The organism is Halobellus sp. Atlit-38R, assembly GCF_003665925.1.
In the GTDB taxonomy this organism is placed as follows: Archaea; Halobacteriota; Halobacteria; order Halobacteriales; family Haloferacaceae; genus Haloquadratum; species Haloquadratum inordinatus.
This window is the reverse complement of the sequence record NZ_QXIJ01000007.1, coordinates 1-199,481: the sequence shown is the minus strand read 5'-3', so window position 1 is coordinate 199,481 and position 199,481 is coordinate 1. Positions and strand designations below refer to the sequence as shown.

Sequence of the window (199,481 nt, the reverse complement as noted above, 5' to 3'; positions counted from 1 at the left end):
GTCAACCGACGTCTTATGAGTGTTGGAGAGAGTTCGGGTAACACAACCTCTCTCTACGCGGTTTCTGAAGATAATCTCATCAAGACAGCACCGTCTGTCGGTTTCGCTCCTTAACCGAACACGGATGGTAGACAATCACTCTGGTTTACTCTGGATGTCGATACCAATAAGAATATAAGCAAACTCAAGACTGAGAATATTGCACCTTCGAAGGTTGTAGCTCTACTAGATCCAATTTTCACTTCCACCTTGCTCGCGGAGGCTTTAATAATCGTGATAATAAATTGTAAGCCAAGATAGGAAATGAAAACTATCGATCTGTCAGAATCGGTGCCCGACCGTTGGCGCGGTCGGGACAAAACTGCACCCAGTGTCAGCCTCCAGTCAGCACTCAACTACACCTCTGTAGTAGACTGGAAGAGTCTTAGTAACTGTGGGTGGAGTGAAACTAATTCACAGACCTGTACAGAGCCTGCAGGTGTTGGGTTCGGTACGGCACTAACGAATCTGTCGAAACAGGCTCGAAACTTACAGCCACTAGATGGCTAATCTGAGAGTTACTCCACACCGCACCAGTGATATCGGTGCAATGGCGCACAAGAGTATCGTGATCGGCTCGAAGCGAGTCGATACTCCCGCAAAAGCCGTCGAGATCGACAAGATCACTCGCTACGACAAAGTCGTCGAACGAGCGCGCGGCGTCAACGAAATCTACACGGAATTCGACGCCTCGAAGATTCAAGACGCCCGTCGGGGCTTGAACAAGAACCTCCTGAAGAACATCACCGATGCGCTTCGGGAGGCACAGGATGGCGAACTCAACGTCGTCATTCTCAAATACACTGGGGCTGACGAACTCCGCCGAGGGGATCTTCGATGGCTCGTCGAACGGCTAGACGAGTACTCGGACATCATCGCCGTTCCGTTGATGCCGAAACTCGCCAAGCAAGCGACCGACGACGAGCAAGATGAAGGCCCGGTCGATACACTTGCCTTCGAGGACCTCAAGCAGAACGTCAGGAAATTCCTCGAAGAAGCCGACGCTCTCGGTGTCGAACAGCCACTGATGGGGACACTCCCAGTTCGACTGCCGTGGGAGTGTAACCACGAACTGTTCAATCGATATCGAGAGGAAGATGTCAGAGCGTTCTGTGCAAACTTCAACAGGCGAACGCCCACAGCGAATCGGCAGGTCGAGGAGTTCCTGCAACCGTTCCTAGGGGAAATTCGAGCGGAGGGGATCAAGGACCGGGTTCTCACCTACGCTGTCAACGTCAAGCCAAAGAAGAACCACGATTCGAAGGCCTCGAAAACGGCGCAGGACTTTATCACGGTGGCCCACGGATTCGACATCCTCGGTGAAAATCACGAGGGAATCACCGCATCCCCAGAAGCCATCGAAAAGATGCAAGAACAAATGCGAGAGGAGCCTACGACGTTCGATATCTTCGATACCGGCGAGTACGTTTATGACAAATGTACGCTGTCGGATATCGATCGCCATTTCCCGTCGGAAACGGCCCTCAACCTCGACCGTATCAAACGGCGACTTCGGAAACGAGAGGAGCCACCGTACCAGATTCGGGCTCTGTTCAACGCCGAACAGATGTCGTTGACAACCCAAGAACTGCGAGCGGCCCTCCAGCGTGGTGATTCACGGGAAACGCTCCGTTCCAAAGACGGGATCGGGGCGAACGAGGTCGACTCGTTAGAAGCAGTCCAAGAGGCCTACGAGGCCTAGGCCCACTGCCCGTTGCACTGCCCGAAGAGCGACGCCCGTTCGTGTTGGATTGACTTGATCGGCTGGTCGCACTCCGGGCAGATATCGTAGGATGGCAGGTCGTCGCCGAACTCGGCTTTCACTTCGGCGATCTGCTTCCAGCCGTGACAGAATCCTTCGTCGTCGGTCTGTGCTTTCCAGAGGAGGAGGTAATAATCCGGCCCTGGAGCAGTGAGCTTGTAGTTGGGCCCGTCGTCTCGCATCAAGAGGAGTTCCGGCCCGAAGTACGTCTCTCGGCGCTCGATGACGGTGAGTGCGATTGGAATCGTCGTGTCGTCGGTCCCAGTGATAACCTCGGAGATCGCCACGGGGTCCTTCCGCTCGGCGTGGAGCATCACTTGCTTCGAGGGTGAATCCGTGATCGGACCTGTACTGTCGGTCTCACCGCGGCGTGGAGTCGGGTTACGGCTCGAGCTTCCCATCGGTGGATCGGCCATCTTTTTCTCCTAGGGGTTGTAGAGGTTTGCGGCAGCCTTGTTAGTCGCCGAGTAGTCGTTCAGACGGCTCATTAGCACTCGTGCACAGCAATCTGTCCGACCAGCCCCCGCCGCCCACAGTTGGGACACTCGATCTGCTCGGGCCACGGCAGCTCCTCAATCTCTCCTAAAGCGGCCTCGATATGCGCCTGCGCGTCCGCGTTTTCCGCTCGCGTCACGGCCTGCGCGAGATGCATCAAAGCCTGGGCTTTCGGAGACTCGCTCATCGCTGCACCTCCCACAGATCCTGCTGGCACCGCACGCACAGTTCGGGATCCGACGGGCCACGCACCAGCAATCGCCCGCAGCCAGCACAGCTGCCACCGTAGATCCGCGCGGGTGTCTGCGCGCTCATTGCCGCCCCTCCAGTAGTCGCTCGCGACGCGCATTCCGCACGGGATCCGTTAGTAGCAACGTGGCGACGTCGGCCTCGAACTTCCACACTGCGCGATCAGCTGCGGCGCGCTCGCTCATTCTGAGACCCTCCAGACCGGTTCGGGCGCGCCCAGGTCCACGGAGATGTCGCCGCGGCGCTCCCCCGTTCCCATATCGATACGGTTCACGAGCAGGACCGAAACGGCGTTCGCCCACTCACCGGACGCTTCAACCGCGTGTTGCGTGGGCTCGCCTTGGAAGATCTGGACGGGGCGAATCCCGTGGTCGTCGACGACGATCGGCTTGACGTGATCGCCAACGAGAATCCCGTCGCCGGCGTCGAGGTCGCGGACGTCGGTGATGCGTTCGTGGTCGGTACGTTCTTCAGTCGTGTCGCCGTTAGTCGGCGATGGGTTCGTTTGGGACATCGGTAGTCCTGAACGCAGGCCAGCTCCGGTGCGCCAACACCGGGGTGATTCTAAGTGACATAACCCAACAAGCTACGTCTGCGTTCGTTGTTCCAAAACAACTACTGAACCATAAATTCTTTGTTGCGGAACAATCATTTGGGCAGTATGGGAACAGAAGCGGGTCGCGATGTGGCGAGCACAGTGACCAACAGCGCACGGAAAGAATTACTCAGAGTATTCAAACGAACCACCGATCCAGTACTCACAGCACCAGAAGTAGCGGAGGAACTAGATATAACGCAACAAGCCGCCCATAAGAAGCTGCAGGCTGCTCACAAGGAGGGAGAGATTCGGCGGAAGAAGGTCGGAGCAAGCGCGGTCGTCTGGTGGACAGACGAGTCTTGTCCGGATTACGTGTCGGATTCCGCGTAAGCATCGCGGCCGGCTTCTGTCACCCACCACACTACAGCACTTGAGCCAGCTTCCTTCGACCGTACTAAGCCACGTTCTTTGAGCCCCTGTAGCTTCTTATGTGCCGCCTGCTGAGTGACGCCAACAGCGTCCGCGAGTTCAGGTGCAGTAACTACCGGATCTTTGTTGAGCAACATCGCTCGTAGATATTTCAAATCGTTCTCGCGGACCATTCCTTCGCTCATAGGCCTTTCTCACAGCCACCAATTAGTGTTAGTGCCGATGTCGGTTCTTTGGCCCCGGAAAAGTTGTTGCCGAACAACTAAGTGGGAGGGCGCATATCCTTGGAGATATGCGACGCTACGAGCGGATTCGGCGCGCCCACGAAAACGCGCCGACCGAGCTGGAGCCTCGGCCGACGCTTGTGGGGTCGCATTCCCTACGACAATGAAACGGTCACCCCCAGCCGTCAAAAAACAGACGGTCACGAACGAGGACGCACAGCTCACGATCACTGCCGACACGCCAGTCGTCACCAGTGCCTACTTCGATCGACCCGGCACCGAGCGAATCTACCACCTCCGCGCGTCTGACACGGAGACGCCGAAACCACGCTGCAGCTGTGCCGGACGGTCCGATACCGACTGGCAGCCCGCCACGCGTGGCGAGCTCCCAGCGAAAGCAACCCTCTGTGAGCGGTGTGATCCCTACACCGACATTCCGACTGACCCAACACACTCGCTGGCCGCGAAACTCGCCCGCGAAGACGTCCGCAGCGTCACCGACCTCGACGCTGATGAGCTCCGCACTGATGGCGGCACTGATCCACTTACCCGCGCCCGCCAGCAGCTTACCCAAGCGATCACCCACTCGTATGCCGGTCGCGACACGCAAGCGCGAGCGACGATCCGTGAGGCGATGCAACTGCTGGACGCTCACGGACACGCACCCGAAACGAACGCTGTCGCTCCCGACGACAACGCGCAGGGCGTGCGCAACGCCGACCCCGAGACGATCGGCGCTCCAAGCTGCCATCCCGGAGAGGAGTTGACCGATGAGTGAAACCGCCAGCACTGACGCGTGGGGCAGTTCGAGCACACACGGCGCCTGTACGTGTGGCAGAACGGCCCAGACCACCTGTCCGCTGGACACAGGCCCAAACAGCGACACGCCGACGGCGGTGAGCACCAATGTCTGAGTCTGCGACAGCGCCGCACTCGGTGGGTGACGTCGAGGCGACCGCCACAGCGAGCGACCGTACGACGACCTCACACACTGACGAGCGCACGATCGACGAACGGCTGGCCGCACTCGAAGCCCAGACCGACCGCCTCCAGGAGCGAGTGGCCACTCTGGAAGCCGAACGCGACGCCCTCCAGGAGCAAGTCACCGATCTCGAGGCGGACCGTGAAGCCCTCCAATCCCGCGTCCAACACCTCGAACGCGAACGGGACGATCTTCAGACCCACGTTGAGGACCTCGAAACCGAACTGCAGTCACGCCCCACCTTCGAGTTCAAAGGCGAAGGCGAGACGCTGGCCGATCTGTGGGTCGACGGGCGGCCGCTATTCAAATCCGTTGCCTACCAGTCTGCACGCGTCGAACCGCTCGTCACGCTGGTGACTGGCGACGCGAACGCCGAACCTGACGACATTGATGCGTGCTACGCCGCCCACGGCGCCCTTCTCGAATCCGAATCTGAATCCGAATCTCAACCCGGGACTGAGACGGACACCAGCCCAACGGACGCACTCCAGGCCTTACGTGACAGACACGCCACCGACCACGCGGATCTCAAACACCACCTTGCGAAACTGCGCCGTCAACTGACGCATCTCGCCACGGAAACTGGCGTTGAACTCGTAGATGCAATCCCTGGCGACGACAAGATTGCTACGGTCAAGGCCCAGGGCGTCGCCGCCGTCGAATCGCACGTCTCGGCGACGGCCGAACGCGCCGAACGCATCATCACGGATCTCACAGACTGGGCTCGGAAGGTAACGACCCAGCAGGGCACCTACGCACAACTCACAGCGCCACAGGCCCGCGAGAAATTCGCACTGACGCGGGACGAACACCTGCAGACGACCCAGATCAAACGCGTCTTCGAGAAGATCAGCTCGTGGGCAGCCGATTCACCACGTGACGTCGCTGTCCGAAAGAATCCCGACGGCGTCTGGCGGTTACAGATCGCCGTCGAGCCCAGAGGCGAAAGCACGGGATGCTCCAAGTAGCGCTTACAGGTGTTGTAAGCGCCCCCACCTCCGGGGGCGTAAGCACACGCCTCAGGAACGCGGGGCTGTGGGCGCGCTTCGATGTGCTGCCGCCGCCACCACGCCCCGTCCGCTCGCCCGACCGCCTCCGCCCGCCGCTGTTTGCCTCTTGGTTAGCTGTGGGGCCGGCCTCGTCTGGCCCACTGGCGCCACCACGGCAGACAGGGCGACCGTCGCTTCGGCTTACAACGCCTGTAAGCTCGCACCGACTCGCACCGATCCGCACCGCGAAACCAGCACACAACACGAAACACTCCGAGACAAGATGCACCCAACACCCGACGCAGCACCGACCGCGGCCACACCAACACGCACACACAATGGAGGAAACACGAATGACTGACGACGCGAACCACCGAGCACCCGCTACCACCCTGCCTCGTGAGCCGACCGAGGGGCGAAGCCTCGGCACGGGCACGGGGCTCGAAGCCCAACGCAGCGAGACACGCGACGCGTGGGCCGACCGGACGACCGGCTACAAGCTACACTTGGAGGCGATCGTATGACAGATAGCTACCAGCGCGCACTCGCGACGCTTCGGGATCTCGACGCCCGCATCCACCGACAGTTAGAGGCGGCTGCCACCCCTGACGAGACAGCGACCACACCGGCAGCCGATCCGCTCGCCACGTTACGGCGCGCGCGGTCACAGATCGACGCAGCACTGTTCGCCCACCACCATCGAACAGCCGACAGGACACGCCCGTCGACAGGGTCGTGTGTCCTCCAGTGGGATCCACCACAGACACCACCCCGGCGGCTCGTCCTGGATCCCGGCAGCGACGGCGACTCCTGGACCCGTCGTGAACTTGAGTGGACTGGTGATGGCTGGCGCGTCTGCAGTCGTGACACTGTCGCCGACGTCGCCATCAGCGCCCCGGCGGAACCACGCTATCCAGACCCCGTCGATCCGCCGTCGATCGATACGCTGCTCGACTGGATTCGTGGCAGCTGGACGAATCCGGATCCAGCAGTCCTCGTGTTTGCGGCGACAGCGACGACCGAACAGGGTGTCCTCGCGGCCGTCGACGACGAGCTACGGTACCGAGAAGCCGACAGCCACCGGTGGTTCACAGTCACCGACACAGAGGAACTCTACCATCACTGCCAGCAGCAGGGCCAACCAACCGTCCAGCCGCTCTCTGAGACCGCTCTCACTCGACAGCACTTCACCCCAAGCCCACTCACCAATGATTCCGAATGAGTCCATCCCGCAAGACGAGTACGATGGCTACCTCGACGCGCTCACGGAGACGCTGGAATCAGTCCGTGCAACCCTCCAGGCAGACCACTCGCTTAGTACCGACCAACGGATGTTCGGCCGCCGGCTCCTGTTTCTGGCGCGCCAGCCGATCGCGGAGGCCGAACGGATCCTCCCCGAGTCGGACCGAGACGATGACGCAGTGGACATCCAGACGCTGGAATCGGGGGCCGACTACGGCGAGGTACTTACCCACCTCGAACGGCGGCTGTGCTGGCTCATCGACTCACGCCGAACGGAGCGGTCGGCAGCGTACTACTCCGATGACACCCACGACGCGAGGTTCATCCGCGCCCTTGAGTACGTGACGGCGCTACGGGACATCCTGCCAGCGGTAGCGACAACGAGTCCGGTGCTCGCCGAGATGGACACGATCAGCCGTGGCGACATCGACCCACACGTCGGCGGTCGTGGGCCTGGTGATGGGCGGTGGCTCGAGTATCAACTCCAGCGAGCGCTCCGCCGATGGGGATACCGGGTGGATAGGCGCCAACAGCTCTTCAGTATGGAGGTTGATGTTGTTGCCACACGAGAAGAGAAACAGCAGGCGCCGAGCGACTGGGTCGTTGGCCAGTGTAAAGACTGGACAGACGATCCGATTACGCCAGCAACACTCTTCCGGCTGTGTACCGTCGCGTTTGCCTGCCGCGCGATGCCGATTCTCTGCCATACAACCGAGCTCACACCCCGAACTGAGCAACTCGCCCGTGAACTCGAAGTGCGCGTCCTTGACCTGAAAGATCTCGAACGGGCCGCGCTGCCGGCCCCACAGGTTGCCAAGCCGACGACGGAACTGTTAGAATGGCGGCCACAGTACCGGGCACGCAATGATCGTGGCTCGCTCCCGTTGATGTTCCGCACCGAGCCTGGCAAACGGTTCAGCTACGTGCCCGGGTTTTCCCCAGTCGGGAAGGATGCCGACTATGAGCCAATCGAGGATGATGATACCCACCCTGCTGGTGGACAGTGAACTACCCCACCCTCAAGGAGCGAACGGCGTCAGCCGTGAGCGAGTAGGGTTGGGTGGTTCACGGGCTGCCGTCAACCGGTCCCCGAAGTCAGGGGTGCCGATCCGTGAACGCTGAGAATCTCTCGGTATGACGCACCGAGTCTACTGACAAGCCACGGGCGCGGTGGCCCGTGGCAGTTGACCGAATGCAGCACTGACCTGTCACTCGGTGAGTGGTTCAACAGGCGGAAACGTGCAGTGGTGTAACTGATCAGCTAAGTTGCGAAGCTCTGTCTCGGTTATGCCGCGGAGATTGCTGCTCCACTCGTCGGGGAGGTCGGCGCTGCCGTACCGTGCGCCGGCGACTGCGCCAGTGATTGCGCCGATCGTGTCGGCATCGCCGCCCATATTCACGGCATCGATGATTGCTTCTCGGGCGGATTCTGCGGTTAAACCGTGGTATAACGCGGTTTGTAGTGTCGTCACGACGTAGCCGCTCGTGCTGAGATCAGCCGGGGTGATGTCGTTCGGGATGCGGTCAAGCGCGTTAACCAACTCTGCGGGTGCCTCCCCATTGACGTGTTCGAGCGCTGTTTGGAGCGGGTCGGCGGTGCTGTGTAGTAAGTGTTTGAGTGTCAAGTTCAGCACGGCACACCCATACTGGCACCGCGGGTCGTAGTGAGTGATCACTGAGGACTGCTTGCTTGCGTTGATCAACGACGTCGTGTCACTCGCGTACGCGACGGAGAGCGGGGCACAGCGCATCACGCTTCCGTTTCCGGCGTTTTGACCTTCGGCACGGTGCTCCCAAACGCGCCGTCCTGCCTCGCCCCACGGCGCGCCGGTTTTGAGCTGCCGAAGCGCGTCAACAGTCATCAGTCCAATGTCGAACGGACCGTCTTGGTACCACTCAACGAAGCGCGCAGCGATATCAGCAGGGTCGAATGCATCTCGGGCACGGAGGCTCCGCGCGATGCACAGCGCTTGATCGGTGTCATCAGTGACCGTTCCCGCGGGCTGGCCGTGCGTGCCGTGCCCGAGCATCGTCGTGATCTGCCCGTGTTCGCCGGCATCTATCGGATTTTTCGTGAACTCAACGGGCCGTCCAAGTGCGTCCCCGCACGCAAGACCGAGTAACATCCCCTGTGCAGCATCGGCGACTGTCATTTTGGCTAACGTGCAGTCCTGTTGTAGTATTAATTATTGGCCTTGACATCCGCTTCCGCGGAAACACGGAGAAATCTCGATCGGCGGGAGCTTTAGGTTCGCGGTCGGATCACCGGACACCCGAGCCCGGAAGATGTGGTAGTTCTCTTAAGCTGCAGTAATTGGTATCGTGGCTGTTTTTGAATTTCCGTTGACTGTGTATTCAACCGTGATCGTGACTGTTTCACCGGACATATTCAGATTCTCATTGGTCTCGTAGTCTGTTGGATCATCTGACGCATAGAATTCAAATAAGTAGAACGTGATATCATTACCGCTGTCAACCCTGGGGAGGGTGCCACTATTTCGGTTGTCTCCTCCTTCACCAACGTCAACAGTGACATCGTCATCAATTGCGAGTGCCTCGTAATCCGCAAACACCTCGCTAGTGGCCCAGTCTGAGTAGCTATCAGGATTATTTGGCGACGCCGCGTAGATCTCTACCTCTTGGGGGTCGTTATTACCTCTCCCAACCTTATCGTCGAGTTCGTTGATACTGGAATTCGCTGGGTCGATAGTCAGACTCGTGATGGTCACTTCATCATCGTGTGTGTTCGTGAGAGAGAATTGCACCCCACCAGGAGTATCTCCAGGGTCGTCCCCATCGATAGCAGTCGGCGTTCCCGTGAGGCGAAGCAACGGATTTGTGATGTTAATAACGGTCGTGCTGGCTGGCCCCCACGTCAGGTTTGCGTCTCTACCACGGACCGAGAGCGTGTGCCATCCCGTCGTCCAGCCAGACGTATTGATAGTCGTGTTCTCAACGTCTTCAAGCGACTGGTCGAATTGACCGTCTGTTGCAGTCATCGCGTATCCGGTTCCTGCGGCTCCATTCGGTACCGAACGGTTGGAGTACCACTCAGCAGTGATAACATCGCTTCCGCCGCGGCCCCTATCAGTGATGGTCGCTGTGAGGTTGAATGATTGTCCTAAAGGAACCGACTGAGAGCTCGTATTAACTGCCGTGACCAGTGGCCCAGTGGTGTCCCCACCGCCACCGCCGACTCCTCCGTCATCTCCTCCATCAGTAGGTGGATCTGCATCAGGCGTTCGTTCAGTTCCGACAGCAGCACAGTTGACATCCCACGACGCGTCGTTGAGATTTAACTGCACCCGCTGTGGACCGACTTGATTTGCGGTATCGAAGTTCGGTTCGTCGCTGAGTAATTCTTCCCATTGCTCGTCAGAGAGTCGCGTCGGGATCGTTATCGAAATCGCACCATCCACCGTTGTGGTCCCGGCACTAGCACCCATAAAGTCGATGGCCGCTGTTTCGACGCCTGATTCAGAGTACTCGTCAGTGAGCGGGCGGAGAGTAATCGTCGAACCGTGAACAATCATCTGTTCGCTCTCGAAGATGACAGCACCGCTGGGAGCAGTACGGTACAAGACCGTGTTTTCGTACGTGAACGGCGGTGCTTCCGAATTTTTCAGTCGGTGATAATCTGTCTCAAAGTGTACTGCCCGCGTAGTCACAGACGAGTCGAGTCCACAGACGTTCGCAACATCAAAGCCAGTTGCCGTGATCTCACCGTCCGAGAGTGTCTGTGTACTGAGCCGCCCAGGTGAGGGTGGCGGGTTGACGAAGAACACTCGCGGTGAATACGTGGCCCCCAGATCTACCGTGGCCGAGCGCGATGTGCCGGACGTTGCCGCATCAATGTAATCCGAGCGGAGTTGTGTGAGATCTCCCTGAGCCTCTGTATAGTGCGAGTATTCTGTTTGCTCATTCTGTTGGGGAACTACCTGTGCCTGCCAAATGGACATCAATATTATAATAAATCCAAACAGGAGGATACTCCCGATCAGCGAGCTTACACCCCGGTCATCCTGCCGAAAAGACACATTCCCCAATCGTTAGTTCCAATTACAAATCACTATTGGTTCGCACTAGGCCGAGAATCCCCACGGGTTGTCCCCAATATCAATACCGTGACCGAGATAGCGACCGAGATGATGTGGGTAAGTTTACATTCGGCCTGTTTTCCACTGTCCGGTATGGTCAGTGACACCCAGCGGATCGTCGCTGTCTGGTCTATCCTCGACCTCCCGTTCATTATCATCGGAGCGTGTCTGTGGTCACAGGACGATTTGGAGATTTGATTTATCATTGCTTACTGGTTACCTGCTGTCGTATTGACCGTGGTCGGGGTAATCCCACCACCCTGGCAGTTTATCACTGGGTGAAGGATCGGTCACGGAGCGTCCAGAGTACACATATTGGTATGTTTGCGCGCAGGTTCTCACGGCTGATCCAGTTGTAGAATCGTGAAATAAATCGCCGTGGTGAACCATCTATGACACCTTCAACGCTACTGGAGTCGGCCAAGCGAGATCGGATAGAGATTCGCCTATACGTCGCGCACCGCCCCAGATTGCGGTGCTGGAGGGGAGTGCTCTAGCTGCCGGAAGAGACACGTCCCGACGACGAGGACCCCGGCGATAGCCATCAGCACCCCCAGGGGCGGGACGATCAGAAGGAGAAGCCCAGCGAGTCCGATATCAATCAGACCAATGAGTGCCGGATAGTGTGACTGATGGGTCATCCTGGTTGGTAATAGCTGTAGGATCACGAAAAAAGCATACAATGCTCAAACAAGCGTTGTATCTATCGAGCGCGCTGGGTGGACTCCGAACAGGACCGGGGAGCCGACACAACGGGTTCTGACTCTGTTCCACTGATGGAGACCACAGAGCGAATACTGTCTGTAGAGAATTATAATATCTTATATACTAGCATTCAGACGTTTAAACGATAGCCACGTCACACGGGAGTGGAAACCCTCCATCCAACCACAACACGGCGTGGCATCACAGCTATGAAAAGGAAGCTTTGCACCGCCCTGATAGTCGCATCGCTTCTCGGGAGCGCAGTTCCCGCGGTCGCGTTGACGTCGAACCCAAATATACAGACGGTTACGCCGGACCCGTCTCTCCAGCCCGGCGGCGTGAACGAACTCTCCTTCCAGTTGGTGAACGACGGCGAGGGTGCCGAAGACGGCACGCGCGCGGCACATAACGTCCACATCCGACCGCGAGATGCTGGTCCGGTTGAGGTCGAGACTGAACAATTATACGTCGAACAGTTGCCGGACGGGACGCCCGCCGAACTCTCGTTGAAGCTGAACGTGCCCTCGAACGTCAACAGCGGTACCTACCGGATTCCGCTCCGCCTCTCTTATGAGTATGATAACGGCGCGGGCAATGACGTCGAGCGGGAGACCACGATTTACCTTCCAGTTCGTGTCGAGTCCGGTCCCCGGTTCGACGTCGTCGACACCGCTTCTACGGCCACCGTGAGCGGACAGGGAACGCTCGAGGTGACGGTCAAGAACGTCGGCGACGACGCTGCCTACGACTCAGAGCTGACACTCTCGTCGTCGGCACCCGACGTCTCAGTCGGCTCCAACAAGTCGAGCACGCAGTTCGTCGACGTCTGGGAGCGCAACGAGAACTGTACGTTCGAGTTCGACATCGGACTTCGGGACAGTGCTTCTGCGGGGAGCTATGCGCTCTCGTCGCAGATCGACTTCGAGAAGTCCGACGGTACCACCGGATCGACCCCCTCGCTGACTGTGCCGCTTCGCGCGCACTCCGAGATGACCTTTGAGATCTCGAACCTCAACAGTTCTCTTCGTGTCAGCGAGGAGGGGGCCGTCACGGGGACGATCACTAACACGGGCCCGATGCCCGCCGACAACGCGGTCGTGACGTTACAGGATCCCGGTCCGACGATCACGCCGGTCGAGGACTCCGTCGCTGTCGGCTCGCTCGACCCGGGCGAGTCAGCGGCGTTCTCGTTCGAGGTCGAAGTCGCGAGTAGTGCCTCCGCAGTGCCGCAGCAGTTCGATTTTGGCGTTAGCTACCGCGATCGGGACGACACCGCGCGGCAGGCCGAGGCAGTCCCCAAACGAGTGGTGATCAGCGAGCAGTCGCCCGAGTTCGACGTCGAACCGGTCAACGGGACGTTCGGCGCGGGCTCCGGCGGCGAGTTCGAGGTGACGGTGACGAACACCCGCGACTATGCGGTCTCGGATGTCTCCGCGAAGATCTATATGGACTCGCCGCTGTCGTCGTCCGACGACGAGGCGTTCATCGGTCGCCTCGAACCCGGTGAGACCGAGACGATGGTCTTCCAGCTCAGCGCCGACGGCGACGCGACGGCGAAAACGTACCCGGTGAAGATGGACTTCCAGTACGACGACGAGGACGGCGATACGATCATCTCCGATACGTATCAGGTTCCCGTCGAGGTGGTGAGTAGCTCCGGCGGTGGACCGCCGATCGTTCCGATCGCCGGTGTCTTGATCGTGCTCGTCGTCGCCGGCGGGGTCCTCTACTACCGCCGACGGGGGTGACCAATGGTAGTCGACTTCCAGCGCTTCATCGACTGGGCGGATTACAACATTGTCAACCGCCCGAAAAAAGTAATGCTGGTGTTCCTCGTCGTGACGCTGGTCTTCAGCGCTGGGCTGGGAAGCATCTCGACGGAGTCGGGGACACAACAGTTCGCCGAGGACATTCCCGCCGCGAATGCGCTCGATCGCATCGAAAATGAGTTCATCCCCGTGTTCGGGCCCGAACCGGGAAGCACCCAGCTCGTCCAGCGGAGCACGAACGTCCTCTCGAAGCAGTCGTTGCTTGCGATGCTGCGATCCCAGGCGGCACTCGAAGAGCGTGACGATATGCACGTCTCAGAGACGTCCTCCGCCGCGGCCACGATTGCACAGACCATCGACCCGTCGGCGACGACGCTTGACGAGCAGATCTCGGTGCTCGAGCACGCGACGCCGACCGAAATTCGGCGGGCCATCCGTGACAATGCAGACAACCCGGAATTCACTGGCACGCTGAGCAACGATTTCAATCGAAAGGCGGCGTCGGCCTCGGCGACAATCGGAGTCGTCACGCACGATCTGCCACAGGACGTGGGTGACAGCACTGGCCAGTCCGGCGAAAGCCCGATGACGTCGATCCAGAATCAGGCCCAGCGGATCATCGACGCCGAACTGTCGGCAGACATTACAGTCTTCGGCAGCGGGACGATCGCCGACGAGTTCAGCACGGTCATCTTCGACTCACTGTTGATCGTCACGCCGGCAGCCGTGATTCTCATCGTCGGATTCCTGATTGTCGCCTACCGCGACCTGCTGGATCTCTTCCTCGGGGTAATTTCGCTCCTGATGGCGGTGATCTGGACTTTTGGTTTCCTCGGTCTGGCGGGGATCCCGTTCAACAATATTATGATCTCGGTCCCGCCGCTGCTTCTGGCGGTCGGGATCGACTTCGGAATTCACGCGATCAACCGCTACCGGGAGGACCGCGCAACCGGATTAGACGTCGAGGAAGCGATGACTGTCGCGACCGATCAGTTGCTGGTCGCGTTCTTCATCGTCACCGGCACGACGGTTATCGGCTTCCTCTCGAATCTGGTCTCTGCACTTCCGCCAATCCGTGACTTCGGTCTCGTCGCGGGCGGCGGCATTATCTTCACCTTCCTCATCTTCGGTATCTTCCTGCCGGCAGCGAAAGTGTGGCTCGATCGGAACCGCGACAGTTGGCCAGTGCCAACCTTCAGCCAGAAGCCCCTCGGCGAGGAAGGCTCGAGTCTGGGACAGGTGCTCTCTGTCGGCGTCCTGTTCGCGCGGAAGGCTCCGGTCATCGTCCTCGTCGCCGGCTTGATATTCAGCGCAGGCGCGGCAGGCTTCGCAACCGGCGTCGACACCTCCTTCTCCCAGGAGGACTTCTTGCCGCCGGAAGAGGCCTCTCCGTTCCTGAAGTCACTCCCCGAACCGTTCGCGCCCAGCGAGTACAGCGTCGTTGCGACGCTGAATTTCCTTGAGGACGAGTTTACGCGGTCACAGGGGGGGTCGGTAACGATATATATCGAAGGGCGATTGGAGAACGACGCCGCCCTCGAGCGCATCTACCGCGCAGGAAAGAACCCACCAGAGGAGTTCGTCAGCGCAACTGACCGCCGCCCGGAGTCGACGAGTATCGTGACGATCATCCAAGACTACGCGGACCAGAATCCCGAGTTCGCCGCGCTGGTCGAGCGGAACGACCGCAACGACAACGGCGTGCCCGACGATAACCTCGCGACGATCTACCGCGAACTCGAACAGTCGCCGGTCGGCGATCGGGCTTCGCAGTATCTCGCCGGCGACCACCGGAGCGCCCGCATCGTCTACTCAACGACCGCTGACGCCTCCGATAGGGAGGCCACCGCGGCCGCCCGAGAGGTCGCAAAGCGGTTCCGATATGACGCGACCGCGACAGGCAACACCATCGTGTTCCAGCAGGTCTCGGACCTGATATTCGAGTCCGCGATCACTAGCCTCTCGATTGCGCTCGGTGCGACTGTCGTCTTCCTCGTCTTCGTCTACTGGATCCTGGAGGGGTTGCCGTCGCTTGGGGTCGCGAATCTCGTTCCAATCGTCGTCGCGGTCGCAGCCGTTGCCGGGACGATGCGAGTGCTCGGGATCTCGTTCAACTCGTTCACCGCGACGATCCTCTCGCTGACGATCGGTCTGGGGATCGACTACTCGGTGCACGTCGTCCATCGCTTCATCGACGAGCGCCGCGAACGGCCGTTGTTCGAGGCGCTCGAGCGCACCGTCGTCGGAACCGGTGGAGCACTTCTCGGCAGTATGGCGACGACGTCGTTCGGTATCGGCGTCCTTGTCCTCGCGGTGCTCGCAGTGCTCGGTCAGTTCGGCGTGCTGACGGCGATTTCGATCATCTACTCGTTCCTCGCCTCGCTGCTCATCTTACCGTCGGCGCTCGCGGTCTGGGACTACATCGTCAACGACGATCCCAACACGGCGCTTGGGGCCCGAACCGACGACAGAACTGCGACCACCGCAGATGAACCGCTCGACGGGACCGAGGGCGCGGGAGGAACAGTATGAGCACGGCGGTCGACACTGACATCTCCGAGCACGAGGCGGTCGAGTCGCTCGAACGACTTGGGTTATCGAACTACGCGGCGCAGGTATTCGTCGCGCTTCAGTCCCTCAACGTCGGCACGGCGAAACAGATCCACGAGGAGACGGATGTGCCGCGCTCACAGGTGTATGGCGCAGCCGAAGAACTGGCTGACTTCGGCCTGGTCGAAATACAGAAGTCGACGCCGAAGCGCTACCGATCGGTGAGCCTAGACACCGCACGGAGGCAGTTCGCCGAGCGGCTGAAACGCGAATCCGACCGTGCCTTCTCGTTCCTGAAAGCCCAGCGCGGGACACAGGTCGACGGCGAAATGCGCGGTGACGTGTGGATCACCCACGGCCGCGATCCGGTCCACAACCGCGTCGTCAACTTGCCCGTCAGGCGACCGAGACGGTACTCTTCGCTGCTCCATCGCCTGCACTGGTCCCGACGGAGCTCCCGGCGACCCTCGAGTCGCAGGCCGTCACCGTCTCGGTCCGCGTCATCAGCGAGAGTGCGGCCGTGAGAGAGCAATTCACCGAGATCGACGAGGTCAGTGTCGCGAAGGCGATCGAGCGTCCCGTCGATCATTCCGGCCGAGTCCTCATCGTCGACGACCGCGTCGTGTTGCTCTCGGCGAGGCCACTCGATTCAGAAGGTGAAGAGACCGCGATCTGGTCGGCCGACACCGCGATGGCGAAGATCCTCTCTCGGGCCATCGAGAGTAGCATCGACCCGTTCATCGAGGGAACGTTCAGTGAGGAGCAGCGAAGCGCTAGGGGCGACGCTCACAGCCCAGCTCGGGAATGAGACACTAACGCGAGACAAGTTCGCCGAACACACGCTCTTCGACTTTCCGGAGGTGTTCACCGACCGTTCCGGGAGAGATCTCGACGGCCTCACCGACGTCTGCAAGTGACGCCTGCCGGGGTGCAGAGTAATATCCCAGCTCTACGGCTGCCTCAAGCACTTCTTCTTGCCGGGAGGTGAGCACCCTACTGAGCGAGGACCCGTCCGCCTCATACGTTCCCATACTGAGGATTTCGAACGTGATTGAGTCCATTTCAGCAGCGTAGTCGGACAGAGTTCTGAATGTCTTCTCGGTTCCGAGGTACGTGATCTTCAGGTAGTCTTCGGGCGTGAAGCGTATCGGCGTGTCCATCAGCACGAACGACTCGCGTTGGAGTTCCAGTGCCCGACGAATCTCGTCGGTCGGTTCAAATTGGCTCACCGCCATCCAGCGGTTGTCGCCGGCGGTAAGATAATTAATCACGTATGGGGACGCCGCCATGATTTCCTCGTAACGCTCTTGACTGCCGCTTGCCTCGGCCAGCAGCAACACGGTGTCATCAGCGAGAAGATCGACGCGATGAATGGCCTGCCGCTTGATAGACGGTTCAGCTGTCAGTTCGTCTCCAAGCGGATGGAAGGCACCGCCATCATCCGGTTTGACTAACACCGTGAGATAGCGCATATGCTGCGTTCGAGAACGGATACCTAAATCTTCACTCACACCGCCCCGTGAATCGCCTCGGGTTGAAACGGGGTTACGGCACTGCTTCACTCGCCGTCCGTTGGCTCGGCTATTGGATATTTACAACTAGCGCAGACCACTCTAGCCGGAGGAGGATGTCAACTGTAGAGTGCGGACGCTGGATCACAGTACCTCGACCACGACCCACCGGCAGGGCCGCCGGATAACCGCGCGGGTTGAGCACCGACGGCCGCTCTAGAGATCGGCGTTTGCGGGCGGAGCCTCGGTGGCGTACTTATATGGCCACACAGATGAGGCAGAGTGCCTACCGTCCTACACCGAAAACTGACGTCCGTGAACGATGCAGCAACAACAGCGCGTGACCGCCGACTCGGTCGGAGACACAGCGGTCACTGTTCTCCCCGACGACGCCGTCGTCAGCCGTGAATCGCACGAGAACATATCTGCGATCGTGATCCGGGCCGACCGCGTCCAGGCGGTCCTTTCGACACTTCGCTCTGCGGCGGGGTTCGACCACTGTTCGTGCGTGACCGCTCAAGAGTACGAAGACCGCTTCGAGACGATTTATCACCTCACGAGCTACGACGACAGGACCCGCGAGCTGGCAGTCGTGGTCCCTGCTCCGAAAGATAATCCGGTCAGCGAGTCGGCCGCGCCGGTCTACCGCACAGCAGAGTGGCACGAGCGGGAGGCCTACGACCTCGTCGGAATCGAGTATGCAGATCACCCAGACCTGCGACGGATTCTCCTGCCGGAGACGTGGCAGGGCCACCCATTGTCGATGGAGTACGATCAGACCCAATCACAGATCGTGACGCTGCGGGAGCACGTTAACCCGTTGCAGGAGGATCATCGCGAGGACGGAGCGGCGGAAACGATGCATATCAACATCGGGCCACATCATCCCTCCACTCACGGGGTGTTGCATTTAGAGGCGAGGCTCGACGGAGAGACAGTCGCCGAGGTCGAGCCAGATATCGGGTATATCCACCGGTGCGAAGAACAAATGTGCCAACAGGGCACCTACCGTCACCAGATTATGCCCTACCCCGACCGCTGGGATTGGGGAGGTGCGGGCTTGCTCAACGAATGGGCCTACGCTCGCGTCATCGAAGACTTAGCCGACATCAACGTCCCGGAGTACGCACAGGTCATCCGAACGATGAGCGCCGAATTGTCGCGGATCCTCTCTCATTTGCTCTTCACCGCTATGTATGCGTTGGATGTCAGCGGTGAGTTCAACGCTACATTTATGTATGGCTTCCGGGATCGAGACGTCGTCCAAGACCTCCTAGAGGACCTGACAGGCCAGCGGATGATGTTCAATTACTTCCGGGTCGGCGGTGTCGCCTGGGATCTCCCCAAGCCCCGCGCGAAGTTCTTTGAGGACGTACGCGCCTTCACCAACGGACTCCCGCGGAAGCTTGCGGAGTATCACGACCTCCTGACCAGCAATGAGATCTTCCAGATCCGCTGTGTCGACACCGGTGAGTTGCCACCGGAGGTGGCAAAGCAGTACGGGGTGACTGGGCCAGTCGCTCGCGGCTCCGGTATTGAGTACGACCTTCGGCGAGACGATCCATACGGGTACTACGACCAGCTTGAGTGGAACGTCGTCACCGAGGACGGCTGCGACAACTTCTCTCGGGTACTCGTCCGACTGCAAGAGATCGAGGAATCCGCCGCAATCGTTGAACAGTGTCTCGACCTTCTCGAGAGCTGGCCGAAAGCCGATCGGATCTGTCAGGCCAACGTGCCGCGGACGCTAAAACCATCTGGCGAGTGTTACCGGGCCGTCGAAGGCGCCAAGGGCGAACTGGGAATCTATATCCGCGCCGACGGCACGGAAACCCCTGCACGGTTCAAGATCCGCGGCCCGTCGTTCTCGAACCTGTCAGCACTGCCAGCAATGGCGGAGGGCGAGTACGTCGCCGACCTCGTCGCGACGCTCGGCAGCCTCGATACCATTATGGGGGAGGTGGACCGGTAATGCTAACTGCTCCGACGGTAGGGAAAGACGGCACCGACCAACAGGTGACCTGCATCGCGTGCGGCGAGACAGTCGCGCGTGACGACGCACGGGAGTACGATAAACACGGGGACCGCTGGAGCCGTAAGGGAAAAGAGTTCGAGTACCTCTGTAAGCCCTGCCACCGCAAGTGCTGTCACCAGAACCGCGACGGACTGGAGGAGACACTCGTGGCGGCCGGCGCCGGCCAAACGGACCAGAAGACGTTCCTCCGACAGTTCTGCGAGCAGATGTCCGACGGCGCGGACCCGAACTGGAAGAAGTCATAAGGAAAACCACTCGCCCGAAAGAGCGAATGCGGATGGGGCATCTCCGCAGTCCAGCGTCAAGGGCTATAGCACGAGGTGTTGGGAAGCAGCTTCAGCGGAGAGCGCCAGTCACCCCAAGCACCTCTGCAATGATCCAAGCGACGAACAACAGATAACTGACGATCAGCGCGTACGCTTCGTATTTCGTCAGCGAGAGGTCAGTTCGAAGGGCCGCAAAGAGCAGCACGGTTGCGAGTGTGAGAACGCCCATCATCGGGACGGCCGTCGCGAAATCGATGACGACGCTGCCTGCGATGAGCACTCCGAGCGGGATCGCAACGAGCAGATCGAACGTGTTCGAACCTAATACGTTCGCGAGGCTCGTGACGCTCTTCCCCCTGCGGGCGGCGCGAACACTCACGAGGAGGTCCGGCAGGCTGGTCGCCGCAGCGACGATCGTCACCCCGGCGAGCAGTTCCGGAATCCCGAACGTGGTCGATAACGACTCGACGCTACCGACTAACTGTTCGACGGCGACGAGGATGACGGCGAGACCGGCGACCAGCGTGAGCCACTGTCGTTCGATCTGAATGTCATCCGTGAGACGTTCGGCATCGTGGTCGTTGACGTCTTGCCACTGGATGAACAGGTACAGGCCGTACAGGAGCAGCGGGAGCATCGCGAGCGGTCTCGTGATCCGTCCGAGGAGCGGCGGGCCATCGGGAACGGGAGCGTAGATAACAGCGAATGCGAACGTGACCACGAGCACCGACACGGCGATCATATAGAACTGCGCTTCCTTGTAGACGAGCGTCCGGTTCGTTTCGAGCGGTTCGTCCGACACGAGCGCCGAAAAAGCAGGGATCGCAAGGATGTTGAAGATCGCAGAGCCGACGATTGCGCCGACACCGATATCGAAAACGCCCGAAAGGGCAGCGAAGACGACGCTCGAAAGTTCGGGGAAGCTCGATCCGACAGCGACGACGATCGATCCCTGAACGACCGCCGGAAGCCCGTAGTACATCGAGAGCTGCTCAGCCGACCCCTCGAGCCAGCCGCTACCCATCCAGATGAGCCCAGTCGCGACGAAGACGACGAAGACATCCACGACCGGCGTGTGAGGGAGGAGACCGAACAGTGCCATAGCGTCCGAACGAATTCCCGAGAGAGCGACGTGAACGTATCGGTCCGCGGTGGGCGCCCCTCCGCAGGGAGTCCCGCTCTATGGGGCGCGATAGAGCAAGTCGTACTGGTGGGCGACGTAGATCAACTCTCCAGCCGCGAGCTGGTCGCGCCGCGCGTCGAGCCAGACGTCGAGGGCGGGCACGGTCTGGTCCGAATCACAGATCGTCTCCTCGACGAACCGGAGGATCCGCGAAAGGAAGTACCGCTCGTCGGCCGGGTACACGGCGTCGACGGGGCGAACGATCCAGTCGGAGCTTTCGATCGCGAGCAGGTCACCGTCCCGTCGGCGGAGCAGATCCGCGAGGTGGCGACCGGCCCGGACATCACGTCCGGATCGCTCGTCGATCGCGGCGTGGTACGCGCGTTCGACCGCGTCGTCGGCGGGATGGTCCGGCTGGAAGATCGTGCCGCCGTCGAACGTGATCGGGAGGTAGGCGAGTCCCCCCGGGCTGAGCGCCGACTCGACGGCTGAGACGAGACGCGGTAGTGGAACCAGGTCGGCGAACGCCTGGGCGATGACGAGGTCCAGATCCGACGCGCTGTCGAGTGCGTCGAGCGCGTCGCCGGTCTCGAAGGAGACGGCGAGATCCGAGACGGTGAAGTCGGCCGCGGCGGTCATCTCGTCGCGCTCGGACACCGACGACACCGGTGACGGGCCAGTGACAGTCTCATAGCCCGCCCGCTGGAGCGCGGCCGGGCGGACCCGACGGGCGAAGGCGACGATGCACTCGTCGCTGTCGACGCCGCGATACCGGCCGGAGTCGAGCCCCCACGAGAGCAGGCGTGGGACGGTGACGCCCGTCCCACACCCGGCTTCGAGGATCCGCGGCTCCGCAGGAAGCGCGTCCAGTAACCGGTCGCGGACATACCGAGATAGTGCCCGCTCATCGACGGACCGCTTCGATTCGAGATACCGGGGAAGCGCGTGCGTCATTCCTCGAGAACGCGGCTGTGACTCGCCCACGAGACGTCGTCTTCCCAGATCCGCACAGTCAGACTCGTTGGCGTGGGATCGTCGAGTGCCGCCGCGACGCGGTCGCCAAACAGGCGCGCGAAGTGCTCGATGCTCGGGTTCAGGCCTTCGAACTCGGGGAGGTCGTTGAGAAGCGCGTCCCCGTACCGGTCTTCGAGGTCGTCGAGGATGGCCTCGACGGCGTCGATGTCGACCAGGTACCCGTAGGCGCCGAGTTCCGGGCCTGCGAACCGGAGTTCGACCGTGAAGTGGTGGCTGTTGATCTCGCCTTCGGGGCCGGGGTCCGGGACGGTGAGATAGTGCTGTGCGATGAACTCCCGCGTGACAGTCAGTTCGTACGTGTCGTCGGTGGGTGGGGCCATTCGTGGAAGTGAGAGCTGCGGTTGTTACTGAAAGCTGTTCACGGATATGTGAGCAGTACCTGGAGGACGCCGTCGGCGCGCTCGTCGAGGAGGCGATACGCGTCCGGCGCGTCGGAGAACGGGATCCGGTGTGTGATGAGCGATCCGACGTCGAGGTCGCGAAGCCGGGACAGCGCCGTCTCCGCCCGTCGAGCGCGCGTCCAGCGACCGCGGGTTTCCGGTGCGAGCGTGCTCACCTGGCTCGATTCGACCGAGATCCGATCGCGGTGGAACGACGCTCCGAGATCGACCGTCGCCGGCTTGTCACCGTACCAGGAACCGACGATAACGCGGCTGTCGTAGCCGGCAGCCCCGACCGCGGCGTCGAGCGTCTCTGGATGTCCGGAGAGTTCATAGACCAAGTCAGCACCGTCGCAGTCGGGCCCACGATCGAGGACGTCGTCGAGTTCGTCGGGCGCGACTGCGACGTCCGCCCCCAGGTGTCGGGCCCGCTCTCGCCGGCCCGGGATCGGTTCGACGGCAACGAGTCGCCCGAGTGGGAACGACGCCAGCACGCCGATCGTACAGAGGCCGACGACGCCCGCACCGAAGACGACGACGTCCTCACCGACCCGCGGTCGTCCGTCGAGAACCAGCGACGTTGCCGTCTCGACGGAGGGAAACAGCACCATTTCCTCGACGGACACGTCCTCGGGGACTTCGATGAGTTGCTCGGGCGCGATCGAGAAGTGCGTCTCGTGGGGGTCGAACGCGAAAACCGTTCGCCCGAGCCAGTCGTCGTCGACCGCCTCGCCGATCGATACGACGTCTCCGACGGAGGCGTACCCGTACCGCAGCGGGAACGAGAGGTCGCCGTCGATCGTTTCGAGCGTTTCGTCGGCAGGGAGTTCTTCGGGGGCTTCGCCCCGATAGATGAGCAGTTCCGTTCCGGCGCTGACGCCCGAAACGCGCGTTTCGACTAGCACTTCGTCGGCGGCCATCTCGACGGACGTCTCCTCAATCGCCGTCTCGAACGGGCCGGTGAAGTAGAGAGAGCGTCGGTTCATCGTTGAGCGAGCAGAGAGGACACGCCGCATCGCCGGCTCACAACCCTGTCAGAGGTCCGGGAAGCCGCCCGACAGCCGGGCCGTCGGGAGAGATCGAGTGGGGTGATACCAGCAGATGCGAGCTATACGATTATCATACTATCGGCCGGGGAGAATCGCGTCACACACCGGACGAGCCGTAGCGAATCACCCGCGGCGGGCACTCGTCAGGGCCAGGAGAGCGGAAGCTACGAGGAGAACAGCCAGCAGTCCAGGAACGGCACCGAAGCCGTCGCCGAAAGCGTCCGACCCGCCGGTCGTGGCTCCAGTTCGGTCGTCTCCGTCAGCACCGAGGACGTCGCTCCCGCCATCGGCTGCCTCGATTGCCGGCGTGGTCTCGGTGGTGAGGCGTGGGGCTGTCGTCGGGGTCCTAGAGCGAGGGTCAGAGGTACCGGAGGGAGTCATCTGGGATTGCTCGACGACGACCAGTCCGGCGACCGTCTCTTTGGTACCCAGTGCGTCGCCGACGCTGAGTTCGTAGCTCCCGGACTGCTCCAACGAGACGGTCATCGTGACGTGCTCCGTCTCTCCCGGATCGAGCGTGACAGTCGGCCCGTCGGCGGTCCGTGATCCGTTGACCAAGAGTTCGAGCGACGTACTGCCCGTCGCGCGGCCGCGGTTCTCGATCGTGGAGGTCACATCGACGCTCGCGTTCGGCGCCACTGAGCCATTCGACACACTGGCGTTGATGAACGTGATATCCGCTCGCGACGAATCGGAGGAACTGCCACCGCCGCCACCGCCACTGCTACTGCCACCGCTGCTATCGTCGTTATCGTCGTCACCGTCCGAGGAGTCAGGAGTCGGCGTGGAGGTCGCTGTCGTGGTCGAATTCGGCGTAGGGGCCGCTGTCGTGGTCGAATTCGGTGTAGAGGTGGCCGTCTCCGTCGACGTTGGTGTTGCAGTCTGAGTCGGCGTCCCTGTCGAATCCTCGACGATCTGCACAGCTGACGGCGACCGGTACGTGGCCGGTGAGAAGGTGCCTCCGTCCCCGTCCGCGAATTTCGTATCGGCCGCGACGAAGGCGACCTCGCCCTCGGTGTCGGCGTTCTCGGTGAATTCGAACGTGATGGTCGCGAGGATCGGATCGTCGGTCGCCGCCGACCGGTACTGATTGAACGCGACCCAGCCTTGCTCGTCGTTCACGGTCGAGACGGGATCTTCGAAGTCGGACGTGCCCGCAACGTCTTGGACCTGGAGCACCGCAGGGTCGTAGGTGAGGTTCGTCTGGTAACCTCGAACGTCGGAGGCGGAGGCCCACACAGTGAGCGTGACCGTCTCGCCGGGCTCACCCGTGATCGAGTCGGCGGGCGCATCGCCCGCTTCCTGACTGAGCGTCACCGACGAGTCGGCACCCGATGCGGCGGGGGTGACGCCCGCCGCGACGACCAGGAGCCCAGCGACGCACACGACGACAACCGACACAGAGAGCGAGTCACGCATCCGCGATCAGCTCCCTCCGGCGCTGTCGGCAACGGTAACGATGTCCCCAATGTCCACGTCACCGTCGTCGTCGACGTCGGCCGCGTCTCGGTCGATAGTGACGTCGTCGCCGTTGACGTAGCGCTGCATCTGTTCGACGTCGTCGCCGTCGACGTCCCCGTCGCCGTCGGCATCACCTGCGAGCGATTCGTCGGAGCCGTCGGCGGGCGACCCGTCGGCGTCGTCTACGTACCGGACAGTCAGTGTCGGCGGCGTCTCGCCCTCCGCCGTCTCGAAGTCCCAGCCGTCGTCGCCGAGCGGGAGGAACGCCCAGCCGTAGTTGGCGGCCCCGTCGGCCCAGCGCTTGACGCTGTCGGTGACGTCGATCCGTGTCGAGCCGGACGCGACGCTACCAGTTTTCGCATCGGGCGTCGTCGCGGCCTCGCTTCCGTCCGCCTGTATGCCGCCATCCATCGAAGTCCACGTGTCGTCTGCACGCCACTCCGAGAGCATCCGATGGACCGCTGCGCCGTCACCCTCGTCGATCGTCTCGACGGTCAGCGTTGCTGATTGGACAGTCGCCTGAGACGAAATCTGTCCGTCAGCGTCGCCGACGATGTCGTCGAATCGAAGGAGTGCCTGCGCTCGATTCTCCGAGTTCTGCGGGTCGTTGGTGTCGACAGTGACCGTTGACGCAGTCCGATCGCTGCTCTCAGGGTCGGCTTCACGGAGGTTCGTATCGACCGTGCCGTCGTAGCCGTCGACGCCCTGCTGGAACGACGTGCGCGTGCCCTCGCTGGCAGCCGGATCGAACCGAGCGTCAAAATCGAGGTCGAACGCGAACTCGCTGTCGCCGCCGTTCTCGTACCCGCCAAGGCTCGGCGAATAGGTGCGGAACTGAATTCGGTCGGGTGCCTCATCGCCGCCTCCGGGATGAAACTGCACGAGCCGGAGCCACCCGTTGCCGCCGTCGCTTCGATCCTGGTAGTCCGCGACGACTTCGTAGACAGGTTCGCCGGCCGCGTTCTCGGAGACCTGGTGGTACTCCCCATCTTCTTCGTGCCAGTGGCCGTTCAGTACGAGGAATATCTGGGGATTCGGCTCGATCAGGTCCTGCCACACCACCTCGCCCGGGTTCCCTTCGTCGCTGTCGTCCTGGGAGTTGCTCGCGCGGCTACCGTCGTCGCGGAGGTACGAGTGCGTCGTGAGGATCGTCGGCCGGTCGGGGTAGTCCTCGAGGACAGACTGTGCCCACCCCAGCGGCGTGGCGTCGTCGTCGACAGTGCCCGAGGGCTCCCACTCCAGGGCGAGATGGAGGAAGTCGTAGTCACCGGCGGAAAACAGTTGATAGGAGTTGAGGCCCTCCGCTCGCGGCCCCGATCCACCGTACCACGAATAGTCGTCGAACCGTTCCGGGCCGAAGTACGCGGCGTAGTTCTCGACCGAGGAGGATTTGTCGTTCGTATCGGCCCAGTCGTGGTTGCCAGGCAGCGTCGAGTACGGGACGACGCCATCGAGTGTCGACATCGTCCCGTCGATGCGGTCCCACTCGTCCTCCTTGGAGCCGTTTTCCACCAGATCGCCCTCGTGTGTGACAAAGCGGATGGACTCGCTGTCGACGTTGTCGGCGATCCAGTCCGTCTGGTCGATCGCATACGAGATCAGCCGCTCTTTCTCGGCGTACTTCTGGGTGTCGGGGATCGCAACGACGGTCCAGTAGTCGTCTGTCTGTCCCGCGGCTGGCGTCGGCTGGAGGGCCGCGAGTACGCCACCCCCGAGAGCGCCGAGAAGCGTCCGTCGCGAGATGCTGAACCGATCGGACGCGTTCGAGACGACGCCCGGGCGAACGTCCGGACCGTCTACGGGGGGATCAAAATGGGACATACTGTCGCCACCAAACGAGAGAGAAACCCGTCGCTTCGCAAATAAGTATAGACCAGTTGTGTGCCCAGTAGTAACGCGTTATCGAGGAACGGAGACGTTACCGGTGGTGTGGCTCGTGTCCCGCGTGAGGGCAGACGGAACTGCGCGTTCAGTCGGTTGCCTCGACCGTCCGGGCGGATTCGAGCGATCGGACAGTCTCGACGATAGCCCGGTCCAGCCCGTGTTCGGTCCAGTCCCGTTCTCGTGGGATCTGTGCCCGGTACGTCACCACGTCGTCGAACAGTTCACGGAAGATGTCGCGCTCGCTGCGGACGACCTCGTCGAGCGTTTCTACCATCGTGCCGCCCTCGACGAGCGAATCGTACGCGTGGAAGTACTCTCGGAGCCGGCCGTCCCACTCGTAGTTGCAGATGGCCGACGTCGCGGCCATCGCCGCCTCGGTCGAAATCCGCGCGGCGGAGACCGTCTCGGCGTTCGGCGCCGCCTCCAGAAACAGCACGTTGTCCACACTCGCTCGCTCGACGTCGTTCGCAGCGGAGTACAGCGTCGTGACGTCGACGAAGTCCCGGTCGTTATCGGCGAGATACGCGTTGTTCAGATACCCGATAGCAGTATGCGGGAGCGAATGACCACGGCTGACACGCTTGTCGATGAACGCGTGGACGTCGTGGCGGAGCCGGTCCTGGAACGTGTCGTACTCGGGCTCGATCTCGGTGAACGAGTCGAGATTGTAGGGCTGGAGATTCACGCCCAGAGGGTACCCGCGGGCTGAACCATCCGCGCCGACCCAGAGGCGGTCGTCCGAGAGGAAGTCCGCCCCGTTGCGGAGCAACGCCAAGAGCGTGTTCGTCTTGCCAGCGCCGCGCCAGGCCGGGAACAGCGTGGTCTGACCGTCCAGTGTGACGCCGGAGGCGTGAATCAGCGCCTGTCCCTGTTCGATGCGTCGCCGGCGAATCTCGAACTCCATCGGATAGATCGAGTAGAACGGCTCGAACCCGGGCGTCACGCGGATGTGCTCCCAGCCCGGTTCGACCACCATATAGTCACCGCGGTTGTAGACGAGGAACTCCTCGCCGGTCCACCCGTAGTGATCCGTCGGATCGCCAAGAACGGTTTCGGAGTCGACCTCCCCGGGTGCCTCTTCGATGACGAGGTCGGGGTCACGGGACGGCGAATCGGTCAGGAACTGGTCGTACATCTGGCGGTACTGGGTCGATGTACGTCCACCGTCGCCGACGACGGCTACCAGCAGGTCGCCGAAAAAGTCGTAATAGCGACGTGTTCTGTGTGATCCGGTCGCGCGTGAGTTACTGTTTGAGTTGGTCATATGAACGTGCCTGTGGCGTCGGACGGTTCCACAGGGCCTCCCAGAAGGGGACGTACCTCACGGAATGGCATTGTTAAATGGAACGTAGTTCGTTCCAGGGAGGATACCAGAAGACGGCGCTTTCGGCCGCCGATGGAGCCGATTACGGCGCTATCGAGCCGGGCGTATAAGCAAACCGTACCGTAGCCTTCGCCGATCCAACCAGAACGGTTTAGACCGAGCTTTCTGTACACTGTGACGTGGTCCTGGGTGTTTCCGAGTCGGTGATTCGAACACTCGCACTCGTGCCGGCAGAGTGGGTCGACCGGCAGTACGCTGTCTTCCTCTTTGCAGGCATTCTCCTGGCCGGGATCGGCACAGTCGTGGTGTTCGCCCTGGGCGTCGCCGCCTACGCGCGCCGCCGAGAGTTTCACTACCTGCTCATCACGCTGGCGCTCGGTGCGCTCGTCGTCCGGACGGGAATCGGTCTCGCGACGGTGTACGGACTTGTGCCGATGACGATGCATCACCTGCTCGGCCACGCGCTCGACTTTCTCGTCTCCGCGCTCGTGCTGTACGCCGTCTACAGCACGCGGTGAGCGGAGCGACCGACGAATCCCAGAGAGTGAGATTCGGCGACTGCGTTTTGTACGTCGATTCGATAGCTACGACGTCCAGTAATCGGTATCCGACGACGGCCATCTCGACTCACTACCTATGCAACACCAACGCCAGCGGATCGAACGCTACGTTACGGATCATCCCGGGACCCACTTCAGCGAACTCAGCCGCGAACTCGACCTGGCAGCAGGGCAAGTCCAGTATCACGTCCGGAAACTGCTGAAACGCAACACACTCGTGCAGAAGCAACTGTACGGCCGGACGCACTACTACCCACCGACGTACGACGAGTGGGAACAGAGCGCGCTCGCGCTCCTCCGGCGCGAGACGGCGCGGGAGATCCTCGTCACACTGTTAGAACGCGGGCCGTCCCATCCCGACGAGGTAGCTGCGGCCGTCGGCGTCGCGAGAGCGACGCTCGAACACCACGTCGACCACCTCACTGAGCAGGAAATCGTCGAGAAGGAGTACGGCCGAAACAACCGCGTGACGCTCTCGGTCGTCGATCCCGAAGCGACAGCGGACTTGCTCGTCGCGATCGAGCCGTCGCTCCCCGATCGGCTGGTCGATCGGTTCGTCGTCCTCCTCGACGACATCTTCGGTGAGTAAGCGGGGGCGAAGGGGGCTCCGATTCTCGCGAGCGATCGCGACCCACTACAATGGCTGATAGTGCGGGAGGCTGAACAGATGCGGGACCGCGATGCCGAACAGACGTAATCCCGCGAGGAGCGTGTGTGCGCCCAACAGCAGGAAAACGGCCCCCAAGAGCCGGTGGACGAGGCGTCGGCGGCGCGAGCCGATAGACTGGAACAACGTCCCGTAGAGGAACAGCGCGGGGAAGGTTCCGATCCCGAGTGCAGCGAGCGAAATCGCGCCGAAGGCGGGGTCGGCCTGGCTGAACGCATAGAGGAACGCGGGATAGAGCAGCGGGCACGGGAGAAATCCGTGGACGAATCCCAACGCGAAGATGCGTTCGGAGCCGACCCACCGGTCGATGCGGGGAGACAAGAACGCGTGAATCCGTCGAAACAGTCGGTCGACGAGCGGGAGGTGATCGACGATCGCCGTGCCACTCCCAGTAAGATAGCCGACCCCCGCGGCGACGATTGTGAGTCCGACAGCGACGCCCGCGACCGCCCGGATCTCGTCGCCGAAGGGTACCGTCGTCGCGGCCGACGCGAACAGTAGACTCCCGAGCAGTCCAAACGCCGCACCCAGGATCGTGTAGATCGTGACGCGCCCTGCGTTGAAAAGCAGGTGCTGTCGGACCGCATACAGCGAGAGGAAGTCGTCGTCGCGGGCGCTAGTGGGTCCGCCAGCACCGCCAGCGCCGCCTCCGTCCATCCGATCGGCGTACATCGACACAAGCGGTCCGCACATCCCGAGACAGTGGCCGGTTCCGAACAGGCCGACGAGCACGAACAGGCCGAGTTCGACCGTGCGCGTCGTCGGCGGTTGGGCCCCCGGGGCGACGCACGTCCCCCCGGTCTGCAGGAGCGCGTCGACGATCACGCTTGCAGGACGGTCTCCAGATCCGACCACACGCGGTCGCCCGCCGGGTCGTTGCCGGTGTAGGCCCGTTCGACGTAGCCGTCGGCGTTCGCCAAGAGCAGGAGGCCGAGGTGGTTGTACATATACATACTGCTCTCGGTCTCGCTCGTCTTCTCGAAGGTGACGCCGTAGGTCTCCTGGACCACCTCCTTTGCGTGGTCGTGATCGTCGGGGCGGAGGAAGTGCCAGTTGCCGGCGTCGAGATCGACGTTCATCATCTCGGCGTACTCTTCGAGCCGCGCCTCGTCGTCGCGCTTCGGATCGAAGGTGACAGGGAGGAACGTGACGTCGTCGCCGTAGCCGGCTTCGATGGCGTTCGTCTGGACTTTTCGCATCGAGGAGATGAGGAACGGGCAGACCGTGTTGCAGTGGCTGTAGAAGAACGTCATTACGACGGCGGTGTCGAGGTCGCCAACCGAGACGCTTTGATCGGTAGTGGCCGCCGGGAGGGTGACGTCCGGGAGTTCCTGGCCGTAGGCCGGATACGGGAGGTTCGCACTGCGAATAGTCTGGTCGTCCGGCTTTCCGAGGACGGTGTTCCCACCGCCGCCGAAGACGCTTGAAACCCCGCCGAGACAACCAGCGCTCGCAGCGAGGCCGGCCCCGCCTGCCGTCGCAAGAAACGTGCGTCGTCGCATTGGATGCTACCACGTACTGTCCGATGAAAGGCCGTCTGGTACGTTCCTCGAATACCGGAGAGAGTCGCTGTGACACGGTATCACTGGGCCTGTCGAAGCGGGCCAGACCTGACAGAAGACACTTACGTTGGTCTGGAAATAGCAAAGGTATGAAACGTCGGAGCGTTCTGACCACGGCAGGGATCTCCTGGCTCTTTCTCTCAGGGTGCATCGCGAGGAGTCCCGGCAGCTCTCGGCAGTCCGATTCATCCGAAGCGCCCACTGGGACCGCTCGCTCGGCTACGTCGTCCGCGGACACGACGGACGAGGAGCCGCCAACGATTATGGATGGGCAGGGCCCGACCCGTGGCGAGAACGACGTCGAACTCGAGGTCGAGGAAGTCGAAGACGACGAGGAGGTGACGTACGTCGAGGACGAACACGCCGTCCGGTACGTCGCCGCGTGGCGACATACGAATCACGACGAAGTCGACGAAGGCGAGCCGCCCGAGCGTGAACCCGTCTACGAGACGACGCCGTTCGAACAGTGGGCGAAGACGCAGTGTACCAGTGCCGCCGCGCGAACGGCCGCCGAACACGTCAACGACCAACTCGACACCGACGAGGTCGGCGGCGGCATCACGAGCGCCGTGGAGGGTAAAGACCTCGTCGCGGTCGTCTCGGTCCAGACGACCCTCGATCGAGACGGCGATCCGGTCAGTGAGACCGCAGTTGCGTTCGATGCACTCGTCGCAGCGACGCCCGCGAACGTCCGCGTGACGTACCGCTTGGACGCCGAAGAATACCAGATGACCGTACCCGTGTACGCACAGTACCGCGTACTCCAGCAGGAATGACGGGCGGATTGTGAAGGAAAGAGACGTCGACGAAATCACACCTCAGGGACCGAATCCGAGGAGGCCGAGGACGATGAGCGCGATCCCACCTAGTATCGCGAAGAAGGCGGTCATAGCGGCGTATGCACGTTGTTCTTGTTTTGCGTTGTCCGCGTCCGACTCCCACTGTTCTGCAGTTGGATAGTTACGGATCGACAGCGGACGCGCGAGCGCATATGCCCCGACGAGGACACACAGCACGCCTGTCGCCTCGGTCAGTACCATAGCTGTCCGTGGGGCCGTAATCGGAGCAGCGCTTACTAAGCCTTCTGCAGCCACCGCCGGGGTCTTCACACAAACGCTCTGGCGCGGTGTTGGACGCGCAAGCTAGAGACTGACAGGCTGCAGTCACACGTACGGTGAGACCATCACGTAGTCAGTCCTGTTCGTCGTCCCCGCCCGGAAGGCGACGGACGGCTTTCTTCCATCTGTCTTTGGCCGCCTGTCCTGGGTCCGCAAACGGATCGTACGTGATATCTTCAGGTCCGAAATGCGTTCCACTAGTCCTGCCAGTCTGTTTCCGCCACAGACCAACGGCAGTGGTGAGCACCAGCGACGCGAACAAGATTGCTAACAGGACACTGGCAACACTATCGAGAGGGAATGCAACGACGAGCAGCGCCAACAGAAGCGCAGCGAGTTGTGAGGCGTAGAGGAGTCGACTGAGTGAGTCACCCGATAGCTCGAACTCTCGCCGCATCGTCTTGTCCAAATATCAGCCCACAAACGCATAATAGTTTCACACGCTGCTCGCAGAGCTCACAGCAGCCTAGAAAATCAAATCTAGAATATGGTTTCATTTTATATGTGTGCCGATAGTTGAACTAACGTATGGATGGTTTTCAATTCCATCTACCTCTTATTCTCATTGTGTTGGCAACCTCAGTGGGGGTACTGACAACAGTCTATGCCGCGTATTATCTCAACAGATATGAGCGGACTAAACAGGTGGTGACGTTTACTGTCTTAGCAACAACGATAACGATATGGACATTTTTCGCCCTATTACAGTTGACTGCAACTACCTACGGTCAGTCTTATTGGGCGTACAAAATGCTCCACTTCGGGTCGTTCACCACTGCACCTGCGGTGCTCTTGTACGGGCTTTCGATGGGAAACGCACGCAGATGGGTGAATTGGAAGACGACCGCTGTTATCGTATTATTGTTATCACCGGTCTTTGTCTTGTTGTTCACCGATCCGACGCCTGCCCTTTTTGAAAATCCTCAGCTTATCTCGTTTGGTGCGTTCTCGGTCATTGACCACGGGAACAGTCTCCTGTATATTTCGTATTTATCCGCGTTCTACATCATCGCGACAATCGGACTCTCCTATATCGTCTACCAGACGTGGTCTGACCAGAGTCTCAGTCCGAGTCAGACTGCGATTCTTGTCTCCGCCATCTTTGCTCCAATGCTGTTGTCCGTCGCACATACGTTCTCACTCCTTCCGTTCGAGACGCCAGGAACGATTTTGACACCTACCTCATTTTCTGTGGGGATGGCAGGAGTTGGCTACGCAGCGTTCCGCTACGAGACCTTCGACACGAAGGCACTAGCTCGCTCCCGAACAATCGAGAATATGCGCGAGGGGTATTTACTTGTCGACACCACTGGGAGAATTATCGATGCCAATCAGAGTGCTCGGTCATTGCTTGGCGTTGAGAGCCCACTTACTGGGATGCAACTCTCCGATCTGATCCCTACAAGAGACGGACAGGTGCTGGGGGAAGTAGAGACCACCCCATCGTTTGAAACGCAGGTCGAGATGGGAACCGAAACACGAACCCTTGAGATCTCTTCCTCTAATTTCACCACTCAGACTGACCAGACACTGGGTACATTATTGGTAATTCAGGATATCACGACACGCAAACAGGCCCAACAGCAATTGGAAGAGCAACGCAACAACCTCGAGTTGCTAAATCAGGTTTTGCGACACGACATCCGGAATGACCTGCAGGTAGTGGCTGGGTATGGCGACCTTCTGACGGACTATGTTGATGAGGACGGAGCTGAATATCTCACCACGCTACGGGAGAGCGCGAACCATTCAGTTGAGTTGACCAAGACAGCACGAGATATGGCCGACGTGATGCTCTCACGGGAGGATGCACAGCCGCAGGGTCAGGTCAACCTCCGCAACACACTTGAGCAGGAACTTGAGAAGATCGAATCTGAGTATCCAGACGCACACATCGTGGTCGAAGGGGCACTGCCCGCAGTGCAGATCCAAGCCAACCAGATGTTAGACTCAGTATTCCGGAATCTCCTGTCGAATGCTGTCCAGCACAACGATAAAGAAGTACCAGAGGTCTCGGTGTCGGCAACGACCCACGATATGAGAGCTGTCGTCCGCATTGCAGACAACGGCCCTGGGGTGCCTGACAGCCAGAAACAAGAAATCTTCGGGGAGGGTGAGAAAGGGCTCGACAGCTCTGGAACGGGGCTTGGCCTTTACCTCGTCCAAGAGCTAGTCACTCACTACGGCGGTGAGGTCTGGGTCGAAGACAATAATCCAGAAGGTGCTGTGTTTGCCGTCGAATTGCCGCTGGCCAATACGTCATAGCACACGAATCGTCCCTTTACAGGCCGCCAAGGCGAATGCCACGGGGATTGACTCCCGGGCAATTCACCAATCAGCACGCTCGCTCTAGTGGTTGCTCCGCATACTCAGGCCGCGAAAGGGACGCCGTAACAGGCGTTCCGTGACGACCGCGTCCGAAAACTCACCAGAGCGCGTAGGCAGCGACAGCGAGAGCAACGACGGTCCAGCCGACGAGTGAGAGCACTCCGACAGCCGGTGCGACCGCGGCGGTCGCCTCGACCGTCGCCGCGTCGAGGACGGTCGCGAAGACGAGTCCTCGATACGCGCCGCCAGGACCGAGTGCGACGGCCGTCGGCAGGCCGCCAACGTCGAGAAAGCCCCGCTGCAGGGCCGCAAGCGCCCCGACGTCAGCGCCGACTGCCAGGACCGCCCAGAGACCGAGCGCCAGGCCGACGGCGCTCTTGGCACTGCGAGCGACTGCAGAGACGGCGAGTGCACCGGCCAGCGCGGCGAGGCCCAGAAGCGTCGCGACGGCGACGAACCGAGCGAACAGAAGCGGCGAGTCCGCACCGCGCTGGGCGGCGTAGATCGGCGACGTGCCGTCACCCGAGAGCACGACGAAGACGAGCGCGGGGAGCGCTGCGGCGGCGACGCCGAGCGCGAGGATCACGCCACGGCCGAGAAACGTCCCCAAAACGATCGACGACCGCGACGGTGGGAGCGTGGCGTGAACGGCCAGTTCTCCGCGTTCCCGATCGGAGACGAACACGCGATAGCCGATCGCGAATGCGAGGACGGGGACCAGCAGTTCGACCGGCGTGAGGAGGTCGACGACGGTCGGGACGTAGCCGGACGCGTGGCCGCCGCCGGCCCACGTGAATCCGAGCAGGAGGAGCGAAAAGCCGACGAAGAGGACGAGCGTGCCCCGGTTTCGCGTGACAGTCTTGACCTCGCGACGGGCGATAGCGGTGACGTGGCCCCTGTTGAGGGCGATTGCGCGTAGCGAGCCGACCGCGCTCATACGGGTTCACCACCAGAGGCGCGACCGGGGTCAGCCGTCTCTCGACCGCTCCGAACGGTCGTCTCGCCGTCGACAGCGTCGTCGTAGGCCGTCGCGAACGCTGTTCCCTCGATCGGGAGTGTTCGGTCGGCCTGCAACCGCCCGCGGTCGAGGAGCAGCGCGCGGTCGGCAACGCGCTCTACGGTCGGCAAGTCGTGTGTGGCGACGACGACGCCGCAGTCCTCGCCGGCGAGCGTCGCACAGCTCTCGAAGACCCGTCTGGTCATCGTGCGATCGAGGCCGCTCGTGGGTTCGTCGAGGACGACGAGATCGGGGTCGCCGACGCCCGCGACCGCGACGCCGAGTAAGCGCAACATACCGCCGGAGAGCGCGCCGACGCGTCGGTCGGCGACGTGCGCCAAGCCGACCCGATCGAGCAGTTCCTCGGGCGTTGGCCCGTCACCGACGAGCGCGTCGTAGTACCGGACCGTCTCGCCGACCGTCAGGTCGTCCCGAGGGCGGAACGACTGCGGGAGGTAGCCGACCGCGTGCGTTCCCTCCGTCACCGGATACGCGACCGTGCCGCTCGTCGGGGTCGCGACGCCCGCGAGCGTCCGTAAGAAGGTCGACTTGCCGCCGCCGTTCGGGCCGACGACAGCCGTCACCGATCCCGGATGGATCGACGCGGAGACACCGGCGAGTGCCGAGACAGGGCCGTACTCGCAGGCGACGTTCGAGGCGGTCACGACTGGGTTGTCCGTCATCTATCGAAGTTCGTGGTCACGAGTGAGTCGTTCATCATACGTTGAGAGTCGTTTCGCGCGACCGCCAGCAGGTCGGGGTTCACGGGCGTGGCGGCCGGCCGCTGGTCGACAATGCCGCCGCTGCGCATCCCGGGGACGGTGCCGCGAAGTTCGCGGAGGGCGACGAGACCGGGCGACTCCGAGAGGAGACGAGTTCCCGGCGCACCGTACCGTGCGTCGACGGCGCTCGTCGGGCGATACGAGCGATCGACGGCGTCGACTGGGCCGCCCGCCGCTCGCGCCCAGTAGTTCCCGCCCCCGGCGCTCGACCAGACGCGCGTCGCGCCACCGGTTGCATCCGCGGGCCGGTCGTTGTCCACGAAGTCGTTGGCGAGGACGCGGTTGGAGGCGACGATCCCGGTCGCGTCGGCCCCGACGCCGTTCCGCAGGAGGACGTTGTGTTCGTACAGCGAGCGCCGCGTTCCGATCTCCAGGCCGACCTCGTTACCGACGAGCCGGTTTCGCGCGACGTAGGAGTCGCTGCCGGCCGTGACGATCCCCCGACCCGAGTCGCGAACGTCGTTGCCAACGAGCGCGTTCCCCGAGGGACGAGTCATCACGACGAGACCAGTGTCGGTGTCGCGGGCGACGTTCTCGGCGAGCAGCGTCCCGGAGGTGAACATCAGGTGCGTCCCGAAGCGGACGTCCCGCATACGGCTGTCACGGACGACGAGGCCGTTCGACCGGTGGGAATAGACGCCGTCGAGCGTCCCGCTGAACGTCGAGTGCTGTACGACCGCCGACGTCGCTTCCATCGCCATCACGCCCATATAGCCCGCGCCGTCGGTCGCGGTTCCGTGAACGGTGACGTCCTCGACGAGCGTCTCGTTCGTCTGCCGGAGCAAGACGCCGTTCGACGGCGTCCGCACCGTGACGTCGGCGACCAGAGCCCCGGAAGTGTTCACGAACGCGACGCCGGCGTCGCCGCGGCCGTACGTCTGCCTGACGTGCGTGTCCCACGCCTCGCTCCCGTTACCGACGTCGATAGTCTCCGTCCCGACCTCTGTCACCGCGAGGCCGACGACGGCGACGCGGTCGCTCGTCACTGTAACGCCGGTCCCGTTCGACCCGGCCGAGACAACGGTTTCTGGGCCCGCCCCGCGGAGCGTTATGGGGTGGTCGATCCGAACGCGTTCTCGATACGTTCCGGGTGGGACGTAGACGGTCGTATTCGGTGGCGCGGCGTCGACGGCGCGCTGGATGCTGGGTGCGTCCTCACCGACGACCTGCGAGACGGGGCGGTCTGCGAGTGACCTGACCTCCGCAGCGGTCCGATTCGCCGCCTGGTCCCTGGATTCGACGGTCTCGGGCCACGAACGTGTGCGAGACGGGCCGTCGATTCGCTCGCGGACGGTCGCCCACGACCAGACTGTCGCGTCGGAACCGACGCGCTCGGCGAACTGCCGGGCGCCCGCCGCGTCGCTGAACGGGACGATGGCACGCCCACGCGACTGCCCGGCCGAATCGGAGCGCTCGGGGACGATCACGTAGTGTGCATCGGCCGCTGTGGTCCACCCCGGGCGGCCCGCAGTGGGGACCGGATACCCGGCGTCGCTCACCGTCGGCGACGTCCCGGCGAAGTCGCTGACGAAGACGCCGAGCGGCGGACCGAACCGCTGAGTGTGGCCCTCGCGACCGAGCGCGGCGACGAGCGAGCCGATACCGTAGTAGCCGACGACCGTCTCGAACTGGGCGTAGGAGACCTGCGCTTTCGGGACGACAGCCCCCGCAGCCTGTGTCTCACGGACAGTCTCCGCCGTCAGACCGGAGCTAGCTGTGGTGCCGAACGAGACGGGCTCGGGGTCGTGGGTCGCGTCCGCCACGAACGCGCCGCCGTACGCGGTCACAAGGATGAGCACGGCGGCGGCGAGGGCGGCGTCCCGACGCATCAGTTTACTCGAAGAAGCTCGCGCGGTACTGCTCGGCGAGGTCGCGGTCGAAGGCGTCGAAGCCGACGACGTCCTCGGCCGTCAAGTCGTCGTACTGCTCGACGTACGCCGTCGCGTCGGCCTCTGTATCGAACGCCAGCGGATTGATCCGCATCGGGTCGTCGACTCGCTCTGAGTCCATCTCCAGGACGTAGGAAGCCGCGAGACCGTCGATCCAGTCGGTGGTGTCGTGGTCGTGGACGAACGCCGCCGCAATCGACGCATCGGCGTACGCCTCCTCGAAGTGACCCGGATCGGCCGCGAACGACGCCATACAGCCGTTCGAGCAGAAGAATTTCGGCTCGGAGGACTCGTACTGGAGTTGGGCGTTGTAGTCCGGGAACTTCGCGGGCTTCATATTACAGACCGCACAGTTTGCGTCCTCGGGGACTTCGAGCGCGCTGAGTGAGGCTTCGCCGGTCTCGGTCGTCGTCGGTTCCGCGGTCGGCGTCGCCGTGTCCGTCTGCGTCGAGGTGGCCGTCTCAGTCTCCGTCGTCCCGCCGTCGCCAGTGCCGCTACAGCCTGCAAGCGCGAGTGTGAGTACCGCCCCGCCCGCACCGAGCGCGCGGCGACGAGTCAGTCCGTCGTTGTCGTGTGAATCTGACATAGACGAACGTAGCGTCGCTGCCCTGAAAGCCGATGTGGTAGGATCGTCGAAGACCGCCGGACGGAATCCGAGACGCCTATGTCGATGCAGTACCGAAGCGAGATATCGAAGTCGCTGTGCAGAAGTGTTAATCTATCTCTTATTTTTTAATAATCACTGTGAATTTTGCCCGGGTAAATAGCAGATGAATTAATAAGACGTGGATCCCACCGATCTAGTAATGACAGGTTCGGCGCGCGGCGGCCGGGACGCCGGTCGTCCGAATTCGCAGGACGAAGGCGGCGGACGAGAGGGTGGGGCGTCCGCGGGCAGCGACGGTGCGGCCGCGACGTTCGACGTCCCCGATATGGACTGTCCCTCCTGTGCGGGAAAGGTCAAGCGTAGCGTATCGAAACTCGACGGGATCGAGGACGTAGACCCCCGTATCGCGAGCGGACGCCTCACCGTCACCTACGATGCGGGCGCGACGACCGCAGACGACATCGAAGACCGGATCGAGAAAGCGGGCTACCGCGTCGAAGGACGCAGCGAGGCGACAGTCAGCCTCTCGGTTCCGGGTATGGACTGCGCCTCCTGCGCCGGAAAGGTCGAAAGCGCGCTCGACCGCGTCGAAGGAGTCGAAACACACGAAACCCGACCGACGACCGGGAGCGTGAGCGTCGCCTACGACGAGCGCGCGGTGTCGCCGGACGACCTCGTGAGCGCGGTCGAGGGTGCTGGCTACGAGGTCACTGACGCGAAGGGACAGGGCGGAGACGGTGAGGGCCACGGACACAGCCACGGCGTGGGGGGCGAGGAGGGCGGTCGGGACTCGATCTGGACGAGTTCACGCGCGGTGAAAACGTGGATCAGCGGCGTCTTCCTGACGATCGGCCTCGCCTTCGAGTTCTTCCTCCCGGGATCGAACGCGCAAGTCGCGAGCGTGCTGGGAACAGAGTTGCTGATCGCTGACGTGCTCTTTCTCCTGGCCGTCGCCACCGGCGGGCAGGCGATCCTCCGAAACGGCTACTACTCCGCGCGGAACCTGAATCTCGACATCGACTTCCTGATGTCGGTGGCGATCGTCGGCGCGCTGCTGGCGAGTCTGGCGTTCGGCGAGGCGCTGTACTTCGAGGCGGCGACGCTCGCGTTCCTCTTCAGCGTCGCCGAGTTGCTGGAGCGGTACTCGATGGATCGCGCCCGCAACTCGCTCAGAGAACTGATGGACCTCTCGCCGGACGAAGCCACGGTGAAGCGTGGGGACGGCACCGAGACGGTGCCCGTCGAGGCCGTCGAACCCGGCGACGTCGTCGTCGTACGCCCGGGCGAGAAGATCCCGATGGACGGCACGGTCGAGACCGGCGGAAGCGCCGTCAATCAGGCTCCGATCACGGGCGAGAGCGTGCCGGTCGACAAGACCGTCGGCGACGATGTGTATGCCGGGTCGATCAACGAAGACGGCTACCTGGAGATCCGCGTCACGGCGGCGGCGAGCGACAACACGCTCTCGCGCATCGTCGAGATGGTCGAGGACGCCCAGTCGAAGAAGACCGAGCGCGAGCAGTTCGTCGAGCGCTTCTCGGCGTACTACACTCCGGTCGTGGTCGCGTTCGCGGTCGTCGTCACGCTCGGGACGCCGTTCGTCTTCGGCGTCGGCTGGCCGACGGCCGTCGTCTACGGCCTGACGCTGCTCGTACTCGCCTGTCCCTGTGCGTTCGTCATCTCGACGCCTGTCTCCGTCGTGTCTGGAATCACGAGCGCGGCGAAAAACGGGGTGCTCATCAAGGGCGGGTCACACCTCGAAGCGATGGGCGCGGTCGACGTCGTCGCGTTCGACAAGACCGGGACGCTCACGAGCGGCGAACTCACCGTCACCGACGTCGTCCCGCTGAACGGGAACTCCGAGGCGGAGGTCCTCCGGTGCGCTCGCGGACTCGAAGAGCGCAGCGAACACCCGGTCGGAGAAGCCATCGTCGCCGCAGCGAACTCGGCTGGCGTCGACGGGCGCACGGTCGACGACTTCGAGAGTCTCACTGGAAAAGGCGTCCGCGCGACGCTCGACGGAACGCCCCACATCGCCGGCAAACCGGGGCTGTTCGAGGAACTCGGCTTCGACCTCGAACACGTCCACGCGACCACGGACGGCGGCGTCGTGACCCAGACGGCCCAGGAGATCTGCGAGCGCAACGACTGCGTCGACCTCCTCCACGGCACCGTCCCCGAACTCCAGTCGGAAGGAAAGACCGTCGTTCTCGTCGGAACAGCGGACGAACTGGAGGGGGTCATCGCCGTTGCCGACGAGGTCCGACCCGAAGCCGAGCGCGCCGTCGCCCGACTGAAAGAACTCGGCGTCTCACGGACGGTGATGCTGACCGGCGACAACGAGCGGACGGCGCGCGCGATCGCCGAGCGGGTCGGCGTCGACGAGTACCGTGCCGAACTCCTGCCCGAGGAGAAGGTGGATTCGGTCCGGGAACTCATCGACACCTCCGAGGACGGCGGCGTAGCGATGATCGGCGACGGCATCAACGACGCGCCGGCGCTGGCGACGGCCACGGTGGGTATCGCGATGGGCGCAGCGGGGACGGACACGGCGCTAGAAACCGCCGACATCGCGCTGATGGCCGACGACCTCGCGAAACTGCCGTACCTCTACGAACTCGCGAACGACGCGAACGGCGTCATTCGACAGAACATCTGGGCCAGCCTGGGCATCAAGGCGCTCCTGGCGGTCGCCGTGCCGTTCGGCTACGTTCCGATCTGGTTGGCAGTGCTGGCGGGCGACGCCGGGATGACTGTCGGCGTGACCAGCAACGCGATGCGGCTCGCGCGGTTGCGGCCCGAGGGCGAGTAAGAGGCACCCGGGCGGCGAGCACCGCTCGGATCGCTATTCCACGCGGAGACGGATGCCGATCCCATCAGTGTCGGCGATTTCGACACCGTCAGAGCGGTCGGTGACGGCGACACCTGCGTCCGCGAGACGCTCTCGAAGGGCCGCAAGCGCGTCACTACTCGGAACCACGATCTCGAACCACGCCAGTCCGCGGCCGCCCGCTGGCTCGGACCGTCCGTTCCACGTGTTGATCCCGACGTGGTGGTGGTAGTCGCCGGCAGCGAGAAAGAGCGCGGCGTCGCTGTCGATCTGGACGCCGAGGCCGAGCGTCTCGACGTAGAACTCACGGGCGGCCGAGAGTGACGTTGTCTCCAGGTGCACGTGGCCGAGATCGGTTCCAGCGGGTACGTCCGCAGCGCTGTCAGACTGAGAGACGATGGCGTCGACGTCGAGAGGCAGCGTCGACATCTCGACCGTGCCGTCGTCCGAACGCGGCCACTCCTCGCGCGGACGGTCACAGTAGATTTCGACCCCGTTGCCCTCCGGATCACTGAGGTAGAGCGCTTCGCTCACCAGATGATCCGACGCGCCCTCCAGCGTCCAGTGGTCGCGGACCCGTTCGAGAGCTGCACCCAGCGCTGTGCGCGATGGGACTCTGAACGCGGTGTGAAAGAGGCCGGCCTGCCGGTCAGTTCGCGGCGCGGCGTCTGCGTTGCGGAGCAACACCAAAAGCGGCGTGTCGTCGACGCCGAGGGTTGCGCGCGTCTCACCGCGGGACTGGACGGAGAGACCGACGACTGTCCGATAGAACTCGATCATCTCGTCGAGGTCGGCGACGCGAAGTGCAGACCGACCGAGCCGGGTCGCGTCCGGGAGAGGTGTGGGTGAGGCGGTGTTCGTCATTCGGTATCAGTACGTCGGAGATGTGGCGCTTGAAGCGTTTCGGTGTCGGCGACACCACCCGAGAAGTTCCGTGCCGGGACGAGCGATACGTGCAACCGCGTGCGCCGTCACACCAGCGTTCAAACCATCAGGGGGCCTACACCGAGTATGGCGACGCAGTTGACCGACGACGTGTGGCAGTTCGCGTTGCGCGGCGTCAACGCATATCTCGTCTTCGACGACGTGCCCACGCTGGTGGACGCGGGGACGCCCTTAGACGGGTCCGCGATCCGGAACGGACTCGATTCGGCTGGCGTCGAGGTGAGCGATATCGAACGAGTGCTACTCACCCACTACGACCTCGACCACATCGGGGCGCTCGCCGGGTTGACGCCGGAGTTAGACGCGACTGTGCACGCGGGACCGTTCGACGCAGACATTCTGACGAACCGGCGGTCGCCGCCCGTCACGAATCACAAGGGCGCGTTCCAGCGGCTCGCCAGCGTCTTCACGACCCATCCGTCACTCGACGTCGCCGCCGTCGACGACGGCGAGGAGGTCGGGACGTTCACCGCCTACCACACGCCCGGCCACACGCCGGGACACGTGGCGTACGTGAGCACCGAGCTCGACGTGGGATTGCTCGGCGATCTGGTCGCGGAATCCGACGGCGCGCTCGAAGCGTCCGGCTGGGCGATGAGTTACGACACGGCCCAGGTCCGCGAGAGCATCCGACGGCTTGCAGCGGACGCACCGCCGTTCGAGGTCGCATGTATGGGGCACGGAACGCCGCTCCGGAACGGCGGCAGCGACGCGCTCGAGGCGCTCGCACAGCGGTTGTGAGTTCCGAAGCAAGACGTCACGGTGTGAGATACGAAGTGAGACGTGCCGCGACCACCAGCGTCAGAGCACGTCGAGGACGACGATAGAGAGGTACAACTGCCCGAGACCGGCAAGGACGAGGAGTACCCCGGCGGCCTGCTTCAGATAGCCCGCGTACCGGCCCGCCCCGCGCCAGGCGGTCACGCCGGCGTCGGTGAGCAGCGTCACGCCGACGAGCGGGACCGCGACGCCCCCGGCGTAGGCTCCGAGGACGACGAGGCCGCGCGCGGGTGAGAGTGCCGACGCCTGCGCGATCACGCCGAGGAACAGCGGAACGACGCACCCCGCCGCGGCGACCGCGTAGACCGCACCGAAAACACCGAATCCGAGCAGCGATTCCGGGCGCTTCGGGAGTGGGATCGTCGGCGGCGTCCACCCCGAAAGGACCAACAGACCGAAGACGACCAGCATCGCGCCGATCAGCGGTTCGAACAGCGGCAACAACGAGGTGAGTCGCTGGCCGAGGGCGAACGCGAGCGACGCGATAACGCCGAGCGCGACGATTGCGCCCGCAGCGGCCGCGAGTCCCGAGACGAGCCCGGGCGTGTCGTCGTTCCGGCGGACGTAGTACCCGACGTATCCGGGCAGCAGCGGGAAGGCACAGGGCGCGAAGAACGTCGTCACGCCCGTGCCGGCGGCGAACGCGACGGTGCCGAAGAAGGCAGCCGACGTCACGTCTCTGCAAGGACGGCGTCGAGTTCGGTTCGGAGGTCCGGTGCACGAGTCAGACCGGCGTCCTGCCAGCGAATGGTGCCAGCGGCGTCGGTGACGACGAGATACGGGATCCCGCCGGCACCGAGTGCCGCCATCAGGTCACTGTCGGGGTCTAGGGCGACGGTCCACTCGCCGTGGTGTCGCCGCCACCACGCCCGGATGTCGTCGGCCGACAGTGTCCCGCCGATCCGCTCGTTGGTGACGGAGACGAACGCGACGCTGTCGCCGTACTCCTCGTAGACGGTCGAGAGTTCGTTCATCTGCTCTTTACAGGGCGCACACCACGTCGCGAACAGGTCGATTACCGTCGGCGTCTCGGGGACGGGAATCGCCGTCTCGCCGGCCTCTGATCCGCGAGCGTCGAGCGTCTCGAGGCGCATCGGGAGCCCCGAGTCGTCGCCGCCTGTGCCCGGCAGGTCGCCGCGGAGCGCCGCGACGCTGGCTCCCGTGAGCCCGAGCCCGCCGAGCGCGGTCAGGAGCTGTCGGCGGTTCATCGGTTTCTGACGGTTTCGAGGTCGTCGATGATCTGTTCGGGGTCCGGCGAGTCGGTTCGGTAGGCCCGCTCGACGTAGCCGTCGCTGTTCACGAGGTAGGTCATCGCCGAGTGCGCGAACATATACATATCCATATTATCGGGGTGTGTCCGCTGGAAGTTCACGCCGAACTGCTCCTGCACCACGGCTTTCGCCCGCGCTTTCGACTCGGGCCTGAGGAAGTGCCAGTTGCCAGCGTCGAGCGCGACGTTCATCTCCTCGCCGTAGGTTCGGAGGCGTTCTGCGTCGTCACGCTGCGGGTCGAACGTCACCGGGAAGAACGCGACTGCGTCGGCGTACTCCTGTTCGAGAGAGTGCGCTTGGACGTTCCGCATCGACTGGATCAACACCGGACAGACCGTGTTGCAGTGGCTGTAGAAGAACGTCAGCAGTTGAGGTTTCCCGACGGACCGAACGGAAACTTCGCCACCGTCGATTGGGTTCGGAAGCGTCGCGTCCGGGATGCGCTGCCCCCACGCAGGGTACGGGAGTTCCTCGCTCGTGTACTCGCGGTCCGGTTCAGGCAGGGCGACGTCGGGGTTCGAGTCCCCCAATCCGAGACAGCCCGCTGTGCCAAGCACGCCGGCGGTGGCCGCGCCGCGAAGGTAGGTCCGTCGCTGCATACTGATTGTCGTATCTCAGCGATACGGAGGCATAAGGCGAGTGGTCGTTCTCCGGCGCTGAAAACGGAGGGCTCGGGCTCCCGAGGAGGGGCGTGCGCGGCCGCTACTGGACCGACAGGTCGGCCACTGCAGCCCCGACGACGCCGACGCCGTAGCCGGGGATCGACGCGTCGCCGACCTGCCATTCGGCGTCGTCGGGGGCGTCCACCTCGATGGGGTCGCCGCTGAAGTTGAGCACCCACGTGTGGCCGTCGCGCTCGGCGGCGCGGACAGTCTCCGGGAGCCGGTCGCTGTAAGCGACGCCGCCGCGGTCGAGGAGGTCGGTGACGAGCGCGTCCGCCAGATCCGACTCGGGCCAGACGCCGCAGTAGGTGACCGAGCCGTCGCCGACGACGTGGTCGAGTACGGCTGGACGCCCACCGGCCGTTCCAGAGGTGTACTCACCGACCGCATCCGCTGTCTCCGGGCGGAGCCACTCGGCCCACGTCCGGTAGTCGTACGCGTCGCCGCGGTAGGTCAGCGTGGTGTCGACCGACTCGGGGAGACTCTCGTGTTGGTCGACGTGGCCGCCGACGAGCGACGCGAGCGGACCGGGTGCGAGGTCGGACTGGAGTCGATTGCCCGGCAGTTTGTACCCCGAGCGCGGCCCCAGAAGCAGGTGTCCGCCGTCGTCGACGTACGATTCGAGTCGGGTCGCAAGCGACTCGTCCGCGAGGTGGAGCGTCGGTGCGACGACGGCCTCGTAGCCGTCGAGGTCAGTCGCGGGCTCGACGACGTCGACCTGTACGCCTCGCGCTCGGAGGGCGCGGTAGAACGCGCCGACGAGCCCCCAGTAGTCGAAGTCGGGGGAGTGGGGTTGCTCGGCGAGCGCCCACAGGTCGTCGTAGGAGAACGTGAGTGCCACGGGCGCGTCGACACCGTCGAGGTCGCCGAGCGACTCGAACTCCGTGGCCGCGCGAGCGGCGTCCTCGTAGCCGCGGTCGGGCGAGCCGTCGTGTTTCCGCAGGCCGGCGTGGTACTGCTCTTGGCCCTGCCGACAGCGACGCCACCGGAAGTACGAGACGACGTTCGCGCCGTGGGCGACCGCCTGGTGGGCCCAGAGGCGCATCGCTCCCTCGCCGGGTTGCGGGCAGCGCGGCGGCCAGTTGACGTCACCGGGCTGTTGTTCCATCACCCAGAAGCCGGCCGGGCCCCGGTAGAGGTCGTGGTTGAGGCTCACCTGGTCGGGATCGCCCGCGCGGAGGCGGTCCTCGGTGACCGATTCGGTATTTCGGTCCTGTGCGAAGCCAGTCGGATAGGAGTCCCAGGTGGCGAAATCCAGCGATTCAGAGACGCTGAAGGCGTCGAGGGTGTCGAAGTGACCCATAAAGTTGTGCGTCACGAACCACTCGTCGTTCGCCTCACGGAGAACGTCCGCCTGCATCTCGTTGTAGTCGACGACGCTCGCGTTGGCGAAGCGCGCGTAGTCGAGCAGTCGCGAGGGGTGGTGTTCGGCCGCGGTGTGTCGCGGCGGCTGGAGTGCTGCGAAGGAGCCGTACTGCTGGCTCCAGAAGGTCGTGCCCCACGTCTCGTTGAGGTCGTCGACGCTCTCGTAGCGGTCGCGACACCACTCGCGGAACGCCGCGGCGCAGTCGTCGCAGTAGCAGCGGACCGTGTGGTGACAGCCGTACTCGTTGTCCGTCTGCCAGCCGACCACCGCGTCGACGTCCGCATAGTGCTCGGCCATCCGCCGAGCGACCCGTTTGCTCTCCTCGCGATACACCGGCGAGTTGAAGCAGTAGTGACGGCGACTGCCGAACTCGCGGGTCGTCCCGTCGGGCTCTTCCTGCAGGATCTCGGGATACTCGTCGATCAGCCACTTCGGCGGCGTCGCCGTCGGCGTACAGAGGACGACATCGATGCCGGCGTCGCCGAGCAGCGAGACGGCGGTGTCGAGCCACTCGAAGTCGAACGCGCCGCGTTCGGGTTCGAGCCGCCCCCACGAGAACTCGGCCATCCGCACGACTTCGATGCCGGCCTCGGCCATCTGTTCGACGTCCGTCTCCCAGCGCTCGCGCGGCCAGTGCTCCGGGAAGTAACAGACGCCGATGCAGGGCGTCGCCGTCGCCGACGCGTCCGACGCAGTGAGTGCGGGTGTCGGGCGGGCGGCCTCGTCGCTGTGCTCCTCGGAATCTCCGTCTGTGTCGTCAGTCATTCTCGTGTCTCGAATTCGAACTCGTTCGTGCCCGGTGCGGCGGTGAGTGTGATGGCATCGACGCCGTCAGCGGCGCCGGTACTGGTGTGCTCACTGTCGGAGTCGTTCCGGTCAGACTCACACAGTCGCCACGACTCCGGCACAGCAACGACCAACTCCATCGGCCTGTCGGCGTCGAGCCGCACCGACAGCGTGCCGTCGGCCCAGGTGACGTCGGCCACTTGCGATCCGGCGTTCGCGAGGTGATCCGCGCCGACGACCGTCGGGCGAGGATCGGGTGGGGCAGCCGTACAGTGGACGAGCAGGCAGCCGTGCGGGGCGACCTCGCGCTCGACTGGCCCACGGGCGAGACCGTTCGGCGAGTCGGTCGGTCCAAGCGCCGTCCAGGTGAACGCCGGTCGGTCCGAGTCCTGTGAGTCACCGGAATCGACGTACGCTGAAGGGTCGACGCGAACCCGACGCGGTTCGTCGCTCCAGTTGAACGCCGCGACGGCGACCGCCCCGTCAGCGGGGCGCTCGCAGACGACGCGGTCGGGGAACTCACCGTCGCCGACGCCGTGGACGCGGCCGTCCTCAACTGGTGGGAGCGTGCGCTCGAACAGCCGCCGGCCTGCGTCGTCGATCTCCGCGACGGCGTCGCTGAGGAAGTTCGACCCGCCCGTGAGTGCGACGAGCGCGGCGAAGGATTCCTGTTCGGGAACGGTGAGTTCCGTGGTTTCGCGCACGAGCTGGCAGTCGGGATCGTTCACCCACAGCCGGCGGTGACAGAACTGCCGGTTGAGGACGTTGCGGACGGCGTTCTCGTGGGCGGGTTGGCTCGCGCTGTCGCCCTCGCGCCGCCAGTAGGGCGCGGTGTCCGGCCCGATCCGCATCGCGTCGACGAGGCCGACGCTGGGGAAGCCGGGTGCCCCGCAGCCGAGGATGAAGGCGTCGCCGACGGCCTCGCGAATCGTCTCCAGACCGTGCCGATACGCTTCGGCTCGCGTCACGTCGCCGTGTCTGTCGCCTGGCAGGGCCGCGGCGTAGAGGAAGTCGAGTTTGAGGTACTCGAAGCCCCACTCTTCGACGACGGTCGCGAAGGTCTCGCGGAGCCAGGCGGTCACCTCGGGGTGCGTCGTATCCAGTGCGTACATCGGGCCGTGGCGCGCGCCGGCGTCGACGGGGTCACCCGCGTCGGTCAGCAGCCACTCGGGATGTTCGCGCGCCAGTCGTGAGTCGGCCTGGACGTAGAACGGCGCGAGCCACAGTCCGGGTTCGTAGCCCGCGGCCGCGACGTCGTCGCGCAGATCGCGCATCGACTCGAAGCCGTCGGCGAGCGTCCGCCAGTCGCCGAAGGCGGTCTCGTAGCCGTCGTCGAGTTGGACGACGTCGAGGTCGACGTCCCACTCGTCGAGGTCCGCGACGTTCGTTCGGACGTCGTCTGCAGTCACGTCGGTGAAGTAGTGGTACCACGAGCACCAGCCAGTGGGTGCCGTCTCGGGAACGCGCGCGTCCATCCGCTCGCCGACGTCGGCCGCGAGCGATTCGAGCCCCGCCGAGAGCGACTGACCCGCGTCGATCCGGAGCGTCGCACTCTCGCGTCGCTCACCGGGGCCGATCGCGACCCCGTCGAGCGGGCAGAGCGCCGTGAGCGCGGTCTGGTCTGCGTCGCGGTCGGCGCGAAGGTCGAACCGCGTCAGCGACGCGTCGTGATCGAGGAAGCCGAGCGTCAGCGTCCCCGGATCGCCAGTCAGCGCCGTGACGGCGTGGCTCGTCAGCGCGTCGTCCGGCGCGGCGAGATCGACCATTTGCGGGCGGCTCTTTGGAGTCTCCTCGGGGAACCGCTCGTCGAGTCGGAGCGTCGCCGTCGGCGACCACGACTGGTAGCCGTGGACGAAAACGCGGTCGGCGGGGCCGAACGGAACGGTCCCGTCGAGCACCTCGATCGCGTCGAGGCGAACGGGCTCTCTCGTGCGGTTCTCGACCGCGACGGTCAGGTCGATAGCATCGCCGCCGTGATCGCCACGGTCTCGATCCGCGGCTTCGACCGACACGTCGACGACGAGTCCATCGCGGTCGCCGTCGCTGTGGGCGTCCTCGTTGTCGGCGAGTCGGAGCCCGAGGGACCCCGAAAAGAGCGTTTTCGGAGTTACGTCCGAATCCAGGGCATCGGCACCAGCTTCGATCGTGAGCCGACCGGTGTCGGGATCGTACGCGACCGCGGTGTGTCCGAGGTCGACCCGCGTCACTCCTGTCCCTCCCGGCGAGCGCGATAATCAGGTAACGTATTGTCCTGCATCACGGCCGTGCGACCGCCGTCGACCAGGAGGTTCGCGCCCGTGACGAAGCCGGCCTCGTCGCTCGCGAGGAACGCCACCGCGGCGGCGACGTCTTCGGGCGTGCCGATTCGGCCCACGGGGTGGATCGACTCGATCTCGCGGCGGTCGGCGTCGTCCATCTCCGCGAGCGTCCGCTCGATGGCGACCCAACCGGGGTTGACGGTGTTGACCCGGATGTGCGGGCCGAGATCGAGCGCCATCGCGCGCGTCATTCCGTTAATGCCCGCTTTCACGGCGTTGTACGGGAACATCCCGGGCATCGTCAGGAACGCGTGATTCGAGGAGGTGTTGACGATCGCTCCCCCGTCCATCCGCGCGGCCGCTTCCTTGGCACACAGCCAGAACGACCGGAAGTCCGTCTCGACGACGAACTCCCAGTCCTCGCGCGTCGCCTCCGTGACGCCGGTGTTCGTCTCGACGCCGGCGTTGTTCACGAGCACGTCGAGGCCGCCGTAGGTGTCGACGGTCGCATCGAACAGCGCGGCGATGTCGTCGGGGTCGCGCATATCGGCGCGGACGAACGCCGCCTCGCCGCCGTCCGCTTCGATTTCGGCGACCGTCGCCTCGCCTGCGTCACGGGTGCGGCCCGTGACGACGACCTTCGCGCCCTCGCTGGCGAGTCGCTTCGCGACGCCCGCGCCGATGCCGCGGGTCGAGCCAGTGACGACGGCGACGCGGTCGGTGAATCGTTCCATCCCCACAGTCACCACTCCGCGACGCTGCCGTCCTCGTGCCGCCAGACGGGGTTGTGCCAGTCGACCTCGTCGGCGAGGTCGCGGACGCGCCGCTCGTCGATCTCGATCCCGAGGCCGGGATCGGTCGGCAGTTCGACGTAGCCGTCGCGGTACTCGAACACCGAGGGGTCCGCGAGGTAATCGAGGACGTCGCTCTGCTCGTTGTAGTGGATGTCGAGGCTCTGCTCTTGGATGAGCACGTTCGGCGAGCAGGCGTCGACCTGCACGCAGGCCGCGAGCGCGATCGGTCCGAGCGGGCAGTGCGGGGCCATCGCCACGTCGTAGGCCTCGGCCATCCCGACGATCTTCTTCACTTCGGTGATGCCGCCGGCGTGTGAGAGATCCGGCTGGATCACGTCGACTGCGCCGTCCTCGAAGACCTCCTTGAAGTCCCAGCGGGAGTACATCCGCTCGCCCGTCGCGATGGGCGTCGTCGTGTGCTCGGCGAGCTCCGGCAGACAGTCGTTGTGTTCGGGCAGTACCGGCTCCTCGATGAACATCGGATCGTACGGCTCAAGCGCCTTCGCGAGACGCTTGGCCATCGACTTCGAGACGCGACCGTGGAAGTCGACGCCGATGTCGACCTCGGGGCCGACGGTCTCGCGGACGGTGGCGATCCGTTCGCGCGCGGCGTCGATCGCGCCGGGGGTGTCGATCCGGCGAAGTTCCGCCGTCGCGTTCATCTTGAGCGCGCTGAACCCCTCGTCGACCTTCTCCTGGGCGGCCTGTGCGACGCCTTCGGGCCGGTCGCCGCCGACCCACTGGTAGACGCGTACGCGATTGCGTGCGCGACCGCCGAGCAAGTCGTAGACGGGCGCACCGAACTCCTTGCCCTTGAGGTCCCACAGCGCCTGGTCGATGCCCGCGATGGCGGACATCAAGACCGGCCCGCCGCGGTAGAACCCGCCGCGGTACATCGTTTGCCAGTGGTCCTCGATCGGCGCGGGGTCTTCACCGAGGAGGTAGGTGTCGAGGAGTTCCTCGACGGCCGTCTCGACCGTTCGCGCGCGGCCCTCGACGACGGGTTCGCCCCAGCCGACGCGGCCGTCGCTGGTCTCCAGCCGGAGGAAGAGCCACCGCGGCGGGACCTGATAGAGATCGTAGTCGACGATGCGGGTCATTCGACCGCCTCCTCGAGCGCCTCGTCGGTCTCACTCGGCCGGGTGTCCGTGTCGGCTCCCCGGTCTGGAATCTCGCCGTCGTCTTTCGTCTTCAAGGCATCGCCGGTGTCGGGATCGAACAGATACAACGCCGATTCCTCGAAGGCGAACTCGACCGTCTCGTCGGGTTGCGGCCGCTTCGTGGGGTCGATACGGGCCGTGATATCGTGATCGCCGAGCGTGGTGTAGAGGAAGTTCTCGTTGCCCATCGGTTCCAGAACGTTCGCGACCATCGGAATACCGTCGTCGACGAGGGTGATGTCCTCGGGACGGATTCCCACGCGGACCGTATCGAGGCCCTCGACTGGCGAGGCATCCGAGAGGTGGTAGGTGAACCCGCCCGGACCGTCGAGGCGCGAGCCGTCGACGGTGGCTTCGAAGACGTTGATGCTCGGCGAGCCGATGAAGTCCGCGACGAACTCGTTGACCGGGGACCGATAGACCTCTTCGGCGGTCCCGACCTGCTGGAGTCGGCCATCGTTCATCACCGCGATCCGATCGCCCATCGCCATCGCTTCGGTCTGATCGTGCGTCACGTACACCGTCGTCACGTCGAGATCGTGCTGCAGCGTCTGCAGTTCCGTCCGCATCTGCGAACGGAGCTTCGCGTCCAGGTTCGAGAGCGGTTCGTCCATCAGGAACGCCGCCGGATCACGGACGATCGCGCGGCCGAGCGCGACTCGCTGCTGCTGGCCGCCGGAGAGTTCCTTCGGCTTGTCGTCCAACAAGTCCTCGATACCGAGCATCGCGGCGACGTCTTCGACCTGTTGGTCGATCTCGGCCGCCGACTGCTGGGTCGACAGTTTCAGCCCGAAGCCGATGTTGTCTCGGACGTCCATATGGGGGTAGAGCGCGTAGTTCTGGAAGACCATCGCCACGTCGCGTTCGCGGGCCCTGAACTCGGTCACGTCGCGGTCGCCGAACAGAATCCGACCGCTCGTGACGTCTTCGAGCCCCGCGATACAGCGCAGTGTGGTGGTCTTCCCGCAGCCGGACGGCCCCACGAGGACGAGGAACTCGCCGTCTTCGATCTCTAGATCGACGTCCTCGACCGCGAGGACGGCCTCCTCGCCGGAACCGAACTCCTTCCGTACCGTATCTAATGTGATGCCTGACATAGTTTACTCCTTGACAGATCCTGCGAGAATCCCGCTGACGAACTGTTTCTGTAGGAACAGGAACAGTATGAAGATCGGGATGATCGAAAGCGTTGCAGCGACCATAATCTGGTCGTAGTAGACGCGCTGGGCGCCGACGAGCTGATTGATCGCGACCGGGATCGTGTACTTGCCCTGATCGAGGATGACGAGCGGGAACAGAAAGAGGTTCCACTGGAACAAGAACAGAATGATCGACAGGGCCGCCAGCGACGACTTCATCGTCGGCAGCGCGATCTTGTAGAACAGTTGGAACTCGGTCGCGCCGTCCATTCGCGCGGACTCCAAGAGGGCATCGGGGATCGAGCGCATATTCTGGCGCATCAGGAAGATCCCGAGCGGGTTCGCCGCCCACGGGAGGATGATCGCCCAGTAGTTGTTCGTCAGCCCGAGTTGGCTCATAAGCAGGAACAGCGGGATGACGAGCAACTGAATCGGGAGGATCAGGGTCGCCAGGATGGCGTAGAAGATCGGCTTCTTGAACCGGAACTCGTACTTTGCGAAGGCGAAGCCGGCCATCGAACAGAGCAAGAGCGACAGCAGCGTGTAGACGCCCGCAACGAAGATACTGCTCTCGATCGCACCCATATTCCAGAGGTTCCAGAAGTCGTAGGCGATGTAGAACGGTCCCAGATCGATATAGTGGGTCATCTCGCCGACGTGGCCGACGAACTGAACGTTCTCGCGCGCCTGCAACGACTGGAAGTTCGCGAAGAAGCTATCGCCCGGGGCGAGCCGCGGCGACGTCGACGAGAGGAACTGCGACTCCTTGAGCGTCGACGCGACGAAGATCCAGTACAGCGGCACGAGCGTCAGGATCGCACCGAGGAGGATGAACGCGTACGTGAGGAACTGCCAGACCGCCTCGCGGCGAGTCTCTTCACGCATCGCTCTCACCTCCGACGTTGAGCTGGATCGCCGAGAGGACGCTCACCACGCCGATGAGGACGTACGTGAGCGCGCTGGCGTACCCGAGACGGAAGTCGATGAACGCCGTCTGGTAGATGTACTGGACGATGGTGATCGTCGAGTCCAGCGGCGCGCCGCCGCCGTTGATGATGACCGGTTCGCTGAACAGTTTGAACGTCCCGATCGTCGACGTCACGAAGACGAAAAGCAGGACGGGGCGCAGTTGCGGGACGGTGACGTACCGGAACTTCTGGATCCGGGTCGCGCCGTCGATTTCGGCCGCCTCGTAGAGCTGCTGGGGGATGTTCTGCAGCCCCGCGAGCAGGATGATCATATTGTAGCCGGTCCAGCGCCACGTGACCGCGCCGACGATCGTCATTCGCGACCAGAACGAACTGGTCAGCCACGGGATCGCCGGGAGGCCGATCGACGTCAGGACGTAGTTGATGAGTCCCGCATCCTGCATCATCAGGAGGAACACCGTCGAGTACGCGACGAGGTTGGCCGAGACCGGCAGCGCGAGCACGGTCCGGAAGACGCCGCGGAGTCGGACGAACGAGGCGTCTAGCGCGACGGCGAAAAGCAGCGCGAGCGCCACCATCAGCGGGACCTGGACGACGAGAATGAACGTCGTATTGAAAAGCGCCTGGTGGAACAGCGTGTCCGAAAACATCGCGATGTAGTTCTCCAGGCCGATGAATCGCAGGTCCGCGATGCTCGTCAACCGGTAGCTGAAAAAGCCGGTATCGATCCACAGGAGCGTGTCGTTGCCGACCCCCTCGAAACGGAAGAACGAGAGGTAGAACGTGTAGACGATCGGGAACGCGAGGAAGATCCCGAAGAGGAGAAACGCCGGGAGCAAGAACAGATACCCGACGATCCCCTCACCCGGCGTTGGCAGTCGCTCGCCGACCGACTGGCGGGCGAACCGCAAGCGGTCGCGTAACGACGGCTCCGTCCCCGAGAGAGAGTCGCGAGTGGCCATCGGTCGTCCTCAGGCGAGGTCGCGATCAGTTCGGTCAGCCACCTGTGACGCCGCGGCGTCGACGGCCTCTTTGGGCGTCTTGTCGCCGGCCATCATATCTCGGAAGTGCGTGTTGATCGCCTTGGTGACTTCGGGCGTGTCGATCGTGTAGCGGTAGGGTTTGATGTTCGGCGCGATCTCCGCGAACATACGGCCCGCAGGCTGTCCGTCGAGGAACGCGTGCGGGTCGTCGTAGGCCTCGGATTCGTAGGTCGTCTCCAGTGCCGGGAAGAGACCGTACTCGCGGTACATCGTGAGCTGGCTCTCCTCGCGACCGAGGGCGTAGGCCATATAGTCCCACGCGCGCTTGGCCTTCTCTTCTGAGACCTGCGCGGGAATCGTGAGGTTCGAGCCGCCCCAGTTGGTCGCGCGGGAGCCACCGGATTCGACCGCCGGCGGCTTGAAGACGCCCCAGTTTCCGGACGTGTCGCCGAGTTCGGCCTTCAGCGTGCCCTCCATCCACGCACCGGCGGTCAGGCTCGCAGTCGTCCCGTCGCCGAACGCCGTGAACCACGACGACGACCACGAGGCGAGGTCGTTTGCGACGCCCGAGTCGCGGATGCGCTTGAGGATGCGGGCCACCTGCAGGCTCTTGTCGGAGGCGATGTTGACCGCGCCGTTCTGCGTGAACGGCTGGCCGCCGATCTGCCGGAACATCATCCGCCAGAGGCCGTCGTAGTCGTTCGACGGGAGGTTGAGCAGATACTGATCGTCCGGGAGCTTCTTGCCCTCCTCGATGTACTGGTCCCACGTCTCGACGCTCTCGACGTCGATGTCGTACTCGTTCATCACGTCGCGGCGGTAGAACGTCCCGACCGGGCCGATGTCCCACGGGAGCGCGTAGGTGCCGCCGTCCTTCTCCAGCGGGCCCCACTTCCCGGAGACGAAGTCGCCCTTGATGCCCGCCTCGTCGAGCCAACCGGAGATGTCGCGCAGGCCGCCCGTGTCGACCCACGAAGCGGCGTCGACGCTCTCCATCATCGAGGCTGCCGGCGCGCCGGAGCCGGAGAGAAGGGTCGATTTGAACTTGTCTTTCAGGTCGGACCGACCGATCTGGTTGATCGAGACGTCGCCGCCGTTGGCTTCCTCGTAGGGTTCATCGAGGAGGTTCAGGGCCTTCGCCGCGACGTCCCAGCCCCACACCTCGGCCGACTGCGCCATCGCCGCCTGGGCGGCCGTCGTTGTCGACCCGCCCGCGTCCGTGCTGCCGCCGCTCGCCTGCGTCGCCGTCGAGTCGGACGAGGGATCGCCCGTGCCGACACAGCCCGCCAGACCCGCGAGGCCCGCGAGGCCAGCACCCTTGAGGACGTTACGACGACCGACCGATCTTCTGTCATCATTTGTCATACTGAGTCTCACATCACACATAGGAGATTATATACTTAAAAGTTTGGTATATTAGTCTGTGAAACCCCGTTAGGAGGCTTCTAAAGCTGTTTTTACATAGGTGGAAGTATGTATTCATAACAAACTCGTTTGTTAATAGTGAACGGTAGCGAAAGGGACCGAAGTCGAATTACGGTTGTTTGAGGCGCTCTACCCGGTCGATATCGCAAATTCTGCCGCCCGAATAACCTTCACAATCTATCATAAATTCGCTCGTTTTGTTTTCCATCGCTGAACAGTATTTAAGTAGTTCCGGAACTGAGACGGATTCGTGACCGAGTATCCAGTCGGCGCAACGCACACCACAGCTCGGATCGTGAGCGCACTCGCCGGCGGGCGGGAGGCCGGGGTAACGGAACTCGCAGAAGAATTGTCGGTCTCGAAAGCGTCGGTGCACAACCACCTCGTCACGCTGGAACGGCTGGGTGTCGTGCTTTCATCGAACGGTCGGTACCGACTCGGACTGCGATTTCTGGACCTCGGGATCGGTGTCCGAGACGGGATGACACTGTACCAGACGGCGTATCCGGAAGTGAACGGGCTCGCCGAATCCACCGGCGAGTCGACGGCACTCGTCGTTCCTGAACACGGAGAAGCCGTCCACGCGGCCGTCGAAGACGCCGAACGCAACGATCGCCGAATCAAATTGGGGAGCCGACTCCCGCTGCACGCGACCGCCGCCGGAAAGCTGATTCTCGCGTACCGATCGCGGGACGAGGTCGAGGCGTACGTGGAGACGCACGGGCTCGACAGACTGACCGACCGGACGGTCCAGTCGCCGTCGGACTTGCGCGACGAACTGCGGTCGATCGCCGACCGCGGGCTCGCGTTCGACCGCGGCGAGGTTTGGGAGGATATGCGCTCTGTCGCCGCACCGATTCGACAGGGGGAACGTGGTGACGCACTCGCCGGCGCAGTGGCGGTCCTCGGCCCCGCCGAGCGGCTCTCTGGCAAGCGCCTCGAAGAGGACCTTCCCGGACTCGTCCTCAGCGCGGCCAAACGGGTCGAGCTCGATCTCGCTGACTAGGATATTCAGTAATGATGAACAGAGATTGGCTTCCAATCTTTGTTCACTAAAGCCGAACAGAGAGCGAACTGGACGCGCTGTTCGTCGGTCGATTTATCACCGTCACTCGACAGGGAGGCGTATGAGCCGACACCGACATACCGACCTCGCGCGCCTGCTCGACACCGGAATCGTGGGGATTCTCCGGGGCGTGCCGGCGCCGAAGACGGTCGACGTGGTCGACGCGCTCGTCGCTGGCGGCGTCGACGTGGTGGAAGTGACCGCCGACACGGACGGCGCACTGGAGACGATCAGCCGTGTGAGCGACGCTTTCGACCGGTCCGAGGTGCTCGTCGGAGCGGGGACCGTTCTCGACGCCGAAACGGCGGGCGCGGCGCTCCGGGCGGGGGCGGAGTTCGTCGTCACGCCCAGTTTCGATCCGGAGGTCGTAGCGACCTGCAATCGGTACGGTGCCGTCGTCGCGCCTGGCGTGATGACGCCGACGGAAGCCGTCGACGCCTACGAGGCGGGCGCTGACCTGCTGAAGATCTTCCCCGCGTCGACGCTCGGGCCCGGCCACGTCAGCAGTCTCAAGGGGCCACTCACACACCTGCCGCTGCTGCCGACCGGCGGCGTCTCGCTGGACAACGTCGGGGACTTCATCGAGGCCGGCGCCGACGGCGTCGGGGTCGGCAGTTCCCTCGTCGATTCAGACGCCGTCGCGGCGGGCGACTACGAGGCGATCACCGAGCGCGCTGCGGCATTCCGCGAGGCGATCGAAGACGCACGCGCGGAGTGAGGTCTGGAACGACGGACGCGACGGGGACGACAGACGCGACGCGAGAGCGTGAGTGACGGGAGCGTGAAAATCGGTAGCCGACAGCCGGCTACCCATTTTGGATTCTTACTGGCTAATCGGCCACGAATAGTGGATCTGTCGATCAGACGTTTAGTCTCATAGGATTATCGTAACTGTTCGGAGATTCTCGCTGTACCGTCCGGCGAGACATCTATGGAGACGTACGATAACCCCTATCAGTCTTCTGTGAGACCAAGTTGTTCGGGCACCCCCTGCGGGTTGTGGTAGAGCCGTTGTTCCTGCACTTTGCCGTCTGCGATTATATCCTTCCCCATACCTTTGAACTCGATCTCGCGCCCGGTCGGTGGGACGCCTTTGAACTCCCCTTCGTGTGTTCCCGTTATCGTCCACTCTTTCATCACGATTCCGTCACCCACGAGCAGATCATCAGCGACGACGTACCAGTCAGGAAACGCCGATCGGACCTTCCGAAGGTACGCTTCGAATGCCTCGCGTCCGTGAAGTTCGCCTTCGGGAAGCGACGGATTGTAGAAGGTAATCGACTCGGCAACCACGTCTAGCTTCGAGAGGTTACCGTTCCACAGATCCTCGAAGTCTTGGTAGGTGTTCAGGGTCTGTTCGTGCTCGGTGGTGCTGGCTTTCGACATACGCCGGCTCACCCGGTTTAGACTCGGAGACACGAGAGGATAGTGTTATTCGATAAGAACGTTCCCAACCCCTGCGAACGTTTGCGCCCCGTGCCATAGTTGTCGGATACTCTCGCAGCTTTCGATATTCTCCCGCTTGTTTCCCGGGCCAACTATTAGATAGAATCTGATCGTAGTCTCTTCTATGACAACAGATGACATAGAGCCCGCGTTGGAGGCCATTCAGTTCTTTGCGAATTCGGCCAACAGCGTCCGGGTGTTCGAGGCGCTTGCCAACGGGGTGACGACGAGTAGTGCCCTCGCCGAGCGCACGGGTGCATCCCGATCAACGGTTGCACGGATCCTCGACGAGGGGGAATCGCGCGGATGGGTCCAATCCGAGGGGAGTCGATACGAGCTCACGTATATGGGAGACCTCATGATTGAGGAGTTTCACACCCACTTGGAGACAGTCGAAGGAACGCAGCAACTCAGGGACGTGGTCAATCACCTCCCGGAACCGGCCCGGAAACTGGATATTCGCCACCTCCGCGACGCCAAGATCACAACCCCGTCTCCGGAGTGGCCGCAGGCTCATTTCAAACGGGCACTGGAGCTGTACCAGACGGGCGAAACCTACCGGGGGCTCACACAGGTCGCTCCGGAGATAATCGTCCGAACGCTTGCGGATGCCGTCGAACGAGGGCAATTGGAACTCGAAGGAGTCATCGAAGCCGCATTCATCGAGGAGCTTCACGGCAATCCAGAACGGGCAGCTCCGTGGCACACGTTCGCCGATCAGGTGTGGGTGTACGACGGTCACATCCCGGTCAATATGCATCTCATCGATGGACGAGTAGTGCTGTGGCTTGGTCGGACAGAGGGCGACCGAGTGCGTGAGGGAGAGGGATTGTTAGAAAGTGAGCATCCGGATGTGGTGTCGTGGGCAGAGTCACTCTACAAAGAGTACAAATCGGAGGCCGAACCGCTCGATCCAACGACGTTGCCAGAGAGCTAACAGGATCGTTCTGCGGCCAGAGTCAAGCACCACACCGACGCAGATTACAACTTAATTTAGATCAGATCTGCAGAAAATAATAGAGTTCACCCGACGAACTCGTTCGCGCCGAATGCCTGGGCGTACCGCGGAATGACCGGGATGAGGATCCCGAACCCCAGCAGGTCGATGAAGATGACGAGAAAGAGCGTGCCGACGATGCGACCGCGGTTCTTCGGCGTTTCGACGTCGGCGGCGTCGTCAGCGCCATTGGGGGACAGCGTCCCGGCGTCGCTGTCGTTGCAGTCCGGTGGTTTCGGGTCACTCACGGCCTAAAGGACCCCCGAACCATACCGCTTGCGCTGTGAGCGCGCGTCGGTCCCCGGGAGCGGGCGACCGCCCCCGTCTCCTCTCAAGCCCGAGTGAGCGCGGCAGCGACGAAGACAGCGAGACCGCCGAGGAAAAAGAGCAGCCCCGGTTCGGCGAGGAGGAGGACGCCACGGAGCAGCACGTTCCCGTCGGCGACACCGAGGCTGGCGGGCTCGAAGAGCGACGAAGCGGGGCCGCCGAGGAAGCGTTCGGCAGCGATCTGTACGGCGAGGCTCGTCAACGCGAGAACCGAGAGTCCAGTCGCCCAGTCCGCGAGCGACCGTCTGAGCGTTCCGCGCTGTGCGGGCGAGGAGTCCCCGACGAAGACGATCGGATCGGCCGCCGGCCCGTACACGGTCATCTCGTTGCCTTTCTCCGAGAGACGCGTCCCGACCGACTCGACGACGCCTGCAGACTGGAGTTTCGAGAGGTGGTAGTGAACGTTCTGCACGGAGGTATCGAGGTCACGGGCCAGTTCGGACGGTGGCGCGGGGTCGTCGTGAAGTGCACTGAACAGTTCACGCGCCGTTTTCGAGCTCAGTGCGTCGACGAGTTCGCCGGCGTCCTCGTCGGCGACGTCGACGACGGCCGGCGTGGCGTCGGGCGAGCGAGTCCGGTCGCCCAGTCGCGCGATCGGGGAGGACATCCTTGAGTAGACGTACGGCGACCGGGTCCATCAATGTCCGCGTAACTTAAGCGGCTCTTTGAGTCGTAGAAAAGCAGGGGCGAGCGATGCGGGCCCCGCCGTTACCGAGCGCGTACCCGCTGGACGGCGGCGACGACGTCGAGTCGGCCCCAGCCGCTGGAGAGATCCCGACCTGAACGGCCGAGATCCCCGGCCGAGCGACGTAGCACCTCGGTGACGTCGCGGGGCGAGAGCGCCGGGTCGATACCGCGAAGCAGCGCCGCCACGCCGGCGGCGCGTGCTGCCGCCGCCGACGTCCCCGGGCGACCGTCAGCGACCCACGGGCGCGGCGGCGCAACCACGTCGACGCCGACACCACCCTGGGGCGTCGGTCCACGTCCGCTGTACGGCGAAACGGGGTCGGGAAGCGCGGCGTCCGAGGCAGTCGCGGTCGCGTGCCCCGGAGGCGCTGCGTCGCGATCGGTCTCAGTGACGCCGACGCCAACGACGCCAGGGACGCTCGCTGGGGCGGCGATGCTCCCGAGCGGTCGCGCGGGGGAGAGCGCGTGCGTGGGCGTCGTCACTTCGACGCGACCGGTGCCGGCCGCCGAGTCCCTCTCTGCAGACGGCGAAAACGAGGACGTTCGGCCAGCCGGGCGGACGACGAGCGCGTACTCGGCGTCCGAGAGGTCGGCGACGAGTCGCTGCCCAGCCCGCGACGCGACGGGCTGGGAGACGGCGACGAGGTTCCAGCGCTCGCCGCCGTCGACGGCGCGCAAGAGTGCGAGCGTCAGATCGACGCCCAGCGAGGGGTTGGTGACGAGCCACGCGAGGAAACGACCGGAAAGAGAATCGGCGGCCGACAGCGCCGTGATTCGAAGTCGCCGGCGGCTGTCCGGGCCGTCGCCGGCCAGTGCGGCGTACGGCCCGCGCCAGTGTCCGAGCGCAGCGTTTCCGGTCGGAGCCACGACGACGGTTCCCGAGTCGATCGCCCGTCGCGTCGCACGGTACACGTCCGATTGTGGCGTCGCCGCGGTTCCGTGGGCCGCAACCGGCGCGAGTACGACATCGACATCGCCCGTGCGGCACCAGTCGATGGCCGCGACGAACTCCTCGGGCGTGCGGAACGAGGCGAGGAGGACGCGCGCGTCGGGCGCGAGGCGAGCAACCGACGCCGCCGCGGCAGTGCCGTGTGTCGTCCGGTCGACGACGGCGCGTTCGGCGCCGAACTGTCTGATGTCTGCGACTGCGCCAGCGAGCGCCGCGTGCGTGGGGTCGAAGCCGGTCGGATCGAGAACGGCGACGCGAACCCCCGAACCGGTGACGCCAGCGTCGTGAACGCGGCGGATCGGGTCGGCGTCGTCCCCGGGCGCACCGCGCTCTGGGCGGTCATCCGAACGGTTCGCTGAACTTGTGGCGACGGACAGTCCGCGCGCGCTCAACACGCTCAACGCCGCCGCACCGCCGACCGTCAGCGCGCGGCGGCGGCTGACGCGAAACCCGGGTCCGTCCCGTCGGTCACTCGTCACGACGTCGATACTCCAGTCCGCTGACGTTTGAATCTCCCGGATCCACAAGTAGCGTAAACCGCTCTCGAAGTTATCGGGTATTCTTAATCGGATGCACTCGTCAGTGGGCCTGTATGCCCTCCAGATTAGTGCGAACGGACGTTGCAGTGCAGTCGATCGAGCCGTCGAGCGGCGAGACGGCCCGACCAGCGGAGGTAACGGATGCGTAGCACCCGGCCGATACTGCTCGCGCTCGTCGTTCTGACTGCGGCACTCGGACCCGCGGTCCTCGCGTCGCCGGCCGCCGCGGAGTCGACCGCGACGGCGTCTGCCACCGCGGACTCGGCGATCACTGTCGAGCACGACGGCGACCGCGTGACCGTCGCGAACGGAACGTCACAGGTTGTGCGCGGAACAGCGGACGCCCCGGTGGGGACCGAAGTGCTCGTTCGCGTCCGCTCGTCCGGCGACACCACGCCGCGATTCCTGAAGAGGGCGACTGGCGTCGTGACCGAGAACGGGACGTGGGCGGTCGCGTTCGACTTCTCGGAACAGTACGCCGGTAACACCTTTGCGCTGAGCGCCCGCTTTGAGGACGGCTCCGCCGAGGCAGCGGTCGACGGCGAGGTGGTCGCCTGCGAGGGTGACTGCGCCGAGACCCCGCCGAGCGGAACGCCGACGCCGATTCCCGAACAGACGCCGACGCCGACGCAGACGGCCCAGGCGACGGCTCCGGTCGCGTTCGGTGAGAACATCTTCGTCGTCGACGCTGGCGGCGTGGCAGCGATCCCGCTCACCTTCGACGAGCGCGACGAAGCGGTCGTGGTGCTCGGGAACGAGACCAAATCCAACTACGAACTCGAAGCGCTCGTCCGCGACGAGGACGGCGACGGACAGGCCGTCCTCTACGTCGACACCTCGCTCGCCGGGCGCGGTGGCGAGACGCTCAGCACCTCCGGCGGCGATAGCGTGGAGGTGCGCTCGGAGACGTCGCTCGATTCGATGCTCGACCCGGCGACGTACGACGTATCCCTGTACGCCGGCGGCGAACGGACCGCCCGGCCCGCCGACGTGGGGAGTCTCGTCGTTCAGGCGGCCGACACACCGACGACGTCGGCAGCAGACACCGCGGACGCCTCGCCCGCGACACAGACACCGGCCGCGACCGGAACGACCGGCACCGGCTTCGGCTCCATCGCGATGGGCGCCATCGTCAGCGGCGCGTTCCTCGTCAGTGGCGCGGTCCTCGCCGCGGTGCTACTCAAGAAGTAGAGACTTCGTGTAATCCAGATATCAATCTGCCGCTGGGGCGAACGTATTTATCTCTCGTTTGAGAATTTCCGGCTATGGGTCTCCGCCCCTCCCTCCAGGGCGTCGCCCGCACCGCGGGCGTCGTCGCAGCCCTCAGCGGTCTCGCTGGCGTACTCAGTATGCTCGGCGCGTTCGGTCCGATCTACTGCCGGACCGAACGAATGGCATCGAGCGACGGGACGAGCGCCGTCAGTCGCACCTGTGGCTCCGGGATCGACTACCTGCTCGGAAACGGCGGCGGCAACGCCGCCACGTTCTTCGCGTGGGCGATGGTGCTCCTCGCGGTTGTGGTCGTCGGCGTCGGAGCGGTTTGGACCGGCCGTCGTCGCCTGCTCTGGGGCACCGCCCTCGTCGGGACGGTCGTCTCGGTCATCGGACTGATGAGCATCGGCTGGTACTTCGTCCTCCCGACGGCGTGCCTCCTCCTCGCGGCGACGGCGCTCACGGGTCAAGCGCGACGCGCCCGCGACGACGACCGGTCAGCGAGCGCGTAGTGGTCGAAGGGCGCGTAATTCGCCCTCGAAAAGAGCCGTCAGCGGTGGCCGCAGTGCCTCAGTGATCGCCGTAGATGTCGGCCGGGAAGTCGCGTTCGCCGGCCTCGATCGGCACGTCGAGCCAGTTCGACGACGGCACGAGCGGGCACTCGTACGCCGGGTTGTACGCGCACGTCGGGTTGTACGCCCGGTTCAGGTCCAGCACCCAGGTGTCGTCGCCGATCTTGTTCTCCTCCGGTTCGAGATCGATGTACCGGCCGGCGCCGTAGGTCTCGTCGCCGCTCGTCGCATCGCGGAACGGCACCCACAGTCGATCGCTCCCGTCTGTCGGCTCGAAGGCGTCGAGCGATACCTCGTTGCCGTCGACCTCGAAGCGGAACTGGCCGACGCGGCGGTACGTCTGCTCGCCGTCGGCCGTGGTCTCGACGGTGACCGTCTCGGGGTCGTCGTAGCGTTCGAGCTCCAGTTCGTACCGATAGTCGGAATCGACTTCGTAGTAGTCGAGGCCGGGGAAGTCCGCACCGCGAAGTTCCGGCGGAATCGGCGAGCGCTGATTCTCACGGAAGTACCGCTCCTTCCGCTCTCGGTTCTGCTCTACGGCCTGCTTCCACGCGCGTTCGTCTTCTGGGTCCATTGATTTGAGTGAGAGAGGGTTGGTCGGTCGCGCAGTCACGTCGATATTGTGTGCACCGAACAAAAACACTTGTGCGGCCTGCGGTCGTCGGCGCACGACCGTGGGACTGGGGTGGGACACGCCCACGACGCCGAAAGGTGACACGACCGCGACGCCGAAACCAACTCCCCGCGCGAGCGCGTCGAGGAACTGGATTTCGAGCGCCAATAACGGCCTGTCTGTCGGCAAGCGCTACTATAATAGGCACCTGGCGACAATCGGCACTATGGAATACCGGTACGCCGGCGACGCCCACGAGCGGTTGTACGCCTCGTATCACGACGACACGGACCCGTTCCCGTCCAGCGTGACGGCGTGCTTCCCGGAGCGCGATCACTCCCGACGGGAGATCTCGCTGCTGCAGGAACTGTTCTTTCCGACCGCCTGGAACGCGCCCGAACTCGTCCGCGACGAACTGGCGATCGTCGATCGGCTCGACGAACTCGGGAGCCTCGTGAAGTCGGGCGTCTGCCCTTACTCGGACGGCCGGCCGAACGAGACCGTCGCGGCGCTGCTCGACAGCCTCCCCGAGATCCGCCGACTGCTGAAGAAGGACGTCGAGGCCGCGTACAAGGGTGACCCGGCAGCGAAGACGTATATGGAGATCATCCGGTCGTACCCCGGATTCCAGGCGATTATGATCCAGCGGGTCGCTCACGTGCTCTACGACATCGGCGCGGCCGAGTACGCCCGCGAACTGACCGAGTACGCGAAGACCCAGACGGGGATCGACATCCACCCCGGCGCGGAGATCGGCGAGTACTTCTTCATCGACCACGGCACCGGCGTCGTCATCGGCGAGACTGTGACCGTCGGCGAGTGGGTCCGCCTCTATCAGGACGTCACGCTCGGCGCGCTCCACTTCGAGGAGGAAGAGGGCGACGAACACGCGCTGAAGAAGGGCTACAAGCGACATCCCGACATCGGTGACCATGTCGTCATCGGCGCCGGAACCAAGGTACTCGGCGCGATCGAGGTCGGCGACCACGTCAGCATCGGCGCGAACTCCTGGATCACCGAGGACATCCCCGACCAGACGAAGGTCTACATCAAAGACCATCCGACGCAGGAACGCAAGCGCTACGACGACTGACGTGGCGGCGCCGAGGCGTCGCCGCTGAGGAGGGAGAGTGCTCTCGGCGCCAGCGAAACCACGTGGATAAGAGTGACCTCCTCCACGGCCTGAAGGCCGTGGCATCCGGCCACCGGATGACCGGCCTGCCGAAACAGACCGTTCTGGTTCCAACCCGCACTCAGAGGGAACCGGCAGCATACCGGCGGAACTCTCGTTTTCGCCCTCGTTATAGGGCTGTGGCCCGGTCACGCAGGCCCCATCGGAATCGATGTCATTGCCGTGTGACGAACAGACCGCGTTCGTCACCGCCCCTTGTCTGTTGGGGGCCAGCATCTCACCGATTCCGTAGCAGTTTCTGGTAGGTTGGGCCACGGCAAAAACTTTCGGTCGGTCACCCAGTCCGACCACAGTCCGGTGGTTTTTCCCACAGAGTGTCCGCTTGACCCCCGCCTGTTCGCTCCTCGGTTCCGACAGCACGTCGGAACACTCGTCACTCACGGGAAGACGGGGGTGTGCGCTCGTATCTCTATCACCGAAACCGGTTTTTCCCGTGAATCACCGAAACCGGTTTTTCCCGTGAATCACCGAAACCGGTTTTTCCCGTGAGTGACATATTACGGCAGACCGCCGATGACTCTGTCCGACGATCCCGACCTCCGCGCGTTACAGCCCGACCAACCGTTCTTCGAGACGGTGTACACAGCGTCGCCCCTCGTGATCGTCGGCACGCGCGAACCCGATGGTTCAGGCGACCTCGCGCCGAAGCATATGGCCTTCCCGCTGGGGTGGTCGGACTACTTCGGGTTCGTCTGTACGCCCGCGCACAGCACGTACCAGAACGCCAAGCGGACGGGAGAGTTCACCGTCAGCTATCCCAGACCGGAGAACGTCCTCGAAGCCAGTCTGGCTGCCGGACCCCGGGACGACGACGGCTCGAAGCCCTCGCTGACCGAGATCGAGACGGTCGACGCCGACGCCGTCGACGCGCCCGCAGTGAAAGACGCTTACGCGGTACTGGAGTGTGAGCTGCTGCAGACCGTCGACAAGTTCGGTGAGAATGCGCTCGTGGCCGGCGAGATCGTGGGCAAGTACGTCCACAGCGACGCCTACCACGCCGCCGGCGAGGAGCCCGAATCGGTGCTCGAACGCGCGCCGGTGATGACGTATCTCTATCCCGACCGCTTCGCGAGCGTCAGCGAGACGCAGGCGTTCCCGTTCCCGGAGGGGTTCGAGAAATGACTGCATCTGCATCAAACCACGACGGGCCCGTCGAGCAACGAATCGAAGACTGGGTAGGAGGCCACCGCGACGACGTCGCCGAGCACCTCCTCGACCTGGTCGAGATCGAGACGCCGAGTGAGAACCCCGAGACGTTCGACGCGTTTTTCGACCGACTCGGGGACGACTTCCGGGAGGCGGGCTTAGAGACCGAGCGCTCCCCCGGCGGGGAGACAGGCGGGCGACTGGAGGCGTGGACGCCCGACCGAGAGCCCGCCGACGAGATCCAGCTCGTGCTCGGGCACGCGGACACGGTCTGGCCGCTCGGGACGATCGACGAGGACCCGCCGGAGCGTCGGACGGACGTGCTCGAAGGTCCGGGCGCGCTGGATATGAAGGGCGGGCTGACCCAGGCGGTGTTCGCGCTGCGCGCCCTCGATTCGCTCTCGCTGGAGCCGTCGCTGCCGGTGCACGTGCTCGTCTCCAGCGACGAGGAGATCGGCAGCCCCGAGTCCAAAGCGCGCATCCGCGAACTCGCAGAGCAGGCCAACCGGGTTTTCGTGCTCGAACCCGCGAGCGGTCCCGAGGGCAAAATCAAGATCGCGCGGAAGGCAGTCGGCCGCTTCACGGTGACGATCGAGGGCAAAGCGGCGCACGCCGGCATCGAACCCGAGGAGGGCGCGAGCGCGACCGAGGAACTCGGGAACGTCATCCAACGACTCCACGAACTCACCGATATCGACTCCGGAGTCACCGTGAACGTGGGCCAGGTGGAGGCCGGACTCCGCCCGAACGTCGTCGCGCCGGGGGCGAAGGCCGTGGTCGACGTGCGCGCCCCGACCGAGGAGGCCGCCACGGCCGTTGAGGAACAGATACGGTCGCTGGAGGCGTCGACGCCCGGCACCACGCTCACGATCGATGGCGGATTCGGTCGGCCGCCGATGGAGTTGACGCCGGGCAACCGGTTGCTCTGGGAGCGCGTGCAGGCGATCGGGCGGCGGTTCGGATTCGATCTGGAAGGAACTCGCTCGGGCGGAGCCAGCGACGGCAACGACGCCAGCCAGTACGCGCCGACGATCGATGGCTTCGGGGCCGTCGGCGACGGCGCCCACCAGACGTTCGAGTACGTCGACCTCGACGCGCTCGCGGATCGGGTCGCGCTGCTGACGAGTTGCCTGCTCGACGAGCCGCTTCCTGACGACCCTGCAGAGTACATAGACGGGAACGAAGGGACCGCGAAAGGAGCCAGCGAGAACGACGACGGGGGCAACCGATGAACGCAGACGTGCACGCGTCCGTGACGCGGATCGCGGACCTCGAAGACCGAGAGTACGACGTCGAAGAGCGGCCACAGTCAGCGTGGGAGACCGGCGACTACGTGCTCGCGCGCGTCACCCGCCGGCCCGCGCCCGAGGCCCGACTGGAGAATCCACAGGGTCGCCGCGTCGAGTTGATAGAGGGAGAGACCATCGTCGGCGCGCTCGGCACGCGACGGGCGACCCGCGGGTTCGTCGGCGGCTGGGAGGACGTCGGCGACGACGGACAGATGGACATCTTGACCGGCGGCGGCGTCCTCGGGCGCGCCACGTCCGTCTCGGCGTACGCCCCGTCGCCGATCGAGATCGAATACGAGGGCCACGTCGTGATCGACGAGGAGGTCGTACGAATGCGGGACTACCGGATCGACGCGCCGCAGGCCGAACTCGACACGCCCGTCATCCTCGTCCTCGGGACGAGTATGTCCGCGGGCAAGACGTTGAGCGCCCGCGTGATCATCCGCGTCCTAATCGAGCAGGGATACGAGGTCGCAGGCTGTAAACTGACGGGCGCGGGGACGTACAACGACGCGCTCTCGATGAGCGTCGCGGGTGCGGAATCCGTGTACGACTTCGTCGACGCCGGCCTCCCGACGACGGTCGTCCCCGAGGAGACCTTCCGGGAGTCGATCCAGTCGGTTCTGAGTCGCATCCAGGAGCGGCAGGCCGACGTGATCGTCGCGGAGGTCGGCGCGAGCCCGCTCGAACCGTACAACGGAGCGGCCGCGGTCGATCTGCTCGACGATCAGGTCGCGTTCACGCTGCTGTGTGCGTCGGATCCCTACGCCGTCGTCGGAATCGAGGAGGCGTTCGGACATTCGCCCGATCTCGTGGCGGGCATCGCGACGAACACGACCGCAGGCATCAACTTAGTCGAGAAACTCACCGACTGCCCGGCGCTGAATTTACAGAACGAGACGGCCAAGGGTCCGCTCCGGCATATGCTCTCGGACGCGTTGCCCTGAGCGCGAGCGAGGAGTGATAATGATTACTCTCGTCTCTTACCGCCGACCATCGCCACCGGGAGTGGCGCTCGGCGGTACACAGTGAGAGTAATCACTATGAGAGACCGCCAAAACGTGGCGCGTCTGTGACGAAAGGTCAAAATCCCCGGTGGTCGTTTGGAAGGGTATGGCAACTGGGCAGACGCTTGTCGAAGACGTGATGTCGAAACCGATCGAGACGATCAGTCCGGACGCGACGCTGGTCGAGGCGGCCAAAGCGATGCGCGAGAAGGATATCAACGCGCTGCTCGTCCCGACGACCGAAATCGCGATCGTCACGAGCACCGACGTTCTGGATGCGATCGCCAACGATCACGACCCCGCCGAAACGTCCGTTCGTGAGGTGATGACCGAGTCCGTCGAGACGGTACCGCCGGAACTTCGCCTGACGGAGGCCGCGGCGATGATGGAGAACTTCGGCATCAGTCACCTGCCGGTCGTCGACGACGACCCCGTTGGGATGGTCTCCTCGACGGACATCGCCGCACAACTTTCGTAACCGGCCGAAGCGTCGCTGGGGTGGGGGCGTGCAGCACTACAATCCAGCCGTCGATCCCGCGGCCGACCGAGCGAAGCGCACGATTGATCATCCCACACCGAGAGAACCGTGTATGGACATCGTCACAGCACTCGACGCGGCAACGGGGACGACCTGCGTCGTCGGCGCAGGCGGTAAGAAGACGACGATGAAGACCCTCGCCGATCGGCTCGACCGATCGATCGTCACCGCGACGGTTCGCATCCCGATTTTCGACGAGTGGGTCGACCGCGTCGCGGTCACGCCTGATCCGGTCGACGCCGTCCGCTCGCAGATCGAACGCGAGGGTGACGGTGAGTGGGCACTCGGCGTCGTGCCCGAACGGGAGCGCGAAGACCGATACTACGGCTACGACCCGGAAGAAATCGACCGCCTAAGCGAGTTCGACCTTCCCGTGTTCGTCAAGGCCGACGGCGCGCGGATGCGGAAGTTCAAAGCGCCCGACGAACACGAGCCGCGACTGCCGAGAACAGCGGACACGGTGGTGTCGATCGCGAGCGCGCACGTCGTTGGCGAACCGCTCTCCGAGGAGATCGTCCACCGGGTCGACGAGGTCGCCAGGCTCACCGGACTGGAGCCCGGCGATGAGATCACCCCGGCCGACGTCGCGACGGTGCTCGCGAGCGACGAGGGCGGACGGAAGGGGCTTCCGGACGGCGCGACGATGATTCCGCTACTCAACATGGTCGACGACGAGAGTCTCGAAGCGACGGCCCGCGAGATCGCCGCGGAGATCCACGAACGAGTCGACGTCCCGCACGTCGTGCTCGCGGAGATGCGCGCCGACGAGCCCCTCGTCGACATCGTCTGATAGGGATTATCGTAACTGTTCGGGGATTCTCGCCGTACCGTCCAGCGAGAAATCTATGCGGACTTACGATAGTCCCTATGAGAAGATCGTTAGACCCTTCCGCCGAGTTAGCCGGGACCTCGGGGTCACTCATCGCGCAGGCGTTCGGTCGCCGTCGCGAACTCTTCGGGCGTATTGACGTTCTCGAAGGTGTCGAGCGACGCGACCCGTTCGATCTCGGTCGCGTCGACGACGACGTCGTCGAGTTCCGAGAGCGGCGCGACGATGCGGTGCTCGCCGCGGTCGAGCGCGCGTCGACAGGCGGCGGCCATCGGTTCGGTCCGGTAGACAGCCTGGGTCGTCTGATACCACTCGTCGGGACGCGGGACGGCGGCGTCGCGTCCTGCGGCCCGCTCGAAGAGGTACGCGGCGAAGTCGGGATCGACGAACGGCATATCGCAGGCGACGACGAACGCGTACTCGGCCGAGACCGCTTCGAGACCGCGCGCGATGCCGGCCATCGGTCCCTCGTCGGGGTCGCGGTCGACCGCGAACGTCGCGTCGAAGTCGCTCCCGGCCAGCGCGTCGGCGATCGGATCGACCTGCTCGGCGCGGCAGTTGATCACCACCTCGTCGACGACCGGCGCGATCCGATCGACGACGCGGCGGATCATCGGCGTCCCGGCGAGGTCGGCAACGGCCTTGTCGCGGTCGCCGAACCGCGTCGAGCGACCGCCGGCGAGAACGAGTGCTGCGGGCATACGCGGCAGTATCCGGGCAGGACTGAAGAAGGTGGCGCGGAAACAGCATCAAAGACAGACCGGAGACCGACAGCGGAGCGCATATATCCGCCCAGAAAGTCCTCTCGGACGATGCGGGAGGACGAACTGGCGACGGCCCTGATCGAACACTTCGAGGCCGCCTTCGACGACCCCGAGGTCCGCCTCGAAGAGCCCTACGACCACTACGGCAACCGGGGCGTCGTGGACGTGTACGCCCGCACGTCGCCGCCCGAGCGCGTCTCGTACCTCGCCGAGTTGAAGGCCGATCCGGCAGTCCGGATGGCGTCGGGAGCCAACGAGATCCTCAGGCAGTACCGCCGGATGGAGCGGTACTTCTACGCCGACGAGACCCACGACCTCCGGACGCGACTCGGCCGCGACGGTCCCGGCCTCCACCTGCTTTTGCTCTTTGCCCCCACGAAACGGTGTGTCGAGCACGTCTTCGAGAACCGCCGGCTCTACGGCTCGATCGATCCCGACCTGGCCGTCGACGGCGTCGCCGCCGAGCGGAAGGTCGCGTTTCTCGTGAACTTAGACGCGGCCCAGACGGGCGGCCTCGGATTCCTCTCGGTCAACGGCGAGGTCGAGATCGACGATCCCGCGTTTCGTCGGGCCGTCCCGACGGAGTCGCGACTGGCCGACGCGTTCCGCGAGGCCGAGATCGAATCCGACGCCACCCACGGAACTGAGAACAGTTGAGCGCGACCACGCGCACGACAGTGGACTACCACGCGCGTTCGAGAATTGCTGCGATTTCAGCGACGCTCGGGTCGACGCCGTCGGGCGCGACCCCCAGCAGGTCGTCGGCGTGGATCGCGTCGGCGATCTCGGGGAAGTCCCCCTGCGCGACGCCCTCGACGTCGCGGAGGCGGCCCGGCAGGCCGAGTTCGTCGCGAACGGCCGCGACGGCGTCGACGATCGCCTCGGCCACGACGTCGGCCGGCCGTCCGGCCACGTCGAGACCGAGCGCCTCCGCGATGAGATCCCGGCGACCGTCGACCTCGCTGAAGACGTAGCGCAGGACGTGGGGAGCGACGATGCCGTGGATCGTGCCCTGGTGAACGTCGTAGCCGTGCGAGAAGCCGTGGCCGAACGCGTGGACGATCGACGCCCGGTAGCCTTCAGCGCCGGCGAGACCGTACTGGACGGCCACGATGCCGGCGAGAGCGTCGGAAAGGCGGTCAGCGTCCATCGGGTCCTCGCGGATTGTCCCAAGACCCGAGCGGAGCAATCGAAGTCCGCGCGCGGCCGTCCCGTCGGTGATCGGAGTCGAAAGCGGGGAGTAGAGCATTTCGAGTCCTTTGTCGAAGCCGTTCATCGCCGACGCGGCGAGGACGGACTGCGGGGTCGTCCGGTAGAGATCGGCGTCGTAAAACAGCGCGTCGGGCATCAGCCGCGGGTCGCGCACGCCTCCACTCGGAGGGCCGTCGTCCGCCTGTTCACCGTCGAGGTCGGCGTCGCGATCCAGAGTGAGCGTCACGCCAGCGAGATCTGAGAGGTCCGCGCCGGCGAGTGTCGTCGGGACGGCGACGATCGGGAGGGGATCACCGTCGGTCGCGACAGGCAAGTCCCCGGTCTCGACGGCGTCCCGAGCGACGGCAGCCGCCGAGTCCCCGTGCGACGAGAGCGCGGCGAGGACTTTCGCCGTGTCGAGCGTGCTCCCGCCGCCGACGGCGACGACGGCGTCGGCACCCTCCGTTCGGGCTCGTTCGAGGCCCGCGAGCGCCGTCCCGAGCGTCTTCGCGGGCGTCGTCTCGGGGAACTCCGCGACCAGGCGGTCGCCGAGACCTTTCCGGATCGGATCGACGACGGCCGGCGTCGTCCCGACGGTCCGCCCGCTGACGAGCATCGCGCTGTCGAGGTCCTGGCGTTCGAATTCCGTTCCCAGTTGGTCGACACAACCCGCGCCGACGGCGATTCGACCGGGGCGAAAGTCGAACGTGAATCCCTCTGGGTCCATTGTCCGAGTATACACACCGGGCCCAAAAAGACCTAGTCGAACCGGACGTCCGCGTTGGCGTCGCGGCCGAGGTCGAGATCCAGGTCCGGCGAGTCCAGGATGTGGTAGTAGACGGCTCGCTTGTTCGTTCCCGACTCCGCACAGAGCCGATCGACCGCCGCGGCCGTGAGCCGGGGACCGACCTCCTGTAGCAGGTCGTGAAACGACGCGGAGTAGCGCGGGAGTTCGTCCGCCGTACGGGCGATCAGTCCCTCGGCGACGAGGTCGTCGAGTACGATCTCGAAGTCGGGTTCCGTGGCCAGGGCGTCGGAGTGGATGCCGTACTCCGGGTGGTTCTCGAATCGGTAGTAGTGGTCCGGGGCGCTCCGAAGCGAGCCGTCGTCCGCGAGGAACTCGTACACCTGTTCGTGGACATTGTCGAGCGCTTCCGGGTCCGGAACGTCGAGGTCGGCACCGTAGCGCCAGAGCAGCGCCTCGATCAGTTCGGGATCGACGTCGTACGCTTCGAGTAACTCCCTGGCCCGGTCCGTCATACCGACACGTCGCGGCCGTTTCAGATAAACGTAGGGTCGCAGGACCGGCGTCGCTCTCCATCGGCCGGTGACGGCGTCACTCCGTGTCCACCGTCAGCGACGCCAGTACTAGTAGCATTCCACTGGAGACGATGAGCGCCTGCACGAGGGCCGCCGAGAGGAGAGACGTGTCGAACATACGATAGATGAGGCCCTCACAGATCGCGCCGATCCCGATGAACACGAAGCCGGCCGAGACGTAGAGCATCGGACTGCTCGAACTGCGCTGATAACCGTGATACGCCAGGTACGCGACGAGCAGGCTGAGCACGAGGGTGATCAGTTTGACGACCAGGATCGGCGGGTCGATCATTATGTGCTGTCTCGGATGTCGTTCCACAGCGACGTGAAGTTGTCCGCGAGGTCGTCACGCGTCTCGATCGACAGCGAGAGGTCGCCGTCGACGACTTCGACGTGGATCGATTCGAGCGTCGTCTCGAAGCGGCGCCGGTGTGAGCCGTCCGCGCCGACGGTCGACTGCTCGTCGATGAGGTCGTGTTCCTGGAGCGTTTCGAGCCGGCGATAGACCGTCGAGAGGGAGGCGTCACAGACCTCCCGGAGTTCCTTGGCCGTTCGCGGCTCCCGATCGGCCGCGAGGAGGATTCGCCGCGCGTACTCGTCCGCAAGCAGCTCGAAGATGGGCGCGTTCGCGCTCTTTCCCCACTCCATATCGGCCGTATTTCGGCCAGATGCAAAGCATCGACGGTTCGGCGTGTCGGCGGTGACGAACGGAGACGTCGGCCGCGGCGTTTTCTCCGGCGGTGCAAAAAGCCGGGGCGTTTTATGTGGTCCGTATCGGAGAGTGGGTGATATGAACCGATCGCGAACGCGGATCGCCAAATCGGCGGTGGTCGGCGCCGGCTCGTTCGTCCTCTTCGGCGTCGTCACCGGTCTGATCCCCAATCCGCTCTACGTACGGATGGTCCCGCGGACGCCGCTCGATTACCTGTTTCTCGCCCTCACCGCAGGCTTTCTCGGCCTCTACACGTTCCAGCGGACGCCCGCCAGCCAGCGCGAGGACGGGGCCGCGACCGCGAGCGCCGCCCTCGGGTTTCTCGCCTTCGGCTGTCCGATCTGCAACGCCCTGCTGCTCGCGCTGTTCAGCAGTTCGGCGCTGATGACCTACTTGGATCCGCTCAGACCACTGCTGGGCGTTGTGAGCGTCGCGTTCTTCGGCGGACTGCTGTACGTCCGCTCCCAGCGGACGTGTGAGGTCTGCGTCGACCAACCGTCGGGGTCGCCCTCGGAATGACCGGGCCGTCGTGTGAGGCCAGCGAAGACGAGAGCGCCGATTCGGACTCTCGCTGGTCGCTCCTCGGTCTCGGCGGCGCCGTGAGTCTCTGTTGTCTCTTCGCGGCACCGGCGGCCGGTGGCGCGGTGGGCGGGACGGTCGCCGGCGGCGCGACGGCTGCGTTCGGCGGTGGCGTCGTTCGGATTCTCGTCTCGGCGCTAACGGTCGGGCTCTTGGGGCTGGCCCTTCGGTATCGAGGCGGCTCGTGCGCGTGCGACCAGAACGCCGGCCGTGAGTGACGACCGAACGCCGGCCGTGAGTGACGAGTGCGCGACAGCCCAGCGTCGTACAGGGGCCGACGCCAGCGTTATTCTGACCCCGGCGCAGCAGGGATCGAGCACTGCCGCGGATCGCCGATTCGCGAGAGGTAGCCGAGAAGGAGGACGAGACCGCCCAGACGGAGCAGATTCCCGTGAAACGGCAACGTCGCGAGGGCGCCAACGAAGCCGAGAAGTCCGAGGACGCCGGCCCCACAGCTGGCACAGCCCGACGCGACGAGTCCCGGGAGGACGCTCGACAGCCCGCGAGCGCCGCGGACGCCGACGTAGCGAACGCGCCCGATCGCAGTCGTGAGCGCGATCCCGGTCACGACGGCGTAGACGACGATCAAGCCGAGTCCGAGCGCGCCGATCGTTTGGTAGGTGTTCGCGGTGAGCGCGAGCAGCGCGTCGTCGGCGTACGCGAGGTCGGCCCCGAGCATCTGCATCGTGTACGTCGGAAACGAACTCAACACGAGCAGGCAGTACGTCGCGGCCGCGACGGCGACCGTCCCGACCGTTCGCGCGGTGGACGTGAACGGATACGCCATCGCGGCGACGAATCGGCCGAGATGCGTGTCTTGTGGTGTCTCGGACATTTGTTAGGCGTTTCTGACCTTCGAGATGGCTTCGTCGAAGCGTTCGTACGGCTGTGCGCCGACCATCTGTCCCGCCGCGTTCGTCTGTCGGTTGTAGACGATGAACGCGGGCGAGCCCTGGATCCCGTACTGTCTGGCCTGCTGGACGTCCGTCTCGATGGACGCCTCGATATCGTCGCGGCGCTCGCGCATACACGCGTCGACGGCGTCGGCGTCGATCCCGTCGACCTCTCGGGTGATGTCGAGGAGGTTCGCCCGCGACGCCCACTCGGAGTTCGAAGACGACTGCGCGTCGAAGACGGCCGAGTGCCACTCCCAGTAGCGGGCGGGCGTCTCCTCGCGGACGGTTCGCCAGACGCAGCGGTCCATCACGGCGGCCGTCATCGACGCCTCGCCGAGATAGGGATACTCGATGAACACGAACCGGATCGAGCCCGTCTCGATGTGGTTCTCGATCAGATCCGGCAGCGTATTTTGCTCGAAGCGCCGACAGAACGGGCACTGGTAGTCGCTCCAGTAGTACATATCGACCGACGCGTTCGACTCACCCATCACCGGGTGACCCTGGAGGTCGATACCGAATCCGGTAGTCTCTGAACTACTGTAGAGCGGAACGTCGGGCGGCGGCGACGACGCCGAATCGAGACGCGACGCCCCGTAGACGACGCCGCCGCCGGCGAGAATCGTCCCGATCCCGCCGAGGAGGGCGCGCCGCGTGGTCGGAGAGTCTGGCAGATCCATACTGCCAGTTCGGAGGACGAGGCATAAATCGCGTACGGCAATGTGCTGAGTCTGCAAACGAGGCACGCAAGGGATTGACAGGGCAACGGACGGTCGAGTCGAACAGCGTAAAACGCTCTGTGGACTCGACCTTCGTATGGAGGTCCTCGGCCGACTGCTCGGACTGCTCGTGCTCCTCCTGGTCGGGACCGGACTGCGTTTGTCGGGCGTCCTCGACACTCATCGGACGCAGCGTCTCAACGACGTCGCCTACTACGTCGCGCTGCCGGCGCTCATCTTCGTCTCGACGTACGACCGCGCGATCGACGAACTGCTCACGCCGGGACTGGTCGCCGGCTTGCTCGCAGTACTCTTCGCGACCGCCGGGGTCGCGTGGGGGCTCCACCGAAAGCGGTCCGCAGGCGGCCGCCAGAGCGTCGCCATCGTGCAGTCGTATCACTCGAACATCGGCTATCTGGGACTCCCGCTCGTCGCGGCGACGTTCGACGAGCAGGTCACCGCGATCGCGAGCGTCGTCCTCGGCGTGATGTCGCTGACGCAGGTGCCGCTCACTGTCGTCGTCCTCACCGCGATCAACGAGGCGGACGCCTCCCTCGGCGACGAACTGAACCGCCTCATCCGCAATCCCGTCCTCGCGACGCTCATCGCGGGCCTGACGATCGGATCGCTCGGACTGCCGGTTCCAGCGACCGTCACCGCCGGCCTCGACGTGCTCGGGACGCTCGCGCTGCCGATCGCGCTCCTGTGTGTCGGTGCGTCGCTGCAGATCGATATGCCCAACGTCGATCTCGGCGCGACCGGGAGCGTCGTCGCACTGAAGATCGCACTGATGCCGGCGCTCGGTTGGCTCGTCTTCTCGCTGCTGTCGGTCGAGGCCGCCACGTTCACGGCCGCGATCGTGATGCTCGGAACCCCGACCGCGGTGTCGACGTACGTGTTCGCGACGGAACTCGGTGGCGACGCGGAGTTCGCCTCGCTGAACGTGTTTCTCACGACGCTCGCGTCGGTCGGCTCGCTGTTCGTGCTCATCCGGGCCGTCGGATAGCGTAGCGCCGCATCGCTATAGTAGCGTTGGCAATCGTCACGCACCGAATCGCACGCAGTCGTGCGATTGGCTGTGTGATCAGTTGTAAACGCTACTATAGATAGCGCCGCGTGGCAGCCGCCCGGAAACGACTAGGTAATCCCGGACGAAGACGGCGAGCGAGGGCGCGAGAACGGCCGCCGCGAGTGGACGGACGAGCGCGAACGAGAGCAGCGGCGAGAGCGCGAGCGTGATAAACGCCATCTGGAGACCCGCGAGCGGCCGGCGAACGACGCTGTCGGGGAGGTCGTAGACGGGCTGGCCGCGCCGACGACGCAGTCCGCGACCGAGTTTGAACAGATATCGCGCCGCCGACAGCGACAGGTACCAGATCGGGAGTTGTCCCCACAGTACCGCGACGACGGGCGCGACGAGGAAGCCCGTCGTGTCGAACGCCATATCGAGTTTCGCGCCGAGCAGGGTCGTCCGGCCGGTCCGCCGGGCGAGGAAGCCGTCGACGAAGTCAAGCGCACAGCCGGCGCCGTAGAGGAGCGCCGGCAGCCACGCGACCTGTGGCGTGGGCGAGACCGCGCCGAAGCCAGCGAGCGCCGCGAACAGCACGCCGCGGGCGAGCGTCACGAGGTTCGGCGCACCGAGCGACTCGTACACTGATTCCCTGCCTGCGGTTTCGTCAGGTCGATTCGCGTCCAGGTGCCGGTAAGTGAACCACAGTTCGAAGCCCGCGACGGTCGTCGCGGGGACGATCCACTGGATCGCGGCCGGCGGAAGCGCAGCGAGCGGCGCCGCCAACAACACTGCCGCGTCTTCGATACCGAGTGCGAGCGCCGCTGCGCCGCCGGCGGTGAGGACGACGGTCGTCACGGCGACCGCAGCCCACTCGCGCTGGAGCGCCGCCGGGACCGTCCGCGCGTCAGTCACCGTTCGAACTCCGGATCTTCGAGCGTCGCCAGGCGGTCGCGGTCGGCGTCGGTGAGCCGGAGCCGCGCGGCCGCGAGGTTGGCGGCGACGTGGTCGGGGTCGTTGCTGGCGGGGATCGGGACGACGCCGCGGTCGACGTGGTATGCGACGGCGACTGCTGCGGGCGAGACGTCGTTTTCATCCGCAATTTCGGCGAGAACGGGCTCGTCGAGCAGTCCCGGCGCGGACAGCGGCGAGTGCGCGAGTACCCGGATGCCGCGGGCGTGACACGCCTCGATCAGGTCGGTGCGGGGGCGATACGGGTGCGATTCGACCTGTACGATGGCTGGGGGCACACGCGCGGATCCGAGGATGGTCTCCAGTTGGGGGAGCGAAACGTTGCAGACGCCGAGCGATCGGGTGAGACCACGGTCGTAGAGGGCCTCCATCCGTTCCCACGTCCCCGTGAGCGACACGTCGGCGGTTTCGGGAGCCCCGTCGGCGTCGGTCGGGAACGTCAGCGCTTCCTGTTCGGCCGGCGGCAGCGACGCGAGGTCCGAGAGCGGCCCCTGATAGGCCCACGCGTCGGGCCAGTGGAGCAGATACGCGTCAAGTGCGTCGATACCGAGTTCCGCGAGCGTTCCCTCGCAGGCCTCCGCGACGTGCTCGTGATTCGTGTTCCAAACCTTGCTGAGGAGAAAGAGCCCCTCGCGGTCGGGCGCGCCGGGCGAGTCGAGAAGGTCGCCGATCCGCGATTCGTTGCCGTACAGCTCGGCCGAATCGAACAGCCGGTAGCCCGCATCAAGCGCGGTCGCGATCGACTCGATTCGATCGACGTACTCGCCGTCGCGGTAGCGAGAACAGCCGAAGCCGACCGGCGGCAGTCGAATCGCGGCGTCACGGGTCGTCGGGGACGAGTCGGAGTCTGCCTGTCGGAATCCGGGAGTCAGAGCGTCAGTGCGCCGCGTCCCGGGCGTCGAAGTGTCAGCGCGTCGTGACCCGGACATTGAATCGAGAGCGCCCGCGTGGCGCGCGATCGGCCGGACCGGCGGAGCCGAGAGTGCCTCGGTCTCGGGAGGCGCGGTCCACTCGCCCGCGACGGGAATCGGGCCGCCGTCCTCGGCCGCGCGCTCGATGGCGTTACAGACAGCCACCACGTGAGCGGCACGACGGGCCCCTGCAGTCGAGCGGTCGCCGCGTTCGACACCCGCAGCGAGCCGTTCCGGCCCCGCGAGGTACCGCCGTTCTCGACGGGGTGACGGGTGCGGGGCCGCGACGTAGGAGCGACCCGCGCCACCGACGGAGACGGTGCCGCGCTCGGCGGCGAGCGCGCCGCTGTCTGCGAGATACAGCGAGCCGTCGTCGCCGTGGAGTTCGAGGCTGTTGAACTCGCGGCTTCGATGGGGCGCATACAGGCTCGCAGTGAGGCGGATCACGGGACCGGACTCGAATGCGACCGTCGCCTCGACGTGCGCCGGTCGGGAGGGTTCGCGCTCCTCACGGTCGGGCCAGACGTCGAGTGCGTCGGCGCGCCGAACGCGCTCGACTGGACCGAACCAGGACACCAGGAGCGACAGCGGATAGACGGCGCCGTCGTACAGCGGGCCGACAGCGAGAAACGAACCGGGCGAGTCGTGCCACTCGGTCACGCGCCCGACGTGGGCGTGGGCGTACCCCAGTCGGATCGGCCCGAATCGGCCGTCGCCGAGGAGCGACCGGGCGTGACGCTGGGCGTCACAGCGGTGATTGATCGGCGCACAGCCGAGCGCCACCTCTCGCTCCGCGGCCATCGCCACGAGGTCGGCGGCGCGGTCGGCGTCGAGTGCGAGCGGTTTCTCGCTGAAGACGTGACGATCTGCGCGGAGGCAGTGTTCCGTCACGTCGGCGTGGGCGGCGTGGCTCGTGAGGTTCACGACGAGCGGCACCGACTCGGCGGCGAGCAACTCTTCGACGTCGGCGTACGCCGTGGCTCCGTGAGCGCTCGCCAGCGTCTCGGCCCGGGTGAGATCGAGATCGCAGACGGCGGCTAGCTCCAGTGACGACTCCGCGAGACCAGCGGCGTACTTTCGAGCGACAGCGCCGGCGCCGACGAACGCGCACTCCATCGACGGCCGTTCGGAGGGAGGGGTCAAAAGCGCGCTGGCGATTCGACGGGCGGCAGCGAGAACTGGGCCGCCCAGCAGGCGGCCGGAAACGGTACTTCGGCCCAACGGACTATAACGGAAGCCGAGCCAAGGTGACCTATGGCCCGGATCGCCGTCCTGCACAACACGCTCGACTTCCAGGGCGGGGCCGACGTCGTCTGCCTGTCCGTCTGTGCGGCACTCCAGCGCGAGCACGACGTCACGCTGTATACGCTCTCGGAGACGACGCCGAGAGCGCTCGCAGAGCGGTTCGAGATCGACCTCGACGCGGACGCGCTCGACGTGCGGGTGCCGCGCGGGGGCGTCACCGTCGCGCGCACCCTATCGGCCGCCGCACCGGCGATCGGTCCACAGCTCGCGTTTCGGAGCGTGCTGCTGCGTGCGGTCTTCGAGCGCGACGCGGCGCCGTTCGATCTCGCTGTCAGCACCGCGAACGAACTGTCGCTGTCGATCCCGTCGGTCCAGTACGTACACTACCCGCAGTTCGGCGCACACCGATCGAGGGATGCGGCTGCGAGCCCGCTCGACCGGCTCTGGAGCTATCTCGCCGGCCCCGAACGCGCGGGGCTCGTCGACCGAGAGCGTGCAGCGTTCGCCGGCAACGTGACGCTGCTCGCGAACTCGGCGTGGACGGCCGACGTCGTCGCCGATCGCTACGGCGTCACGCCGACCGTCCTCCACCCGCCGGTCGATCCCATCGACGCCGGCCGGGACTGGCGCGACCGGGAGGACGGCGTCGTCGTGGTCGGCCGGCTCGCCCCCGACAAGCGGGCGTTGGCGGCAATTCGGGTCGTCGACGGCGTCCGCGAGCGGGGGCGCGACCTGCATCTCCACATTGTTGGGTCCGCACCGCGCGCCTATCGGCAGTACGCCAGGCGGGTCGCGGCCGCCGCGGCCGAGCGGTCGTACGTCACCGTCGAACGCGACGCGTCCAGAGAGCGGCTCGAATCGTTGCTGGGGACGCACAAGTACGGGCTGAACCTCAAACCCGAGGAGCACTTCGGGATGTCCGTCGCGGAGTACGTCGCCGCCGGAATGGTCGCGTTCGCCCCCGACAGCGGCGGACAGCGGGAGGTCCTGGACGAGCGCGACGATCGGCTGTTCGGGTCGGAAAATGAGGCAGTCGACCTGCTCGTCGCCGCAGTCGACGCCGACGACCCGCCAGCGCTGCCAGCAGATCGCTTCGCTGCGGCCCGATTCCGTGGTGAAATCCGCCGTGTCGTCGACCGAGCCCTACATTGAAGTCCATCTGCGACCATTGTGAAGGTATGGCAACACAAACAGCAGGAGCGACTTCACTACACACCGACTCGCTCACCGGTATGCACTGGCTCGGCATCGGACTGGCTGCGGTGACCGGCCTACTCCACCTAGCGCTGGGTGTGGCGTTCCTCGCCTCCGATTCGCTGACGAATCCGCTCGCCTGGTCGTTCATCATCGCCGGCATCGGCTTCGCGGGCGGCATCGCGGCCGTATTGACGGACTTCCATCGACGGCAGATGTATCTGCTCGGCATTCCGTTCACCGCAGGACAGATCGTCGCGTGGTACTTCGTCAACGCCCCGGACTTCTCGCCGCCGGGACTGTTCGATAAAGTCGTTCAGTTACTGTTGATCGCCGTCCTGGTCGTGCTGTATCGCCGACCGGAATCGGCGCCAGGGCGGTAACTACTCGATGTGGCCTTCTTCGCGGAGCTGCTCGGCGTCCTGCTCGGAGTAGCGCCACTCGATGTTGGCCTTCTCGTCCTGCCAGTCCCAGGGTTCGACGAGGACGACGTCGCCCTCGTTGATCCACGTTCGGTACTTCATTCGGCCGGGAATCCGGCCCATCCGATTCTCACCGTCGGCACAGCGAACGCGAACGTGGTTGCCACCGTTGTGTTCGGTGACGACAGCAAACAGCTCCTCTCCGTGGGGCATCCGTAGGTTGCGACGCCCTGATTCTTCAGTCACAACGGAGGTACGACGGGAGGACGGATAAATTACCGGTTCCAGTGTGCGAAGTGCTACACTGCAGGGTGGGATGAGTTACCTTACCGGTCGTCGACCGCTCCGGTAGAGAAGTCGAACCCGCCGTCGGACACCGCTGGATCGGCGCCACCCCCCGCCGACTCGTCGCTCCCGGCCGACGTCGCATCGTCGATACGAGCCGAGACATCGGTGCCCCCGGCGCTGCTGTCGCCCCGTTCGTCACCGATAGTGAACTGCGAGAGCAGGTGCTGGAGTTCGTCGGCCTCCTGTGCGAGCGTCTGGGTGCTCTGTGCGACCTGCGTGAGCGAGGAAGCCTGCTCCTCGGCAGCCGCGGAGACGTTGGCGGACTCTCCGCTCACCTGTTCGGCCCGCTCGGCGACGTCGTCGATCATACTCGCGACTTCCTCTGTCGAGGCCGCCTGGTCGTCGGTGGCGTCGCTGATCTCCTGGATGCTTCGGTTCACTTCCTCGACGTTCGCGGCGATGGCGTCCAGAGAGTCCAGCGCATCCTCGATCGTCTCCGTCCCCGAGGTGACGCGCTCACCCATCTGTTGGATGTCCGTCACCGCATTCGTGGTCGAAGACTGAATGCCGTCGATGAGCGTTTCGACTTCGTCAGTGGCGTCGTCGACCTCGCCGGCCAACTGCTTGATCTCGTCGGCGACGACGGCGAAGCCCTCGCCGGCCTCGCCGGCCCGCGCGGCCTCGATGGACGCGTTCAGCGCCAGCAGGTTGGTCTGTTCTGCGATGTCTGTGATGAGTTCGACGACGTCGCTGATCTCCGCAATCTCGTCGGCGAGCGACTCGATCTCCTCGATCGTCTCCTCGGACTTGGACTCGATCGCGCTCATCTCTTCGACGGCTTCGACGGCGGCCTCCTGGCCCTCCTGGCCGAGGTCGGCCGTCTGCTGTGACGTCGCAGAGATTTCGTTCGCCGAGGAGGCGACCTCCTCGATCGTCCCCGAGAGGTTCTGGGTCTCGCTCGCGACTTCGTTGAGATTCTCCGATTGCGCCTCGGCGTCTGCGGAGATCTCCTGAATCGACTGACTGACCTGTTCGCTGGCGCTCTGGCTCTCTTCGGTGCCAGCGGTGACTTCCTCGCTGGAGGTCGCAACCGCGTCGGCGAACGAGCGAATCTGTGCGAAGGTGTCTTCTAGATCCGCCATCATCGCGTTGAACGTCTCTGCGATGTCGCTCATCGACTCGTTGCGGCTCTGGGGGTCCATTCGTCGCGTGAGATCGCCCTCGGCGGCGTCCTCCATCACCTGCTGGTACGCCGTCGCTTTCGCTTCGAGGTGCGTGTTGAGTTCGTTCGCCTGCGAACGCGCCGATTCGGCGTCCTCAAGCGCGTCGACCACGTTGGTCTTCATCGACTGGACGGCCTCGGTCGCCATCTGAGTCTCCGTGCTGTACTCGGAGATTCGGATCTCTCGGTCCATATCGCCGTCCGCCACGGCGTTCGCGTCGGTCGCGAGCCGTTTTATCGGCCGGGAGAGGCGACGAGAGATGAAGGTGCCGCCGATGAGGACGCCGAGAGCGGCGATTCCGGCGATGCCGAGGATCGATTTCGTGAGCGTCCGTGAGGCCGCGACCATCTCCGCTTGCGGGACGGCCTGCAGGACGTAGTACTCGATGCCGCTGGCGAGTTGGACACGCTGGTACTGCGCGATCCAAGTGTGGCCGTTCCGCTCGAAGCTGACCGAACCGGACGCACCCTGCACAGCGTCCATCGGAACCGTCAGATTGCCCGCGATCGACGTGTTGAACGCGCGCTCGGAGTCGCGGCCGTTGGCGACGTACGCCGCGCCGATGTTCTCACCCTCGGCGTTCGTGTACGCCGGGTCGACCATCATTCCGTACCCGGAGCCGTTAGTTCCGAGGCTACGGACGGGTTGGGTGATCTGTGTCGCCTCGTAGTTGATGATCACGAGGCCGACACGTTCGCCGTCGACAACCAGCGGGGTGGCATACCGGATCGCCGGCGAGTCCGTCGCGCGGGCGATATTGATCGATGAGACGTACACGCCGTCGCTTTCGACAGTCTGCTCGACGACGATGTCTTCGAACCACTGCTTGTCGCCTTTGTAGTCCGACGCGTCCTCCTCGCCGAGTTTATAGCCCGAGAGGACGTTGCCGTCCTTCCAGAACACGCGGATCATATCGATATTCGGGTTCTGTGAGGCGACTTTCGCGAAGAACTGCTGGGTGTTCTGATACGACTGCGTATCGCCCAGTAGCTGTGGGTAGACTTCCCCCCGTTCGAATGCGTCAGTGCGGCCGTCGATAGTGTCATTCTGATACCGATGCCGCGCCAACTCCCGGACGTACGGGTTCGTCGCGACCACCCGCACCTGTCGCTTGTAGAACTCAGAGCGCGTCTGGAGGTTGTTCGAGACGCCCTCTAACTGCTTTTGCTGCGCAGTCGTGGATTTCTCCGCCAGTGCGTCCGATGCCTGCGTGTGAGCGATCGCAGTCGTCGCGCCCAGCGGAAGGAGACTCGCGACGAGGATGACCAGAACGATTTTGAACTCGAATCGGTTGGTGATACCGCGAACCTTATCGCGCATTCTCTATCTGATTCCTCGGAAAGAGCGCTGTGCTCTGGATGGTTGCACGTCGATTCATTTTCGAACTGTGAGGCTTGGCACCGACGACATCCCCTGCAACGTCGCCGGCCGCCGACTGCAAGTCGAACCAGGCCGGATGGCTCCCCCAAACCTCGCTGTCGCCGTTTCGAGACACGATAATAGGAAGCGAAAGGTACCTCTATTTATCAGTTGATCCCTGGTTACAGACTTTGATAATTTTGAGAGTGGTGCGGAAATCTGACACAACAGGTCGGAGGGCCCGATATTCAGGGCAATGGAAAGCGCAGGCGGACACGGATCTCACGACTGACTCGGAAGGAAATCAACTCCGATAGCCAGACCCGGCAGTCAAGAGGGGGTTGTCGAAGCAGTCGAAGCGTGCTACAAGAGAAATCGATCGCGGGCGAGAGACCGGGGCTTCGGGCAGTCGTTACAGTTCTTCGTACGGCTGGACGACGACGAAGCCGTCCGGCCCCTCGAAGTTCATCTGATACCGTTCGCCCGATTCCTGCCCGACCATATCCGAGAGGCTCCGGTTCACCTGCACGTTCGGGGACGTTTTGCTCCACGCGACCGTCGCGCTCGGGTCGGTGGCGACCGGCGGTTCGAGCACGATCGGGTCACCGTGCGTCGTGATCGCGACGTAACCCGGTCCCTGGAGGAAGACGTTGGTGAAACCGCCAGCGAGCGACCCGGCGAGGCTGTCGATCGTGCTGATCTCGTAGGAGACGCGCGACTCGAACGCGAGGACGTCCTCGCCGTTCACAGTGATCGCGTCGTCGTCGTCCAGTTCGAGTACCTGGACCTTCTTCTGGCTGTCTGCGAGGTAGACGTGGCCGTCGCCCTCGACGGTCATCACGGGCGTGCCTTCGCCGGACGCGGCCTCCTTGAGGAAGCCCGTGATGCCGCCCTCGGCGGAGGCGCGGCCGGTGAACGAGAGATCGCCAGTATACGCGACCATCGATCCGGCTTTCGCCATCACGTCGTCGTCGACGGTGACGTCGAGCGTGTAGCTGTTTTCGAGTTGGAACCGTTCGTCGGACGTTTCGGGGACGTGTTCGGATTTGAATTGTTCGACGTTCATCGAATCACTGAGCCGAGTTCAGGGCGGCTCAGGTTCGATGTTGACTCGATGGCAAAAGAAGGTACGGGAAATCGGGGGAAGCGACGGAAATGGCGTGGTGCGGCAGCGTGTTTTATACATTACGCGAATGACATAATAACCGATGTCAGAGCTACGTCGGGAGCTCGGCCTCTCGGAGACGGTCGTGTACGGCGTCGGGTTGATCCTCGGGGCAGGGATTTACGCGATTCTCGGCGAAGCGACGGGCGTGACCGGCGGGTCGATCGTCTTCTCGTTCTTGCTCGCTGCCGTGATCGCCGCGCTGACGGGACTGAGTTACGCCGAACTCGCCTCGCTCTTTCCGAAGGCCGAAGGCGACTACATCTACGTCCGTGAAGCGTTCGATCGGGAGTTCGTCTCCGACGTCACGGCGGCAGGGCGGCTGTTTATGGGCGTCATCTCCTCGGCGGCGGTCGCGCTGGCGTTCTCGGGCTATCTCTCGAGTTTCGTCGAAATCCCGGCGGTGCCGGTCGCCGTACTCTTGGTCCTCGTGATGGCCGCGGTCAACTACTGGGGGATCGAACTCTCGACGAAGATCAACATCGTCTTCACCGGCATCGAGGTGCTGGGGCTGCTGATCATCATCTGGATCGCGCGGGGCTCTTGGGGAGATGCGCAGGTTTTTCAGGCGCCTAACGGCCTGTTCGGCGTCGTCCAGGCGTCGTTCCTGATCTTCTTCGCGTACCTCGGATTCGGCTCGATCGTGAATCTCTCCGAGGAGACCGAGAACGCGACGGTGACGATTCCGCGCGCGATCGTCCTCGCGGTCGGCATCACGACGGTACTCTACGTCCTTGTCGGCCTGTCGGCCGTCTCTCTGGTCGACTGGCAGGTGCTCGGCCGATCTACGTCGCCGCTCGCGGAGGTCGCTCAGGTCGGCTGGGGACCTGTCGGTTCGACGGTACTTGCGGTCATCGCGCTCTTTTCGACGACGAACACGGTGTTGATCCTCCAAATATCGACGTCGCGGCTGCTCTACGGCGTTTCGAAGTCCGAGTATCAAGTGTTCCCCGAGGCCTTCTCCCGCGTTCATCCCGACCGACAGACGCCCCACTACGCGGTCGGGCTGGTCGGACTCGGCACGATCCCGTTCGTCTTCCTCGGCGACATCGGCCTCGTTGCGGGACTGGCGAACGTGATGCTGCTCGTCGTCTTCGTGATCGTGAACGCGGCGCTGTTGAAACTCCGGTATTCGCGGCCCGAGGCCGATCGAGGATTTCGGACGCCGTTCAACGTCGGAAAGCTGTCGTTGACTGCCGTCGGCGGGCTCGTGTCGAGTCTCGGACTGATCGTCTTCTACGTCGCGACCTGGTAGGTCCGCTCACAGGCCGGCGTACGGGCCGGGTTTCGCCGTGGTCAGTCGATCGACCTGGTCGGGCGAGAGGTCGATCGACGCAGCGGCGAGGTTCTCGGTGAGCTGCTCGACCGTCCGCGCCCCGACGATGGGCGCGGTGACGCCGTCGCGGTGCATCAGCCACGCGAGTGCTGTCTGTGCCGGCGTCGCGCCGACCTCCTCGGCGACGGCGTCGAGTTCGTCGTGCACGTCGAAGTTCGTCTCGGTGAGGTACGTCTGGCGGAATCGGCTCGATTCGGCCGACCGCGACTCGCCCGTAAGCCCCTCCTCGCGGGTGTACTTGCCCGTCAGGAAGCCCTGCCCGAGCGGACTCCACGGACAGATCGCCGCGCCGTAAGAGCGCGCCATCTCCAGGTAGTCTCCCTCGATCTCGCGGTCGACGAGGTTGTACCGCGGCTGAAGGACGGTGAACGGCTCCCAGCCCTCCGCGCGGGCGATCTCGTTCGCCTTCGAGACCTTCCAAGCGTTCGGTCGCATCGTCGACGCGCCGAGATAGTGGACTTTGCCGTCTTCGACGAGGCCGTTCAGCGTCTTCAGCAGCTCTCGGGTCGGCGTGTCGTCGTCCCAACGGTGGATGTACAGCACGTCGACGTAGTCAGTGTCGAGTCGGTCGAGGAGGGCGTCGATCCGGTGGCGGACGTTTTTACGGTTCGTCCCCCGGCTGTTGGGGTCGTCCGCGCGGATCTGCCAGTAGATCTTCGAGGCGATCGTGAAGCGTTCGCGGTCCCGTTCGGCGAGCCAGTCGCCGATCCACCGCTCGCTCGCGCCGCCGCCGTAGACGTCCGCGGTGTCGATGAATCGCCCGCCGGCGGCTTCGTAGGCGTCCAGTAGTTCGTGCGCGCGGTCCGCGTCGATTTCGACGTTCCCTTCTTCGGTCTCTTTGCCGAAGCGCCACGTGCCGAACTGGAGTTCGCTCGTCTGCAAGCCGGTGTCGCCGAGTGGGACGAAATCCAGGTCGATGTCTTCGAGAGCACTCATACCCGACGATGATTACGGTGCGGCAGATAAAAGCGCTCGTACCGAGGTTGCGACCGGGGGCGCTACATCTGTTCGATGAGCGCCTCGTCGGGCGGGAGCACACGGACTGGCTTCCGCTGGGTTGCGAACGACACCGCCTGGTCGAGTTTCTCCGCTTTCTCGGCGTAAACCGTCAAGAGCGGATCCCCCTCTTGGACCTTGTCGCCGACGCGGTGCTCGAGACGCACACCGGCGCGGTGGTCTTTCGGGGCCCCGGCCCGCCGCGCGAGTTCGTTCACGTACCGGTTGTCGACGTGCGTGATGACGCCGCTCCGGCCGGCGAGGACCGTCGAATCGTGTGCCCCCGGTTCGAGATCCTCGACTGCGACGTCGGGATCGCCGTTCTGTGCGGCGACGATCTCGCGGAACTTCGCGGCCGCCCGTCCCGACTCGACGATGTCGACCGCCGTCTCGTCGAGGCTTGCCGCGTCGAGGAGGACCTGCGCGAGGCGCTCGCTCTTCACGCGGAGGTCCGGCGGGCCTGAGCCTTCGAGTACCGACAGGACGTCGCGGGCTTCGAGCGTCGGCCCGATCCCGCGCCCGATCGGCTGTTCGCCGCGCGTGATCGTACAGTCGATCTCCATCCCGAGGTTCGTGCCCACGTGACTGAAGTCCTCGGCCATCTCGCGCGCCTCCGAGAGGCTCTCGACTTTGGCGCCTTCGCCGTACGGGATGTCGATGACGACGTTCGTCGCGCCGGCGCTCTTCTTCTTCGAGAGCACGGAGGCGATGACCTGTCCCGGGGGATCGAGCGACAGCGGCGTCTCCGCGCGGATGATCTTGTCGTCGACGGGCGAGAGGTTGACCGCGCCGCCCCAGACGACACAGCCGTTCGTCTCGCCGACGATCGACTTGATCTCTGTGACCGAAAAGTCGACGTCGCAGAACACCTCCATCGTGTCGGCGGTTCCCGCCGCGGACGTCACCGCCCGAGAGGAAGTCTTCGGGATCGTGAGTCCCGCAGCGGCGACGATCGCGACGACGATGGGCGTGACCCGATTCCCCGCCACGCCGCCGATCGAGTGCTTGTCGACGACCAGGTCGCGGTTCCACTCGATCGTCTCGCCGACGTCAACCATTGCATTCGTGAGACACATCGTCTCCTCGCGAGAGAGTCCGTGGGTGTAGACGGCCGAGACGAACGCGCTCAGTTCGACGTCGTTCAGGCGATCGTTGTTGATGTCGCGGACGACGGCATCGAGTTCGCCCATCTCGAGTTCGACGTCGTCGAGTTTCTTCATCAGGTACGCAACGGAGTCCGGCCGCGGCGCGATCGACACTTCCACGGCGCCGGTGATGTGGCCGAGCGGGCGCGTCACACCGAGTGATCCCGGATCGACGAGTTCGTCGGTGACCTCGACAATTCCGGTCGTGACCCGTCCGTCGTGTCGGATTCGGATCCGATCGAGCGGGTGCACACCCAGTTCGCTCGCGTCGAGCGAGTTGAGCAAGACCGTGGGAGACCGCGTGCCGATGTCGATTTCGTCGGCAGTGAGTTCCATACTTCCAATTTGCGTACCGGACTGTAATAGCGTGGGGCTCTGGCGTCTCGATCGGGAGGCCTCGGAGAGTGATAATAAAGCGCTAATTGGTGTATCAGATCGGCTTCTCGGGAGTGTCAAATCTCTCGTGAGGTTCGTCCGCGTAGTGGCAGTTCTGTTGCGAGAGTAAACTTTTCACCGCGGCGACCGTCGGTCGGTACGTATGACCGCAGACGAGACCTGCGAAACGCACGCCTGGGCCTCTGTCGGAGTGGTAAACCGCGAGGGGTCGATCGGCAGGGTGTGGAAGTGCGAACGGTGTCCAGCGTGGTCGGTCGAGCCGTTCGACCCCGACCACGAAACGCCCTGGGTAGACACCTGGCTGGCCGAGCGTTGAGATGGCAGTCGCAGGCGACCTCCTGACGCAGGTCTCGATCGGGGCGGTCGCGCTGTACACGCTCGTGACGGCAGCGAGTCGCGCGATCGATCGATTACTCGCGCTCGCGGAATACTACGACGTCGACGAGGTTCTCGTGGGGCTGACTGTTCTCGCGCTCGGAACGAGCCTACCGGAGATCAGTGCACACCTCATCGCCTCGCTTGGGATCCTCTCGGGCGTTCTCGACTATCAGGTCACCTCGGCAGTCGTCCTCGGTGGGAACACTGGGTCTTCGACCGTCCAACAGTTCCTGCTCGTCGGCGTCCTCCTCATCGGTTACGGGAGCGTCCACCTCACGAAGTCGTTCGTGCGTCAGAGTTACCTCCCAATGCTGGGGGCACTCTTGGCGACGCAGGTGCTCGCGTGGGACGGAACGATCACTCGATTGGACGGCGTCGTACTGTTGCTCCTGTATCTGGCGTACGTCGGAGTCAGAATCGCGCGGCGCGAGCGGACCCAGTCACTTCGGGAGCCACCGAGCGTGAATCCGCGCCGGGACGCGCTGGTCGCTTCGGGCCTGTTGGTCCTGGTGCTGTTGTCGGCGTCACTTATGCTCTCAGTCGTCGAGGTCGTCGTCGAGATGCTGGCACTCGGCGGATCGATGGTGGGTATGATAACGATCGGCGTCGCGGCCGCGCTCCCGGAACTGACGGCCGTGATGGATTCGATCCGGCGCCGGTCGCCGAACGTCGCACTCGGGACGCTGATCGGGAGCAACATTGTCAATCCACTCGTCGGGATCGGATTAGGCGGAGCGCTGTCGACGTACTACGTCCCCGAAGCAGTCGTCCTGTGGGACTTGCCGTTCAAAATCGCCGCTGGGGTGGGACTACTCGGGTGGGTGACCTATCGACGAGGCGGCGACCTCACGCGGACCGAAGGTGGCTATCTGCTGGGTCTGTACTTCGCCTTCGTCGTGGGACGGCTATTGTTGTTCCCCGGTCAGTGACTGGCGAATGGGGATGCGGCCCCCGATTCGGGACGTGAAAAGAGCAAATGTAACGGTCCCTACAGTGAGTGAACATCTTGCCGCTCACTCGTCGTTCACAGTCACTCCCTGAACACGTTGAATGCAACAACCACAGTCTGTAACGACTCACAGTCAGCGAAACAGTTCACGACCTGCATTCATCGTATGTGTTCAGTGAGAGCACCTATAACAGACATCCAAGAATTGTATTCATTAGTTGTGTTCACTGCACCAGTTCATTAGTTGTGTTCACTAAATATAATCATTGAACACATTCAAGAGTGTTATTCGAGAGGTGCATTCAATGGATACAAGCAAGACGTGTATTCAGTAACTACATTCTGGAACGCGTCTGACGAACATTCAAGACGAGGCCACACGATGAACACGATATGCTCGCGTATTCGACGTATAGCGAGGCTGGCGGGGTCGGCAAGACGACGACGGCCGCGAACCTCGCTGTCGCGCACGCACGGGCGGGACTGAAGCCTCTCGTCGTTCCACTCGACCCGCAGGACGGCGACCTCTCGCGCCTCTTTGGCGTCGACGATCAGCGTACCGAATCCGTAGACAACATCGTTCGGCATATGATCCGACGACCGAAGGGCGAGTTCGGAGAGCTGATCCGTACCGTCGAAGGCGTGGATATCGTCCCCGAGCACAATATGCTCTCGGACCTCGCAGAGTACCTCCAGCGAGAGAAAGACCAATCGGAAGCGATGGGTGAAGCGTTCGGGATCCACGCGCAGCTCCTTCGAGTGCTTCGGGAGGCGGGCGTCCCCGACGAGTACGACGTCCTCATTTGTGACCCGCCGGCGACAGAGGGGCCGCACCTCTACAACGCGATCAACGCGACGCGGTCACTCGTCATTCCGGTCGAGCCGAGCGCGAAAGGCGAGGCCGCCGTCGAGGGACTCGAAGAACTCGTCTCCGGATTCGAAGAGCAACTGGACGTTCAGGTCGGCGTGCTGGCTGCGATCCCGATCGGGTTCAAGAACACGCGCGATCAGCGGTCGATCCTCGAGGGCATCGACTACCCGGTGCCGGAAGTCGTCGGCGAGCGCGCGTCGTTGATGGAAGGCTGTTGGATGCAACAGTGTTCGGCCTTCGAGTACGTTCGCGAGCACCGCGACCGTCGCCGCGACTACGAGATCGAGACGCTCGCGAAGTTCGATCGGCTGGCGCGACACCTCGAAGCGGAGGTCGGCGTCGACGCGCCGAACCCACCAGAGCCTGGTGACGTCGACCACGAGGTGATGACCGTATGACGGGTATGAAGCGCGGCGCCGGCGAAGACCCCTTCGCCGACGACGGCGGCGACGACGCCACGACAGACCAAACCGCCAGATCGGAGACAAGCGGATCATCGGAGTCCGCAGCGAGCGAGGGATCGTCGCCTGCGTCCGAAGGCCGGGACAACTCGTCGCAGCGGTCGATGCAGATTCCGTACAAATTCCGCCGCGACGGCGTTCAGGACGGTCGGAACCGCGTCCCGCTCTTTCTCCAGCCGGAGACGAAAACCGCAGAGCGCGATACGCTTCGCGACCTAGAGGACCACTTCGACGACGACGTCTCGCTAACGGACCTCCGCGAGGCACTCGTGATGGTTGGACTCGACCACCTCGACGAGGTCGAGGCCAAACTGGAGGAGTGGGGATACGGGATGACATTCGAGTAAGCAGAGAAGCGGTCCTACCACAGTCGCGCTGTGCTGTGAGTTCTAAATCCGTACATTGGTCACATATAGTAGTACAATATATATCTGATACGAATTTTTCGAGTTGTTCGTCGAAGCCAGGAGATCTCACTCAGGGCGGTCCCGCTACGCGTCGGAAGAGATACCGACCGGCCGTCCATCCGGACCACTGCGTGATCGCTACGCGCAGTGGCGCAATCTCGCCGGCGAACGAAACAGTCTCGTCAGCGAGCGAACCCGACGCGATGGGATTTTGACGGCGGCGGCCAAAGGGAGAGATATGTCGGAGATCGACGCCGGCGACCTGTTGCCCAACGACCGTGTACAGCAGTCCGTGCTGAACGGCGACGTGACGCAGTTGACTCGTGGCGCGAGCAACCGCTACGCCAACGAGGGCGATACTTTCGAGATCGAAGGCGAAGCGTTCGAGGTGACAAGTGTCGAGCGGCGGACGTTAGGCGACTTCACCGACGCCGACGCGCAGCGAGAAGGCTCGGAGTCCCTAGAGGCCTACAAGCGGCGGATGCAGCACGTCCATCCCGGTGACTTCGAGTGGGACGACAGCGACGAGGTGCTGACCTACCAGTTCGAGCGCCGCGAGTAAACTACCTAGTATGGGAACGAACGATGGGGGACACCGGGCGCGAGCGGTAGCCGCACTCGCAAAGCGTGACTATGTGACCGCAGCCGACGAGTACACGCGAGCGGGCTGGCGCGTTCTCGCAGAGCCGCGGCCGGGACAAGGGCCGTTCGAGTCGGACGAGCGCGGCTGGGTCGGGGACGGGCTACAGTACCTCACCGCCGCCGCCGTCGCTTACCGGGTCGCCGGTGAGAGTACCCGGGCCGCCCGCCGGGCTGTCGAGGGGGTCGCTGTCGCCCGCGACCTCGAGACCGGACTAGACGTGCCAGTCCAGCGAGCCTGTCTGGCCGAGTTCGTCGCCGACTTCCGCGTGGCCGGCGACACCGACGGAGCCGAGAAGGCCTATCGAGACGCTACCGACGCCTACGAGACTCTCGACGGTCTCGAATCCGTCCACCGGTGGGCAACCGCACCGCTCTTCGAGGCGGCGGCGGCGACACTCAAGCAGGTCGCACGAGGCACTGCCGACGGCGAGATCGCCGTCTCGTGGGAGGACATTCACGGGAGCGATCCAGCGGATCCCAGCCGATTCCTCGGGGCCCGTCCGCGGTTCAAGCGACGTCGGTTTCGGTCACTCGTCGATCGGGTCGTCGACGACGGGCATCTGGCCGCACCCCGAGGAACCACCGAGTACGGCAACGACACCTACCGGTGTCCGAACTGCGACGCTACGGACGTGAACTGGGTTGCAGACAGCGTTCTCTGTCTCCGCTGTAGCGCGCCGATGACGCGTTCGTAGTGCCGAGCGGGCCTGTGAACGTGTGTGCTTCCTTCACTATACGATGCGTGACGTGCTACTCGCGGTGTCGGGAGCAAATCCCCGACATCGAAGTATCATATATGTGGTGAATACACAGACGAAACAGTGCTAGAATACATCTGATCCGGAGAGTCGTTTGGCCTGCGACGCTGCCAGCCACAGCAGTTCGCGCGGCATCAGGTTCAAGACGCGGCAGTCGTCGTGGGAGAGTAACACCGCGGCCGTTCGGAGACCACAAGTTCGGATATACCGAAGTGACGAAGCGTCGTAACGATCGGGTGAATTGCGTCCGTGACGCCCCAGAAGCGTCGAAAACCGTCGATTCGTGGTGTCGAGACCACGGGAGTACGGTAAAGTATTTTATACCGTATCTCACAATAAGTCCTATATGGGATCGTCAACAGAGCAGCTAGATCCTGAGGCAGAAGTACCGGAGCAAGCCTTCGAGGATTACATCATCGACCTGGACTTCCACGTCAACCCGATGACAGACGAACTGATGTCGTACGTGGAAGACGACGTCATTCGAGACAAACTCACGACCGAATTCGGCCCGACGCCCGTCGTCGGGAAGTGGGACGCAGCCTACGCAATCAAGGAAGGCACAGAAGGGTTGTTCACACAGGGACGCGCCGAGTACGCCGAGGACGTGCGAGAGGCCTGCAACAAGTTCGCGATCGACGAGCCGATCGTCAACCCGGGGATCAACAACCTGAATCAGCAGCACCATCCGCTGCTGAAGAACGGCGTCACTCAGGCGGCGAACGACTATATGCTCGACAACTTCGCCGACGAGGGGATGTACACCTCGATGATGGTCCCCAAGTGGGACCCCGAATACGCCGTCGAGGAGATCGAACGCGTCGGCAGCGAAGACAACATCGCGGCCGCGTACTCGTGGTTCGACCCGAAGGTCCCGTGGGGCGCAGAGCAGTTCGACCCCGTCTTCGAGGCCCTCGTCGAGCACGACCTCCCGCTCTTGCTCCACGGTTCGCTGGCCTACTGGCCCCAGCACACCCACATCGGCGACGAGATGATGACCTGGACCGAGGTGCTCGGCTTCGACTGGCCAATCCACGGGATGGTCAACGTCGTCAATATGATTATGCGCGGCGTCTTCGACCGCTTCCCGGATCTGAACGTCGTCCTGCAGGAAGCCGGTCACTGGTGGGTCCCGTTCCTCCGCTACCGGATGGACGAGTTCTACGAGATGCACCCCGAAGACGTGAAGATCACGCCCCGGAAGCACGAAGCGGGCGAGCGGTATCTCGACCGCACCCCGAGTGAGTACCTGCGCGACAACTTCTATCTCTGCACGCAACCGTTCGCGATGCCTCGCAACGCGGGTGAAGCCGAAGGCATGCTCAATCTAAGCCTCGCGGAGGATATGTTCATTTACTCCAGTGACTGGCCGCACCAGACGCTCGACCCGCCGACGTGGTTCTACACCTCGCGCGCGTTCGACGACGACACCCGACAGGCCGTCCTCCACGAAAACGCAGAGGACATTCTGCGACTCTAACAGAATAATGAGCACTGAATCCCCAGTCGGCGACAACTTCACCAAGGTTGCAGCCGCCGACGAGATCGAACAGGGTACTGGAATCGCCGTGGACGTCAAAGGCATCGAGGTCGCCGTCTTCAACACCGGCGACGACTTCTACGCGATTCTCAACCGGTGTGCCCACCAGCAGGCACCGTTGTACAAGGCAGGCGAAGAGAAGATCAACGCCGAGGACACGTGGACAGACACACGCGGCGGCGTCGACGCGGAAAACGCCACCGTCAGCTGTCCGTGGCACCTCTGGGAGTGGGACCTCGAAACCGGTGAACACGAAGTAACCGGCAAGTGCATCAGCACCTTCGACGTCGAGGTCGCCGACGGCGACGTGTACGTCAGTATCTGACGCACACCACCCTGCGGGCCCACTCTCGAATCTGGTCTCGTTTCCAGTCGTATTTCGGTATATCCGAAATTCTATACTGAAGTCCATTCGACACTCGAACGCGACGAGCGCCGCGAGTCGCGTGCGCGTCGATCGATCAATGTAAAGTGGACAACTTCCGTTGGGATACAGACCGGCGCGGCCCGACGTCGTCGAGTACGGGTCTACTTCGTCATATCCGAAATAGGTGTGAATAACGGCATAAGATAACAATCGTACCTATGTTATCGAAAGGAGCCGAAAAAGAGAAGTCACCGGACCCAGCCAGTCCGAATCAGTATTCGGGGTTCCAATTACTCGTAGGTCAGTTTGAGTTCGATTTCGTTCGTCGCCGTCGTGACCAGTTCGATCAGTTTCTGTCGCCGAGTCTCGTTGCGCATCCGAGCGACGGGTTCCGCGACGGCGATCGCACCGTAGACACGGTCGTTCGCGACGATCGGCGCCGCGACCGCCGAGACCCCTTCGGCGGTCTCGTGTTCGTTGATCGCGTACCCCTGGTCGCGGATTTCGGCGAGTTCCGCGTCGAGTTTCGCACGCGTCGTAATCGATGCGGGCGTCTTCTCCGGCAGCCCGTATCGTTCGACGACGTTGTCGACGTGTTCCTCGGGGGCGAACGCCAGCATCGCCTTCCCCGACGCCAGACAGTGCATATACTCGTGTTTCCCGAGCCGTTCGTGCGTCTCGATCGACTGTTCGCCCATCTCTCGGGCGAGATAGACCGCCTTGCCTGCTTCTTCGACCATCAGCCACACCGCCGCACCGCTCTCGTTTGCGACCTGTTTGAGTGCCGACTGGGACTTCTCGAAGACGGGAAACTGCTTGCGGGCGGAGATACCGAGATCGAAGAACTGCAGCGAGAGCCGGTAGTTACCGTCGTCGTTCGAGAGATAACCGAGATAGGTGAGTGTCTCCAGGTAATCGTAGAGCGTGCTGTCGGAGACGTCAATTTTCGTGGAGAGTTCGGTGAAGGTCGCGCTGTCCAGTTCCTGGATCGTCTCCACGATCGTGAATGCTCGCACCGCTGAATTGATAGCTCGGTTCGGAGGATCAGCTCGGTCCATGCGGGAGCGTTGGCTTCAACCGTCTTATACCTGATCGCTTCGGTCCGAACCACCCGTGAACGCCGACGGTACGGGTTGCACGTCCTCACGCAGCCGATCCCACGCTGTCGCGCGATCGAGTGCGCGAGGGTATACAACAGCAACGATAACCACCGACAGATTCCAGCGTAACGTATTATTAGTAGGCGTCCTAAGCGCACTGTAACGCAGTGACTGAACGCGCTGAGGAGAAATTCTTCATAATCAAACAAAATAGTACATTTTTGATAAAGACGGATACTGGTGTAAGTCGTCGACAATCCATCAAGGACAAGACCTATTCTTGAAATCGATTCGTCGATGGGAGTGCTGACAGAAGTAGTAGTGAATTTTCCCGCCAAATATTAGACTGGTGGCCAAAAGTTTCTGACGACCTTGTCATCTATTCCCTCTGAAAACAGCGCAACGCTGTTCTCGATCCGGAGCGACCGGAGGTAACAATAGTACGCCTGTTATAGGCCGTCGACCCCGCCGCTGTCAGCGGATTCGACGCGGGAAACGACCGTTCGCCAACATACACTACCCGTAGCGACCCGGTCTCCGTGGTTGCCCACTAACCACGAGGTCCCCCGGCGGGACCCAATGTGATATATGTGAATGCCGTCAGTGATGCCCCCGGACCTGCATCTGTACGCAAATATTGCGGATAAAAAGATGTATTGGAAGTAGCTGCGATATTTTTGTTAAGGCTACTGGCCGAGGGGGCGGAAAAGTTGCGTTCCGTTATTTGATATACCGGCGGCCGATCGGTGTGAACGCTTATAATCGATGAGTCTTACCTGAGAGTATGAATGATAACAATAAACCCCGCACGATTCGGGCCGTCGAGCGGGCGTCTCGGATAATCGAGGAACTCGAAAACGAGGGGGCGATGACCCTCTCGGAGATCTCGAACGATCTCGATATATCGAAGAGTACGGTCCACACGTACCTCTATACCCTCTCACAGGAAGGACTGATCACCAAGCACAACGACGGCTATCGGCTGAGCCTTCGGTATCTCAGCCTCTCTGAACGGGTGAAAAACCGGATCGGTATCTACGATTTCGTAACGCAGGAAGTAGACGAACTGGCCAAAAAGACCAAAGAACGCGCGCAGTTTGCGATGTTAGAAGACGACAGCGTGATCTACATCTATCGGTCGAAAGGCGAAAACGCGATTCCGACGACGCTCTCGATCGGGCAGTACGTCTATCCGCACAGCGTCGCCTCCGGGAAGGCGATCCTGGCGTATCTCCCAGATCATCGCGTAGACGAGATCATCGACAAACACGGGCTGCCAAAGCAGACCGAAAACACGATCACCGACCGCAAGACGTTCAAGCAAAATCTCGATACGGTACGCGAGCGTGGGTACGCGATGGGCAACGAGGAACGTCTGCGTGGCGTCCGGTGTATCGCGACGCCGATCCGAAACGACACTGGTCGCGTGCTGGGTTCGATCAGCATTTCGGGGCCAGTTCGCCGGATGAGCGATGATCGGATCGAGAACGAACTCCGCGATCAACTGTTGCAGTCGACCAACGTGATCGAGGTAAACGCGAAACTCTCGTGAGTGCAATCACTGGTGGCCCCCTGACCTCAGCGTCCGACACACAACTCCTCGCAGCGGTGCGTTCCTCTCGGCGCTGACCGATATCTGTCACAATTTAACCAAAACTTTATTACTGATGATAAATTTTCCCGATATATGGGTATTGCAACCCTTGCACATGCCGAGTTGTACTGTCCAGACCTCGAAGCGTCGCTCGAACACTTCCGCGACACGATGGGAATGTACGTCCGCCACGAGGAGGACGACGCCTACTACCTCGCCGCCTACGGCGACTGGCAGGACTACACGCTCATCCTTCGCGAGGGCGACGAGTGGGGCTGCAACCACGTCGCCTGGATGCTCGAAGACGAAGACGACTTCGAGGTACTCCAACAGCGCATCGAAGACTCCGGCTACGAGACCGAGTGGGCCGACGAGGACAAAGAACCCGGCCAGGGCCGCGCACTCAAGTTCGACTACCCCGGCGAGACCCCCGAGTACTTCGAGCTCGTCTACGACGTCGACCGCGCGTTCGACACGGTCAAAGAAGAAAACCGCGCACGACTCAAAAACCAACCCGCGCGCAAGCCCGAACGCGGCGCCGGACTCCGACGCATCGACCACGTGAACTTCAACGTCACCAACGTCCCCGAGTGCGTCGAGTGGTTCGAGGACGTCCTGGGGTTCAACCTCCGCGAACAGGGACTCGATCCCGAAGGCAATCAGGTCGGTGCGTGGCTCAGCGTCTCCCCGCTCGTCCACGAGATCGCGTTCGTGAACGCCCCCCCGGACGCGAACGTCAACGACAAGATCGACCACGTCGCCTACTATATGGACGGTGGCCAGTCGGGCGAACTCGAACGCGCGGCGGACTTGCTTCGGGAGCGCGGCATCGAGATGGTCGGCGGCCCCGCCCGCCACGGCATCAGTCAAGCGCACTTCAACTACTACGTCGAACCCTCGGGCAACAAGATCGAGATCTTCGCGGGCGGCTACCTCATCTTCGACCCCGACTGGGAGACCATCACCTGGACGCCCGAGGACGGGTCTGACGGGTTCGTCTGGTGGGGCGGTAAAGCCGGCTCGCACGCCCGCCGCCAGTACGACTACATCCCCACCGACGAGACCGACTGGAGCGACCAGGGAAGCGAGCCCGAGTGCCATCCGATTCGTGAGCGCGACAAAGCACAGGAACCGCCCGTCGAAGCCGACGACTGACGCACACGCCCAAGTGTCACCCTCTCCCGGGCAGATCTGATTCCCCTCGACGTCGACCGCGATTGCCCTCATACTGTCGGACGGAAGTCCGTGAATCGTGTTGGCCCCCGCCGGGGTGCCGAGACGCTTCACATCGTTCTGTCCGACAGTATCAGCGGTCGGCCTCCTGCGCATCGAGATCGCACAGTCCACCGACAACTGCTGTGCGGCTGGCACGATAGCCACCATCGGTAATTATTTATTGTATGCTATTATATCGTGACTTGGATTCCCATGGCAGAGTTTCCGTTACTCGTACGGTTCCGTACGGACGACTATCCGACCCTCGTGCCCGTCGATTCCGAAGACACGGTCGAGGAGGCGGCGAACAAGATCTCACATATCGTGGACAGTCGGGTCCACATCGACCACGATCGACCGCTGGAGATGATCTACGAAGGGGACGTCGTTCCAAGCGACGAGCGCGTCTCGGAGGCCCTCGAACCCGTAGAGTACGTCGAAATCCAATACGAGGGCGAGGAGATCCCCGAAGGATTCGGCGAGTCACATCCTGCGTGGAACGATGAAAGTATGCTCGAAGCACACCCCGAACACGCGAAACCTCAAGAGTAAGTATGCCAAGAGAAACTGCGAACACGCGCGATGGAGAAAAGCACTACATCTGCGACGACCACGACATCTGGGCCGACGAGATGACCTTCTTTGAGGTCGGCGACCGGAAAGTCCTGATCTGGCGAGATCTCGAAGAGCAGATTCACGCCTACGACGCGATCTGTCCCCACCAGGACCGAGATCTAGAGGAGACCGGTGACCGAGGATGCGTCTGCGGACCGCACGACGACGACACGACGCTCACCTGTAGGGCCCACACCTGGGAGTTCGACCTGAAGTCGGGCGAGGGGCTAAACCCCACCGGAAACGGCCTGAACGAGTACGAAGCGGGCGTCGACGGCGGCGAGGTTTACGTCGTGATTCCGGAGGGGAGCTGAAGATGGGGAAAGTTGGACCCGTCCTCCGGAACAACAGAGAGACCGAAGCGATCATCGAGGCACTGAAGCGTGATACCGACGGAGAGGTCGAAGTCACCGACCGGCGCGCGTACCTCCGTGTCGAGGCCGAAGACAGGTGCGTCGTAACGAAGGAGACGCTGGACGAGATCCTCGGAAAGGGTGCAATCCAAGTCCCTGGTGGGATAGAAGAGCAGATCTCCTCGTTCAAAGGGTACATCAAGCCCCAGTCGGATCGAATCGAGTTCGTCAGCGACATCAAAGAAACCCACTCAGACCAATAGATCGATGAGCGAAAAGGACTACCCGATGAAGCAAGAGACGTATCGGACGTACAGCACTTGGAACCAGCGGCGTGTCCCGACGACGTACGACGTCGCCGCCCACCGGACGAACTACGACATCGGCGAGCGGTACGACGGCACGGTTCCCCGGCTGGCTGTCTCCTCGGACGAGGCGCTCCCCCAGTGGTATCAGCAGTATCGGGAAGGAAGCGCCATCACTGGAGAGTACCCCGACGACTTCGACTCGTGGCGAGACCCCCGCGAGCTTACCTACGAGAAGTACAACGAGTTGATGGACAAGCGAGAGAGCACGATCGAAACGTTGTACGAGCAGGCGGAGGTGCTCGAACGCGGAACCGAGCGGAGCGACGACCCGTGGCTCGATTTCCAAGAACGGGCGTTCCTACCGCTTCGATACCCGTGTCACGGGCTGCAGATGATCGCGTCGTATCTCACGATGTTCGCGCCGTCCAGTACCATCAGCACGGCGATGACGTTCCAGGCGACGGACGAGATCAGACGACAAGAGCGTCTCGCGCGCCGAGCGACCCAGCTCCACAAGGAGTTCCCGGAGAAGGGGTTCACCGAGAACGAGCGCGAAATCTGGGAAGAAGACGAGATGTGGCAGCCGTTGCGGAAGGTCCTCGAGGAACTCCTCGTCGAGTACGACTGGGGCAAGTCGTTCGTCGGCACGAACCTCGTCCTGAAGCCGCTGCTCGACGAACTCTTCCTGGCACACTACTCGGAACTCTTCGACAAGAACGACTCGAACCTCTACGCACAGGTCCTCGACAACTTCTATCTCGACGCGGACCGGAGCCAGGAGGTCGCCGCCTCGGTTGCAGATCACGTCGTCGAGATCGACGAGTCGAACGAGGCCGTCGTACAGGAGACTGTCGACGAGTACTACCCGGCCAGTGAGGAGGCAGTCGAGGCGTTCCGACCGGCGTTCGAGTCGATGCCGCCGGAGACGATGGCTTTCGACGACGTACTGGACGACATCCGCAGGAAGTACGACGCGATGCTCGCAGACCTCCCCGTGTCGCGCCCCGCCTAACTCGAGATCAACCCCGCCGACGCCGCTTTCGCGTCGCGCTTAGCCGCGGGTACAGGCCTTCTATCGGCTGTTTTGTGGCGTTTCGGAGTAAATTTTAATATAGTTCGGTTAAACTACTCCAGTGCATATGCTACCAAACGTGAGGCGTGAGGACTGGTACCAGACGGCGACGAACACGAACTGGGATCTGTCCTACGTCGACGAAGAGGAAGCCTTCCCACCGGAGATGACGGGGCAGGACGCGTACGACATTCCCGAAGGCGGTTGGGAAGCCTGGGAGGAGACCTACAAACAGACGGCCCGAGAGTACTACGAGACGCAACACGAGAAAGACGGGAGCGTCTACTCGGTCAGTTCGGCGATGGAGCAGTCGGGGCTTCCGCACTCCCTCGGGATGGGGTGGGAAGACGTCTTGAAGTTCCACTTTGCGTCGGTCCCGCTGCTGGAACGCGCCGCCGTGACGAGCGAATCGCAGTACGCTCGTTTCGCGCCGGACAGCGCGTGGCGACATATGGCGCAGTTCGGCGCGATGGACGAACTGCGACACACCGAACTGCAGCTGCGGATTCCTCACAGTTTCGTCAAGGAGGACGCCCAGTACGACTGGAGTAAGAAGCTCTATCACACCGAAGATTGGGCGTCGGTCGCGGCCCGCCACCTGTTTGACGACTTCAAAGCCTCTAACGCGATCGACTCCGCGCTACAGGTCACATTCGCGTTCGAAACCGGATTCACGAATATGCAGTTCCTCGCGCTGGCCTCCGACGCCGCGGACGTCGGTGACATCGAGTTTGCGGAGGCCATCTCGTCGATCCAGACCGACGAGGCCCGACACGCCCAGCAGGGCAATGCGATCATCGAGATCCTCGACGAGTACGACGACCTCGACCGTGCACAGTATCTGGTCGATAAGTCGTTCTGGCGCTGTTATAAACTGTTCTCGGCGCTGACGGGCCCAAGTATGGACTACTACACGCCCGTCGAGGACCGTGAGATGTCCTGGGGCGAATTTATGGAAGAGTGGATCGTCGACCAGTTCCTCGAGAATATCGAGAGCACCGGTCTCGAAAAACCGTGGTACTGGGAGCAGTTCATCGAGCTGGTACGGGAGGGTGGCACCAGCCACTACATGGCGGGCGGACACTACCACTGGCGGCCGACGCTACCCATCGCACCGCCGGGTGTCACCGAGGAAGACCGCGAGTGGCTCGAAGAGAAATACCCGGGCTGGGAGGACCGTTGGGGCGAAAAGTGGGATCGACACGCCGAGGCGATGCGGAACGACAACCTCGAAAAGACAGTCGCCGACGACCTCATCGTGCTGTGTGACCTCTGTCAACTTCCCGCGATTCACGCGGACCCCGACCGCGAGAATAACCGCCTCCACTCTCACGAGCACGACGGCGAGACGTACTACTTCTGCTCGGAGCCGTGTCAGTGGATCTTCGAGAACGAACCCGACCGCTACGCGGAGCACAAATCCATCCTGCGCCGCTTCCTGGCTGGCGACATCCAGCCGCAGACGCTCGAAGGGGCTCTCGAACATATGGGTATGGGCGAGGAGAACGTCCACGAGCGCGGCATCGACTTCCGCGCGCCCGAGTGGGGAGACGACTGGGCCGACTGGAAGCCACCGTCCGCAGAGCCGACCAGTGCCGCCAGCGACGACTGACACATAAACAGAGGCGTTCCGCGGACACGGCGAGAAGCAACGGTAGAACGGAGCGACACGCGTCGAGACCGCAGTATTTGCTCGCTTCCGGTACTTTTTGATCAGTGGTTGCGATATATTTAATTACTATTAGATAGTATTGAGTGTCAATGGCTCCCACGAGTCAAGAGCAAGAGTCCCTAGGCGAGTGCCCGGCATGTGGATACGAATTTACCGAGGACGACATCCTCGATGGTCCGCCGCCGCTGTACGGCGAACCAACCGTTCGATGTCCGAATTACGACGGCACCGATCCGACCGACGAGCATCGGGCGGTCTTCGAGGACCTCGAAGGGACGCCTCACTCTATCAGGGTGTCGAATCTCGAGGTCGAACAGGCAGACTAGCGTAGTGAGCGACGGAACCGACAGTTGACCCCGTCAAGTCAGCAGGGGTCCGCAGTCAAACGTTGTAACTCACTCAAAAGTTATTTATAATATTCTTTCGAACGTGCTACTATGGCCGACGAGCAGTTTCACCCGTCAGAGTGCTGTGTCAAGTGCCCACACTTCGATGAGTTCGGGCGGGCGTGTACACACAGTCTACGACAAGCGATCATCAAGGAACTCACAGACGGGACGTCCACGAACTGTCCCATCTACTCTGAGGTTCGAGCGCAATCGATGCGTGACCTCGAACAGCAGCTCGTTTCGTGACACTGTCGAACACAACTGCGTCAAGAGGTCAGTAACTCGGCACGACGAAGTGGTTTACAGACTCGTGCCCAGCGGTGTGAACCAGCGCGCGAAACGGGGAGTCCAGATCGGAAAGTCTTAACTCACGCTACAGTTTCGGCGGCCGCTCGCCGAGAATATCTTCGATCGCCTCGCGGAACATCTCGATGTTCTCTTTCGAGTCCACGGCGGTCGACGCTTTGGTCTCGGGAAGGTTCGTCTCTTTAGCGAGTTCGATCTTTCCTTCGAGACCTTCCTGATCCTCCATATAACTGTAGTACTCCATCAGCTTATCACCGCGGAAGAAGTCCATAATCGCGCGGATGTAGGGAGCGGCCTCTTCGCCCCACTCGTCGATCGGTTTCACCCGCCACTCGCAGTCGTCGTGTCCCATCCCAGCACACTTCGATTCCATCGCCAAAACGGGAATCTCTGCAAATCCGCTGCACCACGCTGACGCGTATCCGGTCAGGCTCCAGCAGACGGGCTCCTCGGCTTCGCCGTTGTAAATCACGTGCTGCTCTGCTTCGTAGGAATTGTGCCAGAGACCCCCATATCGGAACTCGCCGGCATCCTCGTCGTACTCGTATTCGGTCGTTTCGACGCTGACGAGTCCCTTGTCTGTATGGATCTTGGGCCCGGCTTCGAGTAGTTCTTTCTCGCTGTCGAAATCGTAGTTCTTGTCGATAGATAAAAAGTCCGAGTACCCCGACTGGAATCCGAATCGGAACAGCGTCTTCCGGGCTTCTTCAAGTCCTAGCGTGTCGATCAACTGCTGGCGGAGGAGCCCCATTGATTTCGCGTTGAAGATAAGCATCCGGTTGTTCCGGAACGAGTTCACACCCGGTTCGGCCCCGTATTCCAGATCCGCTTTGAGATCGAAATCGTCTGATTTCATCTGATATTGACCTAGGAACCCGACATAAAAAAACTATATGCGTGCCGGAAACCGACGACGACGAGGACGGAACGAACTACATCAGCGGCCCGCGTCGGTAGCGGTACGCATTAGAAAGTGATTGATCTAGTATATTACTAAATAGTGTAGCTTCTATTATATTATTTTTATTTTCTTGTACCCGGACCGTTTCCTTATTTTTGCCCTGAAAAGAAGTGTTATTCATTTAAACTAATATTTCGAGAATATATAAATACTGAATACATTTTGTATGATGTATTCACGGCCACCCTCGTGGCACAACTCCTAAGACGTTCAGTAGTGATGGAACAGTAATGACCGACGGAGCACCCAGAATCGACGACAGGAGGCGACGCCGCTAGCCGATGCGACGAGTCACGACGAGTTTCCTCGGCGTGAGGAAAGCGGAGCGATCGAACAGCACGTACGTTCACCTTCGGTTACGACGATGACAACCTCTGCAGCGGACGATCACCAGACAGGAACCGAGGACCACGAGGGCGAGCCCGACCCAACCGCCGACGCTTCACCGTACGTCGGGAAAGGACTACTCGACGAGACTATGGGGCCGAGTTCTGCGATGGCTCACCTCTATCGCGGCGAACTGCACCGGATGAAGCTCTGGCGCGAGCGCCTCGATAAGACGACCAACTGGGCAGTCGTCGTCATCGCGGCGATCGTCACCTGGGCGTTCTCTAGCCCAGAGAACCCACACTACATTATCCTCATCGGCGTCGCGACGTTGACCGTCTTCCTGACGATCGAAGCCCGTCGCTATCGCGGCTACGACATCTGGCGAACGCGCGTCCGGACGCTTCAGGAGAACGTCTGGGCGTACGGCCTCGACCCAGAAGGTGGTCTCGTCGACGAGAACTGGCGCAAACGGCTCGGCGAGGATTACCGGACGCCGACGCTGAAGATCAGCACCGAGGAGGCCATCGCCCACCGGCTACGGCGGGTGTACCTGCCGCTGTTCGCCGTGCTGCTCGCAGCGTGGTTCGTCCGCATCACGGCATTCTCGCCGAGTTCCTGGATCGAGACCGCCGCCATCGGGATGATCCCCGGCACAGTCGTCGTCGGAGGAGTCACGCTCTTCTACGTTGGCGCGGTCCTCGTGGCCCTTCGATCGCGAACCTGGCACGCAAAAGGCGAACTCCGCACCGAGGATCTGCGAAAGCGACGGTAGGGAGGCGGTCGGCGGGTGGTCAGTGTACAACGGTTGGCGTTTTCTGCCACGCTCTGTCCACTCACCCGTCCCACGCGACTACCGGGCGAGACGTCGCACAGTATCAGAAAGATAGTGAACTGAGAGAACCGACAGATATCGGACACACCTCAGTTCGCAGCGTTCGGGACGTCGCTACGAGTTAGTTGTGGAATCGGACTACAGCCGTGGGGGCCGGCAGTCGTTTCCACGGCCGTCCGGGGATTCGCTGCCGAGGTTACTCGAGGTCGAAGCGGTCGAGCATCATCACTTTGTTCCACGTGTCCACGAAGTCCTGCACGAACTTCTCCTCGGCGTCGTCGCTGCCGTAGACTTCCGAGATCGTCCGCAGTCGGGAGTTCGAGCCGAAGATCAGGTCCACGCGGGAGGCCTCCCACTCGACCGCACCCGTCTCGCGGTCACGCACCTCGAAGACCTCGTTCGAGTCAGAGGCCGGTTCCCACTCGTAGTCCATATCGAGCAGGTTCACGAAGAAGTCGTTGGTCAACGTCTCCGGCTGGTCGGTGAAGACGCCGAGGTCGGAGTCCTGGTAATTCGCGCCCAGTGCGCGCATTCCGCCGACCATAACCGTCATCTCGTTAGCCGTCAGGTTCAGGAGTTCGGCCTTGTCCACCAGCAGTTCTTCCGGCCGGCGTTCGGCTCCGTCTCCGAGGTAGTTCCGGAACCCGTCGGCGTTCGGCTTGAGCGCCTCGAAGGATTCGACGTCGGTCTGTTCCTGCGTGGCGTCCGTCCGTCCGGGCTCGAACGGGATGGTGACGTCGTAGCCGGCATCCGCCGCCGCCTGCTCGACGGCCGCATTGCCGCCCAGCACGATGAGATCGGCGAGCGAGACCCGAACGTCGTCAGATCGCGAGCCGTTGAACTCCTCGCGGATCTCTTCGAGCGTCGACAGCACCGACTCCAGTTCCGCCGGCTCGTTCACTTCCCAGCTCTTCTGCGGTTCGAGACGAAGCCGAGCGCCGTTGGCGCCACCGCGCTTGTCGCTGTCGCGGTAGGTCGACGCCGACGCCCAGGCGGTCTTGACCAACTGAGAGATTGACAGCTCCGAGGCGAGGACCTCCTCTTTGAGTTCGGCGATTTCCGCCTCGCCGACCAGGTCGTAGTCGGCGTCGGGGACGGGGTCCTGCCAGATCATAATCTCGTCCGGAACCTCGGGGCCGAGGAACCGCTCCGGCGGGCCCATATCGCGGTGGATGAGTTTGTACCACGCCTTCGCGAAGGCCTCCTGGAAGTCCCTCGGGTTCTCCTGGAAGTGCTCCAGGACCTCGCGGTAGTCCGGGTCGCGCTTGAGTGCGATGTCCGTCGTCAGCATCATCACGTCTTCTTTGTCCGACGGGTCCTGGACGCCCGGTGCGGCGTTGTCGAGTTCGCCCTCTTCAGTTGTCCACTGCCACGCTCCGCCGGGACCTTTCTCCGCCACCCACTCGTGGTCGAGCAGGTTGTCGACGTAGCTCATATCCCACTGGGTTGGCGTGGTGTTCCACGGACCTTCGATACCGCTCGTGATGGTGTCGGGGCCTTTGCCCTCACCGAAGTCGCTCTCCCAGCCGAGGCCCTGCTCCTCGATGGGTGCTGCTGCGGGCTCGGGGCCGACGTGCTCGTCGGGGTCGTCGGCGCCGTGGACCTTTCCGAAGGTGTGGCCACCAGCGATGAGCGCGACCGTCTCCTCGTCGTTCATCGCCATCTGGCCGAACGACTCTCGGATGTTCTTCGCCGAGCCTTCGAGGTCCGGCTCGCCGTGTGGACCCTCGGGGTTCACGTAGATAAGCCCCATCACGGTGTTGCCGAGCGGCCACTTGAGGTTCCCCTCCTCGTCGAAGCGCTCCTCAGAGGACATCTCGAACTCGTCTTCGGGACCCCAGTCGACCGCCGCGTCAGGCGTGTAGTCGTCCTCGCGTCCACCGCCGAAGCCGAACGTCTCGAAGCCCATCGATTCGAGGGCGACGTTTCCGGCCAGGACGATCAGGTCGCCCCACGAGAGCTGGCGACCGTACTTCTGCTTGACGGGCCAGAGCAGTCGTCGAGCCTTGTCGAGGTTCGCGTTGTCCGGCCAGCTGTCGACCGGCGGGAGGCGCTGGTGACCACCGGATGCGCCACCGCGGCCGTCGAAGGTGCGGTACGTGCCGGCGCTGTGCCACGCCATTCGAATAAAGAACGGCCCGTAGTGGCCGTAATCTGCCGGCCACCAGTCCTGCGACGACGTCATTACCTCCTCGATATCCGCTTTCACCGCCTCGAAGTCGAGCTTCTGGAACTCTTCGGCGTAGTCGAACTCCTCCCCCATCGGATCGACCTGCTGCGCGTTCTGGTCGAGGATCTCTACCTGCAACTGGTCCGGCCACCAGTCTTGGTTGGAGCGTATCATCAATTGGTAGTTGTTGCTTTCGCATATAAATATTGCCTAAGTAGCTAAGTGTGTGTTGGCGATAGGCGAAGTAATTTGTTGAATACGAAAACTTTTGTCAACCATACATCGCGCTCCGCGTGTGCGAAACACAAATAGAGAGCAGGGCTAAAACGAGGACAAAGACAGTCGTGGCCACGTCGTCGCGAACGGCAGCGGCGCTATATAGAGTGGTTCGACTGGGCGGCAGCGGCCCGCGGACGGACTCAGTTCGCACAGTACCGATCCCGCGTCGACCGAAAAGTGGCAGCAAAATCGAAACGCTGCGGTAGCCGGACGGGCGCAACGGCGCGCCACGGGGGCACCACAGCAGGCGTGGGCCGGGAGGCAGCGTTTCCCGCCGTCGTTCGGCGATCGAACACTGTGGGCGGTCGCACGACGACGGCGTGCAAACGCTACCTTGGGGGGGAGAGTACGGGAAGTCGCAGTCAGCTGCTTAGGGGGTTCGTAACCGTTCATAGATTTCTCGCCGAATCATCCGGCGGGAAATCTATGAGGAATTACGAGAATCCCTATTACTCGGTTTTGCGGACGTAGTGCTTGTAGACGTCGTCGCCCTCGACTTGATCGAGCATCTCGACGCCGTCGGTTCCGTCCGCCCAGCCGTCGAGGTCGCTCATACTGCCGGGGTCGGTCGCGAGCACTTCGAGCACCTCGCCTTCGGCGAGGTCGTCGATAGCAGACTTCGTCTGCACGACAGGCATTGGGCACGATGCACCTTTCACGTCCAGCGTCTCCGCGATATCGAATTCAACACTCATTGGGTATCCGCTCCGTGATTCGTATTGGAGCTACTCTACAATATTGATGCCACAATTAAAAGAATATCGGTCTGCAATGTCGGGAGCGGAGTAGACCTCTTTCAACTACTTCTGAGCCTCTGGTCTGATTTGCGTCTTCTATAGCGTACGCACGCACGGGACCCAGTTCGTTTCTTCGCCGGTGCTGTATTGTGCAGTTTTAGAACTACTATGCAAATATTTTTGTATCACCGCCCAGTAGAGGAGAGTGCACGATATGAACGCCGACGACCTTCCCACCCCCGACGCAGAGGCTGACGCCGTCTCCCCGACCGACCTGAAAGCACAGATCGACGCCGGCGACGACGTCACCATCCTCGACGTCCGCATGCAGTCCGACTACGACGAATGGCACATCGACGACGACAACGTCACCTCCATCAACCTCCCCTACTTCCAGTTCCTCGACGACGACATCGACGACGACGTTCTCGAGCAGATCCCCGACGACGACGAACTCGTCGTCCTCTGTGCCAAAGGCGGCTCCAGCGAGTTCGTCGCTGGCACTCTCGTCGACCTCGGCTACGACGCCCTCACCCTCGAAGACGGTATGAACGGCTGGGCGAAGATCTACGACCGCGTCGAAGTCTCCGACTACGACGGCGCGGGCACCCTCTACCAGTACCAGCGCCCCTCCTCGGGCTGCCTGGGCTACCTCCTCGTCGACGGCGACGAAGCCGCCATCGTCGACCCCCTGCGGGCCTTTACCGACCGCTACCTCGACGACGCCGACGAGCTCGGCGTCGACCTGCAGTACGCCCTGGACACCCACATCCACGCGGACCACATCTCGGGCGTCCGCAACCTCGACGACGAAGGCGTCGAGGGCGTCATCCCCGCCGCCGCCGTCGACCGCGGCGTCACCTACGCGGACGAACTCACGACGGCCGAAGACGGCGACACGTTCCAGGTTGGCGACGCCGAGATCGAGACGGTCTACACGCCCGGACACACGACTGGAATGACGTCGTACCTCCTGGATGAGAGCCTGCTGGCGACGGGCGACGGTCTGTTCATCGAGAGCGTTGCGCGCCCGGACCTCGAAGAGGGCGACGACGGCGCCCCGGACGCGGCACGGATGCTCTACGAATCGCTGCAGGAACGCGTGCTGACGCTGCCAGACGAGACGCTCATCGGCGGCGCACACTTCAGTGACGCGGCAGTGCCCGCCGACGACGGCACGTACACGGCACCGATCGGCGACCTGAAAGAGCGGATGGACGCGCTGTCGATGGACGAAGACGCGTTCGTCGAGCTCATCCTGGCGGACATGCCGCCGCGGCCCGCGAACTACGAGGACATCATCGCGACGAACCTCGGGCAGAACGTGGCCGACGACGAGGAAGCCTTCTCGCTGGAACTCGGCCCCAACAACTGCGCCGCCAGCCAGGAATCGCTCGCTGACGACTAAGTCAGTGGAACTAACGCTCGCCGTCGGTCCCGTGTCGGTGCCGTCGGCGGGCGCTGACTCATACACAACGCGAGTCGATCGCCCTCCCGCCGGCGATCGCTAACTCCCTTCCCCCCTCCCACTTTCCTCGAATACGATGGACGTAGCTGTACTCCTGTTGTTCGGTGTCGCAAGTATCGCTAGCCTGTTTATGGCCTGGGTCGTCGGCGCGGGATCGAGCGGCGCGACGCCGTTCGCTCCAGCCGTCGGAGCCAACGCGATCTCGACGATGCGCGCCGCGTTCGTCGTCGGCATCTTCGGCTTCGTCGGCGCCGTCACGCAGGGCGCAAACGTCTCGGAGGCGGTCGGAAGCGGCCTCATCGAGGGCGTTTCCCTCCCCGCGACGGGTGTGATCCTCGTGCTGTTGATCGGCGCGGGGCTGATGGCGATCGGTATCTACACGGGCTACCCGATCGCGACCGCGTTCACCGTCACCGGCTCGGTCGTCGGCGTCGGACTCGCGCTCGGCGGCGCGCCCGCGTGGGCGAAGTACCAGCAGATCGGGCTGGTCTGGGTCGCGACGCCGGTCGTCGGTGGCGGAATCGCGTACGCCATCGCGAGCGTCCTGCCCCGAGAAGACGTTCCCGAGCGGTTCAGCGTCCCGGTCCTGACGGCGCTCGTCGGTGCGGTGATCACGAATCTCGAATTTCCCACGCTCGGCCCGCACGGAGCCCCTGGATCGATCGCCGGGGCGGCGGCGCGATCGCTCCCGATCGACCGTGCCGTCGCCGTCGGCGGCGCGACGCTCGCCGTCGCCCTCGCCACCGCGCTCGTCGTCCACTGGGACGTGAACCGCGACCGCGACGGCGGGCTCAGACGCGTGCTGTTGGCGCTCGGGTCGCTCGTGGCGTTCTCCGCGGGAGGGAGCCAGGTCGGTCTCGCCGTCGGCCCGCTGTTACCGCTCGCCGACGAGATCGGATTCGTCTCGACGTTCGCCGTGCTCGTCGGTGGTGGCCTCGGAATCCTCGTGGGGTCGTGGACCGGCGCGCCCCGGATGATCAAGTCGCTGTCGCAGGACTACTCTTCGCTCGGGCCGCGGCGCTCGATCGCGACGCTGATCCCGTCGTTTCTGATCGCCCAGACTGCCGTGTTACTCGGCGTCCCCGTCTCGTTCAACGAGATCATCGTCAGCGGGATCGTCGGGAGCGGTGCAGCCGTCGGCGGCGGTGACGTCGTCGATCTGCGGAAGATTCTCCTCACGATCGGGGCGTGGATCGGCTCGCTGGGGCTCGCGTTCGTCGTTGCCTATCTGACGGCGGTCGCAGCGCTGTAGGGCGGCCAGCGGCGATCCAGCCCACCAGAGAGCTATTCTCAGAGAGCCACCTGCACAGGGGAGAGCGACTGCCACGCGCCAGGTCAGCGGAGCGGCGACACCACAGCAACGAGAGAAAGGAGATCACAGCGGCCACAGAATGGTACAGCGGAGTCCAGCGGGAACATACAGCGGGTTCGGACGGAAACGGACAGCAGAGTTTAGAGGGAACGTACGACGGATGTCTGAGGGAGTGTACAGCGGAGTCCGACGAGACGCGACGGAGACCGGGCAAGCGACGAGACGCCGGTAGCTGGCGGCCACCCGAGCGCAGGTGGGACTAGCCGGCGAGGCGACGCATCGAACAGGACGGCGAGCGAGCACACCGAGGTACGGTCGAGAGCCAGAGTGGCCTGCGACAGCGAGAGGGACTCGTCGCCTCGGCCAGACGACGTGTGACACCGAGAGCGTCAGGGCGAACGAGAGCCGAGACCGTCTCGGGCTGTTGAACTGTTCGTCTGAGACCGGCGGCTGAGAGCAGTAGTGCAGATTCTCACTCGGCGGGATCGATCACAACCGCTGATCGTGCAGTTGCCGTACAGCTACGTATGAGCCACACCGAATCCACGACCGAAACGGAGCGCGTCTGGATGGTCGAGCGGACGTTCTCCGCCGACGCGCCCCACATACTGGTGCTCGTCTACGCGACGACCGACGGTACACAGTACCACCAGAAGGAGCGTGCGTTCAACCGCTTCAGTGGGACGGTCCCGGAAGTCACCGCAGCGATCGAGGTCGAGGCCGAGGATCTCAGCACGGTCGACGACGCCGAGACGCGCGACCGATACGCGAAAGAGACCGAACGGATGCGGGAACGCCACGCCCCCGACGACGCCGTGTGAAGGGGCGTGGCGAGTCGTGCAGTGTCGGACGCGGTGCAAGTGAGAGCCGAGGCGGGGCAGCACGGATTGGCCCCCGACCGCAAGCGATGGACTGCTGCTTGTCAGCTGTAGTCACGAGAGAGGGACCCGAGCGCGCGTCCAACGCACCTACGGTAGCATTTGCAATTCTTCACGCAGCCGATCAGACGCTGTCGAGCGATCGGGTGAGCAATCAGTTGCAAATGCTACGATAGCCGCTCCCTCTCAGGAACGCGAAGACCGAGCGCGAACGAAGTAGCGGTGGAACGAGGTACGCGTCGAGACCTGCGTGAGAACAGGTGAGAAGGGGCCGTAGAGTTATGTCGCGATCGCGCGGGGCTCCCCACCGTGTGTGACAGCAGACCGGAGAACAGAGAATCGGAAGCCGCTCAGCAGAGGCGAAACAGAAGAAGTCCTCAGGCGTTAGTCAGCAGATTGTGCCGTCGCCGTGGGGCCCTGCGCGCGGAGTTCGCGGATGGAGCTGACGACGACTGCACCGCTCACGAGCATCGCAGCGCCGACGATGATCGCCAGCGACACGACGTCGAGGACGGGCATCTCGATAGCGCCGCCGATCTCGCGGACCGCAACAGCGATCGAGCCGAGCAGTAGCATAATACCGAAGTAGACCTTGATGTCGTCCTCCTCGACCAGGCTCGTCGCCGCGGCACCGAGCCGGGCACCGAGCGCACTACCCGCCAGAAGCGGGACGACGATCGAGAGGTTGACCGCACCGTCCATCGCGTACAGGAAGCTCCCGATCCCGCCCGAGAAGACGATCTCGAACAGGTCGGTCCCGACAGCGACCGGGACGGGCACGCCGATCAGGTAGAACAGCGCGGGCATCCGGATGAACCCGCCGCCGACGCCCAGGAAGCCCGAGAGCAGCCCCGTCGCGAACGCGACGCCGAGGATCATCCACAGCGAGACCTTGAGACCGCCCTTGATCCCCATCATCGGCGGAATGTTGTACGACTGAATCTTCTTGGCGATGTCGGGGATGTCTTCGGCCGCTTCTTCGACGTCCATATCTTCGGCGTCGTGGCTGACGCCGCCTTCACCGTCGCTTTTCAGCGCGTTGTAGGTGATGAAGACACCGATGCCACCGAGGAGCCCCACGTACGCGATGCTCACAACGGTGTTAGCCAGTCCGATGTCCTGGAGCCAGTGCAACCCGATCTTCCCGACTTCGATGCCGGCAGTCGTCCCGGCGATCATCAGCACGCCGAGTTTGTAGTCGACCTGACCCAGGTCGCGGTGTTTCAGCGTGGCGATGACGGACGTCCCGAAGACGAACGCCAGGCCGGACGCGACTGCGACGTCTGTCCTGTAGCCCATAACGAGCAGGGCCGGCGTGACCAGGAACGAACCGCCCATTCCGAAGAAGCCGAACAGGAGACCGATCAGTACCCCGAAGCCAGCGAACATCGCCAGCATACTCACGGCGACACCCAGCAGCTCCATTGGTTAGTCACCCCGCAGGGCGCGGGCAATCGTCGGCCCGAGGATACTTTCGAGTACACCATACCCAACGTACAGCAGGAGGGCCTCAACGAGCACAATGCCGATCAGCATCGCTGCGCCCGTGGGGCCGGCAGCGTTCTCAAGCCCGAACATTGAGAGCCACCTCGTGGAATCTTGCGAATTTCATGGATTTCTGCGCAACTGGTGATAACCGGTGCGTGCACTTAACGGTATTGGGATCTGGATACAATACTATATCTAGCTAACCCACGTGTGGTTGGTGATAAGTTATGGGTAGCTATACGCCCGAAAACCGCCAGTTTCGTTGTCAACACGGCGTCCTATGGCGTGCGTCGTTGCGCGCGTGATCGCGCAGTGGATCCCAATGACCCATAGTAATTATTTGACCTAATCGGGGGAAGGGAAACCCGAAAGACGACAGAGTCGCACTCGTCCGGCCGGTCGAGAGTTGTGCACAGAAGGTGCAAAATATTGCGCCGATATTGCACTTATGCTGAATTTAAAACCAATTATTGCGGGTTCTTTCGGAGCGGGGAATAGTCGTTCGATCGTCATTTGTTCGGAGGCATCCGTGTCTCCACCACGAATTACTCGACGCCGAGTACGGACGGAAATGCACAGGTCATTCTCAACACTGGCAGCAGAAATGTCAATTTTATTATTTATTTGTGCAAATTTTGCACCTATCTACGTGGATACCGATTACGTAGATCTACTGTTTTAGGCCATCCTGAACTCTTTTGCTAGCGTATTTGTTTTTAGATTGGAAGAGAGATCTAGGCAATCTGCACCGATTGTCTGCACACACAGAATTGTGGAGAACCTAAACAAATCTTTTATGCACGCAGCGCGTAGTGTAGGATAGTGACAATGCCCGACTCGATGTCTGAACAACTTCGACAGGATATGGAGTGCGAGGGACTGCTGGAATGCTTCCACGGCCTCAAGCAACTCGACAAAGAGTGCTTCCAAGTCCTCGTACAGGCTGACGAACCCCTCACCGTCGACGAGATCGCCGAGATCGTCGACCGCGAGCGCTCGACGGCGTACCGCTCGATTCAGCGGCTGCTCCAGTCCGGATTCATCAAGAAAGAGCAGGTGAACTACGAGCAGGGCGGCTACTACCACGTCTACTCGCCGGCGAACGCAGAGCAGATCTCCGACAGTATGCAGCGGATGCTCAACGACTGGTACGCGAAGATGGGCCAACTCATCCAAGAGTTCGAGGACAAATACGAGCGCCAGGACTCCGAGATGGCCGTCGAGAGCTAGCCGGACGGCTGACCGTTACTCTCTATCCGTCTCGACTCTCTGTCGTCGCTGCCGCGTTTCTCGGTTGTAAGACCGCTATAGATGGAGTGCGCGCCCACGGGAAGCGCCGAACCGCCACGGCACCACCAGGCGTGTGACCGCTTCCAAACGGTGGTACCTCAGTCGAACCGGAACGTTTCGAGGTTTCTGGGCGCGTACGTACGCACGTCGAACTTCTGATAGAGTCCAGACGAGAGCTGATCCGTCGACGCCTCATCGCCGTGGACGCAGATGATCTCCTCGGGACGCGGGTTCATCGTTCCGACGAAGTTCTCGAGGCCGTTGCGGTCGGCGTGGCCCGAGAAGCCGCTCACCGACTCGACGCCGAGGCGAAGCGTCAACTGCTCGCTCCGGCCGCCGCGGTCGCTGAACGGGATCTCGCGTCGCCCACTCTGGATGCGCCGGCCGAGCGTGCCCTGCGCCTGGTAGCCGACGAAGATGAGCTGATTTTCGGGCTCGCTGCCGAGGAGTTCGAGCCAGGACATAATCGGGCCGCCGGTGACCATCCCCGACGTAGAGAGGACGATGCAGGGTTCGCCGCCGGCGACTTCCTCGCGCATCTCCTGGCCGCCGTCGACCTGCTGGAACTGCTCGGCGAGGAAGGGATTTTCGTCCTCGTGGAGAATCCGATCGCGAAGGCCGTCACGGAGGAACTCGGGGTACGCCGTGTGGATGGCCGTCGCCTCGCGGATCATCCCGTCGAGGTAGATCGGCATCGTTGGGAGGTCCCCTTCGCGCATCGCCTCTTCGAGGACGAGCATCAACTCCTGGGAGCGTCCGACGGCGAACGCCGGGATGACGACCTTCCCGCCGCGGTCGTGGGTCTCTCTGATGATCTCGAGGAGGTTCCGCTCGGAGTCTTCCTGATCGGTCTGGTAGTCGTCGCGGCGGCCGTACGTCGACTCCATCACGAGTGTCTCCACGCGCGGGAAGTCGTTCGAGGCGCCGTTGAACAGGCGCGTGTCGGTGTAGTGAACGTCGCCGGAGAAGACGACGTTGTGGAATCCGTCTCCGATGTGGAAGTGCGAGACTGCCGAGCCGAGAATGTGGCCCGCGTTGTGGAACGTGAGTTTGATGTCGGGCGCGATGTCGGTGACGTCGCCGTAATCGAGGGTGATGGTGTGTTTGAGTTCCTCGCGGACCATCTCGGAGTCGTACGGCGGCGTCCGCCCCTCTTTGGCGGCGACGTCGAGGTAGTCCAGTTGGAGCAGGCCCATCAGGTCCCGCGTCGGTTCGGTGGTGTAGACCGGCCCGTCGTAGCCGTACTTGAAGAGTAGCGGCAGCAGGGCGCTGTGGTCGAGGTGGGCGTGCGTCAGCACGACCGCGTCGAGGTCGGCGATGGGATTCGCCTCGGGGACCTGCAGATACGGGACCTCCCCTTCCGCGCCGGGTTTGTCCCCGCAGTCGATGAGGACGCGCGTTTCGGGCGTGCTGAGAACGAAACTCGCGCGGCCGACTTCTCGACAACATCCGAGCGTAGTCACACGAACCCAGTCGGTGTCTTTCGTCTGCTCGCGGTGGATGCTCGTGCCGACGCGTTCGAGGAAGTCGCGACGGTCGTCGCGCTCTTGCATCAGGAAGTTACGGACGTTGTCGACCGTCGAGGACTCCATCGGCGGCGTGCGGAGGACGTCCGGCGTCCAGCCGACTTCCTGCGTGATCTCACGAAGGGTGCTCGCGCGGCGTCCGATGACCAGACCCGGCTTTTCGGCTTCGATCAGGACCTCACCGGTCGCGGGATAGAACTGAAGGTTCGTGATGCCCGCTTCCTCGGGGATCAGTTCGAGAATCTTCGGTTTCGCCTCCGCGGGATCTAGCTGGGTGCCCGCGGCGGGGCGGACCGTAATCCGCTTTCGGAGCGTGCTGGCGAGGCGGCGAATCAGGCCGTCCCGCTCGGCGAACTTTCGTGGCGTCTCCGTGTAGATGACCAGTTCCGGGCCTTCGTAGGCGACGCGCGAGACGACGAGGTCGTCTGGAATCTCGTTTTCGAGTTGCGTTCGAACTGCTTCGAGCGGATCCGTAGTGTCGTTAGTGCTCATACATATCTGGAAAGCCGTGGGCAAGAGCCACCAAAATCCGTGGCCCGTACCACCGGAAGTCTGTTGATGGGGCGCGCCGGAAACGTCGACACGACCGAACGGACGAAATCGTTCAGTTACGTCTATCCGACAGAGTATATAAACGTTTTTCGCTGTCAGAGCGGAGGGTGGGCGCTCACTGCAGAGAGCCGTTCTGTGCGACTCGCGACGACGCTGAAAAAAGTTGGAAATGCGGAAGCGGGGTCGTTTACGGCTCGCTGACGCGCAGGATCGGTTTGATCGTATCACCCTGCTCTGAGTCCTCGACCGCCTGTTCGATGTCCTCGAAGTCGTAGTACGTCACGAGTTCGTCGAAGGGGAACTTACCCTGTCGGTACAGTTCGATCAGATCCGGAATGAACTCCTTGGGGTTGCTGTCGCCCTCGACGACGCCCGTGATCGACCGGCCGTTCAGGATGAGGTCGTTGACGTCGTAGCTCGCTCGGGTGCCGAGTGCGGGCGCGCCGACGACGCCGAGCGTCCCGCGCTGGGTGAGTACGTCGACGGCCTGTTCGGCGACGTCCGGGACGCCCGTCGACTCGACCGCGTAGTCGGCACCGCCGCCAGTCGCCGCTTGGACGGCTTCGACCACGTCGTCGACGTCCTCGGGATTGACCGTCGCCGTCGCGCCGAGTTCTTCGGCTTTCTCCAGTCGGTTCGGTTTGAGATCGATCGAGACGATGTCCGTACAGCCTTTGAGATCCGCGGCGAGCACCGCCGAGAGGCCGACGGAACCAGCCCCGAAGATAGCGATCGACGAGCCAGCCTGCGGGTTCAGTGAATTGATGACTGCACCCGCGCCCGTCTGGATCCCGCATCCGAGCGGGCCGAGCAGTTCGAGCGGGACGTCGTCGTCGACGGCCACGACGTTCCGTTCGGTCGCAATCGCGTGTGTCGCGAACGACGACTGACCGAAGAACCGGCCGCTTACCTCCTCGCCATCGCGAGAGAGGGGCGACGTACCGTCCTCGGGGCGCTGTCCCGAGAAGTTGTGCGCGAAGAAGTCCGCGCAGTACGCCGGGTGCCCGGAGTGACAGCTCGGACACTCGTCGTCGTAATCGAAGCTCATTACCACGCGGTCGCCCGGCTCCACGTCGGTGACGTTCTCGCCGACGGCTTCGACGACGCCGGATCCCTCGTGACCCAGCACGGCCGGCAGCGGTGTCGGATACAGCTGATCACGGACAATCATATCCGTGTGACAGACGCCGACGCCGACGACGCGGACGAGCACCTCGTTGTCCTGCGGGTCTTCTAGTTCGACCTCCTCGATGGTGAACGGTCCTTCCTCCTCGTTTACGACGGCAGCCTGTATCTGCATCGTGAATACCACTACGTAGCGATTTATGGTAAACGTTAGCGTAGGGGGAAATCGTTCGGGCGGGCTGATCGAAGCAGTGGCTGATACTGTCGGACAGAAGTTCGTGAAGTCGGTTGGCACCCACGGGGTGGCGATACGCTTCACATAGTTCTGTCCGACAGTATGAGTACTCACAGTCACAGTTCCGTAGTGGCCGGGACGGCGCCGGGAACGCTCGGGATCAATAGCGGTCAGGTCGCCAGTTGCTGCTTGAGCACGAATCCGAGGACACCGATGACGAGCAATACGGCCACCAGCGAGAGGAAGAGTTCACTGGGTGTTCCGGTCATCGGTCCAACACCGATCACCTCCCGTCCGGTGTGCAAGATGCTGTTCATACGCGGAATCTGACGCTGGTGTAAAAATCCCTTTCGCCGGTTCTCACTGCGAGGCGAAGCGGCGAGAGAGGTATCATAGCGTTCGCCCGCTCGTCTGCTGGTCACGGCACGCAGTCGTCCGGATCGGCAGCAACGTTTCTATACAAAACTTTTACCGCTCTTGTTCGAACGCCGTGTCGATGCGCCCTCCACTCGTCGCCGTCCTCGTCGGATTCCTCATCCTCACGAGCGGATGTCTCGGGCTGACAGCACCCGATCAGCCACCCAGCGACCAACGTGCCCTGGACGCGCTGAACCGGAGTCAGAACGCCACCGCCGACGTCAGGTCGTATCGGACGACAGTCGATGGAACGCTGTCGACGTCCGAAAGCGACGAATCTGTCACGCTCGCGGTGACCGGAAACGTCGCCGTCGACGTCGCCGGACGGCGAATGAACGCGACGACTGGAATCGAAGACGTCGAGGGCACGGTCCGAACGCGACAAACAGCGCCCAAACGGGCCTATATCTCCGGATATACGGCGTACACCGAATGCGCTCGGATGGGGTGGGAGCGCCAGAACCTTTCGGAGTCGCGGTCCTGGCTGACGTATACGCCCGTCGGTCAGCAACTGGCGGTATTGAACGAAACGAACGTCTACTGGCGCGGAACGGAGGTCATCGACGGAACCGAGACTGTCGTCGTCGTCGGGTATCCCTCGAAACAGGCCCTGCGGGCAGTGCCCGACGTTCGGGGAGCGAGTGCAACCGAGATCCAGGACACAAATATCGAGAACGCGACGGTGACCCTCTGGCTCGACAGCGAGACCCATCGACCGGTGCAGGCACAACGCGAGATCGAAGTCGCAGATAGTGGGGCGACAGCGACGGCGACAGTGACGTTCGACTTCGCTGGATACGACGAACCGACGTCGGTACGCCGGCCCGAGTTCGACGAGGACGAAATCTGGCAGCTGGGATGTCCAGGTACAACGTGAGTTTCGACCCGTGCAGCGTTTATAAACCGATAGCGCGTCTATCGTATCGTATGACCGCGATCGGCGAGCTGAACATCGTTCCCGTTCGTGCCGGCAGTATGTCGGGTGAGATCGCGAAAGCGATCGAGGCACTCGAACAGTTCGACGTCGACTACGAGACCAACCCGATGGGAACGGTCATCGAGGCAGAATCGGCCGCGGAACTGTTCGCGGCCGCACAGGCAGCACACGACGCCGTCGACGAGGACCGGGTGATCACGACGCTGAAGATCGACGACAAACGGACCGTCGAACAGCGCGCCAGCGAGAAGGTGGCCGGTGTCGAACAGCGCCTCGGCCGCGAAGCCAAACGCCGGAGCGAGTAGTCGGTCGCCACGTCCGCCTACGCCGTCTGCACGCGAGACGCCGGGAACGGCCGGGGCAGGCGCGAGGAGCAGGTGTGTGAGAAGCAACCGCGCGCGGACCAGACACGCGTAAGTCGGCGGTCAGCACCCCCCGATCAGAATAGCTGCACGTCCCCAGCCACGAGATCATCAGTCAGAGAGTCGATGGCGTCGAGTTCCTCTCGTACCAGCCCTCGAACCGCGTCGTCGGCACGCGCCGTCGTGTCGACGTCGACGGCTACCGGTTCAGTTACCGGGCGCCGGATTTGGGAGAGGAGTTTCACGGCAGCGTATTCAGTCCCGAGCGTCTGGTGAATACGCTCTGCAGCGTTGGTGGCGACGAGGTTGTACAGTTTTCCCACGTGACTGACGGGGTTCTTTCCGGCCGACGCCTCGAGGCTCATCGGTCGATGCGGCGTGATGAGTCCGTTGACGCGGTTGCCCCGACCGACGTTCCCGTCGTCGCCCATCTCCGCGGAGAGACCGGTTTCGGTGAGATAGACGCTCTCGGATTCGACGTCGTCTGCGGCGTTCACTTCGACGCTGACAGTGCGCTCTGTGCGCTGTCTCGCGTACTGGACGGCGAGGTCCGCGATGCGTTCTGTCACCGCGACGTACTCGTCGACGTCCGCGACGAATCGAGAGATGATCGCAGCCGCGACGGTGAGGTGTAGCTCGTCGTCCGTCCGCCAGCCCATCAGTTTGACGTCCGGGCCGACAGCGGAAATCCGCTCGCGGAGTTCTGACTCCAAGCCGTCGACAATCCGGTCAGTTTCCGAAAGCGGCGCATAGCCGCTCCCGACGCTGGTGTCGTTTGCCAGCGGGACCCCCTCTGTGTCGAACATCGATTGCAGATCGGCGGACGCCTCGCCGATTCGGGATTCGAACTCGATCATCTCGCGTTCTAGCTGGGAGAAGTGCGCGTCGACGTAGTCTCGCGCTGCGTCGATTGCGATGTCGTCGACCGGGAGAGGCCGTCCGTCGACGGATCGGGTCGCTCGCCCACCGAGCAGGACGTAGATCGGGTCTATGACCTCGCCGCCTCCGAAGTCTGGCGCAGTCCGTCCGGCAGCCAGTTGGACCTTGTCGGTGTTGTGGTGTAGAACTCGTCCGTGTTCGTCGAGATACCGTTGGGAGAGGGCTCTCGAAACGGCTTCGGCGATACCATCGCAGATCGAGTCCGGATGGCCGATCCCCTTCCGTTCGACGAACTCCGTCGACCGGACCGTGATCGGGTCGTGATCGAGGTGGTTAATAGTAAACGAGGGAGCCGGCATATCGGTATCATTGACAATCGTGAATAAAGAGTGGTTCGTCGGTTACGGTGTCGACACGGGGGCACCGACGTTTTCGACCCGAGAGGTTCGCGGCGACGTCCTTGGTCGGATTCACATTTCCGCAGAATCGACGCTCGATTCCCGCTATCGAACAGTGAGTGTCACGTCCGGCATTCCGCCGTCGAGTCCCCCGAAGGCGGTCTCGTAGCCTTCGTGCCGTGCAATTTGCGGCTGGACGACGACCCGCAAGGAGAGTTCGTCGCCGGACTCGACACCGTCGACGACGGCACCGTAGTGGTAGTCCAAGTCGGGATCGAGCGTCGGCGTGAACGACCCCTCGTAGACCGGCTCACCGCCTCGTGAGAGGACGCCCTCCAGGCCCATCGCGGGAAGGATACTCCGGTTGTGCCGGGTTCGCGCGGAGACCGCGACGTACTGCCCGTCGCCGTCGACACCAGCCGGCGGCATATCGAGGACGGACACGACGAACCTCGCGCCGTTGCTCGTCCCGGTGCCGACGACCCTCCCCGGGAGGTCGTTCTTGGGGGGTGCGAGCGAAGCGGGCAGCATCTCCATTTCCATTGGGTCCACCGCTCCTGGCGTCGCGGTCTCGTCGCCCAGTCGTCGAATCCTGATGTCGTCTCGCTCCTGTCGGCTGTACTCGAAGGGCAGTTCCACCGAGGCCGCCTCCGAGAACCGCCCTTGGAATGCACCCGTCCGTCGGGTGGACACCGCGCCGACACTCAGTTCGACGGTGTACGTTCCATCGCGGTCCAGCCCGAAGTTCGCCCCGTAGTGAAATCCCATCGGCTGCGAGAGCATCGGATAGATGACTTCCTGGGAGACCAGCGAGTCGTCCTGATAGATCTCCGCAGTGAGCCCCGTGTCAGGGAGGACCGTCATACTCTCGGGATCCCAGACGCTCGCCATCAGGTGAACGTCGTCTTCGTCAGCGATCTGCGTGAGTGAGACGGCGTCGCCGTTGACGTTCCAAAACCGGTGTGGATAGCTGTACAGCAGCCCGAACGCGTAGTCGCCGTCGGTGGCCGTGCCGGCCATCTTCATTCCCTCGACGTGACTCGGGACGTATATCGCGTCCGGGCGGTCCTCCGGAATCGGCGGAATCCCGGCCGTTCGGGTCTCGAACAACCCCGTACAGCCCGCGAGGGCGACCGTCCCTCCGAGGGCCGCACCACGCCGGAGCAACGTCCGTCGGTTCATAGCCGACCGTTCGACGCCCCGAAAAATGCCTATTGTGGTCTAGGCCTCGAATCGGGTGCGGGAAATCGGCGACAATTGCGTGAATCGACCCGGGGACAGGGAGACGATCTCATCCTCCGATCACCGGCTGTGAGATGATCCACAGCGAGAGGATCGTGTATCCCACCATCAGGACGACGAGCGGGAAATGTCCCCGTCGGGCGGCCGAGACCGACGGATAGCGCTCGACTGCGACGTGGTGTGCGGCGGCGACCGCAACGACGTGGCCGACGACGATCAGCAGGAGTTGTGAGCCCCAGAACGCCGGCAGCGAGAGCCACCCCAGCGGATCGAGTGGGGCGCTCCCGATACCGAGTGGGTCGACGCTGATCTCGAACAGCCGGGCCGTGCTCCGTACGACGTAGGGGTAGTTGTGAGCGACGTCGTACGCCGCTGCGATCGGGAGGACCGTCGGCGCGAACGCCCGGGCGGCCCCCCGCCAGGCTAGCCTCCCCGAACCGTCCGCCGCGGCCCCGGCGGCCGCATCCGTCGAGAACCCGAGCGCGTCGCCGAGTCGCACGGTGACGACGAACGTCCCGACGAACAGTGCAAGACCGAAACTGTAGAGGAGAACGCTCGTCGGCGGGCCGGTTTGGAGTGTCTCTCGAACACCGAACAGCACGGTTTGATACAGTCGTGTGTTGGTGAAGCCGTCGAAACTCACAGTGTAGACGGCGGCGACGACGAACACGACGATGGCAGGCCCCGAGACGGCGCTGGTACACCCGTGCCAGGGGGCACGGAACGAGAGTTCGACAGCGCCGTTCCGAGACCGGTCGAGAGAGACGCCAGCGACCCGACCAAACAGTCGGTACAGTACGCCGAGCGGGTCGGCCCGCTCGAACCAGATCGGGCCGAAAAGTACCGCACCGGAGAGCATAGCGATCGCGTAGACGGAAATTACGACGGTCGTGAGGAGCGGTGACCGCGGAATAACCGTTAGGTTCTCGACGACGCCGATGAGTACCAGAAAGCCGGCCAGCGCGGGCCACGCGCCGAGCCAAGATGGATACGCGCCCCAGACAGCTAGCTGTCGGCCTTCGAGGCGGCAGAGGCCACGATAGACGGTCCGCCACGGGGAGAGCGTCTGCCACGGGGAGCCGGCCAGGATCGCGAGCAGGCCGACGCCGCGAAACCAGACCGGCCAGGTGAACACAGTGGCGAAGTTCTCGGCGGCGACCTGGCGCCCGGCGTAGCCGAACGCGAGCGAGGTGACGACCCCGAGGAAGAACAGGACGCGGCCAGTAGATCGAAGCCAGCGGATCGTATGAGCATCGATCGTCGCGAGCGTGCGCCCCGCTGTCGTCGTGGGCGAGTGGCTCGTGAACGCGAGCCACAGTGCAGTGAGTGCGACCGTGCCGCCAGCACCCGCGAGGAGCAGCGGGAGCGGGAGCGGCGCATCGAAACGTGACCCGGTCACGTCGTGGGCGCTCGCTCCGTCGGGTGCGAGCGCGAGCACCCCGAGGCTGAGGAGTGCGACGCTCGCCACGCGGACGGACCGACGACCCTCCATCGCCGAGAGCTACGAAGGGCGCGAGCAAAAACGCCTGGGGTGAAACTATAGTAGCGTTTGCAAGTCTTCAGGCACCGAATCGCACGCGGTCGTGCGATTGGTTGTGTAATCAGTTGCAAACGCTACTATAGGGATCGCCGCTCGAATCGGTCGGCCCGTGAGGTCGATTTATTTAGACTCGTCCCGAAATTCCGAGTCGAATGCGCCGTCGAACGCTGCTGGCTCTCGCGCTCCTCCTCGTCGCTCTCGCGAGCCTCGTCGCCGGAGCAGTCGTACAGAACGGCCAGTCCGGCGGCGAGTTGGCGGTCTCGTGGGTGAGTGACACGGCGCGCGAGGTGAGCGGGAATCACCACGCGCCAGCAGTAGGAGAAGTCGACGGCGAGACCCTGGTGTATCTGCCGATCAGCGGGACGACCGACACGGACGACTGTGAGCTCGCAGCGCTGGACGCGACGACCGGCGAGCCCCGCTGGCACTACCAGATACCGGCGGCAGATTGTGCGATTCACTCCGTTGCCGATCCGACCGTCGCCGACTACGACGCCGACGGTGTCGAGGAGGTCCTCGCGGCTACCACGGAAAACGAACTCGTAGCGTTCGACCCCCGCACGGGCGACGTCGAGTTCGAGTACGAGCTCACGTCGTACGGGTATACCAAACCGGTCGTCGCCGACCTCGTGGGTGACGACCGGCCCGAGGTCGTCGTCGTCGACGTTCGCGGGACGGTCTCGGTCGTCCGCGGGGACGGGACGACGGTCTGGACCCGACAGCTCGGCTCCTACACGTGGGGTCAGCCTGCCGTCGAGGACTTCGACGGCGATGGCCGGCCGGAAGTCGCCGTCGGGGCTGGGGGCTCGGGCGAACTCCACCTCTTCGAGCACGACGGAACGCCGGTCTGGGACGACCCAGTCTCGTTCGATAGCTCGATCACGTGGATGGCGACAGGCCAGGCTGACGGCGACGACGACGCGGAGGTCGTCGTCGCAACCGCTCAGGGCGGTCGCGTTGCGATGGTCGACGGAGACGCCAGCATCGTCTGGGAGCGAGATCTGGGCTCGTTCGCGGCAGTCAACGCGGTCGTAGACGGCGACAGCGATGGAGCTGAGGAGGTCTACGCAGTCGCCCGAGACGGGATGCTATACAGCCTCGCCGCGGGTGACGGGACGACAGAGTGGCAGACGACGCTTACGACTGGAGACATTCAGATGATGCCGCCGCCGTCAGCTGGGGACGTCGATGGCGACGGGGCGATCGAACTCGTCGCGCCGACGAACGACGGGATCGTCTCGCTCGTCGATCCGCGCTCCGGTGAAGTCGTGTCCACGTACGAGCGCGAGGACGCCATCTACACCCGTCCGGCGCTCGCCGACGTCGACGGTGATCGCGACGCCGAGGTGTTCGTTATGTACGGTCGGGGGCGCGTCGTCGCCTTCGACGTCACGCGTAGCTGACGTGTAAATCGAAATCACACTGTGTGCTCCTGACTTCCGAGCAATGAAGGACTGTGTGACCAAGGAACTTTTCAAGGAGTTTCGGAACTTCGGGCCTAAAAGGCAACGTCTCCACGGGCGTTGAAATCAGCGTTTCCGTACCCCCGAGCCGAAAGACGGCATCGCGTCAGTCTCATTTTGCGACCTATTCTCATACTGTCGGACAGAGCTATGTGAAAATCATCGGCACCCCGTGGGTACCAATATGATTCACGAACTGCTGTCCAACAGTATCAAGTGTTGATGCTGGAAAGCGCTGGCCGCCGCGAGATGCTCTGCCGGATCGGCAATGTATTTGTGAGTAGAAAAGTAAACTATTTTATATATTATCTTAATATGATTTTTTAAATTTATTTTATAAATTATTTATTTAGTATTATAATATAGAGAAAGTAGATACTACGGGGCTTATAATATAGTGATAATGTCATAGCCAGATTATACCGTATTAACAGGTTTGGAGTGCGACTTTGGTTTAAACTACAATTTATACTATATATCAGGTACCAGTTAAATACTAACTTATTTCTGATTTTTTATATACAGGATCTCATAACAACAATATAGAAACTGACGATCGGTGAGTCTGCAATTGGCATCATTAACTGACTGTGGAAGCATCACTTACGGAGCATTATTTCCCCTCAAATTGAGGCTCCCGATCCTCGTTAAATGCAGCCACGGCTTCCTGATGATCCGCAGTCTGTGAGCAGATGCGTTGAGCCCGTGTCGCATCAGTCAATGCTCTTTCGAGGCTAACGCTGAAGCTTTCGTTCACTAGTTGTTTAGATTTCGCGAGTGCGACAGGCGGCCGGTTCGCAAGCTTTTGTGCGAACTGTCGAGCGCTATCGACAAGCTCGTCGGCGGACACCTGCTCACGAGCGAGATCCCACTCGACGATTTCGGCACCATAGAGCTTTCGTCCGGTGAATATGAGTTCTTTAGCCCTAGCCTCACCGATGAGTCGTGGCAACAAGAACGCGCCACCGTCTCCAGGCACGAACCCGACGTCGATAAACGTTTCACCGAGTACGCCCTCGTCACTGACGATTCGGAAATCACAAGCGAGCGCCGTATCGCACCCCGCTCCGAGTGCGTATCCGTTGACCGCTGCGATGACAGGTGTCTCAATCGCTCGAAGCGTTCGAATGACCTCTTGGAACAGACCGAGACCAGTCTCGTACTCGGCGAAGTCCATTCCTGGCTCCAGCGGCATATCTGTCAGGTCGACGCCAGCGCAGAACGCCTCACCTGCACCGGTCAAGATGATGGCACGCACCCCCTCATCGGTGTCAAGCCGCTTGAGGGTCTCCACGACACCTCGCAAAAGCGGCTCGTTGTAGGCATTCATCGCGTCGGGACGGTCGTATCGAAGACAGACGACGTAGTCAGTTAGCTGTTCAACGTCGAGGGGCGCATCGGTGTCAATCATCATCTGTTAGAAAGTTGTCTTCTTCCTGTTCGTACTTACTCGCTGCGCTACGCTCCACTGTGAGTGCAGCATCGACGATCTCGACACCGTCCGGACCAGCGAAAACCGGATTCAAATCGAGGCTTACGACGTCGGGGTGGTCAATGACGAAATTCGAGACGTCACAGAGAAACTCTACTATTGCATCTCGGTCGGCCGGGGGCTTGCCCCGAGCCCCATCGAGCAGGGCCTGTGCGTCGATGTCGTTGAGCATCTGTCTTGCGTCGTATTCTGTCACCGGCAATGCACGGAACGTTACGTCCTCCAAGATCTCGACGAAGATACCACCGAGGCCGACCATCAGTACTGGGCCGAACTGCTTATCGCGAACGATTCCAACGATGAGTTCGACACCGGCATCACGCATTGGCGACACGAGTACCCCCTCGACTGTCGCATCCGGGGAGTACGCGGTCGCAGCGTCAACAATTTCTCGGAAGGTCGATTGGACGGGTCCGTCCCCTGCAACGTCGAGGGCGACCCCGCCGGCGTCAGACTTGTGGACAATATCAGGGGAGATAATCTTCATTGCAACGGGTCCATCGAACTGGTTTGCAGCAGTCACGGCCGCGCTGGGTGTCCTTGCCACCTCGAACGGCGTAACCGGGAGCGAATGAGAAAACAGGGCTTGCTTGGCCGTGACCTCGGAGAGTTGAGTAGTGTCGATAGCAGTCGACGCAAGGTTGCGTGTGGGACCGCGTAGCTTGTCTGGAAGCGCCAAATCGCTTTTGATGTCGTGTGCCGCCCGATGGTTGCCGTAGGTCGCCAGAGCGTCGAGACTCGCCGCCGCGGCGTCGATTGACTCAACGACCGGAATGCCGCCCTCTCTGAGTATTTCGTGTGGTTTAGTGTCGAACCCTTCGTATGCGCTCTGCACGAGCACCGGCGTATTTGACGCTTCAACGAGATTCACAAGGTCCTCAGCCACTCGGGATTCGACAGCCGTGTATCGCTCCGCGAACCGAACCCCGTAGCCGCCAAACAGACCAGACAGAAGGACTGCGTCCACGTTCGGGTCCGAGATTATCGCCTCTGCACACTGATAAAAGACGCGTTGGTCGTCGTCAGTCCCTCCAGCGACATCCACAGGATTAACGACGCTGGCCGCATCCGGTAAGACTTCCTGTAGTTCGTCCTGCGTCTCCGCAGACAGCTGTGGGACGGCGAGCCCGCGCTCGGTGAGGGCGTCGGCCGCAAGTGTCGCGTGCCCCCCACCGTCAGCGAGGATCCCGATGTTCGACCCGGAGGGAGCGGGCAACGAGGCAAGCGAGTTCGAGACGGCAAGTAGTTCGTCCGAGCGTCTGACACTTACGACTCCGGCTTGCTCGAACACGGCATCGGCAACAGCGCTGTCACCTGCAAGAGAGCCCGTATGCGACGATGCTGAACGCTTGCCGGCATCGGATCGTCCGCTCTTGAGCGTGATAATTGGCATCTCTGGGGTAACTTCGCGAGCAGCCTGGAGAAACGCGCGGCCGTCACTCATACCCTCGATGTAGCAAACGACGGCATCGGTTTCGGGATCCGAATCAAGGTAGGGGAGGTACTCGTGGAACTTGAGATCCGCCTCGTTTCCGACGCCGACGTAGTGGCTATACCCAACCTTGTTGCGCGTGGCTGCTTCCGTGAACAGCGAGATAGCCATATTCCCGCTCTGACAGAGCAGCGCGAGCCCTCCTTCGGGGACGATGTCGGTGCCAACGAGATTGAGATCTTGATGGACGTTGATCATCCCAGACGTGTTCGGACCGATGAGACGGATCCCCTGTTCGTTGGCTAAAGAGACGATTTCGCGTTCGAGTTCTTCACCAGCCTCACCGGATTCACCGAATCCGACAGCGACAACGACTGCACCGGCGAGATCCGTTTCTGCACAGTCTTCGAGCACCTCGGGAACGATACGCGCGGGTGTGACAATGAGGGCGAGGTCGACGCTACCAGGGATCTCGGAGACTGTCTTGTACACCTCCAGGCCGCGTATCTCATCAGCAGTCGGATTCACCGGGTATATCTCACCTTCGTAGCCACCCTCTTGAAGCATCTCGATGGCTTGGTAACCACGCTTTGTCTCGTCGGTAGAGGCCCCGACGATGGCGACTGCTCGCGGATTCATTATCCGGTCGATATCGGTTCGTGAATTCGACATCGTCATTCACCGACAAACGTCGGATCACGGTCTTCAGCGAACGCTTCGACACCTTCCTCCCAGTCGGCAGTCGCCATACACTGAAGCAGCGCCTCCGCTTCCGCATCGATCAACTCGTCTCGGGTTGCATCTCCAGCGCGGTTGAAATTCGATTTCGCTAACTGCATAGGAATCGGCGCGTGACTAGCAAGACTGGATGCCAGTTCAGCGACGGTTTCATCCAGATCGGGGTCCGGAACTGCAGTCGTGGCAACGCCCTCAGAGGCGGCCTCGGCGCCATCGAGAGTCGCTGCTGACAACACCAGTTCCTTGGCCCGGGCTTGGCCCACACGTCGAGCAAGCGTGTATGTGATGCCACCACCGACGTAGGTTCCGATACTTACCTCGGGGAAGCGAAACTCTGCATCAGACGCGGTGATGACGAAGTCGGCACTGAGCGCAAGTTCTGCCCCTGCACCGATCGCGTAGCCGTGTACCTTCGCCACAACTGGTGCGGGGTGGGTCTGAACTTCCTCACACGCATTTTGTGCATTCCAGACGTATTCCTGCCGCTCTTCAGTCGATCGCTGCACCTCACCGTGGTTTTTCATATCCGCACCGACACAGAAGGCTCGACCAGCTCCCTCAAGTATCACGACACGAGCGTCGTCAGCGGCTGCCTGCTCAAGTCTGGATTCGAGGCTCTCATAGAGGGCAGGAGTCACAGCGTTAAGACGTTCGGGACGGTCTAGTCGAATTCGAGCGATGTGATCATCCAATTCGTACCTCGTCGGGCTCTCAGTAGTACTCATTGTTAGGCTATTGAGTACAACCTCAGAGCAGAGTTATTTAAGTGTTTTCCAGGTACGCTTGTGTAACGCTATCGGCCGGTTCGTTCCCAGTCGGAGAATCCCCTGTGCGGCTTGTTCGGTGAACCTCCCGGGAGGACTCGTCTTGACTACCCGTAAATCGGCACCGGAATCAGCGCTTGATCGGGCGCGACCACTCCTGCTCGAAGAGTGTGGTACCGTCCGAAGTGACTTTCGTAGTCGCTTTCGCGTGCGCGCGACCGAACCGATTCGTAGCCACGACGGTCACTTCTTCAGTTGGGTATTCCAGCGTCCACCGGAGTTCGCTCGTCGCGACGAGCGAACTCGGGTCATCAGCGGACACACTCATTTCGAGTTCGGTTTCACGGGTCATCGACGTGTGAGGCAACTCCAATCGGAGATTGGAGTCCGCCCTAACTGTGGCCGTGTCAGCAATTGCTTCTCGTGACCGTTCCCAGTTCGAGTCGCTCGCGACGACACGCTCGGCAGTCGTTGAGAGCGATTCGTCGGGGGACGGGAGAGAAATGCGGTCCGAGAAGGAATCGGTTTCAAGGAAGCCCCCGGGAATTTCGACGACTGACGGCTCTTCGGGAGTCGATAACAGGGTTGTAGTCCCGCTGGTTCCTGTCGGCATAAATTCTGGGAAGAATGCATTAGCGACAGCAATTCTGATCCGATGGCCAGCCTCGAAGCAGTGTGACTTCGGCTTCAGTGGGATCTCGACTTCGACTTCCTCGCCGGAGACCGGCTCATCTAGCTCCGATAGTGAGTTGCATCGGATGCGCTTGGTGCCGTGGGTTACCATCGTTGCGGAACCGTCGGGGGCGACATCGACGATGCGGATAGAGACCGTAGGATCGTCGATAGTGGTACGGAGTCGAACTGTCGCTTCCCCAGTTCCGGTGAAGTCAAATGGCTTGTCGAGTGGGTCCGACTCGAAAGTCAGCGAACGGGCGTCGTCCTCGTTCGTGTCGCCAGCAGGCACCTGCGCGCCCGAAGGGTAGATCGAGTCGATGCCGACAGTGTAATCAGGTTCGTACTCCCGCTCTACTCGTCCCGTGTCGAAATCTTCGGCTGATTGGAGACCGGTCGGGGTGAGGGCGAATGTGGCATCAGCGGCGTCCTTCGAACTGTCTGGCCACTCGCTTTTCCCTCGCCAGACACCTTCGTCCACGTTTCCGCCGCCCTCTCGCTCTGTCCACACCTGAACTGCCGGCTTGTCGACGATGCTGCGACTTTCGTCTTTGAGAAAGTGATCAAACCAAGCGAGTGCTTGTTTTCGGAACCCGATCGAACTCTCGCGTCCACGGTGCGGCATCGTGTGCCGCCACGGGCCGAGTAACATTTTCTTCGGGCCATTGGCTGCCTCGAAAAACTCTACAGTGTCGCGGGTGTAAGAGTCGCGCGTCCCACCGACCGCCAACATCGGTGTCTCGATGTTTTCCACTGGGATATCGGTACCCTCCCAGAATTCGTCTTTGACGTCGTGATCCAAGAAATCGAACAAGAACGGATCTCGGTCCTGTGTCACCTCCAGTTGAGTCTGCCACGTATCGACCCACTCGCCACGCTGGTCGCGTCGACTGGGAGGCTTAGCGTCAAGAACCTGCATCAGCGTCAGCCAATCCGTGCCGATGTAGTATAGCTCGAAAAGCCCACCGTACGAGTAGGCGTTGCGGTACCCCATAAATGGGGTATGAATTGGCACAATTGCTTCTAGGGCGTCTGGCTGGCGTGCAGCTGCTGCCAGCGCAGTGATACCACCGTATGATTTCCCATACATTCCGATGCGACCGTTCGTCCACTCACGGTCAGCTAACCACTCGATGATCGCTTCCGCTTCCCGGCCCTCGTTTGCACCGAACATTTTGTCCAACCGCCCAGTGGAGGCACCGGTACCGATCATATCCGCAACGATGACTTCGTAGCCCTGGCTTGCAAGATACCGGTTCAACGGATCGTACGCCCCATAGGTAATCATATCATCTTTCGGGTAGGGAACGTACATTAGGAGAGCGGGTAGTGGACCCTCGGATTCAACGGGCTCGTACCGAGTAGCCGATACAGTGTCCTCTTCGACGGGAATCTCGAGGTCGGGGTGTCGACGGATCCCGGACTGGTCAGCTACCGCTGTGTTATCCATACGACCCATCAATATTCCGTTGATTTAATTATTGCGGTCAGGGTACCCCCTATCGGTCGAATCGTGCGGGCAGCGAGCACAAGTTGCGTCACGTAACGAAGACGCATCGCCGCTTGCTGCTGCAGTTTTCCACTGTCTCACTGAGACCACGAACCGCCACCATCCAAGAGAAGATTCCGTAATCGATGAAATTATTCAGGCTAGCTGAACCTTATTTCAGGTCGGGTTATTAACTTCCACACTAATATGTACCGTGTGTACAGTTGTCATATATACAGATCATTGACTCTGCCGTACTACTCAAAGAATGTGCCAGTTCGAGGTGGCTTCACGGGATATGAAAATCACATATGTACACCTGTGAGTCATTTATAAAGATGAGTTTGCTTGGGCAAGATAGTCAGCACAGCACCAGCTAATTTCAATCTGTCTAAATACTAATTCAGCTAGGTAGATTAGTTACGTCCGCAGTTCCACCTCGATTGCCTTTGCTGCCTCCAGAACGCGTGGTGCGAGCGTCTGATGGATATCCTCCAAAGAGTGTCTGCTTACAAGACCCGAGACGCTGACTGCAGCGTAGGACCCGTCTGGGTTCTCGATGGGCGCCCCAACGGCGAAGATTCCGTCTGTGTTCTCTTCGTCATTAATCGCATAACCGCGGTCGCGTGCGTGTTCAATATCTTCTAGAAGTTCATCGCGGGAGGTGATCGTGTTCGACGCCTGTTCTACCAGCCCTTCGGACTCGATAACGTCGTCTATTTCTTCTTCGGACATCATCATAAGAATCGCTTTGCCGACAGCAGTCGTGTGCAGATACTCCCGTCGTCGGATGTGCGAGTAGTTTCGGAGATTCTGTTGTCGATTCTCGCTCATCAAATAGATCGCGCGGTTGTACTCCTCGATGACCAGATTGGCCGTCTGGCCCGTCTCGTCCGCTAGCCAAACGAGGTTGGGTTTGCCGACTCGGTAGATAGGCAATCGGTGCTTAGCGAAATCACCGATGTGAATGAATCGATTAGCCAGTTCATATTTGCTGCCACTTTTCTTGACGTACTCACGCTGTTTGAACGTCTGTAGATAGTTATGTACGGTGCTCGGGGGTATATCTGTGGCTTCGGCTAGTTCAGTTACCCCCGCTTGCTCTAGGATCTTCAGCTGCTCGACGATGCTCAGTGCGCGGTCCACCGACCTGACTGTTGTCTCGTTTTCGTGTGACATACTCACTAACAACCAATAGTCCACTTGTACAAAAAAGTCATTCAGGCCAGTTGAAAAATTATCTAGAAACCACTGTCTACACGAGGCTCTCAAAAACAGAGTCGAACTGGAGTTGTGCAGACGAGGGCTGAATCAAATTTTAACAGTCTCAGTCGTGCTGAGAGAAGCATTCCTAAGCTGGCGAACGAGTGGTCGACATCGCGCAAACGTACTTCCAGGATTCGTTCGACATTGACTTCTGGCCCACTCCAGACGCACAGACGTCCAGTTTGTCGAACCGTTCCGAACCGTCCTCTCTGAGAGAAACAGGCTCCCGGTAGATGCGTACACCGAACCGTATGAGGAAGTTTCTACTATATACGACCGTGAATAATGCAAGCTTTTATATACTAGGCAATATGTGGTGTGTCTGTATGGTACAAAGCAACAGCAGTGACGGTGCCGATAGACGGTCGTTCTTGCGAATGGCCGGAAGTGTCGGTGCCGTTGGTGCAGGATCGATGCTCGCTGGTTGTTCGGAGTCGGGCGGCGATCAGGGTGGACAAGGGACGACAGCAGGCGGCGGTGAGACAGATACAGCGTCCACAGACGAGAGCACAGAGACAAAGGAGGTCCAGACGGGTGGAGAACTCGTCGTGGCAATGCAGTCGGGGACGGAGACTTTGAATCCGCACAAGGTCTCGTTTACCACCGGCATTACGATGTGTGAGAACCTGTCGAACTCACTATATCGGGTGACTCCCGAGGGCCAACTCAAGCCGGATTTGGCCGCGGAAATGCCCGAGATATCCAACGGTGGGAAGCAATATACGGTAAAAATTCGTGAGGGCGTGCAGTTCCACGAACCATACAACCGTGAAATGACTGCTGAGGACGTCGTATGGAACTTCCGCAAGATTCTGGACAAAGAATACGGGGCGGCAGGCCGTGGCGCATACGTTGGGACGCTCGTCGGTGACGGGATCGACCCCCAAGAGACGGTTCAAAAGACCGGCGAGTACGAAGTAACGTTCAACCTTGCAGAACCGTACGCACCGTTTCTGTACAAGCAGGCGTCGATGTCCGCATTCGCGTGGTTCTCCATCATTCCGCCAGAATCCTTGGAGGAACACGGCGAGAGCCTTGGGACGACGGACACGGGTGCCTGGGCGACGGGGCCGTTCCAGTACGTTCCCGAGGAGTCACAAGGAGGCTCAAAGTTCGTATTCGAGAAGAACCCGAATTACTTCCGCGAGGGCGAGGCTGGTCAACTGCCGTATCTCGACCGGCTCGTCTACCAAGTCGTCCCGGAAGCAAGCGTCCGCTCGACCCAACTGAAATCGGGTGGTGCTGACGTCAACGAATCGGTCGCCGCGACGGAAGTCGGGGCGATGGAGAGCAACTCGAACATCACAGTCCTGAACAAGGCTAGTACGGCAAAGACGAGCCAATGGCTCAATATTGTCAATTTCGAGCCGCTAACCAAGAAAAAAGTTCGCAAGGCCTTGATGCACGCGATGAACCGCGAGGCAATCGTCCAAACGAAGTTCCAAGGCCAAGCCGCAGTTGCACACAGTCCGTTCCCTCCGTGGCACTGGGCCTACAACGAGGAGGCCGCAGTTACGTACGATCACGATCCGGAGAAAGCAAAACAACTGCTCCAAGAAGCAGGCCACGCGGGCCTGTCATTCACTTGTGAACCGGCGAATCAGTCGAAGTTCGTCGACGTGGCGACAATCCTCCAACAGCAGTACAGCCAGGCTGGCGTCGATATGGAGATCACCCCGGTCTCGAAGGGCACCGTCTGGGACCCAGTCACCGCTGATGAAACGCCCGAAGACTTCAATTCGATGCTCGAGAACTTCACCTGGGGATTCGCCGCAGATGACTACGCGTACGCGACGTTCCACTCCGACGCCGTGTTCAACTACACGGAATACTCGGATGAGACAACAGACGAACTGATGACGGAGGCACGCTACGAGCCTGAGCGGGAACAACGTAAGGACATATACGATAAGGTGCAAAAGCGAATCACCGATTCGATGCCAAAGCTGTTCTTGCTCTGGAACAACGTCATTCACGGCCATCGTAACAACGTTCATAACCTCCGCGTCTGGCCCTCGGCGTATATGTGGTTCGAGAACGTGTGGAAAGAAAATTAGCGACTCCTTCCGCTGAAAGATTGTTTCGCAACATCAATTACTTCACATAATGTAAGCTTGTATGCAATTAGGACTAGCCGGCCTCTCACACGAAACCCATACTTTTCTTCCAAACGGGACCAGCGTAGAGCCGTTTGAACGGGATGCCGTCCGTGGCGAGAGTATGATCGAGGAGTTTCGGGATTCGAATACAGTTCTTGCAGGTTTCATCGATGCTTGTGAGGCGGCTGAGGAGTCAGTCGATCTTGTTCCGTCAGTCCATACTCGTGGTGGTGTCTCTGGAACCGTCGACGACGACGTGTACGACCGCTATGTCTCCGAAATGCGGACGACATTCGCTGATCATTCACTGGACGGGGTTCTGTTGTTCCTCCACGGGGCAATGGTCACCGAGAGCCACCTAGATACAGAAGCGGATGTAGTTCAAGAAGTCCGGTCGGCTGTCGGCGATGACGTACCGATCGGTGTGGGTATGGATCTCCACGGTAACGTCGGATCAGCGTTGACTGAGTCCGCAGATGTGGTTTGTGCGTACCGGAGCAGTCCCCACGTCGATCAGCGTGAGACCGGCCGCCGGACTGCCGAGACCGTCCTCGACGCCGCTCACGGTCGGGTGTGCCCGACAACGGCGGTTGCGAAGCCAGGTGTCGTCGTCCCGAGCGTGTTCAGCGCAACCACAGTTCCCCCGGCAAAAGACGTTGTCACACGGGCGGTGACCTGGGAGCACTACCCCGAGCTCCACGACGTCGCTCGCTGGACGGACAAAGATGACGTGCTCGACGTTTCGGTGTTCTTCGGATTCGCGTGGGCAGACGTCCCGCAACTCGGTGTCACGGTGGTAGCAACGACTGATGATGACCCGAAATTTGCACGGCAGATAGTAGACGACCTCGCAGCCTTCGCAGCCGAGCGACGAGAATCGTTCACCACCTCGGAGTCGCTCTACAACGTCCAAGAGGGCGTCAAGCGCGCCCTCGATTGTAGCGCTGATACTGAGGATCCGGTGTTGATACTCGACCACGCCGATCGCTTAGCCGAAACGACATTCGTCCTTCGAGAGCTCATCGATCAGGACGCATCAAACGTTGCTGTTCCACTTATACACGATCCTGATGCCGTCGCGGAGTGCTGCGCAGCCGGAGTGGGGAACGAAGTTACTCTCGACGTCGGAAGCCACACATCGGATCGTGGCGGAGGGCCAGTGCCCCTGCGTGGTCGCGTGGAATTCGTTGGCAAAAAGACGTACACCGCCACAGGCCCGATGAGACGAGGCGAACGTGTGACGCAGGGAAAGACAGCCATCGTTGATGTGGACGGCATCTGGCTGCAATTGACGAGCCGAATGGACGGTGCCGGTTTGAACGACACCGATCCGATCAGCCAGTACGGCTACGAAGCTACTGAGTTCGACGTGATCGTTTCGAAGTCGAAGACACACTTCCGTGGGGTCTTCGAGGACCTCGCCAGTCAGATCATCATCGTCGACGCCCCCGAGTACAGTCCGGCCGACCTTTCACTGTTCGAGTATCAACAGGTCCCAGATGACGTGTACCCGATAACCAACGAGTGAGCTATACACCGAACCACAACTAATTTATCCCAAAAGATGAGAAATAATTGCATGGGTTATGCAAACTATGCTCTCAAACGGTTGGCGCTGACAGTGCCGGTTTTACTCGGCGTCTCAATCGGCGTGTTTCTCCTCATCAAGCTGACCCCGGGGGACCCAATCAACGTCCTGTTGCCGCCGGCACAGCGGACGCCTGCGAAGATTGCACAGTTGGAGCAACGACTCGGCTTGGGTGATCCGCTCTACGTGCAGTATTGGAAGTGGTTATCGCACGCACTCGTGGGCGACCTCGGCCGGTCATACGCGTTGCAACGGCCAGTTACCGACCTCATCATCGAGCGGCTCTGGCCTACCGCGCAGCTGTCGCTGGTCGCCATCCTGACCGCACTATTCATCGCGATACCCACTGGGATTCTCAGTGCCGTCTACAAAGACACGTGGGTTGACCACGCGAACCGACTGATCGCATTCTTCGGGATCAGCGTCCCCGCGTTCTGGCTTGGAATTATGGTTATTATGACATTCAGTCTCTTCTGGGGGAACTGGTTCGGTGGGAACGGGTTGATACCCGCCGGCGGATACGTCAGTCCAAGTGCAAACCTCACTGGATGGGCCCACCACGTCATCGCGCCCGGGATCACCCTCGGTATCGGCTACTCCGCGTTAACTGCTCGGCTCACACGGTCCGCAATGGTCGAGGCGCTCAACGCAGAGTATATCCAGACAGCACGCGCTAAAGGGGCAAAGGAGTCGGTCGTCGTGCTTATCCACGGGTTTCGGAACGCTTTGATCCCCATCGTCACGGTTCTCGGCATCCATATCGGCTTTTTGTTCAACGGCTCGATTGTCGTCGAACAAGTCTTCCAATGGCCGGGAATCGGCCGGTTGTTGTACAGTGCGGTGCTGAACAAGGATCTTCCGGTCATTCAGGGAATCATTCTCTTCGTCGCTGCCGTGTTCGTATTCGCCAATCTAACCGTCGATCTGCTGTACGCGTACCTCGACCCGCGAATAAAACACGAATAAGACAATGTCACAACAAAATTACGACTCGTCGTTCGCTGCAAGGGCCGTATCAAGACTGAACCGCTGGGTCGAATTGTATGGCCGTCTGGATAGGAGCGCGCAGATTTCTTTTGTGCTCGTCGTTGGCGTCATCGTGACAGCCATCGCCGCTCCGCTGCTTGCCCCCTACGATCCAGCGCATCAAGATTACGCGGCCTCGCTGTCGCCGCCGTCCGTCGATCACCCGCTGGGAACCGATCTGACTGGCCGGGATATCCTCTCACGACTCATTTTCGGTGCGCGGGCCTCGCTAGCAGTCGGAATCGTTGCTGTGGGTATGGCTATCGCCATCGGCGTTCCACTTGGGAGTTTCGCCGGCTACGTCGGAGGATGGACCGACGAAGTCATTATGCGGATGATGGATATGGTAATCTCTATTCCAGCTCTAGTCCTCGGGCTTGCGATCGTGGGGACGCTCGGGGCAGGGTTGATAAACGTAATCGGAGTCGTCGCAATCGTTTATTCACCACAATACGCCCGTCTGATACGGGGCAGTGTTCTCTCTGAAAAGGAAGAAGATTACGTCACGGCAGCCGAAAACACCGGGCTTCGCGACAGTGCGCTCCTCGTAAAGCACATCCTGCCCAACGCGGTCACCCCTGTACTCGTACAAGCGACCTACCACGTCGCGACGGCGATCATTCTCGAAGCGTCGCTATCGTTCCTCGGGTTGGGGGTTCAGCCGCCGACAGCGACGTGGGGGGTTATGATCGCCAGCGGCCGTCAGTACCTGCCAGCAGAGTGGTGGATATCAACGTTCCCAGGATTTGCGATAATGATCACTGTACTTGCCTTCAACATACTCGGGGATGGACTGCGCGACGAATTTGATCCGCGGTCGGTGACCCAACAGGAGGGTGGCGCATGAGCAACGAGTATGCGGCCTCACAAGACGACCACGGTAGTCGAACGGCACCCTTAGAGGGGAGCGAGTTGAGCCAGATAGAACGCGACGAACAACCACTACTCAGCGTCGACGATTTGCAGACTCGGTTCAACACCGATGCTGGTATGGTCCAAGCTGTCGACGGAGTGACGTTTGAGATACAGGAAGGAGAGATTCTTGGTCTGGTCGGAGAAAGCGGGTGCGGGAAAAGCGTTACCAGCCGTTCGGTGATGTCTCTCGTCGAATCACCGGGCGAGATTCACGGTGGCCATATTATGTTCGACGGCGAGAACCTTCTCGAAAAGTCGAACGCCGAACTTCGAGACATCCGTGGTGAAGATATCTCTATGATCTTCCAAGAGCCGATGTCTGCGCTCAACCCCGTCTTCGACGTTGGCTGGCAGATCGGCGAGCCACTGCGGATCCACCAAGACCTGAGTAACGCTGCCTCTCGGAAACGGGCCGTTGAACTGATGCGCCGTGTCGGGATCCCCAGTGCGGAGGACAGAGTCGACGCGTTTCCACACCAGTTCAGCGGCGGAATGCGCCAGCGGGCGATGATCGCAATGGCGTTAGCTTGCGAGCCTGACCTCCTCATTGCCGACGAGCCTACGACATCCCTGGACGTAACCATCGAAGCCCAGATTCTCGAAATTATCGAGGAACTGAACGAACGACAGAATATGGCTGTTATGCTCATCACCCACGACCTGGGCGTTGTCGCTGAGGTCTGTGATCGAGTCGCTGTGATGTACGCCGGACGCATTGTCGAGTACGGCGACGTGGTAGACGTGTTCAAGAATCCACGTCATCCCTATACCAAGGGGCTCTTAGACTGCGTGCCGGATCCACGAGAACAGCAAGACACGTTCACACCGATCGACGGACAGGTGCCGGACCTATCAGATCCTCCAGAGGGGTGTAACTTCGCCGATCGGTGCCCGTTCGCCTCAGCGGAGTGTCGCGAGATAGATCCTCGATTGCGAGCGGTCAATGACGATCACTACAGCGCGTGTATCTGGGAGGACCCAGCATGAGTACACACGAGCCACTACTCAGTCTCGATGGAGTGAAGAAATATTTCTACGAGAACGATGGGTTGCTGACTCGGCTCCAGCCGGGGAAGCAGCGAACTGCGGTTCGTGCTGTGGACGGCGTTGATTTGGATTTGACCGCCGGAACGACACTCGGGATCGTCGGTGAAAGCGGCTGCGGAAAAAGCACGCTCGCAAAGACAGTCTTACAGTTGCTTGAGCCGACCGATGGCTCGATCCAGTATCAAGACGCCGATCTTACCGAACAGAGCGACCGAGAACGGCGTGCCTTCCGAAGCGAAGCGCAGATGATCTTCCAGGATCCGTTCTCCTCGCTCAATCCGCGGTACACGGTCAAAGAGACACTCGTCGAACCGATGAAAGTACACGGTATCGGCGATAGCAAAGACGATCGGCTCGATCGTGCTCAAGATCTCCTTGACCGGGTCGGACTGGGCGCCGAGTATATCGACCGCTACCCACACGAGTTCAGTGGCGGGCAACGACAGCGTATCGCAATCGCGCGGGCACTCGCTGTCGAACCGAATCTAATCGTGGCCGACGAACCAGTCTCGGCACTCGACGTGAGCGTCCAAGCACAGATCCTGAACCTGCTGCGTGATCTCAGAGAGGAGATGGATCTGACGATGCTGTTCATATCCCACGACCTCTCGGTCGTACGCCAGATCTGTGACGAGGTCGCAGTGATGTATCTGGGACAAATTGTCGAACGGGCACAAACGAAAGAGCTCTTCGAGAATCCAGCTCACCCCTACACGGAGGTTTTGGTCTCGTCGATTCCGACTCCGGACCCAACTGACACCCGCGAGAAGATCACTCTCACCGGTGACGTACCGACGCCGGTCAATCCCCCGAACGGCTGTCGGTTCCACACTCGGTGCCCGAAAGTCATTCCCGACGCCGACTGGGCATACAGTCAAGAAGTGTGGCGGCGCGTACTCCGGCTGAAAAAGGAAGTCGGGGACGGAGAGGTTCAGCCGAGCGTTATGCGCGAGCAATTGTCTAAAGAGAACGCGGACGTGTCCGCAGACGATATCGTTTCGGCGATCTTCGAAGAGCACGTTGTGGAGGGAGGACTGACAAGCAGTGATCGGGTGACAGTCCCAGAACCGGTAAAATCGACTATTTTCGAGGCACTATCCCTCCTAGTTGACGGGTCGGAGAGAGCGGCATACGACCTTCTTGACCAGGAGTTTTCCTCGGTCTGTGAGTCGACTGTCCCGGAACAGCACTCGGTTTCAAACGACCATCACTCGGTCTGTCACTTGCTCGGGGACGAGTACAGCTCAGCGCCCCAATCGAATCTGGACCAGCAACGACACGACCGATAGGATTTCCATCCACGACTCATTCTGTACCAGATATGACCGATACACATCATAAGCCGACAGATTCAGTTCGCACAGTTCTGCTGAATGCGCTGCGGGAGGTGACTGGTCACGCGACAGGGATTTTAGAAGACGAACAGTCGTATGAAGCAGTACAGACCGCGCTCGAGACAGCAGTACAGGAGAGCGAACGCAGCGAGTTCGATCAGGCACTGGCGGCGGTAAACGAGACAAGCGGACAGGGAGAGGCACAGATTGCACTTCGACGGAGCACTGACGCGGTCTATGATTGGCTTTGTAGCCACGGCGCACAGTTGCGGCTCACGCACCTCACGAGCGTCAAAATGAACGCGCAACAAGTAACTCTGTACAAGTTCCTCCGGACGGAAAATCCGGCTGTGCTGAACGAACTTGACGTTTCCGCAACCGTAGCCGACAGCCTGAAGACCGGCGCCAGCGCGTTGGCATCTGGAGCGACCGATGAGAGCCAACCCGCCTTCAGTGAAGCCATCGAACTCGCCGAAACGCCAGCAGAGAAAGTGAGTGTGTGGGTTCTTGCAGCGTGGACGAGGTGCCGGGCCGGCGAGTACGAAGCAGCCTTACCACTGGTAACGAAGGCGCTCGAATGCGATCCGGAAGCGTGGCCTGCACGCGTGGTCGGGACGGTTGCCGATCACGAGACGCCATCGCTGTTCTGGGAAGACAAGCTGTCAGTGCGTCCCTACTTACGGGTCCGTGCTGAGGTCCCCGAGGGAGGGGACATCGAAGCCGCCGTTCGGCCCCAGCGAAGAAATGACGAGAGATGGGTGTCGTTGTCGGGGCCGCGTGGCTGTCTGCGGGTTCCGGAGGAGTCGTTTGGACCGAACCTCGAAGTTCGTCTTAGATTATCTGGGGCTCTCGGTACGTTTCCGACCGTCCAGGCATATTACCTCGCGGTCGGGGTTGTTGACGAGGTGAACGATGTGCCCCGGACAGTATTCTATCAGCCACTGCAAGGTCCCCGAACGACGGATGCACGCGAAACACTCCGATTTCGGGTATGAGGCAGCAGTGATCGAGTCTGGCACCAAAGCGAGTTGCCTGCACACCAAAGTCGTTCACTATAGTAGCGTTCGCAACTGATTGCGTATCCGATCGCACACTGTTATGTGATCGAGTAGGTGAAAACTTGCGAACGTTACTCGAGTTTGAGATACTGATGCTCACCGAGATAAGATAATGACAGTCAGAGACCCCCTTCCAGGTGCGGCGCTAGAGAGCATATTCGTGGTAATTGTTGCGACCGGAGTAATCTGGGTTGGAAGCAGGTGGTTAGAGGAATCGGCCGAGCACCTTGCGGGCTACTATGGCTTGCCTGCAGTCATTCAGGGTTCAATTATCGTTGCTGTCGGATCTAGTTTTCCCGAACTGGTCAGTGTCGTGCTGACGTCTCTATCCGGAACGTTTGGTATGGGCGTTGGGGCAATTGTCGGGTCCGCAGTCTTCAATATCCTCGTGATTCCGGCACTCGCTGGAATCGTAGCTGATGGTGAACTGGTGACGAGCCGTACAGTCGTGTACAAGGAAGCTCAGTTCTATATGATCGCCATCGCAGTGCTCGTTGTAACGTTTGCGCTCGCCGTGATTTACCATCCGCTCTCCAGGGGGCCTACCTTGATTGGCGAATTGACTCGACCATTAGCGATGCTTCCACTGCTTTTGTACGGGCTGTATCTCTTCGTGCAGTGGCAAGATATCAGCGACTATAGCCCAAGTGAGACCCACTCTGGGATCTCGAAGCGACGAGAGTGGGGCAAGCTTGCTGCCGGACTACTGCTCATCTTAGTCGCTGTCGAAGGGTTGGTTACGAGTGTCGAATCACTTGGTCATTTGTTTTCAATCCCAGAATTCTTTGCAGGAGTCACAATTATCGCTGCTGCAACCAGTCTCCCAGATCTGCTGGTGAGTGTTCGAGCTGCGAACGCAGGAAAAGGAATCACAAGCGTCGGAAACGTCTTGGGATCGAATACGTTTGACCTGCTCGTCACGATTCCTGTTGGCGTCTTAATCGTCGGTGTCGTCCCCGTAAACTTCACCGTCGCGATCCCGATGTTGGCGGCACTTACACTTGCAACCGTCCTACTCTTTACATTTCTTCGGACCGACCTCGTAGTGACGAACGTCGAATCCTACGTACTGCTGGGCACGTATGTCGTGTTTCTGCTGTGGGTGGTTGCGGAGACGACCGGAATGACACAGATTATCCACAGCGCGTGAGCCCTCACAAGACATTCGATGCGACGACCAACAAGCCACTATACCGATTAGTTCCCAGCCCGAAAACTTAATATTTTAGTTAATAAATTTTATTCATAATATAATTTATTAATAGTCTCAATCGACAGTGTCAAAAATATTCTCCTGACAGGTGGCTGAATTACCGCTGCAAACCCATTCCTGAACAAGAATTCGAGAATACAAATGTAAGCTAAGATACTTCACAAAACTCTTTCTCGAAATACTTCATATAACCGCACTACAGATCAGGATCGATTAAATTTTCACATACTGCGTTTCGTAGAGTGTTCGATCTCTCTTGCCTCACAAACCTAATTACCATTTTCAATTATAAATACAATATATTATATAATGCAGCGTGTGTATTGATTTAGTAAGCTCGATCACAGTCCTCTTTCGGACACGAGCCCCGACTTCGCAGCCGAGACGTGGGCAATGACTATCGCTTTTTAATCGAAGCGGTGAGCGTCGATTTCGTCTACTAGCACAGGCCACTTCTCAAGGGGCCAGTAGAAACAAACGGTGAAATTGACCCGTGAGCAGTTTAATGTGCGGCTAGCGCGGCGTCAGTGTTCTTCGCCGAACAAATTATTAAGTATTTAGTAGGAGTCTAGCCGTACGATTTATGTTATTTTTACAACAAGGCGTGTCGGTCGATCCACAGCAGTACGTCCCCGCGATCGTCGGTGCAGTCACGACAGTCGTGTTGTTCGTCGTCGCGTTCGTGATCATCTACCTACTCGGGAAGTACTTCGTGACCCGGGCGGTAGAGCGGAGCCTCAGATACCGGGATTTCGACGAGACGCTCGTAGGGCTGGCGGTGAACACGACCGTCGTAATCGTCGGCGTCGTGGCAGTGGCGCTGGCCGCGACAGTTGCTGGCTTCGGGGTCGTCCTGGCCGCGTTCGCGACCCTCGGTGGCGCGCTCGCGCTCGCCGTCGGCTTCGCCGCCCAGGACCTCATCGCCAACTTCGTCGCCGGCGTGTTCATCATCCAAGACGAACCGTTCACGGTCGGCGACTGGATCGAGTGGAACGGGAACAGCGGGGTCGTCCGGGAGATCCAACTCCGGGTGACGAAGTTGGATACGTTCGACAACGAACTCGTCACCGTCCCGAACAGCGACCTCGCCAGCGCGGCCGTGGTCAACAACGTGGCGAACGATCAACGTCGGGTGGCGGTCGGCTTCGGAATCGGCTACGGAGACGACATCGAACAGGCACGAGAGGCCATCATCGACGAGGGGTCACGGCTCGAAGGCGTCCTGAGCGACCCCGAACCGAGCGCTCCCGTGACGTCGCTCGGTGACTCGGCGGTCGTGCTCTCGGGGCGGATCTGGATCGACCCGAACGAGAGCAGTTACGGTGCGGTCCGCGCGCAGTTCCTCGAAGCAGTCAAGGAGCGACTCGATGCCGAGGGAATCGATATGCCGTACCCCAACACCGAACTCTCCGGCGGCATCGAAGTGACGAACGTCGAGCGCGGGGGAGTCGCCGACGACTGATACTGTCGGACAGGACGATGTGAAAATCAGCAGCACCCCGTGGGTGCCAAAATGATTCACGAACGTCTGTCCGACAGTATGACTCGTCCGTGTTCGGCGGGCGCATACGACACCGAAGCCCGTAGCGCACGTCACCAACTCTCCTGGTGACACGTCTCGCGCACGGCCTATTACCTTGGAGACAGTAGCATAGAATGAGTAATGAAACGCCTAGACCGTCTGTTCGGGCTGCAGATCATTTCGATCGTGGCCGCGTTCGTCGGGGAACTGCTCGCCAGCGAACCGCTGCTGACAGCCGCCGTCGGCGTCTTCGCCGTCACTGTCGTCGCGACCTTCGCGCAGATGACGGGCGACCTCCTGTCGGGGCTCACCCAGCACCGGATACCGGATACCGCGACCGACCAACGTCGCTAGAGCCGACGGCGACTGCCTGTTGTAGCGACGTCCCCTCCAGGGTCGAGACGCCACCCCGGGGCTCTCCTTACACGTGCGGCTCGGGAACCGCTTCGGTAGCGGCAGCGCGCCAGGACCGCGTCGGTTCCCAATCGAAGACCCGGCTGGCCTTCGTCGTGTCGTAGGCGGCCGCGTCACCAACCACAGAGCACTCGTCTGGGACGTCACCGTAGTACTCGGTCATCAGTTCGCGGAGCGGTCGACCGAGCGCGTTGTCCGCGGCGACGCAGTTGAACGCCTCGTGGCCGTCGACGTCGCCGACGAGAGCTGCCGCGACGAGATCTGCAACGTCGCGGACGTCCACGTACGACCAGTAGTTCCCGGCGCCGGCCGCCAGGTCAGTAGTGTACTCGTCGTCGCGACACGCGTACTCGCCGGGAGTCTGTATCCACGACGGGCGGAGAGAGACGACCGGCACGTCGTCGCGACGGGCGATGGTTTTCCCGATTTCTTCAGTCACGACCTTCGAAAGTCCGTACTCGTCTTCCGGGCGGCGCGCGTGCGTTTCGGTGATCGGAAGTTCGTCCGGGATGGGCGTCTCCTCGGCGAAGAAAAAGCCGTACGCCCCATCGGAGGACGCTTGCACGATTCGCGCGCCGATGCGGCCGGCGGCGGTCAGGACGCTGTGCGCTGCAAGGGTGTTGTTTCGGTAGGTGTCGACTCTCGGTCTGGTTCCAGCCGTCGGAATCGCGGCCCAGTGCACGACGGCGTCCGGACGCAGTTCGGTGAGCACGTCGAAGACGCTCCCCGCATCCGTGAGGTCGAGCGCTCGATACGCGACGTCCGGATGGCCGTCGTCCTCCGGGAGGTGTCGGTCGAGGCACGTCACCGCGTGCTCTTCGGTGAGTCGGTCGACGATCCAGCGCCCGGTCTCGCCACGTCCGCCAGTAACGACAACGTCCATACGATAGCGTCTCGGTTCCACCTCTTCACTCGCTCGGTCGCACGACAGCGTGCGATCCCGGAGATGCCCTCGGTCGAGAATCGCGTCTGCGACCGTCCCTCACGCGAACTCCGCGAGCAGCAAGAGCACACTGGGCGCCACCAGGAGGACGAACCCGACGAGGATGAGAACCGCCGGTAGCCAGAGCAGACCCAGTTCGGTGCCGAGCCAGAGCCCGAGCCCTCCGAAGAGGGCGAGCAGGCCGATCAGACGGAGCAGCCAGGTGACGACACCCTCAAATCCCGAGTCGGCGACGACGTCGACGGCTTCGAGGAGCTCGTCCATCGTGCCATTGGGGTCCGATCCGGAGCCACTTGTACTGTCGGGGTATGAGCTATCGGAGCAGTTGCAACCGATTGCGTACCCGACCGCACGACTGCGTGCGATCGGGTGAGTGAAGACGTGCACATACTACGATACCGTATGGAGTACCTTCCGTGGGTGATCGTCGCGCTCGTATCGTACGGGATGCTCGCACCGCTGACCAGCAAGGTGACACAGGAGGTTCCCCCGACGGTGTCGCTGTTCGTCGCTACTGTCGTCTTCCTCGTGCTCACGCTCGGCGTGATGGCCGTAACGGACACGAACCTGTTGTCCTACGTGTTCCTGCCGGCGGCGGGGTACATCTACGTCGGCGGAGTGTTTCTCGGGATCGGGATCCTCTCGTATTACGTCGCGTTGCAACGCGGCCCGGTGAGCGTCGTCGTGCCGATCTACGGGATGTTCATCGTCGGGAGTTCGGTCATCGGGATTCTCTTTCTCGACGAGGCCATCACACTCACGCGAGTCGGTGGCATCACGTCCGCGATTCTCGCGGTCTATCTGAGTTCGGGGGCCGAATGATGGCGCGGCAGTACCTGCAGTTCTCGATCCTCGCGTTCGTGGCCTACAGTCTGGTCGCGCCGCTTTTGAAAATCGCGATGGAAGTGATCCCGAGTACGCCCGCCGTCTTCCTCTCGAACTTCGTGCTCCTCGTCGTTGTCGGCGGTGTGTTGCTCTATCGCGGGCAGTCACCACTACCGTATCTCCGGCACCGATATACGCCACACGTCGTCGCCCTCGGCATCCTGCTCACCGTCGGCTTGCTGACGTACTATCGAGCACTCGCGCTGGGGCCGGTGAGCATCGTCGTGCCGATCTACGGGCTCTTTATCGTCGTGAGTTCGGTCATCGGCATCGTCGCGTTCGACGAAGCGCTCACGCCGCGGAAGCTGGCGGGAATCTTCTTCAGCGTCCTGGCGATCGTGCTGATTTCGATGTGACTGATCGGTACTCGTTGCTGTTCCGTTCCGCAGATCGACCAGTATAAGCCGTTGACCCAGCGTCGTAGTGAGTAACGATGAGTCGGAAGCGATCGACGCGTCGGTGGCTGTTCGTGGCGCTGGGGGCGGCCGTGATGGGCGGTGCCGGCACCTACCAGTTCGTGTGGTCGTCGCTCAGTGCGGCCGTCGGCGCGCGCATTCCCGCTTCACAGACTGCCTTGGGGACGGTGTTCACCCTCTTCGTGGTGGCCCAGACGCTCGTCCAGTTGCCAGCCGGGAGCATCCGGGATCGGTACGGCCCGCGAAAACTGCTCGTTGCGGCGGCCGCGTTGATGTTCGCGGGCTACGCCGGCTTGGGGGTGGCCCCCACGCTCCCCGTGGTGTATGCGTCCTACGCGATCGGCGGTCTCGGCGCGGGCATCGCCTATACGGTCGCGGTCAACACGCCCGTCAAGTGGTTCGACGAGTACCGCGGTCTGGCGACCGGCATCGTCTCGATGGCTTACGGCGGAGTGAGTTTCGTGGTGATCCCGCTGGTCAGAGGGGCGATCGACGCCGCCTTCACGCGAACCCTGCTCCTGTTGGGCGTCGCTGTCGGGATCGTCGGACTGTTCGCTGCGGGGTTGCTCCGTGATCCGTCGGTGGGGCCGTCGAATCCGGAATCGTCTACGACGACGGACTGCAGTGAGACGGCCCCCTCGGAGACGGATGATTCCCTCAGGGGTTCCGACGATGCGGACGACGCGGTCGGTTGGCGAACCGCCGCGCGAACCTGGCAGTTCTGGGTGTTTTATGGGGTGATGGTCGTCGTCAACGGCGTCGGATTGATGTTGATCGGGCAGTCGGTCGGCTTCACGACCGGCCTCGGTCTCTCGCCGGCGACTGCGACGACCGTCGCCTCGATCATCGCGCTGGCCGACGGGGGCGGGCTGTTAGTGCTCGCTGGCCTGTCGGATCGTATCGGCGAAGAACGGACCGCCGGCGCGTCGCTCGTGCTCTGCGGGGTGGCACTCGCTGGGGCCGTCGCGAGCGGGGCTCGCGGGTACGGGTCGCTGTTCGTCGTGTTCGTGGGCGCGGCGGCGTTCTTCCGGAGCCCGGTGTTCGCGATCTTCCCGAGCCTCGTCGGCCGCTACTACGGCGAGGCACGCTCCTCGGAGAACTACGCTGCGATCTATACCGCGAAGGTCCCCGGCGGAGTCTTCGGCGGCACCGTCACCGGCGCGCTCATCGCGATGCTGGGGTGGTCGACCGCCTTCTACATAGGTGCCGTGCTGGTGGTGGGCGCGGGGATCGGCGCACTCTCCCTTCGGCCGGTGCAGACGGATGCGTCAGCGACGGGTGACGCCTCCGAATCGACGTGAGAGACGGTCCGCAGTGGTGGCGCCCCAGTGCGAGAACGCGATTCGAATGGCGACGCTGCGGTGTGAGACCCCCCTCGACGAACTCACTCGAGGATCGTGATGTCGTCTGCAGCCTTCGGCACGAGACAGAGAAACGACCCCTGTTCGTCGCTTTCGTTGTGGTACCAGTGTTCGACACCCGCAGGGATCAGCAGCGAGTCGCCTGCGGAGACGGCGTACGTCTCCTCGCCGATGCCGACCGCGTACTCGCCTTCGAGGACGTACTGTTCGTGTTCGACTTCGTTGGTGTGGCGTGGGACGCGGGCGCCCGGTTCCAACACGAACCGGCGCATATTGAACTTCGGCGTCTGTTGGTCGTCTCCCAGCAGAACGCCCTTTTCGAGTCCATCAGCCAACTCGACCGCCTCGTACTCGATGTCTGCGGCGCGTCGAACCAGAGGTGCAGGATTCGTTTCTGCCATCGACTTGGATATCGGAGAGACACAACTTGGTTCTATCCACGGGCGTCTCCCGTTCGACCTCCGGAGCGAGTCCACGCGCCGCGGCAGTGTTCTGCCCGTCGACGTACTCTGCGGCGTCCGATACTGAGTTTTATACCGGTAGGAATCCGTCTACCGATAATGCTGCACAGTTCTGGTCCGTTGCTATCGGTGGACCTCACGTCGCGAGATGCGACGACCGAATCGATCGACGACGTCCTGGAATCGTACATCGGCGGCCGAGCGGTCGGCACGAAACTCGCCCACGACCGTGTCCCGTTCGACGCTGATCCGCTGGGTGCCGAGAACCACCTCTTTCTCAGTACCGGGCCGATGCAGGCCTCACAGATGAGTTTCACCGGGCGGATGAACGCCACTGCGGTGTCGCCGTTGACCGACGGGCTTCTGTCTTCGAACGCGGGCGGATTTATGTCGCGGCACTTCGCGGACACGGGCTACAGCGTCGTCGAACTCACGGGCGCGAGCGATACGCTCCTGATCGTCCACGTCAGGGACGATAGTATCGAATTCGAGGAAGTGCCGAATCTTGCAGCCGCGACCGTGCCCGAGACCTGTGCGTACATTCGCGAGGAGCACGGTCTCGATTCGGACCACGTCGCGTGCATCGGTCCGGCCGGGGAGAACGAGGTTCGATTCGCGTCGGTGATGACGACCGAAGAGCGAGCGTTCGGACGCGGGGGGCTCGGTGCTGTCCTCGGCTCGAAGAACGTCAAGGCGATTACCTTCGACGGGGACGCAGCGCCGGAGATCGAGGTCCCAGCGGGCCAAATGGAGATCCATCGCGAGGCCGCCACCGACGACCACATTATGAAACAGCAGGGCACGGTCGCAGTGATGGACCTCGCGAACGAGGTGAACGGACTGCCCTCGTATTATTTCTCCGAGCAGTCGTTTGCGGGCGTCGAAGGAATCAATGGGGATGCAGTAGCCGAGAAAAAATACAAGAAGGGAACGTGCTCGTCGTGCGCGTTCGCGTGCAAACTGCCGACGAGAGACGAAGCGCGAGGCGTCGAGACCGAGGGCCCCGAGTTCGAGGTGGCGATGGCGTTCGGATCGAATTCCGGCGTCGACGACATCGTGGACGTGATGCAATCGAACGAGCGCTGTGACGTGTACGGCCTCGACGCGATCTCCGCGGGGAACACGGTCGCGGCGTACCTGGCGGCCAACGACGCCTTCGGAGACACCGAGTTGATCCTCGACTTGCTGGACAAGATCGCTCACCGTGAGGGCGTCGGCGACACACTCGCAGAGGGTATCGGTCGCGTCCACGGTGAGTTGGGCGTCGAGAACTGGTCGGTGAAGAATATGGACTTCGCCGCACACGAGGGGCGCGTTCTGCACGGGCAGGCGCTCTCGTACGCGGTGGCGAACCGGGGCGCAGATCATATGTACGCCACGTTTTATTCGGTCGAGTACCCGCTCGTCCCCGACGACGAAGCGATGGACCCCGTCGGGTTCGAGGGCAAAGCCGAACGGCTCGTCGAACGCGAGAACCTGATGGCACTCAACGACAGCGGAATTATCTGTAAATTCTCGCGCGATTATATGACGCCGGAACGGTACGAGATGCTCTTCGGCGCCGACTTCGAGGAGTTGCTGTCCGTCGGCAGCCGAACGGTGACGCTGGAACGGCACTTCAACAACCAGCGCGGATTCGACAGCAGCGACGACAGCCTACCGTACGCCGACGAACTGCCCGGCCTCGAAGAGGCGATCGGAGAGTACTACCAGTCACGGAACTGGAATGGAGACGGGACCGTCCCGAGGGCGGAACTCCCCGCGTAGACCGACCAAATCGACTGTCCTGGCTCCGTTTACGGCGTCCGTAGTCCGCCGGGAGCGCCGAAATAGTAGTTAGGTCTCACCAGCCGGGAGACGCTGGTCGATCGCCGCGATCAGGTCCGCCGGCCGTTCGTCCGCTGGGTACGACCGCTCGCCGTCGGTAAGATGGAGTTGCACCGACCCGTCAGCGTACGCGATCCCGTCGATCTGCTCGTAGGGAATCTCCTCGGAGTCCGTCGCAAGCGACCATTTGGTGTTGAATAAATTCACCATCGCATCGTCGTAGACCGTCACAGCGTCCTCGCCAACCGTCAGGACGGTCGCCTGGTAGCGCTTCGCGACGTCGAGGCCGAGGACGGAGCCCTTCGCGGCAGTCACGGCGTACACCGAGGCTTCGTCCGCCTCGCTGTCGATCCCCGCCGCGGCCCGACAGAGCTTGTTCGTTCCGTCGGCAAGCGCGTCCGCCGCCCCGTTCACGACGGCACGCACGCCGAGGCCGGTCAGCGCCAACCCACCGATCAGCAGGCCAGTACCGAGGTAGATCTGATCGCTCACGAAGAGGAAGTTCCCCGCGACGATGAGCGCCATCACGACTACCCACGGCCACTGCCACCCAGCGGTCCACACCGGCGAGAACGTATTGATCTCGATCGGGCCGGACTCAGCCATCACGGTGCCCTCCAGGTATCACACGGCGCGCGTCAAGTATCACAGTCGAGCCTTCGACCGTGTCGTACTTCGATGTTGCTTTCGCGACGAGTCGCGGAACTACCTTGCCGACGAGAGGATCGGTCTGCCGTGGACGGTCTCCAGGATATCCGTTGGTCGGCGACCCGATTGGACAATAGAAAATATAGATTTATAAGTATATGAATCCTATTATACCTATAAAAATGATATAATTGGAGATACTCACGTCTTCGAGCGCTGTTCGCGCACGAGTTCGTTGGCGCGATCGATCCAGTCCTGTGCCTTGTTTTCGGTCACGTTCGCCGCCGCTGCAATGTCAGTCGGGTCGCTGTCCGCGAGACTGCCGAGTGTGTCGGTGCCGGCCGCCGCGAGACGGTCGTGGTACGTCGGTCCGAGGCCACTGATACCTTCGATGTCCTGTTCGGCAGGATCCGGTTCCGCGTCCGTCGTTTCGGACACCACTGCGTCGGTCTGTTCGGATACCTCTCGCTCCGTTTCTGCGACCGCATCCGTCGAGGACTCCGCTTCGTCCCCGCTAGGTGTATGTATTATTTCTATGAGTTTTTCCAATTGCTGTTCAATTCGTGATATTCGTTCGTCTATCTCGGGCGAACCGGATTCCTCCGTTGTGGGGGGCGACTCGCCGATCGATTCTTCGGCTGCCGTGTCTTCGGGATCGCTGGTATTGGTACCGGTCGTCGACGGTGCTTGCGCTCCGATCTCGGACTCTGTGAGTGACAGTTGTTGGAACTGCTGGGCCCGCTTGCGGACCTGTTCGAGCGCCCGGTCGATCGTCCGGCGGCGCTCGTAGAGGCGGTCCTGGCGTTCGACGTCCTCGTCTTCGACTGTGCCCTCGTCGATGAGGTCTTCGACCTGACGATCGAGCCCCTCGCGGAGCGACTCTATCTCGTCGAGGAACGTCCCGAGTCGCGACTCCAGTTCGTCCGCCGAACCGATCTCGGGCGCGGGAACGCCGAGGCGGTCGTGTTCTAATGCGACGACGTCGTCGGGGAGGACGTACTCCAGTCGCTCGTTTGGGACGTAGCCGACGGCGCCGTTTTCTTCCTCGCCGCCGATCAAGACGATGCCCGTGTCGATCGCTTTGAAGTCAGTACAGTCGATGATCAGGCCGTCTTCACAAATTACTTTCATTGTCTGTTATCGTATGATCGCTTCGTTGCTGGCCGCTGTTACCGTCTGCACGAAGTGAACGGGGTGCTAGAGACGACACAGCAGTTCGGACCAACCGTTCCAAAATGTAAGCTGTTGTATGCGGCAAAAAATGTTATTTCACTTTAGCTGGGTATGAGCAGCTTTCTTCTGGTAATCATATATTTCCGAGTGCTGAACAGAGCCACGGTGAGACAGGACGAAGTTCCAGGCGATGTGAGTAACGGAAACCCCGAGTGGGGTCCAGAGGGCTATAGAATCATTCGCAACTGATGCTGATTGCTCACCCGATCACACGCTGTCGGTCAACCGAGAATGAAGACTTGCAAATGAGATGTAACGTCCCCGAACCGTCCCGGGTTCTTGCCGGCACCTAAACTATGTTGTCACCGGCTATCGACCCCCGAGGTATGCGAACTATCGACAATCACTCTGTTCGCTTCGGCGAGCTTGCGGGACCACTGGTACACCACGCGATGTTCTTCGATTGGCAGCTCATCTCGACGCAGGAGATCGCCTACGAGGTCGAGTATCCGTTCGAGGACCTCGTCGCCGACGACGCCATCCCGTACGCGCCGGTCGGACTCGACGCGACGATCCACCGGTATCCGACGTTCGGCGACACCGTTTCGGTGGAAGTCACGCCGCTCAGCGTCGGCAACTCCAGCGTGGAACTTCTCTACGAAGCGGTCGACGCCGACGGCGACCCTTATTCGACAGCGCGAATGACCCACGTGACGATCGCGCCGGAAGGCGGCGCACTGCGTCTCCCGGAAGCGACGCGGGAACGGCTCCGCGAACTCCAGGCCGACCGAGAGGTTGACATAGGCCCCTCGGGCGGAGCCCACGACGCCGACGCCTATCCGACCTTCGAGGAGTACTTCCGAGTGCACAGCCCACACATCGAAGGCTCCGAACTGGCCTACTTCGAGGAGTACCCCCGATTCGCCGATATCGCACTCGAATCGTTCGTCGCGAACGATGGCCCCCGGCTGAGCGAACTCGCCGGCGAACGACAGCCGTTCCGCCTGCGTGACTGGCACTGGGACTTCAAATCCCCCGTGCTCTTCGACTCGCTACTCGAAGTCGAGTGCGACGTCGAAGCGGTCGACGAGGAGACGGTACGGATCGCACATACGTTCCGAACCGACGACGAGACGCGTATCGAGGGCGTCTCCGAGTACGGGTGCTTCGATCGCGAGGGCGAGCCCACCCAGTTCACCGACGAGATGTTGGCGCCGTTCCGACAGGAGTAAGCGAAGACTCGGTGCGGAGCGGTACAGACCGAATCGGTGACGGAGGCGGTCGTCGCCAGTGACGCTTTTGTAACCTCGGCTCGCGCACAGAAATACGGCAATGACAGGCGACGACACGGCAATGACAGACGACGACACCCCAATCCACGAGACGCCCATCCACGTCGATCACGTCGGCATCGCAGTCGAATCGGTCGAGGACGCAGCGCCCGTATTGGACGCGCTGGGCTGTGAACGACTGCTCGACGACACCGTCGACGGAGAGTTCCGCTGGGTCTACTACAGCCTAGGGAACGCCTCGCGGATCGAATTGATCGAACCGATCGCCGAGGAATCGTTCCTCACGGCGTTCTTAGAGCGGCACGGCCCCGGCCTCCATCACGTGACCCTCGAAGTGGCCGACATCGACGCGACGATCGAGCAACTCGACACCGCCGGCGTCGACGTCGTCGATCGGAAATCCTACGCGGAGTGGACAGAAGCGTTCGTGTCGCCGCGGAACGCGACGGGAACGCTGTTCCAACTGATGGAGTACCACGAAGCGTACACGGAGAATACGGAGCACGACCCGGAGTCGCTCTACGTCGGTGGCGAACGGCTCAGCAGCGAGAAGTGAGGGGGCTGGTCACGACGGCAGACGTGGCTGTTGGGTCGACGTCTCCACGGGCGGGCCTAGCCGTCCGCACCGAGAGGCCACGCGTCGCCGGCGGCGCGGGTGAGGAAGATGTTGGTCGACCGCCAGTAGATGACTTCCTCGCCGTCGCCGTTCTCGGCGCTGACTTCGAGGTCGACGTACCCGCGGTCCTCACGGCTGCTCGACGGCGTCGTGTCCAACACGTCGAGTTCGACGGAGACGGTGTCGCCGGGACGGACGGGCGTTCGCCAGCGGAGCTCTTCGAGCCCGAACGAGCCGAGCGTCGCCGTCTCCCGGAGGAACCCCTCGACGAGGAGGGCCATACAGGCACTCGCGGTGTGCCAGCCGCTGGCGATGAGTCCGCCGTACATCGTCTCTTTGGCCACTTCCGGGTCGGTGTGGATGAGCTGTGGATCGTATCGGCGGGCAAACGACAGCAACTCCTCGCGGTCAGCCCTGTAGGATCCGAGGTCGTGCGTTTCGTCCGCCGAAATCTCCTCGAAATACCGGACCATATTACAGATACGCTTCCTTGACGTGGTCGCTCTCTAAGAGTTCCTGCCCGGTGTCCTCGCGGACGACACGGCCGTTCTCTAAGAGATATGCCCGTTCGGCCATCGCGAGCGCACGGTTGACGTGCTGCTCGACCAAGAGGACCGTAATGTCTTCGCTGATCTCTTCGATCTTCTCGAAGACGCGGTCGGTGATCTGCGGCGCGAGCCCCTCGGAGGGCTCGTCCAACGCGAGGATCTTCGGCTGGGCCATCAGCCCCCTGCCGATCGCGAGCATCTGCTGTTGGCCGCCGCTCATCGACTCCGCGCGCTGATCGGCGCGTTCTTCGAGGATCGGGAACAGCTCGAACACCTCCTGCATCGTCGCTTCGAGGTCGTCGCGTTTCGTGTACGCCCCCATCTCCAGGTTCTCGCGGACCGTCATATCGCCGAAGAGGTTCCGCTCCTCGGAGACGTGGACGAAGCCCCTGCGGACGATGTCGGACGGGCTGAGCGTCGCCGCGTCCTCACCCCAGACGTGGACGGTCCCGTCATCGACCGGGTGCAGACCCGACATCACGCGGAGCAGCGTCGACTTCCCCGCGCCGTTGGGGCCGACGATCGAGACGACGCCGTCGTCCTCGGTGACCTGGAAGTCGAGGTCCCAGATGACCTGGATGTTGCCGTAGGAGACGTCGATGCCGTCGAGTTCGATCACGAGTGGTCCTCCCCGAGGTACGCCTCGGCGACGGCCTCGTCGTTTTGGATCTCTTCTGGCGTTCCTTCGGCGATTTTCCGGCCGCTCTTCAGTACGATGATGCGATCTGCAGTTCCCATAATTGCGTCCATAATGTGTTCGATCCAGAAGACCGAGATGCCACGCTCGTCGCGGAGGCGACGGATCGTATTCGAGAGTTCGCTGATCTCTCCCGGCGTGAGTCCGCTCGCGATCTCGTCGAGCAGGACGAGGTCCGGGTCCGACGCCACAGTGCGGGCGAGTTCGAGTTGTTTCTGCTGGGCGATCGGGAGATTCCCGGCCTCCATTTCTGCTTTCTCCTCGAGACCGACGAACGCGAGCGCCTCGCGGGCGCGTTCCTCTGCGTCCTCCTGTGAGATCGACTCGTCGCTGCCGAACAGCGCGCCGGCGAGCGCGTTCTCGAAGACGGTCATCTCGCCGAAGACGCGGACGATCTGGAAGGTGCGAAGCAGTCCCGAGCGAGCGATCTCGTGGGTGTCGAGCGCGACGATGTCCTCACCGTTGAACGTGATCTCGGTGTCCTCCTCGGGGTCGAGGACGCCCGTGATGGTGTTGAACAGCGTGGTCTTCCCAGCACCGTTCGGGCCGATGAGTGCGACGATCTCGCCACGTCCGATCTCCAGGTCTACCCCGTCGATGGCGACGAGACCGCCGAACTTCTTGCGGATGTTCGCGGCCTTAAGCATTGGTACCTATATACAGACCGCCTTTGTGTAATAACGGTTTTGCCTTATCGAACAACACAAAGGCGATCTCGTCGGGCGATTACAGAAAGAGAGCGCAGCGGGAAGCGAGAGATTAGCTCTCTGCGTCGGCCTCTGTGGGCGTTCCGCCGTTACCGCCACCGAGCGAGATGTCCCAGTCTTCGAGGAGGTCCTCGGCGGCGACGATGACGCCGCTGCGGAAGTACAGGAAGAGGATGATCAGTAGGCCGCCGAAGATGGCCGTCCGCCAGTTGGCCGCATACGTCCCGAGCGCCGCCTCGATGACTTCGACGATGATCGCACCCACGATCGGGCCGTAGGTCCGCCGGATGCCGCCGACGATGAGGACGATCAGTGCGATCACGTCGACCGCGAGGAACGTGAATATCGAGGGCGTGATGTAGGACGCCTCACGGGCCAGCAGCGTGCCGGCGATCGCGATGAGCACGCCCGCGATGAAGCCCGCGATGGCCTTGTAGCGAACCACGTCGATCCCGATGGATTCGGCCGCCAGCTCGTCCTCGCGGATGGCCTCGAAGGCGATCCCGTACCGGGAGGACTTGATGAGCCAGAGGTACAGCACCATCCCGGCGAGCAGGAACGCCAGAATGAGGTAGTACAGCACCACTGCCGTGGGGACGCCGACCGCGTCGGCGACGCCCGACAGCGAGAACAGTTCGTACGGGAAGCCCGTCGAGCCGCCCGTGAGATCCCGAGCGCCGATGAACGCCTCCGAGAACACCAACTGGAGGTTCAGCGTCAGGATCGAGATCAGGATGACCGTGAAGCGCCGCCGCGCGGACACCCAGCTCACCGACATCGCGATGACACCGCAGAGGAGCGCGGCCACCGGCAGTCCGATCCACGGCGTCACGCCGAACGAGTCCGCGACCAGAGCAGTCGTATACGCACCGACGCCACCGAGTCCCCCCATAAAGAGGAACAGCTGGTCGTTGTGCCCGAACACGATGTTCAGCGCGAGCGCGAACAGCGCGAACAGGAGGATCCGCGAGAGGACGCCGATGTAGTAGCCGCTGCCGAGCACCGGCAGGGGAGCGAGCACGAACAGGATGCCGACGAGCGCGAGGCTGCGGGCACCCGGAAGCCGTTCGGTGTTCACGACGACATCACCTCCGGACGAACGAGGAGGAAAACGATCGCCGCGCCGAAGAGGATGATCGTCGCGAAGTACGAACCGACGAAGAAGTTCGCGTACGTGTTGATCAAGCCGAGCACGAGGCCAGCGACGACCGCTCCCACGAGGCTTCGGATCCCGCCGACGATCGAGACGATGAGCGCGAAGGTCGTGAACTGGAAGCTATTCGCCACGCTGACGTTCGAGCGCGCCGCGGCGAGGATCCCCGCCAGCCCGGCGACGACCGCCGAGAGGACGAACACCAGCGTGCGGAGCTTTCGGGGATCGATGCCCACCAGCCGTGCGCCGCGTTCGTCCTGGAAGATCGTCCGCGTCGCCTTTCCGAGGAATGTCCGGTTCAGGAACAGGAACAGGACGGCGATGATCACGGCAGTAACGATGATACTCACGACCGACGTGCCGGTGACGACGGTCGCGCCCACGTCGATCGGGGAGATGCCGAGCGGGAGCGAGTACCGCGAGGAGACGTAGTTGACCATCACGCCTTCGAGCAACACCGTGAGGCCGAGCGTCGTGAAGATGCCCAGCAGGATCCGCTCTTCGCCCTCCGAACGGTAGACTAACGAGAGGAGCGTCCGGTCGACGAGTAAGCCGAACACGCCGACGAACGCGAGCCCCGCGAGGATCGCGATCGGGAGGGACATCCCCTCGTTGATCAAGAGCGCGGCCGTGATCGCGGCAATAACCGCGAACGCGCCGATCGCGAGGTTCAACACCTCACCCAAACCGTAGACTAGCGTGATCCCGACGCCGAGAAGCGCCAGGGACGCGCCGAACGCGAGCCCGTCGACGGCGAGTGCCGCCAATGTGCTAACTGTTACCATCTATTGCCCCAGATTACGGATACCAGTGTATACTTTTCGACTTCGGATGCGTTTTCGTGTGAAATTGGAGTCATAATAGCGAGAGGCGTGCGGTGCCGAGCGCGGCCGCGCACAGCGGGAGGAACGAACCCTCGTGAAGGCGGCTCCCGACTCAGCTCAGGCTTCGGGCGGGAGTGCCGGAAGCGGGTCGGTCCGGAAGCTCTCTTGCAGGCTGTAGTTGCCGTCGGGGTAGTACGACGGGGCGTCGAGCGAGAACGTGCTGTAGAGTTGCACCTGGTTCTCGAGTTCGCCGTATTCCGAGTACTGAATCGGCTCGGGGAACAGCGTGTCGAACTCGATGGCCCGGATCGCCTCGGTGATGGCCTCGGGGTTGGCTTCGCCGGCGTCTTCGATCGCCTGTGCGATCATCTTGCCCGTGACGTAGCCGTAAGACGTGTGCGTGTCGAACTGGCTTCCGACCTCTTCGCCGAAGCGCTGTGCGACTTCGGCGTACTCGTCCGTGTAGACGTCGCTCATATGGAGGTGCGTGAAGCCGCGGCTCGCGTTCTCACCCAGCGCGGAGCGAATGACGGCCGGCGGGAGACCGGGGCCGGTGATGATCTCTGGCTCGTACCCCAGCTCGTAGAGCTGTTGGGTGATCGTCAGCGAGCCTGGCGGGTGGCCCGTCGCGACGACCATCTCGACGTCCTGGGGCATCCGGCGGATGTACGACGAGAAGTCGCTGGCACCGACGGGTGCGACCTGGACGTTGACGTCGATGCCGAAGTTCTCCTCGATGCCGGTCTTCACCGACTGTCCCCACGCGTAGTCGCCGACGATGGCACCGACCGACTGATACCCGGCGTCGTCGACGAACTGCGCCTGCGCCTGCATAGTCGTGGCCGCCGGAAGAAGCCCCAGTCGGAACGAGTGGAGCGTCTCGGGCGTGATCGTCTCGTCCGAGCCGGCCATATGCATAATCATCGGGATGCCGAGTTCCTGCGCTGTTCGGGACGTTCGGATCCCGACGTCGGAACTCACCGGGCCGGTGGCGGCTACGATGTCGTTCTGCTCGGCGAAGCGCTCGAAGATCGAAGACGCCTCAGCCGGGTCGCTCTCGGAGTTCGCCTCCACGATGTTCAGGTTGCGGCCGCCGAGGACGCCGCCGTCGGCGTTGATCTCCTGAACGGCGAACGCCAGCCCCGCAGAGTGCGCCTGTCCCCACGGAGTGAAACCACCCGAGAGCGGCTGGACCGACCCGATGTTGATCGCGTCCGAGTCGCCGCTGCCTCCGGAGGTCGTCGTCGTGGTACCGCCGCCGCCCGAGTCGTCGGTCTCGGTGCCGCCCCCACCGTTGTCGCCACCGTTGCTCGAACACCCAGCGAGCAGCCCGATCGTCGCAGCCCCACCGGTCGCTTTCAGAATTGCCCGCCTGTCGAAGGTCTTCCTTGACATTGTCATCATCATTCACTGTGTAACGGGATTTGAATGTGACGGTTCGTATCATATACCAAACGTTATCGGCACGTAAGAGGGGGTGTTACGGACGGTAAATCGGGTCAAATGCCGAGACAGCGGCGAGAAATACGGTCGACGTGGCAATCGAGAAGCAAAAATAGCCGCTACGACGCTCGCCGGTTGCTCACGCGCGCTGGGACTGCGTCGGCGTACACGGGCCGTCAGTCAGTTTGGAGGCCCCCGAACAGGCGGCCCGAGAAAGACCGTAACGGTGTAAAATGACGGGGCGTCTGTGACAGTCAACCGCAAACTATTTGCTGATAAATTCTGATACTCGAAGTAAGCGATGCAAGAGAATATACCGGAGTCGTATCTTCCCGACAACGGGCCACAGCTCGTTCACGCGTTACCGGAACTGCACTATCCCGAAGAGATCAACGTCGCCGAGCAGTTGGTCGACCGCCACGTCGAGGAGGGGCGCGGCGACAACGTCGCCATCCGCTTCGAGGATCAGGAAATCACGTACACGGAACTGCAAGAGCGCGTCAACCGCTTGGGGAACGCCTTCCTGGATCAGGGCGTCGAACCCGGCGATCGCGTCGTCGTCCGCTTCACCAACCGTCCGGAAGCCGTCATCTCCTGTCTCGCGGCGCAGAAGGTCGGCGCGGTGGCGCTGCCGTCGATGAAACTCTTGCGCGCGAAAGAACTGGTACACATCATCAACAACGCGGAGGCGTCGACGGTGGTCGTCTACGACGACCTCCTCGAGGAGATCAACAAGGCGCTGCCGGACCTCGACACCGTCGAGAACGTCATCGTCGTCCAGCGAAACGGGGTCGAACACGAGCACGCCGACTACGACGAACTGACCGAGGCGGCCAGCGACGAACTCGACGCCTACGCGACCGAACGCGACGACCTCGCGCTGATGCTGTACACGTCCGGGACGACCGGCCAGCCGAAAGGCGCGACGCACACGCACCGACAGGTGCTCTCGACCGCCGACGCGTACGCTCGGTACTGTCTCAACGCGACCGAAGACGACGTCTTCGGGGGTAATCCACCCCTACCCTTCGCCTACGGCTACGGGGACCTGGTGACGTTCCCGCTGCGTTTCGGTGCCACGTCGAGTCTCGTCGAGAACGCCTCGCCGGGTGACCTCCTCGAAGCCGTCGAGAACCACGGGATCACGATCCTGTGCTCTATCCCGACCGCATACAACCAGATGCTCTCGAAGCACCCGGACGGCCCCGAGGAGTACGATACGTCCTCGCTGCGGATGGCGATGAGCGCCGGCGAACCACTGACCCATAGCACGTTCAACAACTTCAAAGACAGCTACGGTGTCGAGATTTACGACGGGATCGGCACGACGGAGATGCTCCACATCTTCGTGAGCCACCGCGAGGGCCAAGAGATCGACCCCGGCGCGACGGGTTATCCGGTGCCCGGGTACGAGTGTAAGGTCATCGACCCTGACACGGGCGAGGAGCTCCCCCGCGGTGAAGCCGGGATGCTCGCCGTACGCGGCCCCACGGGCATCTCCTACTGGAATCGGCCGGAGAAACAGGACGAAGCGCTCGTCGACGGTTGGAGCCTCCCGGGCGACATCTACGTCCACCGCGAGGACGGTCGCTTAGAGTACAAGTCCCGCGAGGACGACCTCATCATCTCCAGCGGCTACAACATCCCCGGTCCCGAGGTCGAGGCCGTACTCGAAGAGCGCGAGGAAGTCTCCGAGGTCGCCGTCATCGGCGCCCCGGACGAAGAGCGCGGCCAGGTCGTCAAAGCCTACGTCGTCGTCGCAGACGGGGCTGAAGCAGGCGAGGAACTGACCGAGACGCTCCAGAATCACGTCAAGAACACACTGGCGCCGTACAAGTACCCGCGCCGGGTCGAGTACGTCGACGAGCTCCCGCGGACCGAGACGGGCAAGATCCAGCGCGTCAAGCTCCGGGAGCGTGCGCGCGACCAGTACGAGCAGTAGGCAGGCAGCGGGAAATAGGCTGCAGCGCAGTAAGGGGCGAACACCGGCCATCGTCACACCCGCCCCCCACAGTTATTATATTCCAGACTAGTTTTCAGGTAGGCTCGGTTCGAAGCATACGGTCACCTGCAGGGCAGTAACTATACCCGTGGGTGTTCGATTGTCGGTGCAGACTGACTGATAAGTTTTTACCGCAGCCGCGGGAGAACGTGGCGAGTAATCGTCGAAAGCCGAGGCGCCCTCAGCGACGCATATAGCCGCCGTCGATGTGGAGCGTCTCGCCGGTGATCCAGCTCGCGGCGTCACTCGCGAGGAACACGACCCCGCGTGCGACCTCCTCGGGTTGGCCGACGCGGCCGAGTGCGTAGGAGTCGCCGAGTTTCTCGCGGTACTTCTCGACAAATCCGGCGGTTGCGGGCGTCTCGACAGTTCCGGGCGAGACGCAGTTCACGCGGACGCCGGAGTCGCCCACTTCGGCCGCCATCGTCTTCGTGAACGAGCGGTTGGCGGCCTTCGCAGCCCCGTATACGGCCAGACCGGGGTCGTTACCCCGGTAAGAGGCGCTGGAGTAGTTGATGACCGATCCCTCGCCGCGCTCAACCATTCCGGGCAGCGCAGCGTGGGTGCAGTTGAGTGTGCCGAAGAGCGACACGCCGAGTTTCGCCTGCCAGTCTTCGGGCTCGGAATCGAGGAACCGCTGCGTTCCCATCAGACCGGCGTTGTTGACGAGGACGTCCAGCGCGCCGAACTCCTCGACGGTGGCTTCGACCATCGCGACGGCGGCGTCGTACTCCGAAACGTCGGTTTCCAGGCCGATCGCGCGAACGTCGTGCTCGTCGGCGAGACGGTCTGCGACGTCTTGGGCGCCGTCGCCGTCGAGATCCGCGATGACGACATTCGCGCCGAGCGCGGCGAAAGCCTCAGCGACGGCCTCGCCGATGCCCTGGGCCGCCCCGGTCACACAGACGGTCTGATCCGTGAAGTCGAACGACTCACGGATGTCGGGGGAGGGAGCCGCCACGGGTGCTCACTTCCCCTCGAATTCGGGCTGTTCGTCGGTGCCGAAGGCATCGATCGCCTTCGCGTAGTCGTCTGACTGCGCCAGAGCGGGCCACGCGTGGCTGGCGAACTCGATCCCGGCGTCGTAGCCGACGTTTCGGGTGATGTTCGAGGCCTGCTTGATCGAGCGGACCGCGAGCGGGGGCTTGCTCGCGAGTTCGGACGCCAACTCGTCGACCTCCGCTTCGAGTTCGTCCTCGTCGGCGACGACGTCCGTGAGGATGCCTTCCTCGGCCGCGTCGACGGCGCCGATGCGTTCGCCGGTCATCGTGATCTCTTTCGCGCGCATCGCGCCGACGATCGTCGTGAGGCGCTGGGCCGCTGCGCCGCCGGGGAGGACGCCGAAGTTGACCTCAGGCTGGCCGAACGTGGCCTCTTCGACGGCGAAGCGGAAGTCCGAAGACATCACGATCTCGAAGCCGCCGCCGAGACAGAGGCCGTCGACAGCCGCGATAACCGGAGCGTGGTACTCCTCGAAGGCCGCACACATCTCGCAGAACAGATCCGGGACGCGCTTTTTCTCGTGGTACGTCGAGAAGTCGCTCATCTCGCCGACGTCGAGGCCGGAACAGAAGGCCTTCTCGCCCGCGGAATCGACGATGACGGCTCGTACGGCGATGCCGTCGCCCTCGTCGTCGAGCGCCTGGAAGGCGTCGAAGGCGTCGATGAGGTCGTGCTGCATCTGGATGTTGATGGCGTTCATCGCCTCGGGTCGATCGAGCGTGATGCGGCCGAGACCGGTCTCCTCGTCGTAAGACCATTCGATGGTTTCGAAGTCGGTGTCTGACATCGTCCGTCGATTCACCGTCGGTCCATTAATACTTAACGACGATGCCGTCGCTTGCCGCCGACACTGGCGTATACAGAATCGTATACATAAGCGGCAGCTCTGACCGATCGGCGCAAGATCGCGGTAGTTCGGCGCGCAGTACATTACAGCGTTACGTGTGTAATGCCGAGAGTCGGAGTCAGTCAAACAATCGTGGAGGATCCGAAAACAGTGATGTATACACCTTTGTATACAGCTCCGGTGCGCAGACTGGGGTCACAACGTGGTGGCAGACCGTCAGGAACGAAGCGGAACAGAAAACAGTCAGGGGACGACGCGGTGTCAGGGGCTGTCGTGCGAGCGCAGTTTCAGGTCTGACCGCGGTTTGGCCACGCAAGTGAGAACGTAGCCTTCCTCTTTCTCGGAAGCGGAAAGGAACATCCCCTCGACCTGCTCGACCTCGCCTTCCTCGACGCGCATCGCCGAGCAGACCCCACAGACGCCCATCCGACACTGGTAGGGGAGATCGAGTCCGGCTTCCTCGGCGGCTTCCAAGATAGGTTTGTCCTCTGCGACCTGGATGGTCCGCCCCTCGTCGACGAACTCGACGTCGTAGTATTCGACCATATTAGAGACGCTGTTCGTAGACGTGTTCGACCGGTTCGAGCCCGTGGGCTTCGAGCATCTCTTTGGCGCCTTCGTCGCCCGCCAGGACGTCGATGCGGTAGTAATCGACATCGCGCGGTTCCTCGGAGAACCACTCGGCCGCTGCTTCGAGCATCTTCGCGGCCGCACCTTGTCGGCGGTAGTCCTCGCGAACGAACAGGCCGTTGACGTATCCGTGGTTGTCCAGTTGGAAGATGGGGTGATCACCCATCACGCGGGCTTCGAGAACGCCGATCGGTTCGTCGGCGTCGTCGCTTTCGGCCAGCAGGACGATGCCGTACTTCGAGTCGACGAGCTGATTTTCGAAGTACTGGAGCCAGCGTTCGTTGGCCTCTTCGCTGTGGCTGTATCGCTCGTCGTACTCCGAGAGATGACTGGTGAAGCCGTGCCAGAGGTCCAAGATTTCCTCGCCATCCGCTTCAGTGGCATATCGTGTTTGGATTCCCATACTCTCCGTACCGAACCGGTCCTCCTAAAAGATTCGCGTCCAGGTCGGCGGGAGCTGATTGGCGGTTGACTCGACGGTCGGACCGTCGAAGTGATAGAGGACCTTCCCGTGGCGGGCGAGGAATTGGAACAAGGCGCGGAGGCGCGCCTGCGGCCGTACGCGGGGGCACACGAAAGATGGAGCCCTCGAAACGTCGTTGGGGAGAAACCTTAATAACGATCCACACTAACCCAGGAGTGAAGGCGTTTCACAAGCCATGCCAACGGAAAAACGATTCAAACAGCAGATCCAGAACGGTCGGATGATCGAAGACGAGTCCGAAATGACAGAGGGCTACAAGAAGGCGCTGAAGGCGACGCTCAAAGTCTCGGCGGACACCGAGCTGATGAGTGCGCCGGCGTACTACGAGCAATCGATGAACGCGCCGACGCTCGACGCCCGCGCCTCCTGTGTCAGCGTCATTCAGGACGAGCTCGGTCACGGCCACATCGCCTACCGGCTCCTGGAAGACCTCGGGGAGGACCGCGAGGAACTCATCTACGAGCGTGAGCCCCACGAGTTCCGCAACACCTACGGCTTCGACCAACACCTCGACACCTTCGCCGAACTCGTCAGCGCCCACGGGATGTTCGACCGCGCCGGGATGGTGCTCCTGAGCGACATCGAGGAGAACACCTCCTACGCGCCCTGGAAGCGCGCCCTGCGGAAGGTCGGCAAGGAAGAGCAGTTCCACCTCCGTCACGGCGAGACCTGGATGCGTCGGCTGTCCAACAAGTCCGACAAGACAAAGGGCCTCGTCCAGGATGCCGTCGACTGGATGTTCCCGATGGGTATCGAGTGGTTCGGCCTCCCGGACGATCAAAAGCACAACACCGACCAGCTCGACTACCGCATCAAGGGCAAGACGAACGACGAACTCCGCCAGGAGTGGATGAGCCACACCGTCCCGCTGGCCAACGATCTGGGCCTCGACGTGCCCGCTCACTACGACGAGGAAGCCGACGAGTACGTCCTCGAATACGACGCTCCCGTCGCCTTCGACGCCGAGAACAAAGACTGGCGCTTCGAGGAGCCGATCGGCTGGGACGACGTACTCGACCGCTGGCGGGACCGCGGCCCCGCAAACGAGAAGTACGTCAACTTGCTGCAGGCCGGAGAGATCAAAGTGGGTGTCTGAGATGAGCACGAACGCCGCAGACGCTGGAACCGTCGGATTCGACATCGGCCCCGGTGAGGACGCCGACGAGTTCGAACAGGAACTCTGGGACACCCTCGATACCGTCCCAGACCCACACATCCCGGTCAGCCTCGTCGATATGGCGATGATCTACGACATCGAGGCCGACGGTGGGGACGTCACGGTGACGATGACCTACCCGTGTATGGGATGCCCGGCGTACGATATGATCCAGGACGACGTCCGCGCAGCGCTGCGAACAGTTCGCGGCGTCAGCGACGTCGAAATCGAGATCACCTGGGATCCCGTCTGGTCGAAGGATATGCTGACCGAGAAGGCACACGAAGAACTCAAAGACGCGGGGATCGCAATATGAAATACCACGTGTTCACCCGGCACCGAGCCGGCGACGATATGATCCACGCCGGGACGGTCCAGGCCGATTCGGACCGTCTGGCACGGATCTACGCGCACCGAACCTACGACGAGGAGGACTGGGAGTTTATGGGCGTCGTCCGTGAGGAACACCTGCTCGAAGTCGACGAACAGCCCATCGTGGGCGGGAGGGCGCGATGAGCGCCGAAGCCGAGAACGCCTGGCCCGAGGCGGCAGTTGACTACGTGAAGGCCATCGCCGACACGAAACTCCTGCTCGGTCAGCGCTACGGCGAGTGGATGCTGAAGGGGCCGAACCTCGAAGACGACATCTCGGGCGCCAGTAACGCCCAAGACGAGATCGGACAGGTCCGACAGCTGTTCCGCCTGCTCACGCAGCAGGGCGTCGAAGACGACTGGCTCGAGTCCAGTCGCAGCGCAGAGGAGTACGCGAACGCGTCGATCCTCGACGAGGAGGCCGAAAACTGGCCGACCTTCATCGTGCAGGTCGCGCTGGCCGACCGCGCGGCGTGGCTGCTGCTCGATGCGATCGTCCACGACGACTTCACCGGAATGGTCCAGAAGATGGGCGAAGACGAGTACTTCCATCTCGAACACCACGACGCCCGTCTGGAGACGCTGGCCGAAGACCAGCCCGAAGCCGTCGAAGCGGCGCTGGAGCGGTACTTCCCGGGTATCCTCTCGTTCATCGGTCCGTCGAGCTACGGCTCCTCGGAAGACCCGCTCGTCTCCGCCGGCTTCACGGACCGCTCAGTCGCAGAGATCCGCGGCGCGTTCCACGAACACTACGAGGAACTGTTCGCTGGAACCGACGTCTCTGTGCCCCCGCTCGAGGAGGACGTTCCCGACTCTGAAGCGTGGGACGAAACGCGCCGCCGCAGCGGCGAGGGTCACGTCGAACCGAGCGTCGTCGAACAGCTACAGGGAATCTCCAACCAGGAGTACGTGATCGAATGAGTTCATCGAACGCTACCCCGAACGCGGACGGTGGCCGCGCCGATCCCAGCAGCGACGACACCGCCGGCGACAAGCATCAAAAAGAGAGCGCGAAGGTCGAGGCAGTCTGCCCGTTCTGTGGGTCTTCCGACACCGAACTGGAATCGACGTTCGGCTCGGAGGTCTCGAAGAGCCAGTTCTACTGCAACGGCTGCCACACGATCTTCGAGCGGATCAAGTACGACGGCGCGATGCCCGACACCGGGCGCGAGCGCGACGGAACGCGCTGAGCAGTAGCAGCCATCGCTCCGGCCGTTCACCCTGCTGTCATCCCATACCCACCCCATTTTCGTACGGGCGGGCGACCGCCCACCGGTGATCGCTCTCACGAGCCGGCGATCACCGGAAAAATACTCCCGTTGTTCGGTTGTCGCTACAGCAACCGTTAGCCGATTTTTCGGAAGTCCCAGGAAACCGTCCGTTCGGGCGTGAGCGCGATCTTGACGCGCTGGTGTCGGCCCGCGTCCGGGACGGACTTGACCGTCCCGAACAGCCCGCGTTCGATCTCCTTTTCGAACTCCCGGTCGTCGACGACCCGCGCCGACCCGCGCCACTGGATCCCGCGATGCTGGTTGAACTCTGCCTCGCCCGCGTCGACGACGGCGGCGGCTTTACCAGTCGCCTCGACGTTCTTGACCTTCACCGAGTCGGCGTCGGTCTCGAAGCAGAGTTGGCCGTCGACGATCGTGAACGCGACCGGGACGACGTGCGGGAGGCCGTCGGGGCCGACGCTGGCGAAACGGGCGACGTCGGCCGCCTCGAAGAGTTCCACCTGTTCGTCCTCGGTGAGCGCGATCTTGTCGTAGTTGCGTGGCATCGTCGTTCAGAGCCCCAGCGCCTCGCTCGCCACAGTCGTCTTCTGGATCTCCGAGGTGCCGCCGATGATCGAGAGGATGCGGGCGTCGCGGTAGTAGCGCTCCAGCGGGTAGTCCGTCCGGTAGCCTTTCCCGCCGAAGATCTGCATCGCGTTCCGGGCGCAGAACTCCGCGGCGTCGCTGGCGGTGAACTTCGCCCGCGAGGAGACGCGGGTGTCGCCCTCACCGTCCGCGATGCGGACCGCAGAGTCGTAGACGAGGTTGCGGGCCGACTCCAGTTTCGAGTCCATCTCGGCGACGAGCACCTGGACGGCCTGGTACTCGCCGACGGCTTTGCCGCCCTGCTCGCGGTCGCCCGCGTAGTCGACGGCCTCGTCGAAGGCGGCCCGTCCGATCCCGAGGCCAATGGCCCCGAGGCCGGTGCGCGCCATATCGATCGTTCCCATCGCGATCCGGAAGCCGCCGCCGATCCGCCCGAGCAGGGCGTCGGCGTCGACCGCGACGTCCTCGAAGGTGGCGTCGCCGGTCACGTGGCCGTGCATTCCGAGGTACTCGCCGCGCTCGAAGGTGAAGCCCTCGACGTCCTCGGGACTCGGGACGATGAAGACGCTCACGCCGTGGGAATCCTCGGGCTGAGGTCGCTTGCGCGCGACGACGAGGTGGACGTCCGCGACGCCCGCGTTCGTCCCGAAGGACTTCTCACCGGAGATGTGGTAGCCGTCGTCGGTCGCTTCGGCGACCGTCTGGAGTTCGGTCGGCGAGGACCCCGCGCCGGGTTCGGTCAGGAGCATCGCGCCGACGGACTCGCCGGCGACCATCTTCGGTAGCAGGCGCTCGCGCTGTTCGTCGCTGCCGAAGTTCAGAACCGGCAGCGTCGCGAACGTGTGGCCCTGAATAATCTCTGCGACCGCCCCGCTCTCCTCGGCGATCCGTTCGAGCGCCAGGCAGTACGAGACGAAGTCGCCGCCCAGTCCGCCGTACTCCTCTGGGATCAAGATCCCGAGCAGGCCGGCGTCGCCAGCGGCTTCGACGACGTCACGCGGGAACTCCCGCGTCTTTTCGATCTCCTCGGCGCGGGGGGCGAGCGTCTCCGTCGCGAACGTCTCTGCACGGTCGAGAACGTCGTGGTGCTCTTCCGAAAGAGCGCGCTCCAGTAGCGTCATACCTACCTCTGGACGGTGAGGGGACTTATCTGTAACGTGACTTCCCTCCAGGAATAGCCAGGACGCGTCGCGGTGCCCACGACGTGGGACGAGCACGTCCTCAGCGACGGTCCGCGAGCGGGTCAGACAGATCCGCGTCGGCGGCGACGTACCGAACCGGGGAGCCGCGGTCCGAGGACTCGTCGATGCGGGTGGCGAGTCCGCGGTCGGCAGCGAACGCGAGATGAGCGGCGGCTTCCCCCGCACCCATCTTCGCGTGGATTCCCGTCATCTCGCCGAAGCAGTCCCGCGCAACCTCCCAGGGTGTTCGTCCGGGGCCGGCGTCGGGGAGCGCTCGCACCATCTCCCGGACGCGTTCGGTATGATGCTCGCGAATGACGCCGATCCGAGCCAAGAGGTCGACCGACGAGCCGTGGCCGGGGAACGCGCGGAGAGAGGACTCGCCGTCCGCGTCGCTCGCAACATCCCCGGTCACGTCGCTCGCAACTCCGACGCTGCGAGCGCGCGATTCGATGCGGTCGAGCGTGTCGAGATACACGGCGAGCGCCGCGTCCATCCGCGTGTCCGATCCGCCGACGTTCGGCGTGTACGTCGGTAGCACGGCGTCGCCGAGAAAGAGCGCGTCGGGCGCTGCGAGCGAGAGGTGCCCGCTCGTGTGTCCGGGAGTGTGGAAGGCCTCGAGCCCGGCGACGGTCTCGCCGTCGGAAACGGCTCGCACCGGACACTGATCGGGCATCGGCGAGGGGTCGTCCCCCGATTTGATCGCCTCGACCGTCTCGTCGGGGACGCCCCACTCGCGGAGCCGACGGGCGTCGCGGTCGACGCGGCGGGTTCGCTCGGTCGCGTAGTCGGCGACCAGCGGGGCGTCCGCCTCGTGGAGAACCAACTCCGCATCTGCGGCAGCGGCCAGGCGCGGAGCCAGCCCCGAGTGGTCCGCGTGCCAGTGGCTCACGACGACCGTCTCGACGGCGCCGATCGGCAGACCCACTGCAGACAACCCCTCGGTGAGCGTCTGCCACGAGTCGTCTCCCGGTGGTCCGGGATCAACCACGAGGCCGCGTTCGGGGACGACGTACGTGCTGTTTGCGCCTTCGGGACTGGCCGCAGTGTGAGCGATACGTTCGACAGCGAGGGGTTCTTCAGACATCGTCAGTTCTCACCGGATTCGTCCGCGCGTTCTGTGTGGCCGGGTTCGTGTTCGGGACCGTTGTCGAATCCGAGGTCCATCCAGTCCGTGCGTACGGCTTCACGGAGATCCTCGGGGTACGTCGTCTCGAACGTGACCCGTGGGGCGATGTACTCTTCGTCCCAGCGAGGGTCCCAGGCGGCGTTGACGTAGACGTTCGCACCCGTCGACCCGTCGCGTCGGTAGTGGGTCGCGGTCGCGGCAGGCGCCTCCGAGTCGGAGAACTCCCAGTCGTTCGCGGGGTGGGCTTTCACCCAGATGTCGTCGAAGGCCCGCCCGAGATCCATCGGCGCCGTCTCGGTGTCGAGGACGACGACCTTGTCGAACAGGCGCGAGAACGAAAAGAGGGTGTTCGCCAGTTGCCACTCGAACCCGGCGTAGAGAATCTCGCTCGCGACGAGGCAGATTCCGAGGCCGGCCTCCGCCGGCAACGCGAGCCATTCGACGGGCGCGACGCCCCAGTAGTTGTTCACGCGGCCGTACAGTCGCGCGGACTCGATGATCGAGAGAAGCGTCCGCCCGTCAGACATCGGCGCGCCCGTCGGCGAGAAGGGGACCAGCGGATCCTCGCGGGTTCGTACGGTGTCGACGCGCGCCTCGAACGCCGTGGTCGCGACGGCGTCCTCCCACGGGGCTCGCGGGCCGGCGGGGCTGGATACACTCGTCGGCTGGGCGTCAGTCACTCGACCAGACGTCGCCCGTTGGTCCGCACCGACCGTCGGTGGGTCGTCACCGATCGTTGCTTCGATGACCACCTCACTGGCGGTCGGAACCGGGCCGGCTGGCGTCGGTGCGACCGAGATGGACCCGAGAGCGCTCGCGACGTGCGGCGCGCCCGCGACGTGCGAGTCGCCGACCCACCGCATCGTGGCCCCGACGAGCGCCGCAGGCGGGGCACCCAACAGGATCGTGATCGGCGAGTCGTCCGTGACGTGCTGAACGGGGCCCGACGGCACCGACAGCCGAAGCGTATCGCTCCCGTGGATCGACCCGCGAACGGGGAGCCAGTGCGTCTGCTCAACGGGAGGTCCCGCGGAATCGTCTGCGTCCGGCCCGTCGTCGGCACTCGCTGCTGGAATGGCCGCGAGGCCGAGCGTGACGACTGGCACGTCCGCACCGTCGATGGCGGGTAAGCCGAGGGATCTGACGTCGACTCCAGTCTCCGTTGCTGCCGCCGCTGCAGTGTCCGGAGTCGGCCCTCCTCGCCGGGCAACCACTAGCGCATCCAAGACGTCGAGGTAATCGGCTTCGAAGCCGAGGTCCAGGGCTGCGCCGACGCGGGACCACGGCTCACGGGAGCGGACTGCGAGGCGATCCGGCCCACCGAGTGCGCCACTGACGAGGCGCGCCGTGCCGCCGGTGTTCTCCAGAAGGACCGCTGGACCGTTCTCTCTGGCTGCTTCTCCGGCGACCGCCGCAGCAGTGTCCGCCCAGTGGACGCGGTCGCCGATCTCGACGAGGTCGTCGGCCGTCCGGAGCGAATCGAGGTGGGTTCGAAAGTCAGTCATCGGTCGGTGCCCCCGCTTGCGGAGTCTACATCGGCGTTCGGCCCGCCCGCGAGGTCGACAGTAGACAGATCGACGCCGGCACCCGAGAGGATCTTGCGGGCGCGCTCGCGGAGTTGCTCGTCGGGAACCGATCTCGCCCCGTCGCGCGCAGCGGCGTCTGTACCCGCAGTGGCGTCAATGTACGCCTTCGCCGTCTTCGATTTGGAGGTGCCGGTCTCGGCGTCCCCCTTCTCCTCTGGCGTCTGATAGATGTTCAGTGGGACTTTCGGCATCGCCTCGGCCCCGAACTGGTGGAAATCCTCTTCGGGGTCGGCATAGAGCGCGAGGGCTTCGAGCACTTCACGCGTCGACAGCGGATCGACGTCGGGATCGACGAAGACGAAGAAGTCGACGTGCAACATCCCCCAGGTAGTGAAGATGAAGTTCGCCAGTTCGTGGAGATAGCCCGGCCGCGGGACGTCCGTCGAGACGACGTAGACCGTTCGGGGGGTGAAGCGCCACGGAACGCACCGCTCGACGTCGTAGCCAGCGGCCCGGAGACCGAGCGTCGCGTCCGGACCGACGCACGCGACTTCGGTCGTCGAACTCGTGTTCTGGGAGTATCCGACGCCCGATCCCTCGACGCAGAAGGGGATCAGCGGCTGCTCGCGGTGCGTCACGGCTTCGACTTCCAGGACCGGCATCGAGCGCCGCGGACCGTGCATATAGCCGAAGTAATCGCCGAACGGGCCTTCGTCTAGCCGCTCGCCTGGGAGGATCTGCCCCTCGATGACGAGCTCCGCGCTGGCCGGCACTTTGAGGTCGTTGGTCGTACACTCGACGAGTTCGATTGGTTCGCCTTTCAGCCCGCCCGCGAAGGCCGCCTCGTCGCTGCCGGTCGGAATCCACATCGACGCGGTGAACTGCGCGGCAGGTTCGACGCCCACCGCGATCGCGACGGGCATCGGTTCGTCGCGGCGCTCGTACCGGTAGTAGAACAGATTTGGCGTCTGCTCGCCCGCCAGCAGGAGGACGCTCGCGCGGTCGCCATCCTGAATCATCGCGCGATGGGACGACCAATCGGTCCACGTCGAGTCGGGGTCGGGAGCCACCATCGTGTGGAGGTTCGAGTAGCGGCCGCCGTCGGCCGCGTGGATGTACGGCCACGGGAGCGCGAACAGGTCCGCGTCGCTCCCGCGCCGGATCACAGCCTTACACGGCGCCGTCTCGTCGTCGACGATTGTCGGTTCGATCGGCCGTCGGAGTCGGTCGATGACGCGTTCGTAGTACTCCTCGCCGTCGAGATCTGGGGGGAGCCCCAACGCCCGTGCCGGGCGGGCCCACGGCCGGTTCCGTGGGCCGCGGTAGGGATCACCGACCAGCCGGGCCGGAATCTCGCTTTCGGTGACCGACTCGAAGACCGGCACGCGGTCGTCGCGGTCGTTCGCGAGCATCGTGATCGCGCTCGCTTCCAGATTCCAGGAGACGGGGGTCTCGATGCGATTGAGTTCGCCGGCGGCTTCCAGCCCGGCCAGGTAGGCTCGGAGACTTCCGGCCGGCTCTTCGGGTCCCGGTGCAGCGACGGTGCCTCCGTCCGGACGCGGCGGTCGTCCAACGTCTCGATTCGGCCGGCTCATTCCTTCTCGCCGCCGCCGAGTTTGAGTTCCATCTCCTCGCGTTCGCGTTCGGTTCGGAGGTCGACGTAGCGTTCCACGAGTTCGGGGCGCGTCTCGGAGAGGTGCTCGCGAAGGAGCGACCGGACTGCGGTCGAGACCGAATCGTACTCTCCGGTCTCGACCAGGTACGAGACCAACGTCTTGACGTCTTCGCCCCGGGCAGTCAAGACGTTCGAGCCCTCCTGACTCTCCTCGAAACACTCTTTCAGCACCGTCTCGTCGACGCTGGCTTCGCCGACGTCCGTCTCGATGATCTGGATGTACCACTGCTCCTCGCGGTTCTCGTGAGGGCCGCGGAGGATGGTAAGCGGGTCTGGGTCGGGTAGCTCCGCTGGGTCGCGAGCGATGCGGGCCCGCGTGGTGAAGATATGCTTCGTCTCCTGGTCCATCACCTGCAACGTGAGTTCGCCGTCGGTGTCGGCGGGCAGGTGATCCTCGGAGGTGATGTATTGGTCGCTCACGCGACATCCCCGCCGTGGCCGGCCACCGTATTCATACCAGATACTCCGGATGCGGGCCAACATAAAGCCTTCCCGGTGCGGTCGAATTTCGATCGCCGAAACACTCGGATGTACACACTACCACAATCCATCATCTGGTGAGACGGCGACCCGAATTGACCGACGTAGCGTCGACAGTTGCTTAGAATAAATATATCTTGTACTAATTTCTGAAAATATACTTTGAGTCGTATGAGAGCGGCAATATAGACTTCTACAGATAATTAGGATGCAATATATTAATTAGAATTGTTTCGAAATATTCGATTATTTATTTCCTATATAGATATTCGGCTTAGTATACTACCGTCCAGGGACACCACAATGTCCGCTGTTCAGGCAAGGCATACGAGGAAGTGGAGAGAGCTACAAATCGCGTTGGCAATGGGCCAAGCGTCGGGTACAGACAGCGGCCACGCGACGACTACGCGTCTGCTGGCCCGACCGACTCCGCGTTCACAACTTCCAGCGCCAGCTCGAGAAGTTCGTCGGCGTGGCTCTCCTCGCGCGCTTCCGCAGTCACTCGAACGAGCGGTTCTGTCCCGCTCGGCCTGACGAGGAACCATCCCTCGTCGGTCTCGACGCGCAGTCCGTCGATCGTATCGATCTCCTCGAAGCGATCACGAAAGACCGATTCGATTGCGGTCATCGATTCGGCCCGGTCGTCGACTTCGACGTTCGCACGGCGAGTCGTAAACTGTTCGGCCGGCAGGGAGTCGACGAGCGCAGCGAGTGGGCCTCGCTGCTGGACGAGCACCGCGAGACTGAGCGCCGCGTGGTGGCCATCGGGGGCGAGCGTCTCGCCCGGCCAGATCCACGCACCCGACGGTTCACCGCCGAAGACGAGCGCCTCGTCGCTGGCCGCTTCGGCGACGTGGACGTCGCCGACTGGAGTGTACTCCACGTCGCCCCCGGCGCCGGTGACGGCGTCGGCGACGACGAGGCTCGTGTCGACCGGGACCGCGACGTGCGGGGCCGTGTCAGCGAACTCGGCGTTCGTCATCGCGCGTTCGACAGCGTCGCGTGCGAACAGTGCCAAGAGGAGGTCGCCAGGGACGAACTCGCCACCGCCCGTGACGGCCATCATCCGGTCCGAATCGCCGTCGTGTGCGATCCCGACGTCGGCGTCCAGCGCCGGTACCGCAGCCGCGAGAGTGGTCAGGGTCTCGGCGTTCGGTTCGCTCTTTCGCGCCGGGAAGCGACCGTCGCGCTGCCCGTCGAGCGTGTGGACCGTCGCGCCGAGTTCGTAGAGCGCATCGACGGTGGCGCGTCCGGTACCGTTGCCCAAGTCGACGACGACCGAGAGATCGGTGAGAGGTCGGTCGGCATTCGGGTCAAAGACGTCGGCGAGGCGGTCGACGTGACGCTGGGACGGATCGTCGGCGGCGGCCGTCTCCGTGCCGAAGTCGTCCCAGGCAGCGTGGTCGACCACGTCCGAGGCGAGACGGTCCTCGATATCGGCCGTCCGATCAGGCGGGAACGACTGGCCGGACCGAGTCCAGAGTTTGATTCCGTTGTCCGGCGCGGGGTTGTGCGACGCCGTGATCCCGACTCCAGCGTCGGCGTCGAACCACTCGACGCTTCGCGCGAGCGTCGGCGTCGAAACGACGCCGAGGCGTATCACGTCCGTACCACACTCGCGCAGGCCGGCCGAAAGGGCGTCGGCGAGAACCGCGCCCGTCGTCCGCGCGTCGCGGCCGACGACGACCGTCCGAGTGTCTGCTGCGACCGCTCTCCCGACATCGAGAGCGAGGTCGGCCGTAACGACGTCTCCAACTGGGCCGCGAATCCCACTCGTCCCGAACATACACTGGGTACACAATGCGGGTAACTCGTTATAAGCAGCGGGATCGTTTTTAACCGGGTGACAGAACGTGATCGGTAAATAAAAACAGCAAATGTAGTTAGTGAACACAATTAATGAACAAAACTGGCGAACACAATTACTGAATAGATATGAGAAGGAGGAACACAGCTGTCGAGTGCAGGGTACGTCGAACTGTTGTACGCGTGAGCAGAATGTGAACTACCCCACCCTACTCACTCACCGCTGACGCGGTTCGCTCCTTGAGGGTGGGGCTTCCTGTCTCCACGACGCGCTTTGCAGATACAGGCGTATCCGCAGGGAGCGCAGTCTCCACAGGCGTTAACGAATCGCTGCGCGATTCGTTCGCACACCAGAAATCTTCGATTTCTGGGGACGTTGATTCGGAGTATCCCACTCCTACGTCTTCAAGACTGCGAGAAAGGATGTTCCACGCCGCGTTCGCGTCCCTGTCCGCCTCGAACCCACACGACGGACACGAGTGTTCACGCACCCACAGCGGTTTATCTGTCTCCGTTCCGCACGACGCACATTCTTTGGTCGTCCCTCGGGGGTCTACGGCGACGAAGTGCGTCCCTTCGCGTTCGCACTTGTATTCGAGCATTCGGAGGAACGTTCCCCACGAAGCCCTGGCCCGATTCCGAGAGTTACCCGGTAGTTCGACCAGCCCTTTCACGTCCAAGTCCTCGACCGCTACAAGGTCGTACTCGCGGGCGTAGTACGCCGAGAGTTTGTGCAAGAAATCACGTCTCTTGCGCTTCAAGTCGGCGTGGCGTCGAGCGACCGTCTTGCGCTGTTTCTCCCAATTGTTCGAGCCGTGTTCCTTCCGCGATAGGCTACGTTGAGCGCGTTCTAACTGCTCGCGCTCGTCGGAGAAGTCCGGTGACTCGACAGCGGTTCCATCAGTATCGTGTGCGTACTTCAGGATACCAACGTCAATTCCGACGACTCGCTCTGGATTCTCCGGCTTCTCGAGAGTGTCTTCGTCCACGTCGATACCGAACGTGGCGAACCACTCACCCGTGGGTTCTTGCTTGACCGTGACTTGTTTGATGGTCGCGTTCTCGGGGATGTCTCGGTGGGGATTGATGGGTATCTCACCGATTTTGCTCAACCACAGGACAGGCCGACCACTCGTATTCTTGAGTTTGAAGCCGGACTGGTTGTAGGTGAGTGACCGATACTCCCGAGGCGGTTTCCACTTGAGCATTCCAACAACGCGTCCGTTCTCCTTCTGCGCTTTGAGCGTGGAGAGGTTGTCGTAGACGCGCTTGACGACCATCTGCAACACTTTCGAGTGAATATCGTTCAGGTCGTCCCACCACGTTTTGAGGTCGGGGAGTGTGACCTTGTAACGTGCTGGAATCTCGTCTGTCTCGTTGAGTTTGTAGAGGACGTGGTTGTAGAGTTGTCTACAAGTATCGACGTGGTGAAGAAGCGTCTCGGTGAGGGCTTCCGATGGGTCGAGTCGATACTTGTAGTTGTAGTGCATCTATGACTCTCGTTCCTCGATAAGTTCGTCCAATTTATCTTGGACGAACGAGGACAGATTCAGGTGATTGTCCTGAATCCACTCCTCTTGGTCGTCGCGGATGGAGATGGTCTTTCGCGTTGCCACATCATAAATTACGTAATTTGCATAAAAGTAGTTTGTGGTTGGCGTGGGCCTGTGGGCCGGTCGTCGCGGAGTGTTTGTGGGACGATGACGGCGCTGTATCCCCTCCCTACTGCGCTACTCGGTCACTTCGATCCCTGCGTTGCTCCTTGAGGAAGGGGACTTAGCGCCTGAATACAGTTAAACGAAAGCTACGGACTCGGCTCGTATACCAACATCCCCACACCCCTGTGTCCGCTGTTATCCGCGAACCAGAGGGCCAGACGCGGTGACGATCGGATTCGAACAGCGGACACGGTGGGGTGCAGACTGGCAAATCCCGAGAAATGGTCGGCAACAGCGGCGAACGGGGTCGAACAGCGGACACAGTGGTGTGACGGGCAGGGCAAGAGAGACGGGCGGGCAGCAGCCGGCGGTGACCTCAGACTTCCGTGAAGTCTTCGAGCGTGGGGCTCCCGTCAGCGTCGTCCTCCTCGACGTAGGACGCGATGGAGTCGTGAACGCCGACGAGTTCCACCGTCTCCATCATCGCCGAGAGAATGAGTTCGACGTCCATATCCAGGGCGTACTCGCGGTACGTCCCTCCGCGACGCCCCTCGTTGCGTTCGGAGACGGAGACGATCCCGAGCATCGCGAGTTCGCTCAGGTGATCCCGCATCCGACGCGGGACGAGCGGGTCACGATTCGCGAGTTCCGCGAAGCGCGTGTAGCGTGGACGCACGTCGCGGGAGCGGACCGGCGCCTCGCCGTCGAGGTCCAGCGTCAAGAGCGCGTACAGAACGAGATGACCGTGCTCGGTCAATCCGTTGATTCCCTCCTTAATGCGCCCGCGTTCGAGTGCACGGCGGCCACGCCGCACGTGTTCTTCGGTCACGACCGAGGTTTCCTCGTCGCGGGCGAGGTCGCCCGCTTTCATCAGGAGGTCGATCGACTGGCGCGCGTCACCGGCGTCTTTCGCGCCGTAGGCCGCACAGAGCGGAATAACCTCGTCGCTGAGGACGTCGTCGTGAAACGCGACGTCGCCGCGCTGTTCGAGGATCGCACGCAGATTCTCCGCGTTGTACGCGGGGAAGTGGATCTCCTGTTCACACAGCGAGCTCTTGACTTTCGGGGAGAGATCGTCCCGGAAGGAGAAGTCGTTCGAGATACCGATGAGCCCGATCTTCGCTGTTTCGAGGTCACCGTTCGCCCGAGCGCGAGGCAGTTGATAGAGGATGCTGTCGTCGTTGACGTGGTCGATCTCGTCGAGGACGACGAGGACAGTCCCTCCGCGGGCGTCGAGGTCCTCCCAGAGCATCTCGTAGACGGACGCGAGCGGGTATCCGGTCGTGGAGATCTGGTTCGCTTCCGAGCGGAGGCTATTGACGAGACGTGTCGCGATCTGATAAGAGCTCGTGAGACCGTCGCAGTTCAGAAAGATGACCGAGAGGTCGATATCGTCGTACTGTGCGGCGTCCTCCCGAAGGTGTGAAAGGAGGTACTTCGTCGCCGCTGTCTTGCCGACACCGGTCTTCCCGTAGAGGAAGATGTTGTTCGGCTGCTCACCGTTGATCACGGGCTGGAGCGCCGCCTGGTAGGTCTGGAGTTCCTCGTCCCGGCCCACGAGCTCGTCGGGCTGGTAGTCCTCCCGCAAGGCGTCCCGGTCGCGATAGATTTCGTTGTCCCGCTCGAAGAGGACCATACGTCGTTGATATGCCACGAGGATAATAAAACCACCGTGTCCGCAGTGTCCGCTGTTCTCGTTCTTTATAAATGTCTCGGGGAACACACCCCCTCCACTATGTCCGCTGTTTAGGGCTCGAAGAAAGGATAGAAATAATTGGTATATTATTTTCGTTGGTTTTATATTATCTACCGGTGATGTGGTCCGTAGTGGTCAAAAACGCAGCGACTACTTGACCTAGTAGTCGCTAGCGTGGTGATCGTACAGTAGATGCGGCCGGCCGTCCGTCGCCTGCTGACTAGCTAGGGTGTGGTTTCCACGAGGCGGCACTGACCTAATACAAACTAATAGGGAGAACAGCGGACACAGTGGTGACGGTCTTCGACGACGGTACAGAACTGACGTCGTCTGTCTCCTCGGGGGCGCTGATCGTCCGTTCCCGGTTAGCGTCTTCGGTCCACATTCTCTCGATTGTCCGAATACACGTCTTTTGACGGCTCTCAGTCTGGTCTGTGCCGTTTGGTTTTGCGCGACGATTCCCGGTCTCTGTCTCACCCCTCACCACCTCTGGGCGCCAGAACTGCGGACACAGTGGAGGGGGTGTGTGCCCCTCCGTCTGCAAGTGACACCGCAAACACAACCAAGGTGTACAGCAGAACAGCGGACATAGTGGAGGGGGAGGGTTCGTTGATCTCGTCTCTGCTCTATTTCTGGGTAATCTGTGTCTTGTTCTCGGCTGCTTTCCCCATCGGAATCCTGCCTAGAACAGCGGACATAGTGGTGTGCCCCGGTCGGCATCGTCGTGAGGATGCCTATGAGTCAGAGCGTCCCGTAGCATCGTCTCTCTGCAAATCGTGGCCGATCCACGTGAAAGACGTATGCGCTATCCGGACAGAACCGTCCCGTCTATCGACGAAGAACAGCGGACATAGTGGAGGGAGGGGGAAGGGAGAGGTTCTCCCGCCTCAGTATAAGTCATCGCGTCACCCGCGAAGCGGGAGCGTCCGATTACTTGTTGTACGAGTCGGGGATCAGCACTACGCCGTGACCGCCCGTGAGCCGGCTGACGATAGAACCGGCTTTGTCGAGGGCCGTCGAAATCGACGCGGCAGGCAGATAGAAGTCGGTCTCAGTCGATTCACCGCGGGCGTGGTTCTTTTTGCTGGCAGTAGCCATTGTATTTCCTCGTAGTACCCGGATCGTTATGAGGCTTCGTCAGTACTCGTTCGGGTATTTTTATTCCTCATCCACGTATCCGGGTTAGTATTGAAGAATAATTTAATATTTACCTCGAATCCCGGATACTTGCCTATCGTTCGTGATGGTTCCGTGGTCGGGCTCGACGAGAAAATTCCTCAGGTCGAGAGAATCTCGATCAGGTTTCCCTCGGGATCCTCGAGGAAGAAAATGGTCGTTCCGCTCTCGGTCGTTTGGGGTTCCGATAGCGTCTCGACGCGCTCAGGCAGTTCGGCGTAGAACTTCGGTACGTCGTCGACGGAGAGGCCGACGTGCGTTGCGCCCTGCGCGTTCAGGTGTGTTTCGGATTCGGACTGCGTCTCGTCGGTTGGCTCGTAAGCCACGAGTTCGATCCGAACGCCGCCGCCATCGAGGTGGGCGAAATCGGCACTCGCGCCGTCGACGTCGACGCCCGTCGCGAACGCGTCGCCACCGACGGAAAACCGGGTGAGAACGTCGAGTCCCAGTACTTCGCGATAGAAGGCGACGGCGCGGTCGAGATCCGAGACAGTGATGCCGACGTGGTGTGCGGCGGGTTCGGCCATACCGCGTCTCGGACTGGGGGGCTGAAAGAGCCACCGGACTGCTCTCGACTCACCGAGTAACCATCGGACCGCTCTCGATTTCTCCGAACACCCACCGACCTATCGTAGCGTTTGCAACTGATCACACAGCCAATCGCACGACTGCGTTCGATTCGGTGCGTGAAGACTCGCAAACGCTACGATATTTCTCTACGGCAGGTCGACGTCGACGCCTGACTGCAGGCTTGCAGCTTTGACGGTGTTGTACATCAGCATCGCAATCGTGAGTGGGCCGACGCCGCCCGGGACAGGTGTGATCGCGCTCGCTTTCTCTTTGGCACTCTCGAAGTCGACGTCGCCGACGAGTTGGTACCCTTTCTCGGTATTTGCGTCGACGCGATTGATCCCGACGTCGATCACGACCGCGCCCTCACTCAGCATCTCGGCGTCGATCATCTCCGGAACGCCGGCGGCCGCGACGACGATGTCCGCGTTCCGCGTCTTTTCGTCGAGGCCCTGTGTTCGCGAGTGACACACTGTCGTCGTAGCGTTCCCGCCCGGGCCGCGCTGGATGAGCAGATTCGCCATCGGCTTGCCGACGATGTCCGAGCGGCCGACGACGACGGCGTCTTTCCCTTCGGTTTCGATGTCGTAGGCCTCCAGCAACTTCTGTACGCCGTGGGGGGTGCAGGGCTTGTACCGCGCGTTCCCCGCGACGAGGCGACCGACGTTTTCGGGGTGGAACCCGTCGACGTCTTTCTCCGGTTCGATTCGGTTCAACACGGCCCGCTCGCCGACGTGGTCCGGCACGGGCATCTGGACGAGAATTCCGTGCACGTCGGGATCGGCGTTCAGTTCGTCGATGCGGTCGAACAACACTTCCGCCGGAGCCTCCGGATCGATCTCGTGGTGATAACTCTCGATGCCGAGTTCGTCGCACGCTTGCTGCTTCATCGAGACGTACGTCTTGCTCGCGCCGTCGTCGCTCATCAGAACCGTCGCCAGTCCTGGTGTGACTCCTTCCTCACGCAGCGTCTCGACTGAGTCCGATACGTCCTCTCGAATCCCATCCCCGACCTCGTTGCCGTCTATCGTAGTTGTCATATTTCGTAGTCCGCGGGCACGCGCGTTCGGTATCGTGCGGTCCCACGAATCCTCTGAAATGAACTTTCTTCTCGAACCGGATATGTATCTGCGAGGAATAGTCAACACATTGAAGTTCTTCTCCGACCGCCGAAGCGCCTTCGTTTCGTTCAGCGAACGCGACAACCGAAAGTGGTTGAAGCAGACGTGAAAGCCGCTTTCACGCGGGTCTTTCGGTTTTCTCTGATCGGCCGCCGTCGACATCTCTGGCGACCCGTCGTTACCCCGCTGGCGGATTCCGTATCAGATGCGTGATCTAACGTCGTCACCGAGCGTGATCTAACATCGTCACCGCGTATGAACTGTTCGTCGAGACGGTGGGAGCGACGTCACCCGACGCTCGTCTTCCGTCGGTCGGCGGTGAGAACGCACCGGCGACTCTCTCACTGTTTCCGATCCGGCGGTTCGACGTCGTGGTGGGTTTGAATCTCCGGCAGCCGATCGAACGCCTGCCGCACGATCGAGGTGTGGTCCTGGCCGCGTTCCTCACGATAGAGCGCGAGCGACAGACCCGACAACGAGAGGAGCGCCAGAATAGCGAACGGTGCGCCCGTGAGCACGGCCAGCGCCTGGAGCGACTCCGCCCCTCCGACGAGAAGCACGGCAAGCGCCACGGCGGCCTGAAACGCACCCCAGATCGCGATGCTTCCTCGGGACGGAGCGACACCTCGCCGCGACGCGAGAATCGCGGCGATCAGCGTCGACGTGTCCGCCGAGGTTACCATAAACACGACGATGAGCGCCAGGAACAAGAACAAGAGGAGGTCGCCGAGCGGCAGCGCCGACAGGAGGGGAAAGCCCGCAACCGCCTCCGAACCGCCGCGTTCCGCGATGGCCGCGAGCACGTCAGTCCGTCCGGTGTGCTGGATCGACAGCGACGTCCCGCCGAAAACGAGGAACCACACGCCGGTCGCCGCCGACGTGGCCACGACGCTCGTGAACGCGACGGTTCGCAGCCGTCGTCCGCGAGACAGAGCAGCCAGAAACATTCCCGCGAACGGAGCCCACGAGAACCACCACGCCCAGTTCCAGACCGTCCACTCGGTGACCCACGACCCGGTCGCGTACAGACTCATCGGCACGAAGTTGACGACGTACGCCCCGAGTGCGGCCGGTGCGCGCTCTGCGATGAACGCGCGCGGACCGACGACGAGGAGCAAGAGCGCGAACAGGCCGAACAAGACGACAGTGAGGCCGGCGATCCGGCGGATGCCCCGATGCAATCCAGAAACCGCAGAGAGGACGTAGACCGCGGCTATCCCTCCGACGAACAGCACTGGACCGAGCCCGCCCGGTGGAACGCCCCACTGGTACTCGACGCCCGCTAGGAACTGCTGGGAGACGAGCGCGATCGAGGTCGCGACGCCGCCGATCGTCGCGAACACCGCGAGCGTGTCGACGAGGCGACTCCACGAGGAGTCCAGTCCATCGACGCCGAGGAACGGCGTCAGAATCGACGACACCCGGAGGGGCGCCCCGCGCTCGAACACGAAGTAGGCGATCGGAATCCCGACGACCGCGTAGGCGCTCCACGCCGAGATCCCCCAGTGAAAGAGCGCGTACACGAGCGCCGCTCCGATCGCGGCTTCAGAGCCCGCCGCGACGTCGAAGTACGGCGGCGGCTGTCGATAGTGAAAGAGCGCCTCCGCGGGCCCCCAGAAGACGATGCCCGCCGCGATTCCCGCAGTGAACACGAGCGCGAAGTACGTCGGGTACGTGTAGGTGGGTTCGACGTCCTCGCCGCCGAGCTTGACGTCGCCCCAGGCGCTGAACAGCAGCACTGCGCAGTAGCCGACCGACAGGAGCACGGTCCCCAACAGCACCGGTCCCAGCCCTCGAAGTACGGAGTTCGTCAGGCCGTCGACGACCGCCGCCGTGGTTCCGGGAAACGTGAATTGGAACCCGAAGTAGAGCGTGAAGACGAGTATCGGTAGCCCGAGTGTCACCGGATCGTGGACTGAGACGAGATCTGAGAGCACTGCACGCACGGAACCGCGTCGGATGCGGAGCAGCGACGACTCGCTGGAGACGTCCGGACGGATCCGCTCGTACGGCAGCGCGGCGAGATACCCGAGACCGGAGCCGAAAAACACGAGCGCGAGTACGAGCCACGTCTGCCCTCCGAGCGCCTGACCGACGAAGGAGGGAAAGAAGAATCCGACCAAGACGACCCCGCCCGATCCGACGAACGCCATTAGAAGGGCGCTCGCCAGCATCTGTTGGGAACCCGTGCCGTCAGTCGCACTCATACGTTATCTGTTAGCAGGAGGCACTATCATTCTGTTGCCTGTCACTGCAGCCGAGTTCGGCGGCGCTTTGGACACGGTGGTCACGTCTCCTCTGCAGTGTGCGCTGCGTCGTCCGACCCATCGGAGCGGTCCCCCGTCACCGAAACTCCCAGCAAGTCGTCGCGGGCGGTCCCGTCCGCGCTTCCATTCAACACGGACGCTCCGAGGAGTTGCCCGCCGATCGCCCGTAGATCGATCACTTCGTCGGCTCCGACGGCGTCCAGTTTGCCGACGTGCGTCTCCTCGTTGGCGACGGCGACGATCCGGACGTCGGGATTCACGTTTCGCGCCGCGAGGACGGCTAAGACGTTCTCGGCGTCGTCGTCGCCCGCGACAGCGACGCCGCTCGCGACGTCCACTCGTGCGTCTTCGAGCGCCGACTCGTCCGTGGGATCGTCGGTCAGGACTTCGATTCCCTGATCAGTCAACCGCGACGCGGCGTCGGCGTCGGGCGTGACGACGACGAGGTCAGTCTCGTCGCCGACCCGTTCGAGGAACGATTCTGTCACGTCGCCGTATCCGAGGACCACCACGTGATCCTCGAGGAGTGAGAGTTCTGATGCGGTCATAGTTCCGAAGGCAGCCGCCATCCGGGATTCGATCGCGGGGCCGATGAGCGCGCCGATGGCGACGGTGAACGCGCCCGTACCGAACAGGATCACCGATAGCGAGAACAGTTTCGCTTCTGCCGTCGTCGGCGTGATGTCGCCGTAGCCGACCGTCGCGATAGTGACGATGACGTAGTAGATCGCGTCGCCCCAGCCGTCGAGACCTATGAACTGTCCGCGGAGGCCGTAGGAGCCGATGGTTCCGTAGAGGCCGACGCCCAGGATCGAGGTCAGCGACGCGATCTGAAACGACGAGAGGTCGAGCGTCTGCTCGAATCCCTCTCGGTTCCAGACGAGGAGAGGAAAGGTGACGAGGATAAGGAGCAACAGCGGGATCTCTGTCGTTCGCCCCGTCGTGAGCGGCAGTAGTGCGAGCCCCGGAAGGAGCGCTGTCGCTGCCATCCACGCGAGTCGCTTCCGCCGTCGGAGTCCGAACGTTACGATCCCCAGTGGAAACGCGAACAGGACGCCCGCAAAGCGGACGAACGTCTCCGCCATCGGCAGGACGCCCGCGAGCGGCCCGGCGACGACGGGCTGCGCCTGGCTCAGGTTCGAGAGCCCGGTTACGAACGCGAGTACCGTCACTGCGGCGGTCAGCGCGACCGTCGGCTTTGCCCCCGAAAACTCCCGCCACTCGACGAACGGGACGCGATCCGTCGGATAGAACACCTCCTCGAACGGCCGTTCGCCGGCTTCGTCGCGTGAGTCAACCACTACCATACCTTCGAGTATCGGAGATAAAAACTGTACTGTTGTCTCGTTGTCTTTTTGTGTCCCACCGGCAGGCTAAACATCCCCAGCGATGTAGCATTGGATATGTCACGAAAACAGATATTACTCCGACTGGCTTGTCTGCCGATCGGCGTCTCAATTCGGAGACGAGTCGCCTTCTGCTGGACCCGTTCACGCGGAGGTGTGCCCGTGTGAACCCTGCGATCCTGTTCGGTATGGGTACGATGCTCGCGTGGGGTTTCTGGATCATCTTCGGCGACGTCGCCTCGAACACGATCGACCCCGAGATGGCCGCGTTCGCGTCGTACCTGACCGCGACAGTGGTCACAGGCCTCTACGTAGTCTACTCTGACGCGTCGCTGGCGGTGACGCAGCGCGGGCTGCTCTACTCCGCTGTCGCGGGTGTCGCGGCCGCGATCGGCGTCGTCTCGACGTTCGTCGGCGTCACGGTCGGATCGACCGCCGTCGTCTCGACGATCGGTGGGATGTACTTCGTCACGGCCGCCGTGATTAGCGTCGCCGCGCTCGGTGAACCGCTGTCGTTCCAGAAGGCGATCGGAATCGGTCTCGCGCTCGTCGCTATCGTCATCATCAATCAGGGATAGCGACTCCCCGACGCGCTGCGCTATCGACGCAACCGACGAGGACACAACACATCTTCAGACTGTCACGATGTGCCCGTCGTGGCCACTCTGCCGACTTTTAAGACGCCCGCTGAGGTAGTCGACTGCGTATGAAGCGAACCATCAGCACGGACGACGCACCCGCCGCAGTCGGCGCGTACAGCCAGGCGACGACGAACGGCAGTATTCTGATCACCGCCGGACAGCTCCCGTTGACGACCGACGGCGAACTCCTCGACGACGAGTCGGTCGCAGACCAGACGCGACAGTGCCTGCGCAACGTCGAAGCCATTCTCGAATCCGAGGGTCTCTCGCTCTCGGACGTGCTGAAGACGACCGTCTTCCTCGACGACATCGACGACTTCGACGAGTTCAACGAGGCGTACAGCGAGTTCTTCGACGAGGAACCGCCCGCACGCAGCGCCGTTGGGGCCGGTGCCGTCCCGAAGGGCGCGGCCGTCGAGATCGAAGCGATCGCGACGACCGAGTGAGGCGTTCTGAAGCGCCTGCGGAGTCGTATCGAAGCACCCGCATACCGAACACCTGTCGCATCGCTCGACACTCCCTCGGTCACTGAATCGATCGACACCCCTCGGCCGGTCCAGCGGCTGACACGAACCTCCCCATAGCAAACGCTTAATGAATCTCGCCCTGCTACGGTCTCTCGTATGAACGACGCGGCTCCCACCGATCTTCTCCGGGTCGACCTGAGCGCCGGCACGGTCGAGCGCGACCCGATCCCGGAGCGGTGGCTGGCCGAGTACGTGGGCGGTAAGGGGCTCGGTGCCCGCTATCTATACGAACGACTCGCGCCCGGGACCGATCCGCTCGGCCCGGACAACTACCTCCTGTTTATGCTCGGGCCGCTGAGCGGCCTTCTTCCCGGCGAGCCGCAGTTCGCGGCGATCACCCGCTCACCGCTGACGGGCACGTTCCTCGACTCCTACAGCGGCGGCGACTTCGCCGCCGACCTCGTCGGTGCGCTCGACGGCGCGCTCGGCGTCGCGATCACCGGACAGGCCGACGAGCCAACCGTGCTCGAACTCGACGACGGCGAGGCGACGCTCTCGCCGGCACCCGATCTCTGGGGCCGCGACGTCGTCGAGACCTGCGACGCCTTCGAAAGCTCGGTCGCCTGCGTCGGCCCCGCGGGCGAGAACCGCGTGCGCTACGCGACGATCGCCTCCGACGGCGGCGATCACCACGCCGGTCGCGGCGGCGCGGGCGCGGTGATGGGGGCAAAGGGGCTGAAAGCCGTCGTCGCGAGTGGCGCTCCGCTCGATCTCGACCCCGAGACCGCGGCGCTCCGCGAGGAGTACGAACGCCGCTACCGCGAGACCGACGTCGGGCGCTGGCACGCCGCGAGCGCGACGCTGGAAACTGTCGACTTCGCCGACGAGGTAGGCGTCCTCTCCACGCGCGGGTGGCAGGAGGGCTCGTTCGACGGCGCGGACGCCATCGGCATCGACGCCGTCCGCGACGCGGCCGTCGACCGCGAGCGCGAGGGTGACGTGCCCGGCGGCTTCCGCGTCGAGACCGAGACCGGCGAGTCGGTACCGCGCGGCGCGACCCAGATGTCGCTCGGTGCGGGCCTCGGAATCGACGACTTCGACGCCGTCGCGACGCTGGGACAGGTCTGCGACCGACTCGGCCTCGACGTCATCAGCGCCGGCAACGCGGTCGCGTGGGCGATTCGTGCCGCGGATGCGGGGGTCGTCGACCTCGACCCGCTGCTCGACGGCACGCCCACCTTCGGCGACGACGACGCGGCACGAGATCTCATCGAGGGGATCGCTGCACGAGAATCGGGCGTCGCCGACGCACTCGCCGACGGCGTCGAGGCGGCCGCCGAATCGCTCGGCGGTGCGGACCTCGTCCCGACGATCAAGTCGATGGAGGTCCCTGCCTACGACCCGCGCGGCTCCCCGTCGATGGCGCTGGCGTACGCGACGAGTGACCGCGGGGCCTGTCACCGCCGCTCGCTTCCGGCCGAGACCGAAGTGTTTCAGGGCGATTCGTGGGACGACGCCGACCGCGTCCGGCTGGTGATCCGCGAGCAGACGATCACCTCGGTCCTCTGGAGTCTCGTCGCCGACGACTTCGCCGGTGCCGTCCTCGAAGACGACCTCGGGGCCGAGTGGCTCTCGACGGTGGACACACCAGCGCCGACTGACCCTGCGGAACTACTCCGCGTGGGCGAACGCACATGGACGCTCACGCGCCTGTTCAACGTCCGGGAAGGCTTCGACGCGGCGGACGAGACGCTCCCGTCGGCCTTCGAGCGTCCGCTCGCCGGCGGTCCCGCGGACGGACGCGCCATCGACACGACGTGGTTCGACCGACTGCGACGCCGCTACTACGCCGCCCGCGACTGGAGCGCAGCGGGGGTTCCGACCCGGGCGCTCCTGGACAGACTTGGTCTCCTCGACGTCGTCGACGACGACACGCCCGTGGCTCGCGAGTCGCTGGCGCGTTGTGACGACTGAGGTCGGATCCGTCCGGAAAAATTGAACTGTGAGCCGCGACTGCGCGCTGTGATCAGTCGTCGGCCGGTGCGTCGCTGCCCTCGGATGGCTCGACGCCGACTTCGATCTCGGCGGCGGCGGCCTTGTACTCCGGAATCTTCGCGCGCTCGTCGAGCACGTCGTTCGTGAGACGGTTGGCGGAGGCGGCCGCGAAGTGCGGCGTCGTCCAGATGACCCCCTCTTTGATGTCTTCTGTGACGTGGGCCTCGACGGTGATCTCACCGCGGCGGGATTTGACGGTGACCTTCTCGCCGTCTTCGATTCCGTAGCGCTCGGCGTCGTTCGGGTGCACGTCGACGAAGTTCTCCGGGTACTGGTTGTTGAGACGCGGCGAGCGCCGGCTCATCGTCCCGGTGTTGTAGTGCTCTTCGAGCCGCGCGGTCGTCAGGATGAGCGGGTACTCGTCGTCGGGCGTCTCCTTCGGTGGCTGGTGGGTGACGCCTTCGATCTGGCCGAGGCCGCTCTCGGTGTCGAAGCTGTCCTCGTAGAGGAACGGGTCGCCCTCGTCGCCGGGTTCGTAGCAGGGCCAGTGGACGCCGTCCTCCCCGAGGCGGTCGTAGGTCATCCCGTGGTAGATCGGACAGACCTCCCGGAGTTCCTCGAACACTTCCTCGGGGGTGTCGAAGTCGAAGCCCTCACCGAACAGGCGGGTCCCGACCTCACAGAGGATGTCGAGGTCGTGCTTGGTGTTCTCGTGGACCTTCTGGACCGGTCGCATCCGCTGGACGCGGCGGTCGGTGTTGGTGACGGTGCCGCCTCGTTCGGCCCACGTCGTCGCCGGGAGGACGACGTCGGCGAACTCGGCGGTTTCGGTCATAAAGATGTCCTGCACCATCAGGAAGTCGACTTCCTCTAAGCGCTCGGCGACGCGGTTGGCGTCGGGTTCGGACATCACGGGGTTCTCGCCCATCACGTACATCCCGTGGATTTTCTCGCCGATGTTGTGGGTGATCTCGACGTTCGTCAGTCCCGGTTCGTCGGGAACCTCGAATCCCCAGACGTCTTCGACGCTCTCGCGCGCCTCGTCGTCGTCGACGAGTTGGTAGCCCGGCAGGACGTTCGGCATCGCGCCGACGTCGCTCGTCCCCTGGACGTTGTTCTGCCCGCGTAGCGGGTTGACGCCGGTGCCGGGGCGACCGAGATTGCCGGTGACGAGCGCGAGATTGATCTCGTTTTGGACGTTGTCGACGCCGCAGGTGTGCTGACTCATCCCCATTCCGGTGAAGATGGCGGCGTTGTCGGCGTTCGCGTACTTCTCGGCGGCGAGCTCGATGTCTTCGAGCGGGACGCCGCACTCCTCGGCGGCGGCTTCCTTGTCGAAGTCTTCCAGCGTCTCGCGCAGATCCTCGATGCCCTCGGTGCGCTCTGCGATGAACTCCTCGTCCACCCAGTCGTTTTCGAGGACCGTTTTGAGGACGATGTTGAGAAGCGGGATGTCGGTGCCCGGTTCGAGCTGGAGGTGCTGGTGGCGGTCGGTGTCCTCGATCTCGAAGGAGCGGGTCGTCTTGTTGGCGTGGGGGTCGACCTGGATGACGGTCGCGCCGTCGAGCACCGCCTGGCGGAAGTAGTTGCTGTTCGCGATGGGGTGCTGTTCGGCGGGGTTCGCGCCCTGGATCCACAGCACGTCGGCCTCGTTCATGAGGTCCTCCATACTGTTTGTCATCGCGCCCGCGCCGAGACTCGTCCGCAGCGCCCAGACGGTCGAGGCGTGACACATCCGGGTGCAGTTGTCGACGTTGTTGGTGCCGTAGCGGCGCGCGAGTTTCTGGAGGAGGTAGTTCTCCTCGTTCATCGTCTTCGAGGAGCCGAAAAAGCCCATCGCGTCGGGGCCGTGCTCCTCGCGGATGGACTCCATCTCCGAGACGATGCGCTCGTAGGCCTCGTCCCACGACGCCTCGCGGAACTCGCCGTCTTCTTTGATCAACGGCTCTGTGAGTCGGTCCTCGTGGTCGACGACCTGCGTCGCTGCACCGCCTTTGATGCAGACGCGGCCGTCGTTGACGGGGGCGTCGCCCCACGGCATAAATCGCATATCGCTCGGCTCCTCACCTGGCTGTACCTGGATGCCGCACCCGACGCCACAGTACGGACAGATCGTCTTCACCGGATCTTGATCTTCACTTGACATTATTGAGCTCCTCCCGCTGATGGATCATCTCGTTCGTATTCCTTCCTTGCCACAAGTATGAATCTTTCTCACATACAGTACACCGGTTTATCCGGACGATCGACTCCAGCGGTGGGCTTCCGGCCTAGCGGCCTATCCGGAGATATCTCCGACGATTCGACCTGCTGTAACGACAGATCCTCCCATCGATCGTTGTCTCTTTATAGATATATCGATAAAGTGTTACTTCTAACACGAGCTGATACCGATCGAGACAACTCATAAACGTGTTGTGTTCTGGCCGATCCTGTTCGGTTCTGCGCCGGAGGAAAACGTTGAGGCGACTGGCGGGGTTACCGCGTGTATGGAACTCACTGCAGCGGTCGTCGACGAGAAACGCCGCGCGTATCCCGAGGTGCAAGCCCTCTCAACCGTCGAGGAGGAACACGTCGATCTGCTTCCGGAGACGTTCGCGAGCGGCGATTACGGCTGGCGCGACGCCGAGTGGGTCGTGCAGTGGTACGGCCGCCGGTTTTTGGGAGAGATTCCCAACGCGGACCGCCGCGCGATCGAAGACGCGTACGACGAGAACGACTACGAGGACGTTCACGCGGCTATCTCGGCTGCTGTCGAGGCTGATACCACAACCGAGATGGTGTCGTCGCTGACTGACCTGGCCGGCGTCGACGTCCCGATCGCATCGGCGTTCTGCCAGTTCATCGACCCCGAGCACTACGTCGTCGTCGACTCGCGGCAGTGGACGACGCTCCGTGACCTCGGGGAGCTCGACGAACCGTACCCCGATCCAGTCACGACCGACGCGTACGAACGCTATCTCGATACCTACCGGGCCGTCGCCGAGGGCTGTGATTGTACCCTGTGGGATCTCTATCGGGCACTCTGGGTCATCGCTGCCGAAAAGTAAAGACACAGAATAGGTGGGTCGGCGTCGCGACCGACTCCACGAAGCGGCCGCGACCCTCCGTCTTAGAACAGGCCGCTGATGTTGCCGTCTTCGTCGATGTCCATTCCGGCAGCCGCGGGTTCAGCCGGGAGCCCGGGCATGTCCAGCACGTCGCCCGTGAGCGCGACGATGAACCCTGCGCCGGCCGAGGGGTAGAGTTCGCGGACTTCGAGTTCCCAGCCCTCGGGCGCGCCCTTCTTGCTCGGATCGTCGCTCAGCGAGTGGAACGTCTTCGAGAGACAGACCGGCGCGTCGTCGAAGCCGAGTTCCTCCATCCGCTCGATGTCGTCTTCGGCGCTGCCGGTGTAGTTGACGCCCTCGGCGCCATAGACCTCGGTCGCGACTGTCTCGATCTTCTCTTTGATCGGCGCGTCGTCGGGGTAGAGGTGATCGAAGTCGTCCTCGTCGCCCGCCTCGACCGCGTCGACGACGTGCTCTGCGAGGTCGACGCCGCCTTCGCTACCCTCGGCGAAGACGTTCGATTCGGCGATTTCGACGCCGAGGTCCTCGCGGCAGTGTTCGACGACTGCCTCGATCTCTTCGTCGGTGTCGTCGGGGAAGCGGTTGAGCGCGACGACGACCGGGACACCGAACTTCTGGAGGTTCTCGACGTGCTTGTCGAGGTTCGCGAATCCGGCTTCGAGTTCGTCGACGCCGGCCTCCTTGACGGCGTCTAAGTCTGCGGGCCACATTCCCATTCCGTGGTACTTCAGCGCGCGGACCGTCGAGACGAGAACGACCGCGTTCGGCGTCATATCGCCGAGTCGGCAGACGATGTTCATGAACTTCTCCGCGCCGAGGTCCGATCCGAATCCGGCCTCCGTGACGAGGTAATCGCCCATCCCGAAGGCGGCCTTGTCGGCGATCAGGGAGTTCGTCCCGTGAGCGATGTTCGCGAACGGGCCGCCGTGGACGAAGGCGGGCGTGCCCTCGATGGTCTGGACGAGGTTCGGCTTGATCGCGTCCTTCAGGAGCATCGTGGCCGGGCCGGTCGCGTCGATGTCGTCGACGGTGATCGGCTCGCCGTCCTCGCCGTAGCCAACGATGATGCGCGCGACGCGCTCTTTGAGGTCGCCGAGATCCTCTGCGAGACAGAGCACGGCCATCAGCTCCGAGGCAGCCGTGAGGAGGAAGCGTTCCTCGCGCGGCGTGCCGCCGGTCTTCCCGCCGAGGCCGACGACGATGTCGCGAAGCGCGCGGTCGTTCATATCCAGCGCGCGCGGCCACGACACGTCGTTGATGTCGACGTCGAACTCGTCGCTCTGGGAGATCTTCGCGTCGAGCATCGCCGAGATGAGGTTGTGCGCGGACGTGAGCGCGTGCAGGTCGCCGGTGAAGTGGAGGTTGATATCCTCCATCGGAAGCACCTGCGAATAACCGCCGCCGGCCGCGCCGCCCTTGACGCCGAAGACCGGCCCCAGCGACGGTTCTCGAATCGCGATCATCGCGTCCTCGCCGACGTGATTGAGCGTCTGTCCGAGTCCGACCGTCGTGACGGTCTTGCCCTCGCCCATCGGCGTGGGCGTCATCCCGGTTACCAGTACGAGGTTTCCTTCTTTTTCGGATGCGTTGTCACGGAGTCGATTGACGGTGTCGTGCGTCAGTTTCGCTTTATAGTCACCGTGCGCCTCGAAGTCGTCGGCGTCGATGCCCCAGGGGTCGAGGACGTCCTCGATCGGTTCCATCTCCGCTGACTGTGCGATCTCGTAGTCTGTCGGGAAGCCTTCGCTGTCGTCTGACGACGTCATATCTCCGGATGACCCTCGGAGGCCACGTAAGGGTATCGGAGAACATATACGGCACGTATCATTTCGTGTTTCGTTTGCGCGCCACATCCACCCGAACCTATCCGAATTTTTCGGACTCCTTCGAAAAAATTCGACAACCTACGATTATTGTCGTGGATTGACGTGCCTACACGTGTAATGCTATTTTACAGGGTACACTACGGTTTATCACGTACGATAGTGAAGTGAATACAGTCCCTCATCAGCGCATTCTGATCCGATATGATCGTATGCGTGATCTCCGACCCTATATTTGTACGATTATTGACTGTTCTTGTTCCGGTCGCTCTGCGATAGGTTAATCAGGTGACCGCCGCCGAATACGTGGTATGAAGTATCACGAGGCGGCCGACTATCTCACTTCGTTTCAGCGGCGCCGGCCCAAACTCGGGATCGAGACGACGGCGCGGATGCTCTCGCACTTCGGCGATCCGCACCTCGACGTCGACTGCGTGCAGATCGCCGGCTCGAACGGGAAGGGCAGCACGGCGCGGATGCTCGAAAGCGTCCTCCGTCGCGCGGGCGTGAGCGTCGGTCTGTTCACCTCACCGGGGCTGAACGACTTCCGCGAGCAGGTACGCGTCGACGGGCGCAAGGTCCCCAAAGCGAAGATCGCCGAGTACGCGGCGGAACTCGGCCCCTGCGTCGACCGCCTCCGCGAGGACGACGACGAGCCCACCCACTTCGAGGTTCTCACGGCGGTGGCGCTCCGACACTTCAGCGAGATGGACGTCGACGTGGCGGTGTTAGAAGTCGGCATCGGCGGCCGGTACGACGCGACGAGCGCCGTCGACCCGGTGGCCAGTGCCGTCACGAGCGTGAGCTTAGAGCACACGGAACTACTGGGCGATACCATCGAAGAGATCGCACGCGACAAAGCACAGGTCGCGCCCCGCGATACACCTCTCGTCACCGGTGCCGACTGCGCGGCCCTGGATGCGATCCGCGAGGTGACAGACGCCATCTCTGTCGGCTCCGCGGAGACGGATCCGGACGTCGTCGCGGCCGAAATCGGGATGCACTCCCACGTCGAAAGCGACATTTCGATCACGGGCCCGGACTGGTCGGTCGAAACGCAGAGTCCACTGTTAGGCGCCCATCAGGCTACCAACGCGGGCGTCGCGGCCACGCTCGCGCGACAGATCGCCGACGTCGACGCCACCACGATCGCGGAGGGTCTCCGGTCGGTGCTGTGGCCGGGCCGATTCGAGATTATGTCTACCGACCCGATGACCGTCCTCGACGGTTCGCACAACCCCGGTGCGGCCGAGACCATCGCCGACCTCGTCGAGCGCTACGACTACGACGACCTCCATCTCGTCTTCGCTGCGATGTCCGACAAGGACTACGACGAGATGGTCGCGTCGCTGCCGCCCGTCGCGACGGCGTACGCGACCCGGCCGGACCTGGACCGCGCCGAAGATCCGGACGCCCTCGCTGACACACTCGCAGAGTACGCCGCGGAGGTGGACGTCGTCCCGTCAGTCCCCGAGGCCACGGAGCGAGCGATCGAGTCAGCCGACGAGGACGACTTCGTCCTCGTCACCGGATCGCTGTACGCGGTCGCGGAGGCCCGCGACCGCTGGACCCGACGGCTCGTTCCAGTCTCTCGGACGCGGCAATCGCACGTCGAGAACGCCTTCGTCGGTGCCACCTTCGACGCCGATGTCTCGGGTGCGACGGCCGACGAACCACAGCCGGTAGACGCCGCTCCAGACACCCTCGAAGGGATCGATCGACGGGTCTTCCGGACCTACCTTCGCAAAGAGCAGGCCGAACGCGTGGCCGACCACCTCTCGGACATCGGCGGGCAGTGCTACCGCTCGACGGCTGGCAGCCCGGAGAAGTTGGTTGCGACGGTGCTCGCCGGGACGACCGCACAGTTCCGGGACCTCGCACGGACGCTGTCGGCGGACGGCCTCGGACTCCGCCGCCTCGCGACGCAACTCGAAGACCGCCTCGATCCCGTCGAACCGCCTCGTGAGGCGGGTCTGGAGCCGCTCGCTACCGACGGAACGGCGGTGATGGGCATCCTCAACGTCACGCCCGACAGCTTCCACGACGGCGGCGAGTACGAGGCCCTCGATGCGGCCGTCGACCGAGCCGAAGCGATGATCGAAGACGGCGTCGACATCATCGACGTCGGCGGCGAGAGCACCCGCCCAGGTGCCGAACCCGTGCCTGTCGACGAGGAGATCGACCGCGTCGTGCCGGTGATCGAGGAGATCGCCGACCTCGGCGTCCCGATTTCGATCGACACCCGGAAAGCGGCCGTGGCCGACGCGGCGCTCGACGCCGGCGCGGACATCGTCAACGACGTCTCGCAGCTCGCCGACCCCGAGATGCCCTTCGTCGTCGCCGCACACGACGCCTCGCTCGTCTTGATGCACAGCCTCACCGTGCCGGTCGACCCGGACCGCACGACCACCTACGACGACGTCGTCGAAGACGTTCTCGACGAACTCTCCGAGCAGCTCATTCGGGCTCAGCGCGCTGGCATCGACGGCGACAAAATCGTCATCGACCCCGGATGTGGCTTCGGGAAGTCGCCCGCGGAGTCGTTCGAGCTGATCGACCGGACTGCCGAGTTCGAGGCCCTCGACTGTCCCGTTCTGATCGGGCACTCCCGAAAGTCGATGTTCGAGGCGGTCGATTACGCCGACGACGATCGCCTCGCGCCGACGCTCGGTGGGACGGCGATCGCCGCCGACCGCGGCGCAGCGGTCGTCCGCGTTCACGATGTCGCCGAGAACGTCGCGGTTGCGCGTGCGGCAGAAGGCCGCGTCGAGACCGACTCCGATACCTGACTCCTCTCCTCTCCTCTCCTCTCCTCTCCTCTCCTCTCCTCTCCTCT

At 62.6% G+C, this 199,481-nt stretch carries 192 protein-coding genes; 89 read left to right on the top strand and 103 right to left on the bottom strand.

The annotated features are described in order from the left end of the window. The first annotated feature begins 589 nt into the window (after nucleotides 1–589). Nucleotides 590–1,741, top strand: coding sequence for a hypothetical protein (locus D3D02_RS11785; protein WP_121570181.1), 1,152 nt, complete (start codon nucleotides 590–592; stop codon nucleotides 1,739–1,741). Here D3D02_RS11785 and D3D02_RS11780 read toward each other — a convergent pair. The 4 genes from D3D02_RS11780 to D3D02_RS11770 all read right to left on the bottom strand — a co-directional run bounded on the left by D3D02_RS11780 (nucleotide 1,738) and on the right by D3D02_RS11770 (nucleotide 3,059). Continuing rightward, nucleotides 1,738–2,202 carry a hypothetical protein gene (locus tag D3D02_RS11780; RefSeq protein ID WP_147435608.1) on the bottom strand — a complete coding sequence of 155 codons (465 nt, stop codon included), beginning with the start codon at nucleotides 2,200–2,202 and terminating at the stop codon, nucleotides 1,738–1,740. The two genes, D3D02_RS11785 and D3D02_RS11780, sit on opposite strands and share 4 nt — an antisense overlap. An 86-nt stretch (nucleotides 2,203–2,288) precedes the next feature. Further along, nucleotides 2,289–2,483, bottom strand: coding sequence for a hypothetical protein (locus D3D02_RS11775; protein ID WP_121570195.1), 195 nt, complete (start codon nucleotides 2,481–2,483; stop codon nucleotides 2,289–2,291). 124 nt (nucleotides 2,484–2,607) lie between these two features. Next, nucleotides 2,608–2,730 (bottom strand): hypothetical protein, encoded by a 123-nt coding sequence (locus D3D02_RS21510; RefSeq protein ID WP_255410160.1) that lies wholly within the window; start codon nucleotides 2,728–2,730, stop codon nucleotides 2,608–2,610. Beyond that, nucleotides 2,727–3,059: a hypothetical protein gene (locus tag D3D02_RS11770; RefSeq protein ID WP_121570179.1), complete on the bottom strand. Its 333-nt coding sequence runs from the start codon at nucleotides 3,057–3,059 to the stop codon at nucleotides 2,727–2,729. The genes D3D02_RS21510 and D3D02_RS11770 overlap by 4 nt, the downstream gene beginning before the upstream one ends. A 147-nt stretch (nucleotides 3,060–3,206) precedes the next feature. On the opposite strand from D3D02_RS11770, the gene D3D02_RS11765 reads away from it, so the two are divergent. Further along, nucleotides 3,207–3,473 carry a helix-turn-helix transcriptional regulator gene (locus tag D3D02_RS11765; protein ID WP_121570178.1) on the top strand — a complete coding sequence of 89 codons (267 nt, stop codon included), beginning with the start codon at nucleotides 3,207–3,209 and terminating at the stop codon, nucleotides 3,471–3,473. Here D3D02_RS11765 and D3D02_RS21635 read toward each other — a convergent pair. Then, complete coding sequence (locus tag D3D02_RS21635; RefSeq protein ID WP_394337725.1) at nucleotides 3,452–3,649, bottom strand: MarR family transcriptional regulator; 198 nt, start codon at nucleotides 3,647–3,649, stop codon at nucleotides 3,452–3,454. The genes D3D02_RS11765 and D3D02_RS21635 overlap by 22 nt on opposite strands. 250 nt (nucleotides 3,650–3,899) lie before the next feature. On the opposite strand from D3D02_RS21635, the gene D3D02_RS11755 reads away from it, so the two are divergent. From D3D02_RS11755 to D3D02_RS20940, 5 genes are all read left to right on the top strand, one after another. Continuing rightward, nucleotides 3,900–4,514, top strand: coding sequence for a hypothetical protein (locus D3D02_RS11755; RefSeq protein ID WP_121570176.1), 615 nt, complete (start codon nucleotides 3,900–3,902; stop codon nucleotides 4,512–4,514). A gap of 128 nt (nucleotides 4,515–4,642) precedes the next feature. Next, nucleotides 4,643–5,686 (top strand): IncA family protein, encoded by a 1,044-nt coding sequence (locus D3D02_RS11750; protein WP_121570175.1) that lies wholly within the window; start codon nucleotides 4,643–4,645, stop codon nucleotides 5,684–5,686. 359 nt (nucleotides 5,687–6,045) lie between these two features. Further along, nucleotides 6,046–6,231 carry a hypothetical protein gene (locus tag D3D02_RS11745; protein ID WP_121570174.1) on the top strand — a complete coding sequence of 62 codons (186 nt, stop codon included), beginning with the start codon at nucleotides 6,046–6,048 and terminating at the stop codon, nucleotides 6,229–6,231. Beyond that, complete coding sequence (locus tag D3D02_RS11740; RefSeq protein ID WP_121570173.1) at nucleotides 6,228–6,929, top strand: hypothetical protein; 702 nt, start codon at nucleotides 6,228–6,230, stop codon at nucleotides 6,927–6,929. The genes D3D02_RS11745 and D3D02_RS11740 overlap by 4 nt, the downstream gene beginning before the upstream one ends. Beyond that, complete coding sequence (locus D3D02_RS20940) at nucleotides 6,916–7,956, top strand: hypothetical protein (RefSeq protein WP_199723071.1); 1,041 nt, start codon at nucleotides 6,916–6,918, stop codon at nucleotides 7,954–7,956. The genes D3D02_RS11740 and D3D02_RS20940 overlap by 14 nt, the downstream gene beginning before the upstream one ends. Before the next feature lie 201 nt (nucleotides 7,957–8,157). On the opposite strand, the gene D3D02_RS11730 is transcribed toward D3D02_RS20940, so the two are convergent. Continuing rightward, on the bottom strand, nucleotides 8,158–9,102 hold the full coding sequence (locus D3D02_RS11730; protein WP_121570172.1) for an ADP-ribosylglycohydrolase family protein: 945 nt from the start codon (nucleotides 9,100–9,102) through the stop codon (nucleotides 8,158–8,160). A gap of 147 nt (nucleotides 9,103–9,249) precedes the next feature. Then, on the bottom strand, nucleotides 9,250–10,734 hold the full coding sequence (locus tag D3D02_RS20305; RefSeq protein WP_147435607.1) for a hypothetical protein: 1,485 nt from the start codon (nucleotides 10,732–10,734) through the stop codon (nucleotides 9,250–9,252). 1,355 nt (nucleotides 10,735–12,089) lie between these two features. Between D3D02_RS20305 and D3D02_RS11715 the strand changes: the two genes are divergently transcribed. From D3D02_RS11715 to D3D02_RS21185, 4 genes are read left to right on the top strand one after another with little or no spacing between them, the layout of a single operon-like run. Further along, complete coding sequence (locus D3D02_RS11715) at nucleotides 12,090–13,499, top strand: COG1361 S-layer family protein (RefSeq protein WP_233560643.1); 1,410 nt, start codon at nucleotides 12,090–12,092, stop codon at nucleotides 13,497–13,499. 3 nt (nucleotides 13,500–13,502) lie between these two features. Further along, on the top strand, nucleotides 13,503–16,052 hold the full coding sequence (locus tag D3D02_RS11710) for an RND family transporter (RefSeq protein WP_121570168.1): 2,550 nt from the start codon (nucleotides 13,503–13,505) through the stop codon (nucleotides 16,050–16,052). Then, on the top strand, nucleotides 16,049–16,594 hold the full coding sequence (locus tag D3D02_RS11705) for a TrmB family transcriptional regulator (RefSeq protein WP_233560642.1): 546 nt from the start codon (nucleotides 16,049–16,051) through the stop codon (nucleotides 16,592–16,594). The genes D3D02_RS11710 and D3D02_RS11705 overlap by 4 nt, the downstream gene beginning before the upstream one ends. Beyond that, on the top strand, nucleotides 16,591–16,878 hold the full coding sequence (locus D3D02_RS21185; RefSeq protein ID WP_233560641.1) for a hypothetical protein: 288 nt from the start codon (nucleotides 16,591–16,593) through the stop codon (nucleotides 16,876–16,878). Before D3D02_RS11705 ends, D3D02_RS21185 begins: the two co-directional genes overlap by 4 nt. A 4-nt stretch (nucleotides 16,879–16,882) precedes the next feature. Here the strand turns inward: D3D02_RS21185 and D3D02_RS11700 are convergent, their stop codons facing one another. Next, complete coding sequence (locus D3D02_RS11700; RefSeq protein WP_121570167.1) at nucleotides 16,883–17,542, bottom strand: helix-turn-helix domain-containing protein; 660 nt, start codon at nucleotides 17,540–17,542, stop codon at nucleotides 16,883–16,885. A 361-nt stretch (nucleotides 17,543–17,903) separates the two neighbouring features. On the opposite strand from D3D02_RS11700, the gene D3D02_RS11695 reads away from it, so the two are divergent. Next, entirely contained in the window at nucleotides 17,904–19,553 is a 1,650-nt protein-coding gene (locus tag D3D02_RS11695) for an NADH-quinone oxidoreductase subunit D (protein ID WP_121570166.1), read from the top strand. After that, the gene (locus tag D3D02_RS11690; RefSeq protein ID WP_121570165.1) at nucleotides 19,553–19,861 is read left to right on the top strand and encodes a hypothetical protein; all 309 of its coding nucleotides are present in this window, start codon (nucleotides 19,553–19,555) and stop codon (nucleotides 19,859–19,861) included. Before D3D02_RS11695 ends, D3D02_RS11690 begins: the two co-directional genes overlap by 1 nt. 91 nt (nucleotides 19,862–19,952) lie before the next feature. Here the strand turns inward: D3D02_RS11690 and D3D02_RS11685 are convergent, their stop codons facing one another. The 7 genes from D3D02_RS11685 to D3D02_RS11655 form a co-directional block, all read right to left on the bottom strand. Then, nucleotides 19,953–20,984 carry a sodium:calcium antiporter gene (locus D3D02_RS11685; protein WP_121570164.1) on the bottom strand — a complete coding sequence of 344 codons (1,032 nt, stop codon included), beginning with the start codon at nucleotides 20,982–20,984 and terminating at the stop codon, nucleotides 19,953–19,955. Between the two features lie 78 nt (nucleotides 20,985–21,062). After that, nucleotides 21,063–21,959: a class I SAM-dependent methyltransferase gene (locus D3D02_RS11680; protein WP_121570163.1), complete on the bottom strand. Its 897-nt coding sequence runs from the start codon at nucleotides 21,957–21,959 to the stop codon at nucleotides 21,063–21,065. Further along, nucleotides 21,956–22,360 (bottom strand): 6-carboxytetrahydropterin synthase, encoded by a 405-nt coding sequence (locus D3D02_RS11675; RefSeq protein WP_121570162.1) that lies wholly within the window; start codon nucleotides 22,358–22,360, stop codon nucleotides 21,956–21,958. The genes D3D02_RS11680 and D3D02_RS11675 overlap by 4 nt, the downstream gene beginning before the upstream one ends. 38 nt (nucleotides 22,361–22,398) lie before the next feature. Continuing rightward, nucleotides 22,399–23,406 carry a zinc-binding alcohol dehydrogenase gene (locus D3D02_RS11670; protein ID WP_121570161.1) on the bottom strand — a complete coding sequence of 336 codons (1,008 nt, stop codon included), beginning with the start codon at nucleotides 23,404–23,406 and terminating at the stop codon, nucleotides 22,399–22,401. A 186-nt stretch (nucleotides 23,407–23,592) separates the two neighbouring features. Beyond that, a complete protein-coding gene (locus D3D02_RS11665) occupies nucleotides 23,593–24,888 on the bottom strand; it encodes a cohesin domain-containing protein (RefSeq protein ID WP_121570160.1) in 1,296 nt (431 codons plus the stop codon). 6 nt (nucleotides 24,889–24,894) lie between these two features. Then, nucleotides 24,895–26,751 carry a DNRLRE domain-containing protein gene (locus D3D02_RS11660; RefSeq protein WP_121570159.1) on the bottom strand — a complete coding sequence of 619 codons (1,857 nt, stop codon included), beginning with the start codon at nucleotides 26,749–26,751 and terminating at the stop codon, nucleotides 24,895–24,897. Nucleotides 26,752–26,899: 148 nt separating this feature from the next. After that, nucleotides 26,900–28,078 carry a hypothetical protein gene (locus tag D3D02_RS11655; RefSeq protein WP_121570158.1) on the bottom strand — a complete coding sequence of 393 codons (1,179 nt, stop codon included), beginning with the start codon at nucleotides 28,076–28,078 and terminating at the stop codon, nucleotides 26,900–26,902. Between the two features lie 239 nt (nucleotides 28,079–28,317). Between D3D02_RS11655 and D3D02_RS11650 the strand changes: the two genes are divergently transcribed. Both D3D02_RS11650 and D3D02_RS11645 read left to right on the top strand, forming a co-directional pair. After that, nucleotides 28,318–28,656, top strand: a complete 339-nt coding sequence (locus D3D02_RS11650; protein WP_233560640.1) for a hypothetical protein — start codon at nucleotides 28,318–28,320, stop codon at nucleotides 28,654–28,656. 118 nt (nucleotides 28,657–28,774) lie between these two features. After that, complete coding sequence (locus D3D02_RS11645) at nucleotides 28,775–29,287, top strand: winged helix-turn-helix transcriptional regulator (protein WP_121570157.1); 513 nt, start codon at nucleotides 28,775–28,777, stop codon at nucleotides 29,285–29,287. A gap of 45 nt (nucleotides 29,288–29,332) precedes the next feature. Here D3D02_RS11645 and D3D02_RS11640 read toward each other — a convergent pair whose 3' ends face one another. Both D3D02_RS11640 and D3D02_RS11635 read right to left on the bottom strand, forming a co-directional pair. Further along, on the bottom strand, nucleotides 29,333–30,220 hold the full coding sequence (locus D3D02_RS11640; protein ID WP_233560639.1) for a sulfite exporter TauE/SafE family protein: 888 nt from the start codon (nucleotides 30,218–30,220) through the stop codon (nucleotides 29,333–29,335). After that, the gene (locus D3D02_RS11635; RefSeq protein ID WP_121570156.1) at nucleotides 30,187–30,867 is read right to left on the bottom strand and encodes an SCO family protein; all 681 of its coding nucleotides are present in this window, start codon (nucleotides 30,865–30,867) and stop codon (nucleotides 30,187–30,189) included. The genes D3D02_RS11640 and D3D02_RS11635 overlap by 34 nt, the downstream gene beginning before the upstream one ends. Before the next feature lie 149 nt (nucleotides 30,868–31,016). On the opposite strand from D3D02_RS11635, the gene D3D02_RS11630 reads away from it, so the two are divergent. Next, nucleotides 31,017–31,703, top strand: coding sequence for a hypothetical protein (locus D3D02_RS11630; RefSeq protein ID WP_158599360.1), 687 nt, complete (start codon nucleotides 31,017–31,019; stop codon nucleotides 31,701–31,703). Nucleotides 31,704–31,745: 42 nt separating this feature from the next. Here the strand turns inward: D3D02_RS11630 and D3D02_RS11625 are convergent, their stop codons facing one another. Both D3D02_RS11625 and D3D02_RS11620 read right to left on the bottom strand, forming a co-directional pair. Next, nucleotides 31,746–31,967, bottom strand: coding sequence for a hypothetical protein (locus D3D02_RS11625; RefSeq protein ID WP_121570154.1), 222 nt, complete (start codon nucleotides 31,965–31,967; stop codon nucleotides 31,746–31,748). A gap of 151 nt (nucleotides 31,968–32,118) precedes the next feature. After that, on the bottom strand, nucleotides 32,119–32,442 hold the full coding sequence (locus D3D02_RS11620; protein WP_121570153.1) for a hypothetical protein: 324 nt from the start codon (nucleotides 32,440–32,442) through the stop codon (nucleotides 32,119–32,121). 131 nt (nucleotides 32,443–32,573) lie between these two features. Between D3D02_RS11620 and D3D02_RS11615 the strand changes: the two genes are divergently transcribed. Beyond that, nucleotides 32,574–34,310, top strand: a complete 1,737-nt coding sequence (locus D3D02_RS11615; protein WP_121570152.1) for a histidine kinase N-terminal 7TM domain-containing protein — start codon at nucleotides 32,574–32,576, stop codon at nucleotides 34,308–34,310. 160 nt (nucleotides 34,311–34,470) lie between these two features. On the opposite strand, the gene D3D02_RS11610 is transcribed toward D3D02_RS11615, so the two are convergent. From D3D02_RS11610 to D3D02_RS11595, 4 genes are read right to left on the bottom strand one after another with little or no spacing between them, the layout of a single operon-like run. Continuing rightward, nucleotides 34,471–35,310, bottom strand: a complete 840-nt coding sequence (locus tag D3D02_RS11610; protein ID WP_121570151.1) for an ABC transporter permease — start codon at nucleotides 35,308–35,310, stop codon at nucleotides 34,471–34,473. Then, a complete protein-coding gene (locus tag D3D02_RS11605; protein ID WP_121570150.1) occupies nucleotides 35,307–36,053 on the bottom strand; it encodes an ABC transporter ATP-binding protein in 747 nt (248 codons plus the stop codon). The genes D3D02_RS11610 and D3D02_RS11605 overlap by 4 nt, the downstream gene beginning before the upstream one ends. Then, entirely contained in the window at nucleotides 36,050–37,981 is a 1,932-nt protein-coding gene (locus D3D02_RS11600) for a NosD domain-containing protein (RefSeq protein WP_121570149.1), read from the bottom strand. The genes D3D02_RS11605 and D3D02_RS11600 overlap by 4 nt, the downstream gene beginning before the upstream one ends. A gap of 4 nt (nucleotides 37,982–37,985) precedes the next feature. Further along, on the bottom strand, nucleotides 37,986–38,627 hold the full coding sequence (locus D3D02_RS11595; RefSeq protein WP_121570148.1) for a nitrous oxide reductase accessory protein NosL: 642 nt from the start codon (nucleotides 38,625–38,627) through the stop codon (nucleotides 37,986–37,988). Between the two features lie 220 nt (nucleotides 38,628–38,847). Here D3D02_RS11595 and D3D02_RS11590 point away from each other — a divergent pair, with 220 nt between their 5' ends. After that, the gene (locus tag D3D02_RS11590; RefSeq protein WP_121570147.1) at nucleotides 38,848–41,460 is read left to right on the top strand and encodes a heavy metal translocating P-type ATPase; all 2,613 of its coding nucleotides are present in this window, start codon (nucleotides 38,848–38,850) and stop codon (nucleotides 41,458–41,460) included. A gap of 33 nt (nucleotides 41,461–41,493) precedes the next feature. Here the strand turns inward: D3D02_RS11590 and D3D02_RS11585 are convergent, their stop codons facing one another. Beyond that, a complete protein-coding gene (locus D3D02_RS11585; protein WP_121570146.1) occupies nucleotides 41,494–42,342 on the bottom strand; it encodes a VOC family protein in 849 nt (282 codons plus the stop codon). A gap of 147 nt (nucleotides 42,343–42,489) precedes the next feature. Here D3D02_RS11585 and D3D02_RS11580 point away from each other — a divergent pair, with 147 nt between their 5' ends. Then, complete coding sequence (locus tag D3D02_RS11580; protein ID WP_121570145.1) at nucleotides 42,490–43,164, top strand: MBL fold metallo-hydrolase; 675 nt, start codon at nucleotides 42,490–42,492, stop codon at nucleotides 43,162–43,164. Between the two features lie 60 nt (nucleotides 43,165–43,224). On the opposite strand, the gene D3D02_RS11575 is transcribed toward D3D02_RS11580, so the two are convergent. The 11 genes from D3D02_RS11575 to D3D02_RS11525 all read right to left on the bottom strand — a co-directional run bounded on the left by D3D02_RS11575 (nucleotide 43,225) and on the right by D3D02_RS11525 (nucleotide 55,916). Beyond that, complete coding sequence (locus D3D02_RS11575; RefSeq protein WP_121570144.1) at nucleotides 43,225–43,878, bottom strand: cytochrome c biogenesis CcdA family protein; 654 nt, start codon at nucleotides 43,876–43,878, stop codon at nucleotides 43,225–43,227. Further along, entirely contained in the window at nucleotides 43,875–44,411 is a 537-nt protein-coding gene (locus D3D02_RS11570) for a TlpA disulfide reductase family protein (RefSeq protein ID WP_121570143.1), read from the bottom strand. Before D3D02_RS11570 ends, D3D02_RS11575 begins: the two co-directional genes overlap by 4 nt. Then, nucleotides 44,408–45,073, bottom strand: coding sequence for an SCO family protein (locus tag D3D02_RS11565; RefSeq protein ID WP_121570142.1), 666 nt, complete (start codon nucleotides 45,071–45,073; stop codon nucleotides 44,408–44,410). Before D3D02_RS11565 ends, D3D02_RS11570 begins: the two co-directional genes overlap by 4 nt. A gap of 103 nt (nucleotides 45,074–45,176) precedes the next feature. Beyond that, the gene (locus D3D02_RS11560; protein ID WP_121570141.1) at nucleotides 45,177–47,267 is read right to left on the bottom strand and encodes a beta-galactosidase; all 2,091 of its coding nucleotides are present in this window, start codon (nucleotides 47,265–47,267) and stop codon (nucleotides 45,177–45,179) included. Continuing rightward, complete coding sequence (locus D3D02_RS11555; protein WP_233560638.1) at nucleotides 47,264–49,495, bottom strand: glycoside hydrolase family 36 protein; 2,232 nt, start codon at nucleotides 49,493–49,495, stop codon at nucleotides 47,264–47,266. Before D3D02_RS11555 ends, D3D02_RS11560 begins: the two co-directional genes overlap by 4 nt. Next, a complete protein-coding gene (locus D3D02_RS11550) occupies nucleotides 49,492–50,280 on the bottom strand; it encodes an SDR family NAD(P)-dependent oxidoreductase (protein WP_121570140.1) in 789 nt (262 codons plus the stop codon). Before D3D02_RS11550 ends, D3D02_RS11555 begins: the two co-directional genes overlap by 4 nt. 8 nt (nucleotides 50,281–50,288) lie before the next feature. Further along, entirely contained in the window at nucleotides 50,289–51,440 is a 1,152-nt protein-coding gene (gene dgoD / locus D3D02_RS11545) for a galactonate dehydratase (RefSeq protein ID WP_121570139.1), read from the bottom strand. After that, nucleotides 51,437–52,597 carry an ABC transporter ATP-binding protein gene (locus tag D3D02_RS11540; protein ID WP_121570138.1) on the bottom strand — a complete coding sequence of 387 codons (1,161 nt, stop codon included), beginning with the start codon at nucleotides 52,595–52,597 and terminating at the stop codon, nucleotides 51,437–51,439. The genes dgoD and D3D02_RS11540 overlap by 4 nt, the downstream gene beginning before the upstream one ends. A gap of 3 nt (nucleotides 52,598–52,600) precedes the next feature. After that, a complete protein-coding gene (locus D3D02_RS11535; RefSeq protein WP_121570137.1) occupies nucleotides 52,601–53,524 on the bottom strand; it encodes a carbohydrate ABC transporter permease in 924 nt (307 codons plus the stop codon). Further along, the gene (locus D3D02_RS11530) at nucleotides 53,517–54,530 is read right to left on the bottom strand and encodes a carbohydrate ABC transporter permease (RefSeq protein WP_121570136.1); all 1,014 of its coding nucleotides are present in this window, start codon (nucleotides 54,528–54,530) and stop codon (nucleotides 53,517–53,519) included. The genes D3D02_RS11535 and D3D02_RS11530 overlap by 8 nt, the downstream gene beginning before the upstream one ends. A gap of 9 nt (nucleotides 54,531–54,539) precedes the next feature. Continuing rightward, nucleotides 54,540–55,916, bottom strand: a complete 1,377-nt coding sequence (locus D3D02_RS11525) for an extracellular solute-binding protein (protein ID WP_121570190.1) — start codon at nucleotides 55,914–55,916, stop codon at nucleotides 54,540–54,542. A 310-nt stretch (nucleotides 55,917–56,226) separates the two neighbouring features. Here D3D02_RS11525 and D3D02_RS11520 point away from each other — a divergent pair, with 310 nt between their 5' ends. Both D3D02_RS11520 and D3D02_RS11515 read left to right on the top strand, forming a co-directional pair. Next, complete coding sequence (locus tag D3D02_RS11520) at nucleotides 56,227–56,982, top strand: IclR family transcriptional regulator (RefSeq protein ID WP_121570135.1); 756 nt, start codon at nucleotides 56,227–56,229, stop codon at nucleotides 56,980–56,982. Between the two features lie 121 nt (nucleotides 56,983–57,103). Further along, a complete protein-coding gene (locus D3D02_RS11515) occupies nucleotides 57,104–57,760 on the top strand; it encodes a bifunctional 4-hydroxy-2-oxoglutarate aldolase/2-dehydro-3-deoxy-phosphogluconate aldolase (protein WP_121570134.1) in 657 nt (218 codons plus the stop codon). Between the two features lie 236 nt (nucleotides 57,761–57,996). Here the strand turns inward: D3D02_RS11515 and D3D02_RS11510 are convergent, their stop codons facing one another. Continuing rightward, nucleotides 57,997–58,428 carry an ester cyclase gene (locus D3D02_RS11510; protein WP_121570133.1) on the bottom strand — a complete coding sequence of 144 codons (432 nt, stop codon included), beginning with the start codon at nucleotides 58,426–58,428 and terminating at the stop codon, nucleotides 57,997–57,999. A 184-nt stretch (nucleotides 58,429–58,612) separates the two neighbouring features. On the opposite strand from D3D02_RS11510, the gene D3D02_RS11505 reads away from it, so the two are divergent. Then, the gene (locus tag D3D02_RS11505) at nucleotides 58,613–59,425 is read left to right on the top strand and encodes a winged helix-turn-helix domain-containing protein (protein ID WP_121570132.1); all 813 of its coding nucleotides are present in this window, start codon (nucleotides 58,613–58,615) and stop codon (nucleotides 59,423–59,425) included. An 86-nt stretch (nucleotides 59,426–59,511) separates the two neighbouring features. Here D3D02_RS11505 and D3D02_RS20650 read toward each other — a convergent pair whose 3' ends face one another. The 3 genes from D3D02_RS20650 to D3D02_RS11490 form a co-directional block, all read right to left on the bottom strand. After that, entirely contained in the window at nucleotides 59,512–59,733 is a 222-nt protein-coding gene (locus tag D3D02_RS20650; protein ID WP_121570131.1) for a hypothetical protein, read from the bottom strand. A gap of 83 nt (nucleotides 59,734–59,816) precedes the next feature. Continuing rightward, nucleotides 59,817–60,419, bottom strand: coding sequence for a helix-turn-helix domain-containing protein (locus D3D02_RS11495; protein ID WP_121570130.1), 603 nt, complete (start codon nucleotides 60,417–60,419; stop codon nucleotides 59,817–59,819). Nucleotides 60,420–60,520: 101 nt separating this feature from the next. Beyond that, complete coding sequence (locus tag D3D02_RS11490; protein WP_158599359.1) at nucleotides 60,521–61,927, bottom strand: S8 family serine peptidase; 1,407 nt, start codon at nucleotides 61,925–61,927, stop codon at nucleotides 60,521–60,523. A 201-nt stretch (nucleotides 61,928–62,128) separates the two neighbouring features. Between D3D02_RS11490 and D3D02_RS20295 the strand changes: the two genes are divergently transcribed. Together D3D02_RS20295 and D3D02_RS11485 are read left to right on the top strand one after the other, a co-directional pair. Next, nucleotides 62,129–63,178: a BGTF surface domain-containing protein gene (locus D3D02_RS20295; RefSeq protein WP_158599358.1), complete on the top strand. Its 1,050-nt coding sequence runs from the start codon at nucleotides 62,129–62,131 to the stop codon at nucleotides 63,176–63,178. Nucleotides 63,179–63,252: 74 nt separating this feature from the next. Beyond that, nucleotides 63,253–63,711: a hypothetical protein gene (locus D3D02_RS11485; protein WP_121570128.1), complete on the top strand. Its 459-nt coding sequence runs from the start codon at nucleotides 63,253–63,255 to the stop codon at nucleotides 63,709–63,711. A 58-nt stretch (nucleotides 63,712–63,769) separates the two neighbouring features. Here the strand turns inward: D3D02_RS11485 and D3D02_RS11480 are convergent, their stop codons facing one another. Then, nucleotides 63,770–64,345 (bottom strand): DUF1684 domain-containing protein, encoded by a 576-nt coding sequence (locus D3D02_RS11480; RefSeq protein ID WP_121570189.1) that lies wholly within the window; start codon nucleotides 64,343–64,345, stop codon nucleotides 63,770–63,772. A gap of 265 nt (nucleotides 64,346–64,610) precedes the next feature. Between D3D02_RS11480 and epsC the strand changes: the two genes are divergently transcribed. The 6 genes from epsC (at nucleotide 64,611) to yqeC (ending at nucleotide 70,346) form a co-directional block, all read left to right on the top strand. After that, the gene (epsC, locus tag D3D02_RS11475; protein ID WP_121570127.1) at nucleotides 64,611–65,477 is read left to right on the top strand and encodes a serine O-acetyltransferase EpsC; all 867 of its coding nucleotides are present in this window, start codon (nucleotides 64,611–64,613) and stop codon (nucleotides 65,475–65,477) included. 612 nt (nucleotides 65,478–66,089) lie between these two features. After that, complete coding sequence (locus D3D02_RS11470) at nucleotides 66,090–66,698, top strand: flavin reductase family protein (RefSeq protein WP_121570126.1); 609 nt, start codon at nucleotides 66,090–66,092, stop codon at nucleotides 66,696–66,698. Next, nucleotides 66,695–67,954 carry a M20 family metallopeptidase gene (locus tag D3D02_RS11465; protein WP_121570125.1) on the top strand — a complete coding sequence of 420 codons (1,260 nt, stop codon included), beginning with the start codon at nucleotides 66,695–66,697 and terminating at the stop codon, nucleotides 67,952–67,954. The genes D3D02_RS11470 and D3D02_RS11465 overlap by 4 nt, the downstream gene beginning before the upstream one ends. After that, nucleotides 67,951–68,958 (top strand): DUF1611 domain-containing protein, encoded by a 1,008-nt coding sequence (locus D3D02_RS11460; protein WP_121570124.1) that lies wholly within the window; start codon nucleotides 67,951–67,953, stop codon nucleotides 68,956–68,958. Before D3D02_RS11465 ends, D3D02_RS11460 begins: the two co-directional genes overlap by 4 nt. 166 nt (nucleotides 68,959–69,124) lie before the next feature. Then, the gene (locus tag D3D02_RS11455) at nucleotides 69,125–69,496 is read left to right on the top strand and encodes a cyclic nucleotide-binding/CBS domain-containing protein (RefSeq protein WP_199723070.1); all 372 of its coding nucleotides are present in this window, start codon (nucleotides 69,125–69,127) and stop codon (nucleotides 69,494–69,496) included. A 112-nt stretch (nucleotides 69,497–69,608) separates the two neighbouring features. Beyond that, a complete protein-coding gene (gene yqeC, locus D3D02_RS11450) occupies nucleotides 69,609–70,346 on the top strand; it encodes a selenium cofactor biosynthesis protein YqeC (protein ID WP_121570123.1) in 738 nt (245 codons plus the stop codon). 125 nt (nucleotides 70,347–70,471) lie between these two features. Here the strand turns inward: yqeC and D3D02_RS11445 are convergent, their stop codons facing one another. Further along, nucleotides 70,472–71,086 (bottom strand): molybdenum cofactor guanylyltransferase, encoded by a 615-nt coding sequence (locus tag D3D02_RS11445; protein WP_121570122.1) that lies wholly within the window; start codon nucleotides 71,084–71,086, stop codon nucleotides 70,472–70,474. A 111-nt stretch (nucleotides 71,087–71,197) separates the two neighbouring features. Here D3D02_RS11445 and D3D02_RS11440 point away from each other — a divergent pair, with 111 nt between their 5' ends. After that, nucleotides 71,198–71,806 carry a hypothetical protein gene (locus D3D02_RS11440; protein WP_121570121.1) on the top strand — a complete coding sequence of 203 codons (609 nt, stop codon included), beginning with the start codon at nucleotides 71,198–71,200 and terminating at the stop codon, nucleotides 71,804–71,806. Nucleotides 71,807–71,831: 25 nt separating this feature from the next. Here the strand turns inward: D3D02_RS11440 and D3D02_RS11435 are convergent, their stop codons facing one another. The 4 genes from D3D02_RS11435 to D3D02_RS11420 form a co-directional block, all read right to left on the bottom strand. Beyond that, nucleotides 71,832–73,067 (bottom strand): iron-containing alcohol dehydrogenase family protein, encoded by a 1,236-nt coding sequence (locus tag D3D02_RS11435; protein WP_121570120.1) that lies wholly within the window; start codon nucleotides 73,065–73,067, stop codon nucleotides 71,832–71,834. A gap of 32 nt (nucleotides 73,068–73,099) precedes the next feature. Beyond that, entirely contained in the window at nucleotides 73,100–73,600 is a 501-nt protein-coding gene (locus tag D3D02_RS11430; RefSeq protein ID WP_121570119.1) for a hypothetical protein, read from the bottom strand. Between the two features lie 76 nt (nucleotides 73,601–73,676). Beyond that, entirely contained in the window at nucleotides 73,677–73,952 is a 276-nt protein-coding gene (locus D3D02_RS11425; RefSeq protein WP_199723069.1) for a hypothetical protein, read from the bottom strand. After that, nucleotides 73,952–74,308 (bottom strand): helix-turn-helix domain-containing protein, encoded by a 357-nt coding sequence (locus D3D02_RS11420; RefSeq protein ID WP_121570118.1) that lies wholly within the window; start codon nucleotides 74,306–74,308, stop codon nucleotides 73,952–73,954. Before D3D02_RS11420 ends, D3D02_RS11425 begins: the two co-directional genes overlap by 1 nt. Before the next feature lie 142 nt (nucleotides 74,309–74,450). On the opposite strand from D3D02_RS11420, the gene D3D02_RS11415 reads away from it, so the two are divergent. Continuing rightward, a complete protein-coding gene (locus D3D02_RS11415; RefSeq protein ID WP_121570117.1) occupies nucleotides 74,451–74,891 on the top strand; it encodes a hypothetical protein in 441 nt (146 codons plus the stop codon). After that, a complete protein-coding gene (locus tag D3D02_RS11410) occupies nucleotides 74,888–75,169 on the top strand; it encodes a hypothetical protein (RefSeq protein ID WP_121570116.1) in 282 nt (93 codons plus the stop codon). Before D3D02_RS11415 ends, D3D02_RS11410 begins: the two co-directional genes overlap by 4 nt. Before the next feature lie 68 nt (nucleotides 75,170–75,237). Here D3D02_RS11410 and D3D02_RS11405 read toward each other — a convergent pair whose 3' ends face one another. Together D3D02_RS11405 and D3D02_RS11400 are read right to left on the bottom strand one after the other, a co-directional pair. Then, on the bottom strand, nucleotides 75,238–75,786 hold the full coding sequence (locus D3D02_RS11405) for a hypothetical protein (RefSeq protein ID WP_121570115.1): 549 nt from the start codon (nucleotides 75,784–75,786) through the stop codon (nucleotides 75,238–75,240). 3 nt (nucleotides 75,787–75,789) lie between these two features. After that, complete coding sequence (locus D3D02_RS11400) at nucleotides 75,790–76,527, bottom strand: thioredoxin domain-containing protein (protein ID WP_199723068.1); 738 nt, start codon at nucleotides 76,525–76,527, stop codon at nucleotides 75,790–75,792. Nucleotides 76,528–76,663: 136 nt separating this feature from the next. On the opposite strand from D3D02_RS11400, the gene D3D02_RS11395 reads away from it, so the two are divergent. Further along, the gene (locus D3D02_RS11395) at nucleotides 76,664–77,572 is read left to right on the top strand and encodes an AEC family transporter (RefSeq protein WP_121570114.1); all 909 of its coding nucleotides are present in this window, start codon (nucleotides 76,664–76,666) and stop codon (nucleotides 77,570–77,572) included. A gap of 78 nt (nucleotides 77,573–77,650) precedes the next feature. Here the strand turns inward: D3D02_RS11395 and D3D02_RS11390 are convergent, their stop codons facing one another. Beyond that, nucleotides 77,651–78,490: a CDP-alcohol phosphatidyltransferase family protein gene (locus D3D02_RS11390; RefSeq protein ID WP_121570113.1), complete on the bottom strand. Its 840-nt coding sequence runs from the start codon at nucleotides 78,488–78,490 to the stop codon at nucleotides 77,651–77,653. Further along, nucleotides 78,487–80,574 carry an aldo/keto reductase gene (locus D3D02_RS11385; protein ID WP_121570112.1) on the bottom strand — a complete coding sequence of 696 codons (2,088 nt, stop codon included), beginning with the start codon at nucleotides 80,572–80,574 and terminating at the stop codon, nucleotides 78,487–78,489. Before D3D02_RS11385 ends, D3D02_RS11390 begins: the two co-directional genes overlap by 4 nt. A gap of 138 nt (nucleotides 80,575–80,712) precedes the next feature. On the opposite strand from D3D02_RS11385, the gene D3D02_RS11380 reads away from it, so the two are divergent. Further along, on the top strand, nucleotides 80,713–81,855 hold the full coding sequence (locus D3D02_RS11380) for a glycosyltransferase (RefSeq protein ID WP_121570111.1): 1,143 nt from the start codon (nucleotides 80,713–80,715) through the stop codon (nucleotides 81,853–81,855). A 26-nt stretch (nucleotides 81,856–81,881) separates the two neighbouring features. Further along, complete coding sequence (locus D3D02_RS11375; protein WP_121570110.1) at nucleotides 81,882–82,280, top strand: hypothetical protein; 399 nt, start codon at nucleotides 81,882–81,884, stop codon at nucleotides 82,278–82,280. Here D3D02_RS11375 and eif1A read toward each other — a convergent pair whose 3' ends face one another. From eif1A to D3D02_RS11360, 3 genes are all read right to left on the bottom strand, one after another. Continuing rightward, a complete protein-coding gene (gene eif1A, locus D3D02_RS11370) occupies nucleotides 82,281–82,565 on the bottom strand; it encodes a translation initiation factor eIF-1A (protein WP_121570109.1) in 285 nt (94 codons plus the stop codon). 80 nt (nucleotides 82,566–82,645) lie between these two features. Next, entirely contained in the window at nucleotides 82,646–85,150 is a 2,505-nt protein-coding gene (locus D3D02_RS11365; RefSeq protein WP_121570108.1) for a methyl-accepting chemotaxis protein, read from the bottom strand. Nucleotides 85,151–85,601: 451 nt separating this feature from the next. Next, a complete protein-coding gene (locus D3D02_RS11360; RefSeq protein WP_121570107.1) occupies nucleotides 85,602–86,255 on the bottom strand; it encodes an AIM24 family protein in 654 nt (217 codons plus the stop codon). A 142-nt stretch (nucleotides 86,256–86,397) separates the two neighbouring features. Here D3D02_RS11360 and D3D02_RS11355 point away from each other — a divergent pair, with 142 nt between their 5' ends. Then, on the top strand, nucleotides 86,398–87,609 hold the full coding sequence (locus D3D02_RS11355; protein ID WP_121570106.1) for an APC family permease: 1,212 nt from the start codon (nucleotides 86,398–86,400) through the stop codon (nucleotides 87,607–87,609). A 6-nt stretch (nucleotides 87,610–87,615) separates the two neighbouring features. On the opposite strand, the gene D3D02_RS11350 is transcribed toward D3D02_RS11355, so the two are convergent. Together D3D02_RS11350 and D3D02_RS11345 are read right to left on the bottom strand one after the other, a co-directional pair. Next, nucleotides 87,616–88,626: an aldo/keto reductase gene (locus tag D3D02_RS11350; protein WP_121570105.1), complete on the bottom strand. Its 1,011-nt coding sequence runs from the start codon at nucleotides 88,624–88,626 to the stop codon at nucleotides 87,616–87,618. Nucleotides 88,627–88,688: 62 nt separating this feature from the next. Beyond that, entirely contained in the window at nucleotides 88,689–90,167 is a 1,479-nt protein-coding gene (locus tag D3D02_RS11345) for an AMP phosphorylase (protein ID WP_121570104.1), read from the bottom strand. Between the two features lie 202 nt (nucleotides 90,168–90,369). Here D3D02_RS11345 and D3D02_RS20645 point away from each other — a divergent pair, with 202 nt between their 5' ends. From D3D02_RS20645 to D3D02_RS11310, 8 genes are all read left to right on the top strand, one after another. After that, nucleotides 90,370–90,543: a hypothetical protein gene (locus D3D02_RS20645; RefSeq protein ID WP_158599357.1), complete on the top strand. Its 174-nt coding sequence runs from the start codon at nucleotides 90,370–90,372 to the stop codon at nucleotides 90,541–90,543. 1 nt (nucleotide 90,544) lies between these two features. Next, complete coding sequence (locus tag D3D02_RS11340) at nucleotides 90,545–91,534, top strand: sodium:calcium antiporter (protein ID WP_121570103.1); 990 nt, start codon at nucleotides 90,545–90,547, stop codon at nucleotides 91,532–91,534. Between the two features lie 413 nt (nucleotides 91,535–91,947). Then, the gene (locus D3D02_RS11335) at nucleotides 91,948–92,823 is read left to right on the top strand and encodes a ParA family protein (protein WP_121570102.1); all 876 of its coding nucleotides are present in this window, start codon (nucleotides 91,948–91,950) and stop codon (nucleotides 92,821–92,823) included. Continuing rightward, a complete protein-coding gene (locus tag D3D02_RS11330) occupies nucleotides 92,820–93,233 on the top strand; it encodes a hypothetical protein (protein ID WP_121570101.1) in 414 nt (137 codons plus the stop codon). Before D3D02_RS11335 ends, D3D02_RS11330 begins: the two co-directional genes overlap by 4 nt. A gap of 298 nt (nucleotides 93,234–93,531) precedes the next feature. Continuing rightward, the gene (locus D3D02_RS11325; protein WP_121570100.1) at nucleotides 93,532–93,855 is read left to right on the top strand and encodes an ASCH domain-containing protein; all 324 of its coding nucleotides are present in this window, start codon (nucleotides 93,532–93,534) and stop codon (nucleotides 93,853–93,855) included. A gap of 10 nt (nucleotides 93,856–93,865) precedes the next feature. Further along, complete coding sequence (locus D3D02_RS11320) at nucleotides 93,866–94,630, top strand: hypothetical protein (RefSeq protein ID WP_121570099.1); 765 nt, start codon at nucleotides 93,866–93,868, stop codon at nucleotides 94,628–94,630. 409 nt (nucleotides 94,631–95,039) lie between these two features. Then, nucleotides 95,040–96,173, top strand: a complete 1,134-nt coding sequence (locus D3D02_RS11315; protein WP_121570098.1) for an amidohydrolase family protein — start codon at nucleotides 95,040–95,042, stop codon at nucleotides 96,171–96,173. 7 nt (nucleotides 96,174–96,180) lie between these two features. Further along, nucleotides 96,181–96,558, top strand: coding sequence for a Rieske 2Fe-2S domain-containing protein (locus D3D02_RS11310; RefSeq protein ID WP_121570097.1), 378 nt, complete (start codon nucleotides 96,181–96,183; stop codon nucleotides 96,556–96,558). A gap of 332 nt (nucleotides 96,559–96,890) precedes the next feature. Here D3D02_RS11310 and D3D02_RS11305 read toward each other — a convergent pair whose 3' ends face one another. Further along, nucleotides 96,891–97,658, bottom strand: coding sequence for an IclR family transcriptional regulator (locus tag D3D02_RS11305; protein ID WP_121570096.1), 768 nt, complete (start codon nucleotides 97,656–97,658; stop codon nucleotides 96,891–96,893). Nucleotides 97,659–98,484: 826 nt separating this feature from the next. Between D3D02_RS11305 and D3D02_RS11300 the strand changes: the two genes are divergently transcribed. The 9 genes from D3D02_RS11300 to D3D02_RS11260 all read left to right on the top strand — a co-directional run bounded on the left by D3D02_RS11300 (nucleotide 98,485) and on the right by D3D02_RS11260 (nucleotide 105,164). Continuing rightward, on the top strand, nucleotides 98,485–99,252 hold the full coding sequence (locus tag D3D02_RS11300; protein ID WP_121570095.1) for an IclR family transcriptional regulator: 768 nt from the start codon (nucleotides 98,485–98,487) through the stop codon (nucleotides 99,250–99,252). A 135-nt stretch (nucleotides 99,253–99,387) separates the two neighbouring features. After that, on the top strand, nucleotides 99,388–100,449 hold the full coding sequence (locus D3D02_RS11295; RefSeq protein WP_121570094.1) for a VOC family protein: 1,062 nt from the start codon (nucleotides 99,388–99,390) through the stop codon (nucleotides 100,447–100,449). 273 nt (nucleotides 100,450–100,722) lie between these two features. Further along, nucleotides 100,723–101,061 (top strand): toluene-4-monooxygenase system B family protein, encoded by a 339-nt coding sequence (locus tag D3D02_RS11290; protein ID WP_121570093.1) that lies wholly within the window; start codon nucleotides 100,723–100,725, stop codon nucleotides 101,059–101,061. 2 nt (nucleotides 101,062–101,063) lie between these two features. Continuing rightward, on the top strand, nucleotides 101,064–101,438 hold the full coding sequence (locus tag D3D02_RS11285; RefSeq protein WP_121570092.1) for a Rieske 2Fe-2S domain-containing protein: 375 nt from the start codon (nucleotides 101,064–101,066) through the stop codon (nucleotides 101,436–101,438). A 2-nt stretch (nucleotides 101,439–101,440) separates the two neighbouring features. Further along, a complete protein-coding gene (locus tag D3D02_RS11280; protein ID WP_121570091.1) occupies nucleotides 101,441–101,740 on the top strand; it encodes an MmoB/DmpM family protein in 300 nt (99 codons plus the stop codon). 4 nt (nucleotides 101,741–101,744) lie between these two features. Then, nucleotides 101,745–102,797, top strand: coding sequence for a hypothetical protein (locus D3D02_RS11275; protein ID WP_121570090.1), 1,053 nt, complete (start codon nucleotides 101,745–101,747; stop codon nucleotides 102,795–102,797). A 127-nt stretch (nucleotides 102,798–102,924) separates the two neighbouring features. Beyond that, nucleotides 102,925–104,469: a YHS domain-containing protein gene (locus D3D02_RS11270; RefSeq protein ID WP_121570089.1), complete on the top strand. Its 1,545-nt coding sequence runs from the start codon at nucleotides 102,925–102,927 to the stop codon at nucleotides 104,467–104,469. Between the two features lie 149 nt (nucleotides 104,470–104,618). Next, on the top strand, nucleotides 104,619–104,855 hold the full coding sequence (locus D3D02_RS11265) for a hypothetical protein (RefSeq protein ID WP_121570088.1): 237 nt from the start codon (nucleotides 104,619–104,621) through the stop codon (nucleotides 104,853–104,855). Between the two features lie 111 nt (nucleotides 104,856–104,966). Next, on the top strand, nucleotides 104,967–105,164 hold the full coding sequence (locus D3D02_RS11260) for a hypothetical protein (protein WP_121570087.1): 198 nt from the start codon (nucleotides 104,967–104,969) through the stop codon (nucleotides 105,162–105,164). 127 nt (nucleotides 105,165–105,291) lie between these two features. On the opposite strand, the gene D3D02_RS11255 is transcribed toward D3D02_RS11260, so the two are convergent. Further along, the gene (locus D3D02_RS11255) at nucleotides 105,292–106,080 is read right to left on the bottom strand and encodes a XylR N-terminal domain-containing protein (RefSeq protein ID WP_121570086.1); all 789 of its coding nucleotides are present in this window, start codon (nucleotides 106,078–106,080) and stop codon (nucleotides 105,292–105,294) included. Between the two features lie 469 nt (nucleotides 106,081–106,549). Here D3D02_RS11255 and D3D02_RS11250 point away from each other — a divergent pair, with 469 nt between their 5' ends. Then, a complete protein-coding gene (locus tag D3D02_RS11250; protein ID WP_121570085.1) occupies nucleotides 106,550–107,287 on the top strand; it encodes a DUF2270 domain-containing protein in 738 nt (245 codons plus the stop codon). 256 nt (nucleotides 107,288–107,543) lie between these two features. Here D3D02_RS11250 and katG read toward each other — a convergent pair whose 3' ends face one another. Both katG and D3D02_RS11240 read right to left on the bottom strand, forming a co-directional pair. Next, on the bottom strand, nucleotides 107,544–109,691 hold the full coding sequence (gene katG / locus D3D02_RS11245) for a catalase/peroxidase HPI (RefSeq protein ID WP_121570084.1): 2,148 nt from the start codon (nucleotides 109,689–109,691) through the stop codon (nucleotides 107,544–107,546). A 554-nt stretch (nucleotides 109,692–110,245) separates the two neighbouring features. After that, entirely contained in the window at nucleotides 110,246–110,491 is a 246-nt protein-coding gene (locus tag D3D02_RS11240; protein WP_121569048.1) for a sulfurtransferase TusA family protein, read from the bottom strand. 256 nt (nucleotides 110,492–110,747) lie between these two features. Here D3D02_RS11240 and D3D02_RS11235 point away from each other — a divergent pair, with 256 nt between their 5' ends. The 3 genes from D3D02_RS11235 to D3D02_RS11225 all read left to right on the top strand — a co-directional run bounded on the left by D3D02_RS11235 (nucleotide 110,748) and on the right by D3D02_RS11225 (nucleotide 114,134). Next, the gene (locus D3D02_RS11235; protein ID WP_121570083.1) at nucleotides 110,748–111,941 is read left to right on the top strand and encodes an MBL fold metallo-hydrolase; all 1,194 of its coding nucleotides are present in this window, start codon (nucleotides 110,748–110,750) and stop codon (nucleotides 111,939–111,941) included. A gap of 136 nt (nucleotides 111,942–112,077) precedes the next feature. Next, nucleotides 112,078–113,253, top strand: coding sequence for an inorganic phosphate transporter (locus D3D02_RS11230; RefSeq protein WP_121570082.1), 1,176 nt, complete (start codon nucleotides 112,078–112,080; stop codon nucleotides 113,251–113,253). A gap of 587 nt (nucleotides 113,254–113,840) precedes the next feature. After that, nucleotides 113,841–114,134 (top strand): hypothetical protein, encoded by a 294-nt coding sequence (locus D3D02_RS11225; protein ID WP_121570081.1) that lies wholly within the window; start codon nucleotides 113,841–113,843, stop codon nucleotides 114,132–114,134. Between the two features lie 441 nt (nucleotides 114,135–114,575). On the opposite strand, the gene D3D02_RS11220 is transcribed toward D3D02_RS11225, so the two are convergent. Together D3D02_RS11220 and D3D02_RS20935 are read right to left on the bottom strand one after the other, a co-directional pair. After that, nucleotides 114,576–115,616, bottom strand: coding sequence for a sulfite exporter TauE/SafE family protein (locus D3D02_RS11220; RefSeq protein ID WP_121570080.1), 1,041 nt, complete (start codon nucleotides 115,614–115,616; stop codon nucleotides 114,576–114,578). Between the two features lie 3 nt (nucleotides 115,617–115,619). Then, nucleotides 115,620–115,769, bottom strand: a complete 150-nt coding sequence (locus D3D02_RS20935) for a hypothetical protein (protein ID WP_199723067.1) — start codon at nucleotides 115,767–115,769, stop codon at nucleotides 115,620–115,622. 738 nt (nucleotides 115,770–116,507) lie between these two features. On the opposite strand from D3D02_RS20935, the gene D3D02_RS11215 reads away from it, so the two are divergent. Beyond that, nucleotides 116,508–116,909, top strand: coding sequence for a helix-turn-helix domain-containing protein (locus tag D3D02_RS11215; RefSeq protein WP_121570079.1), 402 nt, complete (start codon nucleotides 116,508–116,510; stop codon nucleotides 116,907–116,909). Nucleotides 116,910–117,067: 158 nt separating this feature from the next. Here D3D02_RS11215 and D3D02_RS11210 read toward each other — a convergent pair whose 3' ends face one another. The 3 genes from D3D02_RS11210 to D3D02_RS20640 all read right to left on the bottom strand — a co-directional run bounded on the left by D3D02_RS11210 (nucleotide 117,068) and on the right by D3D02_RS20640 (nucleotide 120,724). Beyond that, nucleotides 117,068–118,987: a beta-CASP ribonuclease aCPSF1 gene (locus D3D02_RS11210; RefSeq protein ID WP_121570078.1), complete on the bottom strand. Its 1,920-nt coding sequence runs from the start codon at nucleotides 118,985–118,987 to the stop codon at nucleotides 117,068–117,070. Between the two features lie 247 nt (nucleotides 118,988–119,234). Then, complete coding sequence (locus tag D3D02_RS11200; protein ID WP_121570076.1) at nucleotides 119,235–120,347, bottom strand: NAD(P)-dependent alcohol dehydrogenase; 1,113 nt, start codon at nucleotides 120,345–120,347, stop codon at nucleotides 119,235–119,237. 230 nt (nucleotides 120,348–120,577) lie between these two features. Next, nucleotides 120,578–120,724 (bottom strand): hypothetical protein, encoded by a 147-nt coding sequence (locus tag D3D02_RS20640; RefSeq protein ID WP_158599356.1) that lies wholly within the window; start codon nucleotides 120,722–120,724, stop codon nucleotides 120,578–120,580. Between the two features lie 179 nt (nucleotides 120,725–120,903). On the opposite strand from D3D02_RS20640, the gene D3D02_RS11195 reads away from it, so the two are divergent. Next, nucleotides 120,904–121,701, top strand: a complete 798-nt coding sequence (locus D3D02_RS11195; protein WP_121570075.1) for a hypothetical protein — start codon at nucleotides 120,904–120,906, stop codon at nucleotides 121,699–121,701. A 50-nt stretch (nucleotides 121,702–121,751) separates the two neighbouring features. Further along, nucleotides 121,752–122,066 (top strand): MTH1187 family thiamine-binding protein, encoded by a 315-nt coding sequence (locus D3D02_RS11190; protein WP_121570074.1) that lies wholly within the window; start codon nucleotides 121,752–121,754, stop codon nucleotides 122,064–122,066. Nucleotides 122,067–122,200: 134 nt separating this feature from the next. On the opposite strand, the gene D3D02_RS11185 is transcribed toward D3D02_RS11190, so the two are convergent. The 3 genes from D3D02_RS11185 to D3D02_RS11175 all read right to left on the bottom strand — a co-directional run bounded on the left by D3D02_RS11185 (nucleotide 122,201) and on the right by D3D02_RS11175 (nucleotide 126,134). Beyond that, the gene (locus D3D02_RS11185; protein ID WP_121570073.1) at nucleotides 122,201–123,361 is read right to left on the bottom strand and encodes a methionine adenosyltransferase; all 1,161 of its coding nucleotides are present in this window, start codon (nucleotides 123,359–123,361) and stop codon (nucleotides 122,201–122,203) included. Between the two features lie 144 nt (nucleotides 123,362–123,505). Beyond that, nucleotides 123,506–124,582, bottom strand: coding sequence for a hypothetical protein (locus D3D02_RS11180; protein ID WP_121570072.1), 1,077 nt, complete (start codon nucleotides 124,580–124,582; stop codon nucleotides 123,506–123,508). Nucleotides 124,583–124,691: 109 nt separating this feature from the next. After that, nucleotides 124,692–126,134, bottom strand: a complete 1,443-nt coding sequence (locus D3D02_RS11175; protein ID WP_121570071.1) for a hypothetical protein — start codon at nucleotides 126,132–126,134, stop codon at nucleotides 124,692–124,694. Between the two features lie 200 nt (nucleotides 126,135–126,334). Between D3D02_RS11175 and D3D02_RS11170 the strand changes: the two genes are divergently transcribed. Then, a complete protein-coding gene (locus D3D02_RS11170; protein ID WP_121570070.1) occupies nucleotides 126,335–127,585 on the top strand; it encodes an FG-GAP-like repeat-containing protein in 1,251 nt (416 codons plus the stop codon). Nucleotides 127,586–128,258: 673 nt separating this feature from the next. Here D3D02_RS11170 and D3D02_RS11165 read toward each other — a convergent pair. The 5 genes from D3D02_RS11165 to D3D02_RS11145 form a co-directional block, all read right to left on the bottom strand. Continuing rightward, nucleotides 128,259–129,059 (bottom strand): enoyl-CoA hydratase/isomerase family protein, encoded by an 801-nt coding sequence (locus tag D3D02_RS11165; protein WP_121570069.1) that lies wholly within the window; start codon nucleotides 129,057–129,059, stop codon nucleotides 128,259–128,261. After that, nucleotides 129,049–131,247 (bottom strand): acetate--CoA ligase family protein, encoded by a 2,199-nt coding sequence (locus D3D02_RS11160; RefSeq protein ID WP_233560636.1) that lies wholly within the window; start codon nucleotides 131,245–131,247, stop codon nucleotides 129,049–129,051. The genes D3D02_RS11165 and D3D02_RS11160 overlap by 11 nt, the downstream gene beginning before the upstream one ends. Then, the gene (locus D3D02_RS11155; RefSeq protein WP_199723066.1) at nucleotides 131,244–131,999 is read right to left on the bottom strand and encodes an enoyl-CoA hydratase/isomerase family protein; all 756 of its coding nucleotides are present in this window, start codon (nucleotides 131,997–131,999) and stop codon (nucleotides 131,244–131,246) included. The genes D3D02_RS11160 and D3D02_RS11155 overlap by 4 nt, the downstream gene beginning before the upstream one ends. Nucleotides 132,000–132,201: 202 nt before the next feature. Next, nucleotides 132,202–134,193, bottom strand: a complete 1,992-nt coding sequence (locus D3D02_RS11150) for a CocE/NonD family hydrolase (RefSeq protein WP_158599355.1) — start codon at nucleotides 134,191–134,193, stop codon at nucleotides 132,202–132,204. Nucleotides 134,194–134,652: 459 nt separating this feature from the next. Beyond that, nucleotides 134,653–135,411, bottom strand: a complete 759-nt coding sequence (locus tag D3D02_RS11145) for an IclR family transcriptional regulator (protein ID WP_147435605.1) — start codon at nucleotides 135,409–135,411, stop codon at nucleotides 134,653–134,655. Between the two features lie 320 nt (nucleotides 135,412–135,731). Between D3D02_RS11145 and D3D02_RS11140 the strand changes: the two genes are divergently transcribed. The 10 genes from D3D02_RS11140 (at nucleotide 135,732) to D3D02_RS11095 (ending at nucleotide 147,654) form a co-directional block, all read left to right on the top strand. Next, on the top strand, nucleotides 135,732–137,555 hold the full coding sequence (locus tag D3D02_RS11140) for an ABC transporter substrate-binding protein (protein ID WP_121570065.1): 1,824 nt from the start codon (nucleotides 135,732–135,734) through the stop codon (nucleotides 137,553–137,555). Between the two features lie 61 nt (nucleotides 137,556–137,616). Further along, on the top strand, nucleotides 137,617–139,125 hold the full coding sequence (locus D3D02_RS11135) for a M81 family metallopeptidase (RefSeq protein WP_121570064.1): 1,509 nt from the start codon (nucleotides 137,617–137,619) through the stop codon (nucleotides 139,123–139,125). 51 nt (nucleotides 139,126–139,176) lie between these two features. Continuing rightward, a complete protein-coding gene (locus D3D02_RS11130; RefSeq protein ID WP_121570063.1) occupies nucleotides 139,177–140,151 on the top strand; it encodes an ABC transporter permease in 975 nt (324 codons plus the stop codon). A 4-nt stretch (nucleotides 140,152–140,155) separates the two neighbouring features. Continuing rightward, a complete protein-coding gene (locus D3D02_RS11125) occupies nucleotides 140,156–141,058 on the top strand; it encodes an ABC transporter permease (protein ID WP_121570062.1) in 903 nt (300 codons plus the stop codon). Then, nucleotides 141,055–142,113 (top strand): ABC transporter ATP-binding protein, encoded by a 1,059-nt coding sequence (locus tag D3D02_RS11120; protein ID WP_121570061.1) that lies wholly within the window; start codon nucleotides 141,055–141,057, stop codon nucleotides 142,111–142,113. The genes D3D02_RS11125 and D3D02_RS11120 overlap by 4 nt, the downstream gene beginning before the upstream one ends. Next, nucleotides 142,110–143,462 (top strand): ABC transporter ATP-binding protein, encoded by a 1,353-nt coding sequence (locus D3D02_RS11115; protein WP_121570060.1) that lies wholly within the window; start codon nucleotides 142,110–142,112, stop codon nucleotides 143,460–143,462. Before D3D02_RS11120 ends, D3D02_RS11115 begins: the two co-directional genes overlap by 4 nt. Nucleotides 143,463–143,494: 32 nt before the next feature. Next, complete coding sequence (locus D3D02_RS11110) at nucleotides 143,495–144,502, top strand: tetratricopeptide repeat protein (protein ID WP_121570059.1); 1,008 nt, start codon at nucleotides 143,495–143,497, stop codon at nucleotides 144,500–144,502. Between the two features lie 175 nt (nucleotides 144,503–144,677). Further along, the gene (locus D3D02_RS11105) at nucleotides 144,678–145,715 is read left to right on the top strand and encodes a sodium:calcium antiporter (protein WP_121570058.1); all 1,038 of its coding nucleotides are present in this window, start codon (nucleotides 144,678–144,680) and stop codon (nucleotides 145,713–145,715) included. Nucleotides 145,716–146,361: 646 nt separating this feature from the next. Then, nucleotides 146,362–147,240 (top strand): mechanosensitive ion channel family protein, encoded by an 879-nt coding sequence (locus D3D02_RS11100; RefSeq protein ID WP_121570057.1) that lies wholly within the window; start codon nucleotides 146,362–146,364, stop codon nucleotides 147,238–147,240. Nucleotides 147,241–147,441: 201 nt separating this feature from the next. Continuing rightward, nucleotides 147,442–147,654 (top strand): hypothetical protein, encoded by a 213-nt coding sequence (locus D3D02_RS11095; RefSeq protein WP_121570056.1) that lies wholly within the window; start codon nucleotides 147,442–147,444, stop codon nucleotides 147,652–147,654. A gap of 67 nt (nucleotides 147,655–147,721) precedes the next feature. Here the strand turns inward: D3D02_RS11095 and D3D02_RS11090 are convergent, their stop codons facing one another. Beyond that, nucleotides 147,722–148,597: an NAD(P)-dependent oxidoreductase gene (locus tag D3D02_RS11090; RefSeq protein WP_121570055.1), complete on the bottom strand. Its 876-nt coding sequence runs from the start codon at nucleotides 148,595–148,597 to the stop codon at nucleotides 147,722–147,724. Nucleotides 148,598–148,696: 99 nt separating this feature from the next. Continuing rightward, nucleotides 148,697–148,921, bottom strand: coding sequence for a hypothetical protein (locus D3D02_RS11085; RefSeq protein ID WP_121570054.1), 225 nt, complete (start codon nucleotides 148,919–148,921; stop codon nucleotides 148,697–148,699). Nucleotides 148,922–149,059: 138 nt separating this feature from the next. Between D3D02_RS11085 and D3D02_RS11080 the strand changes: the two genes are divergently transcribed. From D3D02_RS11080 to D3D02_RS11070, 3 genes are all read left to right on the top strand, one after another. Then, on the top strand, nucleotides 149,060–149,479 hold the full coding sequence (locus D3D02_RS11080; protein WP_121570053.1) for an EamA family transporter: 420 nt from the start codon (nucleotides 149,060–149,062) through the stop codon (nucleotides 149,477–149,479). Beyond that, nucleotides 149,479–149,898 (top strand): EamA family transporter, encoded by a 420-nt coding sequence (locus D3D02_RS11075; RefSeq protein ID WP_121570052.1) that lies wholly within the window; start codon nucleotides 149,479–149,481, stop codon nucleotides 149,896–149,898. Before D3D02_RS11080 ends, D3D02_RS11075 begins: the two co-directional genes overlap by 1 nt. 77 nt (nucleotides 149,899–149,975) lie before the next feature. Further along, entirely contained in the window at nucleotides 149,976–151,259 is a 1,284-nt protein-coding gene (locus D3D02_RS11070; RefSeq protein ID WP_121570051.1) for an MFS transporter, read from the top strand. 83 nt (nucleotides 151,260–151,342) lie between these two features. Here D3D02_RS11070 and D3D02_RS11065 read toward each other — a convergent pair whose 3' ends face one another. Continuing rightward, a complete protein-coding gene (locus D3D02_RS11065; protein ID WP_121570050.1) occupies nucleotides 151,343–151,720 on the bottom strand; it encodes a cupin domain-containing protein in 378 nt (125 codons plus the stop codon). A gap of 159 nt (nucleotides 151,721–151,879) precedes the next feature. Between D3D02_RS11065 and D3D02_RS11060 the strand changes: the two genes are divergently transcribed. Next, nucleotides 151,880–153,547, top strand: a complete 1,668-nt coding sequence (locus tag D3D02_RS11060; RefSeq protein WP_121570049.1) for an aldehyde ferredoxin oxidoreductase family protein — start codon at nucleotides 151,880–151,882, stop codon at nucleotides 153,545–153,547. A 69-nt stretch (nucleotides 153,548–153,616) separates the two neighbouring features. On the opposite strand, the gene D3D02_RS11055 is transcribed toward D3D02_RS11060, so the two are convergent. Then, nucleotides 153,617–154,213: a hypothetical protein gene (locus D3D02_RS11055; protein WP_121570048.1), complete on the bottom strand. Its 597-nt coding sequence runs from the start codon at nucleotides 154,211–154,213 to the stop codon at nucleotides 153,617–153,619. A 243-nt stretch (nucleotides 154,214–154,456) separates the two neighbouring features. After that, nucleotides 154,457–155,386, bottom strand: a complete 930-nt coding sequence (locus D3D02_RS11050) for a helix-hairpin-helix domain-containing protein (RefSeq protein ID WP_121570047.1) — start codon at nucleotides 155,384–155,386, stop codon at nucleotides 154,457–154,459. 428 nt (nucleotides 155,387–155,814) lie between these two features. Between D3D02_RS11050 and D3D02_RS11045 the strand changes: the two genes are divergently transcribed. Both D3D02_RS11045 and D3D02_RS11040 read left to right on the top strand, forming a co-directional pair. After that, nucleotides 155,815–156,660: a thioesterase family protein gene (locus D3D02_RS11045; protein ID WP_121570046.1), complete on the top strand. Its 846-nt coding sequence runs from the start codon at nucleotides 155,815–155,817 to the stop codon at nucleotides 156,658–156,660. A gap of 121 nt (nucleotides 156,661–156,781) precedes the next feature. Continuing rightward, nucleotides 156,782–157,276 (top strand): VOC family protein, encoded by a 495-nt coding sequence (locus D3D02_RS11040; protein WP_121570184.1) that lies wholly within the window; start codon nucleotides 156,782–156,784, stop codon nucleotides 157,274–157,276. 56 nt (nucleotides 157,277–157,332) lie between these two features. On the opposite strand, the gene D3D02_RS11035 is transcribed toward D3D02_RS11040, so the two are convergent. The 6 genes from D3D02_RS11035 to D3D02_RS11010 all read right to left on the bottom strand — a co-directional run bounded on the left by D3D02_RS11035 (nucleotide 157,333) and on the right by D3D02_RS11010 (nucleotide 162,660). Further along, the gene (locus tag D3D02_RS11035) at nucleotides 157,333–157,809 is read right to left on the bottom strand and encodes a MaoC family dehydratase (RefSeq protein ID WP_121570045.1); all 477 of its coding nucleotides are present in this window, start codon (nucleotides 157,807–157,809) and stop codon (nucleotides 157,333–157,335) included. A 1-nt stretch (nucleotide 157,810) separates the two neighbouring features. Further along, nucleotides 157,811–158,503, bottom strand: a complete 693-nt coding sequence (locus tag D3D02_RS11030; RefSeq protein ID WP_121570044.1) for an ABC transporter ATP-binding protein — start codon at nucleotides 158,501–158,503, stop codon at nucleotides 157,811–157,813. Further along, on the bottom strand, nucleotides 158,500–159,228 hold the full coding sequence (locus D3D02_RS11025) for an ABC transporter ATP-binding protein (protein ID WP_121570043.1): 729 nt from the start codon (nucleotides 159,226–159,228) through the stop codon (nucleotides 158,500–158,502). Before D3D02_RS11025 ends, D3D02_RS11030 begins: the two co-directional genes overlap by 4 nt. Nucleotides 159,229–159,340: 112 nt before the next feature. After that, a complete protein-coding gene (locus D3D02_RS11020) occupies nucleotides 159,341–160,366 on the bottom strand; it encodes a branched-chain amino acid ABC transporter permease (protein ID WP_121570042.1) in 1,026 nt (341 codons plus the stop codon). Beyond that, entirely contained in the window at nucleotides 160,363–161,226 is an 864-nt protein-coding gene (locus tag D3D02_RS11015; protein WP_121570041.1) for a branched-chain amino acid ABC transporter permease, read from the bottom strand. The genes D3D02_RS11020 and D3D02_RS11015 overlap by 4 nt, the downstream gene beginning before the upstream one ends. A gap of 156 nt (nucleotides 161,227–161,382) precedes the next feature. After that, nucleotides 161,383–162,660, bottom strand: coding sequence for an ABC transporter substrate-binding protein (locus D3D02_RS11010; protein WP_121570183.1), 1,278 nt, complete (start codon nucleotides 162,658–162,660; stop codon nucleotides 161,383–161,385). A 349-nt stretch (nucleotides 162,661–163,009) separates the two neighbouring features. Here D3D02_RS11010 and D3D02_RS11005 point away from each other — a divergent pair, with 349 nt between their 5' ends. Continuing rightward, nucleotides 163,010–164,650, top strand: a complete 1,641-nt coding sequence (locus D3D02_RS11005; protein ID WP_121570040.1) for an acyl-CoA synthetase — start codon at nucleotides 163,010–163,012, stop codon at nucleotides 164,648–164,650. A gap of 241 nt (nucleotides 164,651–164,891) precedes the next feature. Here D3D02_RS11005 and D3D02_RS11000 read toward each other — a convergent pair whose 3' ends face one another. The 4 genes from D3D02_RS11000 to D3D02_RS10985 all read right to left on the bottom strand — a co-directional run bounded on the left by D3D02_RS11000 (nucleotide 164,892) and on the right by D3D02_RS10985 (nucleotide 167,592). Further along, the gene (locus D3D02_RS11000) at nucleotides 164,892–165,671 is read right to left on the bottom strand and encodes an SDR family NAD(P)-dependent oxidoreductase (RefSeq protein ID WP_121570039.1); all 780 of its coding nucleotides are present in this window, start codon (nucleotides 165,669–165,671) and stop codon (nucleotides 164,892–164,894) included. Between the two features lie 6 nt (nucleotides 165,672–165,677). Further along, nucleotides 165,678–166,499 carry an enoyl-CoA hydratase/isomerase family protein gene (locus D3D02_RS10995; protein ID WP_121570038.1) on the bottom strand — a complete coding sequence of 274 codons (822 nt, stop codon included), beginning with the start codon at nucleotides 166,497–166,499 and terminating at the stop codon, nucleotides 165,678–165,680. A 321-nt stretch (nucleotides 166,500–166,820) separates the two neighbouring features. After that, nucleotides 166,821–167,105, bottom strand: coding sequence for a 2Fe-2S iron-sulfur cluster-binding protein (locus tag D3D02_RS10990; protein WP_121570037.1), 285 nt, complete (start codon nucleotides 167,103–167,105; stop codon nucleotides 166,821–166,823). Between the two features lies 1 nt (nucleotide 167,106). Further along, nucleotides 167,107–167,592, bottom strand: coding sequence for a GNAT family N-acetyltransferase (locus tag D3D02_RS10985; RefSeq protein ID WP_121570036.1), 486 nt, complete (start codon nucleotides 167,590–167,592; stop codon nucleotides 167,107–167,109). Between the two features lie 256 nt (nucleotides 167,593–167,848). Between D3D02_RS10985 and D3D02_RS10980 the strand changes: the two genes are divergently transcribed. Genes D3D02_RS10980 through D3D02_RS10960 form a run of 5 tightly spaced genes read left to right on the top strand, consistent with a single transcriptional unit; the run spans nucleotide 167,849 to nucleotide 170,390 of the window. Beyond that, complete coding sequence (locus D3D02_RS10980) at nucleotides 167,849–168,769, top strand: Phenylacetic acid catabolic protein (protein WP_121570035.1); 921 nt, start codon at nucleotides 167,849–167,851, stop codon at nucleotides 168,767–168,769. A 1-nt stretch (nucleotide 168,770) separates the two neighbouring features. Then, complete coding sequence (locus D3D02_RS10975) at nucleotides 168,771–169,145, top strand: metal-sulfur cluster assembly factor (RefSeq protein WP_121570034.1); 375 nt, start codon at nucleotides 168,771–168,773, stop codon at nucleotides 169,143–169,145. After that, nucleotides 169,142–169,345, top strand: coding sequence for a phenylacetic acid degradation PaaB family protein (locus tag D3D02_RS10970; RefSeq protein WP_121570033.1), 204 nt, complete (start codon nucleotides 169,142–169,144; stop codon nucleotides 169,343–169,345). The genes D3D02_RS10975 and D3D02_RS10970 overlap by 4 nt, the downstream gene beginning before the upstream one ends. Beyond that, nucleotides 169,342–170,121, top strand: coding sequence for a Phenylacetic acid catabolic protein (locus D3D02_RS10965; RefSeq protein ID WP_121570032.1), 780 nt, complete (start codon nucleotides 169,342–169,344; stop codon nucleotides 170,119–170,121). Before D3D02_RS10970 ends, D3D02_RS10965 begins: the two co-directional genes overlap by 4 nt. After that, the gene (locus tag D3D02_RS10960) at nucleotides 170,118–170,390 is read left to right on the top strand and encodes a hypothetical protein (RefSeq protein WP_121570031.1); all 273 of its coding nucleotides are present in this window, start codon (nucleotides 170,118–170,120) and stop codon (nucleotides 170,388–170,390) included. Before D3D02_RS10965 ends, D3D02_RS10960 begins: the two co-directional genes overlap by 4 nt. Nucleotides 170,391–170,545: 155 nt before the next feature. Here the strand turns inward: D3D02_RS10960 and D3D02_RS10955 are convergent, their stop codons facing one another. The 15 genes from D3D02_RS10955 to D3D02_RS10895 all read right to left on the bottom strand — a co-directional run bounded on the left by D3D02_RS10955 (nucleotide 170,546) and on the right by D3D02_RS10895 (nucleotide 188,609). Continuing rightward, on the bottom strand, nucleotides 170,546–170,977 hold the full coding sequence (locus D3D02_RS10955) for a pyridoxamine 5'-phosphate oxidase family protein (RefSeq protein ID WP_121570030.1): 432 nt from the start codon (nucleotides 170,975–170,977) through the stop codon (nucleotides 170,546–170,548). A gap of 6 nt (nucleotides 170,978–170,983) precedes the next feature. Continuing rightward, on the bottom strand, nucleotides 170,984–172,138 hold the full coding sequence (locus D3D02_RS10950) for an acyl-CoA dehydrogenase family protein (protein ID WP_121570029.1): 1,155 nt from the start codon (nucleotides 172,136–172,138) through the stop codon (nucleotides 170,984–170,986). 100 nt (nucleotides 172,139–172,238) lie between these two features. Then, nucleotides 172,239–173,285: an MBL fold metallo-hydrolase gene (locus tag D3D02_RS10945; RefSeq protein WP_121570028.1), complete on the bottom strand. Its 1,047-nt coding sequence runs from the start codon at nucleotides 173,283–173,285 to the stop codon at nucleotides 172,239–172,241. Between the two features lie 2 nt (nucleotides 173,286–173,287). After that, entirely contained in the window at nucleotides 173,288–174,832 is a 1,545-nt protein-coding gene (locus D3D02_RS10940; RefSeq protein ID WP_121570027.1) for a UbiD family decarboxylase domain-containing protein, read from the bottom strand. Then, the gene (locus D3D02_RS10935; RefSeq protein WP_121570026.1) at nucleotides 174,829–176,448 is read right to left on the bottom strand and encodes a UbiD family decarboxylase; all 1,620 of its coding nucleotides are present in this window, start codon (nucleotides 176,446–176,448) and stop codon (nucleotides 174,829–174,831) included. Before D3D02_RS10935 ends, D3D02_RS10940 begins: the two co-directional genes overlap by 4 nt. Next, nucleotides 176,445–176,948, bottom strand: a complete 504-nt coding sequence (locus tag D3D02_RS10930; protein ID WP_121570025.1) for a hypothetical protein — start codon at nucleotides 176,946–176,948, stop codon at nucleotides 176,445–176,447. Before D3D02_RS10930 ends, D3D02_RS10935 begins: the two co-directional genes overlap by 4 nt. A 463-nt stretch (nucleotides 176,949–177,411) precedes the next feature. Further along, a complete protein-coding gene (locus D3D02_RS10925; RefSeq protein WP_121570024.1) occupies nucleotides 177,412–178,794 on the bottom strand; it encodes a phosphopentomutase/phosphoglucosamine mutase in 1,383 nt (460 codons plus the stop codon). Nucleotides 178,795–179,023: 229 nt separating this feature from the next. Next, nucleotides 179,024–180,304 carry an RNA-guided endonuclease TnpB family protein gene (locus tag D3D02_RS10920; protein ID WP_121570023.1) on the bottom strand — a complete coding sequence of 427 codons (1,281 nt, stop codon included), beginning with the start codon at nucleotides 180,302–180,304 and terminating at the stop codon, nucleotides 179,024–179,026. Next, nucleotides 180,305–180,430 (bottom strand): hypothetical protein, encoded by a 126-nt coding sequence (locus tag D3D02_RS21505; protein ID WP_255410158.1) that lies wholly within the window; start codon nucleotides 180,428–180,430, stop codon nucleotides 180,305–180,307. Between the two features lie 418 nt (nucleotides 180,431–180,848). Further along, nucleotides 180,849–182,108 carry an orc1/cdc6 family replication initiation protein gene (locus D3D02_RS10915; protein ID WP_121570022.1) on the bottom strand — a complete coding sequence of 420 codons (1,260 nt, stop codon included), beginning with the start codon at nucleotides 182,106–182,108 and terminating at the stop codon, nucleotides 180,849–180,851. A gap of 990 nt (nucleotides 182,109–183,098) precedes the next feature. Continuing rightward, nucleotides 183,099–183,266 (bottom strand): hypothetical protein, encoded by a 168-nt coding sequence (locus D3D02_RS20930; protein WP_199723065.1) that lies wholly within the window; start codon nucleotides 183,264–183,266, stop codon nucleotides 183,099–183,101. A gap of 179 nt (nucleotides 183,267–183,445) precedes the next feature. Beyond that, nucleotides 183,446–183,871, bottom strand: a complete 426-nt coding sequence (locus D3D02_RS10910; protein ID WP_121570021.1) for a VOC family protein — start codon at nucleotides 183,869–183,871, stop codon at nucleotides 183,446–183,448. 189 nt (nucleotides 183,872–184,060) lie between these two features. After that, nucleotides 184,061–184,954, bottom strand: coding sequence for a bifunctional methylenetetrahydrofolate dehydrogenase/methenyltetrahydrofolate cyclohydrolase (locus D3D02_RS10905; protein WP_121570020.1), 894 nt, complete (start codon nucleotides 184,952–184,954; stop codon nucleotides 184,061–184,063). 422 nt (nucleotides 184,955–185,376) lie between these two features. Continuing rightward, the gene (locus D3D02_RS10900; protein ID WP_121570019.1) at nucleotides 185,377–187,242 is read right to left on the bottom strand and encodes a BCCT family transporter; all 1,866 of its coding nucleotides are present in this window, start codon (nucleotides 187,240–187,242) and stop codon (nucleotides 185,377–185,379) included. 80 nt (nucleotides 187,243–187,322) lie between these two features. Continuing rightward, nucleotides 187,323–188,609, bottom strand: a complete 1,287-nt coding sequence (locus D3D02_RS10895) for an NAD-binding protein (protein WP_121570018.1) — start codon at nucleotides 188,607–188,609, stop codon at nucleotides 187,323–187,325. Between the two features lie 203 nt (nucleotides 188,610–188,812). On the opposite strand from D3D02_RS10895, the gene D3D02_RS10890 reads away from it, so the two are divergent. From D3D02_RS10890 to D3D02_RS10880, 3 genes are all read left to right on the top strand, one after another. Further along, the gene (locus D3D02_RS10890) at nucleotides 188,813–189,226 is read left to right on the top strand and encodes a DMT family transporter (RefSeq protein ID WP_121570017.1); all 414 of its coding nucleotides are present in this window, start codon (nucleotides 188,813–188,815) and stop codon (nucleotides 189,224–189,226) included. Nucleotides 189,227–189,354: 128 nt separating this feature from the next. Further along, nucleotides 189,355–189,735 carry a Rid family detoxifying hydrolase gene (locus tag D3D02_RS10885; RefSeq protein ID WP_121570016.1) on the top strand — a complete coding sequence of 127 codons (381 nt, stop codon included), beginning with the start codon at nucleotides 189,355–189,357 and terminating at the stop codon, nucleotides 189,733–189,735. Nucleotides 189,736–189,912: 177 nt separating this feature from the next. Then, complete coding sequence (locus D3D02_RS10880; protein ID WP_121570015.1) at nucleotides 189,913–191,730, top strand: aldehyde ferredoxin oxidoreductase family protein; 1,818 nt, start codon at nucleotides 189,913–189,915, stop codon at nucleotides 191,728–191,730. A gap of 52 nt (nucleotides 191,731–191,782) precedes the next feature. Here the strand turns inward: D3D02_RS10880 and fdhF are convergent, their stop codons facing one another. Then, nucleotides 191,783–193,897, bottom strand: coding sequence for a formate dehydrogenase subunit alpha (fdhF, locus tag D3D02_RS10875; RefSeq protein WP_121570014.1), 2,115 nt, complete (start codon nucleotides 193,895–193,897; stop codon nucleotides 191,783–191,785). A gap of 343 nt (nucleotides 193,898–194,240) precedes the next feature. On the opposite strand from fdhF, the gene D3D02_RS10870 reads away from it, so the two are divergent. After that, nucleotides 194,241–194,801: a hypothetical protein gene (locus tag D3D02_RS10870; RefSeq protein WP_121570182.1), complete on the top strand. Its 561-nt coding sequence runs from the start codon at nucleotides 194,241–194,243 to the stop codon at nucleotides 194,799–194,801. A gap of 62 nt (nucleotides 194,802–194,863) precedes the next feature. On the opposite strand, the gene D3D02_RS10865 is transcribed toward D3D02_RS10870, so the two are convergent. Next, nucleotides 194,864–196,588, bottom strand: a complete 1,725-nt coding sequence (locus D3D02_RS10865; protein WP_121570013.1) for a formate--tetrahydrofolate ligase — start codon at nucleotides 196,586–196,588, stop codon at nucleotides 194,864–194,866. Nucleotides 196,589–196,956: 368 nt separating this feature from the next. Here D3D02_RS10865 and folP point away from each other — a divergent pair, with 368 nt between their 5' ends. Next, nucleotides 196,957–199,434, top strand: coding sequence for a dihydropteroate synthase (gene folP, locus D3D02_RS10860; protein WP_121570012.1), 2,478 nt, complete (start codon nucleotides 196,957–196,959; stop codon nucleotides 199,432–199,434). The last annotated feature ends 47 nt before the right edge of the window (nucleotides 199,435–199,481 follow it).

What these genes read in the sequence shown, in the direction of transcription:
- D3D02_RS11785 (WP_121570181.1), top strand. Translation starts at nt 590, where the DNA reads ATGGCGCACAAGAGTATCGTGATCGGCTCGAAGCGAGTCGATACTCCC.
- D3D02_RS11780 (WP_147435608.1), bottom strand. Translation starts at nt 2,202, where the DNA reads ATGGGAAGCTCGAGCCGTAACCCGACTCCACGCCGCGGTGAGACCGAC.
- D3D02_RS11775 (WP_121570195.1), bottom strand. Translation starts at nt 2,483, where the DNA reads ATGAGCGAGTCTCCGAAAGCCCAGGCTTTGATGCATCTCGCGCAGGCC.
- D3D02_RS21510 (WP_255410160.1), bottom strand. Translation starts at nt 2,730, where the DNA reads ATGAGCGAGCGCGCCGCAGCTGATCGCGCAGTGTGGAAGTTCGAGGCC.
- D3D02_RS11770 (WP_121570179.1), bottom strand. Translation starts at nt 3,059, where the DNA reads ATGTCCCAAACGAACCCATCGCCGACTAACGGCGACACGACTGAAGAA.
- D3D02_RS11765 (WP_121570178.1), top strand. Translation starts at nt 3,207, where the DNA reads ATGGGAACAGAAGCGGGTCGCGATGTGGCGAGCACAGTGACCAACAGC.
- D3D02_RS21635 (WP_394337725.1), bottom strand. Translation starts at nt 3,649, where the DNA reads ATGTTGCTCAACAAAGATCCGGTAGTTACTGCACCTGAACTCGCGGAC.
- D3D02_RS11755 (WP_121570176.1), top strand. Translation starts at nt 3,900, where the DNA reads ATGAAACGGTCACCCCCAGCCGTCAAAAAACAGACGGTCACGAACGAG.
- D3D02_RS11750 (WP_121570175.1), top strand. Translation starts at nt 4,643, where the DNA reads ATGTCTGAGTCTGCGACAGCGCCGCACTCGGTGGGTGACGTCGAGGCG.
- D3D02_RS11745 (WP_121570174.1), top strand. Translation starts at nt 6,046, where the DNA reads ATGGAGGAAACACGAATGACTGACGACGCGAACCACCGAGCACCCGCT.
- D3D02_RS11740 (WP_121570173.1), top strand. Translation starts at nt 6,228, where the DNA reads ATGACAGATAGCTACCAGCGCGCACTCGCGACGCTTCGGGATCTCGAC.
- D3D02_RS20940 (WP_199723071.1), top strand. Translation starts at nt 6,916, where the DNA reads ATGATTCCGAATGAGTCCATCCCGCAAGACGAGTACGATGGCTACCTC.
- D3D02_RS11730 (WP_121570172.1), bottom strand. Translation starts at nt 9,102, where the DNA reads ATGACAGTCGCCGATGCTGCACAGGGGATGTTACTCGGTCTTGCGTGC.
- D3D02_RS11710 (WP_121570168.1), top strand. Translation starts at nt 13,503, where the DNA reads ATGGTAGTCGACTTCCAGCGCTTCATCGACTGGGCGGATTACAACATT.
- D3D02_RS11705 (WP_233560642.1), top strand. Translation starts at nt 16,049, where the DNA reads ATGAGCACGGCGGTCGACACTGACATCTCCGAGCACGAGGCGGTCGAG.
- D3D02_RS11700 (WP_121570167.1), bottom strand. Translation starts at nt 17,542, where the DNA reads ATGCGCTATCTCACGGTGTTAGTCAAACCGGATGATGGCGGTGCCTTC.
- D3D02_RS11695 (WP_121570166.1), top strand. Translation starts at nt 17,904, where the DNA reads ATGCAGCAACAACAGCGCGTGACCGCCGACTCGGTCGGAGACACAGCG.
- D3D02_RS11690 (WP_121570165.1), top strand. Translation starts at nt 19,553, where the DNA reads ATGCTAACTGCTCCGACGGTAGGGAAAGACGGCACCGACCAACAGGTG.
- D3D02_RS11685 (WP_121570164.1), bottom strand. Translation starts at nt 20,984, where the DNA reads ATGGCACTGTTCGGTCTCCTCCCTCACACGCCGGTCGTGGATGTCTTC.
- D3D02_RS11680 (WP_121570163.1), bottom strand. Translation starts at nt 21,959, where the DNA reads ATGACGCACGCGCTTCCCCGGTATCTCGAATCGAAGCGGTCCGTCGAT.
- D3D02_RS11675 (WP_121570162.1), bottom strand. Translation starts at nt 22,360, where the DNA reads ATGGCCCCACCCACCGACGACACGTACGAACTGACTGTCACGCGGGAG.
- D3D02_RS11670 (WP_121570161.1), bottom strand. Translation starts at nt 23,406, where the DNA reads ATGAACCGACGCTCTCTCTACTTCACCGGCCCGTTCGAGACGGCGATT.
- D3D02_RS11665 (WP_121570160.1), bottom strand. Translation starts at nt 24,888, where the DNA reads ATGCGTGACTCGCTCTCTGTGTCGGTTGTCGTCGTGTGCGTCGCTGGG.
- D3D02_RS11660 (WP_121570159.1), bottom strand. Translation starts at nt 26,751, where the DNA reads ATGTCCCATTTTGATCCCCCCGTAGACGGTCCGGACGTTCGCCCGGGC.
- D3D02_RS11655 (WP_121570158.1), bottom strand. Translation starts at nt 28,078, where the DNA reads ATGACCAACTCAAACAGTAACTCACGCGCGACCGGATCACACAGAACA.
- D3D02_RS11645 (WP_121570157.1), top strand. Translation starts at nt 28,775, where the DNA reads ATGCAACACCAACGCCAGCGGATCGAACGCTACGTTACGGATCATCCC.
- D3D02_RS11635 (WP_121570156.1), bottom strand. Translation starts at nt 30,867, where the DNA reads ATGCGACGACGCACGTTTCTTGCGACGGCAGGCGGGGCCGGCCTCGCT.
- D3D02_RS11630 (WP_158599360.1), top strand. Translation starts at nt 31,017, where the DNA reads ATGAAACGTCGGAGCGTTCTGACCACGGCAGGGATCTCCTGGCTCTTT.
- D3D02_RS11625 (WP_121570154.1), bottom strand. Translation starts at nt 31,967, where the DNA reads ATGGTACTGACCGAGGCGACAGGCGTGCTGTGTGTCCTCGTCGGGGCA.
- D3D02_RS11620 (WP_121570153.1), bottom strand. Translation starts at nt 32,442, where the DNA reads ATGCGGCGAGAGTTCGAGCTATCGGGTGACTCACTCAGTCGACTCCTC.
- D3D02_RS11615 (WP_121570152.1), top strand. Translation starts at nt 32,574, where the DNA reads ATGGATGGTTTTCAATTCCATCTACCTCTTATTCTCATTGTGTTGGCA.
- D3D02_RS11610 (WP_121570151.1), bottom strand. Translation starts at nt 35,310, where the DNA reads ATGAGCGCGGTCGGCTCGCTACGCGCAATCGCCCTCAACAGGGGCCAC.
- D3D02_RS11605 (WP_121570150.1), bottom strand. Translation starts at nt 36,053, where the DNA reads ATGACGGACAACCCAGTCGTGACCGCCTCGAACGTCGCCTGCGAGTAC.
- D3D02_RS11600 (WP_121570149.1), bottom strand. Translation starts at nt 37,981, where the DNA reads ATGCGTCGGGACGCCGCCCTCGCCGCCGCCGTGCTCATCCTTGTGACC.
- D3D02_RS11595 (WP_121570148.1), bottom strand. Translation starts at nt 38,627, where the DNA reads ATGTCAGATTCACACGACAACGACGGACTGACTCGTCGCCGCGCGCTC.
- D3D02_RS11590 (WP_121570147.1), top strand. Translation starts at nt 38,848, where the DNA reads ATGACAGGTTCGGCGCGCGGCGGCCGGGACGCCGGTCGTCCGAATTCG.
- D3D02_RS11585 (WP_121570146.1), bottom strand. Translation starts at nt 42,342, where the DNA reads ATGACGAACACCGCCTCACCCACACCTCTCCCGGACGCGACCCGGCTC.
- D3D02_RS11580 (WP_121570145.1), top strand. Translation starts at nt 42,490, where the DNA reads ATGGCGACGCAGTTGACCGACGACGTGTGGCAGTTCGCGTTGCGCGGC.
- D3D02_RS11570 (WP_121570143.1), bottom strand. Translation starts at nt 44,411, where the DNA reads ATGAACCGCCGACAGCTCCTGACCGCGCTCGGCGGGCTCGGGCTCACG.
- D3D02_RS11565 (WP_121570142.1), bottom strand. Translation starts at nt 45,073, where the DNA reads ATGCAGCGACGGACCTACCTTCGCGGCGCGGCCACCGCCGGCGTGCTT.
- D3D02_RS11560 (WP_121570141.1), bottom strand. Translation starts at nt 47,267, where the DNA reads ATGACTGACGACACAGACGGAGATTCCGAGGAGCACAGCGACGAGGCC.
- D3D02_RS11550 (WP_121570140.1), bottom strand. Translation starts at nt 50,280, where the DNA reads ATGGAACGATTCACCGACCGCGTCGCCGTCGTCACTGGCTCGACCCGC.
- dgoD (WP_121570139.1), bottom strand. Translation starts at nt 51,440, where the DNA reads ATGACCCGCATCGTCGACTACGATCTCTATCAGGTCCCGCCGCGGTGG.
- D3D02_RS11540 (WP_121570138.1), bottom strand. Translation starts at nt 52,597, where the DNA reads ATGTCAGGCATCACATTAGATACGGTACGGAAGGAGTTCGGTTCCGGC.
- D3D02_RS11535 (WP_121570137.1), bottom strand. Translation starts at nt 53,524, where the DNA reads ATGCGTGAAGAGACTCGCCGCGAGGCGGTCTGGCAGTTCCTCACGTAC.
- D3D02_RS11530 (WP_121570136.1), bottom strand. Translation starts at nt 54,530, where the DNA reads ATGGCCACTCGCGACTCTCTCTCGGGGACGGAGCCGTCGTTACGCGAC.
- D3D02_RS11525 (WP_121570190.1), bottom strand. Translation starts at nt 55,916, where the DNA reads ATGACAAATGATGACAGAAGATCGGTCGGTCGTCGTAACGTCCTCAAG.
- D3D02_RS11515 (WP_121570134.1), top strand. Translation starts at nt 57,104, where the DNA reads ATGAGCCGACACCGACATACCGACCTCGCGCGCCTGCTCGACACCGGA.
- D3D02_RS11510 (WP_121570133.1), bottom strand. Translation starts at nt 58,428, where the DNA reads ATGTCGAAAGCCAGCACCACCGAGCACGAACAGACCCTGAACACCTAC.
- D3D02_RS11505 (WP_121570132.1), top strand. Translation starts at nt 58,613, where the DNA reads ATGACAACAGATGACATAGAGCCCGCGTTGGAGGCCATTCAGTTCTTT.
- D3D02_RS11495 (WP_121570130.1), bottom strand. Translation starts at nt 60,419, where the DNA reads ATGTCCTCCCCGATCGCGCGACTGGGCGACCGGACTCGCTCGCCCGAC.
- D3D02_RS20295 (WP_158599358.1), top strand. Translation starts at nt 62,129, where the DNA reads ATGCGTAGCACCCGGCCGATACTGCTCGCGCTCGTCGTTCTGACTGCG.
- D3D02_RS11485 (WP_121570128.1), top strand. Translation starts at nt 63,253, where the DNA reads ATGGGTCTCCGCCCCTCCCTCCAGGGCGTCGCCCGCACCGCGGGCGTC.
- D3D02_RS11480 (WP_121570189.1), bottom strand. Translation starts at nt 64,345, where the DNA reads ATGGACCCAGAAGACGAACGCGCGTGGAAGCAGGCCGTAGAGCAGAAC.
- epsC (WP_121570127.1), top strand. Translation starts at nt 64,611, where the DNA reads ATGGAATACCGGTACGCCGGCGACGCCCACGAGCGGTTGTACGCCTCG.
- D3D02_RS11470 (WP_121570126.1), top strand. Translation starts at nt 66,090, where the DNA reads ATGACTCTGTCCGACGATCCCGACCTCCGCGCGTTACAGCCCGACCAA.
- D3D02_RS11465 (WP_121570125.1), top strand. Translation starts at nt 66,695, where the DNA reads ATGACTGCATCTGCATCAAACCACGACGGGCCCGTCGAGCAACGAATC.
- D3D02_RS11460 (WP_121570124.1), top strand. Translation starts at nt 67,951, where the DNA reads ATGAACGCAGACGTGCACGCGTCCGTGACGCGGATCGCGGACCTCGAA.
- D3D02_RS11455 (WP_199723070.1), top strand. Translation starts at nt 69,125, where the DNA reads ATGGCAACTGGGCAGACGCTTGTCGAAGACGTGATGTCGAAACCGATC.
- yqeC (WP_121570123.1), top strand. Translation starts at nt 69,609, where the DNA reads ATGGACATCGTCACAGCACTCGACGCGGCAACGGGGACGACCTGCGTC.
- D3D02_RS11445 (WP_121570122.1), bottom strand. Translation starts at nt 71,086, where the DNA reads ATGCCCGCAGCACTCGTTCTCGCCGGCGGTCGCTCGACGCGGTTCGGC.
- D3D02_RS11440 (WP_121570121.1), top strand. Translation starts at nt 71,198, where the DNA reads ATGCGGGAGGACGAACTGGCGACGGCCCTGATCGAACACTTCGAGGCC.
- D3D02_RS11435 (WP_121570120.1), bottom strand. Translation starts at nt 73,067, where the DNA reads ATGGACCCAGAGGGATTCACGTTCGACTTTCGCCCCGGTCGAATCGCC.
- D3D02_RS11430 (WP_121570119.1), bottom strand. Translation starts at nt 73,600, where the DNA reads ATGACGGACCGGGCCAGGGAGTTACTCGAAGCGTACGACGTCGATCCC.
- D3D02_RS11425 (WP_199723069.1), bottom strand. Translation starts at nt 73,952, where the DNA reads ATGATCGACCCGCCGATCCTGGTCGTCAAACTGATCACCCTCGTGCTC.
- D3D02_RS11420 (WP_121570118.1), bottom strand. Translation starts at nt 74,308, where the DNA reads ATGGAGTGGGGAAAGAGCGCGAACGCGCCCATCTTCGAGCTGCTTGCG.
- D3D02_RS11415 (WP_121570117.1), top strand. Translation starts at nt 74,451, where the DNA reads ATGAACCGATCGCGAACGCGGATCGCCAAATCGGCGGTGGTCGGCGCC.
- D3D02_RS11410 (WP_121570116.1), top strand. Translation starts at nt 74,888, where the DNA reads ATGACCGGGCCGTCGTGTGAGGCCAGCGAAGACGAGAGCGCCGATTCG.
- D3D02_RS11405 (WP_121570115.1), bottom strand. Translation starts at nt 75,786, where the DNA reads ATGTCCGAGACACCACAAGACACGCATCTCGGCCGATTCGTCGCCGCG.
- D3D02_RS11400 (WP_199723068.1), bottom strand. Translation starts at nt 76,527, where the DNA reads ATGGATCTGCCAGACTCTCCGACCACGCGGCGCGCCCTCCTCGGCGGG.
- D3D02_RS11395 (WP_121570114.1), top strand. Translation starts at nt 76,664, where the DNA reads ATGGAGGTCCTCGGCCGACTGCTCGGACTGCTCGTGCTCCTCCTGGTC.
- D3D02_RS11385 (WP_121570112.1), bottom strand. Translation starts at nt 80,574, where the DNA reads ATGGAGTGCGCGTTCGTCGGCGCCGGCGCTGTCGCTCGAAAGTACGCC.
- D3D02_RS11380 (WP_121570111.1), top strand. Translation starts at nt 80,713, where the DNA reads ATGGCCCGGATCGCCGTCCTGCACAACACGCTCGACTTCCAGGGCGGG.
- D3D02_RS11375 (WP_121570110.1), top strand. Translation starts at nt 81,882, where the DNA reads ATGGCAACACAAACAGCAGGAGCGACTTCACTACACACCGACTCGCTC.
- D3D02_RS11365 (WP_121570108.1), bottom strand. Translation starts at nt 85,150, where the DNA reads ATGCGCGATAAGGTTCGCGGTATCACCAACCGATTCGAGTTCAAAATC.
- D3D02_RS11360 (WP_121570107.1), bottom strand. Translation starts at nt 86,255, where the DNA reads ATGAACGTCGAACAATTCAAATCCGAACACGTCCCCGAAACGTCCGAC.
- D3D02_RS11355 (WP_121570106.1), top strand. Translation starts at nt 86,398, where the DNA reads ATGTCAGAGCTACGTCGGGAGCTCGGCCTCTCGGAGACGGTCGTGTAC.
- D3D02_RS11350 (WP_121570105.1), bottom strand. Translation starts at nt 88,626, where the DNA reads ATGAGTGCTCTCGAAGACATCGACCTGGATTTCGTCCCACTCGGCGAC.
- D3D02_RS11345 (WP_121570104.1), bottom strand. Translation starts at nt 90,167, where the DNA reads ATGGAACTCACTGCCGACGAAATCGACATCGGCACGCGGTCTCCCACG.
- D3D02_RS20645 (WP_158599357.1), top strand. Translation starts at nt 90,370, where the DNA reads ATGACCGCAGACGAGACCTGCGAAACGCACGCCTGGGCCTCTGTCGGA.
- D3D02_RS11340 (WP_121570103.1), top strand. Translation starts at nt 90,545, where the DNA reads ATGGCAGTCGCAGGCGACCTCCTGACGCAGGTCTCGATCGGGGCGGTC.
- D3D02_RS11335 (WP_121570102.1), top strand. Translation starts at nt 91,948, where the DNA reads ATGCTCGCGTATTCGACGTATAGCGAGGCTGGCGGGGTCGGCAAGACG.
- D3D02_RS11330 (WP_121570101.1), top strand. Translation starts at nt 92,820, where the DNA reads ATGACGGGTATGAAGCGCGGCGCCGGCGAAGACCCCTTCGCCGACGAC.
- D3D02_RS11325 (WP_121570100.1), top strand. Translation starts at nt 93,532, where the DNA reads ATGTCGGAGATCGACGCCGGCGACCTGTTGCCCAACGACCGTGTACAG.
- D3D02_RS11320 (WP_121570099.1), top strand. Translation starts at nt 93,866, where the DNA reads ATGGGAACGAACGATGGGGGACACCGGGCGCGAGCGGTAGCCGCACTC.
- D3D02_RS11315 (WP_121570098.1), top strand. Translation starts at nt 95,040, where the DNA reads ATGGGATCGTCAACAGAGCAGCTAGATCCTGAGGCAGAAGTACCGGAG.
- D3D02_RS11310 (WP_121570097.1), top strand. Translation starts at nt 96,181, where the DNA reads ATGAGCACTGAATCCCCAGTCGGCGACAACTTCACCAAGGTTGCAGCC.
- D3D02_RS11305 (WP_121570096.1), bottom strand. Translation starts at nt 97,658, where the DNA reads ATGGACCGAGCTGATCCTCCGAACCGAGCTATCAATTCAGCGGTGCGA.
- D3D02_RS11300 (WP_121570095.1), top strand. Translation starts at nt 98,485, where the DNA reads ATGAATGATAACAATAAACCCCGCACGATTCGGGCCGTCGAGCGGGCG.
- D3D02_RS11295 (WP_121570094.1), top strand. Translation starts at nt 99,388, where the DNA reads ATGGGTATTGCAACCCTTGCACATGCCGAGTTGTACTGTCCAGACCTC.
- D3D02_RS11290 (WP_121570093.1), top strand. Translation starts at nt 100,723, where the DNA reads ATGGCAGAGTTTCCGTTACTCGTACGGTTCCGTACGGACGACTATCCG.
- D3D02_RS11285 (WP_121570092.1), top strand. Translation starts at nt 101,064, where the DNA reads ATGCCAAGAGAAACTGCGAACACGCGCGATGGAGAAAAGCACTACATC.
- D3D02_RS11280 (WP_121570091.1), top strand. Translation starts at nt 101,441, where the DNA reads ATGGGGAAAGTTGGACCCGTCCTCCGGAACAACAGAGAGACCGAAGCG.
- D3D02_RS11275 (WP_121570090.1), top strand. Translation starts at nt 101,745, where the DNA reads ATGAGCGAAAAGGACTACCCGATGAAGCAAGAGACGTATCGGACGTAC.
- D3D02_RS11270 (WP_121570089.1), top strand. Translation starts at nt 102,925, where the DNA reads ATGCTACCAAACGTGAGGCGTGAGGACTGGTACCAGACGGCGACGAAC.
- D3D02_RS11265 (WP_121570088.1), top strand. Translation starts at nt 104,619, where the DNA reads ATGGCTCCCACGAGTCAAGAGCAAGAGTCCCTAGGCGAGTGCCCGGCA.
- D3D02_RS11260 (WP_121570087.1), top strand. Translation starts at nt 104,967, where the DNA reads ATGGCCGACGAGCAGTTTCACCCGTCAGAGTGCTGTGTCAAGTGCCCA.
- D3D02_RS11255 (WP_121570086.1), bottom strand. Translation starts at nt 106,080, where the DNA reads ATGAAATCAGACGATTTCGATCTCAAAGCGGATCTGGAATACGGGGCC.
- D3D02_RS11250 (WP_121570085.1), top strand. Translation starts at nt 106,550, where the DNA reads ATGACAACCTCTGCAGCGGACGATCACCAGACAGGAACCGAGGACCAC.
- katG (WP_121570084.1), bottom strand. Translation starts at nt 109,691, where the DNA reads ATGATACGCTCCAACCAAGACTGGTGGCCGGACCAGTTGCAGGTAGAG.
- D3D02_RS11240 (WP_121569048.1), bottom strand. Translation starts at nt 110,491, where the DNA reads ATGAGTGTTGAATTCGATATCGCGGAGACGCTGGACGTGAAAGGTGCA.
- D3D02_RS11235 (WP_121570083.1), top strand. Translation starts at nt 110,748, where the DNA reads ATGAACGCCGACGACCTTCCCACCCCCGACGCAGAGGCTGACGCCGTC.
- D3D02_RS11230 (WP_121570082.1), top strand. Translation starts at nt 112,078, where the DNA reads ATGGACGTAGCTGTACTCCTGTTGTTCGGTGTCGCAAGTATCGCTAGC.
- D3D02_RS11225 (WP_121570081.1), top strand. Translation starts at nt 113,841, where the DNA reads ATGAGCCACACCGAATCCACGACCGAAACGGAGCGCGTCTGGATGGTC.
- D3D02_RS11220 (WP_121570080.1), bottom strand. Translation starts at nt 115,616, where the DNA reads ATGGAGCTGCTGGGTGTCGCCGTGAGTATGCTGGCGATGTTCGCTGGC.
- D3D02_RS20935 (WP_199723067.1), bottom strand. Translation starts at nt 115,769, where the DNA reads ATGTTCGGGCTTGAGAACGCTGCCGGCCCCACGGGCGCAGCGATGCTG.
- D3D02_RS11215 (WP_121570079.1), top strand. Translation starts at nt 116,508, where the DNA reads ATGCCCGACTCGATGTCTGAACAACTTCGACAGGATATGGAGTGCGAG.
- D3D02_RS11210 (WP_121570078.1), bottom strand. Translation starts at nt 118,987, where the DNA reads ATGAGCACTAACGACACTACGGATCCGCTCGAAGCAGTTCGAACGCAA.
- D3D02_RS11200 (WP_121570076.1), bottom strand. Translation starts at nt 120,347, where the DNA reads ATGCAGATACAGGCTGCCGTCGTAAACGAGGAGGAAGGACCGTTCACC.
- D3D02_RS20640 (WP_158599356.1), bottom strand. Translation starts at nt 120,724, where the DNA reads ATGAACAGCATCTTGCACACCGGACGGGAGGTGATCGGTGTTGGACCG.
- D3D02_RS11195 (WP_121570075.1), top strand. Translation starts at nt 120,904, where the DNA reads ATGCGCCCTCCACTCGTCGCCGTCCTCGTCGGATTCCTCATCCTCACG.
- D3D02_RS11190 (WP_121570074.1), top strand. Translation starts at nt 121,752, where the DNA reads ATGACCGCGATCGGCGAGCTGAACATCGTTCCCGTTCGTGCCGGCAGT.
- D3D02_RS11185 (WP_121570073.1), bottom strand. Translation starts at nt 123,361, where the DNA reads ATGCCGGCTCCCTCGTTTACTATTAACCACCTCGATCACGACCCGATC.
- D3D02_RS11180 (WP_121570072.1), bottom strand. Translation starts at nt 124,582, where the DNA reads ATGAACCGACGGACGTTGCTCCGGCGTGGTGCGGCCCTCGGAGGGACG.
- D3D02_RS11175 (WP_121570071.1), bottom strand. Translation starts at nt 126,134, where the DNA reads ATGGAGGGTCGTCGGTCCGTCCGCGTGGCGAGCGTCGCACTCCTCAGC.
- D3D02_RS11170 (WP_121570070.1), top strand. Translation starts at nt 126,335, where the DNA reads ATGCGCCGTCGAACGCTGCTGGCTCTCGCGCTCCTCCTCGTCGCTCTC.
- D3D02_RS11165 (WP_121570069.1), bottom strand. Translation starts at nt 129,059, where the DNA reads ATGATGATTGACACCGATGCGCCCCTCGACGTTGAACAGCTAACTGAC.
- D3D02_RS11160 (WP_233560636.1), bottom strand. Translation starts at nt 131,247, where the DNA reads ATGACGATGTCGAATTCACGAACCGATATCGACCGGATAATGAATCCG.
- D3D02_RS11150 (WP_158599355.1), bottom strand. Translation starts at nt 134,193, where the DNA reads ATGGATAACACAGCGGTAGCTGACCAGTCCGGGATCCGTCGACACCCC.
- D3D02_RS11145 (WP_147435605.1), bottom strand. Translation starts at nt 135,411, where the DNA reads ATGTCACACGAAAACGAGACAACAGTCAGGTCGGTGGACCGCGCACTG.
- D3D02_RS11140 (WP_121570065.1), top strand. Translation starts at nt 135,732, where the DNA reads ATGCGTACACCGAACCGTATGAGGAAGTTTCTACTATATACGACCGTG.
- D3D02_RS11135 (WP_121570064.1), top strand. Translation starts at nt 137,617, where the DNA reads ATGCAATTAGGACTAGCCGGCCTCTCACACGAAACCCATACTTTTCTT.
- D3D02_RS11130 (WP_121570063.1), top strand. Translation starts at nt 139,177, where the DNA reads ATGGGTTATGCAAACTATGCTCTCAAACGGTTGGCGCTGACAGTGCCG.
- D3D02_RS11125 (WP_121570062.1), top strand. Translation starts at nt 140,156, where the DNA reads ATGTCACAACAAAATTACGACTCGTCGTTCGCTGCAAGGGCCGTATCA.
- D3D02_RS11120 (WP_121570061.1), top strand. Translation starts at nt 141,055, where the DNA reads ATGAGCAACGAGTATGCGGCCTCACAAGACGACCACGGTAGTCGAACG.
- D3D02_RS11115 (WP_121570060.1), top strand. Translation starts at nt 142,110, where the DNA reads ATGAGTACACACGAGCCACTACTCAGTCTCGATGGAGTGAAGAAATAT.
- D3D02_RS11110 (WP_121570059.1), top strand. Translation starts at nt 143,495, where the DNA reads ATGACCGATACACATCATAAGCCGACAGATTCAGTTCGCACAGTTCTG.
- D3D02_RS11105 (WP_121570058.1), top strand. Translation starts at nt 144,678, where the DNA reads ATGACAGTCAGAGACCCCCTTCCAGGTGCGGCGCTAGAGAGCATATTC.
- D3D02_RS11100 (WP_121570057.1), top strand. Translation starts at nt 146,362, where the DNA reads ATGTTATTTTTACAACAAGGCGTGTCGGTCGATCCACAGCAGTACGTC.
- D3D02_RS11095 (WP_121570056.1), top strand. Translation starts at nt 147,442, where the DNA reads ATGAAACGCCTAGACCGTCTGTTCGGGCTGCAGATCATTTCGATCGTG.
- D3D02_RS11090 (WP_121570055.1), bottom strand. Translation starts at nt 148,597, where the DNA reads ATGGACGTTGTCGTTACTGGCGGACGTGGCGAGACCGGGCGCTGGATC.
- D3D02_RS11085 (WP_121570054.1), bottom strand. Translation starts at nt 148,921, where the DNA reads ATGGACGAGCTCCTCGAAGCCGTCGACGTCGTCGCCGACTCGGGATTT.
- D3D02_RS11080 (WP_121570053.1), top strand. Translation starts at nt 149,060, where the DNA reads ATGGAGTACCTTCCGTGGGTGATCGTCGCGCTCGTATCGTACGGGATG.
- D3D02_RS11075 (WP_121570052.1), top strand. Translation starts at nt 149,479, where the DNA reads ATGGCGCGGCAGTACCTGCAGTTCTCGATCCTCGCGTTCGTGGCCTAC.
- D3D02_RS11070 (WP_121570051.1), top strand. Translation starts at nt 149,976, where the DNA reads ATGAGTCGGAAGCGATCGACGCGTCGGTGGCTGTTCGTGGCGCTGGGG.
- D3D02_RS11065 (WP_121570050.1), bottom strand. Translation starts at nt 151,720, where the DNA reads ATGGCAGAAACGAATCCTGCACCTCTGGTTCGACGCGCCGCAGACATC.
- D3D02_RS11060 (WP_121570049.1), top strand. Translation starts at nt 151,880, where the DNA reads ATGCTGCACAGTTCTGGTCCGTTGCTATCGGTGGACCTCACGTCGCGA.
- D3D02_RS11055 (WP_121570048.1), bottom strand. Translation starts at nt 154,213, where the DNA reads ATGGCTGAGTCCGGCCCGATCGAGATCAATACGTTCTCGCCGGTGTGG.
- D3D02_RS11050 (WP_121570047.1), bottom strand. Translation starts at nt 155,386, where the DNA reads ATGAAAGTAATTTGTGAAGACGGCCTGATCATCGACTGTACTGACTTC.
- D3D02_RS11045 (WP_121570046.1), top strand. Translation starts at nt 155,815, where the DNA reads ATGCGAACTATCGACAATCACTCTGTTCGCTTCGGCGAGCTTGCGGGA.
- D3D02_RS11040 (WP_121570184.1), top strand. Translation starts at nt 156,782, where the DNA reads ATGACAGACGACGACACCCCAATCCACGAGACGCCCATCCACGTCGAT.
- D3D02_RS11035 (WP_121570045.1), bottom strand. Translation starts at nt 157,809, where the DNA reads ATGGTCCGGTATTTCGAGGAGATTTCGGCGGACGAAACGCACGACCTC.
- D3D02_RS11025 (WP_121570043.1), bottom strand. Translation starts at nt 159,228, where the DNA reads ATGCTTAAGGCCGCGAACATCCGCAAGAAGTTCGGCGGTCTCGTCGCC.
- D3D02_RS11015 (WP_121570041.1), bottom strand. Translation starts at nt 161,226, where the DNA reads ATGGTAACAGTTAGCACATTGGCGGCACTCGCCGTCGACGGGCTCGCG.
- D3D02_RS11010 (WP_121570183.1), bottom strand. Translation starts at nt 162,660, where the DNA reads ATGTCAAGGAAGACCTTCGACAGGCGGGCAATTCTGAAAGCGACCGGT.
- D3D02_RS11005 (WP_121570040.1), top strand. Translation starts at nt 163,010, where the DNA reads ATGCAAGAGAATATACCGGAGTCGTATCTTCCCGACAACGGGCCACAG.
- D3D02_RS10995 (WP_121570038.1), bottom strand. Translation starts at nt 166,499, where the DNA reads ATGTCAGACACCGACTTCGAAACCATCGAATGGTCTTACGACGAGGAG.
- D3D02_RS10990 (WP_121570037.1), bottom strand. Translation starts at nt 167,105, where the DNA reads ATGGTCGAATACTACGACGTCGAGTTCGTCGACGAGGGGCGGACCATC.
- D3D02_RS10985 (WP_121570036.1), bottom strand. Translation starts at nt 167,592, where the DNA reads ATGGGAATCCAAACACGATATGCCACTGAAGCGGATGGCGAGGAAATC.
- D3D02_RS10980 (WP_121570035.1), top strand. Translation starts at nt 167,849, where the DNA reads ATGCCAACGGAAAAACGATTCAAACAGCAGATCCAGAACGGTCGGATG.
- D3D02_RS10975 (WP_121570034.1), top strand. Translation starts at nt 168,771, where the DNA reads ATGAGCACGAACGCCGCAGACGCTGGAACCGTCGGATTCGACATCGGC.
- D3D02_RS10970 (WP_121570033.1), top strand. Translation starts at nt 169,142, where the DNA reads ATGAAATACCACGTGTTCACCCGGCACCGAGCCGGCGACGATATGATC.
- D3D02_RS10965 (WP_121570032.1), top strand. Translation starts at nt 169,342, where the DNA reads ATGAGCGCCGAAGCCGAGAACGCCTGGCCCGAGGCGGCAGTTGACTAC.
- D3D02_RS10960 (WP_121570031.1), top strand. Translation starts at nt 170,118, where the DNA reads ATGAGTTCATCGAACGCTACCCCGAACGCGGACGGTGGCCGCGCCGAT.
- D3D02_RS10955 (WP_121570030.1), bottom strand. Translation starts at nt 170,977, where the DNA reads ATGCCACGCAACTACGACAAGATCGCGCTCACCGAGGACGAACAGGTG.
- D3D02_RS10950 (WP_121570029.1), bottom strand. Translation starts at nt 172,138, where the DNA reads ATGACGCTACTGGAGCGCGCTCTTTCGGAAGAGCACCACGACGTTCTC.
- D3D02_RS10945 (WP_121570028.1), bottom strand. Translation starts at nt 173,285, where the DNA reads ATGTCTGAAGAACCCCTCGCTGTCGAACGTATCGCTCACACTGCGGCC.
- D3D02_RS10940 (WP_121570027.1), bottom strand. Translation starts at nt 174,832, where the DNA reads ATGACTGACTTTCGAACCCACCTCGATTCGCTCCGGACGGCCGACGAC.
- D3D02_RS10935 (WP_121570026.1), bottom strand. Translation starts at nt 176,448, where the DNA reads ATGAGCCGGCCGAATCGAGACGTTGGACGACCGCCGCGTCCGGACGGA.
- D3D02_RS10925 (WP_121570024.1), bottom strand. Translation starts at nt 178,794, where the DNA reads ATGTTCGGGACGAGTGGGATTCGCGGCCCAGTTGGAGACGTCGTTACG.
- D3D02_RS10920 (WP_121570023.1), bottom strand. Translation starts at nt 180,304, where the DNA reads ATGCACTACAACTACAAGTATCGACTCGACCCATCGGAAGCCCTCACC.
- D3D02_RS10915 (WP_121570022.1), bottom strand. Translation starts at nt 182,108, where the DNA reads ATGGTCCTCTTCGAGCGGGACAACGAAATCTATCGCGACCGGGACGCC.
- D3D02_RS20930 (WP_199723065.1), bottom strand. Translation starts at nt 183,266, where the DNA reads ATGGCTACTGCCAGCAAAAAGAACCACGCCCGCGGTGAATCGACTGAG.
- D3D02_RS10910 (WP_121570021.1), bottom strand. Translation starts at nt 183,871, where the DNA reads ATGGCCGAACCCGCCGCACACCACGTCGGCATCACTGTCTCGGATCTC.
- D3D02_RS10905 (WP_121570020.1), bottom strand. Translation starts at nt 184,954, where the DNA reads ATGACAACTACGATAGACGGCAACGAGGTCGGGGATGGGATTCGAGAG.
- D3D02_RS10900 (WP_121570019.1), bottom strand. Translation starts at nt 187,242, where the DNA reads ATGAGTGCGACTGACGGCACGGGTTCCCAACAGATGCTGGCGAGCGCC.
- D3D02_RS10895 (WP_121570018.1), bottom strand. Translation starts at nt 188,609, where the DNA reads ATGGTAGTGGTTGACTCACGCGACGAAGCCGGCGAACGGCCGTTCGAG.
- D3D02_RS10885 (WP_121570016.1), top strand. Translation starts at nt 189,355, where the DNA reads ATGAAGCGAACCATCAGCACGGACGACGCACCCGCCGCAGTCGGCGCG.
- D3D02_RS10880 (WP_121570015.1), top strand. Translation starts at nt 189,913, where the DNA reads ATGAACGACGCGGCTCCCACCGATCTTCTCCGGGTCGACCTGAGCGCC.
- fdhF (WP_121570014.1), bottom strand. Translation starts at nt 193,897, where the DNA reads ATGTCAAGTGAAGATCAAGATCCGGTGAAGACGATCTGTCCGTACTGT.
- D3D02_RS10870 (WP_121570182.1), top strand. Translation starts at nt 194,241, where the DNA reads ATGGAACTCACTGCAGCGGTCGTCGACGAGAAACGCCGCGCGTATCCC.
- D3D02_RS10865 (WP_121570013.1), bottom strand. Translation starts at nt 196,588, where the DNA reads ATGACGTCGTCAGACGACAGCGAAGGCTTCCCGACAGACTACGAGATC.
- folP (WP_121570012.1), top strand. Translation starts at nt 196,957, where the DNA reads ATGAAGTATCACGAGGCGGCCGACTATCTCACTTCGTTTCAGCGGCGC.